The organism is Nocardia sp. CY41 (genome assembly GCF_009829325.1).
In the GTDB taxonomy this organism is placed as follows: domain Bacteria; phylum Actinomycetota; class Actinomycetes; order Mycobacteriales; family Mycobacteriaceae; genus Nocardia.
Map to the genome: position 1 here is coordinate 154667 of NZ_VUOS01000007.1, position 180463 is coordinate 335129.

Annotated in this window: 196 protein-coding genes, 1 other RNA gene and 2 pseudogenes (1 of these 199 only partly in view); 114 read left to right on the forward strand and 85 right to left on the reverse strand. The window is 68.4% G+C overall.

The features are described from left to right. The 23 genes from GVY64_RS09750 to GVY64_RS37730 form a co-directional block, all read left to right on the forward strand. Positions 1-197, forward strand: partial view of a hypothetical protein gene (locus GVY64_RS09750; protein WP_159840179.1) — the 3' portion only. 184 nt of this gene lie to the left of the window's left edge; the window shows 197 of its 381 coding nt (coding positions 185-381); its start codon lies off the left edge, out of view; its stop codon occupies positions 195-197. Continuing rightward, positions 194-553: a hypothetical protein gene (locus GVY64_RS09755; protein ID WP_159840180.1), complete on the forward strand. Its 360-nt coding sequence runs from the start codon at positions 194-196 to the stop codon at positions 551-553. Before GVY64_RS09750 ends, GVY64_RS09755 begins: the two co-directional genes overlap by 4 nt. Before the next feature lie 127 nt (positions 554-680). Continuing rightward, complete coding sequence (locus tag GVY64_RS09760; protein WP_159840181.1) at positions 681-1079, forward strand: hypothetical protein; 399 nt, start codon at positions 681-683, stop codon at positions 1077-1079. Then, positions 1076-1630 (forward strand): hypothetical protein, encoded by a 555-nt coding sequence (locus tag GVY64_RS09765; protein ID WP_159840182.1) that lies wholly within the window; start codon positions 1076-1078, stop codon positions 1628-1630. The genes GVY64_RS09760 and GVY64_RS09765 overlap by 4 nt, the downstream gene beginning before the upstream one ends. Next, the gene (locus GVY64_RS09770; RefSeq protein WP_159840183.1) at positions 1627-1866 is read left to right on the forward strand and encodes a hypothetical protein; all 240 of its coding nucleotides are present in this window, start codon (positions 1627-1629) and stop codon (positions 1864-1866) included. Before GVY64_RS09765 ends, GVY64_RS09770 begins: the two co-directional genes overlap by 4 nt. Before the next feature lie 85 nt (positions 1867-1951). Continuing rightward, positions 1952-2446, forward strand: a complete 495-nt coding sequence (locus GVY64_RS09775) for a DUF7736 domain-containing protein (protein WP_159840184.1) — start codon at positions 1952-1954, stop codon at positions 2444-2446. After that, positions 2443-2694, forward strand: coding sequence for a hypothetical protein (locus GVY64_RS09780; protein ID WP_159840185.1), 252 nt, complete (start codon positions 2443-2445; stop codon positions 2692-2694). Before GVY64_RS09775 ends, GVY64_RS09780 begins: the two co-directional genes overlap by 4 nt. Then, complete coding sequence (locus GVY64_RS09785; protein ID WP_159840186.1) at positions 2691-3161, forward strand: DUF6221 family protein; 471 nt, start codon at positions 2691-2693, stop codon at positions 3159-3161. Before GVY64_RS09780 ends, GVY64_RS09785 begins: the two co-directional genes overlap by 4 nt. Continuing rightward, complete coding sequence (locus GVY64_RS09790) at positions 3158-3439, forward strand: hypothetical protein (RefSeq protein WP_159840187.1); 282 nt, start codon at positions 3158-3160, stop codon at positions 3437-3439. The genes GVY64_RS09785 and GVY64_RS09790 overlap by 4 nt, the downstream gene beginning before the upstream one ends. Continuing rightward, positions 3436-3618, forward strand: coding sequence for a hypothetical protein (locus tag GVY64_RS09795; protein ID WP_159840188.1), 183 nt, complete (start codon positions 3436-3438; stop codon positions 3616-3618). The genes GVY64_RS09790 and GVY64_RS09795 overlap by 4 nt, the downstream gene beginning before the upstream one ends. Positions 3619-3935: 317 nt before the next feature. After that, the gene (locus GVY64_RS09800; protein ID WP_159840189.1) at positions 3936-4640 is read left to right on the forward strand and encodes a hypothetical protein; all 705 of its coding nucleotides are present in this window, start codon (positions 3936-3938) and stop codon (positions 4638-4640) included. Next, positions 4637-4996, forward strand: a complete 360-nt coding sequence (locus GVY64_RS09805) for a hypothetical protein (protein ID WP_159840190.1) — start codon at positions 4637-4639, stop codon at positions 4994-4996. Before GVY64_RS09800 ends, GVY64_RS09805 begins: the two co-directional genes overlap by 4 nt. Positions 4997-5095: 99 nt before the next feature. Next, the gene (locus GVY64_RS09810) at positions 5096-5341 is read left to right on the forward strand and encodes a hypothetical protein (RefSeq protein WP_159840191.1); all 246 of its coding nucleotides are present in this window, start codon (positions 5096-5098) and stop codon (positions 5339-5341) included. A gap of 430 nt (positions 5342-5771) precedes the next feature. Then, a complete protein-coding gene (locus GVY64_RS09815) occupies positions 5772-6161 on the forward strand; it encodes a hypothetical protein (protein WP_159840192.1) in 390 nt (129 codons plus the stop codon). After that, the gene (locus GVY64_RS38695) at positions 6134-6262 is read left to right on the forward strand and encodes a hypothetical protein (protein ID WP_268895612.1); all 129 of its coding nucleotides are present in this window, start codon (positions 6134-6136) and stop codon (positions 6260-6262) included. The genes GVY64_RS09815 and GVY64_RS38695 overlap by 28 nt, the downstream gene beginning before the upstream one ends. A gap of 86 nt (positions 6263-6348) precedes the next feature. Next, positions 6349-6588 (forward strand): hypothetical protein, encoded by a 240-nt coding sequence (locus tag GVY64_RS09820; RefSeq protein WP_159840193.1) that lies wholly within the window; start codon positions 6349-6351, stop codon positions 6586-6588. Further along, positions 6588-6863, forward strand: a complete 276-nt coding sequence (locus GVY64_RS09825; RefSeq protein WP_159840194.1) for a hypothetical protein — start codon at positions 6588-6590, stop codon at positions 6861-6863. The genes GVY64_RS09820 and GVY64_RS09825 overlap by 1 nt, the downstream gene beginning before the upstream one ends. A 60-nt stretch (positions 6864-6923) precedes the next feature. After that, positions 6924-7127 (forward strand): hypothetical protein, encoded by a 204-nt coding sequence (locus GVY64_RS09830; RefSeq protein ID WP_159840195.1) that lies wholly within the window; start codon positions 6924-6926, stop codon positions 7125-7127. Then, positions 7124-7708, forward strand: coding sequence for a hypothetical protein (locus tag GVY64_RS09835; protein WP_159840196.1), 585 nt, complete (start codon positions 7124-7126; stop codon positions 7706-7708). The genes GVY64_RS09830 and GVY64_RS09835 overlap by 4 nt, the downstream gene beginning before the upstream one ends. Further along, positions 7674-7889 carry a hypothetical protein gene (locus tag GVY64_RS09840; protein WP_159840197.1) on the forward strand — a complete coding sequence of 72 codons (216 nt, stop codon included), beginning with the start codon at positions 7674-7676 and terminating at the stop codon, positions 7887-7889. Before GVY64_RS09835 ends, GVY64_RS09840 begins: the two co-directional genes overlap by 35 nt. After that, the gene (locus GVY64_RS09845) at positions 7889-8080 is read left to right on the forward strand and encodes a hypothetical protein (RefSeq protein WP_159840198.1); all 192 of its coding nucleotides are present in this window, start codon (positions 7889-7891) and stop codon (positions 8078-8080) included. The genes GVY64_RS09840 and GVY64_RS09845 overlap by 1 nt, the downstream gene beginning before the upstream one ends. Then, complete coding sequence (locus GVY64_RS09850) at positions 8077-8253, forward strand: hypothetical protein (RefSeq protein ID WP_159840199.1); 177 nt, start codon at positions 8077-8079, stop codon at positions 8251-8253. Before GVY64_RS09845 ends, GVY64_RS09850 begins: the two co-directional genes overlap by 4 nt. A gap of 256 nt (positions 8254-8509) precedes the next feature. Further along, positions 8510-8848 (forward strand): HNH endonuclease, encoded by a 339-nt coding sequence (locus GVY64_RS37730; RefSeq protein ID WP_236566720.1) that lies wholly within the window; start codon positions 8510-8512, stop codon positions 8846-8848. A gap of 557 nt (positions 8849-9405) precedes the next feature. Here GVY64_RS37730 and GVY64_RS09855 read toward each other — a convergent pair. Then, a complete protein-coding gene (locus GVY64_RS09855) occupies positions 9406-9693 on the reverse strand; it encodes a hypothetical protein (protein WP_159840200.1) in 288 nt (95 codons plus the stop codon). 175 nt (positions 9694-9868) lie between these two features. Here GVY64_RS09855 and GVY64_RS09860 point away from each other — a divergent pair, with 175 nt between their 5' ends. The 32 genes from GVY64_RS09860 (at position 9869) to GVY64_RS10015 (ending at position 36228) form a co-directional block, all read left to right on the forward strand. Then, positions 9869-10339, forward strand: coding sequence for a hypothetical protein (locus GVY64_RS09860; RefSeq protein WP_236566721.1), 471 nt, complete (start codon positions 9869-9871; stop codon positions 10337-10339). Next, positions 10326-11396, forward strand: coding sequence for a terminase (locus GVY64_RS09865; RefSeq protein ID WP_159840202.1), 1071 nt, complete (start codon positions 10326-10328; stop codon positions 11394-11396). Before GVY64_RS09860 ends, GVY64_RS09865 begins: the two co-directional genes overlap by 14 nt. After that, positions 11374-11979, forward strand: a complete 606-nt coding sequence (locus GVY64_RS09870; protein WP_159840203.1) for a terminase — start codon at positions 11374-11376, stop codon at positions 11977-11979. The genes GVY64_RS09865 and GVY64_RS09870 overlap by 23 nt, the downstream gene beginning before the upstream one ends. 52 nt (positions 11980-12031) lie before the next feature. Continuing rightward, positions 12032-13420: a phage portal protein gene (locus GVY64_RS09875; RefSeq protein ID WP_236566722.1), complete on the forward strand. Its 1389-nt coding sequence runs from the start codon at positions 12032-12034 to the stop codon at positions 13418-13420. Then, on the forward strand, positions 13386-14366 hold the full coding sequence (locus GVY64_RS09880) for a VG15 protein (RefSeq protein ID WP_159840205.1): 981 nt from the start codon (positions 13386-13388) through the stop codon (positions 14364-14366). The genes GVY64_RS09875 and GVY64_RS09880 overlap by 35 nt, the downstream gene beginning before the upstream one ends. Before the next feature lie 63 nt (positions 14367-14429). After that, positions 14430-14972 carry a hypothetical protein gene (locus tag GVY64_RS09885; RefSeq protein ID WP_159840206.1) on the forward strand — a complete coding sequence of 181 codons (543 nt, stop codon included), beginning with the start codon at positions 14430-14432 and terminating at the stop codon, positions 14970-14972. Between the two features lie 22 nt (positions 14973-14994). Then, positions 14995-15363 (forward strand): head decoration protein, encoded by a 369-nt coding sequence (locus GVY64_RS09890; RefSeq protein WP_159840207.1) that lies wholly within the window; start codon positions 14995-14997, stop codon positions 15361-15363. A gap of 15 nt (positions 15364-15378) precedes the next feature. After that, positions 15379-16404, forward strand: a complete 1026-nt coding sequence (locus GVY64_RS09895) for a major capsid protein (RefSeq protein WP_159840208.1) — start codon at positions 15379-15381, stop codon at positions 16402-16404. Continuing rightward, on the forward strand, positions 16404-16706 hold the full coding sequence (locus GVY64_RS09900) for a hypothetical protein (RefSeq protein WP_159840209.1): 303 nt from the start codon (positions 16404-16406) through the stop codon (positions 16704-16706). The genes GVY64_RS09895 and GVY64_RS09900 overlap by 1 nt, the downstream gene beginning before the upstream one ends. Further along, the gene (locus GVY64_RS09905; protein ID WP_159840210.1) at positions 16687-17073 is read left to right on the forward strand and encodes a hypothetical protein; all 387 of its coding nucleotides are present in this window, start codon (positions 16687-16689) and stop codon (positions 17071-17073) included. Before GVY64_RS09900 ends, GVY64_RS09905 begins: the two co-directional genes overlap by 20 nt. After that, on the forward strand, positions 17070-17465 hold the full coding sequence (locus GVY64_RS09910; protein ID WP_159840211.1) for a hypothetical protein: 396 nt from the start codon (positions 17070-17072) through the stop codon (positions 17463-17465). Before GVY64_RS09905 ends, GVY64_RS09910 begins: the two co-directional genes overlap by 4 nt. Continuing rightward, a complete protein-coding gene (locus tag GVY64_RS09915) occupies positions 17462-17638 on the forward strand; it encodes a hypothetical protein (RefSeq protein WP_159840212.1) in 177 nt (58 codons plus the stop codon). Before GVY64_RS09910 ends, GVY64_RS09915 begins: the two co-directional genes overlap by 4 nt. Beyond that, entirely contained in the window at positions 17628-17975 is a 348-nt protein-coding gene (locus tag GVY64_RS09920) for an HK97 gp10 family phage protein (protein WP_159840213.1), read from the forward strand. The genes GVY64_RS09915 and GVY64_RS09920 overlap by 11 nt, the downstream gene beginning before the upstream one ends. Then, the gene (locus tag GVY64_RS09925) at positions 17972-18421 is read left to right on the forward strand and encodes a hypothetical protein (RefSeq protein WP_159840214.1); all 450 of its coding nucleotides are present in this window, start codon (positions 17972-17974) and stop codon (positions 18419-18421) included. Before GVY64_RS09920 ends, GVY64_RS09925 begins: the two co-directional genes overlap by 4 nt. A 40-nt stretch (positions 18422-18461) precedes the next feature. After that, complete coding sequence (locus GVY64_RS09930) at positions 18462-19277, forward strand: hypothetical protein (protein ID WP_201297959.1); 816 nt, start codon at positions 18462-18464, stop codon at positions 19275-19277. Then, positions 19277-19723: a hypothetical protein gene (locus GVY64_RS09935; RefSeq protein ID WP_159840215.1), complete on the forward strand. Its 447-nt coding sequence runs from the start codon at positions 19277-19279 to the stop codon at positions 19721-19723. The genes GVY64_RS09930 and GVY64_RS09935 overlap by 1 nt, the downstream gene beginning before the upstream one ends. A gap of 23 nt (positions 19724-19746) precedes the next feature. Next, positions 19747-20112 carry a hypothetical protein gene (locus GVY64_RS09940; protein ID WP_159840216.1) on the forward strand — a complete coding sequence of 122 codons (366 nt, stop codon included), beginning with the start codon at positions 19747-19749 and terminating at the stop codon, positions 20110-20112. A 4-nt stretch (positions 20113-20116) separates the two neighbouring features. Then, the gene (locus GVY64_RS09945) at positions 20117-24658 is read left to right on the forward strand and encodes a phage tail tape measure protein (protein ID WP_159840217.1); all 4542 of its coding nucleotides are present in this window, start codon (positions 20117-20119) and stop codon (positions 24656-24658) included. Next, positions 24655-25593 carry a phage tail protein gene (locus tag GVY64_RS09950; protein WP_159840218.1) on the forward strand — a complete coding sequence of 313 codons (939 nt, stop codon included), beginning with the start codon at positions 24655-24657 and terminating at the stop codon, positions 25591-25593. Before GVY64_RS09945 ends, GVY64_RS09950 begins: the two co-directional genes overlap by 4 nt. A gap of 3 nt (positions 25594-25596) precedes the next feature. Next, a complete protein-coding gene (locus tag GVY64_RS09955) occupies positions 25597-27729 on the forward strand; it encodes a Gp37-like protein (protein ID WP_159840219.1) in 2133 nt (710 codons plus the stop codon). A 9-nt stretch (positions 27730-27738) separates the two neighbouring features. After that, a complete protein-coding gene (locus GVY64_RS09960) occupies positions 27739-28323 on the forward strand; it encodes a phage gene 29 protein family protein (RefSeq protein WP_159840220.1) in 585 nt (194 codons plus the stop codon). A 2-nt stretch (positions 28324-28325) separates the two neighbouring features. Beyond that, positions 28326-30035, forward strand: coding sequence for a glycoside hydrolase domain-containing protein (locus GVY64_RS09965; RefSeq protein WP_159840221.1), 1710 nt, complete (start codon positions 28326-28328; stop codon positions 30033-30035). A 14-nt stretch (positions 30036-30049) separates the two neighbouring features. After that, positions 30050-30283 (forward strand): hypothetical protein, encoded by a 234-nt coding sequence (locus tag GVY64_RS09970; protein ID WP_159840222.1) that lies wholly within the window; start codon positions 30050-30052, stop codon positions 30281-30283. A gap of 41 nt (positions 30284-30324) precedes the next feature. Beyond that, complete coding sequence (locus GVY64_RS09975; RefSeq protein WP_159840223.1) at positions 30325-30648, forward strand: hypothetical protein; 324 nt, start codon at positions 30325-30327, stop codon at positions 30646-30648. Then, positions 30648-30812, forward strand: a complete 165-nt coding sequence (locus GVY64_RS09980) for a hypothetical protein (protein ID WP_157227452.1) — start codon at positions 30648-30650, stop codon at positions 30810-30812. The genes GVY64_RS09975 and GVY64_RS09980 overlap by 1 nt, the downstream gene beginning before the upstream one ends. Further along, positions 30812-31219, forward strand: a complete 408-nt coding sequence (locus tag GVY64_RS09985; protein WP_159840224.1) for a hypothetical protein — start codon at positions 30812-30814, stop codon at positions 31217-31219. Before GVY64_RS09980 ends, GVY64_RS09985 begins: the two co-directional genes overlap by 1 nt. Positions 31220-31222: 3 nt before the next feature. Beyond that, positions 31223-31888 carry a hypothetical protein gene (locus GVY64_RS09990; RefSeq protein WP_159840225.1) on the forward strand — a complete coding sequence of 222 codons (666 nt, stop codon included), beginning with the start codon at positions 31223-31225 and terminating at the stop codon, positions 31886-31888. Positions 31889-31902: 14 nt separating this feature from the next. Continuing rightward, positions 31903-32271 (forward strand): hypothetical protein, encoded by a 369-nt coding sequence (locus GVY64_RS09995; RefSeq protein ID WP_159840226.1) that lies wholly within the window; start codon positions 31903-31905, stop codon positions 32269-32271. Then, positions 32249-33475 carry a hypothetical protein gene (locus GVY64_RS10000; RefSeq protein WP_159840227.1) on the forward strand — a complete coding sequence of 409 codons (1227 nt, stop codon included), beginning with the start codon at positions 32249-32251 and terminating at the stop codon, positions 33473-33475. Before GVY64_RS09995 ends, GVY64_RS10000 begins: the two co-directional genes overlap by 23 nt. 14 nt (positions 33476-33489) lie before the next feature. Further along, positions 33490-33906 (forward strand): hypothetical protein, encoded by a 417-nt coding sequence (locus GVY64_RS10005; RefSeq protein ID WP_159840228.1) that lies wholly within the window; start codon positions 33490-33492, stop codon positions 33904-33906. Between the two features lie 9 nt (positions 33907-33915). Then, positions 33916-34362 carry a hypothetical protein gene (locus GVY64_RS10010; RefSeq protein WP_159840229.1) on the forward strand — a complete coding sequence of 149 codons (447 nt, stop codon included), beginning with the start codon at positions 33916-33918 and terminating at the stop codon, positions 34360-34362. Positions 34363-34365: 3 nt separating this feature from the next. Further along, positions 34366-36228, forward strand: a complete 1863-nt coding sequence (locus GVY64_RS10015; RefSeq protein WP_159840230.1) for a hypothetical protein — start codon at positions 34366-34368, stop codon at positions 36226-36228. A gap of 155 nt (positions 36229-36383) precedes the next feature. Here the strand turns inward: GVY64_RS10015 and GVY64_RS38700 are convergent, their stop codons facing one another. Genes GVY64_RS38700 through GVY64_RS38705 form a run of 6 tightly spaced genes read right to left on the reverse strand, consistent with a single transcriptional unit; the run spans position 36384 to position 37421 of the window. Continuing rightward, positions 36384-36512 (reverse strand): hypothetical protein, encoded by a 129-nt coding sequence (locus tag GVY64_RS38700; protein WP_268895613.1) that lies wholly within the window; start codon positions 36510-36512, stop codon positions 36384-36386. Positions 36513-36571: 59 nt separating this feature from the next. Further along, on the reverse strand, positions 36572-36808 hold the full coding sequence (locus tag GVY64_RS10020) for a hypothetical protein (protein ID WP_159840231.1): 237 nt from the start codon (positions 36806-36808) through the stop codon (positions 36572-36574). Continuing rightward, positions 36795-36953 (reverse strand): hypothetical protein, encoded by a 159-nt coding sequence (locus tag GVY64_RS10025; protein ID WP_159840232.1) that lies wholly within the window; start codon positions 36951-36953, stop codon positions 36795-36797. The genes GVY64_RS10020 and GVY64_RS10025 overlap by 14 nt, the downstream gene beginning before the upstream one ends. Next, complete coding sequence (locus GVY64_RS10030; protein ID WP_159840233.1) at positions 36950-37132, reverse strand: hypothetical protein; 183 nt, start codon at positions 37130-37132, stop codon at positions 36950-36952. The genes GVY64_RS10025 and GVY64_RS10030 overlap by 4 nt, the downstream gene beginning before the upstream one ends. Then, positions 37129-37302, reverse strand: coding sequence for a hypothetical protein (locus GVY64_RS10035; RefSeq protein ID WP_159840234.1), 174 nt, complete (start codon positions 37300-37302; stop codon positions 37129-37131). The genes GVY64_RS10030 and GVY64_RS10035 overlap by 4 nt, the downstream gene beginning before the upstream one ends. Then, positions 37299-37421, reverse strand: a complete 123-nt coding sequence (locus tag GVY64_RS38705; protein WP_268895614.1) for a hypothetical protein — start codon at positions 37419-37421, stop codon at positions 37299-37301. The genes GVY64_RS10035 and GVY64_RS38705 overlap by 4 nt, the downstream gene beginning before the upstream one ends. A gap of 212 nt (positions 37422-37633) precedes the next feature. Here GVY64_RS38705 and GVY64_RS10040 point away from each other — a divergent pair, with 212 nt between their 5' ends. Further along, entirely contained in the window at positions 37634-38794 is a 1161-nt protein-coding gene (locus tag GVY64_RS10040; protein ID WP_159840235.1) for a helix-turn-helix domain-containing protein, read from the forward strand. 250 nt (positions 38795-39044) lie between these two features. Here the strand turns inward: GVY64_RS10040 and GVY64_RS10045 are convergent, their stop codons facing one another. From GVY64_RS10045 to GVY64_RS10065, 5 genes are all read right to left on the reverse strand, one after another. Continuing rightward, positions 39045-39320 (reverse strand): hypothetical protein, encoded by a 276-nt coding sequence (locus GVY64_RS10045; RefSeq protein WP_159840236.1) that lies wholly within the window; start codon positions 39318-39320, stop codon positions 39045-39047. Positions 39321-39349: 29 nt separating this feature from the next. Next, complete coding sequence (locus GVY64_RS37220) at positions 39350-39823, reverse strand: hypothetical protein (RefSeq protein WP_201297960.1); 474 nt, start codon at positions 39821-39823, stop codon at positions 39350-39352. Positions 39824-39963: 140 nt separating this feature from the next. Further along, positions 39964-40173, reverse strand: a complete 210-nt coding sequence (locus GVY64_RS10055; protein ID WP_159840237.1) for a hypothetical protein — start codon at positions 40171-40173, stop codon at positions 39964-39966. Continuing rightward, the gene (locus tag GVY64_RS10060) at positions 40170-40319 is read right to left on the reverse strand and encodes a hypothetical protein (protein WP_159840238.1); all 150 of its coding nucleotides are present in this window, start codon (positions 40317-40319) and stop codon (positions 40170-40172) included. Before GVY64_RS10060 ends, GVY64_RS10055 begins: the two co-directional genes overlap by 4 nt. Continuing rightward, positions 40316-40645, reverse strand: coding sequence for a hypothetical protein (locus GVY64_RS10065; protein ID WP_159840239.1), 330 nt, complete (start codon positions 40643-40645; stop codon positions 40316-40318). Before GVY64_RS10065 ends, GVY64_RS10060 begins: the two co-directional genes overlap by 4 nt. 5 nt (positions 40646-40650) lie before the next feature. On the opposite strand from GVY64_RS10065, the gene GVY64_RS10070 reads away from it, so the two are divergent. After that, complete coding sequence (locus GVY64_RS10070; protein WP_159840240.1) at positions 40651-41328, forward strand: MBL fold metallo-hydrolase; 678 nt, start codon at positions 40651-40653, stop codon at positions 41326-41328. A gap of 130 nt (positions 41329-41458) precedes the next feature. Continuing rightward, on the forward strand, positions 41459-42568 hold the full coding sequence (gene ald / locus GVY64_RS10075) for an alanine dehydrogenase (RefSeq protein WP_159840241.1): 1110 nt from the start codon (positions 41459-41461) through the stop codon (positions 42566-42568). Here ald and sigJ read toward each other — a convergent pair whose 3' ends face one another. After that, positions 42569-43528, reverse strand: a complete 960-nt coding sequence (sigJ, locus tag GVY64_RS10080; protein ID WP_159840242.1) for an RNA polymerase sigma factor SigJ — start codon at positions 43526-43528, stop codon at positions 42569-42571. A gap of 133 nt (positions 43529-43661) precedes the next feature. Here sigJ and GVY64_RS10085 point away from each other — a divergent pair, with 133 nt between their 5' ends. Both GVY64_RS10085 and GVY64_RS10090 read left to right on the forward strand, forming a co-directional pair. Further along, positions 43662-44579, forward strand: coding sequence for a cobalamin biosynthesis protein (locus GVY64_RS10085; RefSeq protein ID WP_236566724.1), 918 nt, complete (start codon positions 43662-43664; stop codon positions 44577-44579). Positions 44580-44699: 120 nt separating this feature from the next. Beyond that, positions 44700-45098 carry a VOC family protein gene (locus GVY64_RS10090; protein WP_159840244.1) on the forward strand — a complete coding sequence of 133 codons (399 nt, stop codon included), beginning with the start codon at positions 44700-44702 and terminating at the stop codon, positions 45096-45098. A 25-nt stretch (positions 45099-45123) separates the two neighbouring features. Here the strand turns inward: GVY64_RS10090 and GVY64_RS10095 are convergent, their stop codons facing one another. Both GVY64_RS10095 and GVY64_RS10100 read right to left on the reverse strand, forming a co-directional pair. After that, on the reverse strand, positions 45124-46023 hold the full coding sequence (locus tag GVY64_RS10095; protein ID WP_159840245.1) for an SURF1 family cytochrome oxidase biogenesis protein: 900 nt from the start codon (positions 46021-46023) through the stop codon (positions 45124-45126). Beyond that, positions 46023-46544 (reverse strand): low molecular weight protein-tyrosine-phosphatase, encoded by a 522-nt coding sequence (locus GVY64_RS10100; RefSeq protein ID WP_159840246.1) that lies wholly within the window; start codon positions 46542-46544, stop codon positions 46023-46025. The genes GVY64_RS10095 and GVY64_RS10100 overlap by 1 nt, the downstream gene beginning before the upstream one ends. Positions 46545-46588: 44 nt before the next feature. Between GVY64_RS10100 and cobC the strand changes: the two genes are divergently transcribed. From cobC to GVY64_RS10135, 7 genes are all read left to right on the forward strand, one after another. Next, the gene (cobC, locus tag GVY64_RS10105; protein WP_159840247.1) at positions 46589-47653 is read left to right on the forward strand and encodes an Rv2231c family pyridoxal phosphate-dependent protein CobC; all 1065 of its coding nucleotides are present in this window, start codon (positions 46589-46591) and stop codon (positions 47651-47653) included. Then, positions 47650-48771 carry a Nif3-like dinuclear metal center hexameric protein gene (locus GVY64_RS10110; protein ID WP_159840248.1) on the forward strand — a complete coding sequence of 374 codons (1122 nt, stop codon included), beginning with the start codon at positions 47650-47652 and terminating at the stop codon, positions 48769-48771. Before cobC ends, GVY64_RS10110 begins: the two co-directional genes overlap by 4 nt. A gap of 123 nt (positions 48772-48894) precedes the next feature. Further along, entirely contained in the window at positions 48895-49539 is a 645-nt protein-coding gene (locus GVY64_RS10115; RefSeq protein ID WP_159840249.1) for a hypothetical protein, read from the forward strand. A 73-nt stretch (positions 49540-49612) separates the two neighbouring features. Beyond that, positions 49613-50350: a zinc ribbon domain-containing protein gene (locus GVY64_RS10120; RefSeq protein WP_159840250.1), complete on the forward strand. Its 738-nt coding sequence runs from the start codon at positions 49613-49615 to the stop codon at positions 50348-50350. 31 nt (positions 50351-50381) lie between these two features. Further along, positions 50382-51575, forward strand: coding sequence for a bifunctional RNase H/acid phosphatase (locus tag GVY64_RS10125; protein WP_159840251.1), 1194 nt, complete (start codon positions 50382-50384; stop codon positions 51573-51575). Positions 51576-51887: 312 nt separating this feature from the next. Beyond that, entirely contained in the window at positions 51888-54359 is a 2472-nt protein-coding gene (locus GVY64_RS10130; RefSeq protein WP_159840252.1) for an FAD-dependent monooxygenase, read from the forward strand. 177 nt (positions 54360-54536) lie between these two features. Continuing rightward, on the forward strand, positions 54537-61772 hold the full coding sequence (locus GVY64_RS10135; protein WP_236566725.1) for an amino acid adenylation domain-containing protein: 7236 nt from the start codon (positions 54537-54539) through the stop codon (positions 61770-61772). A 7-nt stretch (positions 61773-61779) separates the two neighbouring features. On the opposite strand, the gene GVY64_RS10140 is transcribed toward GVY64_RS10135, so the two are convergent. Beyond that, positions 61780-62190 (reverse strand): MmyB family transcriptional regulator, encoded by a 411-nt coding sequence (locus GVY64_RS10140; protein WP_159840254.1) that lies wholly within the window; start codon positions 62188-62190, stop codon positions 61780-61782. On the opposite strand from GVY64_RS10140, the gene GVY64_RS10145 reads away from it, so the two are divergent. Genes GVY64_RS10145 through GVY64_RS10155 form a run of 3 tightly spaced genes read left to right on the forward strand, consistent with a single transcriptional unit; the run spans position 62189 to position 64472 of the window. Beyond that, entirely contained in the window at positions 62189-62431 is a 243-nt protein-coding gene (locus GVY64_RS10145) for a hypothetical protein (protein WP_159840255.1), read from the forward strand. The genes GVY64_RS10140 and GVY64_RS10145 overlap by 2 nt on opposite strands. Further along, positions 62428-63525, forward strand: coding sequence for a GNAT family N-acetyltransferase (locus GVY64_RS10150; protein ID WP_159840256.1), 1098 nt, complete (start codon positions 62428-62430; stop codon positions 63523-63525). Before GVY64_RS10145 ends, GVY64_RS10150 begins: the two co-directional genes overlap by 4 nt. Then, positions 63522-64472, forward strand: coding sequence for a hypothetical protein (locus GVY64_RS10155; protein WP_159840257.1), 951 nt, complete (start codon positions 63522-63524; stop codon positions 64470-64472). Before GVY64_RS10150 ends, GVY64_RS10155 begins: the two co-directional genes overlap by 4 nt. Before the next feature lie 8 nt (positions 64473-64480). Here the strand turns inward: GVY64_RS10155 and GVY64_RS10160 are convergent, their stop codons facing one another. The 3 genes from GVY64_RS10160 to GVY64_RS10170 all read right to left on the reverse strand — a co-directional run bounded on the left by GVY64_RS10160 (position 64481) and on the right by GVY64_RS10170 (position 66565). After that, positions 64481-64942, reverse strand: a complete 462-nt coding sequence (locus tag GVY64_RS10160) for a GNAT family N-acetyltransferase (RefSeq protein WP_159840258.1) — start codon at positions 64940-64942, stop codon at positions 64481-64483. A gap of 49 nt (positions 64943-64991) precedes the next feature. Further along, positions 64992-65447 (reverse strand): NUDIX hydrolase, encoded by a 456-nt coding sequence (locus GVY64_RS10165; RefSeq protein ID WP_159840361.1) that lies wholly within the window; start codon positions 65445-65447, stop codon positions 64992-64994. 230 nt (positions 65448-65677) lie between these two features. Then, positions 65678-66565 carry an alpha/beta hydrolase gene (locus GVY64_RS10170; RefSeq protein ID WP_159840259.1) on the reverse strand — a complete coding sequence of 296 codons (888 nt, stop codon included), beginning with the start codon at positions 66563-66565 and terminating at the stop codon, positions 65678-65680. Between the two features lie 36 nt (positions 66566-66601). Here GVY64_RS10170 and rnpB point away from each other — a divergent pair. After that, positions 66602-67017, forward strand: an RNA gene (gene rnpB, locus GVY64_RS10175) — RNase P RNA component class A. Positions 67018-67113: 96 nt separating this feature from the next. On the opposite strand, the gene GVY64_RS10180 is transcribed toward rnpB, so the two are convergent. Further along, entirely contained in the window at positions 67114-67485 is a 372-nt protein-coding gene (locus GVY64_RS10180) for a hypothetical protein (RefSeq protein ID WP_159840260.1), read from the reverse strand. A 435-nt stretch (positions 67486-67920) separates the two neighbouring features. Between GVY64_RS10180 and GVY64_RS10185 the strand changes: the two genes are divergently transcribed. Both GVY64_RS10185 and GVY64_RS10190 read left to right on the forward strand, forming a co-directional pair. Then, entirely contained in the window at positions 67921-68253 is a 333-nt protein-coding gene (locus tag GVY64_RS10185; protein WP_159840261.1) for a hypothetical protein, read from the forward strand. 15 nt (positions 68254-68268) lie between these two features. Further along, positions 68269-69720 carry an RNB domain-containing ribonuclease gene (locus GVY64_RS10190; protein WP_159840262.1) on the forward strand — a complete coding sequence of 484 codons (1452 nt, stop codon included), beginning with the start codon at positions 68269-68271 and terminating at the stop codon, positions 69718-69720. Positions 69721-69750: 30 nt separating this feature from the next. On the opposite strand, the gene GVY64_RS37735 is transcribed toward GVY64_RS10190, so the two are convergent. The 6 genes and pseudogenes from GVY64_RS37735 to panB all read right to left on the reverse strand — a co-directional run bounded on the left by GVY64_RS37735 (position 69751) and on the right by panB (position 73843). Beyond that, on the reverse strand, positions 69751-70650 hold the full coding sequence (locus tag GVY64_RS37735) for a CHAD domain-containing protein (protein ID WP_236566734.1): 900 nt from the start codon (positions 70648-70650) through the stop codon (positions 69751-69753). Positions 70651-70656: 6 nt separating this feature from the next. Beyond that, positions 70657-71604 (reverse strand): annotated as a pseudogene (gene pip / locus GVY64_RS37740) (prolyl aminopeptidase); the annotation flags it as partial. Positions 71605-71617: 13 nt separating this feature from the next. Next, positions 71618-72067 carry a hypothetical protein gene (locus GVY64_RS10200; RefSeq protein ID WP_159840264.1) on the reverse strand — a complete coding sequence of 150 codons (450 nt, stop codon included), beginning with the start codon at positions 72065-72067 and terminating at the stop codon, positions 71618-71620. 244 nt (positions 72068-72311) lie between these two features. Next, the gene (locus GVY64_RS10205) at positions 72312-72713 is read right to left on the reverse strand and encodes a PIN domain nuclease (protein WP_159840265.1); all 402 of its coding nucleotides are present in this window, start codon (positions 72711-72713) and stop codon (positions 72312-72314) included. After that, positions 72710-72928, reverse strand: a complete 219-nt coding sequence (locus GVY64_RS10210) for a DUF2191 domain-containing protein (protein WP_159840266.1) — start codon at positions 72926-72928, stop codon at positions 72710-72712. The genes GVY64_RS10205 and GVY64_RS10210 overlap by 4 nt, the downstream gene beginning before the upstream one ends. A 57-nt stretch (positions 72929-72985) precedes the next feature. After that, positions 72986-73843, reverse strand: a complete 858-nt coding sequence (gene panB, locus GVY64_RS10215; RefSeq protein WP_159840362.1) for a 3-methyl-2-oxobutanoate hydroxymethyltransferase — start codon at positions 73841-73843, stop codon at positions 72986-72988. A 180-nt stretch (positions 73844-74023) separates the two neighbouring features. Here panB and GVY64_RS10220 point away from each other — a divergent pair, with 180 nt between their 5' ends. The 3 genes from GVY64_RS10220 to GVY64_RS10230 all read left to right on the forward strand — a co-directional run bounded on the left by GVY64_RS10220 (position 74024) and on the right by GVY64_RS10230 (position 80142). After that, on the forward strand, positions 74024-75571 hold the full coding sequence (locus tag GVY64_RS10220; protein WP_159840267.1) for an alpha/beta hydrolase: 1548 nt from the start codon (positions 74024-74026) through the stop codon (positions 75569-75571). 164 nt (positions 75572-75735) lie between these two features. Beyond that, complete coding sequence (glnA, locus tag GVY64_RS10225) at positions 75736-77073, forward strand: type I glutamate--ammonia ligase (RefSeq protein WP_159840268.1); 1338 nt, start codon at positions 75736-75738, stop codon at positions 77071-77073. A 57-nt stretch (positions 77074-77130) separates the two neighbouring features. After that, positions 77131-80142 carry a bifunctional [glutamine synthetase] adenylyltransferase/[glutamine synthetase]-adenylyl-L-tyrosine phosphorylase gene (locus GVY64_RS10230; RefSeq protein ID WP_159840269.1) on the forward strand — a complete coding sequence of 1004 codons (3012 nt, stop codon included), beginning with the start codon at positions 77131-77133 and terminating at the stop codon, positions 80140-80142. A 43-nt stretch (positions 80143-80185) separates the two neighbouring features. Here GVY64_RS10230 and GVY64_RS10235 read toward each other — a convergent pair whose 3' ends face one another. Then, entirely contained in the window at positions 80186-80521 is a 336-nt protein-coding gene (locus tag GVY64_RS10235; protein ID WP_159840270.1) for a winged helix-turn-helix transcriptional regulator, read from the reverse strand. A 108-nt stretch (positions 80522-80629) separates the two neighbouring features. On the opposite strand from GVY64_RS10235, the gene GVY64_RS10240 reads away from it, so the two are divergent. Further along, positions 80630-80956, forward strand: coding sequence for a hypothetical protein (locus tag GVY64_RS10240; protein WP_063020336.1), 327 nt, complete (start codon positions 80630-80632; stop codon positions 80954-80956). A gap of 2 nt (positions 80957-80958) precedes the next feature. After that, positions 80959-81606: a cysteine hydrolase gene (locus GVY64_RS10245; RefSeq protein ID WP_159840363.1), complete on the forward strand. Its 648-nt coding sequence runs from the start codon at positions 80959-80961 to the stop codon at positions 81604-81606. 118 nt (positions 81607-81724) lie between these two features. Here GVY64_RS10245 and GVY64_RS10250 read toward each other — a convergent pair whose 3' ends face one another. Continuing rightward, positions 81725-82117 carry a hypothetical protein gene (locus tag GVY64_RS10250; RefSeq protein ID WP_159840271.1) on the reverse strand — a complete coding sequence of 131 codons (393 nt, stop codon included), beginning with the start codon at positions 82115-82117 and terminating at the stop codon, positions 81725-81727. A 111-nt stretch (positions 82118-82228) separates the two neighbouring features. Between GVY64_RS10250 and GVY64_RS10255 the strand changes: the two genes are divergently transcribed. Both GVY64_RS10255 and GVY64_RS10260 read left to right on the forward strand, forming a co-directional pair. Further along, a complete protein-coding gene (locus GVY64_RS10255; RefSeq protein ID WP_201297962.1) occupies positions 82229-83173 on the forward strand; it encodes an endonuclease/exonuclease/phosphatase family protein in 945 nt (314 codons plus the stop codon). A 205-nt stretch (positions 83174-83378) separates the two neighbouring features. Next, positions 83379-84818 (forward strand): metallopeptidase, encoded by a 1440-nt coding sequence (locus GVY64_RS10260; protein WP_159840272.1) that lies wholly within the window; start codon positions 83379-83381, stop codon positions 84816-84818. Positions 84819-84821: 3 nt separating this feature from the next. Here GVY64_RS10260 and GVY64_RS10265 read toward each other — a convergent pair whose 3' ends face one another. The 3 genes from GVY64_RS10265 to GVY64_RS10280 are packed head-to-tail and all read right to left on the reverse strand — an operon-like array spanning position 84822 to position 89203. Further along, complete coding sequence (locus GVY64_RS10265; RefSeq protein WP_159840273.1) at positions 84822-85274, reverse strand: 6,7-dimethyl-8-ribityllumazine synthase; 453 nt, start codon at positions 85272-85274, stop codon at positions 84822-84824. A gap of 9 nt (positions 85275-85283) precedes the next feature. Continuing rightward, the gene (locus GVY64_RS37745; RefSeq protein ID WP_236566727.1) at positions 85284-87539 is read right to left on the reverse strand and encodes a M20/M25/M40 family metallo-hydrolase; all 2256 of its coding nucleotides are present in this window, start codon (positions 87537-87539) and stop codon (positions 85284-85286) included. Next, the gene (locus GVY64_RS10280) at positions 87536-89203 is read right to left on the reverse strand and encodes a CocE/NonD family hydrolase (protein WP_159840274.1); all 1668 of its coding nucleotides are present in this window, start codon (positions 89201-89203) and stop codon (positions 87536-87538) included. The genes GVY64_RS37745 and GVY64_RS10280 overlap by 4 nt, the downstream gene beginning before the upstream one ends. Positions 89204-90002: 799 nt before the next feature. On the opposite strand from GVY64_RS10280, the gene GVY64_RS10285 reads away from it, so the two are divergent. Beyond that, complete coding sequence (locus GVY64_RS10285) at positions 90003-90446, forward strand: TY-Chap domain-containing protein (RefSeq protein WP_159840275.1); 444 nt, start codon at positions 90003-90005, stop codon at positions 90444-90446. Positions 90447-90505: 59 nt separating this feature from the next. Further along, entirely contained in the window at positions 90506-91240 is a 735-nt protein-coding gene (locus tag GVY64_RS10290) for a DUF4191 domain-containing protein (RefSeq protein WP_159840276.1), read from the forward strand. Positions 91241-91291: 51 nt separating this feature from the next. Here GVY64_RS10290 and GVY64_RS10295 read toward each other — a convergent pair whose 3' ends face one another. Together GVY64_RS10295 and GVY64_RS10300 are read right to left on the reverse strand one after the other, a co-directional pair. Beyond that, a complete protein-coding gene (locus GVY64_RS10295) occupies positions 91292-91684 on the reverse strand; it encodes a YrdB family protein (protein WP_236566728.1) in 393 nt (130 codons plus the stop codon). 53 nt (positions 91685-91737) lie between these two features. Further along, positions 91738-92193, reverse strand: coding sequence for an RDD family protein (locus GVY64_RS10300; protein ID WP_159840277.1), 456 nt, complete (start codon positions 92191-92193; stop codon positions 91738-91740). Positions 92194-92445: 252 nt separating this feature from the next. Here GVY64_RS10300 and glnA (GVY64_RS10305) point away from each other — a divergent pair, with 252 nt between their 5' ends. Continuing rightward, complete coding sequence (gene glnA, locus GVY64_RS10305) at positions 92446-93882, forward strand: type I glutamate--ammonia ligase (RefSeq protein ID WP_067800793.1); 1437 nt, start codon at positions 92446-92448, stop codon at positions 93880-93882. A 117-nt stretch (positions 93883-93999) separates the two neighbouring features. Here the strand turns inward: glnA (GVY64_RS10305) and GVY64_RS10310 are convergent, their stop codons facing one another. Next, a complete protein-coding gene (locus tag GVY64_RS10310) occupies positions 94000-94953 on the reverse strand; it encodes a hypothetical protein (RefSeq protein ID WP_159840278.1) in 954 nt (317 codons plus the stop codon). A 382-nt stretch (positions 94954-95335) separates the two neighbouring features. Here GVY64_RS10310 and GVY64_RS10315 point away from each other — a divergent pair, with 382 nt between their 5' ends. From GVY64_RS10315 to GVY64_RS37225, 4 genes are read left to right on the forward strand one after another with little or no spacing between them, the layout of a single operon-like run. Beyond that, positions 95336-96373, forward strand: a complete 1038-nt coding sequence (locus GVY64_RS10315; protein ID WP_159840279.1) for a prenyltransferase/squalene oxidase repeat-containing protein — start codon at positions 95336-95338, stop codon at positions 96371-96373. A 31-nt stretch (positions 96374-96404) separates the two neighbouring features. Next, positions 96405-96773: a hypothetical protein gene (locus GVY64_RS10320; RefSeq protein WP_201297963.1), complete on the forward strand. Its 369-nt coding sequence runs from the start codon at positions 96405-96407 to the stop codon at positions 96771-96773. A gap of 34 nt (positions 96774-96807) precedes the next feature. Continuing rightward, complete coding sequence (locus GVY64_RS10325) at positions 96808-98802, forward strand: type VII secretion target (RefSeq protein WP_236566735.1); 1995 nt, start codon at positions 96808-96810, stop codon at positions 98800-98802. Further along, positions 98802-100847, forward strand: coding sequence for a hypothetical protein (locus GVY64_RS37225; RefSeq protein WP_201297964.1), 2046 nt, complete (start codon positions 98802-98804; stop codon positions 100845-100847). Before GVY64_RS10325 ends, GVY64_RS37225 begins: the two co-directional genes overlap by 1 nt. A 214-nt stretch (positions 100848-101061) precedes the next feature. On the opposite strand, the gene GVY64_RS10335 is transcribed toward GVY64_RS37225, so the two are convergent. From GVY64_RS10335 to GVY64_RS10345, 3 genes are all read right to left on the reverse strand, one after another. Beyond that, positions 101062-103257, reverse strand: coding sequence for an elongation factor G-like protein EF-G2 (locus GVY64_RS10335; RefSeq protein WP_159840281.1), 2196 nt, complete (start codon positions 103255-103257; stop codon positions 101062-101064). A 91-nt stretch (positions 103258-103348) separates the two neighbouring features. Beyond that, positions 103349-104842: a serine hydrolase domain-containing protein gene (locus GVY64_RS10340; RefSeq protein WP_159840282.1), complete on the reverse strand. Its 1494-nt coding sequence runs from the start codon at positions 104840-104842 to the stop codon at positions 103349-103351. Positions 104843-104971: 129 nt separating this feature from the next. Next, positions 104972-106396, reverse strand: coding sequence for a WGR domain-containing protein (locus tag GVY64_RS10345; protein WP_159840283.1), 1425 nt, complete (start codon positions 106394-106396; stop codon positions 104972-104974). A gap of 161 nt (positions 106397-106557) precedes the next feature. Between GVY64_RS10345 and GVY64_RS10350 the strand changes: the two genes are divergently transcribed. Then, positions 106558-106725, forward strand: a complete 168-nt coding sequence (locus tag GVY64_RS10350; protein WP_159840284.1) for a hypothetical protein — start codon at positions 106558-106560, stop codon at positions 106723-106725. A 76-nt stretch (positions 106726-106801) separates the two neighbouring features. On the opposite strand, the gene GVY64_RS10355 is transcribed toward GVY64_RS10350, so the two are convergent. Beyond that, on the reverse strand, positions 106802-107311 hold the full coding sequence (locus GVY64_RS10355; RefSeq protein WP_159840285.1) for a hypothetical protein: 510 nt from the start codon (positions 107309-107311) through the stop codon (positions 106802-106804). A 622-nt stretch (positions 107312-107933) separates the two neighbouring features. On the opposite strand from GVY64_RS10355, the gene GVY64_RS10360 reads away from it, so the two are divergent. The 4 genes from GVY64_RS10360 to GVY64_RS10375 all read left to right on the forward strand — a co-directional run bounded on the left by GVY64_RS10360 (position 107934) and on the right by GVY64_RS10375 (position 110673). After that, positions 107934-108515, forward strand: coding sequence for a YbaB/EbfC family nucleoid-associated protein (locus GVY64_RS10360; RefSeq protein WP_159840286.1), 582 nt, complete (start codon positions 107934-107936; stop codon positions 108513-108515). 2 nt (positions 108516-108517) lie between these two features. After that, positions 108518-108865 (forward strand): hypothetical protein, encoded by a 348-nt coding sequence (locus GVY64_RS10365; protein WP_159840287.1) that lies wholly within the window; start codon positions 108518-108520, stop codon positions 108863-108865. Further along, positions 108862-109758 carry a hypothetical protein gene (locus GVY64_RS10370; protein WP_159840288.1) on the forward strand — a complete coding sequence of 299 codons (897 nt, stop codon included), beginning with the start codon at positions 108862-108864 and terminating at the stop codon, positions 109756-109758. The genes GVY64_RS10365 and GVY64_RS10370 overlap by 4 nt, the downstream gene beginning before the upstream one ends. Before the next feature lie 387 nt (positions 109759-110145). Further along, complete coding sequence (locus GVY64_RS10375; RefSeq protein ID WP_159840289.1) at positions 110146-110673, forward strand: hypothetical protein; 528 nt, start codon at positions 110146-110148, stop codon at positions 110671-110673. 63 nt (positions 110674-110736) lie between these two features. Here the strand turns inward: GVY64_RS10375 and GVY64_RS10380 are convergent, their stop codons facing one another. From GVY64_RS10380 to GVY64_RS10410, 7 genes are all read right to left on the reverse strand, one after another. Continuing rightward, positions 110737-111498 carry an ESX secretion-associated protein EspG gene (locus tag GVY64_RS10380; protein ID WP_159840290.1) on the reverse strand — a complete coding sequence of 254 codons (762 nt, stop codon included), beginning with the start codon at positions 111496-111498 and terminating at the stop codon, positions 110737-110739. A 67-nt stretch (positions 111499-111565) separates the two neighbouring features. Then, the gene (locus GVY64_RS10385; RefSeq protein ID WP_159840291.1) at positions 111566-112852 is read right to left on the reverse strand and encodes a hypothetical protein; all 1287 of its coding nucleotides are present in this window, start codon (positions 112850-112852) and stop codon (positions 111566-111568) included. Between the two features lie 14 nt (positions 112853-112866). Beyond that, positions 112867-113241, reverse strand: a complete 375-nt coding sequence (locus GVY64_RS10390) for a hypothetical protein (protein WP_159840292.1) — start codon at positions 113239-113241, stop codon at positions 112867-112869. 15 nt (positions 113242-113256) lie between these two features. Next, complete coding sequence (locus tag GVY64_RS10395) at positions 113257-113799, reverse strand: DUF3558 domain-containing protein (RefSeq protein WP_159840293.1); 543 nt, start codon at positions 113797-113799, stop codon at positions 113257-113259. 152 nt (positions 113800-113951) lie between these two features. Continuing rightward, positions 113952-114449 (reverse strand): DNA-directed RNA polymerase subunit beta, encoded by a 498-nt coding sequence (locus GVY64_RS10400; RefSeq protein WP_159840294.1) that lies wholly within the window; start codon positions 114447-114449, stop codon positions 113952-113954. Positions 114450-114567: 118 nt separating this feature from the next. Further along, the gene (locus GVY64_RS10405) at positions 114568-114774 is read right to left on the reverse strand and encodes a hypothetical protein (protein ID WP_159840295.1); all 207 of its coding nucleotides are present in this window, start codon (positions 114772-114774) and stop codon (positions 114568-114570) included. Further along, positions 114771-114986 (reverse strand): hypothetical protein, encoded by a 216-nt coding sequence (locus tag GVY64_RS10410; RefSeq protein WP_159840296.1) that lies wholly within the window; start codon positions 114984-114986, stop codon positions 114771-114773. Before GVY64_RS10410 ends, GVY64_RS10405 begins: the two co-directional genes overlap by 4 nt. Before the next feature lie 281 nt (positions 114987-115267). Between GVY64_RS10410 and GVY64_RS10415 the strand changes: the two genes are divergently transcribed. After that, positions 115268-116482 (forward strand): helix-turn-helix domain-containing protein, encoded by a 1215-nt coding sequence (locus GVY64_RS10415; RefSeq protein ID WP_159840297.1) that lies wholly within the window; start codon positions 115268-115270, stop codon positions 116480-116482. A gap of 508 nt (positions 116483-116990) precedes the next feature. Here the strand turns inward: GVY64_RS10415 and GVY64_RS10420 are convergent. The 4 genes from GVY64_RS10420 to lipB form a co-directional block, all read right to left on the reverse strand. Further along, positions 116991-117575: a transglycosylase SLT domain-containing protein gene (locus GVY64_RS10420; RefSeq protein ID WP_159840298.1), complete on the reverse strand. Its 585-nt coding sequence runs from the start codon at positions 117573-117575 to the stop codon at positions 116991-116993. 1022 nt (positions 117576-118597) lie between these two features. After that, the gene (locus GVY64_RS10425; RefSeq protein ID WP_159840299.1) at positions 118598-119539 is read right to left on the reverse strand and encodes an alpha/beta fold hydrolase; all 942 of its coding nucleotides are present in this window, start codon (positions 119537-119539) and stop codon (positions 118598-118600) included. A 445-nt stretch (positions 119540-119984) separates the two neighbouring features. Next, the gene (lipA, locus tag GVY64_RS10430) at positions 119985-121025 is read right to left on the reverse strand and encodes a lipoyl synthase (RefSeq protein WP_236566736.1); all 1041 of its coding nucleotides are present in this window, start codon (positions 121023-121025) and stop codon (positions 119985-119987) included. Positions 121026-121110: 85 nt separating this feature from the next. Then, positions 121111-121857, reverse strand: coding sequence for a lipoyl(octanoyl) transferase LipB (gene lipB / locus GVY64_RS10435; protein WP_159840300.1), 747 nt, complete (start codon positions 121855-121857; stop codon positions 121111-121113). 473 nt (positions 121858-122330) lie between these two features. Here lipB and GVY64_RS10440 point away from each other — a divergent pair, with 473 nt between their 5' ends. Next, on the forward strand, positions 122331-122753 hold the full coding sequence (locus tag GVY64_RS10440) for a hypothetical protein (RefSeq protein ID WP_159840301.1): 423 nt from the start codon (positions 122331-122333) through the stop codon (positions 122751-122753). A gap of 109 nt (positions 122754-122862) precedes the next feature. Here the strand turns inward: GVY64_RS10440 and GVY64_RS10445 are convergent, their stop codons facing one another. The 3 genes from GVY64_RS10445 to sucB are packed head-to-tail and all read right to left on the reverse strand — an operon-like array spanning position 122863 to position 126099. Beyond that, a complete protein-coding gene (locus tag GVY64_RS10445) occupies positions 122863-123399 on the reverse strand; it encodes a GNAT family N-acetyltransferase (RefSeq protein WP_159840302.1) in 537 nt (178 codons plus the stop codon). Further along, on the reverse strand, positions 123396-124304 hold the full coding sequence (locus GVY64_RS10450) for a TIGR01777 family oxidoreductase (RefSeq protein ID WP_159840303.1): 909 nt from the start codon (positions 124302-124304) through the stop codon (positions 123396-123398). The genes GVY64_RS10445 and GVY64_RS10450 overlap by 4 nt, the downstream gene beginning before the upstream one ends. Before the next feature lie 19 nt (positions 124305-124323). Next, positions 124324-126099: a 2-oxoglutarate dehydrogenase, E2 component, dihydrolipoamide succinyltransferase gene (gene sucB, locus GVY64_RS10455; protein WP_159840304.1), complete on the reverse strand. Its 1776-nt coding sequence runs from the start codon at positions 126097-126099 to the stop codon at positions 124324-124326. Positions 126100-126358: 259 nt separating this feature from the next. On the opposite strand from sucB, the gene GVY64_RS37750 reads away from it, so the two are divergent. After that, positions 126359-126721 (forward strand): oxidoreductase, encoded by a 363-nt coding sequence (locus GVY64_RS37750; protein ID WP_159840305.1) that lies wholly within the window; start codon positions 126359-126361, stop codon positions 126719-126721. A gap of 214 nt (positions 126722-126935) precedes the next feature. On the opposite strand, the pseudogene GVY64_RS10465 reads toward GVY64_RS37750, so the two are convergent. Next, positions 126936-128441 (reverse strand): annotated as a pseudogene (locus GVY64_RS10465) (leucyl aminopeptidase); the annotation flags it as partial. A 9-nt stretch (positions 128442-128450) separates the two neighbouring features. Beyond that, entirely contained in the window at positions 128451-129254 is an 804-nt protein-coding gene (locus tag GVY64_RS10470; protein ID WP_159840306.1) for a TetR/AcrR family transcriptional regulator, read from the reverse strand. A 107-nt stretch (positions 129255-129361) separates the two neighbouring features. On the opposite strand from GVY64_RS10470, the gene GVY64_RS10475 reads away from it, so the two are divergent. The 3 genes from GVY64_RS10475 to GVY64_RS10485 all read left to right on the forward strand — a co-directional run bounded on the left by GVY64_RS10475 (position 129362) and on the right by GVY64_RS10485 (position 132303). After that, complete coding sequence (locus GVY64_RS10475) at positions 129362-129967, forward strand: GNAT family N-acetyltransferase (RefSeq protein WP_159840307.1); 606 nt, start codon at positions 129362-129364, stop codon at positions 129965-129967. A 49-nt stretch (positions 129968-130016) separates the two neighbouring features. Further along, positions 130017-131117 carry a glycine cleavage system aminomethyltransferase GcvT gene (gene gcvT, locus GVY64_RS10480; protein WP_159840308.1) on the forward strand — a complete coding sequence of 367 codons (1101 nt, stop codon included), beginning with the start codon at positions 130017-130019 and terminating at the stop codon, positions 131115-131117. Between the two features lie 88 nt (positions 131118-131205). Continuing rightward, positions 131206-132303 carry a branched-chain amino acid aminotransferase gene (locus GVY64_RS10485; protein WP_159840309.1) on the forward strand — a complete coding sequence of 366 codons (1098 nt, stop codon included), beginning with the start codon at positions 131206-131208 and terminating at the stop codon, positions 132301-132303. A gap of 1 nt (position 132304) precedes the next feature. On the opposite strand, the gene GVY64_RS10490 is transcribed toward GVY64_RS10485, so the two are convergent. The 5 genes from GVY64_RS10490 to GVY64_RS10510 all read right to left on the reverse strand — a co-directional run bounded on the left by GVY64_RS10490 (position 132305) and on the right by GVY64_RS10510 (position 137072). Further along, a complete protein-coding gene (locus GVY64_RS10490) occupies positions 132305-133018 on the reverse strand; it encodes an MBL fold metallo-hydrolase (RefSeq protein ID WP_159840310.1) in 714 nt (237 codons plus the stop codon). Positions 133019-133138: 120 nt separating this feature from the next. Further along, positions 133139-133894, reverse strand: a complete 756-nt coding sequence (locus GVY64_RS10495; protein ID WP_159840368.1) for an adenosylcobinamide-GDP ribazoletransferase — start codon at positions 133892-133894, stop codon at positions 133139-133141. Between the two features lie 160 nt (positions 133895-134054). Then, a complete protein-coding gene (gene cobT, locus GVY64_RS10500; protein WP_159840311.1) occupies positions 134055-135134 on the reverse strand; it encodes a nicotinate-nucleotide--dimethylbenzimidazole phosphoribosyltransferase in 1080 nt (359 codons plus the stop codon). A gap of 341 nt (positions 135135-135475) precedes the next feature. Beyond that, complete coding sequence (cobU, locus tag GVY64_RS10505; protein WP_159840312.1) at positions 135476-136030, reverse strand: bifunctional adenosylcobinamide kinase/adenosylcobinamide-phosphate guanylyltransferase; 555 nt, start codon at positions 136028-136030, stop codon at positions 135476-135478. 73 nt (positions 136031-136103) lie between these two features. Further along, entirely contained in the window at positions 136104-137072 is a 969-nt protein-coding gene (locus tag GVY64_RS10510; protein WP_159840313.1) for a helix-turn-helix domain-containing protein, read from the reverse strand. A gap of 85 nt (positions 137073-137157) precedes the next feature. On the opposite strand from GVY64_RS10510, the gene GVY64_RS10515 reads away from it, so the two are divergent. Further along, a complete protein-coding gene (locus GVY64_RS10515; protein WP_159840314.1) occupies positions 137158-137319 on the forward strand; it encodes a hypothetical protein in 162 nt (53 codons plus the stop codon). A gap of 184 nt (positions 137320-137503) precedes the next feature. Here GVY64_RS10515 and GVY64_RS10520 read toward each other — a convergent pair whose 3' ends face one another. Continuing rightward, positions 137504-138175 carry a DUF3043 domain-containing protein gene (locus tag GVY64_RS10520; RefSeq protein ID WP_159840315.1) on the reverse strand — a complete coding sequence of 224 codons (672 nt, stop codon included), beginning with the start codon at positions 138173-138175 and terminating at the stop codon, positions 137504-137506. A 197-nt stretch (positions 138176-138372) separates the two neighbouring features. Between GVY64_RS10520 and GVY64_RS10525 the strand changes: the two genes are divergently transcribed. Together GVY64_RS10525 and GVY64_RS10530 are read left to right on the forward strand one after the other, a co-directional pair. Then, complete coding sequence (locus tag GVY64_RS10525; protein WP_039797033.1) at positions 138373-138723, forward strand: HesB/IscA family protein; 351 nt, start codon at positions 138373-138375, stop codon at positions 138721-138723. A gap of 252 nt (positions 138724-138975) precedes the next feature. Continuing rightward, positions 138976-139944: a carbohydrate kinase family protein gene (locus GVY64_RS10530; protein WP_159840316.1), complete on the forward strand. Its 969-nt coding sequence runs from the start codon at positions 138976-138978 to the stop codon at positions 139942-139944. Positions 139945-140007: 63 nt separating this feature from the next. On the opposite strand, the gene asnB is transcribed toward GVY64_RS10530, so the two are convergent. Further along, positions 140008-141951 carry an asparagine synthase (glutamine-hydrolyzing) gene (asnB, locus tag GVY64_RS10535; protein WP_159840317.1) on the reverse strand — a complete coding sequence of 648 codons (1944 nt, stop codon included), beginning with the start codon at positions 141949-141951 and terminating at the stop codon, positions 140008-140010. Positions 141952-142316: 365 nt separating this feature from the next. Between asnB and ctaC the strand changes: the two genes are divergently transcribed. From ctaC to GVY64_RS10550, 3 genes are all read left to right on the forward strand, one after another. Continuing rightward, positions 142317-143408 carry an aa3-type cytochrome oxidase subunit II gene (gene ctaC, locus GVY64_RS10540; protein WP_159840318.1) on the forward strand — a complete coding sequence of 364 codons (1092 nt, stop codon included), beginning with the start codon at positions 142317-142319 and terminating at the stop codon, positions 143406-143408. Positions 143409-143422: 14 nt separating this feature from the next. After that, on the forward strand, positions 143423-143839 hold the full coding sequence (locus GVY64_RS10545; protein WP_040865876.1) for a cytochrome c oxidase subunit 4: 417 nt from the start codon (positions 143423-143425) through the stop codon (positions 143837-143839). Between the two features lie 105 nt (positions 143840-143944). Continuing rightward, complete coding sequence (locus GVY64_RS10550; protein ID WP_159840319.1) at positions 143945-144604, forward strand: TetR/AcrR family transcriptional regulator; 660 nt, start codon at positions 143945-143947, stop codon at positions 144602-144604. On the opposite strand, the gene GVY64_RS10555 is transcribed toward GVY64_RS10550, so the two are convergent. Both GVY64_RS10555 and GVY64_RS10560 read right to left on the reverse strand, forming a co-directional pair. After that, positions 144601-145698 (reverse strand): CSLREA domain-containing protein, encoded by a 1098-nt coding sequence (locus tag GVY64_RS10555; protein ID WP_159840320.1) that lies wholly within the window; start codon positions 145696-145698, stop codon positions 144601-144603. The genes GVY64_RS10550 and GVY64_RS10555 overlap by 4 nt on opposite strands. 130 nt (positions 145699-145828) lie before the next feature. After that, the gene (locus tag GVY64_RS10560) at positions 145829-147196 is read right to left on the reverse strand and encodes an MFS transporter (protein WP_159840321.1); all 1368 of its coding nucleotides are present in this window, start codon (positions 147194-147196) and stop codon (positions 145829-145831) included. A 75-nt stretch (positions 147197-147271) separates the two neighbouring features. On the opposite strand from GVY64_RS10560, the gene GVY64_RS10565 reads away from it, so the two are divergent. After that, entirely contained in the window at positions 147272-147559 is a 288-nt protein-coding gene (locus GVY64_RS10565) for a MoaD/ThiS family protein (protein WP_236566729.1), read from the forward strand. Further along, positions 147556-148875, forward strand: a complete 1320-nt coding sequence (locus tag GVY64_RS10570) for a hypothetical protein (protein ID WP_236566730.1) — start codon at positions 147556-147558, stop codon at positions 148873-148875. Before GVY64_RS10565 ends, GVY64_RS10570 begins: the two co-directional genes overlap by 4 nt. On the opposite strand, the gene GVY64_RS10575 is transcribed toward GVY64_RS10570, so the two are convergent. The 17 genes from GVY64_RS10575 to GVY64_RS10655 form a co-directional block, all read right to left on the reverse strand. Further along, a complete protein-coding gene (locus tag GVY64_RS10575; protein WP_159840323.1) occupies positions 148866-149642 on the reverse strand; it encodes a hypothetical protein in 777 nt (258 codons plus the stop codon). The genes GVY64_RS10570 and GVY64_RS10575 overlap by 10 nt on opposite strands. A 38-nt stretch (positions 149643-149680) precedes the next feature. Further along, positions 149681-150823 (reverse strand): YcaO-like family protein, encoded by a 1143-nt coding sequence (locus GVY64_RS10580; protein WP_159840324.1) that lies wholly within the window; start codon positions 150821-150823, stop codon positions 149681-149683. Then, positions 150816-151928 carry a TfuA-like protein gene (locus GVY64_RS10585; protein ID WP_159840325.1) on the reverse strand — a complete coding sequence of 371 codons (1113 nt, stop codon included), beginning with the start codon at positions 151926-151928 and terminating at the stop codon, positions 150816-150818. Before GVY64_RS10585 ends, GVY64_RS10580 begins: the two co-directional genes overlap by 8 nt. 193 nt (positions 151929-152121) lie before the next feature. Next, a complete protein-coding gene (locus GVY64_RS10590) occupies positions 152122-152277 on the reverse strand; it encodes a hypothetical protein (protein WP_159840326.1) in 156 nt (51 codons plus the stop codon). 136 nt (positions 152278-152413) lie between these two features. After that, a complete protein-coding gene (locus tag GVY64_RS10595; protein ID WP_159840327.1) occupies positions 152414-153691 on the reverse strand; it encodes an FAD-binding protein in 1278 nt (425 codons plus the stop codon). A gap of 52 nt (positions 153692-153743) precedes the next feature. Then, positions 153744-155309 carry an alkaline phosphatase D family protein gene (locus tag GVY64_RS10600; protein ID WP_159840328.1) on the reverse strand — a complete coding sequence of 522 codons (1566 nt, stop codon included), beginning with the start codon at positions 155307-155309 and terminating at the stop codon, positions 153744-153746. 65 nt (positions 155310-155374) lie between these two features. Further along, complete coding sequence (locus tag GVY64_RS10605; protein ID WP_159840329.1) at positions 155375-156139, reverse strand: sporulation protein; 765 nt, start codon at positions 156137-156139, stop codon at positions 155375-155377. A 507-nt stretch (positions 156140-156646) separates the two neighbouring features. Next, complete coding sequence (locus GVY64_RS10610; RefSeq protein ID WP_159840330.1) at positions 156647-157378, reverse strand: lysophospholipid acyltransferase family protein; 732 nt, start codon at positions 157376-157378, stop codon at positions 156647-156649. 178 nt (positions 157379-157556) lie between these two features. Beyond that, the gene (locus GVY64_RS10615; protein ID WP_442939557.1) at positions 157557-158555 is read right to left on the reverse strand and encodes an ROK family protein; all 999 of its coding nucleotides are present in this window, start codon (positions 158553-158555) and stop codon (positions 157557-157559) included. 8 nt (positions 158556-158563) lie between these two features. After that, positions 158564-158977 (reverse strand): hypothetical protein, encoded by a 414-nt coding sequence (locus GVY64_RS10620; protein ID WP_236566731.1) that lies wholly within the window; start codon positions 158975-158977, stop codon positions 158564-158566. Beyond that, positions 158967-160277 carry an ArsA family ATPase gene (locus GVY64_RS10625; protein ID WP_328820897.1) on the reverse strand — a complete coding sequence of 437 codons (1311 nt, stop codon included), beginning with the start codon at positions 160275-160277 and terminating at the stop codon, positions 158967-158969. Before GVY64_RS10625 ends, GVY64_RS10620 begins: the two co-directional genes overlap by 11 nt. Then, positions 160274-160711: an SRPBCC family protein gene (locus GVY64_RS10630; protein ID WP_159840332.1), complete on the reverse strand. Its 438-nt coding sequence runs from the start codon at positions 160709-160711 to the stop codon at positions 160274-160276. Before GVY64_RS10630 ends, GVY64_RS10625 begins: the two co-directional genes overlap by 4 nt. Before the next feature lie 37 nt (positions 160712-160748). Beyond that, positions 160749-161132 (reverse strand): polyketide cyclase / dehydrase and lipid transport, encoded by a 384-nt coding sequence (locus GVY64_RS10635; RefSeq protein WP_159840333.1) that lies wholly within the window; start codon positions 161130-161132, stop codon positions 160749-160751. A gap of 29 nt (positions 161133-161161) precedes the next feature. Then, positions 161162-162289, reverse strand: coding sequence for a glycosyltransferase family 4 protein (locus GVY64_RS10640; RefSeq protein WP_159840334.1), 1128 nt, complete (start codon positions 162287-162289; stop codon positions 161162-161164). A gap of 691 nt (positions 162290-162980) precedes the next feature. Beyond that, positions 162981-163982, reverse strand: coding sequence for a hypothetical protein (locus GVY64_RS10645; protein ID WP_159840335.1), 1002 nt, complete (start codon positions 163980-163982; stop codon positions 162981-162983). Between the two features lie 147 nt (positions 163983-164129). After that, entirely contained in the window at positions 164130-165155 is a 1026-nt protein-coding gene (locus GVY64_RS10650; RefSeq protein WP_159840371.1) for an NlpC/P60 family protein, read from the reverse strand. A gap of 257 nt (positions 165156-165412) precedes the next feature. Next, complete coding sequence (locus GVY64_RS10655; RefSeq protein ID WP_159840336.1) at positions 165413-165982, reverse strand: C40 family peptidase; 570 nt, start codon at positions 165980-165982, stop codon at positions 165413-165415. Between the two features lie 595 nt (positions 165983-166577). Between GVY64_RS10655 and GVY64_RS10660 the strand changes: the two genes are divergently transcribed. Beyond that, positions 166578-168404: a DEDD exonuclease domain-containing protein gene (locus GVY64_RS10660; protein ID WP_159840337.1), complete on the forward strand. Its 1827-nt coding sequence runs from the start codon at positions 166578-166580 to the stop codon at positions 168402-168404. 5 nt (positions 168405-168409) lie between these two features. Further along, positions 168410-168685 carry an Lrp/AsnC family transcriptional regulator gene (locus GVY64_RS10665; RefSeq protein WP_063020259.1) on the forward strand — a complete coding sequence of 92 codons (276 nt, stop codon included), beginning with the start codon at positions 168410-168412 and terminating at the stop codon, positions 168683-168685. 6 nt (positions 168686-168691) lie between these two features. On the opposite strand, the gene GVY64_RS10670 is transcribed toward GVY64_RS10665, so the two are convergent. From GVY64_RS10670 to GVY64_RS10680, 3 genes are all read right to left on the reverse strand, one after another. Next, positions 168692-168976, reverse strand: a complete 285-nt coding sequence (locus GVY64_RS10670; RefSeq protein ID WP_159840338.1) for a hypothetical protein — start codon at positions 168974-168976, stop codon at positions 168692-168694. Between the two features lie 140 nt (positions 168977-169116). Next, entirely contained in the window at positions 169117-170178 is a 1062-nt protein-coding gene (gene trpD, locus GVY64_RS10675) for an anthranilate phosphoribosyltransferase (RefSeq protein WP_159840339.1), read from the reverse strand. 384 nt (positions 170179-170562) lie between these two features. Beyond that, complete coding sequence (locus GVY64_RS10680; RefSeq protein WP_159840340.1) at positions 170563-170988, reverse strand: hypothetical protein; 426 nt, start codon at positions 170986-170988, stop codon at positions 170563-170565. Between the two features lie 197 nt (positions 170989-171185). Between GVY64_RS10680 and ctaE the strand changes: the two genes are divergently transcribed. From ctaE to qcrB, 4 genes are all read left to right on the forward strand, one after another. After that, positions 171186-171797: an aa3-type cytochrome oxidase subunit III gene (ctaE, locus tag GVY64_RS10685; RefSeq protein ID WP_159840341.1), complete on the forward strand. Its 612-nt coding sequence runs from the start codon at positions 171186-171188 to the stop codon at positions 171795-171797. Between the two features lie 85 nt (positions 171798-171882). Continuing rightward, entirely contained in the window at positions 171883-172746 is an 864-nt protein-coding gene (gene qcrC / locus GVY64_RS10690) for a cytochrome bc1 complex diheme cytochrome c subunit (protein ID WP_159840342.1), read from the forward strand. 26 nt (positions 172747-172772) lie between these two features. Beyond that, positions 172773-173948: a cytochrome bc1 complex Rieske iron-sulfur subunit gene (gene qcrA / locus GVY64_RS10695; RefSeq protein WP_159840372.1), complete on the forward strand. Its 1176-nt coding sequence runs from the start codon at positions 172773-172775 to the stop codon at positions 173946-173948. Beyond that, positions 173945-175564, forward strand: a complete 1620-nt coding sequence (gene qcrB, locus GVY64_RS10700; RefSeq protein ID WP_159840343.1) for a cytochrome bc1 complex cytochrome b subunit — start codon at positions 173945-173947, stop codon at positions 175562-175564. The genes qcrA and qcrB overlap by 4 nt, the downstream gene beginning before the upstream one ends. Positions 175565-175629: 65 nt before the next feature. On the opposite strand, the gene GVY64_RS10705 is transcribed toward qcrB, so the two are convergent. Then, complete coding sequence (locus GVY64_RS10705; RefSeq protein WP_067800586.1) at positions 175630-176130, reverse strand: polyadenylate-specific 3'-exoribonuclease AS; 501 nt, start codon at positions 176128-176130, stop codon at positions 175630-175632. A gap of 187 nt (positions 176131-176317) precedes the next feature. On the opposite strand from GVY64_RS10705, the gene GVY64_RS10710 reads away from it, so the two are divergent. Beyond that, positions 176318-177703, forward strand: a complete 1386-nt coding sequence (locus GVY64_RS10710) for a class II 3-deoxy-7-phosphoheptulonate synthase (protein WP_159840344.1) — start codon at positions 176318-176320, stop codon at positions 177701-177703. 49 nt (positions 177704-177752) lie between these two features. Here GVY64_RS10710 and pknB read toward each other — a convergent pair whose 3' ends face one another. After that, positions 177753-179720, reverse strand: a complete 1968-nt coding sequence (gene pknB, locus GVY64_RS10715; RefSeq protein ID WP_201297965.1) for a Stk1 family PASTA domain-containing Ser/Thr kinase — start codon at positions 179718-179720, stop codon at positions 177753-177755. A gap of 118 nt (positions 179721-179838) precedes the next feature. On the opposite strand from pknB, the gene GVY64_RS10720 reads away from it, so the two are divergent. Then, on the forward strand, positions 179839-180207 hold the full coding sequence (locus GVY64_RS10720) for an Rv2175c family DNA-binding protein (protein WP_159840345.1): 369 nt from the start codon (positions 179839-179841) through the stop codon (positions 180205-180207). The last annotated feature ends 256 nt before the right edge of the window (positions 180208-180463 follow it).

The following is a 180463-nucleotide window of genomic DNA, read 5'->3' on the forward strand; positions in this document are numbered from 1 at the left end:
TGGACGAACTACCGGACGGCACGGTGATCCTGGACGCCAACGAGGAATTCCACCGCCTGAACCCCTACGGCTTGAGCGAATCTCGGACCTGGTTCCCGGCGTGGCTGACCGGTAACGCGTACGCGACCGACTTCGGGCAGGACCCGGAACTGCCAGCCGTCGTCCTGTGGGAGCCCGAGCAGGAGGCCGGCGAATGAGCACCCGAGACCAGCTCGCCCGCGTCATCTCCGATCATCAGCTCACCGGCCGCATCAGCATCGGCTGCAGGGGCTGCCCCGGGTTGGAGTTCATGCACGAGGGTGACCACGCCGAGCATGTGGCGGACATGATCACCGAACAGTTCCTGGTCGTCCCCCAGAGCGACGTGATCGGCCTGGAGTACGGGTATCGACGCGGAGATAGCGCCCCGGTCCTGCCTGCGTGGGACGCCGACGGAGCAGTGCGAAAGGCGGTCGCCGAGGTCCGGAACGGCTACCGCAATGCGGCGGCGCTGGAGCGAACCACGTTGTCGTGGTCGGTTATCCCAATCCCCGAGGGCGGAGAGACCCGATGACCAACGATGAGACCTGTCCGGTCTGTGGACATTCTTGGGATGAGCACGACGGGATGGGCGATTGCCACCACCTGGACGCCCGGACCTTGACCGGTCTGTGTCGTTGCAGCGATCGGCGGGTGCAGCCGTGACTGAACCGAACTTCGAGCTGTCCTTCCTCGAGACCTCCGCACGTGAGGCGGACGCGGAGGGCCGAACCCTGGTCATCGACCCGGGGTATGTGTTCGAGGCGCTGGAGAAGCTCGCCGAAGCACGGAAGGCGATCGACGAGATGCAGACCGCGCACGAATCCCAGCTGACCCGCATGGCCAAGGAGCGGGCGCGACTCCAGCGGAAGGTAGACCGGTTGGAGGCTGCGCAGCGTCCCCCACTCGGGTACGTCGTCGTCTCCCGCAACCCCGACACCGGGCAGATGCAAACCCATGGTCGCGTCCACGAGAAGCGTGAGGACGCCGAGGGGTGGCTGCAATGGGTGGAGCAGTACGCCGTAGCTCGCTGGCGCGGCGAGGTCAGGGAGGTGCGGTGACCCAGTTCGGTTCCGTCGTCGGCTTGGATCTGTCGCTCACCTCCACCGGCATCGCCGTGTACCCCGAAAGCAGGCCCGCCCCCTGGGTCGGCACCATCGGATCGGTCGGCAAGAAGGGCGACCCCTGGGCAGCGCGTTACCGCCGTCTCGGCGACCTGGCCGGGCGCATCATCACCGCCGTGCCCGAGGGCGCGCTCGTCGTGATGGAGGCACCGTCGTACGGGTCGGCCACCGGCTCCCAGCACGATCGTTCTGGGCTGTGGTGGATGGTGTTCGATCTGCTCGCCGGAACCACACGGACGGTGCTCCCGGTTGAGCCGACTGTCCGCGCGAAATACGCCACGGGCAAGGGCAACGCGAGCAAGGACGCCGTGTTGGCCGCCGCGGTGCGCCGCTACCCGAACATCGCGATCGACGGCAACGACACGGCCGACGCGGTGGTGCTGATGGCAATCGGCTGCCGCCTGTTGGGTGAGCCGATCGACGACCCCATGCCCGCGGTGAACCTGGCCGCGCTGGCGAAACTCCCGAGCCTCGAGGAGGCGGCGTGACCGTCTTTGACCGCATCCGTGCCCGCATCAAAGCCGACGAGGAGATCGACGACCAGCTCCCGTGTGATGAGACTCTGGAGGGTGCCCGCGCGGAGATCGTCGGGGAGATCCTGAAGATCGCCGAACACTGGCGGGACAAGGCCGAGGATTGGGGGCCGGAGGAGTCGTTCACGGCGTTGCGGGACATCGTGTGTCAGCAGATCCTGGAGTTGCTGGATGGAGAGCTGTGGACGTGAAATGTGCTCTCACCTGGTAAAATTGAGCGTGGCCGGGGGCTTCCAGACACCCCGGCCACTGACCGAATCGCGAGAGGATTCGACCATGACCAATGCTACCGAGACCCGGAGCTTCCATATCGGGGACATCCTGAGTGTGACCTCAGGGAAGCTCGTCTCGCCCCGCCACGTCGACGGCATCTACGACCTGCTCGGCTGGATGACCGGCGAGAAGCCCATGACCCACCAGCTTCCCCGTCTGTCCCGTGAATGCGCGCCGTCCCTGTGTGAGCAGTTCCCCGACCTCGCCGCCCTGGAGGTGCCGAAAGGGTTGAACTCGGAGGAAAAGGTGCTGTTCTGGCTCGGCGCACAGGAACCGGAATACGGCACCCGCCGAGAGGTCGCGCCACTGCGCCCGGGGGAGCACACCTCCATCGACCCGATCACGGAGATGCGGATGAACCACCCGCACGTGCAGATCCTCCCCGCCGTGTCCCTGGACGGGATGTCGGACATCAGGGAGGCTGCCGCCCGGACGGCCGAGGCGTTGAAGCGAGTGATTGAGTCCGCGCGGGACGACGAGGAAGGATCTCAGGCATGACGTACAAGGCGACATGCCCGGTGTGTGGCCTGCACTCGTCGAATCTCTTCTACACGGGCGTGTGCACGAACCGGTGCGGTGTCCCGCCCGAGCCCAAGACGGTCCGCCTGGAGATCGCCATCGGCGGCGAGCTTGTGGAGGCTGGTATGCCGCCGCTGATCTCCGCGATGAAGGAAATCGCTACCGCTGCCATCGGTGCCGGCATGTCTGCATCCCTCCTGGTTGATGACGAGGAGGTTCGATCGTGACCGCCGACCCCCTGTCCCGTCTCCGGGCTGGACTCGCCGAGGACGAGCGGATAGCGCGAGCGGCGTGCGACTCGGCCCGGGCTGACACCGACGGTGACGCTGGAGAGTGGTTTGTCGACGGGGAAGACGTCGGCAGCGCTGGAGTGACGTGCGGTTTCCCGCAACGCTCCATCTACGACACGGGTACCGGCCTGCATGGGATCGTTTGCTACAACGAGGGCTATCCGCATGTGGAGCAGGCGCGCCACATCGCCCGCCAAGACCCGAAGGCCACACTGGACCGGGTGGAGGCGATACGGAAGGTGATCGCCGACTACGAGCGCAGGCTGCCGTCCTCCGATGATCCCGCATTGGAGGACGCGGAGTACCGCGCATCATGGATGGGGTATCGGGTCGCTGGCGAACTGTTCCTGCGTGCCCTGGCCTCCATCTACCCCGAGCCCACCGACGAGACGGAGAACCCGTGAGCGCACTGGAGAAGATCACACGGGCCGAGCTGTGGCGCGCATGGGACCCGGATGATGAGTGGCGGCAGGTCGGGGAATGGGAGAGCCAGCCGCCGCTGAGCGAACTGCGCGAGGGCCTGGCCGTGACGGTGGACTACCCCACTGGTCGCCGGATCTCGTTCCGGGTCGTCGGCGGCGCGATGGAGCAGGAATGGGAACACCCCGCCCCCCTGGGGTCCAAGTCGATCATCGAGGCCCTGTCGCGCATCGCCGCCGAGGACGGAGGATCAACCCCATGACCCCACCACGCGAAGGCGACACCTTCACCCACAACGGCGAAACCTACGTCTGGGGCCGTCCTGTGGGCCCTGCCGACTTCGGTATGGTCCCGACCCCACCGCCCGGCCTGGCCGAGTCGTGGGGGACCGCAGAGGCGGCGTGGGACGTCTCTCTCGGCGACTCGAGTTCGTCCCCCTGATCCGCTACTCTTCTCCGTGGAGACAACCAGTCCGCATCGCTGCCGCACTGGCAAGGCCACCTCGAAACCGGGGTGGCCTTGGTCATTTCCGGGGGCTCGAGTTTGTCGGCGGCCACGGCTATCGTGGGAGACGCATTGTCCAGATGCATCGCGACCCCAGCTGGCGCACCCCCTAAGCCCACCTTTCCCGAGGTGGCTTAGTTGCGTTCAGGGGCGAGCTACATCACCCCTGACCGGGCGGTTCGGCGACTCGAGTTCGACAGCGAAGATCGATAGAATGGCAACCGGTACGCAACCCCTTGCTGTGGAGGTCTTGCATGTCGGAGCTGGAGCACGAATGCCGCCAAGGCCGGCGATGCAAAGCGCGCGTGCGGGACAGCGAAGGGCAATTCCGCGGCAACGGAGTAGAGCGACCGGACGCGCTCTGTCGGCCGTGCGAAGAATCCGCGTTCGAAGCCATCAGATGTCTGGACGACGACTACGGGGAGTTGGCGGCCGCGCGCGGCGAGCAGAACTCGACGGTGTCTGGCCCGAAGGTATCTGGCAGTTCGGAACTCCCCGTGCCAATCTCCCTCGCTGTGGACACGCTGATGACCGAGATCAGCGAAGAAGCGGCACGCTGGGCCCGGCGCCTTCCAGGCGACGACCCCTACCAGGTTGCTGACTGCCTCACGAAGATCTGCGCGAACCTCGGCACGATCGTCGATATGCCGCCTCGGCAGTTCACGATCTGGTCACCGCATCCGGACGGCGGCGACGGAATGACGACCACCGTCTTCGACGGAGTGGACGGGGTTCTGCGACTATCCAGACTCCACTACCGCGCCCAACAGGTGCTCGGCATCGTCGAGACCACAACATTCCTCCCGGACCCATGCCCGCACTGCGCCCGCAAGGCCCTCGCCGCCTCGAAGGATCAAGAGCGGGTCACCTGCAAGGGTTGCCGGATCGTATGGGACAAGAGCCATTTCGCGTTGCTGAGCAACGTGCTCGACTTCGAACGGAAGGTCGCGAAGGTATGAAGAACGACCTATGGCCTTTCCCTGCCGACACCGCGCTCGAGCGTGCCCGCCGGATCGCGCACTCCTACCGTCACGCCCTAATGTCCGTAGCCCCCGAGCTGTGCCGCCAGTTGGACGACAAGGCCGTCGAACTGGGGCAGGGCTGGGTACGACCGTTCGAAACCGACCTGGTCGACCTGGACGAGGCGCTTACCGCGGAGGCGATCGGCGAGATCCTGTCGGTGTCAGCACGTACCGTACGGCTGTGGGGATACCGCGGCCACATCGAACGACTCGGCGAGGAAGGACGGCCGCTGTACCGGTTCTCGGACGTGCTGGATTACCTCGCACGGACACGCCAGAAGCGCTCCGCGTGACTTGGCGAGGTCTCGTGATACCTTGATGGCACGCGCAGCATGCGCATTTCCCGGATGGATGTTCCGGAACTCCCGAAATTCGATCCGTTTGGAGTTCCCATGCAGAACATCACCATCGGCCGCTACAAGCCCGGCCAGTGCACCGCGACCCGCATCCACCACGACGACGACGGCAACGAAGTCTCCCGCGAGGAATTCGACCCGCATGCAGGTTGGATCGAGGGCATCCGCGACGACGGCACCAGCTGGATCATGTTCATGGACGCCAACGGATCACCGCAGTGCTTCTGGCCGCAGCGCGAGCCGGACGGCGCGGTTGTCGGCGACGCCATCGAACTGACGTAGCCCCCCATTCCCCGCAGCGCGCACGCCCGATCGACCCGCGGGGCGGCAGCACCCAGAACCCACAGCCTGAGAGCTGCCGCGCGCTGCGGCCCCTTCTCTGCGAAGTATTCGGCATTTCCGAACAGTTCGCCGGGTGACCTGCGGATTCCTTTTTCATCGGTAACCGACAAGGAGCCTCCTGTGGACCTGTACGCCGTTATCGACGCGATCCTCGCTCCACTGGCCGAGGACATCCGGCGGGCCTACGAGCACTTCGCCCGGCAGCGCTGATGGCCGACGCCGAACAACCGTGGTTGGGTTCCTGACACGAAAGGTGGGTCCTGATGCTCGATCTGACCGTGTTGTCCGCCCTGGTTCGCCTGTTCTGCCATCCCGCTCCCGCGAAGACGTTGGAGCTTGCGTACACGGCACCGATCGCGGTGTGGCCGCTGTGAGCGACTGGGACGACGAGGACGACCTCAAGCCCGGCTTCTGGGACCGCCTGTCCTCGCTGAGACGCCGGACCAAGCGCCGCGCAGGCCGCGCACTCAGGGCGATACGGCTGTCCCGCTGGGCCGACGCCCTGGACCCGCCCCTGACGCCGTGGTGGTTCCGCCGCCCTCTGGGCTACCCCGAGGCATTCGCGGACCCCGACGAGCCCGCAGAGGACTACACAGGGCTCTACGACCACTTCGAGGACGTCCTGATCTCCCAGATGCGTTTCGTGGACAACATGAAGCGCGACAAGCTCACCCGCGAGGTGTTCACCAACCCTGACCCGGATATGGCGGGCCGGTGCGTGGAGGAGCTTCGTTGGATGAACGCCGAGGGGCGTCGGTGAAGTACTGGCTGGCCCGCTATCTCCGCCGCTGGGCCGACCACCTCGTCCCTCCCGCACCGCCTATCGCGCACATGGAGGCGGTGAAGGTGCCCAACAGCTAAGCCCTCGTGTTCTACGACCGAATGACTGGGGAGATGTTCGGGTGTTGTGGGCATACCGCTCCGAAGCCACGAGAAGAGGCCAACTGATGCCGGAACTGCCCAAGCTCGTCACGCTCGACCTGGCGAAGAAGAAGCTGTTCATCGATGGTGTCGAGTTCCCGTGGCACATCAGCGAAGAGGGCCCGACGCTGCACACCCGCACCGGCCAGCATGATCTCCGCAGGGTCACCCTGACCTTCTACGCGGAGGACGCCGAGGTGATCCCCGCTAACTCCCAGGGGAGTGCGGAGAAACCGCAGGTGGCACTCCTGAAGGAGAGCAACTGATGGACTTCTCTATCGTGCTCAGCCTGAGCGCCCTCGCGGTGGCGACAGCCTCTTTGTGGTACATCCGCCACCTGGTACGCGAGTCTGCGGCTATCGCGAAAGAGGCGTCTGGATACGCCGATCGCGCGGAGGCGGCGGCGGACCGGGCCGCGAAGGCTCGGGACCTCTCGATGACCTACGTCGTCAACAATCACGCCATGAGCCCCGCAGAGGCCGCGGCAGCCGTCCAGCGCGAGGCACGGCGCGGGAGCCTCCGCGGCGGGTTCGGTCGTTGATCCTCGACGCCTGGGACGCCCTCGTCCTGCGCTTCACCCGCTTCCTGATCCGCAAGTTCGGTGTCGACCTCTACCGCTCGTAAGTGGCTGGACTACCGCCACCTGGCCCTGGGTTGGCTGTGGATCGTCCTGGCCGTCCCGTCGGTGTTGTGGTGGAAGGACTCCATCATCTGGGTAATCCTGCTCAGCCTGTACGCCAATGCTGAAAGTAGCTTCGCCGCGCACCAGGCGAAGTCCAACCGCACTCAGGAGACAAAGGGTTGACGATCATCGCGGCTATCGCCATAAACGATGGCGTACTCATGGCTTGTGACACCCGAGCCGACTACAACGGCACCGCCATCTACAAGGCGGAGGGCAAGATCGGCACCCTCACCACCCCACGCGGCGAGAAGGTTCTGATCGCCGCCTCGGGTAACTCGGCGATCTTGCCGACGCTCCTGCGGCACCTGAAGATCGGGGACACTCCCAACCCGGAGAGCGTGGTCGGTGCTGACGAGTGGGCCAATGCCGTCGCTGAAGCCGCCACAGGCGTCCTCGCAGACGCTAACCCACCCCTACTGAACACTGCGGACTCCGACAACGCAGCAGCGTTCGACGGGACGGCGCTCCTGGCGTGGCGGCAGCACCTGTGGATCTTACACACCCACGGCGTGATCCGACCCGCCGATGATGTCGCCGTGATCGGATGCGGTTCCGAGATCGGTCTGGGCAGCCTGCATACCTCTCGACAGCTCGGCCTGGACCCGCGGGCCGGTCTGGAGCTGGCCGTGCGTCTGGCCGCCACCTACAACTCGGGATGCGGTGTGGATGGCCGAGGCCCGCTCGTGCACACCACCCTCTGACCGGACTTCTTCCATCACCGGCTCGATCCGGCGCAACAAAATCTACGGCCGCATGCCCGGCCTGACAGGAGAAATGACCATGGCCGCCCTGCTGCCCCTGCTCTGGACCATCATCAGCTACAACGACTTCATGCTGCCCCGCCTCCTGTGGGGTGTGGTGAGCAGCGGCTCGGCGAGCTGATGCGCCAGATCACCCCCGCCGATCTCGGCCTCACCGAGGAGCCGAAGCCGGTGGACCTCCACACCTACCTCGATGACCGCCTGCGCATCATCAACGAACTCACCGAGCTGGCCGGCAAGTTCCACGACCGCGGCGACTTCCAGTGCAGCGCTGAGATGATGGCCATCCTCGACAGCCGCCTCGATCTGTGAGCGATCCGATGCGAACGCTGGCCGACTGGACCGCCGCCTTCCATGCGAACGTCGTCGAGCCAGCCCCAATGATCGTCCCGACGTGGATGTGGGATGGCCTCGAGCGGCAGGGCGACGCTCTGTTCTTCCGCCTGCGTGACAGCGGGAAGATCGTTCGGAACCAGTCGCGATGATGACAGCGGAGCAGTTTACGGCGTGGAGCATGTGCCCCTCCTGCAAGCTGGTCGACTGTCACAGCCTTCGCCAGCCACGGTCATATGATCCGCATGATCCGTTGCAGGTCGCGTTCGACAAGATCGTGATGATGCAGTGGATTAACGGCTTCGGCCTGGAACACATGTCGCCATCGCAAGAGCAGGCGTACGAGGTGATCCGCACCTGTCGGTGTGGGCACGAGTGGGGCCAAGAGCCGATTCGGGGCGAATAGTCGTGGCAAGAGCCAGGCTTCGGATCTGCTCCGCCCCCGGATGTCCCAACGCTCAACCCGAGAGCCGATGCCCTGAGCATAGGGCAGAGCGTGACCGCCACTACCGCAAGACCACGCCCACCAAGGCCACACGAGACCACGCCGAGCGACAGCGTCGAGCCGAAGTCGTAGCCGACCATCGAGCAGCCCACGGTAATTGGTGCCCAGGCTGGCGTAGACCGGCTCACCCATCCGATGACCTCACCGCGGACCACACGCGCGCTGTAGCAGACGGTGGACGCCCGGACGGCCCATTGCAGGTGCTGTGCCGAGCATGCAACTCGGCCAAGGGTGCGAGCTAGACCGACTCGGCAGCCAATGGGTGCACTTTCAGGTGGCAGTGCAACAGTGCCTTCGCCTCATCTGGAGTGCACACGATGTACGTGAAATCGCCGTGTGTCCACGTGAGAGTTACCGACCATTCGCAGTCGACATGAGGGCACGCCTCTTTTGACAATGTTGGGTTGCATGTACTCAAGGCTACGGCTGTGAGTGATGACGACCAACGCTCACTGTTTGGTCAGGGCTTGACACGCGACGAGCTACCGCACTCACGATGTGGCGAGCATCCAGCAAACATCAGACAGGGATGCTGATCGGTAACTGAGTTTGTGAGTGTTGTTCATCAACGCTCACACTCGGCCCGCCCCCAGGGGGGTGACCCCTCGCCGGGCGGGCCGCGCCACCTTCGGGGAGGGCGCTACCCCCCGCGGAGGGTCCAGATATCCGGACCGGCGGTCCAGATGGGCCGGAGAGTGAGCGTTCGTCATCAACACTCACTAATCTGGACAGCACGTCCAGTAACCGTGCGGTAGCGGAATGGTAACCAGCTACCAGACCGGTTGCGCGGCAAACGATCTCACTCCTCGTCGCGGTTGCCGACCCGCTTACGGGGTGTCATCGCGGCCCACATGATGAACGTGCACACCACGATCACCACGCCGAGTATGGCCAGGTAGAAGCCCCTCGGCGAGGGGTCGCCGTCGCGGCAGCGAACGCCGTCCGGCCGGCCGAAGTACGCGGTGTGTGGTGTGCAGATCTGCTCGACGGTGCTGAAGTCGACGATGGCGACGACGATCCCGACCACCAGGGCCAAGGCTCCGATGATGGTCCCGATCCGGCAGGCCATCAGCTGGCTTCGTGTCATGTGCTCTCCCCATTCGGTTGCGAGTGGTCATTGTCCCGGTCCGGCGCGATGCCGGGGCGGGTTTCCGTCCAAGGCGGCGCGATGCTGCCAGGAGGTGATCGTGATGCGTGGTGGTGCACGGAATCGTTCCGGGCCGCCGGTGGATCCGAAGTCCGGTCGCTCGGATCGTCGTGGGTTGGCGTTCGTTGTGTTACCGGCTGAGGGCTACGCCGGCGAAGTGCCGGAGTTCCCGCTGCTGCCGCGGCGGGTGATGCGCTGGGAGCACGGCGAGAAGGGCGCCCGCTGGCAGGTTCTCGACGAGGAGTCCACCGAGGCCGTGCGTGAGCGCGAAGCCGAGCTGTGGGAGTGGGCGTGGGCTACCCCGCAGGCGGCCGCGTGGGCGAAGGAGCCGTGGCGGTGGCAGGCAGTGGCGCACTGGGTGCGCACGAGCGTGATCTGCGAATCGGATGAAGCGTCTGCGGCCGACCGCGGGTCACTGCACCGGTTCGCCGACCAGATCGGCCTGACTCCGGCGGGTTTGCGGGAGAACGGCTGGTCGATCGCCGCTGATGAGGTGGCGACGGCCCGCGAGGAGAAGAAGGCGAAGGCGCCGAGCTCGACACCGCCGGCGCGGCGGCTGAGGGCGGTGCCTGGTGGCGCCGACTGAGGGTTTCGTTGTCGATTTCCCGACCCTCGGCGACATCGGCGAGGCGTGGGTACGGCAGCATTGCCGGATCCCGGACGGTTTCCGCCGCGGAGGCGAGTTCGTCTGGTCGGATTGGCAGTTCTGGTGCGCGGCGAACTATTACCGGATCCGTCCGGGCGTTCAGTGGGTCGCTGACGATGAGCCGCTGCTGAATCAGGCGTTCACCTACCGCCGCGCGCAGATCGTCGCTCCGCAGAAGACGGGCAAGGGTCCGTGGGCCGCTTCAGTGACCTGCATTCAGGCCGTGGGCCCCGCAGAATTCCTCGGCTGGGCGAAAGAGGGCGACGGGTGGGCGTGCTCGGACTGGGGTTGCGGCTGCGGATGGGAGTACGAGTACTTTCCGGGTGAGCCGATGGCGATGCGCCATCCCTCGCCGGTGATCCAGCTGACCGCGACGAATGAGGACCAGGTAGGCAACGTCTACCGACCCCTCACCGCGATGATCAAGCTCGGTCCGCTGTCGGATGTGATGGCAGTGCGTGAGGGCTTTATCCGCATCCTGGGCTCGGTCGGCGACGAGGACTTAGACCGCATCGACGCGGTGACCTCGAGCGCGACCGGACGCGTCGGCAACCCGGTGTCGTGGGTGCTGCACGACGAGACCGGCCTGTACACGAAGACGAACAAAATGGTGGGGATCGCCGAGACGCAGCGCCGCGGCGCGGCAGGCATGAACGGCCGCACGTTGGAGACCACGAACGCGTGGGATCCGGCGGAGAACTCCACGGCTCAACGGACGTACGAGTCGCAGGCGCCGGACATCTGGAAGTTCTTCCGGATGCCTCCCGCTGGCCTGTCGTGGGGCAACAAGAGGGACCGCCGCAAGATCCTCCGCTACGTCTACGACGGCTCCCCGTGGGTGAACCTGGACTCCATCGAGGCCGAGGCGTTGGAGCTGAACGAGACCGATCCCGCGCAGGCGGAGAGGTTCTTCGGCAACCGACTCGTCTCCAGGGCGGGTACGTGGCTGCCGGATGGGCTGTGGGACAGCTGCTATGCCGAAGCTCTGGCTTCCTAACCCGCCGAGCGGCACAGCGATCTGTGTCGGCTTCGACGGTAGTGAAAACAATGATTTCACGGCGCTGCGCTGCGAAACCCGTGACGGATTCCAGTTCACGCCCCGCTATGGACCGGACCGTCGCCCGACGATCTGGAATCCGGCCGAGTGGAACGGCCGTATTCCCCGCGCAGAGGTGCACACCGCGGTCGATGAGGTGTTCAACACCTGGGACGTCGCCCGGTTGTACGCGGACCCGCAGGATTGGCGCTCGGAGATCGGCGATTGGGCACTGAAGTACGGCGAGGAGCACGTTTTCGAGTGGGCGACCAACCGGATCAGCCAGATGTACTCGGCGATCCGACGGTTCGAGACCGATCTGAAGACCAAACGCATCTCCCACGACGGGTGCCCGATCACCGAGACGCACATGGCGAACTGCCGCAAGGTGCCGAAGCCGGGCGACAAGTACGTGCTCGGCAAACCTACTGACCATCAGAAGATCGACGGTTCGATCGCGTCGATCCTTGTCCACGAAGCCGCCGAGGACGCCCGGGAAGCCGGGTGGGAAGAAGTCGACGGCCGAATGTTCTGCTTCAGCTGAGGAGGTGAGCGTGGTCGTACTGCGCACGAAGCTCACCGACGACGAGCAGAACATGGTCAACAAGCTGAGCGGCCAGTTGGGCAACCTGTCCCGGCAGGACAAGCTCCACAACGCCTACTACGAAGGCGCTCAACGTTTGAAGCACATCGGTCTCGCTGTCCCGGAGGAGTTTCGGATCTTCGAGCTGGTCGCGAACTGGCCGCGCATGTATGTGGACGAGGTCGCGCGCCGGCAGAAGGTGAAGGGCATCTACCGGCCGGGTCAGGGTAAGGCGGATCCGGACCTGCAGGAGGCGTTCACCGCGAACAACCTCGACGCTGAGATCCCCATCCTGGCCAAGGAAAACATGATCTTCGGCCGGATGTTCGCCACAGTGGGCACGAACGAAGACGACAAAGACCATCCGCTGATCACCATGGAATCGCCACGGCAGATGGCTTGCCTGGTGAACCAGCGCCGCCGCCGCATGGACGCGGCGATGCGGAAATTCCAGGAGCAGGACGGTACGCAGGTAGCGACCCTGTTCCTCCCGGACAAGACGATCCAGCTGGTGCAGTCGAGCGACGGCTGGGACATCGACATCGTCGGCGACGACACAGGCGTCGACCCGCACAACCTGGGCAAAGTGCCGGTGGTGCTGTTCCTGAACCGCAGACGGCTGGGGAAGTGGCACGGAACCACGGAGATGGCCGACGTCATCCCCCTGACCGACGCCTGCGCGCGCGCATTGACGGATCTGCAGTACGGCGTCGAGACGGTGGCTATTCAGAAGCGGTTCGCGATAGGCGTTTCCAGGGGAGATTTCGTCGACAAGGACGGCAACCCGCTGCCGGCGTGGCAGTCCTACTTCAATGCCCTGTGGGCGACGCAGAAGTCCCCGAAGGACGTCTCGATCGGTCAACTTCCGGCCGCGGACCTGTCGAATTTCCACAACACGGTGAAGCTGTACGCCGAACTCGCCAGCTCGGTGACCGGATTGCCGTTCCGCTACTTCGGCGCCAACACTGCCAACCCGGCGGCCGAAGGTGCGATCCGTGCGGATGAGTCCCGGATCATCTCCAACGCCGAGGAGAAGAACGCGCATTTGGGCGTTGGGTTGGGCTGGACGCTGGCGCTGTACGAGCGGCTCCGCACCGGTGAATGGCCGGAGGCGGGTGAGCCGTTTGCGGTGGATTGGCGCAACCCGGCCACGCCGACGAAGGCGGAAGAAGCTGACGCGATCCAGAAGCTGAACGGCGGCACGCCGGTGTTGTCGCGTGAGGGCTCCTGGGACGAAATGGGCTGGAACGAGGCCCGGAAGATCCGGGAGCGCGCCTACTTCGACGACGAGGCCCGCGATCCCGCGCTGGAGCAGTTCCAACGCGACCTCAACCAGCAGGGCAACCAGAATCCCGTGACGGTCCCGGATGCCGACGCAGACCCCGCCGCAAGCGGCGATTGATTTCGACGCCGAGCAGCGTCGGATCATCGTTCAGACGATCGAAGAGGTAGCCAGGCAGTGGGGCACCCTGCCGCCGGGTGACTTCGATGCCTGGTTCGGGCGCAACGCCGACCGACTTGTGCGGGCGGTGACCGCCGCGCAGCGCGCTGCGGTCTCCGGAGCCGACCAGTATGTGTCCGACGTCCTGGAGGAGCAAGGGACACCAGCGCGGAGGCTCGCGACTCCGAATCCGGAGCGACTGGTGGGTGTCGCCTCCGACGGCCGGACGATCGACGGCCTACTACAGCAGGCGATCGTGGGCGCGCACCAGCGCGTCGCCGCGGGCGAGCCGCCGTACAGGGCATGGCAGGCCGCCGGGCTGGACGCGCGGCTGTACATCCAGACCCAGGTCGCTGATGCCGGTAGGGCGGCGACAGGAGTCGGGATCACGTCCCGGCTGGGTGTCGGGTACACGCGGATGCTGGTCCCGCCCTCCTGTTCGCGCTGCGTTGTCCTGGCCGGGCGGTATTACCACTGGTCGGCGGGGTTCCGTAGACATCCGGGCTGCAACTGCAAGCACATTCCCTGCCGCGAAGACCATTCCGGGGACGTTCGGACCGAACCGCGGGCGTACTTCAACAGCCTCACCCCGATCGAGCAGGCGCGCACCTTCGGCGCGGCCGGCGCGCGGGCGATCCGCGACGGCGCCGACATCAGCCAGGTCGTGAACGCCCGTAGGGGTCTGGAGATCGTCGGCGGGCGCGCGGTTCGGCAAGAGGTATACGGCCGGAGTCTTCTCACTACCCGCGAGGGCGTCACCCGCCGCGGTGTCGCAGGCCGAACGATCCGAGCTCGAGGCCGAAACGCTCGCACCACGCCCCGCTTGATGCCCGAAGCGATCTACGAGATCGCCGAAAGCCGCGAAGCAGCGATCGAGCTGCTGCGCCAAAACGGCTACGTCCTGTAGCCCCACAAACTTCCGTCCGGCGCGAGGCCGGCCGGTATTTCCCCCGCGATGGAGGACCCAGTAATGACGGCACCTGCTACCGGAGCGCCCGCGCCCGCGGAATCCGGCACGACAGAGCCCACCGCGCCGCAGGCGCCTACACCGGCAGCAGAGCCCGCGACGGGCCCGGCCGACGGTGAACTCGGCGACGCCGGAAAGGCCGCGCTCCAGCGAGAGCGCGACGCCCGCAAGGCCGCCGAGAAAGCACAGAAGGCCCTCGAAGCTCGCGTCAAAGAGTTCGAGGACGCGCAGAAGACCGAGGCGCAGAAGACCGCCGAGCGCATTCAGAAACTCGAGCAGGACGCCGCGAAGGCGCTCCGCTACGAGGCTGCCGAGAAGGCCGAGTTGCCGCTGTCTCTGGCTGCTCGCCTGAAGGGCGACACGCTCGACGATCTGATCGCCGACGCCGCAGAGCTGAAGCAACTTCTCGGCGCTACCGCGCCCGCTGCTCCGGCTGCGCCCACAACGCCCAAGCCGGATCCCCGGCAGGGCGGTGGCCAGGCGGATGTCGGCGGAACGATGGCCGCCGGTGCGGCGGCGTACGAGGCGCGCAAGAACCGCAAATGACCCCCAGTAAAGGAGGGGAGTAATGGACCTGAATCTCAAGACCGAAACGTTCGGCCAGGACGATCAGTCGTGGCTGGCGTCGGCCGAGGGTACCGATCGTGCCCGCACGATCACCCTCGACCTGTCCACCTTCGTCGCCGGTGACTACTCCGACGGCTACCTGAAGTCCGGATGGACCCTGCGTCTGCTCGGCACCGGCAAGTACGGCAAGCGCAGCAACGGCGACACCGAAGGCATCGCCGGCCATCTGCTGACCGCGGTGCGTGTCCCTGCGGGCGCGACCAAGGTCGCCGGTGCCCTGTTGTGGCACGGCGCCGTCTACGCCGCGAAGGTTCCCAACCCGCCCAACGCTGCAGGCCAGGCAACGGCCGTGGCCGTCAGCTACTTCTGAGAGGAGGCGTAACCAATGGCACTCGTCATCAACTCTGATTACGTCACCCCCGCCGAGCTGACAGGCTACGTGCGTACGGCACTGGCGGATCAGCCGATCAACGACCTGTCGCTGATCGACAACTTGCTGCCGGACACGATGGTCGACGACGTCGAGTTCCGGGCGAACATCACCCAGCAGGGCCTGCGGCGCGCCGGTCGGTTCCGCAGCTGGGACACTGAGGCCCCCATCACCGGCCGTAAGGGCGTGACCCGGATCTCCGGTGAGTTGCCCCCGCTGTCGGAGAAGCGGCGCCTCGGTGAATACGACCGGCTGCGGTTGCGCAAGGCCGACACCCAGATCCGCGACCTCATCTTCAACGATGGCGTGGAACTGGCGCAGGCGCTGCGGACCCGCATTATCATGGCCAAGGCCGACGCCCTGGTGAACGGCAAGGTCACCCTCGCCGAGAACGGCCTGGACCTCGTCGCGGACTTCCAGCGGCTGGCCGGCCACACCGTGACCGCGTCGACCCTGTGGAACGTCACCGGCGCTGGCGCGGCGGACCCGATCTCCGACCAGGAGTCGTGGTTCTCCACCTTCCGGGTGACGAACTCCGGCAACCCGGTTCGGGCGATCACCTCCCAGCGGGTGATGTCGACGCTGATGCGTAACGACAAGATCCGCGCCTACGCGCTGCCCCCGGGATCGACGCAGGGCATCGTCACCCGCGAGCAGGTCAACGCGCTGTTCACCAGCTTCGGTCACCCCGCGTTCGAGATCTTCGACGCGCAGGTGGAGGACGCCAACGGCAACGCCACACGCCTGATCCCGGACGACCGGATCCTGTACGTCGGTTCGTCGAAGATCGGTGAGACCCTGTGGGGCACCACCGCGGAGGCGATCGAGCCGGAGTACGGTATCGACGCCAACCAGGCACCGGGCATCGTGGTCGGCTCCTACATCGACAACGACCCGGTGGCGCGCTGGACCAAGGCGAGCGGTATCGGCCTGCCGATGTTGCTGAACGCCAACGCCACGTTCATCGCGAAGGTCCTGTGATGAAGAAGCTCAACACGTTCGTGCACGTCCACAACGACGACGGCACCTCGCACGTGTTCGGCCCGAACGACACGGTCCCGGGTTGGGCGGTCAAGAAGATCACCAACCCGGGCGTATGGGCCGACGAGCCCGACGCGGAGCCTGAGCTCGAGGGCGAACCGTCGGAGTCGTGGACGGTCGCGCAGCTGCAGGCGTTCGCGAAGTCCAACGACATCGACCTCGGCGACGCGACGAAGAAGGCCGACATCCTCGCCGCGATCCAACTTGCCACCGAACAGGGCAATGGCGACACCCCTGCTTGAGCCGGCCGACGTCCAGGCGATCTCCGGCGAGACGTACGAGGGAGCCGAAGTCACTCAGGTGAATCGGTTGATCACGCTCGTCTCAGCGAAGCTGCGCAACCGTGTCTCCGGGCTCGATGAGCGGATCGCCGCCGGCACCCTCGATCCTGATCTGGTCAAGGGTGTCGGTGCGGTGATCGTCATTCGCTCCTTGGACACGCTGCGCCGCGGGCTCGGCGTGAAACGCGTCGAATACCCGGAGTGGTCCACCGAATACGCGTCCGCGAGCGATTCCGGGCGCCTGGTGTACATCACCGACGAGGACATCGCGGACCTGATCGACACCGCTGACACCGGTGACGCGTTCACCATCCGGGTTGGGCCGTGAGACTGCCCGAGCGTTGGACTCTGCTGCGTCCGGGGCCGGTCACCCAGGACCCGGTGACCGGTAACCGGATCCCCGGCACCCCAACCGAGATTCCGTGGTTCGGGCTGCTTCAGCAGCGGATCATCACCGACCCGACGGTGGACGAGTTCGAAGACGGGCATGTGGGTCAGCGATTGACCCTACTGCTCGAGCCCGGCCTGCCGGGCGGGACTACGCGCCGGGACGTGTGGCGGTTCGACGGTCCCGCCTCGGTGTCGGATCTGGTGGCCGTCAACGACACCGTCACCGTGCAGGGCACACCGCGGACCCGCCGGCCCGCGATCGGGTCTCGCCGCCCTGCCTACATCGCCGCCATCGTGCGGCACTCCAGCGACATGAGGGAGCCATCATGATCAAGTCCTGGACCGACTCGCACGGCGTGAAGAACTACGCCGACGAGCACTCCAAGGCATACCGCGACCGCGACGAGGCGAAGCCCGCCGAGCGCAGCGAGCCCGAGGAGGCGAAGCCCGAAGAGGCCAAGCCGAAGGCCCGCACCGTCACGTTGAAGACGGATGCCCAGTAGCAACTTCGTCGGAGGCGGCCGGGCCCGGCTGGAGATCTTCGAGGCGCAGACCTACCGGGAAGCCCGACGCGGGTCGACACCGGACCGCATCACCATGGCGCACCAGGCTGCCGCGAAGGCACGCCAGATCGCGCCGGTGGTGTCCGGCGCCTACCGCGACGGCGTGGATGTCGAGGTGGACGGCGACAAGGTGTTCCTCGTCGACAACGACCCGGACGCCTTCTACAAGGAGTTCGGCACCGTCGACACGCCCGCGCACGCCATCCTCACCGATGCCGCGCGGACGCTGGCCCGCTACAACGACCGCGGCGCGTTCCGCCGCAACACCGGGCTATGACGACCGCCCCGCTGCCGTTCATGCCCGGCGCGATCCGCGTGTTCCTGATCGCGCAACCGTCGTTCACCGAACTTCTTCCCGCTGAATCGTTGACGACACGCGATGTGCCGGATTCGATTGGCGGGCCGTTCGCGACGATCCGGGCACCCGGGAATGTGGGCGTGGACCCGCTGCTGCGGTCGCCGATGATCCAACTCGACGCGTGGGTGCCGAAGATCGAGATCCTCGGCGGCCTCACCGACCCCGAAGAACTCGCCTGGGATATCGCCGCGATGGCGGGCCAGTTGCTCGGCAGAGCCAGAGCGCAGGAGTTCCGAGGATCCACCTGGAAAGCGCGCTGGACCGATGGCCCGATCACCAGCGTGGACAAGACCCGCGGCGCAGACCAACCGCTGTTCCGCGCAACGGTGCGCTTCGAGGTCCACGTGCGCGCCCCCCGTACCTGAACTCTCGCTCTCTTGAGCACATCCCAGTAATGGAGGAAACGTGAGCACTCACGCCGATCCTGACAAGGCCTACGTGTGGCTGGACGGTGACGCCTACCGCGCACCGGCCGGCACCGGCATCCCCACCGACCCGTTCGCCACCGCCCCGGTCACCGGTTCGGTGAACTGGGATGCGTTCGGCGGTATCGAGGCCGGTTTCGAGCTGACCCCGACTCGGGACGTCACCCCGAAGCGGGTGTGGAACCGGCGCCTCGCCCCGTACAAGGTGATCAAGTCGCCGTCGGAGGAGCGAGTCAAGCTGCGGGCGGTGGACTTCTCGGTCGCGACCGCGCTGACCACCCTGCAGGGCGGCTCGATCTCCGAACTCTCCCCGGGGGTGTTCCGGTGGAACGCCGGCGACGATGAGGACTTCGCTGTTCTGCTGGCCTTGCGTGACGAGGCCGCGAACCAGGTGTTCTGGTCGCCGCGGGTCACCCTGACCACCCCGCCGCCGCGGACCTTCGGCCAGGAAGAGCTGGACGGGTTCGAGTTCGAGCTGCTCGCGTTGGAGCCGTTCGTTCCGCTGACCTCGTTCAACCCGCTGCAGGTCGCCTACACCGTGACCGTCCCGGCGGGCACCACGGCCGGTACGTTCCCGCTGACGTTCAACGGCCAGACCGCGAGCGGCATCGCCTACAACGCGGCCACCAGCGCCGTGCAGTCGGCACTGGCCGCGCTGTCCACCATCGGCAGCGGCAACGTCACCGTGACCGGCACGCCGGGCAACTACAACATCACCATCACGGTGCCCGGAACCCTGTCGTCCACGGGCGCGTCGCTCACCCCCGCCGGTGAAGTGACGGTGAGCGCCGCCTGATGGCAGCTACCGCACCGAGGAAGGCAGCCGCGCGGCGTACCGCGCCCGCGGCTGCCCGCCGCCCGAAGCTGGCGGCCGTACCCGCACCAGAGCCGGTGGACATCCTCGCCGAGTTCGGCACCCAGGAGAAACCGCCGGTGCCGATCAAGGTCGGCAAGGTCGAATGCGATGTGCTGCGCGGGTTCTCCGGCGATCAGGCGGTGGAGTTCCACCGCCTGGTCGGGGAGACGAAGTTCGAGGACCTGCTGAACCTCATCACCACCAACGGCTCGGCGCTGTGGCAGGTGATCGGTGAGATGACGCCGGACTTCGCGTCGCGGGTGCTCAACAAGCTCATCAACCTGAGCGAGCTGTACGAGGGAAACCTGCTCGCGCCCTCGCCGGGCTTCGGGATGAATCCCGCTGGGGCGCAACCTTCGCAAGAGTCCACCGCCACCACGGAGTAAACCTCCGGGTTGCGCTCGCGACCATGCCATACACGGACGTCGCGGCTCTGATCGAGGACGCCGAAGCCCGCGACCAGCAAGCGGCGAGGGACTCCGAAAACCTCGCCATGCTGGTCGACCGCGTGGACTTCGAAGTCGGATTCGAGTACGTCTCCGGCGTCACCGACCCCGACGACCCCGAGATCGCGCGGGAGCGGGCGCTGCGCAAGAAGCACGGCATCAAACCGCCCTCGATGCCGATCTACGCGCCGGTGGCGCAACGCGCCCCGGAGATCACCGCGGAACTCGTCGAACGGTACCGGGCCGCGCAGAAGCCCTACCAGATCCCGGAACCCAAGCAATCGAAGCTCGACCTGCTGAACAGGTCACGCGCAGAAGCGGGGAGGTGAGCCCATGGCCGGTGGCCGCATCGACATCCTCGTAGCACCCGATCTGCGGCGTTTCGTCCCCGAGATGCGCGCAGGACTGCAACCCGCGGTCGGTGTGGCGGGGGCGATCGGCGCGAGCCTCGGGCTGGCCATCGGTGGGGCGGCTGCCGCGTTCGGCAAGGTGATCGAGGTCGGCAACGAGTTCACCACCTCGATGAACACCATGAAGGCGGTCGCGGGTGCGACTGCCGACGAGATGGCGAGGGTCTCCGAGCGCGCCAAGCAGCTCGGTAACGACGTCACCCTGCCCGGCACGTCCGCCAACGATGCCGCCGCGGCCATGGCAGAGCTTGCCAAGGGCGGGTTCAACGTCCAGCAGTCCATGGACGCCGCGAAGGGCTCGCTGCAGCTGGCGGCGGCCGCGCAGATCAAGGCCGCTGAGGCGGCGACGATCCAGAGCCAGGCGCTGCAGGCGTTCGGCCTCGGTGCGTCGGAGGCCACTCGTGTCGCCGACGTGCTCGCCAACACCGCCAACGCTTCCAGCGCGGAAATCAAGGACGTCGCCTACGGCCTGCAAGCCGGTGCCGCGGTCGCCCACCAATTCGGGCTCACGGTCGAGGACACCGCCACAGCGCTCGGCCTTTTCGCCAACAGCGGCATCCAAGGCTCCGACGCCGGTACCCTGCTCAAGTCCGCACTGTTGGCCCTCACCGACACCGGCAAGCCCGCCCAGGAATCGATCAAGCAACTCGGCCTGACGATCTACGACAACAAGGGCCAGTTCACCGGGCTGCGGAACCTGTTCGTGCAGCTGGACGCCGCCGCCGAGAAGATGACGCCCGAGATGTATCAGGCCGCGACAGCGACCCTGTTCGGCTCGGATGCGATGCGTCTGGCGGCCATCGCCGCGGAAAAGGGTGCCAGCGGCTTCGACCAGATGCACAACGCCATGAGCAAGCAGGGCTCCGCCGCCGAAGTCGCCGCAGCGAAGATGCAGGGCCTGCCCGGCGCGATGCAGATGGCGCAGAACGCCGCCGAAAACCTGGCCCTCGAGGTGTACGACCTCGTCAAAGGCCCCATGGAGCAGTTCGCCAAGGGCGCGGCCGAAAACATCGCCGCGGCAACCCCGAAGGTTGTGGCCGGACTGCACGGGGCCGCTGACGCTGCGGTCGACGCCGGGCGCGCTATCGCACCGGTCGTGAAGTGGTTCGCTGACCTCCCCGGCCCGGTGCAGGCGGCCACTGCGGCGGTGATCCTGTTCCGCACCACTGCTCTCGGCGCCGCCCTCACCACTGCCGCAACGACCACCACGGCAGCGCTTGGCAGCTTCGTCACCCAGGCCCGCGCGGTGGCGACCGCGACCGGCGGTGTCACGACCGTGGCCGGGATGGGTTCTGTGGCCATGGGCCGCTTCGGTTCCGCGGTGCAGCAGCTCGGCACGACGGTGCCCGTGGTGACGCGGATGCAGGGTGCGTTCATGAACACCGCAGCCAGTGCTTCGGTGTTCGCGCGCACCCAGGGCACGATCGCCGCCGCGGCGACTGGTGTGCGCTCGGCCGCGGGCAGTGTGGTCAGCCTGCTCGGCGGCCCGTGGGTGGTCGCTGTCGTCGCCGCCGGCGCTGCGCTGTTCCAGCTGTGGAACGAGATGAAGAAGGGCGAGGACCACGCCAAGGCGATGCAGGCCGCCCTCCGTGAGATCGGGGCTACCCGTAGCGAACTCGCCGAACTGTTCGCCCTGAACGGGGGCGCGTTCGACGCCCAGGCTATCTCGAACGTGACCGCGCAGGTCGGGATCATGAAGAAGTCGCTGGACGACGCGGCGAACTTCAAGCCCGGATTCCTGGAGCGGAACTTCACCCCGCCGTGGATGGACTCCGCCCGCAACAAGCAGTGGTACGCCGAGCAGTGGGAGGGCGCGAAGAAGGTCATCGATGACCTGAAGCTGTCCGACCAGCAACTCGCCGAAACCCTCGCCGACACCAGCAAGTTCAACGATCTGGCGGCGAAGCTGCGGACGATGGGCACCCACGGCCGGTTCGCCCTCTCCGAGCTGCAGGCGATGCGCGACGAGATCGTCAAGACCCAGGAGGTCGCGCGCAACACCACGCCCGGGTTCGCGACCCTCACCCAGGCGGTGAAGGTCCTGTCGGATGCGTCGTCCTCGGCGGCCGACCGGATCGACGCGATGAAGACCGCGCTGGACGTACTGTCGGGCAAGCCGATCGCCGCACAGGAGGCGCTGAGCAAGTACAACCAGGCTGTCCGCGACACCGCGCAAGCCACCTCCGAGGCGTGGGACGCCTCTCAGGGCTTCGGCGCCGCGCTGATCGGGCAGAACGGGCAGGTCAACACCGCCACCTCCAACGGTCAACGGCTCATGGACGCCCTGATGCGGATCCGGGATGTCACGATCACCGCCGCGGAAGCTGGCGTCGACATGGGCCCGATCCTGGCGAAGAACGACCAGCAGTTCGCCGACCTCGCCCGCTCCGCCGGGTTGACCGCCGACCAGGTGCAGCAGATGGCCGCCCAGCTCGGCTACCTGCCCAAGGACATCACGATCCTGGCGAACTTGAAGAACGCCGACTCGGTGGAGCAGAAGCTCATCGTCATCCAGGGTCTGCTGCGCACCAACGCACAAGGCGCTGACATCCCGGTCGAACTGCTGGGCGAGGAGGCCAAAGCAAGGCTGATCGAGATCGGCGCAAAGGTCGAGCAGGTCAACGGCAAACCGGGTGTCGTGCACATCTCCGCCCCGGACGCGCCCGCGGTGATCGCCGAGCTGGACAAGCTGATCGCGAAGAACCTTCCGCCGAAGACGCAGAAGGTGAAGCTGGAGTACGACACCTCTGGCTATTCCCTGCCACAGAATGTGCGCGAGCGGCTGCACGAGAACATCGACGACATCCCCATCGCGCCTCGCGCTGAAGGTGGGCTCTCTGGGCCGCTGCCGTCTCAGGCGACGATCCAGGCCCCGCAGTCACGGCTGTACCAGTGGGCCGAGCCAGAAACCGGTGGTGAGGCGTTCATCCCGTTAGCGCCGTCGAAGCGGTCCCGGTCGGTGAATATCCTCGGGCAGGTCGCCGGCATGTTCGGCATGGCTGTCACCCCAATGGCCGACGGCGGCGTCGCGCTCAACCGCGCCATGAACTTCCTGCGCGGCCAGTCCGGCAAGGCGTACCAGTACGGCGGCGTCGGCAATCCCTCGTGGGACTGCTCCGGGTTCATCTCCGCCGCCTACGCCTTGCTGAAGGGTTTGGACCCGTTCACCCGCTGGTTCACCACCGAGAGCAACTTCCCCGCCCTCGGGTTCCGCTCCGGCCTGGACCCGTCCGGCCGCGGCCTGTCGGTGGGTATCTACCGCGGCGGCGGCGGCCAATACTCGCACATGGCTGGCCTGCTGGCCGGTACGCCGTTGGAGTCGGGGGCCAACGGCGTGCGAGTCGGATCCGGGGCGCAGTCGGCCACGAGCGGCAATCTGCCGCTGAAGTACTACCTGCCCGTCTCCTCGTTCAACCCGCCCGGCACGAGCGCCGGAAGCGGTGTCAGCTCGCGGTCGCGGTCCACGGAGAAGAAACCCACCTGGGACGCCGGTGACGACCTGGAGCTGGAGTCCGCGCGGATCAGCCTGAACAAGGCCAAGACTCAGCGCGACGAGGAGCTGAAGGACCCGAAGAAGTCCGCCGACGACAAGCGGCAAGCCCAGATCGACGTGCAACGCGCGGAGTTCCGGGTGCAGGAGCTGGAACGCAAGAAGGAGCAGGCCAACACCACCAGCGGACCCGTGCCGGAGGCGCCGCCACTGGAAGGTGAGCTGTCCGACGACCAGATCCGCCTCGAAGAGCTGCAGATGGCGATCCGCCGCGCCCAAGAGGACCGGGACCTCGTCTACGACGACCCGGAAGCCACCGACGACGACCGTCGCGCAGCGGACCTCGACCTACGGAAGGCGATGAACGCGCTCGTCGCCGAGCAGAAGAAGCAGCGCGAAGAAACCAAGGGCGCGAGCGGATCCGGCAGCGACTACAGCAGCCCTGTCGAACTGCTGGGCGATGCCGCAAAGGCGTTCGTTACCGGACAGCTGTCCGACGTCTTGAACGTCGTCGGCCTTGGTGGGGACATCAAGGGCGTCACCGGTGCCGCCATCGGCATCGCGGCTGACCAGTTCCAGAAGGCGCAGAAGGAGAAGGACAAGAAGAAGCCTTCCCCGGCCAACCCCAGCCAGGACGAACTGGCCAAGCAAGGCCCCGTCGTCCCCGGCACCGCGAACTGGCTCGAGGAGATGATGAAAACCCTACGTATCCCCGCGGTGATCCGCGACCAAGGCGGACCGCTGCCGCACGGTATGGCCGCCATCAACACCTCCGGCGAAACGGAATGGGTGCTCAACGGGGCTCAGTTGCGCGCCGCGGCCACCGCTCGCCCAGCCCAGACACAGACGATCGACAACCGGATGGTGATCGAGAACCTGCACACGGGGATGTCTGAAGGGGAGTTCAACCGGGCGCTGCGGATGCAGCGGATCGAGCAGCAGGACCGGGCTCGGGCGTGGGTGCCGCGCATATGATCGAACCACCCGAGGACGTACTCGTCGAACTCGAAGAACCCAACGGCCGCCGGTGGACCCTCGCCGGTCCGGGTCAATGGGATCAAAACGTGTGCCTCGCCGACGAGGAAGAAGGCACCGACTTCGACGGCATGTACGACGCGCCGTTCACCGCCATCTACAACTCCACAGCCTTCCAGGTCGGCTCCACCTTCGGCGGACTCCGCGAGGACCACTACGACTTCATCTTGGCCGTGCATATCTTCGGCACGAAGGATCGGCCGTGGCGCCATGTGGATTCGGAGTTCCGCAAAGGCCTCTCGGCTAAGCGGGACTCGAAACTGTGGGTAATCACCCAGGATTCGGCGCGGCATCTTCCCGTGCGATTGGGCGGGAAGGTGAAGATCAAGGCGGTCAACGACCCGATCTCCGAGCAGTACGGGAAGGTGCTGCTGCCGCTCATCGGTGCCTACCCGCGGTGGATCGGCACCCCCGAGATCTCGGAGTTCGTCACCACCACCGACACCACCAGTGGCGGTGACGAACTCGGCTACGTGTGGGTGTCCAACCCGCTGCCGGAGGACTACGAGATCTACCCGCAGTGGCGGATCCAAGCTTCCGCAGAAGGCATGGTGGTCACCCTCCCGGACTACTCGTGGGGCAACGACGAATACGAGCGCGCCGAAGAGGACGCCCTCCGACGCATCGAGCTGGCGCCGCTGATGCTGGGTGAGCACCTGTACATCGACACCGACAAAATGGCGTTCAACGGCCAGTTCAACACCGCGCTGAAGACCGAGTACCCGCAGCGCATGAACGGCGTCAGGTTCAACTACCCCATCCCAGGCAACACGCCCCGCACTCAAGTTCCCGTCACGGTTTCCGGCGCCCCGGCGGGGACCGGAATCCAGGTGATCTGCCCGCGGCCGTGGCCGCGCCCGTGGGGTCTGGAGTAAGCGATGACCTCTGTCGAAACGATCGACTTCGACGCCGTATTCGGCGAGATCGTCGAGAACCTGCGCAAGGACCAGGAACGCCGGATCAAGCGGCCGCTGGTGCGGCTGTGGGACGGCAACTGGAATTTCATCGGCGAGGTCCACAACGAGATCTCCGCGAAGTTCACGCTGCCAGAGAACGAAACCGGCGTCGGCACGATCGAACTCCCGTCCCGCTACTACCTGTCGCGGTGGCTGACCGACCACGACGGCCGCTCCACCGCCAACGTCCACATCACCGTCGACAAGGACGGCGCACGTTGGGGCGGGATGCTCGACGACCTGTCGCAGCGCAAGGACGAAGACGGACAACGGATCGTCAAGGCCACGTTCAAGTCGGATTACGAGCACCTCAAGCACATTCTGGCGTACTCGAATCCGTTCCTGCCGCCGGAGATCCAGTTCCCGCGGTTGTGGATCCTGTTCGGGCCCGCGAAGTGGGCGCTGAAGCTCACGCTGTTCCTGAACATCCTGCGGCTCGAGGCGAACCTGTGGACGCTGCCGGACGACCCGATGGACCCGTCGCAGTGGCTCAACCTCGACCAGTCCACCTGGTCGCAGGTCGTCGCACCTGACCCGATCGGCGGCGACTCCAGTCAGTTCGCCATCGTCCACTCCCGGTTCAAGTACATGCACGACGTCAGCAAGCGCATCGTCGCCGACGCGCAGCTGACGTGGGAGCCGCGGCGCTACCTCGAAGGCGACCCCGATCCATGGCCGGGCGCTAACCTGCGTCCCGGAACGCTGGTGTGGGACCTGGTCGACAACTCGGGCGCTTTCCAGGAAACCAACCTCGGCGGTGACCTGTTCAGCGGCCTGGTACGTGGGTTCACCGGCATCGGGGCCGACGGCATGACGCAGGGCGTCAACGTCATCGACGACCCCACCTTCCCGCCGGAGTACTCCGAACCCGGGTACAGGGGCACCAACCCCCGGGCTCCGGGCATCATCCTGCGCGACGGCGACCGCACCGGGATCAAGTCCAACGAGTTCCACTGGAAGCCCGCGACAGACACCGAGTTCGTCACCGGCGGACACTCGATGCCGGGCGTGAACGAGCTGATCTCAGCCTGCGTCGCAGGTGAGACCATCATTCATGGTCCCGACGGGGACGAGCGGATCGACGTACTGGCTGCTCGTGGCGGGCCCTTCAGGGTCTGGGCTCTGACCCCGGACGGGCGGCGCGTCGCTGCCACGGCATCGAGGGCCTTCCTGAAGGGGCAAGCAGAGCTATTCGAGTACGTGCTCGACGACGGCCGATCCATCAAGACGACCAACCTGCACCGGTTCCTCTCGCGCGAGGGATGGAAGCGGGCTGTCGAGGTGGAGGTCGGTACGGCGATTGCCACAGTGGACCTCACCGGGCCGCCGGATGGCGAGTTCGACCAGCGGTCCCGAGAGATCGACGACGACGAGTACCAAAACCTCCCGGAAACCAGGTCTCTGATCTTCCGCGAGGTGGTGGAGATCCGCCCGCTCGGCACCGCCGACTACTACGACATGACCGTTCCGGGTCTGAAAAACTATGCGGCACAGGGTGTTTGGAACCACAACACGGTGAACATGCTGGGCGATCTGATCGCCGCAGCTTTGTTCGTCCCGCCCATTGGCGGCATGGTTGACGCCCTGCTGAAACCCCTGTACACCGACGTCTTCCTGGCGTTCATGAAGTGGCAGGACATACCTCGAGCCCAAAGGTTGGGGTGGTCGCACTACCTCGAAACCTGGTGTGAGGGCAGCGACCGCGCCTACACGCTGTCCGCTCTCATCGCACTCCGCACGGGCATGTGGCGGACGAGGGAGCAAACCACCCACTCGGTCACTGTCGCCGACGGCGTGGAAAACCTGCGGATCGGGCAGCGCGGCAAGGGCAACGCGTGGCTCGGCACCCGCATCGGCACCACCGTCCAGGACTGGGGCCCGCCCGGGAAGGTGTACGTCGACCGCATCACCGAACTCGTCCTGTGGTGGGACCGCAAAACCACCCCGCACTGGGACATCACCGTCGGCCACCGCGAACCTGAAGACCCGGTGATGAAGGCGCTCGAGATGTTGCAAGAGGTCATGTCAATCGCCCGCGATCTGGGCGTCGCGTAGGGAGCGTGTGTGGGGAAGATCTGGCGGATCGAGGACATCGACCCGAACAACCCGGAGGAGCGGTTCCTCCCGGCCCTGCAGTTCATCCCGGTGGGGTTCGGTAGTGATTCCGGCGGCCGCAACCGGATCGTGTTCCCGGAGGCGCTGGCGCGGGCGATCTCCAAGCATATGACCGAAGCCGGTTGCCCGCCGATGGATCCCGCCCTGGCGACGAAGAAGGTGATGCGCCCGTACCGCGGTGAGCAGCACCAGCTCAACGCCATGGGCACGTGGGTGCCGGTGGACGAAGAGGAACCGGAGCCGGTGGTGATCCAGGACCCCGCCACGATGACGGTGCGGGAGCGGGAGGCGCAGATCGAACGCCTCCGGTATATGGGCTACCGCATCAACGAGCCCGAGGAACCGCAGCGCACCGCGCGGGTGGTCGACGCCGTCGACGAGCCCCCGCAGTTCGACCCGACTACGCACACGGTCACCGAGGTCAACGCCTACCTGCGTGACTCGAAAACGAGCGACCTCGAGCGCCGCCGCGTGCTCTACGCCGAGCGCAAGAACAAGGCGCGACCCGGAATCCTGAAACGCCACCAGGGGTGAGCATGAAACTGCTGGACTTCTCCGCCGCGCTCATCGACCCCCAGGCGATCAAGGATGCCGGATACAGCGGGGTGGTCCTGTACATGTCGGACCGGCGTCCGGGCGCGGAATGGATGCTCGCCAAGCCCGCCACCCGCGAGTACTGCGATCGGCTGCGCGCCGCGGGACTTGAGATCGTCAGCAACTACCAGTTCGGGAAGGGCGAGACCTCGGACTGGTACGGCGGCTACGACGGCGGCGTCCACCACGCGGAGATCGCGCTGCGCTACCACCGTGCGGCCGGCGGACCCGACCAGCGCCCGATCTACGCCCCTGTAGACGCGAATCCCACGTTGGAGCAATGGAACCAGTTCATCGCGCCGTTCCTGCGGGGCTGGGCGTCGGTGGTCGGGCTGGAGTGGACCGGCATGTACGGCAACTTCCGGTGCATCAACTGGGCGCTTGAAGACGGTGTCGCGACGTGGTTCTGGCAGCACAACTGGTCCGGCGGGTTCGCCAACGACGACCACCCGGCCGCGCACCTGCATCAGATCGAGATCGACAAACGCAAGGTCGGCGGCGTGGGAGTGGACGTCAACGTGGCTTTGAAGCCGGACTACGGCCAGTGGTCGGTGGCGCCGGCCCCTCTACTCGAACGGGAGACCATCACGGTGACCAAGCCGGACTATCAGGAACTCGACCGCATGGGCGACTCGGCGTCGTCCCGCCACGGTGCGCGCATCGAGAACTTTCTGCTCCACACCCAGGAAGGCAATGGCACTGCGGAGAGCCTGGCCAACTACCTGAACAACCCCCGCAACGGCGTGAGCTACCACTACACCGTCCGCGACGGGGTAGTGGTCGACGTGGTGGACACCGACCTGGCCAGTTGGTCGGTGCTGGACGCGAACTCGTCCACCATCAACCTCTGCTTCGCCGGCAGTCGTGCGGGATGGTCACGTGACGAATGGATGGCCATCCGTGATGACCTCCGGATCGCTGCGTGGCTGGCAGTGCAGGATGCTCAGAAGTACGGATACGACCCGCTCGTCATCGCGCCACCGTACGAGCGCCGCTCCGGAATCTCCGACCACCGATACGTGACCGACTGCCTCGGCATCGGCACACACACCGACGTCGGCCCCAACTTCCCGTGGGACATCTTCGAGGCCGACGTGTGCGAGTTCGCCACCGGCGCGCCCGCGGGCCCGCCGCCCAACGCGATCAACGACGTCGAGGCCGCGACCCCGTGGCTTGGCGCACGGCGCACAGTCGGTGAGAACGCCACCCCCGACGGCATCGGCAGGTACGCAGAGTTCGACAACGGCCACATCTACTGGCATCCCGCGACCGGCGCCCACGCGATCCCGGCGAGCTTGTTCGGCAAGTACTCCGAACTCGGCTGGGAGCAGGGGCCGCTCGGCTATCCGACCACTGAGTGCACCGTGCTGCCCCAGGGTGAGGTGCAGGGATTCCAGGGCGGCGCGCTGTATGGGAAGGACGGTGACAACCGGCCGCCCGTCTGGGTGCACGGCGCGATCCGCGACCGCTGGCACCGCAGTGGCTCGGAAACCGGCCCGTTCGGCTGGCCGCTTGCCGATGAAGAGGAACTGCCCGGCGGGGAGGTCCGGCAGCGCTTCGAACACGGCCAGATCATCTGGCCCGGCCGCCGCGACACCGTCGCCTTGCTTGACACCGAAGGTCCGGACACCCCTGTCCCGGACCGCGACTGATGAAGGGATAGACCATGAGCAAGCTGATTTCCACCCTGCGTACCGAGCCCATCCGCGCTCTCCTGTGGCCCGTTCTGGTCGGCATCGCTGGCTACCTCGTCGTGCGCGGCGTTGTGGATCAGTTCTCGGCGGACATGATCCTCGTCATCGTCGCGGCCGTCCTCGGGATTCCCGCCGCGGAGGTGGCGCGCGCGAAGGTCACACCGGACGAGAAGCTTCGCGCGGGGATGCCCCGTGAGCGCGGGTAGTGCTCCTGCAGCTATGGGCGGCCGAAGCAGACGGTGAGTCGGTGCCCATCGGCACCGACTCACTGCTGCAGTACGGGGCCATCGGCGCGATCGCCGCGATCTGCATCTACGCCGTCTACAAGCTGTTCAACTCCCTCGTCTCCTCTCATGCGGCGGAGATCGACCGGATCACGGCGTCGCATCATGACGCCATCGCCCGCGCCGACGCCGCCTACGACAAAGAGGTCGCCCGCGGTGATCGGCTCGAGATCGAGTTGCGAGAACTCAACAAACTCATCAACGACAAGCTCGCCGGGGAGCTTGTGCGAGCAACTGACGCCATTCGGGAGGCGTTCGAAACCATGCACGAGCGACGGCGGCTGTGATGCCGGACAAATACATGCGTGATAACGACAGCATCGAGAACACGCTGCGGCAGACCCACGAAACCGTGGGTCGGCTGCGGACTCTGCTCGATGACCTGGCGCACCAAATCAACGATCTGGAGTCGGAGATCAAGCAGCCTCGCGAGAAAGGGCCGCAGCCGTGATGGATCAGACGAAGCTTGTGGAGGCGGTCGACGCGCTGACCTCGGAGGTGGGCACTCTCTCGCAGCGAGCCGACACTACCCAGAAGGTTCTCGAGCGCATCGAGAAGGTCGCTGCGGACAACAGGCGCAACCGGGTGGGGATGGCAGTTCTGCTGGTCCTGATCGGTCTGATCGTCTACCTGTTCTTCCGACTCGAGGCGACCACCCGTGAGGTGCGGGAAGTCCAGGAGCGGACGTCCTCCGAGATTCTGTGCCCTCTCTATGAGGTGTTCGCGACATCCATCAAGGTGAACCCGCCGAATCCGAATCTGACACCGGATCAGGCGAAGGCGCGGCAACACGCTGCGGACACGATCCTGGCGGGACTCGACACGCTCGGATGCGGTGATTCTCCGGTCGGGAAGTAGTCCGTGACTACTCCCAATATCCCGGAGATCCCCGACAACGCGTTCGTTTTCGGCTCGGACTACGGGTCGAACCTCAACGAGGCATCTATCCAGGCCCTCGCCACCGGTGGGGCGAAGGTGTCATTCACTGGGGTGCAGGGCGCGGTCAACTCCCAGGTGCGGACGCCGCTGGACAACACCCGTCTCATCGCCGAAAACGCGAAGGGATCAGCGGACATCGCGGTGTCGACGTCGCAGGCGGCGGCCAACGCCGCCGCGGCCGCCGGCGAGAAAGCCGACATCGCCTACGACAACGCCCATTACTGGTCCGTGGAGTGCGTCGTGGCTTCGGCCGAGGTGCGGCTCGGCGTTAACGAGCTACTCCTCGGCCCAGTTTTGAACGTGCCGGACGGTCTAGAAGCACTGCTGACTGACGTCCACTTCGCGCTTATCACTCAACCGGGCGGCTGCACGATCGAGGTCAAGCGGTGGAATGCCGCGGGGGTTTCGGCGGACGTGATCCACACCCAGGTCCTCGGGGCGAACGTCACCCGCTACAACGCCAACGCGCTCGCCATCGAGGCATTCGACAAAGAGCGCTTCTTCTACAACGTCACGAACGTCGTCGGCACCACTGCTCCAGTTGTGCTCCAGATCAACGTTTCCGGCGTGTACATCCCTGAGCCCTGATCCGAGAGGAAGCCGTGAAGGTTTTCCACTGCGTCGCAGCATCCACGAATTACGAGTCGCACTGGCAGATCCCCGACTACCGCTGGGCATTGTGGTGCGCGGCCTTCCAAGTGAAATCGCTCGACGGGTACTTCGACCTGACCCCGGCCGAGTCCGCTATCCAGGTGCTGACGTGGGCGATCGACCGGTTCGACACCGACACCGAGACGTTGCGGAAGCTGCACTCGCCCGAAGATCGGCTCGACCTGCGAGCGAATAAGCGCCACTTGCAGGGCATCAGAAAATTCCTGATCGCCAATGGCGGCACGATCTCCGGCGCCATCGACGAGAGCGAGCTGACGCCACCAGAAGGAGACACGGTTGTCGTTCTTGATTCGCCGTAACCTGCCCTGGGCGTGGGCTGGGTGGATCGACGACTTCAACAGGGCGCCGGAGAATCCGATCAAACAGCCGTGGGGGCACTTCGGTGACGGCAGCAAGGCCGACCTCAACGGCTCGGCGGAAATGCACATGCCGGCCAACTACTCGTCGGTCGTCGGCGGTGGTGAGTCCTACGAGTTCCAGCCCTTCACCCCGAATTTCGGGATGGAGTGGGAGATGTGGTGGCCGGTCGAGGGACTGGTCGCGCAGTACTTCAACCTCTGCATCATGGAGAACTGGGCCAAGGTGGGCCCGTCGTTCGCCAACTCGGTGCTGATCCGCTTCCGTCACGCCCCCGTCGTCTCCTCCGATGACGTGCACATCATCGAGTTCGACGGCCTCATGTCCTCCGGCAACGACCTGGCCGGGAACACCTCACCCGTCCCGTACTACGGCAACTACGTCACATGCACAGTTCTGATCGACAACGACCAACTCTGCCGGGTGTACATCAACGGCGTCGCCCGCTGCCAGGCGCAGCTCACCCCCACCCACCGCCCGCACCCGGGTAAGCGGGGGTTGAACTTCTTCAACAATGCCCTGTGCGACGCCTGGATCCGGTGGGTGAAGATCTACGACCGGCCCACCGACTTCCCCCTGAGCACGTCGTGGAACAGCGTGCTCTACGACGACTTCAACCGCGCCGACGGTCCGCCCGGCAACGGGTGGACGCAGTTCGGGACGAACGCGGGCATCGTCAGCAACTCGTGGTCGGCCACCGGAACGTCCAACAGCAGCGCGGGACTGATCCGCGACACCGGCATCACCAACGGCAAGCAGCGCGTCGAAGCCATCGCCGGCGGGAACAACAACCCCAACTCCAGCGCCGACAGCGGCCTGATTCTGCGCTGCAACTCCGCAGGCACCGAGGGGCTGGCCGCGAACATCCTCTCCGGCCACGTCTACCTCGCCCGGTTCACCGGATCACTGTCCAGTCCGACGTTCGCCAACTACGCCCACACCCCGGCCACTGTCGCCGCGGGCGACAAGATCGCATTCTCCACGGCTGGCGATTACGCGTGGATCGAAGTCAACGGGGTCGTTATCTGCCAGGCCCAGTTGTTCGGTGCTGTGCCGTCCGGCAACTCGTGGGCGGGGCTTCGAGTGGAGCGCAGCGGGTCGAACTCTCATTCGTGGAATGACGCCCGGATCTACTCCGGCGTATAGCAGGAGGCCACTACGTGACCGTCATTACTGAAACCCTCACCGACCTCGCGGGCACGCCGCACACCGACGAGGTGTTCTTCTCCAGCTACATCCTGCGGGAGAACGACGACGGCGACGCGATGATCACCACGTCCGTCCGCTCCTACACGCCCGTGAACGGGGTGATCACCACCGAGGACCTCGACCCCGGGCCAGCGCGGGTGCGGATCGGGATGGACACCTACAACATCACGATCCCCGAATCCGCCACACCCGTTCGGTTGTGGCCGTTGATCGAGACCGGGCTGCCCGCGCCGCCCACCCTCGTCGGCGCTTACGTCGTGAACGGCGGCGGCATCGCGCGCGTGCAGAAGCTCACCGAAAGCGAGTACGCGGCACTCACTCTCCCCGATCCGGAAACCGAGTATTCGGTTGTCCCCGACCCTGAATAGGAATCCTTCATGGCCACGTTCACCGGCAAGTTCTACGGGCTGTTCTTCAAGTCGCTCTTGAACAAGGAGATCGACTTCGACACCGACAACATCAAGATCATGCTGTGCACGAACTCGTACACGTTCGATCAGGACACCCACCAGTACAAGAGCAGCATCACCAACGAAGTGTCGGGCACCGGCTACACCGCGGGTGGGCAGACTCTCACCTCGGTGACGGTCACCTACGACGCGCCGACCAACACGATCAAGCTCGACGCCGCAGACCCATCCTGGACCGGATCCACCCTTACCGGTGTGCGGAAAGCCGTCATCTACGACTCGACCCCGGGCACGGACGCGACTCGCCCGCTGATCGCCTACCTCGAGTCAGATGCGGACCTGTCCACCACCTCGGGCACGCTGTCCATTACGTTCGACGCGGCCGGAATCGCTACCGTGACGGTCGCCGCGTAAGCCATGCCGAAGTTCACGCGCGGCCAAGAGCCGGTCGCGATCCGCATCGGCACCGAGCCCGTACTGCGCAAGTACATCGGCGACCGGCTGATCTGGGACGGCACCCGCTCCGTCGTCGCGCAGGCCCAGCGCGCCACCGCGACAGCGAGCGCCCGTCCCGGGACCGTGTCGACAACGGTGACAGTGCCCGCGATCGTCGCCACCGCTGCGGCCGGCGCGTTTCCCGCCGCAGTTACGGCGACCTCCAGTGGGCAGGCGACAGCGGCCACGGCCACCGCACTGGTCCCCGCCCACGCTGTCCATGCGGACGCGCACGCGGCGGCCGTGGTTGCCACTGCGGGCGCTTCGGTGCTTGCTGCGGTGGGGGAGCAAAACTTCGACGCGCAGGCCAACGCCACCGCGGCGACAGCGGCGTTGAACTCGTCCCCGACTGCGGCCACGGCTTCGGCGGACGCCGCAGCGGGCGCCGTGGCGGCGACGGCTTCCACGCTGGTGTACGACGCGATCGGGCAGGGTTCCAGCTTCAACACCGCCACCCCGGCTACGGCCACAGCTGCTGCGGTGAACGCCGAGATCTCCACGAGCGTCGCCGTTCCCGCCCTGACCGCGACGGCTGCAGCTGCAGGACGTACCGCCACGCCGTCGGCTACCGCCACCGCCGCGGCGACCACTGCCACAGCGACGGCGACAGCGGTCAACGCGACCGGCACAGTGGTGAACCTCGCCAACTACACCGACGACTTCAACCGGGCCAACAACACCAGTCTCGGGTCATCGTGGACCGAGACCGGCGGTGACCTCGGCATCATCTCCAACCAGCTCGCAGTCCAAGGCACCACCGCGAACAGGCGCGCAGCGATCTACAACAGCCAGACCGTCACCCCATATCAGTCGGTGGAGTTCACGATCGGCTCGGCGCCGAACGGTACGGCGGTCGCCGGTGCGGTGCTGCGCTGCAACTCGGCCATGACCGAGATGGTCATTCTGGGCACGTACAACGGTGGTTGGAATCTCGGCCGGATCACCGGTATCAACGGAACCTACACCGCCATCGGTTCCGGCACGGTCACCATCGCCACCAACGATGTGATCCGGTGCCAGGTCGATGAGAACAATGTGTACTCCGTCTACATCAACGGTGTGAAAAATGGGTCGTCGTATCGAGATACGACGTGGGGCGACTCCAGCCACCGGTATCTCGGGTTGTTCGTGCAGCGCGTCAGCACGACCAACAGTCACTCGATCGACAACTTCGTCGGCAAGGACGTATCGCCCTACGTCCAGTTCGCCTCCGACGACTTCAACCGGGCGAGCCTTGGCAGCAACTGGACCACCAGGTTTGGGCCGCTGTACCTGGCGTCCAACGAGCTGTCAGCCGTCGGGCTGGCGTCCGAGCCGATCAGCTTCGGATTCTGGAACGCGGCAACGTCGCCGTCGGCCGACATGGCAGCCCAGGCTCGGATCCGCTGGAACGGTAGGAATCCTCAGCACAGCTCGATGTCGGTGTGCGTGCGCGCCGACCCGGCGAGCAACCACGCTGGCGTGCACTACTGGCGGGTCGCGGACAAACACGGCATCTGCATGTACTCGTGGGACGGGACGACGTTCACCTCTGCTACTGGCCTGGCTGACATCATCACCACCACGAAGGCCGCGGAGGGCGCCGTGATGCGCATCGAGGCAAGAGGGACGGTGTACACGGCGTTCTTGGACAACGTGCCGCAACTTCAGGGAACGTTCACGACGGCGCAGGTTCCGCTGACCAACCGGTATGCGGGCGTGCACGGCGAGGACGACTCTGGGGTAAGTGGCGGTGGTGAGCCGCCCGCGAACTTGGACGACTGGGCGGCCTACTCTCTGCCCTGATCCACCTCAGCGACACAAAGCCGCCCCGCGGTTTCGCACCTGCGGGGCGCTTTTGTCGTGTCCGGACACCAAACCGCCCCGACCTACGCATCAAGGTCGGGGCGGCCTCCGCCGTGCCTGCGGTGTTTACACGGCGAAGATTCTGTGGGTGACGCTCAGTCCACGGCCTTGATCAGCCGGGGGTCTTCGGTGATGATCCGCTTCCGGGGGGCATCCTTCCCGCGAGGGTCGACATTCCAGTTGTCGTTGGCGGGGCCGTCCGGACCAGGGATCTTCTCCTGCACGCGCTCTCCTTCGATTCGTGTATCTCCTGAAATCCCCGACGATCGCCGGGGAAGACTGATCAGCGCGCGTACTCGCGGTACACGGGCTTGCGGGCCAACGCCCTTCCGGCGCCGGTGAGGCAGTAGCCGCGGCCGGTGCCCTGAGCGAGGCCGGAACGCTGGAGTTCGGCGGCGTCCTGGGCAGCGACCCGCTCGGACAGGTCCGTAATTCTGGACAGCTCACGGACGGGCAGGCGGCGGTCGGACTCGGCGAACAGCGCGCCCAGCAACTTGGCTTGGTTCTCACTCAGCGGCATCGGCGAACCCATCGAGCAGTTCGTGGGCGTGGTCGATCGCCCGGTCCTCGAGGAGGTCCGCGTATTCCTCAGCGGTGTACGAGTACCCGTCGTCACCGACGATGTAAACGGTCCCGTCGATGGAGGATTCGAGGTAGCCGATCACCGGTCGGCCCACTCGCGGATGGCTACGGCGAAGCGCAGCAACTGCTGTGGCGACTGACCGGCGTTGGCCTTCGCCACGAGGGTCAGGTACTGCTCGACGGTGTACGGCAGCCCGTCCGGGCCGACGACCATGGTGCGGCCCTCCAGACGTTCTTGCCAGGCGGAGACAGCGTCGTTCATCCGAGCACCACCGACAGGCGCTTGAGCGCGGCCATGAAGAACTCGCATCCGCCGTGCCCGCCATGGAGGTCCATGCCGAAGCGGGCGTGCTCGATGGACTCGATCATGGCGTTGGTGCAGGGTTGGGCCCGCCACCGGTCGAGGGTGTCGGGTGCCGCTACGGGGCTCACCGGGCAGCCTCGTAGCGATGGGGGCCGGGCTCGGGCCGAACCAACGCGGCGTAATAGACCGCGGCGGCCAGTAGCGCGATTGCTACACCGACGACGAGAACGGGTAAATACTCGGGCATCTGGTACCCCCTGGCGCGTTGTGTGTTCTGTTGGAATGGGCACACGGTGCCGGAGAGCTCGTAACCTCCCGAGGGGCGAGAGGCTACGAAACGAATCGCCTGGTTCGGGGGTCCAAGCTCGGATCCGGCACCGTGTGCTAACTTCACGTTAAGTGCAGGCCAACAGATGAATGCTCCCTAATTGCTCCCTCTTTCGGTGCTACGGTGGGGGTATGCAGAAGAACGAGGCCGTCGGCGAACGCATCGCGCGTATCCGCAAGACCCGCGGCCTGACCCAGCACCAGCTCGCCTCCCTCGCCCACGTCGGGCGCGGATACCTCTCCCGTGTCGAAGCCGGGATCGACTCACCCACCTCCATGTGGGTCGGCGGCATCGCGTCCGCCCTGGGCGTCGATGCGTCGATCCTGATGGGCGCCGAAAGCGAAGCCGCGAGCCTCGACCGCATCGTGCCCACCGTGCGCCAGGTCGTTGCCTCGACCGACCCGCTGGCAGATGTCGATCCGCTACCGCTCGACATCCTTCGGCTCCGGGTCGATGAGGTCGCGCGCTGGCGGCATGAGGGCGCGTACTCGAAGATCGTCGAGGGCCTTCCCGATCTCGTGGACCACCTGCTCGTCGCCGGGCAGCGCGATGGAGCGGCGGCCTACGAACTGCTCGTCACCGCCTACCGGGCAGGGAACACGCTGGCGCACAAGACGGGCCACTACGACCTGTCAACTCTGGCCACCGACCGCATGGTGTGGGCGGCCGGGAACGCCGAGGATGAACTGCTTCTGGCCACGGCCCAGTACGTGAAGACCGCCGCTCTCGCCCGTGTCGGTGCGATGGAACGCGCGGTGCGGTTGACCGATCGGACGATCGCGACCGTCGAGCCGTACGCCGACGACGAGATGGGCGCGGCGGTGCTGTGCGCTCTCCACATGCGCCGAGCGGGCCTGGCATCGACCGCTGGGGACGCTGAGACCACCGACACTCATTTCGCCGAGGCCTACGGCTTCGCGGAGAAGATCGGGGACCGGCAGGCGCACGGCACGGTGGTGGGCCCCACGAACGTCAAGCTGTTCGAGCTGTCGGCGGCGGTCGATCTTCGCCAGGTGGGCAAGGCGAAGGAACTCGCGGAGCAGACCCAGATCCCGACCGACTACCCGCGCGAACGCAAGGCGCACTTCTACCTCGACGTGGCGCGAGCGCACCTGAGCGCTGGCGAGCCGGACGCGGCCGTCGATGCCCTCGTCGACGCGAAGGAGTCGGCGCCGGAGTACTTCCGCAAGTCCCGTTCGGTGGAGACGGTGATCAAGACGACCGCGGCGCACGAGCGGCGAGCGTCGAGCAAGCTGCGGGCGCTCGCGCACTACGCGGGGATTCAGGACTGATGCTGCCAACCGAACCAGGGGTGTACCACGATGCCCGCGGCGATGAGTGGGTCTTGCACGAGGATGGGCGGTGGCAGTGGACTGGCCGGCGGATGGGGGATGGGTCGCTGTGGCCGGTGAACGACCATCCGGGAGCCTCGACGGAGGCGCTGGCCTCCGCTACGCCGAGCGAGGCGATCCTCCCGCTGACGCGGGCATCGCTCCCGGACTGACGCAAGCAAAAGCCGCCCCGAATCCGGGGCGGCTTTCGTCATGTCTGGGGGTGTTGGCCGTCGTCGCGCCAGCAATGCTCGTCCAACGGCGGCGTGTAGACCACTCCGTCGCAGGCGTGGCAGCGGTGGGTGCGGTGCCCGTTGCGTCCCTCTACCCGGCAGGGCAGCCAGACGGGGGTGAAGGTGCCGTGAGCGAGGACGTGACCGTTGGGGCAGCGGACCGGCCGCGTCTCCGCAGCGCGTCCGTCGGAGAGCCGCACGAGTTGCCCAGGCTCGCCGCGGCGTCCGTCAGGTCCTACGTAGTGCTGCCGCATCCACTGATCGTGGCACACCCGACCGACAGCTACTTCCTGCCGAGGATCCAGACGAGGAGCCAGATCGGTGCCCACATGCCGCACGTCACCAAGGTCATGAGTGCGTGAAAGCCATGGTTGGGTCCGACGCGATACCCGCCCACCCGCGCGGAGGCGTTGACGACGACATTCTGCATCACCTGCGGCGGCGCGGGCGCGTAAGTGGGCTGTGGCTGCATGATCGGATACGGGGCGGTCGGCGGCTGATGGATCGGGGCGTGCTGCTGGACGGGGACGGGTGGGGGCGTGAACGGCACCTCGGGCAGGGGGACGTCTCCGCCGGAGTTGATGAGGTCCCGCAGCGTCCCGTCGACGAGCTTCATCAGCCCGGTGTGGGCCTCTTCCGGTGAGTAAGCCTCCCAGCTGAGGTTCGGGAACTCGGCGCATCGGGCGACGAATTTGTCACCGTCCCGCAGCACTCGGTAGGTGTAGCGGTCAGCAGTTGGGTACTGCGGTCCGGTCATGAATGTCCCCTCGGGGTCGGGCAGGTTCCCCCTGCGATTGGAATGCCCTGCGCACAGGCTGTCGGGCTGCTCATCGTGAACAACCGGGTCGTGTTACGCGGGTCACAGCGTGTCTGGTGTGGACACGCTGTGAGCGGCGCTCAGGAGTTGAGTCCGGCCAAGAATTTGCGCACCGCGTCGGTGAAGTCGTCGCACTCGGCGCAGGCCGCGATGTTCCCCAAGGGGATCACACCCGTCTCGGCGAGCCCGGTGATGGGCAGGGTGCACAGGCAGATGTGGAGGCAGCGCGGGCAGAGCGCGATGCCGGTCGGATCGCCGACGGATACCTCCACCCGCATGGCGTTGCTCATGCCTTCGATCCTCCCATCTGCATCCCGCCGCCGTGGCGTTCGAGCCATTCGACGAGCGGCTCCATCCCGTACCGCAGCAGCTCGAGCTCGCGGGTGAAGGTCTCGCGGCACTGCTCGGGTACGTCGAACGCGAGGGTGATCGTCACCGGATCACGCCGAGCATGTCCGGGCACGACACGTCCACCATGGTGCCGAGGGTGTAGCCCAACTGGTGCGGGTAGTGGTCGACGGCCAGGTGCTCGAGCGCGGCCCGTTTCCCGGCGGGGGTGGGGTCGGCGCGCAGGATCCCGCACACCTCGTTGGCGGTCTGGATGATCTCCGGCTGGAACTGGCGGTTGACGCCGCCGAGCAGGAGGCGGACCTCCATCTGCTGACCGTCGGTCCAGCCGGGCCACGGGGCGGCGTTGGCCGGCGAAGGGGTGAGCGCGAGCGCCGCGGCGGACAGGGCAGTGATATCGATGCGGATTCGCATGAGGATTGCTCCGTGGAGGTGGAAGTCATGTACCCGGCTATCGTCAGATATCTCTGCACAAGCTCACCGGACCCGCGGTGTCGGCCGACGAGGTCGGTCCGGTGGACGTGGTGCTGCTCTCGCACGACGAACACGCCGACAACTTGGACGACTCCGGCCGGAAGCTGCTGACCACCGTGCCGACCGTGCTCTCCACGCCAGGCGCCGCCACTCGCATCGACGGTGTGCGCGGACTGGAGAACTGGGAGACCGTGACGGTGCACGGAGTGCAGGTGACCGGTGTGCCCGCCCTGCACGGACCGGAGGGATGCGAGCCGTTCAGCGGGATCGTCACCGGGTTCGTGCTGCGCGCCGACGGGCAGCCGACGGTGTACGTCTCGGGTGACAACGCCTCGGTGGACGTGGTGCGGAACATCGCCGAACGGATCGGTCGCATCGACATCGCCGTGCTCAACGTCGGCGGCGCGAACATCGGACGTTTCGGCGACACCGACGTCACCCTGAACGCGCGCACCGCGTTGCAGGCGGCCGAGGTCCTCGGCGACGCGGTGATCGTGCCGGTCCATTCCGATGGCTGGGCGCACTTCAGCGAGACGCTCGATTACCTCGGGCACGTCTTCCGTTTCGGCGGCCGCGCCGAGCAGTTGCGGGTACCGCCGTTGGGTCGCCCGGCCACCGTGTGAGGCGGGCCGTCCGCGCTCAGCTGGGCAACGTGCCGAGAAACTCGCCCGCGGCGCGGGGCGCGGGTGGTCGCGGTGCGCGCTCGGCGCGTCGGTCGTGGCGCGGGCCCCGCCCCGGGGCGACGATGACGGTATGAGGATCGGAGTACCACAGGAGGTCAAGGAGCAGGAGTTCCGGGTGGCCCTGACGCCGGCGGGCGCCGGGGAACTGGCCGGGCAGGGACACGACGTGCTGGTGCAGGCGGGCGCGGGCGTCGGATCGGGATTCCCCGACGCCGACTACGCCGCGGCGGGGGCCCGCCTGGTCCCGGACGCCGACCAGGTGTGGCGGGAAGCCGAGCTGGTGTTGAAGGTGAAGGAACCGATCGCACCGGAGTACCCGCGGATGCGCCGCGGGCAGGTGTTGTTCACCTTCCTGCACTTGGCGGCGTCGCGCGACTGCACCGATGCGGTGCTGCGCTCGGGTATCACCGCCATCGCCTACGAGATGGTCCGCGCTGCCGACGGGTCGCTGCCGCTGCTGGCCCCGATGAGCGAGATCGCGGGCAAGCTCGGCGCCCAGGTCGGCGCGTACCACCTGATGGCCCCACTCGGCGGCGCGGGACTGCTGCCCGGCGGGGTTCCGGGCGTGCGGCCGGCGGAAGTCGTGGTGCTCGGCGGCGGCGTCGCGGGGTCGAACGCGGCCGCGGTCGCCGTGGGCATGGGCGCGCGGGTCAGCGTGCTGGACACCAACCTGCACCGGTTGCGCGAGCTCGACGCCCGCTTCGACGGGCGGATCGCCACCGTCGCGTCGAACGCCGCCGAGATCCGGCGCGCGGTGCTGTCGGCCGATCTGGTCATCGGCGCGGTGCTGGTCCCCGGCGCGCGTGCGCCGGAACTGGTCCCCGACGACCTGGTCGCCGGTATGCGCCCCGGTGCGGTGCTGGTGGACATCTCCATCGACCAAGGCGGCTGCTTCGCCTCCGCGCGCCCGACGACGCACGCGAATCCCACCTACCGGGTGGCGGATTCGCTGTTCTACTGCGTGGCCAACATGCCGGGCGCGGTGCCGCACACCTCGACGATCGCGCTCACCAACGCGACCCTGCCCTACGTGCGGGCGATCGCCGACCTCGGCTGGCAGGAGGCCTGCGCCACGCATCCCGATCTGGCGCACGGGCTGACCGCGGACGCCGGGCGGCTGCTGTCGGCGGAAGTGGCGGCCGCGCACGGGTATTCGCGGCCGCTCGGCGTCGCGGGCTGACTACTCCTGCTCGGTGCGGCCCTCGCCCATGAACCAGTCGGGCATCCCGTCCGTGGGCAGGTCGCGCAGCTTGTCCGGGTTGCGGACCACGTCGATCGCGACGATGCGTCCGTCGTCGACGGTGAAGGAGAACACGCCGGTGTGGGTGCCGTCGAAGACCACCAGCCCGGGCTGACCGTTGACCAGCACCGCGCGACCCCAGCCGCCCACCGCGGACGGCGAGTGGTACCAGCCGAGCAGCAGCTTGGCCACTAGTTCGGCGCCGCGCACGGGCTGCCGGATCGCGGGCACCTTGCCGCCGCCGTCAGCGGTGAGGCTGACGTTCGCGTCCAGAACACCCAGCAGGGCGCTGAGGTCGCCGGAACGCCAGGCCACCGAGAATGCGGACACCACTTTCTTCTGCTCGTCCGGGGAGGCCGGGAAGCGCGGCGTGCCCTGCTCGACGTGCTTGCGTGCCCGCGAGGCGAGCTGACGGACGGCGGCCGGGGTGCGGCCGACCACTTCGGCGACCTCGGGGCCGCTCATGCCGAAGACGTCCTGGAGCACGAACGCGGTGCGCTCGGCCGGGGACAGCGACTCGAGCACCACCAGCAGCGCGGTGGTGACCCGTTCGTCCTGCGTGATCCGGTCGGCCGGGTCGTCCCAGCTGGTCACCTCCGGCTCCGGCAGCCATTCGCCGACGTACTGCTCGCGGCGGACGCGGGCGGAACCGAGGTGGTCGAGGGCCAGCCGGCCGGTGACCGTGGACAGCCAGGCGCGCAGGTTGTCGATCTCGCTCGCGGCGCCCGCCTCGTACTGGCGTTGCAATCGCAACCACGCCTCCTGCACGACGTCGTCGGCGTCGCTGAGACTGCCCAGCGTGCTGTAGGCGAGCCTGCGCAGATACGGGCGGTGCTCCTCGAACCGCCGCGCCAGCTCGGCCTGGTCGAGGGACTCGGGGGAAGGCTGTTCGGAAGTCACTGCTGGTTCGCCGTTCGTCGTTCGGGCCCCGCCGGGCGAGTTTATGGATGCGTCACCGGGAAGACGACGCGGGGGCACAGAGTGTGACACGGGCCGTGCGCGCCGTTCGACGCACGCCCGATACTGTCGCCGAGTGCAGAAGGGGACCTCCACCGCGCTCGGTTTGCTGCTCGGATTCGCGCTCGATCGAGCGTTCGGGGATCCGCGCCGGTGGCATCCGGTGGCCGGATTCGGCTCTGCGGTAGCGGCACTGGAGTCGGTGACCTACGCCGACCGGCGCGCGGCGGGGTTGCTGCACGAGACGCTGGCCGTCGGCGCGGTGGTCGGTCTCGGAGCGGCGGTGCGGCGCGGCGGGGTGGCCGCGACCGCCGCGGCCACCTGGACCGTGTTGGGGGGACGCAGTCTGGCCCGGACCGGTCGCGCGATGGCCGACCGGTTGGCCGGTGGCGATCTCGACGGCGCTCGCGCGCTCCTGCCTTCCCTGTGCGGCCGCGATCCGCAGGCGCTGGACGCGGACGGGCTCGCTCGCGCGGCATTGGAGTCCATCGCCGAGAACACCTCCGACGCGGCCGTCGCGCCGGTGGTGTGGGGAGCCGTGGCGGGCATCCCGGGGCTGCTCGGGTATCGCGCGGTCAACACGCTGGACGCGATGATCGGCTACCGCAACGAGCGCTACCGGCGTTTCGGCTGGGCGGCCGCCCGTGTCGACGACGCGGCCAATCTGATCCCGGCGCGGGTCACCGGGTTGCTCACCGCCGCCCTCGCCCCCTTGATCGGCGGCGGGCCCGCTGCCGCGCTGACCGCGTGGCGGCGGGACGCGGCCGGGCATCCCAGCCCCAACGCGGGGGTGGTGGAAGCGTCGATGGCCGGTGCCCTCGGCGTCCGGCTGGGTGGCCGTACCGAGTACCCGCACGGTGTGGAGATGCGCCCGGTCCTCGGCGACGGCCCGGCTCCCACGCTGCACGATCTGCGCCGCGCGGTCCGCCTTTCCGAAGCCGTGCAGATCACCGCCACCCTGCTGGCCGCCGCCGTCGCCGTGACCCGGCGCTGAGCCGTTCGACGGAGTCGCCGCTGTCGAGACGGTGTGCGTATCGCGCGTACGGCGGCCCGGGACCGGCGCGGGTGCCGTCGGCCTCGCGAGTCCGCGTGCTGATCCGGATAGGCTTCCGCGATGCGGATCGGGCTGATGACCATCGTCGTGGCGGAGTACGACTCCGCGATCGACTTCTTCGTCGATTCGCTGGGATTCGAGCTGGTCGAGGACTCGGCGGCGCGCACGAACGACGGTCGCGCGAAGCGGTGGGTGGTGGTGCGCCCGCCCGGCGCCGAAACCGGCATCCTGCTCGCGCGGGCCGACGGTGCGGCGCAAGCCGCGGTGATCGGGCAGCAGGTGGCGGGTCGGGTCGGTTTCTTCCTGCAGGTCGAGGACTTCCAGTCGGCGTATGACCGGATGGTCGCGCGCGGGGTGGAGTTCGTGCGGGCGCCGCGCGACGAGCCGTACGGGCGGGTGGCGGTCTTCCTCGACATCGCCGGGAACCGGTGGGATCTGCTGGGCCCGGATCGGTCCTAGCTCGACGAGTGCCGAATTGCGGCGATCACCCGCGGCCGCGGCCGTAGCGGTCGGCCAGGCGGGCTTCCGTGGTCGGTGCGGCGGGCGCGGCCGGAGTGGTCGAGGGAATCGGCTCGGATCGGGGCCGCTCGGTCGGAGAGGGCGCGGGTACCGGCTCGGCGGCGGAGCCTTTCTCCTTCCGCCGTTCGCGGATCTCCGCGTAGACGAAGTAGCCGAGGCCCAGCGGAGCCATGATGCCGAAGGCCAGCCATTGCAGGCCGTAGGACAGGTAGGGGCCCGCGTCCAGCTGGGGGAGCGGAGTCGGGGTGAACGCGCCCGGTTGGTTCTCGCTCAGCTGCAGGTAGCCGCCGCGTTCGCCGCCGGTGGGAACGGCGGTGAGGGGCAGTTGCAGAACCGTCGATTCCTGGGCGGTATCGATGGAGTACACCTGGCGATAGCCGTCCTGAACGCTCGGATCCTTGCCGGGTGTGACGCCCTCGGACATCCGGACCCTGGCCTCGATGCGCTGCGGTCCCGCGGGCGGCTCGGGGACCTGCGGCGGGCGGGTGCCGTCGACCGCCGATACCAGTCCGCGGTCGATGAGGAGAACGCGGCCGTCGTCCAACCGGAACGTCGCGAGCACCGCGTACCCCGGAGCGCCGTCGAGGTGGCGCAGCCGCACCAGCACCGTGGAGTCCGGCAGGTAGCTGCCGGAGGCGGTGACCCGCCGCCACTCGGTGTGCTCGCCGCCTCCGGGGAGCACGGTGGTGACGTCGACGGGCTCGGCTTTCACCGAGTCGGCGATCAACTGGTTGCGGTGCGAAGTGGCCGTGTTCTTGCCCAGCTGCCACGGCGCGAGCACGGTGAAGCACAGGTAGGCGAACGCGGCGACCAGCACCGCCAGGATCAGCCAGCTGGGGCGCAGCAGGAAGGCGAGCCTGCGCATCAGGATCGCTCGTCGGAGACGAGGCGCGGATCGGGCGGTTCGGCGGCGGCCAGCTCGGCGCGCACCCAGTCGAGCAGGCCGGGGACGGCGGCCTCGATCTGCGCGCGCACGAGTTCGAAGTCCGCCGTGTCGCCGTAGTAGGGGTCGGCCACGTCCTGGTCGTCGGCGTCGGGGTCGAAAGCGCGCAGCAACCGCAGTCGCTCGGCCGGGATCCCGAGCCGGGCCAGGTCGCGCTGGTGCGAGCGGTCCAAGGCGATCACCAGATCCGCGTCGCTGTGCTCGGCCCCGAACACCGCGGCGACGTGGCCGGTCGGGTATCCGTACTTGCGCAGGGTCGCGCAGGTCCGCGGGTCGGCGTCGTCGCCGACGTGCCACGACCCGGTGCCCGCGCTGCTCACCCGCACCCGGTTGGCGAGCCCGGCCCGGTAGAGGTGCGACGCGAAGATCTTTTCCGCCATCGGAGAGCGGCAGATGTTGCCGGTACAGACGAACGAGACGTGCAGCTGGCCCACGCCTGCCATTCTGGCCGGTCCCGCTCCCGCAGCGCCACGTAGGGTGTGATCTCGTGGCCGAGGACACCGTCGATCGCGCGAAACTGCGTCACCACGGCGACGTGGACGCGCGCCCGGGCATGCTCGATTTCGCGGTGAACGTCCAAGGGACGGCGCCCCCGGAGTGGCTGCGCCTGCGCCTGGCCGGACGGCTGTCCGATCTGGGCCGCTATCCGAGCGCCGAGGACGCCGAGGCCGCGCGCCGGGCGGTCGCGGCCCGCCACGGCCGTGTTCCCGGCGAGGTGTTGCTGCTGGCAGGGGCGGCGGAGGGTTTCGCGCTGCTGCCCCGTCTCGCGCCGCGGTCGGCCGCGGTGCTGCACCCGTCGTTCACCGAGCCGGAACTGGTGTTGCTGGAGGCAGGCGTTCCCGTCACCCGGGTCGTTCTGGAATCGCCGTACCGGCTCGATCCCGCCGCGGTGCCCCCCGAAGCCGACCTGGTGGTGCTCGGCAACCCGACCAACCCGACCTCGGTGCTGCACCCGGCCGATACGATCCGCGCGCTGCGCAGGCCGGGGCGCGTCATCGTGGTCGACGAAGCCTTCGCCGACGCGGTCGCGGGCGAGCCGGAATCGCTCGCCGCCGACCCCGCGCCCGACCTGCTCGTGTTGCGCAGCCTCACCAAGACCTGGGCGCTGGCGGGCCTGCGCTGCGGCTATTTCCTGGGAGCGCCCGATGTTCTCGCGCGCCTCGGCCGAGGGCGGCCGCACTGGGCGCTGGGCACCCTGCAACTGGAGGCGATCGCCGCCACCGCGAGTCCGGCGGCCGTGGCCGAGTCCGAGCGCTGCGCGCGGACGCTCGCCGTGCACCGCGCCGCGATGATAGAGCGCCTGACCGGCCTCGGCGTCGCCGTCCACACTCCGGCCGCGGGGCCGTTCCTGCTCCTGCGCGTGCCGGATGGCGAACTGCTGCGCAAACACTTGGCGGTGGAAGGGATCGCGGTCCGGCGCGCCGACACCTTCCCCGGCCTCGGCCCGGACCATCTGCGCGTCGCGGTCCGCGGTGCGGAGGAGGTCGATCGGCTGGTCGCGGCGTTCCGGTCGGCAGATTTCGGGATCGAAGCAAAGGAAGGTGGACGATGACCGCGCTCGCGGATCTCATCAGGGTGCTCGACGGGGCCTACCCGCCCGCGCTGGCCGAGCCGTGGGACTCGGTCGGCCTGGTCTGCGGTGACCCGGCCGAGGAGCTGACCCGGGTGCTGTTCGCCGTCGACGCGACCGCCGCGGTCGTCGAGGAGGCGATCGACTGGCGCGCGCAGGCCCTGGTGGTGCACCACCCGCTGCTGCTGCGCGGTGTCGACACCGTCGCGGCGAGCACGCCGAAAGGCGCGCTGGTGCATCGGCTGATCCGTTCCGGTTGCGCGCTGTTCACCGCGCACACCAACGCCGACTCCGCCGCCCCAGGTGTCTCCGACGCACTCGCCGCCGCACTCGGACTGACGGTGACCGGCCCGCTGGACGCGAAACCCGAGTCGGCGGTGGACAGCTGGGTGATACAGGTGCCGCGCACGCACACCGACGCGGTGCTCGCCGCGCTCTTCGCCGCGGGCGCGGGCCGGCAAGTGAACCATTGCGACTGCGCGGTGCGAGTACCGGCCACAGCGCAGTTCCGCCCGATGACCGAAGGCTCGCCCGGGCAGGAGACCTTGGGCGAACTCCAGTACGCCGAGGAGGAGCGGGTGGAGGTCGCCGCCCCCTCGTCGGCACGCTCCGCCGTGCTCGCCGCGCTGCGTGCCGCGCATCCCGGCGAGGACCCGGTCTATCACATCGGTGAACGCGCTCAGCTGCCGTCGTCGCTTGGCCTCGGCAGGGTCGGCACCCTGCCGGAACCGGAATCGTTGCGCGCCTTCACCGATCGCGTGGCACGCGCTCTTCCGTCCACCGCATGGGGTGTGCGCGCCGCCGGTGACCCGGACCGCGCCGTCTACACCGTCGCCGTCTGCGGCGGCGCGGGCGACTCCTACCTCAGCCGCGCCACCGCGTTGGGCGTCGACGCCTACGTCACGTCCGATCTGCGCCACCATCCGGTCGACGAGCACCTGCGCAAGGGCGGTCCCGCGTTGGTCGACGCCGCGCACTGGGCCACCGAATTCCCTTGGTGCGCGCAGGCCGAAGCGGTTGTGCGCACCGCCCTGCCCGGCCTGGAAACCAGGGTGTCCACGTTGCGCACCGACCCGTGGACCGTGCGCGCCACCGGCTGAGCGCCCGAAACCGTTGGCACGCCGAGGGACTGGTCACGGCGTGTCGGGGCGTGTCCGCGCCGGGCCGGGACAGGTTGGGCGGTTCGGGTGAATCGAGTAGTTCGTGCGGGGTACAACTACCGCATGAACTTCCCGGTTGATTTCGGGCTCGTGCAGATCGGGCTGATCCTGCTGCTGGTCGTCGGTGTGGCGCTGATCGTCTCCGGTCTGATCGCCTGGCGCCGGGCGGGGATGCGGCCGCTGCTCGCGCGCGGGTCGGGCGGGCTCGCGCTGCTGCTGGTCGCGGCGGTGCTGCTGTGGGTCGCGACCTTGTTGCAGACGTACCTCGGACTGACCGGCGAGATCAAGGCGGCGCACGTGGTGGCCAAGCCGGTGGCGGGGCAGGAACACCAGATGGACGTCGACCTCGTCCTGTACGGCGACGACGACCACCCCGAGCAGCGCCGGACCTATCGGGTGGAAGGCGACATGTGGGTGCTGCAAGCCGGCATCGTGGAATTGGAGCCGTGGGTCAACGCCCTCGGCTTCCATTCCGGCTACCGGATCAGCCGCCTGTACGGCCAGCGCCTCGACGGGGTCGCGACCCAGCAGAATCAGATCTTCCTCAACGACGGCGACCGCGACTTCTTCGCCGACATGCGCGAGGGCCGCTGGTGGACCCAGCCGTTCGTGCGCTCCGCGTACGGGAACGCGGTGATCGCGGTGCCCGGCGAGTACGACGTCTACATCTCCCGCGACGCCATCAAGACTCGCACCGTCGGCGGCTGACGCCGGTTCGCCGATCCGGCGGGGTACGGTGGAACCTTCGGTCCCGTCCACCCCGCCCAGGAGTTTGTCCGCGTTGAATGTCGAACCCCCGATCCAGGCCGAGCTGCTGCGGCTCGCCGCCGTCGACGCCGAGCTGACCCGGATCGCGCACCGCCGCACCGTGCTGCCCGAGCAGCAGGAGGTCGCACGGCTGGAAGCCGAGCGCAACGCGCACTCCGACGCCGCGGTGGCCGTGCAGATCGTGCTGGACGACCTCGACCGCGACATCCGCAAGCTGGAGGGCGAGGTCGAGGCGGTGCGCAAGCGCGAGGAGCGCGACCAGGCCATGCTCACCGCGGGAACAGTGAACGCCAAACAGCTTTCGGAGCTCCAGCACGAGCTGGGCAGTCTGGAGCGGCGCCGCTCCGTGCTGGAGGACGAGCTGCTCGAGGTGATGGAGCGGCGGGAGGCCTCCGCGGCCGACTACGAGCACGCGGGCGCGCGGTTGAGCAAGACCGAGGACGAACTCGCCGCCGCCCGGCGGCAGCGCGACGAGGCGCTCGCGGATCTGGACGTGGCGCAGACGCGCTGCGAGACCGATCGCGTCGGCGTGGTGGCGAAGGTCCCCGGCGAACTGCTCGCCATCTACGACCGGCAGCGGCAGCAGCACGGTGCGGGCGCCGCGCTGTTGCAGGCTCGCCGCTGTGGCGCGTGCCGCATCGAACTCGATCGCGGCGAGATCGCGCGCATCGCCAAGACGGCCCCGGACGTGGTCGTGCGCTGCCCGGAGTGCGGCGCGATCCTGGTCCGGACCAAGGAATCGGGGCTGTGAGTTCGCCGCGACCGGTTGCCGGGCACCCGCGATGACAGTGCGCGAGGTGATCGTCGAAGCCGACGGTGGCTCGCGCGGCAATCCCGGCCCGGCCGGTTACGGAGCCGTGGTCTACGACGCCGACCACGCCCGGGTGCTCGCCGAGCGCCGGGAGTTCCTCGGCGTGGCCACCAACAACGTCGCCGAGTATCGCGGTTTGATCGCGGGGTTGGCGGCGGCGGCCGAACTGGGCGCCGAGTCGGTCGTGGTGCGGATGGATTCCAAGCTGGTCGTCGAGCAGATGTCCGGGCGCTGGAAGATCAAGCACGCGGCGTTGATTCCGCTCGCCGACCAGGCCCGCAGGCTCGCCGCCGGATTCACCCGGGTCAGCTACGGCTGGATTCCGCGCGCGGAGAACTCGCACGCCGACCGGCTGGCGAACGAGGCCATGGACGAGGGAAGCGGCGTCGCCGAGAACCGTGCGGCGGTCGCGGACGCGCGCACTGCCGAGGCCGCCGATCCGGCCCTCGCGGTCACCGAGCGCGAGCTGCCGAGCTGGATCGATGAAGTCAGGGACGTGCACGCCGAGCAGGCCGCCCCGGCGCAGCACGGCCCGGGCTGGACGCGGGCCACCGGTCGTCCCACCCGATTGCTGCTGCTTCGCCACGGCCAGACCGAATTGTCGGTGCAGCGGCGCTATTCAGGTCGCGGCAATCCGCCGCTCACCCCGCTCGGGCGGGAACAGGCCGCCCGCGCCGCGAAAATGCTCGCCGCCAAAGGCGGTATCGCCGCGGTGGTCAGCTCGCCGCTCGGCCGGGCCCGGGAGACCGCCGAGGCGGCTGCCGCCGCGCTCGAGGTACCGGTGGAGATTCACGACGGGTTGATCGAGACCGACTTCGGCGCGTGGGAGGGCCTGACCTTCGCCGAGGCCGCGCAACGCGATCCCGGCCTGCACGCCCGCTGGATCGGTGATCCCACGGTCGCCGCGCCCGGCGGGGAGAGCTTCGAGCAGGTCCGCGCGCGGGTGGCTTCGGCTCTGCGCGAACTCGTCGAGCGGTATTCCGGCGCCAATGTGGTGGTGGTCAGTCATGTGACCCCGATCAAGACGTTGCTGCGGCTGGCCCTCGATACCGGCCCCTCGCTGTTGTACCGGTTGCATCTGGATCTGGCGTCGCTATCGATAGCGGAGTTCTATCCCGACGGCGGGTCTTCGGTGCGGTTGGTGAACGATACGTCCTACCTCTGAGGCCGCCGCCGCACCGGAATCGAGGGCGAATGCGGTGCGCGGAGGGCGAATTATGCCCCATTGCAACACATTTGCGTTTCACAATCGCGGGATGCGGTGAATCTCACTTCAACTCTGCCTTGCGCGCCGAGTAGCGGTAGGCTTCCCGTCGGTCAGGCACAGGCGTCCCAGGGCCTGCTTGGTCGGGGTCGACGCAGTGGCCTCGGTCGATGCTGCTCGTGGGATGGTTTCGCGCGGGCAGTGTGGCCCGTGGGCCGCGTCGCGGCAGAAAACACCTGTGCCGTCGAGTGGTTCGATGAGAGTGCAGGTTCGATGAGCAGTCCGATCAAGGTTGTCGTTCTCGGGGCGGGGATCGGAGGACTCACCACCGCGGCCGCCTTGCGGCATGCGGGTTTCGGCGTCGAACTATATGAAGCCGGTCCGGAACTGCGGGCGCAGGGCTTCGGACTTTCCGTGCAGGCCAATGGCATCAACGCGCTGCGCACCCTCGGCCTCGGGCTCGACGAGCAACTGCTCGAGCGCGGCGGCCGGGTCGAAACCTTCCGCTTCTGCAACCCCGACGGCAGCCCGATCCGGGTGCTCCCGGTGCATCGGCTCGACGCCCAGCTCGGCGCGCCCGCCGTGGCGCTGCACCGCACGGACCTGCACGACGTGCTGCTCAGCGCGATCGGCGACACGCCGACTTTCACCGGCGCACAAGCCACCCGCTTCACCGACGACGGCGAACACGTGCGCGTCGAGTTCGCCGACGGCCGGGTCGCCGAGGGTGACCTGCTCGTCGGCGCCGACGGCATCCACTCGGTGGTGCGCGCCCAATTGCACGGCCGCGCCGAGCCGCGCCCCGGCAATTTCGTGTGCTGGCTGGCCTGCATCCCGTTCGAGCACCGCAACGTCGCCCGCGGCCTGTCGGCCCATTTCTGGGGCACCGGAATGCGTTTCGGCATCCACGACATCGGCCACGGCCGGGTCTACTGGTGGGGCACCAAGACGTTGCCCGCCGACGAGGCCTCGAACTGGCAGGGCGGCAAGGAAGACCTGCTGCGCCTGTACGCCGGATGGGCGCCGGAGGTGCGAGCCTGCATCGAGCAGACCGACGAATCGGCGATCCTGGCCGTGCCCGCGCAGGATCGCCCGCCGCTGGCACAGTGGGGCCGCGGCCGGGTGACGCTGCTCGGCGACGCGGCGCACCCGATGCTGCCCAGCCTCGGCCAGGGCGCGAACGCCGCCATCGAGGACGCCGTCGTGCTGGCCGGTGCGCTGCGCAACGCCCTGGATCCCGTTGCGGGGCTGCGCCGTTACGAGAAGCTGCGCGCCGACCGCACCGCCATGTTCGTCAACGGGTCGGCCTCGCTGGCCAAGATCGAGCAGACCACCGATCCGCGCCTGGTGCGGGTGCGCGACAACTATTTCCGGCACGCGCCCACCGAATTCTTCCTGCGGGAACTCGGCAAGCCGATGTCCTTCCCGGCGCCGGACGGGCCGACCGCGCGCCTGCCGCGTCCGCTCTCGCCGGTCGAGCGCTGGCACTGGATCGCCGATCAGCTCGCGCCGCTGCACATCCTGTCGCGCGTGCGGATCCGCGGGCGCGTCGAGGCGGAGCAGATCCGCGCGGGCCTGGACGAGGTGCAGCGCCGACATCCGCTCCTGCGGGTCGCCGTCGCCGCCGAACCGGACGGCACCGCACCGCGTTTCGTGCCGGTGCAGGCGCCGATCCCGCTGCGGGTGATCGAGTCCGAGGACAGCACCGACTGGCTGGCCGAGGCCGACGAGGTGGAGCTGCGCGAACCGTTCGACTGGCGCACCGGCCCGCTGGCCAGGGCGGTGCTGATCAAGGAGACCGACGGCACCAATGAGCTGATCGTCACGCTGCACTACGCCGTCGCCGACGGTGAGAGCGCGTTGTCGGTGGCCGAGCAGGTGCTCCAGGTGGCCGCCGGGGAAGGGGGCGATTTCGCGCCCGCGCCGGTGCGGCCCGGTCCGGAGGAACTGTTCCCGCCGCGCTTCCGAGGTGCGGGCGGTGCGCTGCGCACCGCGGGATCGTTCCTGCGCGACCAGAAGTCGCAGCTGCGCAAGCCCCGCAGGCTGGAGCCGACCACGCTCGCGCCGCCCGCGCAGCGGCGCAGCCGGGTGGTGCACCGCAGCCTCGACGGCGACCAGCTCGAGGCGCTCACCGCGGGATGCGACCGCCACGGCGTCGGTCTGCAGGCCGCGCTTTCGGCCGCGCTGCTGATCGCGGCGGCCAGGGAGGCCGGCACCGAGAAGGCGACCTGGTACACCGTCGGCAGCTCGGTCAACTTCCGCGACCATCTCGACGGCGCCGCCGGTGACACCGAGGTCGGCACCTATCAGGGCATGATCGCCACCCCGGCGAAGTACGCGCCGTGGGCCTCGCTGTGGGAGATCGCCGCGGAGATCGAGCGCGAATACGGCGCGCGGATGCAGCGACGTGATCACTTGTCCGCGCTGAACCTGTTGAAGGTGGCCGCGCCGAAGTCGGTGGCCGCCAGCGCGTCCACGGTGAAGCTGATGGACACCCGCGGCCCGGGTCATCTCTGCATGACCTACCTGGGCAGCTACCCCTTCCCGGACAAGATCGGCGCCTGGCAGCTGGAAGGCGCGCAGTTCGTCTCCGGCATGTCCGTCAGCGGCTTCATCATGGCCACCGCCAACGCGACGCACAACGAGTTGTCGCTCAACATCGGCTACGTCGAGCCCGCGGTCTCGCGCGAACGAGCCGATCGGCTCGCCGACGAAAGCGTGCTCGCGCTGCTGTCGGCCTGCTGACCAGCCCGCATACACCGCGATACAACAGCAGAGTCGCGGCATCGGCAGAGCCGATGCCGTGATTCGCGATATCGATAACTGGATAAGTGTGGTAGCAGCTTTGCGTGTCAGCGATCAGGGTGGGGTTGGGTAGATCCGCGCACGGCCGGTGCCGCGACTGTCGCGATAGGAGTGACTGTGACATTCGAACCGAGTGCTACTTCCGAGAGACCCCCCGAAGCCTGGCCGGTCAGCGCGTACCAGCGCGATGTGCTGTCGGTCGCCTACCGGTATGCCCCGGCGCCGGTCACCCGAAACGCCTACTGCGCGTTCCTGGACGAGCCTTTCGACATGGCCCGGTTGCGGGCGGTGGTGCGCCGGGCACTGCTCGCCGATGACGCGCTGCGCCTGCGTTTCGAGTTCTCCGAAGGCCGTTTCTGGCAGTGGGTTTCCGACGAACTACCCGAGGTCGAGCTGGTCGATCTCAGCTGGGCGTCGGATCCCGCCGCGGCCCGCCGTGACTGGGTGAACCGGGCCAACGTGACGCCGTCCCCGCCGCGGCAGCCGTTCCGGATCGCCGCGCTGGTCGACGGGCCCGACCATTTCCATCTCTACGTGGCGATGCACCACGCCATGATCGACGGCTGGGGCGTGAACGCGCTGTGGAGCGCCCTGGTGGACAACTACAGCCGCACGGATCTGTCGCTCGAGGAACTCGCCGAGCCGGATCCGGTGACCGAGCAGACCGACCGCGGCGCCGCGACCTACCGCAAGATCGCCGCCGAGCACGAGGAGTACCTGTCCTCCGCACAGTGGGTGGCCGATCGCGACGCGCTGGTGCGCCGCTTCGAAGGCGTGGTCCCCGCCCTGTTCTCCGGCCGTGCGAGCACGCCCGACGTCGATCGGGGACGGCAGCGCGTGGTCGTGGAGCCCGCGTTCCTCGACCGCATCCGAGCCACCGGCTTCTCCGTCTTCGCGTTCACCGTTTCGGCGCTGGCCGCCTACCTGACCACCATCCACCGCTCCGAGGAGGTGGTGATCGGGGTCCCGATGCTCAACCGGCACAGCCCGGAGACCTTCCGCACCTCCGGGCACCGCACGAACGTGGTGCCCCTGCGCATCCGCGTCGACCCGGCCCGACCGCTGTCGGCGGTCGCCACCGAGGTGGCCGGGCAGATCCGGGAACTCAAGCGCTACGAGCGTTTTCCCTACGGTGATCTGGCTCGCGCGCTCAGCAGCGACCCGACGGCGCCGCCGCTGTTCGATGTGGCGTACTCCTACATCAAGATGCCGCCGTCGGATCACCTCGACAAGATCCTCGGCACCCTGGACATCGTCAATCCGGGCACGGTGCTCGAGGCGCTGAACATTCTCGGCGTCGAGCACGCGCGGGACGGCTCGCTGAACCTTCAGCTCTACTACGACCGGGACGTGTTCGACGAGAACTTCCCCTTGGAGTCGGTCGTGCGCGGCATCGGCGCCCTGCTGGTGGCGGCGCTGGACCGGCCCGAGGAGCCGATCTCGGCGCTGCCGCTGATGCCCGCGCGCGAGCGGGCGGCCATCGCCGCGTTCGAATCCGGTCCGCGCGAGGAATTCCCGTACACCACTCTCGACCGGCTGGTCGCCGAGGTGGCCGCCCGGCATCCGGAACGCATCGCGATCGAACCGGTCGCCGGGTCGGGGGAAAACCCGCTGCGGTACGCCGAATTGTCCGCGCTGGCCGACGGATTCGCCGCCCGGCTGCGCGCGCTCGGCGCGACCGGCAACGAATGCGTGCCGGTGGTGCTCACCCGCTCGACCGAGATGCTCGTCGCGATCTTCGGTGTATTGCGGGCCGGTTGCGCGTACGTGCCGCTCGACCCGGACTTCCCGGCCGCGCGCATCGAGACCGTGCTCGCCGATTGCGGGGCGCGATTCGTCGTGGCAGGGGAGCGGCATCGGGCGGTCTTCTACGAGCTGGGCGTCACCAGGATCGCGCCGGCCGACATCGTCCCGGGGCGCGGCATCGAGAATGTCTCGCACCCAGCCGATCTCAGCTACATCATCTACACCTCGGGTTCCACGGGCGTGCCCAAGGGCGTGATGATCGAGCATCGGTCGGTGGTGAACCGCCTGACCTGGATGCAGCGGCGCTACCCTCTGCACGAGGCGGACGTCATCCTGCAGAAGACGCCCGTCACGTTCGACGTGTCGGTGTGGGAACTGTTCTGGTGGGCGATCACGGGCGCCCGGGTCGCGCTGCTGGAACCGGGCGGGGAGCGCGATCCGCGCCGCATCGCCGAGGCGATTGCCGCGCACGGGGTGACGGTGCTGCACTTCGTGCCCTCCATGCTGGCGGCGTTCGTCGACGAGCTGGCGGCCGATCCGGCGGCGGTCGCGCGGATCGGCAGCGTGCGCCGGGTGATCTGCAGCGGCGAGGCGCTACCGCCGGCGCTGGTGCGCCGGTTCCACGCGGTCTTCGCCGCGGCCGGGGCGACAGCGCCGCAACTGGTGAACCTCTACGGCCCGACCGAGGCCACCGTCGACGTCTCCTACTTCGACTGCCCCGCCGACGAACCGCTCGACGTGGTGCCGATCGGCCGCCCCATCGACAACATCGACCTGCTCGTGCTCGACCACATCGGACGCCGGGTGCCGGTCGGCGTGCCGGGGGAGCTGAACATCGCGGGCGTCGGCGTGGCCCGTGGCTATCGCGGCAGGCCGGAGCTGACCGCGGCGGCGTTCGTCGACGATCGCGGGGTGCCGGGACGCCGCCGGTACCGCACCGGCGACCTGGCACGGTGGCTGCCGGACGGCAACCTCGAGTACCTGGGCCGCTTCGACGACCAGGTGAAGATCCGCGGCAACCGGATCACCCTCGGCGAGGTGCAGAACGCCATGCTCGGCTGCGCCGGGGTGCGCGCGGCGGCCGTGGTGGACGAGGTCTCGGAGGCACACGGCGTGCAACTGGTCGGCTACTTCGTCGGAGAGGACGTCTCCGGCGAGCGGATCGCCGAGCAGCTCGCGGCCCGGCTGCCCCGCTACATGGTGCCCTCCCGATTGATCCGGGTCGACCGCATTCCGCTGACCCGCAACGGGAAGCTGGACCGGCGCGCGCTCGCCGAACATCTCGTGCTCGGCCACGGCGCCGAGCCGGTCGTCGGCCGCGAGCCGCGCACCGCTGTCGAAGCCGGGCTCGCGCAGGTCTGGCAAACCGTGTTGGGCGTCGAGTCGATCGGCGTGCACGACAACTTCTTCACCCACGGCGGCGATTCCATCCTCGCGTTGGCCGTGCGTACCGCGGCCGAGCGCGCCGGGCTCTACTTCGACGTCGACGCCTTCTACCAGGCGCCGACCATCGCCGAGCTGGCCCGTGTCGTGCGCGACGACCGGCGCGAGGACCGCGAGCTCGTCGCGGCGCCCCTGCAGACGGTGCCGCTGATCGACCGGGCCGCGCTGCACCAAGCCGAGGACGCCTTCCCGGCGACGGCTCTGCAACTGGGCATGCTGTATCACAGCATCGAGCGCACCGACTCGGTCACCTATAAGGACGCGTTCCGCTATCGGCTCGAAATTCCCTGGGACGCGGCGCAGTTCCGGCAGGCCGTGGACCGGCTGGTACGGCGGCAGCCTGCGCTGCGCTCGTCGTTCGAGCTGAGCAGGCATTCGGTCCCGCTGCAGATCGTGCACGTCGCGCCGCCCTACGAGGTCGAAATCATCGACCTGGGGGAGCTGGACGAGGCGGACGGCGAGGACCTGATCGAGATCTATCTGCAGGAGCGCACCCACGCCCAGTACGACATCTCGGCGGCCCCGCTGTTCGCCATCCGGGCATTCGTCCGTCCCGGCCCGCAGGAACCGGTCGGCACGGTGGACCTGGTGCTGAGCTTCCACCACGCCATCCTGGACGGCTGGAGCGTCGCCACGTCGGTGCTGGAACTGCTGCTGGACTACCTCAACCACCTCGGCATGACCCGGACCCAGGTGGAGGCCACCCCGCATCCGGCCACCGTGCTGGCCGAGTACGCGCAGGCCGAGCAGGTCGCGGCGCACGACCCCGCGGCCCGCGCGTACTGGCGGACCGCGCTGGCCGGGGCCGAACCCACCGCGCTCACCGCGCTCGGGGTGCACCAGCCGGTGGTCGCGGGCGTGCCGCAGGCCCGGGCGCTGGTGCCGCGCGCGCTGGCCGAACGGGTGTCGGCGTTCGCCACGCGCCACCAGGTTCCGGAGAAATCGGTCTATCTGGCCGCGCACTGCCTGGCGCTGCGGGCGCTCACCGGCCGTACGGACGTCACCACCGGCGTGGTGAGCCACGGCCGCCCCGACCGGGCCGGCGCCGAACGCGTGGCGGGATTGTTCCTCAACACGCTGCCGATCCGGTTGGACAGCACCGCCACCACCTGGCGCGCCGCGGTGGAGCAACTCGCCCGGCGCGAGCGCGAGGCCTACCCGTTCCGCCGCTACCCGCTGCGGTCGATCCTCGCCGACGGCGGGCCGGTCTTCGAGACGGCGTTCAACTTCGTCAACTATCACGTCTTCCAGCCCATGCTGGTGCTGGACGGGGTGCGCCTGCTGGACTTCGACGCACGGGAGGAGACCAACTTCCAGTTGCTGGTGACCGCGGCCACCGACCCGCGCGACGGCCGGATGTGGTTGCGGGTCGACGGCGATCACACGCTGACCGCCGAGCAGTGCGAGACCGTGGCGCTGACCCAGCTGCGCATGCTGGCCGGTCTCGTCGCCGATCCCGACGGGCCGATCGATCGCGGCGTCGGTCCCGCTACCGCGCGCGACGTGGGCACGCTGGTGGCGGAGGCGGCCGCGCTCAACCCCGCCCGCGTCGCCCTGGCCGGTGACGACGAATCGGTCACCTACGACGAGATGATCGAGCGGTCCGATCGCCTGGCCCGGCGCCTGGTAGGCCTCGGGGTGTCGCCGGGCGACCGGGTCGGCATCCTGATGGGGCGCCGACCGCAGCTGGTGCTGCTCGTACTCGCCCTGACCCGGATCGGCGCCGCGTGCGTCCCGCTGGACGTCAGCTACCCGCGGGCCAGGCTGAATCTGATGATCGACCGCGCCCGCCCGCACCGGGTGATCGCCGACAGCGCTTATCGCGACATCGTCGACGACGCCGCCTTGGTGCTGGACAGCGCCGTGCTCTTCGACGACTCCGTGCCCGCCGCCGAGGTCGTGCTGCCGGACCACGTCTCGCCCGACGCGGTGGCGTACGTGTTGTTCACCTCGGGGTCAACCGGGGAACCCAAGGGCGTCGCGATGCCGCACCGCGGCTTGACCTCCCTGGTGGACTGGCAGAATCGCGCGGTCACCGGCACCGGCCTGCTGAGCACACTGCAATTGGCGCCGTTGAGTTTCGACGTTTCGTTCCAGGAGATCTTCACCACCCTCGCGGCCGGTGCAACGCTGCGGGTGAGCTCGGCCGATCTGCGCTCGAACGTCGAGCAGTTGTTGCACACGGTGGTGGAGGAGGGCATCGAACGGCTGTTCCTGCCGTATGTGGCCTTGCAGGCGTTCGCCGAGGCCGCCGTGGGGCGGCGGATGTTCCCGACCGAGCTCAAGGTGCTGATCTCCTCCGGCGAACAGCTGCGCATCACCGATGAGATCCGCGCGCTGTGCAAAGTGGTGCCGGGCCTGGTGCTGGAGAACCAATACGGCCCCACCGAATCCCACGTCGCGACCAAGTTCACGCTCACGGGTCCGGCCGACGAGTTCCCCGCGCTGCCGCCCATCGGCCGCGCCGTCGACGGTGACACCGTCGAACTGCTCGACAGCGCCCTGCGGCCGGTGCCGGACGGCGTGATCGGCGAGATCTACCTCGGCGGCCGCAGCATCGCCCGCGGCTACGAGGGCAGGCCCGCGCTCACCGCACAGCGGTTCGTCGCCACGCACGCGGGCGGCATCCGCTACCGCACCGGAGACCTCGGTGTCCGGTTGTTCTCCGGCGACATCGTCTGCCTCGGCCGCAGCGACAGCCAGGTCAAGATCCGCGGGTTCCGGGTGGAGCCGGCCGAAGTGGAACTGTGCATCCTCGGCCTGGTCGAGAAGTTCCCCGGCATCACCGAGGCCGCCGTCGTGGCCCGCGGTTTCGGCGGCATCGACGGCTCGCTGATCGCGTTCCTGGTCGGCGCGGCCGAGCAGACCGATCTGGCCGCGCTGCGGCACGATCTGCGTTCGATGCTGCCCGCGCACATGGTGCCGACCCGGTTCGTCTGGCTCGACGAACTGCCCCGCACGCCCAGCGGCAAGCGTGACGACGCGACGCTGCGCGGCTACGGGGAGGACGCGACGGATTCGGTGTCGGCGCGACGCGAGCCCGCCGACGAGTACGAGCGGTCGGCGGTCGAATTGCTGGCCGAGTACGCGGGACTGCGCGCGATCGGCGTCGACGACGACTTCTTCGCCGCGGGCGGCACGTCGATCGGCGCGATGCGCGTGGTGATGGCGTTGTCGCGCCGCTGGGGTGTCGAGGTGCCGCTGGACGCGTTCATCGGCGCGCCCACCGCCGCCGGGCTCGCCACGCTGGTGCGGGCGGGCGACGTCCGGCGCACGTTCGACCCGTTGGTGCCGATCAGCGTGGGCGGCGCCAAGCCGCCGCTGTTCCTGGTGCACCCGATCGGCGGGAACGTGTTGTGCTACCTGGCTCTCGCGCGGTATCTGGATCCGGATCGCCCGGTGTACGGGCTGCAGGCGGCGGGCGCAGATCCCGGTAGCACGCCGGAGAAGACCGTCGCGGCGATGGCCGAGTCGTACTTGCAGGCGGTGCGGCGGGTACATCCGACCGGCCCGTATCACTTGGCGGGCTGGTCGTTCGGCGGCTACGTCGCCCTGGAGATGGCTCGGCAGCTGCCCGAACGGGAGGTGTCCAGCGTGACGCTGCTGGACACGATGGCGCTGCGCGCCCGCACGCGGACCCCGATCCCGCAGGAGAAACTCATCCGGTGGTTCTTCCTCGAGCTGCTGTGGTACGCGCGCGGGAGTCGGTCCGCCCTGGTCGATTTCGAGCCCGACGTGCACAATTCCGAGGAGTTGGTCGCGGCGATGCTGGCGGAGTCGGTGCGGTCGGGCATTCTGCCCGCCGACAGCTCGCCGCAGGCGATCCGGCGGCTCTACGAGGTGTTCTACGCCAACTACTCGGCGATGCTGGACTACGAGCTCGCGCCGTACGACCGAGATATCACGTTGTTGCGCGCGACCGACGGGTTGCCGCCGGGCGTCGACCTGGCGCACAAGACTGTCGGCAGTATGTTCGACAGCGCGGACAACGGCTGGAAGCGGTACGCCGCCCGCCGGTTCACGGTGATCGACGTGCCGGGCGATCACCTGAACATGATGAGCGAGCCGAATATCGGCGAGCTGGGACTGCGCCTGGACGAGGTGCTCTCGGCCGCCGACCCCGACCTGGATCGCGAGTGGGACGAATCCATGCTGGACGCCTGAGCGTCGCTCACGCTTTCGCCACGGCCGCCGCCTCGCGCAGTGCGGCCGCGGTGAAGTCGTCCAAGGGGTAGAACAATTCGATGGCCGGCTCCGACAGCATCACGTCGGCGGGCGCGCCGAAGGTGGCCATCGTGCTGAACATCGACAATTCACCGACCGGCGTCCGGATCCGGATCGGTACCTCGAACGGGCTCGGCGGTGCGCCTGCTTCCGTTTCCGCCCCGCCCGCTCCGGCCGGCTGGGGGTAGGCCGACACCTCCTCGTACAGTGCGGCCAGTTCCGCGTCCCCGCTCGCGCCGACCTGCCTGCCCAACCGCTCCAGGAACAGTCCGCGCACCTGAGCGAGGTTGGCCAACCGGGCCGAGAGCCCGTCCGGGTGCAGCACCAGCAGCTGGAGCATCGCGTTCGGCGTCGTCATGCTCGGTGGGGCGCTCGCGCTGCTGACGATCGCCCGGCGCCCCGAGGTGCCCGCGCGTCACGCGCAGGTGGTCGTAGCGGTCAACGTGCTGTCGGCCGTCGGAATGATAGGACTGGCGGGATCGGGCGTGCTCGCGCTGACCGGCCCAGGCGTGGTGTTCCTGCTCGTCGGCGCGGTGGCGGTCGCCGCCTTCGCCGGTCTGGAATTCGCCGGTCTGCGCGCCCTGAGTGCACGGCGGTGACCGCGCACGGCGACGCCCGGTCCCGCTCGGCCGACGAGGCAGTTTTGGCGCGGTTGCTGGACGCGCAAGTCGCGGCCTGGGCGGCAGGCGACGGTGCGGCGTGCGCCGCGACCTTCACCGCCGACGCCGATTTCGTCTCGGTGATCGGCGAATTCATCCACGGAGCCCCGGACCTCGCGGAGGTGATGCAGGAAGGATTCGACGGCTTCATGAACGGAACCCGCCTCTCCGAGCCGGAGATCACCACGATCCGCTTCCCGGCACTGGACGTGGCGATCATGGTGACCAGTGGGGTCTGGGTACTACGTCACGGCTGCGGCGAGTGCGCGCGGAGGACAGATCCGTGCAGACCGGAGTCGCCGTGCGGCAGGACGGACGATGGTTGTTCACCTCGTTGCAGAACACGAGGATCGTTTCCGCCGCGTCATGAGCGAGCCGCGCCACCAGGAGGCGAGGGCGTCGCCGGAAAACCTTTGCGCACGACCTCGCCTACCGGTAGAGAAATCCGAATGGAACCTCCACCCGAGATCAGGCTGCTCGTGCCGGACGACTGGGCGGTGTTCCGGCGCATCCGGCTGGCGGCGTTGGCCGATACGCCGCAGTTCTTCGGCACCACCCTGGCCGAGGCGCAGGCCCGCACCGAGAGCGGCTGGCGGCGCGCGCTGTCGGATCGGGCGCAGTTCGTCGCCGAGTCGGGCGGTGCCGAGATGGGTACGGTCGCGGGCATGCCCGACCCGGAACGCGGTGGGGTACACCTGATCTCGATGTGGGTAGCGCCGCGGGCGCGGGGTACCGGTGTGTCGGACCTGCTGGTCCGCGCGGTGCTCGACTGGGCGGTCGCGGGTGGGCACGACGTCGTCCGCTTGGAGTTCGCCGAGCACAATTTCTTCGCCGAGCGCCTGTACCTGCGTCACGGCTTCGTGCGAACCGGGGGCGGTGGACCGATCGCCCCGGGTGATCCGCGCCGGGAATTCGAGATGGAGTGGCGGCCTCCGAGGTCCGGTTTGCCCGCCCATCCGCAGGGTATCCGGGCGGCGACGGCATCCGAGACGTCCGTCCCGCACCGCGACGCCGAGCACAGGAGACAGCCATGAACGATCGCAAATCCGCGGACAAGGCGACCTACGACGCGCCGGGTACCGCCGATGTGCCGTCCGGGATCGGGCGGCCTTCCCAGGATGCGGCGGACGCGGTGAGCGATGCGACCAGCACGAGCGGGAACCCGGAGCCCACGGCGGACACGCCCGGCGAGGACCGCGGTGACGTCACGGGGACACCCGGTGCGGCACAGGTGCCGGAGGACGCGGCCGTGCAGGCCAGCGGCGCCTACGGTGTGGCGCCGGAGCCCGAGACGGTGACTTCCGGGCAGGATTCGGGAGACACGGTGGCGGAGTCTCGCGGTGGCGGTGCGGGAGACGAATCAGAAGCGGTGACTTCCGCGCAGGCCCCCGAGACTGCGGCTGCGGCGGCCGGTGCCGCTGCGGGGAAGCCGGAAAGCGTGAGTTCGCGTCCGGACGACGCGGCGGAGTCCGCCGCGGCCGGAGGCAAGACCGAGACGGTGACTTCGGCGCAGATCTCGGAAGACGCGGCGGCTGAGTTCGGCGGTGCCGCCGGTACGGGCGGCAAGGCGGGAACGGAGACTTCCGCGCAGGCCCCGGAGAGCGCGGCGGCGAAAGCGGCTTCCACCGGCGCGGGCGGCAAGCCGGAGACGGTGACCTCGGCCGAAGGCCAAGCGGGTGCGGGCGGCCTCGCCGACGCGGCAGGAACCACGGAGCCGGGATCCACCGCACGGTTCTCGGCCGCGGACGCCGACCGGCGGGAGACACCGATATCGGAGTCGGTTCGACGCGCTGCCGAGCGCGCCGAACAAGTCGAGGCGGACGCCGCCGCGGCAGCCGAACGCGGCGCCGCGGGCATCCCCGGACCGGTGATTCGTCCGGGCCGCACACTGCTGGAGACGCTGCGCGACAAGCCGATCCTCGCCGCCATTCCCGCCTCCACCCTCGCGTTCATCCTCTGGCGCGCGTTCCGCCGGCGCTGACTCGGCCCTCACACGCGACGTCGATAGACCTGCCGAGACCCGCCCTCCGGCCCGGGAGCCGCGTCTTCCGCGGGATGGAAGCCCATGCTCTGGTAGAACGCGCGCGCACCGCTGGCGACTGCGCCGGGATGATCAGGGCCGAAGGTGACCACTTCGAGCGTGCCCGGGGCGGGGACGTACCGTCGGATCGCGTCCGCGATCAAGGTCCGCCCGATGCCGTGCCCGCGCGCTTGTTCCGCGACGACCAGCCAGCGCACCCGGTAGACCGGCGGCCTCGGCCCGAACAGGAGGCCGCCGAGCACCTCCGCGCCCGCGGACCGGGCGACCAGCGCGGTACCCCGCTCCACGTGCCGCAGCACGGCGGCACGGAATTCGGCGTCGTCGGCGGTCGCGCCGAACCAGTGCTCGACCTGACCCGCCAGTTCGGATAAACCGGCGAGGTCGTCCTCCCGCGCAAGCCTGACAATCATCCGCGTCATCGTGACAGCATCGGCCGGCTCCGTCGACTCGGGGGCGGCCTCAGCCGGTGCGCCGCCCGAGCGCGCCGTCGAGTTCGGTGAGGAATCGTTCGAGGTGAGGGTCGGTGTCGGGGAGAGCGAAATCCGCGACGTCGCACCAACGCGCTCCGTCGAATTCGCGCGGATCGAGGGCGTGGCCGTGGGCGCGGTCGCCGCGGATGACGTACCAGAGGCTGACGTCCTCGTGAGCGTCGGAGCCGACCGTGGTGGTGACGGTGAGGAACAGCGGATCGGGTCCGATGACGTCGAACCGCGCCTGGATGCCGATTTCCTCGGCCGCTTCGCGCCGCGCGGTCTCGAGCGGATGCTCGCCGGGATCGACGTGCCCGCCGGTCGGCAACCACAGCCCGGAGCGGCGGTGCTGCCCGAGCAGCACCGCCCGCGCGCGCGGATCGACCAGTACGACATAGGAGACCAGATGCCGCGGCGGCGTGGCAGGTTTGAGCCGCCGGAAAATGTCGTCGGTCGACGCAAGTCAGGCGAGCGTCGTGTCGAGGTGCTGCTGCTCGAGCCCGTCGAGCGGCGCGATCCGGCGCACGACGTCGACGACCACGGCGGAATGCATGGCACGCACTGTAACGCCGGGCACCGACAGCTTCGGTTCCGCTCGACGCGTGTTCTTTCGCAATTCACTCGGCGCGGCACCGAGATGCGGCCCGGCGCCATAAGACCCGGGCCGCTGACCACCTATGGCCGCAACACCGACACCAGGAATTCGGTCTGGTCGTAAACCGCTTTCTCGAAGACCTCGTCGAAATGGATGTCGAAATGCCCGGCGGGATAACGCTTCACCACCGCGTGCTTGGTGCGCTCGGCGGCGCGCAGCGCCGATTTCACCGGTGCCACGGAGTCGTCGTCGCACAGCGCGTACAGCACCGGCATCTTCAGGGCTTTCGCGCGTCGCCCCGGTGCGTCGAAGAGCGCGGAGAACGCCACTCGCGCGGCGACTTTCGGCTCGTAGGTCTCGCTCTCGTCGGTCAGCCTGCGGAAGCCGTCCGGCACGTCGGGCGCGCTCATCAGCGCCGCGGCGCGTTTGCGTCCGGCGAGCCGGATCCCGGTGGGCTTGCGCCGGATCGGCGCGAGCAGCAGATCGGCGGCGGCGATGGTGGCGACCTTGATGGAGCTGATCGGCCCCTTGGCCAGTGCCGAGGACAGACCGCTGGTGAACGGCACCTGCGCGACCACGGCCGCGAGGTAGGCGTCGTCCGGCGCGACGGACAGCACGTGACCGCCCCCGAAAGACGTGCCCCACAACGCGATCCGGGTCGCGTCGATGCCGCGCAGTGTGCGCGCGTACGCGATGGCGGCATGCCAGTCCGCGCGCTGGCGCGCGATGCTCAGCAGTTGGCGCGGTGTGCCCTGACTGGCACCGAAATGCCGATAGTCGAAGACCAGGACCGCTATTCCCGCGGCGGCGAATCGCCGTGCGTACCGATCCAGTCCCATTTCCCGATTGGCCCCCAGGCCGTGTCCCATCACCACTAGCGGGCGGGGTTTGGGTGCGCCGTCCGGGCGATATAGCCACGCCGCGCACTGTTCGCTTCCGGAGGGGAAGCCGACCTCGACACGTTCCATGGCCACCAACCGTACCGAGTATCCTGGGACGGCGGACGAGTTGGTCGGGCGGCCGCGGCGTCGGGAACGGGCACGGCAGTGCCGCCGCCCGGCGCCGAGGAAAGTCCGGACTCCACAGAGCAGGGCGGTTGTTAACGGCAACCCGGGGTGACCCGCGGGAAAGTGCCACAGAAAACAAACCGCCCACGGCCTCGCGGCCGTGCGGTAAGGGTGAAACGGTGCGGTAAGAGCGCACCAGCGCCCCGGGTGACCGGGGCGGCTGGGTAAACCCCGCCCGGAGCAAGGTCGAAGGTCGCACCGTTCGCGGTGCGGCTGCGCAGGCGCTCGAGGGCTGCTCGCCCGAGCCTGCGGGTGGACCGCTCGAGGCACCCGGCGACGGTGTGCCCAGATGGATGGCCGCCCCCCGGCCCCAGGGCCGGGGACAGGATCCGGCTTACAGACCGACTCGTCCGCCCGCCGGGGTTGCTTCGCACCCCTGCCCGAAGCCCCGGAGTTCCGTGCCGCGGTCGATTGATCGGGTATGCGAAGCACGCCTGAAGGATCGGGGGTCAGCACATGAGTTTGGCCATTTGGTAGATCGCCTTGGCTTCCTCGGCGCTGGGCTGGGTGGCGCCGCCCGCGCGCTTGGTGATGTTCGCGACGACGTCGTCCTCGGACTTACCCGCTTTGATGTCCCCGCAGGTCTCGGTCAGGATGCTCGCGATCTTCGCGTCGTCCTTGCCTTCGGCCAGCTTGGGGAACGCGCCGCGGAAACTGACGAGGAACGCGCCCGCCTTCACGCTGTCGATCTGGGCGGCGGCCTGCGCCGCCGTCGTGGTGGCGGACGAGGTGGCGTCGCTGGTCTTGTCCTCGCCGCATCCGGTGAGGAGCAGGGCGAAGAGGGTGGCACTGGCCGCGATAGCGGCGGTAGTTCTTGTCACGAGGCGGCATGCTATCGGGCTGGAACCGCCGCCGCCTCCCGTCAGGTGAACGGGAGGCGACGAGTAGTGGGAAAAAGAATCGCGCGGTCAGACCGGGTCGATCACGAAAACCTGAGCCCAGTACGCGGCCTGCTCGGGGCCCAGCAGAGGCAACAGGTAGTCGTACAAAATCGATGACATAGGCGTGAAGCTCCCAAATTGTCGACGTGTGGGACATTTCCGAAGGTGCGGGCGAACCGGACGCCCGTCACGGCGGGCCACGTTAGCAGCGCGACCTCGCTCATGTCGCGCGGCCGGAATTTCCGTTGTCCGATTCGTTCGGAACTGGCCCTGATCGTGATCGACGTCATAAAGTAGTCGCCGTTGGCAAGGCCCGATGCGGGGCAGCAGCGGGCCCTTCGTTCTTCGATCGCGGGAAAGCAGGTCTCAATACATATGCGAGTAGTTCGCTCCATGGTCGCCGGCGCATTGGTCGCGGGCGCCGCTTCGGTTTTTGCGGTGCTGGGTGCTGGTTCGGCGAGCGCGGTCGCGGTGACCCCGCTGCCGGGTGGGGTTCAGGTCGACCTGAGTCCCGCGGACACGGTATGGGTGCACCAGAATCACGTCGGCCTGGCTCTGGCCGGGCTGCCGCACCCGTCCGCCGCCTCCTTCGGCGAGGCGCTGGACGCCGCGGCTCAGGTGTCGTCCTCGGTGCCGGGTGGCCGGGTCACCTTCACCGTCTACGGGCCGTTCGACCAGTTGAACGGCACTATGCTGGCGCTGCAGTAGGACCGGCGCGCAAGCGTGGAACTCCACCAGCGGATCGTCTCGGCACCGGTGAATTTCGGTGCCATACGATCGGAGTTCGGCCTGGCCTCGGCGTATCCCGCCGAGGCCGGCGCGGAGGCCCGCGACGCGGTGGACGCGTTCGCGGGCGACCGGGTCGATCGCACGGACATCCCGTTCGTGACGATCGACCCGCCCGGGGCCATGGATCTGGATCAGGCCCTGCATATCGAACGCACTCCCAGCGGCTTCACCGTGCATTACGCCATCGCCGATGTGGGTGCCGTGATCTACCCCGACGGCGCGCTCGCCAAAGAGTCCGGCGCGCGAGGGCAAACCTTCTACCTTCCCGACGGCACCGTTCCGCTGCACCCGCCGGTGCTGTCGGAGGGTTCCGCGAGTCTGCTTCCCGACCGGTCGCGTCCGGCCGCGCTGTGGACCATCGAGCTCGACGACCAGGCCGAACCGGTGCGGTTCTCGGTGGTCCGCGCCTTGGTGCGCTCCCGCGCCCGGCTCGACTACCTCCGCGTGCAGGCCGACGCGGAGTCCGGAAGCCTGCATCCCTCGATCGCGGCCCTGCCGGAATTCGGCACGCGGCGCATCGAGGCGGGAGTGGCGCGCGGCGCGATCGGGCTGCGGTTGCCCGCGCAAACCATCATCGAGGACGAGCACGCCGACGGGCACTGGCGGCTGGTGGTGGAACCGCGCACCGCCGCCGACGACTGGAACGAGCAGGTCTCGCTGCTGACCGGCATGTGCGCGGCGCGGATCATGCTGGACGGGGACGCGCCCGCCCGGGAGCGAGTCGCGCTGCTGCGCACCATGCCGCCCCCCTCCGAACCCGCGCTCGAGTCGATGCGCCGTACCGCGCAGGCGCTGGGCGTGGCCTGGCCCGACGGCGAACCGGTCGGGCAGATGCTGGCCCGGCTGGACACCGGCACGCCCGCGGCGCTGGTGCTGATGTCCGAGGCGACCACCCTGCTGCGCGGAGCGTCTTACACCGTGGTCGACGGCGCGGCCGGGGAGCCGCCCGGGCCCGACACCCTGCGGCACAGTGCGATCGGGGCCCCGTACGCGCACGTCACCGCTCCTTTGCGGCGGTTGTCCGACCGGTTCGCGACCGAGATCTGCCTGGCCCGGTGCGCGGGAGCCGAGGTGCCGCGCTGGGTGCGGGACGGGCTGACGGGCGCGGCCGACGCCATGCGGCGCAGCGACAGCGTCGCGGGCAAGATCGAGCGCGCCTGCATCGATCTGACCGAGTCGAGCGTGCTGGCGCGGCGGATCGGTGCGGAGTTCGACGCCGTCGTGGTGCGCGAGGCCAACGGCAACCGACCGGCCGTGGTCTTCGTCGCCGACCCACCGGTGCTCGGGCCGTGCGGGGGAAATCCACCGGAAGGCGAATCGGTGCGGGTGCGGCTGCTGTCGGCCGACCCGGCGGAGCGGAAAGTGTTCTTCACCTATCCTGCGTGAACGGCCGCGGTGCGACGGCGAGCGGCCGGATCACCCCGTGATGACCGCTCCGAACACCGCGGCGGCAGTGGCCGGGTAACGGCTCAGCTCGCGCCCGGCCGCGGCGTCCTCCGCCGCCGCGAGGAGCTCGTAGAGACCGGCGTCCTCGCCGGCCGCGACGGCCTCGGTCGCCCGGTGCAGGATCGCGTCGTGCGATTCCACCGCGTCGCGGTGATCACCGAGCACGGTTTGCAGCTTCTTGGCGCGGCCGCCGCGCTCGGCGGCCTCCTCGCCGAGCACCTGCTCCGCCGCCTCGCACGCGTACCGCAGGCGCTTGGCGCTCTTGCGGATGTCGTGCAGCAGCTCCACCCGTTCGCGTGGGTCGACGGTGGGCTCGGCGCGGACCAAGGTCTCCACCCGGTCGAGGTCGCGGCGCAACACTTCCCCGAAGACGTCCGTCGCGGACGCCGCGGCGCGGGAGTGGCGCAAGGGCGGATCGGTGCGCCATCCGGACAGTTCTTCCCGCAACGCGCGGTAACGCGCGTCGTCCAGCGCGGTCAGCACCTCGTCGTGCGCCGCGCGATAACGATCCCGCTCGGCCCGCACCAGACGCGCGGTGACGGCGTCGACCGCGGCCGGGTCGGCGTGCTCGGCGTGCTCGGCCAGCAGCGCGGCGAACCGGTCGGCGCGCACCTCGGCGTCCCGCGCCGCGCCGAGCAATCCGGCCAGCCACTTGAGTTCCGCGCCCATCGCGCCGGCCGATTGCTTGACCAGCAGTTTGCCGTAGGACCGCAGCACACTGCGCAGCCTGCGGGTGGCCACCCGCATCTGATGGACCGAATCCGGCGCGTCGGCCCGGACCTCGGGCTCGGCGGCCAAGAGCCGATCGATGTCCTCCCGCAGCGCGTCCACCAGTGCGTCCCCGGCCGTGACCACCGTGCCCACCCCCACTTTCGCGAATCGGTCGGTCGCTTCGACGAGATGGTGCGTGATGCCGGGCTCGCTCGCCGCGTGCCCGGCGTCGTCGACGATGTGCAGGACCGAGCCCGGCCAGGCCCGGTGCAGCTCCCACGCGCTCACGGCCGGGCAGACGATGTCATGGCGGCCCTGCACGATCACGGCGGGGATGTGCGAGATCACGCCGATGTCACGCAACAGCTGCCCCTCGTCGAGGAAACCGCCGTGGCGGAAGTAGTGGTTCTCGATTCTGGCGAAGGCAAGCGCGAATCGCGGCTCGGAGGTCTCGCTCACCCGATCCGGTTGCGGCCGTAGCGAACTCGTCGCGCCCTCCCAGCTCGACCAGGCTATCGCGGCGGTGCGCGCGATGTCCTCGTCGGGCGAGTGCAGCAGCCGGTGGTAGACCTCGACCAGATCCTGGTCGCGTTCGTCCTCGGGCACCGGCGCGAGGAACTTCTCCCACTCGTCCGGATAGACGTAGCCCGCTGCGCCGTTGTAGTACCAGTCGATTTCCTTGCGTCGCAACAGGAAGATGCCGCGCAGCACCAATTCCGTCACGCGCTCGGGGTGCCGTTGCGCGTAGGCCAGCGCCAGCGTGGAACCCCACGAGCCGCCGAACACCTGCCAGCGGGCGATGCCGAGATGTTCGCGCAGCGCCTCGATGTCGGCGATCAGATGACCGGTGGTGTTGTGCTCCAGACTCGCGTCGTCGGCCAGGTGCGGGGTGGACCGGCCGCAACCACGCTGGTCGAACAGCACGATGCGATAGGCGGCCGGATCGAAGAACTGTCGATGGAACGGCGCGGTGCCGCCGCCCGGCCCGCCGTGCAGGAACACCACCGGCTTGCCGTCCGGATTGCCGCTGACTTCCCAGTAGACCGACTGGCCGTCGCCGACCGCCAGCATGCCGGAGGCGTAGGGCTCGATCGGGGGATAGAGAGTGCGCATCCGGCCGCCCGGCTCAGAACGCCAGACCCGAGGCCAGATCCGGGATGCCCAGCGCCTCCACGGCCTGCTGGCGCACGTCGGGGCAGGCCTTGACCGTGGCACGGTCGACGATCGGCTTGTCGGCCAGCACCGCGGCGTTGATGCCGCCGTTGCGCAGTGCCCACTCGTGGACCAACGCGTTCAGGCCGATCTTGCCCAGGGTGCCGCCCTGGATTCGCCAGTTGGACAGCTCCGGCCGGATCATGTCGCACAGCTGGGTCGCGGCCGCGTCGGAGATCTCCGGGCTCGCCGGTGTGGTGCGGCCCGCGGTGGTGCCCGGCGTGGCGGTGGCCGACGCCGTGGTCGAACTCGAGCTGCCGGTGGGGGCCGGTCCCGAGTCGCTGCCGCAAGCGGTCAACGCCGCGGCGGCGAGAGCGCCCGCCACCAGCAGGGTGCTGCGTGAAATCCAACGGCTGTACGGCATGGGTACCTCTGGTCGTGTCGGTATTGTCGGCATCGAGTCTGCCATTGTTTTCGCCGACCGGCCCGAACCGGCCGTTTTCGGTGGGAATAGATCAGCGCAACCGTGCGCGCAGCTCGGACCGCCCGGTGTGCACAAGTCACCGACGGGACGAGGAGTGTCGGTTTAGGCTGGGTTCGCAACCGGCGCAGCGAATCCGGCAGGTGGAGCGCTGACTGCGCGCCCGAAGTCCTTCGCGCCGTCGGAGCTAGCGATCGACGCGGATCATCGGAAGCTCTGGTCGTACCTTTGCGATGGATTCGAAGTCGGCGTCCGCGTGCAGGAGCGTCAGGCGGTGCTCGAGCGCGGTGAGAGCGATGACGATGTCCATCGGCGACGGCCCGCGATGGTGGCCGATTCGGATCAGGTCACGCTGCACCGCCAGCACGTGACGCCAAGGATCATCGAGCGCGGGGTACCAGCCGAACGTACGGCCCAGCACTGCGAAGAACGGTTCGAAGTCCTTGCCCGACCGAACGGAGACCATGAGTTCGGCTTCGACGGGCGGGCAGACGGCGACGAGTCCTTGTGCCACTTGGCGCGGCCACGGGTCGTGCACCTGGCCACGAAGCAGTCGCCACACGGCCGAGGTGTCGGCGAGGTAGGTCAACGCCGGGACCGCTCCTCGCCTGCCAGCACGTCGAAGTCCAGGATTTCCTCGGCATTGGCCTGCAGCCAGGCCAAGCCGCGGGCGCGATCGTCCGCGGTCAGGCCCGCTGCGATGGCCAATGCCCGGTTGATCGTGTCACGCTTGGTCCGCGTGCCCAGCTGCTGCTGCGCGAACGCCAGTGCGCCGTCATCGAGGTCGACTATGGTCCGCGACATGGCTACACCTCCCTTGATATACGGATATCAGAGAGTATATCAAGGGAGGCCGTGATGTCAGAAGCTGTGCTCCGGCCCCGGGAAGGTGCCCCGGCGCACTTCGTCGGCGTAGGCCGCTGCGGCAGAGCGCAATTCGTCGCCCACGTTGCCGAAGCGCTTGACGAACTTGGCGGTCTTGCCGCTGGTGTAACCGGCCATGTCCTGCCAGACCAGCACCTGCGCGTCGGTGTCGGAGCCTGCGCCGATGCCGACCGTCGGAATGGTCAGCTTGCGAGTGACCTGCCCCGCCAGCTCCGCCGGGACCATCTCCATGACCACGGAGAACGCGCCCGCCTCCTGGACCGCGATGGCGTCGGCGATCAGCTGTTCGGCGCCGTCGCCGCGGCCCTGCACCCGGAATCCGCCGAGGGTGTTCACACTCTGCGGGGTGAAGCCGATGTGCGCCATGACCGGGATGCCCGCCGCGGTGACGAGCGCGATCTGCTCGGCGACCCGCTCGCCGCCCTCCAGCTTCACCGCATGCGCCCCGCCCTCCTTCATGAACCTGGTCGCGGTGGCCAGCGCCTGCTGCGGGGAGGACTCGTAGGTGCCGAACGGCAGGTCGGCCACCACCAGCGCGTGCGGCGCGCCGCGCACCACGCCGCGTACCAGCGGGATGAGCTCGTCCACGGTGATCGGCACGGTGGTGTCGTAGCCGTACACGACGTTGGCCGCGGAGTCGCCGACCAGCAGCACCGGGATGCCTGCTTCTTCGAACAGCCGCGCCGAGGAGTAGTCGTAGGCGGTGAGCATCGCCCAGCGTTCGCCATCGGCTTTCATCTGCTGCAAGTGGTGCACCCGGGTCTTGCGCACGACCTTCTTGGGCTCCGCGGGCGCCGCACCGTAGGCAGGGGTTTCCGAATCGGATACGGACATCATCGTCCCTTTCGTCTGTGTCGCCTCGGGGCCCGTCCGGGTCCCCGGGATTGTCTGACGAGAATCAGTGTGCCACCCGCCACCGACCCGGATTAAGGCCGATGACCGGTGCAATTGGTCACAGCGCAGAAGTTTGCCCGGGGGCGGTGCCCGCGGGTGCCCGGTGGCAATATCGGAGGCATGTCGACGGTGCGGAACGGGCGCGGTGCGCTCTCGGTGGCGGTGCTGGCGTCGGTCGCTGTCCTGATGTCGGGGTGCGCCGTCACCCGCACCGAATCGGGGCAGCCGACAACGACGACGCCGCCCACCGGGTTGGAGAAGTTCTACGGCCAGACCGTGCAGTGGGGCGACTGCACCGGATTCGGCGGACCGGACGACCGGCTCCCGCCGAGCGCCGAGTGCGCCCGGATCACCGTGCCGGTGGACTACGCGGCGCCCGAGGGCGCGACCGCGCAGATCGCGATCTCGCGCACCCGGGCGACCGGACGGCGGATCGGTTCGCTGGTGATGAATCCGGGCGGGCCGGGGGAGTCCGGTCTCGGCCTGTCGTCGCTCGGCAACAAGACCGAGCTGGCCGAGCGCTTCGACCGGATCGGCTTCGACCCGCGCGGCATCGGCTCCTCCCTGCCCACGATCGTCTGCCAGACACCCCAGGAACAGGACGCCGAGCGAGCCGAGCCGGAGGAGGACTACACCCCGGCGGGCATCGCCGACGCGGAGGCCGACAACCGCCGGTACGCGGACCGCTGCGCCGAGCGCACCGGCAAGGAATTCCTCGCCCATGTCGGCACCCGGGAGGTCGTGCAGGACCTGGACGTCATGCGTGCGGCGCTCGGTGACGAGAAGCTGACCTACGTCGGGTACTCCTACGGCACCAAGATCGGTTCGGCGTACGCGGAGAAGTTCCCCGACCGCGTGCGCGCCCTGGTGCTGGACGGCGCCATCGACTCCTCACAGGATCCGGTGCAGGAGTCGCTGCGCCAGGCGGCGGGCTTCCAGAAGGTGTTCGACGCCTACGCCGCAGACTGCGTGCAGCAGCCGGGATGCCCGCTGGGTTCGGACCCGGCGCAGGCGGTGGCGCGGTTCCGGGCGCTGGTGAACCCGCTGTGGGACAAGCCCGCGCAGACCACCGATCCGCGCGGGCTGACCTACGGTGACGCGCTCACCGGCGTACGCCAGGCGCTCTACACCGACGAGTTGTGGAAGGTGCTCACGCTCGGGCTGTCGGAGTTGCGGGACGGGCGTGGCGATACGTTGCTCGCGCTGGCCGACCTGTACGACGGCCGCCGCGACGACGGCACCTACACCAACACCACCGACGCGTTCAACGCGATCCGCTGCGTGGACGATCCGCGCATCACCGATCGCGCGGTCACCGGACGCCAGGACGCGGAGTACCGCAAAGCGGCCCCGTTCCTCGACGACGGCCGCGGCACCGGCGCTGCGCCGCTGGAGCTGTGCACCGCCTGGCCGGTGCCGAACACGAGCGAACCGCATCGCATCGCCGTGGCGGGCCTGCCGAAGACGGTGGTGGTCTCGACGACCGAGGACCCGGCGACGCCGTACCAGGCCGGAGTCGACCTGGCCGCGCAGTTGGGCGCCGCGCTGATCACCTACCAGGGCAACCGGCACACGGTGGCGCTGGCGGGTGGCGTGCCCTGTGTGGACGACGCGGTCATCGCCTATCTGGTCGATCTGACCGAGCCTGCTCCCGGCCTCACCTGCTGAGCCGCCGGGCACGGTTGCCGACCGGTGGCGCCGCGCGGCCGTTTCCGGAAAAACCTCACAAAGGGGACGATCCGGCTGTGCGGAGTCTTCCGAAAAAATCCAGGTCAGCAATCTTAAGCGTGTATGTAACACGGATTTAACGCCGGATGCTTACGCTCGCGGGCATGGATCGCCAGAAGGAATTCGTGCTGCGGACGCTCGAAGAGCGGGACATCCGCTTCGTACGTCTCTGGTTCACCGACGTCTTGGGCTACCTGAAGTCCGTCGCCATCGCCCCCGCCGAGCTGGAAGGCGCGTTCGAAGAGGGTATCGGATTCGACGGATCGGCCATCGAGGGCTTCGCCCGGGTCTCCGAGGCCGACATGGTCGCCCGGCCGGACCCGTCGACCTTCCAGGTGTTGCCGTGGGCCACCAGCAAGGGCCACCAGCACTCCGCGCGCATGTTCTGCGACATCACCATGCCGGACGGCTCGCCGTCCTGGGCCGACCCGCGCCACGTGCTGCGCCGCCAGCTGAACAAGGCCGGCGATGTCGGGTTCAGCTGCTACGTGCATCCCGAGATCGAGTTCTTCCTGCTGGAGAACGGAACGCGGGACGGCGCCCCGATCCCCGCCGACAGCGGCGGCTTCTTCGATCAGGCGGTGCACGATTCGGCGCCGAACTTCCGCCGTCACGCCATCGACGCGCTGGAGTCCATGGGCATCTCCGTGGAGTTCAGCCACCACGAGGGCGCACCGGGCCAGCAGGAGATCGACCTGCGCTACGCCGACGCGCTGTCCATGGCCGACAACGTGATGACCTTCCGCTACCTGATCAAGGAAGTGGCCATCGACGAGGGCGTGCGCGCGACCTTCATGCCCAAGCCGTTCGCCCAGTATCCGGGCTCGGCGATGCACACGCACATGAGCCTGTTCGAGGGCGAGACCAACGCCTTCCACGACCCGGACGACCCGATGAACCTGTCGGAGACGGCGCGCGCGTTCATCGCGGGCATCCTCGAGCACGCGCCGGAGATCAGCGCGGTCACCAACCAGTGGGTGAACTCCTACAAGCGCCTCATCCACGGCGGCGAGGCGCCCACGGCCGCCTCGTGGGGCCGGTCCAACCGCTCCGCGCTGGTGCGCGTGCCGATGTACACGCCGAACAAGTCGTCCTCGCGTCGCGTCGAGATCCGCAGCCCCGATTCCGCGTGCAACCCCTACCTGGCCTTCGCCGTGCTGCTCGCGGCCGGTCTGCGGGGCATCGAGAAGGGCTACACGCTGCCGCCGGAGGCCGAGGACGACGTGTGGTCGCTCACCGTCGCGGAGCGTCGAGCGATGGGCTTCCGTGAGCTGCCCGGCACCCTGGACGAGGCGCTGCAGGCGATGGAGCGCTCCGAACTGGTCGCCGAGACCCTCGGCGAGCATGTGTTCGACTTCTTCCTGCGCAACAAGCGCCGGGAGTGGGCGGATTACCGCAGCCAGGTCACGCCGTTCGAGCTGAAGGAATACCTGGGGTTGTAATACGAGCGATGCCCCGGGGCGGCGTGCCCCCGGTCGCGGCCGGGTAATTTGAGAACCATGGTCCGGCCCCCGTCTGCGCGCTCCGTCGTCCCTGGTGTCGGTCGGCTCGGATTGCTCGAGCCGTCGGCTGCCGCGTCGCTGCGCGATCTGGGGTGGGACAACGTCGAGAGCATCCCCGTGCTGTGGTCGCTGTCCCGCGCGCCGGACGCCGACCTCGCGTTGAGCACGCTCATGCGCCTGCGCGAGAGCATCGGCGACGGATGGGACGCCGTCGATTCGGCGATCCGCACCGATACGGCGTTGCGGGGCAGGCTGTTCGCGCTGCTCGGCTCGTCCAGCGCGTTCGGCGACCATCTCGTCGCGGCGCCGTCGGCGTGGGAGGGGTTGCGGCGCAAGGAGCTACCGGTCCGCGACGAGCTGATCGCCGATCTGCTGGCCGTCGTCGAGGCCGAACCCGAGCGAGGGCCCAACGCGGCCCCGTTGCTGTTCCGCGCCGGGGTCTCGGGGCCCGAAGTGGTGGCGTCGCTGCGCAAGCGGTACCGCGATCATCTGATGCTGCTGGCCGCGCTGGATCTGGCGGCGACGGTGGAGAACGAGCCCGTGCTGCCCTATCAGGTGGTCGGCAGGCAGCTCACCGACCTTGCCGACGCCGCCCTGACCGCGGCGCTGGCGGTCGCGGTGGCCCGGGTCTGCAAGGACGAGCCGGTGCCGGTGCGGCTGGGCGTGATCGCGATGGGCAAATGCGGTGCGCGCGAGCTGAACTACGTCAGCGACGTCGACGTGGTGTTCGTCGCCGAGCCCGCCGACGCCACCGCCACACGCTTGGCCGCGGAGCTGATGAGCGTGGCGAGCCAGGCGTTCTTCGAGGTCGACGCGGCGCTGCGACCGGAGGGCAAAGCCGGTGCGCTGGTGCGGACGCTGGATTCGCACATCGCCTACTACAAGCGGTGGGCGCGCACCTGGGAGTTCCAGGCGCTGTTGAAGAACCGCCCGGCCACCGGCGATCTCGCGCTCGGCGAGCAGTACCGCGCCGCGCTGATGCCCATGGTGTGGTCGGCCTCGGAGCGTCCGGATTTCGTCGCCGAGGTGCAGGCGATGCGCCGCCGCGTGGAGGATCTGGTACCCGCCGACCTGCGGGAACGCGAACTGAAATTGGGGCGCGGCAGCCTCAGGGACGTCGAATTCGCCGTGCAGCTACTGCAACTGGTACACGGGCGGGTGGACGAGACGCTGCACGTGCAGGGCACCGTCGAGGCGCTGACCGCGCTGGCCGCGGGCGGGTACGTCGGCCGCGACGACGCGGCCAATCTCACGGCGTCGTACGAATTCCTGCGGCTGTTGGAACACCGCCTGCAGCTGCAGCGGCTGCGTCGCACCCACACCTTGCCCGCCGCCGACGACGAGGAGGGCATGCGCTGGCTGGCCCGTGCCGCGCACATGCGGCCGGACGGCAGGCAGGACGCGGTGGGTGTGCTGACCAGCGAGATCCGCCGCAACGCGGTGCGCGTGCGGCGCTTGCACGCCAAATTGTTCTACCGGCCGCTGCTGGAATCGGTGGTGCGCATGGAACCCGATGCGCTGCGCCTGAGCCCCGAAGCCGCCATCCGGCAGCTCGCCGCGCTCGGCTACGCGGCGCCGGAGCACGCCCTCGGCCACCTGAAGGCCCTGACCGGCGGGGTGTCGCGCAAAGGCCGCATCCAAGCCCTGCTGCTACCGACGCTGCTCGAATGGCTCGGCGAGACACCGAATCCCGATGCGGGCCTGCTGGCCTACCGCCGGGTGTCGGAAGGGCTCGCCGACCAGATCTGGTTTCTGCGCGAGCTGCGCGACGAGGGGGCGATCGCGCAGCGGCTCATGATCGTGCTCGGCTCTTCGGAGTACCTGCCCGATCTGCTGATCAACGCGCCCGAGACGATCCGGATGTACGCCGACGGTCCCGGCGGCCCGCTGCTGCTCGGTCCGCAGCCCGACGAGGTGGCTCGCGGCATCCTCACCGCCGCCGCTCGCTACGACGACCCGAAACGAGCGGTGGCCGCGGCGCGTTCGCTGCGCAGGCACGAGCTCGCGCGGGTGGCGTCGGCCGATCTGCTCGGCATGCTCGATGTGCCCCAGGTGTGCCGGGCGCTGTCGTCGGTATGGGTCGCGGTGCTGGAGGCGTCGTTGCGCGCGGTGATCCGGGCGGGCGAAGCGGAGCGGGGGGCGCCCGCGCCCGCCGACATCGCCGTGATCGGCATGGGGCGGCTCGGCGGCATGGAACTGGGCTACGGCTCCGACGCGGACGTGCTGTTCGTCTGCGACCCGCGCCAGGGCGAGGACGAGACCAAGGCCGTGAAGTGGGCGATCGGGGTGGCCGACCGGGTGCAGCAGCTGCTCGGCGCGCCCAGCACCGATCCGCCGCTGCACGTGGACGCCGGGCTGCGGCCGGAAGGGCGCAACGGCGCGCTGGTGCGCACGCTGGCCGCGTACGCCGCGTACTACGAGCAATGGGCGCAACCCTGGGAGGTGCAGGCGCTGCTGCGCGCCCACCAGGTGGCCGGTGACGAGGAACTCGGGGTGCGTTTCCTGCACGTCATCGACAAGGTGCGCTACCCGGAGGGCGGGGTGTCGGCCGAGGCGGTGCGCGAGATCCGGCGGATCAAGGCCAGGGTGGACGCCGAGCGGCTGCCCCGCGGCGCCGATCCGGCCACACACACCAAGCTGGGACGCGGGGGACTGGCCGACATCGAGTGGACGGTCCAGCTGGTGCAGCTGCGGCACGCCCACGAGGTGCCCGGCCTGCACAACACCTCCACGCTGGAGGCGCTGAATGTGATCGAGCGCACCGGACTGCTGGACGCGCAGGATGTGGCGCTGCTGCGGGACGCGTGGCTGACGGCCACCAACGCCCGCAACGCCTTGGTGCTGGTGCGCGGCAAGCCCACCGACCAGCTGCCCGCCCCCGGCCGCCTCCTGTCCGCGGTCGCCCGCGTCGCGGGATGGCCCAACGACGACGGCAGCGAATTCCTCGACCACTACATGCGCGTCACGCGGCGCGCCAAAGCTGTCGTCGAACGGGTCTTCGGCGCCTGAGCCGCGCTCCGCGCCGGTTCTCGCGCGGCTCCGGCTGCCGGATTCACGACTCGAGCGTGAGCCCGGCGCGGGTCGCCCGTTGCTCGCCCCAGTCGTAGAGGGCGGTGAGGACGGGAACCAGGGTGCTGCCTTCGTCGGTGAGGGTGTATTCGACCTGCGGCGGCACCGTGTCGTAGACAGTGCGCCGGACCAGGCCGTCGGCTTCCAGTTCGCGCAATTGCTGCACCAGCATCTTCTCGCTGGTCGCCGGCATCCGCCTGCGCAGCTCGCCGTAGCGGTGCACTCCCTCCTTCAAGTGGGCCAGGATCACCGGCTTCCACTTGCCGCCGATCAGGTCGACGGTCACCTCCACGGCGCAGTTGTAGCGCTTGCCGGGCACCTGTCCTCCGAGTACTCACCGAAAAGTGCGTTCTTGTAACACTGTAATCGTCGCGCTTCCATGGATGCCGTTCACCGGAAACCACACGCGCACTTGGAGCGAAATTCTATGAAGGTCATCGTTTTCGACCGATTCAAGCCCGGCGTCACCCTGGAGACGATCAACCCGTATCTGCCCGAGGAAGTCGCCAATGTGTGGCGACTGTGGAAGGCGGGCATCGTCCGGGAGAACTACGCTCGCGCGGACGAGCCCGGGGTGGTCATCGTGTTCGAGGTCGACAGCGTCGAGGAGGCCCGCAAGTACGTCGCGGACTTCCCGCTCACCAAGGCCGGGTACCTGGACTGGACGTTCGTCCCGGTGCAGGCTCCCTTGCCGCTGGAGGCGTTGATGGACCCGGCCGTGGACGTCGCCGAACCCTACGACCGGACCGCGTGAGCATGCGGCACGCATTCGGCTTGCGCATCCCGCAGACCGTGCCGGACGCCTGCGATCCCGCGCGGATGGCGCTGCTCATCTACGACATGCAGGTCGGCATCGTGCGGCAGATCCCCGGCGGTGAGGAGATCGTGCGCGCGTGCGTGCGGCTGCGTGACGCCGCGCGGGCGGGCGGCTTCCGGGTCTTCTACACGCGACACATGTCATTGCCGGTCGCGGCGTCGGGCGTCGCCCAGTTGCGCACCGCCATGTCCTGGCAGCGGGTGGACGACCCGGCGGCCGTGCGCTCGAGCTTCCCGCAGGGTTCGCCGCAATTCCACCTGGTGCCCGAGCTGACGCCCGGTCCGGACGAGGTGGTGTTCGACAAGATCACCATGTCGGCCTTCGCGGCGACCCCGCTGGATTTCGCTCTGCGCGACTGCGGCATCGACACCTACGCCGTGGCGGGCATCGCGATGGAGGTGGGCATCGAGCCGACCGTCCGGCACAGCCTGGATCTGGGCTATCTGCCGATCATCGTCACCGACGCCTGTGGAGCCGGTCATCATGCGGCTGCCGAAAGATCGCACGCCACCTTGGAGTTCGCCGGGGGATCGCTGACGACGGACACGGCGGGACTGAGCGAGTTGATGAGACGGGGCTCGTCGTGAGGCGTTGAACGCGGCACGATCAGTCCGGTGTTCGCCGGTTCGGACCGCACCGCCTAGGAGTTCGGATGCGTTGCGCTGGTATGCCGCCGCCGAATGGCCCACCACCGGGTTGGTCGTGCTAAGGAGGGCCGAGATCCGCGTGGGGCAGCGGCCTCCCGCCGAGGCCGAGCACGCCGAACGCGCGCTCGCCTGCCGAACTCCGAGCGCCGGGTGTGCGACTCGGAATCGCCCCGCCGGTCAAGGCTTGGAAGCGATCGACGAACCGGCTGATGGCCGGCCGGTCTTCGTCACCGAGCCCGTGCGCGGTCGTCACGGTGACCAGGTCGCCGGACTCGATCCGCAGGACATCCCAGCACCACGGCAGGACGGGCGCGTGCACGCTGCGCCCGTTACTGCTGATCGTGATGGACGAACGGGACACCCCCGGAGTCACGGCCAGGTCTTCGGCGATCGCGGCTGTGAGCGGTCCCTTCGCGCGGAATTCCTCGACGTACATTCTCGACCCCGTCACGTCGTCGGCAGTAGTGAGCCAGTGTAGACGTGCGGCGCATCTCGCCCGAGCGCACAGAATCCACACCTGCGCTACACCGGCTCTTCGAAGACGGTGCCTAGGCTCGACCGCATGCGTAAATGGATGGACCGGGCGTTGCTCGGTGTGGGGTGGTGCGCAGTAACCGCGGGCGCCCTCGGGATCGTGCTGCATTTCGGGGCATGGCAGCGGCGCGGGCTGGTACTGCTCGCGTCGGGGGCGTCGTACTTCATGGTCGGGGCGTTCGTCGGCCTGGTGTTGTTGCTGATCGCGCGTGGGTGGCGCAGTGCGGCCGTGGCCGGTGTGCTTGCCGCGGCGGTGTTCTGGACGCTGGTGCCCGCGTTCGTGCCGGAGAGCCGGGCGGCGAGCGGTCCGGAGATGACCGTCATGCAGTCGAATATCTTGTTCGGCGGGGCCGATCCGGCCGCGGTGGTGCGCGCGGTGCGGCACAACCGGGTCGACGTGCTGACGGTCGACGAGCTGACCGGCGCCGCGCTCGAACGCCTGGCGGGTGCGGGCCTGCTCGCCGAATTGCCGCATCACTACGCCGAACCCACCCGTGACGGCGGTGGCGGCACCGGCATCTTCAGCAGGCACCCGCTGCGGGACAGCAGGAAATACGACGGCTTCGTGCTGAACAATGTCTCCGCGACGCTGGATCACCCGGAACGAGGGCCGATCACCGTCTTCGCCTTCCATCCGGTCCCGCCGCCGTTCGACTTCCCCGCATGGCAGGCGGAGATGCGCAGGATTCGCGAAATCCTCGACGCGCATCCCGGTCCCGCCATCGTCGGTGCCGACTTCAACGCGACCCGCGATCACGCGGCCTATCGCGATCTCCTGCGCGGCCGCTTCGCCTCGGCCGCCGATCAGACCGGGGCGGGCCTGCTGCCCACGTTTCCCGAGGACCGCCGCTGGGGCCCGGTGATCGGCATCGACCACATCCTCTTGGCCGACGCCACCGCCGAACAGCTGCACACCCTTTCCGTCCCCGGTTCCGACCACCGAGCGCTGATCTGCCGCATCCGCCTGCGGTGACCCGGGTCCGCCCGCCGACCGCGGTGTCGCATTCCCCTGAAGTGCCCCGGGTCGGCGTGCGGCTCGTCGAGCAGCGTCCACCTCCGCGAAGAGGTTGCGCCTTGCGGTTCCTGAGCGCGAACGCGGTGATGCGCGAAACGCGTTCGTGGCGATTACGATGTGAGCGCTCGGCGGGCCCGAGACGCGGTACCGGGGAGGCGGGTCGATGCGGAAGAACAAGCGATTCGGTGTGGTGGCGGTGCTGGCGGTGGTGACCGCGGTGCTCGCCGGTTGCGCCACAGGTGCGAACGACCCTGCGGCGCAGCAGGTCTCGCCCCCGGCAGACACCTGGGAGCTGGCCGGATCGATGACGGCCACCGGCCCGAACGGCCCGCGCAAGGGCGTGCCGGACGCACCGCTCACGGCGGAGAACGGGGACGGCGGCGCCATCGACAAGCTGGCGCTCAATGCCATCGCCGACGTGCAGGACTTCTGGGCCGCCGAGTATCCCGCGCACTTCCCCGGCACGTTCAGACCGGTGGCGAGGTATATCTCGTGGGACGCCAAGGCGCCCAGAACGCAGTCGGTCAAGTTCTGCAAGTCCGACACCTACCAGGTGGTCAACGCCGCCTACTGCGGCGGAGACCACACCATCGGCTGGGACCGGGGTGTCTTGTTGCCGAAACTGGTGCAGAAGTACGGCGAGATGGCCGTGGTGATGGTGCTCGCCCACGAGTACGGGCACGCCATCCAGGGGCGGGCCGAGCTAGCCGGTCTGCTCACCCCGCCGCTCGTGCAGGAACAGCAGGCCGATTGCCTCGCCGGTGTCTTCCTGCGTCATGTGGCGGAGGGAGATTCGGCGCATTTCACGCTCAACACCACCGAAGGGCTCAACGCGGTGCTCGGCGCGACGGTGGCCGTGCGCGACCGCGACCCGAACGACCCGGAGAACGTGCACGGGTCGGCGTTCGAGCGGGTGACCGCGGTGCAGCTCGGCTACACCGACGGCGCCGACGGGTGCAAGAAGATCACCAGGAAGGAGATCGCCCAGCGTCGCGGCAATCTCCCCACCACCTTCGAGCCGGGCGAGGAGCAGGCGCAGCTGCCGGTGGATGCCGCCGCGTTGACCAGCCTGAGCAAGGCGCTGGCGCAGATCTTCCCGGTCACGCGGCCGCCGCTGTTCGATTACGCCGGCGTCGGCCGCACCTGCTCGGGCGTCACCCTCACCCGGCCGGTGTCCTACTGCCCGGGCGCGAACCGGATCGGCACCGACGTCCCCGCGCTGGCCCGCCGCGGCGGACCGATGGCGGGTGAGGACCCGCTGTCGGCGGTCGTGGACGGTGACTACAACGCGTTCGTCGTTTTCGTGTCGCGGTATGCGCTTGCGGTGCAACAGGATCGGAAGCTGCCCTTGACCGGCGCGGAAACGGCCGGGTTGCGCACCGCCTGCCTCAGCGGCGTGGCGACCACCAGACTCAGCGAGCCGGGCAGCGACCCGCACCTGTCCGCGGGCGATCTGGACGAAGCGGTCTCCGGCCTGCTCGCCGACGGCTCGGCGGCCGCCGACGTGAACGGCAAGGTCGTGCCGAGCGGCTACCAGCGGCTGGAGGCGTTCCGCACCGGCGTGCTGGACGGCGAAAGCGCCTGCCTGGCCAAGTTCCGGTAGGCGCTACACCGGCAGCGACCGCAGCGAGCTGAGCGTGCCGGCCAGCGCGCGGGCCGCCTCGGCGCCCTTGGTGCGGAAGTGCTCGGTGAAGTGCGTGACGTGCTCGCTGTGCTCGTGGAAGTGGTGCGGGGTGAGCACGACCGAGAACACCGGCACGTCCGTGTCCAGCTGGACCCGCATCAGTCCGTCGATCACCGCCGAAGCCACGAAGTCGTGCCGGTAGATACCACCGTCCACCACCAGCGCCGACGCGACGATCGCCGCGTACCGGCCGGAGTGCGCCAAGCGCTTGGCGTGCAGCGGGATCTCGAAGGCGCCCGGCACCTCGTAGACGTCGATGCCGGCGGGATCGAAACCGAGGTCGGCGTATTCGGTGCGGAAGCCCTCGTACGCCTTCTCGACGATCGAGCTGTGCCAGCTGGCGCGGATGAACGCGATGGATCCGGTGGTACTCATGGATGAATACTACTTTTCGGTAAGGTGCGCTTCCAGCCAGCCGACGACATCGTCGAGCACCTTCTGCTGCTCCGGCTCGTTGAACACCTCGTGGTAGAGGCCCTCGTAGCGGATCACCGTGAGATCCTCCGACCCCGCGCCGCGCTCGATGAGATCTGAGCTCGACGGCGCGGCGATCGCGTCGGCGGTGCCGTGCAGCACCAGCACCGGCACGGTGAGCCGTGCCAGCCGCTGCTTGACGGTATCCGTCGCGCTCAGCATCTCCGCGCCGGTGCGGGCGGGCAGCTTGCCCCGGTAGACCAGCGGATCGTTGTCGTAGGCGGTGACCACCGCCGGATCGCGGCTGATCTGCGACGAATCCAGCTTCAGCACACCCAGATTCGGGGTGAACCGGCTCAACACCGGTGCGAGCTTGCGCTGCACCGGATTGCCCGCCGGGATGTCTAGCGGCGGGGCGGACAGCACGATGCCCGCCACGTCGATCGGCGCGCGGGTGGCCAGATACAAGGTGATCAGGCTGCCCATCGAGTGCGCGACGAGGAAACGGGGCACGCCGGGCTGCTCCCGGCTCGCGATGTCGAGCATCGCGGCGACGTTGTCGGCGGCGGCGGCCATGGAGCCGATGTTGGCCTTGCCGCCCGCGGACTTCCCGTGCCCGATGTGGTCGAGCGCGTAGACCGCGAAACCGGCCGCGACCAGCCGCTGCCCGACGTGCGCGTAGCGGCCGGAGTGCTCGGCCACGCCGTGCACCAGGACGATCACGCCCCGCGCGGCGCCCTCCGGCAGCCACGCCCGCCAGGCGACTCCGCTGCCGATTCCGTCGAACTCACCGGATTCGGTGCGGATCGCGGGCAGCTCGGTGGGCGTGGCGTCGCCCGCCGTCGGCTCGGTCGTCATGCCTGGCGCTCCTGACGTCGATGGCGCGCCGAGCGTCGCGAAATGCTCGATCAGTCGCCGATTGAACTCGATGAGTCGAGCGTAGTTGACCCGAGACAGTCGTTCGTCGGTTCCGTGGATCGAGGCCAGGTCGCGTTCGTCCAGCACGATCGGCGCGAAATTGCACCGGGTGCCCGCCAGGTCGTCGTAGTGCCTGGAGTCGGTCGCGCCGGGCACGATGCCGGTGGTCACCGCGATGCCGGGGACGACGGCGCGGGCGAGGCCCGCGATCAGGTCGAAGGCGGGACCGGGCCCGGTGATCCGCGACGGCTCCGACGACATGCCGATCAGCTCGAAGTGGATCCCGTTGTCCCGCACGACTTTGCGGCAGTGCGCCAGCACCGAGGCGACCGTGTCACCAGGCAGGATGCGGAAGTTCACCATGGCCTCGGCACGCTGGGGCAGCACGTTCGCGCGCACGCCGCCGCGGATCACCGTCGGCGCCGTGGTGGTGCGCACCATGGCCTCGGTCTGCGGCTGGGCAGCCATCACCCGGGCGACCACCGGTGCCGCGACACGCGCCAGACCGAGCAGACGCCGCCGCGGGGCAGGCATGACCTCGCGCACCCGGTCCAGCATGTCCGCGATCACCGGGGTCAGGCGCAGCGGCATCGGATGGTCCTGGATGCGGGCCACCGCCCGCGCGATCCGGCCCACCGCCGTCTGCTTGCCCGGCATGGACGAATGCCCGCCGACCTCGGTGACCGACAAGCGGACCGTGGCGTAGCCCTTCTCGCCGAGCATGATCGTCGCCACCGGCTGCCGCACGCCGTCGACGACGCCCGCGGTGATCACCCCGCCCTCGTCCAGCAGCAGATCCGCCCGCACGCCCGCCTGCCGCAGATGACCGGCCATGCGCTCGGCCCCGTCACCGCCGAAGACCTCCTCGTCGTGCCCGAAGGCCAGGTAGACGGTGTGCCGGGGCCGCAATCCCGCGGCGAGCGCGGACTCCGTGGCCTCCAGGATGGCCAGCACGCGGCTCTTGTCATCGATCGCGCCCCGGCCCCAGATGAATTCGTCGTCGACCACGCCCGCGAACGGCGGATGGGTCCAGCGCTGGGCGTCGTCCACCGGCACCACGTCCTGGTGGGCGAGCAGGATCGCGGCCACCCGGTCCGGCTCGACGCCGGGCCAGCGGTAGAGCCTGCTGTGCGCGAACCGCTGCAGCTCGAGCTCGGCGTGCACGCGCGGGAAGGATGCCCGCAGATGCGCGTCGAGGCGCTCGAACGCCGCGCTGTCGGCGTCGCGCGGGTCGTCGGTGGACACCGTCGCGCACCGGAGCGCGGCGGCGAGGCGTTCGGCGGTCGGGTCGTCGACCGGCTCCGTCATCGGTCACCGGTGCGGTCGGGCAGATTCATGGGCACCGTTGCATTGTTCAACATGCTCGGGTCGAGGGCGATCGTCTTCTCGTTTCGCCACTTCACGATGCCCTCGCTGAGCCCACCGGCCAGCTCGGGACGACGCGTTCCGGTCAGCAGCGGCAGGTCGACGCGCGCGGAGGACACCGTCACCGGAGCGAAGGCGGGGGAGTGCGACCACACGTCGTCGACCACGTCGGTTACCCGCACGCCGATCCGGTGGCCGGCCGCGATCGGCCAGTCCTGCGCGAGCAGCCGGACCTCGGCGGTGTCGCTCACCGGGGCGATCCCGCGGGTGATGACCGTCGCGCGCAGGTCAGGGGCGATGTCGTAGAGCTCGACCGCGACCGTCGCGTTCGCCGGGCCGCTCAGCCGAAGGGTGGCTGTGGGGATGCCGGACAGGTGCTGGTCCGCGGTCAGCGGCGCGGAGACCGACCACAGTTCCCGGTCGGGTCCGGGGACCAGCCCGCGGTCGGTGTAGCTGCCGGTCCGCAGCTCGACCGGGACCCGCCGCGCGTCGGCGGGCGGCCAGGCGGTCTCCGCGCGCCAGCGGCCGTCGAACTGGCCGACGGTGATCCGCGGCCCGGGCACCTCGACGGCGCGGCCCGCGACGTGCTTGTCGAAGAACGCCAGCAACTCGGTGTCGAAGTGCGGTGTGCCGCATTTGTCGTGGCAGGTGCGGTGTCCCCACTGGCCGAACCAGGCCCGGTGCTCGCCGGGGCCGAGTTCGTTCCACAGATCGAACACGCGGTAGGCGCGGGTGTTGTAGTCGACGAAACCCTGGCCGAGGAACACCGGGATAGTGTTGCCGCGCAGTCGCGCGACGAGGTCGCGGTCGCGCCAGAACGCGGTGCCGGGGTTGTGGTCGCCGATCTCGGCCAGGTATCCCTGATAGCACTGCCACGGCATCTGCGTCGCGTTCGCCTGGTATTCGCCGGAGTCTTCCGGACGCGGCGGGGTGGAGGCGATGAGCAAGTGCTCCAGCCCCGCGAAATCGGCGGGGCGCACGCCGCTCTCGGTGATCGGCTTGCCCGAGAACTTCCACGAGACGCCCTGCATGTACAGGTAGGCGTAGGGATCGACGACCGGCTCGAACGCGCCCACCGCGGCGAGACCCTTCGGCGCGGCGGCCAGGCCCATCAGCCCGGTCCAGGCTTCGTACGAGGTGCCGAACAACCCGACCTTGCCGGTGGACCACGGCCTGCTCGCCGCCCATTCCACGGCCGCGGCGACGTCCGCGCGTTCGCCGGGCCCGCCGAAGTCCGGGCAGCCGTTGGAGCCGCCGAATCCGCGCAGGTCGACGACGACGTAGGTGTAGCCCGCGTTCAGGAAGAGTTCGGCGGTGAGGTTGTCGGTGGACGGTCCCCCGGTCAGGCGCGGTTCGCTCAAGTACGCCAGGTGCGCGCGATACGGGCTGACGGTGAGGACCACAGGTGTGCGGGCGTCGTCCGGGACACCGGCCGGCCGCAGGATGTCCGCGTGCAGGCGGGTGCCGTCCGCGCTGTCGATGAACGCTTGCTTCCACTGGTAGGGCACCGGCAGCGGTTCGGCGGCGGCGGTCACCGGGGTGAACGCGGCCAGCAGCAACAGCAGGCCGCACAGGGCACGGGACAGGACGGCGCGGTCGGTCACCATAGGACTATCGAGTGTGCCCGCACGGCCGTCCAGCCCCCGGAATCGGGGTAGTCGTCCAGTAGCCGGGCAGACGCCATACGGTGTTCATCCGGGCGGGTCAGCGCACACGTCGGGGAAGCTGACACCGCCCGGGGACAGCGAGGTGAGCAGCGCGGTGCGCTCCGCTGGGAATCCGTTCCCGGCGCGGTCGCGATCGACTCGGGAGTGCTCGATACGGTTGCGGCTGTGTCGCCGAGCCGATCGCCGGGCATCAGCCCGAACCGGCAGATCGGAACGACCGGCCGTTCACCCGCCGCAGACGCCACGCGGCACGTGCTCGTAGCAGCCGGGCCCGATCCGGGTGAATCGCGCACTCCCGCGGTGACGTCGGTCGGACAGATGGTCGGTCGGACAGATCATTGTGTGAGACCACGCCGCGAAAACACGGCAGCAATTGCCTTTTCGTTTCCGAGCCCGCGTTTTCCGCAGGCGAAGGAATGGTGTCCGCGGGAACCGATCGGGATCCCGACAGTGCATTCCGTGCCGGGTTCTACGGCGGCTTCGCCGGACTGTCGTGGGTAAGACTGTGCGCGTGGGTCGTGGACGCTGTCCGGCGATCGTGAACGGACGCTGCGGTATCCGCCTCGACGCCAGGTCCACGATGAAGATGCCGCAGGTAAGCATGGTTTCGGGAGGGACGAAGCCGGATACGGCGTCCGGACACGCACCGGAGCGAACCACTCGGCGACGCAACGATTTCCGTCTGGTGTTCCCGGCGGCGCGGCGTATGATCAGGCCAGTGCGAATACCCGGGGGAAGAATGAGCGAGCCGGAAACCGCGGACTGGGAACGGTTCGTGCAAGCACTGGCGCACTGTCTTGCGGAGCTGCCCTCCCGGGCGACCCTGATCATCGCCGCCCCGGGAAATCGCTATGTCCAATTTGTCCAATACGACATCAAATTGTCCGCCGAACTGGCCGGGAATCATTACCTGACCGATCCCATCCCGGAGACCGCCGCGCAGGCGTTGCGCGCACTGGGCTGGCACGAGCCCGCCGTGCGGCGCGACGCCGACAACTGGACCAGGACCCTCTTCTGGCCGATCGCGCCGAACAGCTTGCTCGAGTTCGCTCGCTCGGTGGCCGTCGGCTTGCGGGACGCTCTCGGGGTCGCGGCCCCGGTCGAGTTGCGGGCGATGGGCTGGACCGAGGCGTCCGGCGACCTGGATCTCACCGTGCTCGGTCCGATCGCGCGCCGTGGGTAGCCCGGTAGGGCCGCTGTCCGGCGGCAAGCCGCGACTACCTGGGCACTATTCTGAGAGACATGGCAGCAGGTAAGCCCACCAAGGAAGCGAAGGCCGCGGCGAAAGCGGCCCGCAAGCAGCAGTCGAGAGAACGCCGCAAACAGCTGTGGCAGGCGTTCCAGATGCAGCGCAAGGAAGACAAGCTGCTGCTGCCGCTGATGATCGGCGCTATGGTCGGCATCACCGCCGTCTTCGTCGTGATCGGCCTGATCTTCGGGCTGACCTGGTTCCTCGTCCCGCTCGGCGTGGTGCTCGGCGCGCTGGCTGCGTTCATCATCTTCGGCAGGCGGGTGCAGAAGAGCGTCTACCGCAAGGCCGAGGGCCAGGCGGGCGCCGCGGCCTGGGTGCTGGACAACCTCCAGGGCAAGTGGCGGGTGAGCAACGGCGTCGCCGCCACCACGCAGCTGGACGCGGTGCACCGGGTGATCGGCCTGCCCGGCGTGGTGCTGGTCGCCGAAGGCGCCCCGCAACGGGTCAAGTCGCTGCTCGCCCAGGAGAAGAAGCGCACGGCCCGGCTGATCGGCGACACTCCGATCTACGACGTCGTCATCGGCAACGACGAAGGCCAGATTCCGCTCAAGGACCTGCAGCGCTACCTCACCAAGCTGCCGCGCAACATCGACACCAAACGCATGGACCTCATCGAAGGCCGGCTTTCCGCGCTCAGCGCGCGCAGCGGGCCCGCCCTGCCGAAGGGGCCGATGCCCGCGGGCGCCAAGATGCGCGGAGTGCAGCGGACCATCCGCCGCCGCTGACCGGAAAGAGCCCGTTCCAGGCAAACCGGGCCTTTCGACCGCTTCGGCGGACTACGGTCGACGCCGCGTCGCCGAATCACGGGTGACCAGCCAGACGACTCGGTCGTAGGCCAGCGCGTGATAGACGATCACCAGCACGGCGAGCGTCAATCCCCAGTGCGGCAGCCCCGCCAACTGCAGCGCGAGCGCCCCGCCGCCGAGCACCGACAGTTCGATCACCAGGCGCGTGGAGCCGGACACGGCGACTCTCGCCCGCCCGTCACGGCTGGGGTCGCCGGGCACCGCGAAGGTTCCCCAGACGACTGCCGCACCTACCGGCAGCGCCACCACCAGGAGAAAACTCCACGGCTCTTCGAACGCCCGCCAGCCGAAGACGCCGAACGAGGCCACAGCGACGAGCTCGAGCAGGAAACGGGCGACGAGCATCACCGGATTCAACGACACCGGCGCAGCCTAACGGGGGTGACGCGGTGCCGGCGGGCCTGATGCCGGGCGGCTCAGCGTGAATGCACCAGCGCGGTACCGGTCGCGCGGTCGTGCATTCCGCGGCCGTCGGCGTCGGTGAACAGCGCGGGCACCACGAACAGCAGCAGCACCTGTCTGGCCAGCGCGCGGACGAAGCCGACCGGCGCCGCGGCGTCGATGCGGACCGTCCGCAGCCGCAGGAAGTACTGACCCGGGGTGAAGCCGAACAGTGTGACCGCGCCCACGCCGATGACGAACCAGATCAGCAGTGTCAGGCTCGACGCCGACCCGCTGCGGGTGATCAGCGCCGCGATGCCCAGCGCGATCAGCCAGTCGACGAACAGGGCGGCGATGCGGCGGCCCATGCCGGCCAGCGAGCCCGCTCCGGTCTTCGGCAGGCCGAGTTGTGCACCGGGGAACTCGGAGGTTGCCGGGCCGCCGGAGTCGGCCGGGGGTCCGGAGAGCCAAGAGCCGGTGATGCGTGCCATGCACCCAGGATAGGCGCGGCCGAACCGGCGGCCGGGACCGCATAAGCGCCAGTTCAGCGTCGGCGAGCGCCGCGGCGGGGGCAGGACTACCATGCATTTCGAGTCCGGGTGGTCAGCACCACGCTGCCTGACGCACGTGTAACACCGGCGAAACACAGCCTTGACTGCAGGGAAACACGGCATCCATAGCGTCTGGTCGCGACGAACCCATGCAAGCGACACTGGCTGGGAACCGATCCGTAAGGAGAACAAGTGACGTTCAGCACGGCCGACGAGGTCATCAAATACATCGCTGATGAGGACATCGAGTACGTCGACATCCGGTTCAGCGACCTGCCCGGTGTGCAGCAGCACTTCTCGATCCCGGGAAAGGCCTTCACCACCGACCTCGCCGAAGAAGGGCTAGCGTTCGACGGCTCCTCCGTCCGTGGGTTCCAGTCCATCGACGAGTCGGACATGCTGCTGCTGCCCGACTTCTCCACCGCGCGCGTCGACCCGTTCCGCGCCGCCAAGACGCTGAACCTCAACTTCTTCGTGCACGACCCGTTCACCCGGGAGGCCTACAGCCGCGACCCGCGTAACGTCGCGCGCAAGGCGGAGGAGTACCTGCGCTCCACCGGCATCGCCGACACCGCGTACTTCGGCCCCGAGGCGGAGTTCTACATCTTCGACTCGATCCGCTACGACTCGGCCATGAACGGCGCGTTCTACGAGATCGAGTCGGTCTCCGGCTCGTGGAACACCGGCGCGGAGTTCAACCCGGACGGCACCCGTAACCGCGGCTACAAGGTCCGCAACAAGGGCGGCTACTTCCCCGTCGCGCCCTACGACCACTACGTCGACCTGCGCGACAAGATCTCGACCAACCTGCAGAACTCCGGCTTCGAGCTGGAGCGCGGCCACCACGAGGTCGGCACCGCCGGTCAGGCCGAGATCAACTACAAGTTCAACACCCTGCTCGCCGCGGCCGACGACCTGCAGCTGTTCAAGTACATCGTCAAGAACACCGCGTGGCAGGAAGGCAAGACCGTCACCTTCATGCCGAAGCCGCTGTTCGGCGACAACGGCTCGGGCATGCACGTGCACCAGTCGCTGTGGAAGGACGGCAAGCCGCTGTTCCACGACGAGGCCGGCTACGGCGGCCTGTCCGACCTGGCGCGGCACTACATCGGCGGCATCCTGCACCACGCGCCGTCGCTGCTGGCGTTCACCAACCCGACGGTGAACTCCTACCACCGCCTGGTCCCCGGCTACGAGGCCCCGATCAACCTGGTGTACTCGCAGCGCAACCGCTCCGCGGCGGTCCGCATCCCGGTCACCGGCAACAACCCGAAGGCCAAGCGCCTCGAGTTCCGCGCGCCGGACTCCTCGGGCAACCCGTACCTGGCCTTCGCCGCCATGATGATGGCAGGCCTGGACGGCATCAAGAAGAAGATCGAGCCGCTGGCTCCGGTCGACAAGGACCTCTACGAGCTCCCGCCGGAGGAGGCCAAGAACATCCCGCAGGCCCCCACCAGCCTGGCGTCGGTCATCGATCGCCTCGAGCAGGACCACGACTACCTCACCGAAGGCAACGTCTTCACCGAGGACCTGATCGAGACCTGGATCACCCTCAAGCGCGAAGGCGAGATCGCCCCGGTGAACCTGCGGCCGCACCCGTACGAGTTCGAGCTGTACTTCGACGTGTAAGTCGTTCGCTCCGGCCTGTGCGGGAGCGCCTACTCGGGCGCTCCCTCGACGGTAGGCGACGAGTCCATCTGGTCCGTGATCCTCCGGGGATCGCGAAGCAGGTGGACTCGTCTGCGTTCAGGCCTCGGTGGCCTGCGCGGCGCTCCAAGTCGGTGTGCCGTAAACGTTGAGTTTGTCGATGCCGTGGTCGGTGGAGAAGCCCAGTCCGACCGCAGAGTAGCGCCAGGCAGCACCACGCGATTGCGCGGCCTCGGCTAGCGCGTCGACGGCGTATGTGCTGCCGTGGTGGCGGGATGCGAGCTCGCTGACGAGATCGCCGAGGTCGGTATGTTTCCGCGAGCCCAATGAGAGCCCGAAACCGGTGCCGCTCGCACTTCTCGAACAGCAGACGAACCAGTCGTGCCGGTGGAGGTCGGCTGCGTCGATGCCGCATCGGACGAACTCGGACAGCAGCTCCCAGGCCGGATGCCCGAAATAGCGGGACAGTTTCATCGGCACAGCTACGTCGTCGTATCGGGCCTTCAAGTAGATCTTGTGGTTCACGCCGCCGCGTGCATCCACCTCGAGCGCGGCGGCGACAGGGCTGATGAGCTTCTCGTGATCGGGCACGGTGACCAAGCCTGCGAAGCCGGGCCAGGCATTGCACAGTCTGTCCAGTGCCCCCGGCACGATTTTGAGACCGCCGTAAACCTTGAGGCGCGCCGCATGGCGTGGCGCCGCCGCATGATGGACAATTCCCGTCCACGTCGCGGAACGATGCTGTGCGGGTACCTTCGACGGATCCGGATACAGCGTCGTGACAAACGACCGCAGCATCTCGACCACGCTCTCATCACCGTTCGGGAGCCATGCGACGAGATCCCGTAGTGAGGCCAGCTGAGCGGCGACACGAGAGGCGAACCGTGTCTCCTGCGTCGCGGTCTCGGTGATGTAGCGAATGGCAGGCGTGAATTTCCCTCGGCCCCCGCTGACACTGGCTTCGAATGGAGCGCCGGAAATAGTCAACATGCTGGCCCGGTGACCATCCGGCCCCAGCGCATCGAGCCGGCCTCCACAGGCTCGTTCCATCATGGCCCGGATCGTCGCTGGGTCACTGCCCGGCGACAATCGATCGGCCACATCGACCAGGAATTCCCCGACAGGTCCAGTCATCGAAACCGTCGGGATCGGCCGGCATGGAGGAGGCCTGCGGACGGCGGAGCGGCACTTCTACCCATATCGGCAGACTCTCTCACTGAGGGGTGCAGCCCCTCACCTTGTTCTTCCCATCTCTGGGAATTGAGGCTCTCTGGGCCCTGCTCTGCTGAGGAGCAGCATGTCTTTCGATTGGCGGAGGCGCTACGTCGCCTGTGTGGCGGGAGCCCGCCACCGGTGTCCGAATAGCCGCCGGGGGCGCACTCGGGTGTGTCGCGGTCTGTAGCCGGTCGCGGTCTCCGAGGGAAAGCAGGATGTCGTGGATAGTGATGTCACCGAAATGGTCGCCGCGGCGTGTGAGTTCTTGGTGAGCCACCAAGATGCCGACGGTCATTGGCGCGACTACGAATTGCCGCCCGGCAGATCCGAATCCTGGATCACCGGATGTGTGGGTGTCGCGCTGAACGTTGCCGAGGATATCCTCGCGCCCGATCCTCGCCGTACCATGGCTCTCGACCGCGCCGTTGCGGCGTTGCGTGACTCGCAACGGCCCGGCGGGTGGGGATACAACCGAACGGTGTCGTGTGACGCCGACACGACGTCATGGGTGGTGCGACTGGTCGCCACACGCGATCCTGAATCTTCTATGGCGGCGGCGCTTTTCGGAAGCTACCTCACACCGTCCGGTGGAGTGCGTACCTTCCCGTCGCCGGTATTCGGTTCATGGGCAGCGGAACACGACGAAGTTGCTCCCATGGCAGGGCTCGCCCTCCTGGCGCTCGGCGACGAGCGCACGGTTGAGCTCATCCGCGCGCATATCGTGAGCCGCCACCGGGACCACGGCAGATGGTATTCGTTCTGGTGGCACTCGGACGCTTACGTGGCAGCACACAACTTGACGTTTCTGGCGCGGTCCGGCGGCATACCCGCGGTAATCGTCGAAGCGGAGCGGGAGCGCCTGAGTGAAGGTGTCGGCCCGGCGGACGGAAGCTTTGCTGCTGGTGTGGAGTCATCCTTCGACACCGCTCAGCGTCTGATCACCGCCGTGCGTGTAGGGGCATCCGGCTACGTCTCCCTGCTTTGTCGGGCGCTGCTGGCGGTGCAGTTACCGGACGGCGGCTGGCCCGCCTCGATGGGCCTGCTCGTTCCGGGTCAACGGACGCCGACCAGCGAGATATTCGCCGATGATCGCAGGCTACTCAGCACGGCAATGGCGGTGCAGGCCCTGACGGATGCTGTGTGCGAAACGAGGCTGGGACCCACCACGACAGATAAGACTACGACCGCTGCGCGGACGGCCGAGCCAGTAGGATCGTCGGTCAGTCGCAGTCCAGGCGGGCGTCCTGCCGACGGATGAGTGAGGATCCATGCGAGAGATTCACCCCAACGTGCGTGCCGCACTCGGCCTGGGGCGGGAGTTGCGGCACCGCATCGCCGCGATGCGTGAACGGTCCGACGGGATCGTCGCGCGCCGACCGTCCCCGAGCGGCTTGGTCATCCCCGAAGTCGACGCGACCGGACGGCTGCTCGACCTCTATCTGGCACCCGGAACCTGCGCTCGCTTCGAGAGTCGTGAGCTGGCCGTCGAAATCATGGCTGCCATCACCGAGAGCACGGAAGACGCGCGGCGGCAATATCACATCACGATGAACAACACCGACAATGTGCCGCGGCCGCTTTCGGAGGCCATGCGGGACTGGCGGCCCGAAAACGCTTCGGACCAGCAGGTTCCCAGCTTTGGGAAGGCGGAACAATGAACCTGAGATAGCTGGCGGGAGGGATCGACCGAGCATGCCGAATTACCTGGATGTCGAGCCGGATCAGCTGCGCGCGATCGCGAAGCAGCACGATCTGGCCGCCGCGAACATCCGGAAGTGGGGTGAAATCCCGCACGAGTGGCTCGCCGACTTCGAGCCCACCTACGGCATGATCGCCGATCCAGTGCGAGCGGCTCTGGTGGACTACTACAACAGGCGCCATGACACCGCCGAACGCCTCGCTGCCAACCATGAACGGTCGCGAGACGAATTGATCGCCGCCGCGCGAGCGCTCGAGATCGCCGATCAGTCCGGCGGACACCACATCGGCGGCGCGGGTAATCGTTTCGCCGACGGAGCGCCTCATGGCGGCCCGGCACCCGGCGCGCCCGCGAATCACGCGGCCCCGACAGGAGGCAGCGGGTACCCGCCTCCCACGAACGGCACCCAGCCGCTGCCCGGGCCTTCCACCTTCTCACCCGATGCGGCGGATCCGCCGGTCGTGTCGGGCGGTGACGTTGGACGCGCCGACCAGTCGCTTTCGCCATCCGCCGCCTCGGTGCCACAGGCATACGACACCACACCCACCGGGATCGGTGCGCCGGGCTGGGCGACATCGCATTCGCTCGGCGGATCGGAGCCGGGCACCGACGACTGGACCGTAGCGTCCCCCGGTGTCGACGGCCCGAGCGACCTGACAGGCATGACCGGTGACCGGGAGAGTGTCGCCGGTGCGGTCAGCGGGTCGAGTGCGCCACCGGTCGTTGATCCGCTACCGGCGGCCGCTGCCGTCCATGCAGCCGGCATGGCCATGGGGATGCCCACGCCCTTGGCAATGGGTCCCTTGGCGTCGGTGGCCCACGCGTCCGAAGACAGGCGGGGCCTCCCGTCGTTGGTGGTGGGCGTACAGGTCGACGAAGATCTGGCACTCGCCCGTACCTTGCTCGCCGGTACCCTCGCCGCGGTAAACGAATCGGCGCGTGGCCTGGAATGGGCCGTCGCGGTGATGCGGACTCCGGTCGGACCGCTCATTCTGCTGACCTCCACTGAGGGGCGTGGTTGGCTGCCTTCCGGTTTGTTCCTGCCGTCGGAGGTCACTCTGCCGTGGAAGTGGGACACCGCGCTCGACAACGCGGCCCGGCGAGCCACCGCGGCGCTGGAGAGCACCGCGGACCCTGCCCGGATGCTGGCGCAGTTCGGTTCGGTAGGCCGGCTCAGGAGCGCTCGAATCACGGCGATGGTCTCGTCTGCGGCCATCTCTGATGACCTGCTCGCAACGCTCGGTCATGATGTCGCTGTCGAGGGCGGGGTCTTGCCGGCCGAGACCGCCGTCGACTTCACTTCCCCTGGTGTCGGACTTGTCGATCGCTTGACACTGGCTGGTTCGGACGAATTGCTGCTACAGGCGGAGGCGGTGCCCCCCAACGAGATACGGGCAAAGTGTCTCGAACTGGCCCGAGTGGCGGATGCTCGGGTTCGCGCCGCCGCCCCTGACAAAGGTCATGACATTTCTGCCTACCGCGCCGCGCGACAACGAATCTTCGAAGCGATGTACGCCGGTCGCTCTGTTCCGGCGGGCTGGTGGGACGAGATACTCGCCGCCGACAGCAGGACGGCGGCGGCTTTGCGCTCACGTCAGATGGGTGTGGCCCACGCTCCGGTCGGGGGCGTCCACTCGGATGTATCGAGCGCGGAAGCACTGCGTGAATTGGTTTTCGAGCGTCGTGCCAACGAATTGCTGTTGCTGGTTGCCGCGGGCGAACCTGGTCGGCAGACCCTGCGCGACGCACTCTACGCGTACGGCCAAATCACTGAGCACCCCCAGCTGCCCGCGGCGGCGCGCGTGACGGCGGAGACGACCGGTATAGCTGTCGCGCGCTCCCACGCTGGAGTCACGCGTGATCTCGGGACGGGTTTGCCCGGTGTAAGCGTCGATCCTTCAGCCCCCGACGGGGCGCCCCCGCCTATTGCGGAATTGTTGAACGGTTCGGCGGGGTCCAAGGGCTCCAGTGAGCAGAGGAGCGCCTGATGAGCAAGGTCGACGATGCCGTCAACAAGGTCAACAAACACTATGAGTCGAGCACCTGGGACGGCGTCGGCTTCCAGGACGGCCAAGCCGAAGACTCGTTGAAGGCACTGGACGAACTGAATTCGACCGAGTTCAAAGAAGCCTTCGACAGGCTGCAGCCCGAGGTGCGAGAAATGCTCGCCAGGGACACACCCGGCAATGTCGCCGAAAAATATCCGAAGATCGTCGATGCGCTGAAGACCGGGCACCCGCAGGATGTCGTCAACGCGAAAAAGACCAAGGAAGACGAGGCTGCCACACCGAAGTTCGCGGACGGTTATGGCTGGGAGTTGCCCGATGAGAAAGAGCATTTGTATCGGGTCGACCTGTATCAGCCGAAGGGGGCCAGCGCCTCACTGATCAGCCTGATCGAGGACACCGAGTTCACGATGCAGTGGGGATTCGACACGTTGGGTGCTCGTGATCCGAAAGCTGCTCCCGACTTCACCAACGTGCTCGACGGCCAGCAGGTCACGAGTGCGGACGGGTGGTCGCAGGTCAGAAGCCAGCATGACACGCTGAAAGAGCAGTTGAGCAAGCGGCAGACCGAGTACAGCGACGCGCACAAGACCGTCAAGGTGGACACGAATGACTCTGCGGTGCTGAACTCGGACACTTTCAAGAAGCTCAAGGGAATAACCGAAGAGCTCAATGAAAAGCTCCAATTCGCGTTCCCGGGCGCCAAAGTGGTCGACGGCAAGATGACGTACAGCATCAAAGATGCCGACAATTCCATGACGACAATCGACGCTTATGAGAAAAACAAAGATTCGGGAAATTATTATCTGACGGCGCAAGCGGAGCAGACGTACTACGTGCGGCATATCGACGCTGCCGCCGAAAAGTGGGATAAAGAGTACGAGAACGCGACGAAGGAGTTTCAGAAAAAATCCGAAAACATCGATCAGCAAAACAACGACAACAACAACAATAATAATAATAATAACGCAAACAACAACGCAAACAACAATAATAACAACGCAAACAGTCCCACCGGTAACAACAACACCTACGTGCCGCCGACGACAACGGATACCTCTGGCCAGCAGACCAGCACTACGAACGACGACTGGGGTTCCACGTTCGAGGATCTGCCCAATCTGTCCCCCGAGACGTCGGATTCCACGACCGGGACAGATACCCAGACGATCTCGGATGACGGAAGTACCGGTACGTCGACCTCCGGTACCTACCCCATCCCCAGCGGTTCGTCGCCGCAGACCGGTGGCATCGGAACCACTTCGGGCCAGCCCACCGGTACTACCGCCGCCAGTACCGGCAGCGACAACGGTATGGCGAACGCAATGCAGCAAGCAATGATGATGAGTGCCCTGGGCGGAATGATGAATCAGGGCAACCGCCAGCCCGACGACCGAGCCTACGAGCAGCGTGAGCGGGATCGGCAGGAGGAGCGGGACCGGCGACGCGAACGCGAGCGGGATCGCAACGCCCAACCGGCCACCGCGAATCAAGCAGCGCAGCAGTCGGCTCCTCCTGGTGTGACGGCTCCGACGTACGCCGGCGCTCCGCCTGCGGTGACGACACCGGGCGCAATGGTGGATTACAAGATCGGCAATTCGACCGTGCAGGTATCCCAGCCCGTGGCGGAAGCGTTGCAGCGGCAGACGCAGAACACAGCGACCGATGCGGCAGCCGCGTACGCCGGTACAGCGGGCGAGTCCACGGCGGAACACCCCTGGGCGACAGTCAACGATGTCGCCCAGCTGAAGACGGGCGATGTCGTGCAGTGGGAGAAGCACAGCGCGCTGATCGTCAAGAACGAAACCGGTCTCAACATCTTGGACAACGGTCAACTCATCCCGCTGGACCCGAACAACCCGCCGCTGACGCAAAAGTACGGCAGTTTCACCGGCTACGCGCACCCCACGGGTCTGGATGTCGGCTCCGGTACCGCCGACCCCGGCGCTACGGCACCACCCCCGCCTACGGTCAGCACGGCACAACCTGCCGGTCCGCCACCCGTCGGCCCGCCACCGCAGGTCTGAGCAGCCGGTAGCGGGAACCTCGTGGCGACGAATTCCTTCCTTGCTACCGGCGCTACGTGGCCTCGCCATACCTGTGCGTCTGGCCGACTCACAGGTCACTGCGTTCAGGAGCGTGCGTCGGTTCTGGCCGGCGCGTCGAACTTGCGGGCCGGTACCCGCGACCGGAACAGGTGCCGACCGGGCCGGTAGGTGCGAATACGTCGAGAGTTGCCGACTACGTGCGCGCCTTCTCCACGCGCAGCGACGCGGCGATCTGGTTCGGCATCGGCTCGTGGCGCGCGTAGCTGCGGGTGAAATCGGCGGTGCCGTGCGAGATCGAACGCAGGTCGATGGCGTAGCGGCTGAGTTCGAGTTCGGGGACTTCGGCGTGGATCCGGGTGCGGCCCGCGCCGTGCGGCTCGGTGCCGAGGACGCGACCGCGGCGGCTGGACAGATCGCTCAGGACCGGCCCGACATAGTCGTCGGAGACCAGCACCCAGACTTCGGCGAGCGGCTCGAGCACCCTGATCCCCGCCGCCGCGGCGGCCTCGCGCAAGGCGAGCGCGCCCGCGGTCTGGAACGCGGCGTCGGAGGAGTCGACGGAGTGGGCTTTGCCGTCGAACAGAGTGACGCGCACGTCCACCAGGGGATATCCGGCAGTCAACCCGCGCGACGCCTGCGCTCGGACGCCCTTCTCCACCGAGGGGATGAACTGGCGTGGAACGACGCCGCCGACCACTTTGTCCACGAATTCGATCCCCGCCCCCTCCGGCAGCGGTTCGACCTCGATCTCGCACACCGCGTACTGCCCGTGCCCGCCCGACTGTTTGACGTGCCTGCCGCGCCCGTTCGCCTTGCCCGCGAACGTCTCCCGCAACGCCACCTCGTGGTCGGTCACGTCCACCTGCACGCCGAACCGGGTCCGCAGCCGTTCCAGGGCGACGTCGCGATGCGCTTCACCAAGGCACCAGAGCACCAGCTGATGGGTCTGCGGGTTGTGCTCGAGGCGCAGCGCGGGATCCTCGGCGGCCAAGCGGGCGAGGCTTTGGGAAAGTTTGTCCTCGTCGGTTTTGCTGTGCGCGCGGATCGCCACCGGCAGAAGGGGATCGGGCATCGGCCACGGTTCGATCCGCAAGGGGCTGCCGGTGGACGACAGTGTGTCACCGGTTTCGGCGTGGCCGAGCTTGGTGACGTAAGCGATGTCGCCCGCGATCGCCTGCCGCAGCGGACGTTGCTGCTTGCCGAAAGGAGCCGATATCGCGCCGACGCGCTCGTCCAGCTCGTGGCTCTCGTGGCCGCGATCCTCGAGGCCGTGCCCGCTGATGTGCACCGTGTCGTCGGCGTGCAAGGTGCCGGAGAAGACGCGGACCATGCAGACCCGTCCGACGTACGGGTCGGACGCGGTACGGATGACCTCCGCGGCCAATTCGCCGTCCGGATCGCAGCGCAACGGATGCGGTCCGGCGCCGTTGCTGGCGGTGATGGGGTGCTCCGCGGGCGTCGGGAAACCACCGGTGATCAGGTCGAGCAACTCCACGGTGCCCAGGCCCTGCTTGGCGCCTTCGGGCGCGGGCGCGGCGAACAGCACCGGGTGGAAGCTGCCCCGCGCGACCGCGCGCTCCAGGTCGGCGACGAGCGTCGCCAGGCTGATCTCCGCGCCCTCGAGGTAGCGCTCCATGAGGCTCTCGTCTTCGCTCTCGGCGATGATGCCCTCGATGAGGCGGTTGCGTGCTTCCTCCAGCTCCGGCACCTGATCGGGTGACGGGTCGCCTCGGACCTCCTCGCCGGAGGAGTAGTCGCCCACGCAGTGCGGCAGCAGCTCCACCATGCCGGTGACCGGCCGGTGACCGTCCGGATTCTTCGGGCCGTACACGGGCAGATGCAGCGGCAGGATGTTCTCCGAGGATCCGCCGCCCAGCACGGTCCGGCAGGTCTCGGTCATCACGTCGAACTCGTCGCGGGCCGTGTCCAGGTGGGTGATCACGATCGCGCGCGGCATCCCGACCGCGGCGCACTCCTCCCACAGCGCCCTGGTCGCCCCGGCGATCCCGTCCGCGCCCTCGGCCGCCGAGATGACGAACAGCGCCGCGTCGGCCGCCCGCAGCCCCGCCCGCAACTCGCCGACGAAGTCGGCGTATCCCGGCGTGTCGACCAGGTTGACCTTCATTCCGCCCCACGCCACCGGCACCACCGACAGCTGCACCGACCGGTGCTGGCGGTGCTCGATCTCGTCGTAATCCGACAGCGACGTGCCGTCCTCGACGCGCCCCGCTCGGTTGACCGCCCGCGCGGTGAGCGCCATGGCGTCGACGAGCGTGGTCTTGCCCGACCCGCTGTGCCCGACCAGGACCACGTTGCGGATCTGCTCCGGCCGCTCCGCTGTCATCACGCCGCCGTCGCCCGCGGCAGCTCCGTTGGTCTTGTCCACCATGTGTCTCGCTCCTTTGCCGACACCTGCCGTACCTCAACCTTCCCACCGGGCGGGGCGTTCCGCCGACGAATCGGCAGATCAGCGTGGGCGGTCACGGGCAGGCGGGAGAGGACTCGCCGGTCGCGCGGATCGTCTCGCAGGCCCAGCCGGTGGCGAGGCGCCAGGAGCCGTCACGCGCGACGAACGGGACGATGGTCGGCACGCGGCGCTCCGGGCCGCCGAGCACGGTGGTCGCGAGCATCTGACCGGGGCCGACCTCGGTCGCATCGACGACCGTCGTGGTGACCGGCGCGTAGACCCGGGATATCCGCGTGATCAACTCCGGATCCTTGTCGTCGTCGGCGATCCGCAGCGGCTTCTCCGCCACCGGGACCGACGGGTCGAGCGTGCGCCGCAGGCGGCCGTCGAGATCGGCGACCGCGGGGATCGACGGGCTCGGCTGGGCTCTCACCGCCGCCCCGGGCGCCGTGCCCGGGTACAGCTGGCGGACGACGCCGAACCAGATGATCGAGGCGGTCACGCCGAGCAGGGGCGGCGAACTGAATTCGTTGACCGCGACCGCGACGCCGACGTCCCGCTCGGGTAGATAACCGAGGTGAGTGGTGTAGCCCGGAACCGCCCCGTTGTGGCCGATCCAGCGGCCGTACTCCATCATGCCCAGCCCGTAGCGCAGGTCTCCGGCGAACTGGGTCCTGGCACGGAAGGTCTCCGGTTTCAGCAGATCGCCGCGACCGAGCATGCGGGCGTAGTCGGCGAGGTCGGAGACCGTGGACACCATCGTGCCCGCCGCGCCGAACAGCGCCGGGGTGGTGCGCGCGGTGACGTCGGTCGGGGCCTCGTCGAAGTGCGCGTACCCGCGGCTCTCCGGTGCGGGCATGGTGGTGTCGGTGGGATACGTCGTGGCGCGCAGCCCGTGTGCGGCGACGACATCGCCGATCACTCGGTGCACCGGTTTTCCGTAGACCTGCTCGAGCACGAGACCCAGGAGGTAGTACTCGGAGTTGGAGTACTCCACGCGATCGCGGGGCGGCATCGCCCTTTCCGGGTGCGCGAGGATGGTGCGCAGTCGGTCGCCCTCATGCCATTCGGATGCCGGAGTCTTCGCAGTCATCTGGTCGGCGAAGGCGGGTTCCTCCCGGACATCCCAGACACCGCCTTGCATGCCGAGCAGATCACGCAGGGTGATGATGTCGCCGTTGGGCACTCCCGGCACGTACCGCGCCAGCACGTCGTCCAACGAGAGCTTGCCTTCATCGGCCGCGCGCAGCACCGCGGTGGCGGTGAACGTCTTGGTGATGCTCCCGATCCGAACATGATCCGCCACGTCCATCGGACGATCGGTCGCGAGATCGGCTGTGCCGTAGGCGGTGACGAAAGTGCCGCGTTCGGGGTCGTGCACCGCGACCAGTACGCCAGGGGCAAGCCGCGCGCGCATCTGCGGCCGCACGATGCGGTCGATCTGCTCGGCTGCCTCGGCTGGAAACTTCCGGTCCGCGTGCTCGTGCGACGTACACCCGGCCGACAGCCCCATGGCCGTCGTCAGTGCCACGGCGATCGCAGCCCACGTTCTGAATCGTCCACCCATCGAGCCATCCCCCCATTTCGATACTTCTGCCAGTGTGCCAGGGTCGTGAGCGGCCGGGGTCCTGCTGAGACGCCCCTCGCGCATCTCCCGAGACGCGCGAGGAACGTTTCGTTCTGGAACGTTCGGGACTCAGGACAGCCGGCGGATGTCCCCGCGCACGCGATAGAAACCGCCGCGCGCCGACTCCGCGATGCCGTCGACCACGTACCGTGCCCCTGCCCGGCGAATGTCCTTGGGGAACTGGACATTCCATCCTTGGTGATATCCGGGTGAGACGACTCGCACGCGCAGGGAACTCCCCTGGTTCACGCATTCCACGATGACGCCGGCACCCGCGTCGGAGGTGATCTCGACGGTGCTGCTGGGCACCACCGCGGAGATCTCGGGAGCCTTCACCGACACCGTTTCCGGCAGCACGCCCTGCTCCGCATCACGGATGGCCGCTTCGCCGACGTCGAGACAGGCCAGCGTGCCCGTGGTGGTGACCAGGTACAGCTTCTCGTCGTGGTACTGCATGGAATAGGCGGATCCGCAGCCCGTGGCCAGTTTCCACACGCGGTTCCCGTCGGCGTCGAAGCAGTACACCGAGGAGTAATTGTCGCCCGCGAAGACGTAGCGCCCGTCGGGCGAGGTGGCGCAGGAGAAGACCGCGGCGTCGCACTGGTAGGTGCGCTCGGCGCGACCGCTCTTGGCCACCATGCGGACCTGGTTGCGGGCGGTGCCCGCGTAGACGGCGCCGGACTCCTGCCAGCCGAACAGGACGTCGCCGCCGGTGCCCGCATGCCACACAGCGTTTCCGCTGTCCAGGTCGTATTTCGTGACGCCGGCGGAATGCCCGTGGTAGACACCGTCGGTGTCGATGCGCACCATCCAGCCCGAGTCGCCGGTGCTGCGCCGGGTCCACAGCGACTCCTCCTCGTAGTCGATCACGGTGATGCCGCCCTGGCGATCGGAGACGCCGAGGATGCCGTCGTGGATGTCGAGCCAGTAGATGTCGACATCGGCCGCGATGTCGTAGGCCGCCCGCGGCACCTTGCCGGACAGGTCGTAGACGCGCCCGTCGTCACAACCGGCGTAGATCCAGAAATCGTCGGCCACAATGCATTTGACCGAGTCCGGCAAGCGGTACCGGCCGGTGACCACGCCGTCCGGGGTGAGGGTGAACACGTCGCCGCTCTCGTTGCCCACCCAGCAGCGGCGCTCGTCGACGAAGATGCCGAAAGCGGCGGCGCCGGAGTCGAAACTCCACAGCACGGGCGCGGCCTTCGCGGTGGAGCGGCCGCTGCTGATCGCCCGCCGGGTGACCGGGCGCCTGTCCCGCGCTCCCATCACGGCGGGCGCATAGCCCTTCCGCACCTTCTCGCCGACCTTCTTCGCCGCGGCCGCCCGCGCCTTCTCTTCGGAGGCGAACGAACTCACCTTCGTCTGCCCTTGCTCCCCGATGCGACCGAAACGGACACTCACCTGCGTGCCCGCCACGATCACCTCGTAGAACTTGTGCGCGGTACCACTGTCCTCGGACAGTTCGAGATAGGTGGTTCCCCCGATTGTCATAGCGCCTCGCCTGGTTTCGTCAGATCAGAACGAGACGAAAGTTAGCAACAGCCACCGACATTCAGCGGCAATCGGCCGCGGTCGCCTCCTCGCGGGCAGGTGTATCGCGAGGGTAGTGTGGATGGCGGTCCTCGCCGCGGAGCCCGGGACCGCGACGGTGCGTGGCGGCGCGACTTGCATACCTACTCGATCACGAACGGGTCGAGTCGGCCGTCGTCGATGCGGTTCGCTACCGCAAGCAGCTCGGGCAGGGCGGCGCCGACGCGGCGGCGGATGCTGCGTCGGTGGCCGGCATGGCCGGGAAGCTGCGGCTGGCGCAGAGCGTCTGAGGTCAGCCGGAGCCGGTCGAGGACGCGGTGATGGAAGCGGCGCTACGCGGGCGATCTTGATGCGTGGACGACCGGATCATCTCGTGGGACCGCCGATCGAGATGCCGGTGATGAATTCGGCGACGATCGTCTGATCCGGATACTGCCGCCCGTAGACGGCGACGATCGCGCCCACGCGTATGTCGGAGGCGCGTTTGGCGACCAGGACGTTCACCTTCGTGCCGGCGTCGGCACGGACCTTGACACTGCTGCTGGTGAACGCGTTGCGCACCACCAGCGTCGTACCGTCGTTGGCGGTGACCTTTCCGAAGGTCATCCCGATGCCCGTCCGGACCGGCGGCGCGGCGGCGACGGGGGGCGTCGTGCGCACGGTGGACGAGGGCGCCGTGGATGTCGGAGCACTGGTGCGGACCGCTGTGGTGGACGTTGCCGCTGCCGTCTGCGTCGGGTGATCGACGAGCAGACACCCGGACACCACCAGGAGCAGCACACCGACGCAGAGTCCGACGAACGCGGCCGCGCCCGAATGGTAGAGCCGATGCGGCTCGTCGTCCCGGTCCCGTGGCGGCAGCGGCGGCATTCCCATGGCCGTTGTGTACGAGAGTGTCTCGATCTTCGGTGCGAGCGAGCCCGGATGCACTCGAGGGGTAGTGGGTTCCGGCGCTTCGTCTTCGGCATTCGTCGGTGACCTGCGCCCGCTGCCGGAGGCGGTGATCGATCTGATCGTCGCCCTGGAAATGCTTGTGGCCGACACGGATTGGGAATCGGTGCTGAGCCGTGCCAGTCGCCCTACTCTCGCCGGGTTGCGACCGTGCGTACTCCAGCGAGGCATAGGGCAAGGTTAGGACTACGTATATCAACATTTGTTTTCACTGGCGGGAGGACCTGCCTGACCAGGGCTGATTTGTGATCATCGGGCGCAGTAACCCGGATCGGCGCGACGAACTCGACCGTGCCCGGGTCGCAGCAGAGCGCGAGTAACGTTGTGCCGCAGCGATATTGTCGTGGTCGGTCGCAGCAGCACGTGGTCCTGCCCGCGGCCGCACGACTCGTGGGCTCGGCCTCGGTTCGGTAGGCCACCGGTTGGGCGGTGCGGATCCGATGGAACCGATCGGCCGCCTGCTGCGTCAGTGTCGATGTAAGACACGTGAAGGTGTGTCGGTGTTTGTTGGTCGAACCAGGCAGTCGTGAAGTAGTAGGAGGTGTTGATGGCCGCATTCGATGTGCACCATGCTGCGGAAGATTTGGCGCGGATGGCAGCGGATTTCGAGCGTCGGGCCGAACGGTTTCAGGAGTTGGAAAGCCGCATGCAGACGCTGACCGTCACCGAGTCCGGTAAGGATGATCGGGTTCGTGTCACCGTCGACAGCAGCGGTGCACCCACGGCGATCGATCTGTCGCCGAGTTCGCGCGGGATGGACCCGGCGGTGTTGTCCGCTGAGATCATGGCGTGTCTGCGTCGGGCGCAATCGGCGTTGCGGATACAGGTCGGCGAACTCGTGCGGAACACCGTCGGCGACGACGAGGCGGGCGCCGCGATCACCGCCCAGTACGCCGAGCGTTTCCCCGATCCCGAGCCACGGACGAGCGCGCCATTCGAAGACCGTGCCGCGTCCTCGTCCGGCCACAGCCCGTCCATGACCTCGTCGACTTTCCCCGCCCACCTGGGCCCCGCGTCCTCGGAGCCGACCGCTTCGCCGCGCAGCCGCAAACCCGACCGTGACCAGATCGTCGTCCCGGATGAACCGGATCCGGAGACCGAGTACTACAACCGCTCCTGGCTGGTGTGACCGTGACCAATCCCGACGCCGTCTCCGTCGATCCTGATGAAGTGCGCAATCATGCCGCGAAGCTGCAGAAACTCATGGAAAGTTTGACGCTGTCGCTCGAAGCCGCCGACTACCTGGGCTCTGCCGACGACGGGTTCGGCGAGATTCCCCGGCCGCTCGTGCACATGGTGCTGGACGACAAGCATCGCAACACCATCGACGTGATACGCAAGCTCGCGGAGGACGTCGCAGCGCTGCCGGACAAACTCGACCTCGTCGCAGCGGCCTTCGAAGACAAGGACAGCGCCTTCGGCAGGTCGGTGACCGAACTGCGTGAAACCATCGCCGACGCACCGAGAGGCCCGAAATGAGCACAAGAGTTGGTGACTGGCTCAACGAGCACACCCCTGGCTTCGACGACCGGAAGAAGCCCGAGAACAATCCACTGATCGCGGAGGGGACCGACTACCGGGAGGAGTACTTCCAGGAGACCGTCTTCTGGATGCACGACATCGGTCTGAAGCATGACCAAGACACCGGGCTGCCAGGGGTTCTGTCCGGCACCATCGCCGGAGACGCTTGGGAGGCCTACGCCAATTTCAGAAACGCCAAGACCTTCGAGTCGATCATGGGTGCCATCGCGGCAGGCGCGTCCATAGCGGATGCGCCTGTCGATCCGTTCGGATTCGTGGGTGATCAGATCGCCGGATGGATGCTCACGCACGTCGAGCCGTACCGGAAGGTGCTGGACGGGCTCGCTGGAAACGACAAGATGGTGGCGGCGTACTCCGAGTCTTGGGGTCGTATCGCCCGGGAGCTGACCGGCATGAGCGATACGTGGCAGAAGGATCTGGAGGCTGATATCGCCACGTGGACAGGAAGCGCGGGGGACGCCTACCGGAACCGGGCCACGGATCTCATCGACCAGATCGCGGGGGCGGGCGGGGTCGCGGCCACGCTCGGCGAAATCATGGACACCCTGTCGAAGATCGTCAAAGCCTTCCGGAAGATGGTGCAGGACATCCTGACCAGTCTGGCGGGAGCACTGATCGGGTACAGCCTCGAACTCGCGGCGTCGCTGGGCGCGGCGGGCCCGCATGTCGCCGCGGTGGCGATCGCCAGAATCGGGCGCGACGGATTGAAGATCTCCAAGTTGCTTCTCGACATGGCGAACGCCTTCAAGGACGTCCAGACGCTCACCCAGGCTGTCGCCGCTGTCATCTATGCCCTCCTGGGTAAGGAAAACCAGCCTGCTCCGGCCTGACAATCGCGCTAGTACAACGAGGGGAAAGTACGCACTGTGAACTACCAGCAGGGACCGTATATCGATGGTCCCGGGAGCCGACCGTCCGCGCCTTCGCCGCAGAGCGGCCAGGCGGGTCCGGGTATCGCCCAGGAGGGGCAGAGGAGTCTTGGCGACCCGTTGCCACCCGGACGAGCCGTTTCGGGCGCTGCTGCACAGCCGGGTCAGGCCGGCTGGGCCAGTCCACCGCAACCTGCACAGATGAGCACCGGTTCCCCGCAACCGAACGCCGGGGGGTTCAACGGGTCGGCGCAAACGCATTGGGGCGGTAGTCCGATGCCGTCCAACCAGCTGTACCCGAATCCATATATGCCGGAGCCCGTTTTGTACCGCGGGACGACATATTTCGTGCCGCCGCCGATGCATACTGTCGACCGGCCGAGATTGCGGTTCTTTCAGAACGTCGAGCGCCACCCGGTGGAAGCCTTCCGGCCCGAGCCAGGCGAGACAGGCATCGTGGTCGACACGTCCTACTTCCGGTGGTGGATCGCGGGCCCGGTATATGCGACGACCGGACCGCGCATTTATGTGAACGGCACCGAAGTACCCACTGCCTCCTGGGGTCCTACCTACATCCCCGTGGCCCCTGGGCTCCACCGAGTCGAAGTTCTGACGCGGGGTGTCAACCTTCTCGTCAGGTTCTTCGTCCGCGCGTGGGACTCCGATATGGGACCGGCGGAGACCGTCGTGCCGGTAGAACCCGGATGCCGCACGACGGTGTACTACCGCTCTCCGGCGTTCTACCTTCTGCCCGGGGCAATGGGTCCGAAGCCGCCGAGGTGGCCGGGGCTCAACTGGATCCGTACCAGCTGGATCGCCTTCGGCGCACTGTTCGCCCTGATGTTTACGGCGGTGGTTCTGAACATCCTCGACTGAGCTGTGGAAGCGCCGCGCCGCTCCGGCCGCAACTGGTGCTGGGGCGGCCCGGGGTCCGATGCGTCAGGTGTAACTCGGATCGTTTTCCTCGCGAAAGGCTGTGATCGTCGCATGGACGACTCGGTCGAGTTGGGTTCGTAATTCGGTGGTGTCGGCGGGGACGGCCTTGATGGTGGCTCCGCTGCGGACGAGATAGCGGCCGTCGGGATAGTCCATCACGTGGAAGCCGCGGGAGGGCGCTGGCCGGTTGTCCCATGCGGGGCCCGCGTACACCGCGACGTGGGCGATGGTGGTGCGGGGGCGTTCGAAGAACTGCTCGGCTCGGGCGCGGGGCGGGGGTGGCGCACCCACGCGGTACGGCTCGTCGTCCTCGGCGTCGAGTTCGTGCCGAGAGATCTCGATGCCGGTGCCGCTGCCGCGTGGGGCGTCGGGCAGCAGATCGATGACCCGACGGCTCACGTCCTCCGCGCTGAGCAGCGACATCCGCACCGCCCCACCGCGATCCGGCGACGAGGTGGGTTCTTGTACCAGCAGCACGGCATGCCGATAGTGCACGGCCGCGTGCACGCGCAGTTTGTCTCTTCCGTTGAAGCCCGCCATCTCGATGCGTGCCTCGGGTTCGGCCAAAACGCGCAGTGCGCTGTAGAGGGACTCGTCCAGGCGACGGTGCAGTCCGGCGGCTTCGGACTTCCACTCCGACTCGTAATCGGCGACGGTCTCCGCGGTAGATCGGAACTGCAAGGGGTATGGCAGCACGTCGCGCTCGACGGCTCGCCACAGCACCGTGAAGCCGAGTGCGGAGAACGACCAATCCCGTCGGCTCACGAAGCCGGCTCCGTCGTCATGCACCACGGCCGTATTCTGCGTGGCACGGTGTCGGCACCCGGATCGCTCATTCGCCGATCACCGGCGGCACCGACTTCACCCTGTTCTCCGCACCGAGACCGGTGAGTTCCTCGCCGTTGCGCTGGTTCACCAAGTAGTCCTTCGTCTGGTGTTCCTTGTCGTCGTCGCCCTTACCGCGGGCGCCCGGCGCCATCATGCCCGGCATGCCGCTCGTTCCCGGTCGGCCTGCGCCGGGACGCGCGGACGCGGCGGCGGGAACGCCGCCCGGGACGCCGGGGACACCGTTGACGCTGCGGCCCGGCGCAGGAGTCCCCAGGCCGGGCATCCCCGGGCCGGGAGCGGTCGGGCTCGGCGTGCTCGGAGAGCCGGGACTCGGTGTTCCGGGGCGGGGCAGTGCGGGATCGGTGCCAGGATTTGTGCTCGCCGGTTGGGTCGACGGGCTCGTGCCAGCAGGCGCGGTCGTGGTCTGCTCCGGCGTGCTTTCTTGCTCGGCAACAGGATCCGTACTCGACTGGACAGTGTTCTCCGGCGTGTTCTCGGTACCAGGTCGTTGTGTTGGGTCCACCGTGGCGGCTCTATCGCCGGAGTCGGTAGCGGACGACGACGGCTGCCAACCGCCGTTCGACACGGACGGCTGATCGCCGGAATCGTGCACCGGGTTGTACGGCTTGGGCACCAGCGGAACGCCGGTGTCGGCTTCCCGGACGGCAGGATAGAAGACGTTCTTGACGACGTTCACGCTCGCATCGTGCGCGGCATCGTCGCGATGCTGGTTCAACTTCCAGGTCGGACCCGGCACCCAGCTCGCGACATCGCTGGTCCAGGTATGAGCCGGCGCTTCCTGGACGGCGGGCCGGGTGACCTCGATGCCCGAGCGGATGATCTTCACCTTCTCGGCGACGATCTGCACCGAACTGATCAGCCCGCTGGACTTGTCGACGTAGTCCTTGATCCCGTTCGCCGCGGCCGTCGCCGCCACCCCTTCCCATCTGCCTTCCATGGCTTTGCCGATCTCCGGCGCGAAACCCCGCAAACCCTGCTCCAGCCGATTGCGAATGGACTCCCATCGTTGATGCAGCGCGACGACATCGGTGATCGACATCGCCTGCACACGCTGATAGAGATCGTCGATCCCGTCCGGATTCTTGTACGCGGTCTCCGGAACTTTCGGCGACTGGCTCTGCAGATCGGTACCCGCTCGCATGATTTCGGCGATGCGGTTGCGTGCGATGGCCGCGTCGGGGCTCTCGTCGCGCGAACCGCTGTCCGGCGGACCCGATTTCGACTGCTCCAGCAGGGCGGCGCTGATCGCTACCAAGAACGGCAGACCCATGATTCATCCCCCGGTCAGTTCAGCAGATTGCTCGTGTCTTGCGCATTGGAGTCGTCCTGCGCGCCGATGCGGTCCACGGAAATCTGGATGGTATCACGTATGAGGGTGAGTACCTCGATGTGCTCTCTGAGAGCGGAGTCCACATCGCCATCGCCGCCGATTGCCTTCGCACCCAGCATGTTTGCCAGCTCATCGGCGCAGTCGAAGTTGCCGAGACCCGTGACCGTCTCGACGTCTTTGAGGTTCGTGCGGAGAGAGTTGTACAGCTGGATCTGGCGGTCGCACGCATCCCAGCACTCTTTCGCGACCGAGCGGTCCAAGAAGAGACGGCCCGCTTTCGCTTCGTCTGCGAGGTATCGCCAGCGCGATACCTCCTCGTCCATTGCCATAGATGATCTCCTTGGTCAACGCGGAAAGATCGGGACCAGAGTCTCAGCGGCTGTCAGCGCCCTGGCGCAAGGGGCGATCGGGTTCTTCGATGATGCATGGTTGTAAATCGTAATGCTCAGTGCGCCATGGCTTGCAGGAAAGACCAGATCGCAGTCTTCGTCGAACTTGTCTTTCGCCCGACGGTACTGAACGCCGCTTCGGTCGCCGACTGAGATATCAGTGAATTGGATGTTCCCCTCCTTCTTTTTGAAGTCATCCACTGAATGAATTGTCGACCAGACGCCGAGTGCGAAGTCCGGACTGCTCCAGTTGCAGTGCTTCCATCCGGGCTCTTCGACGCCGCTGACCCCGGACTCTTTCGTCGACGGACTTACGCCGATTTTTTGAAGTATCTGGTCCGGTACCTGCGTGCACGGATCCCACAGGGCGGCTGTGGCAGCCGACGTGTCGATCGCCGTGCTGGGCGTGGCAGTTCCGTTCGTGCCCGATTCGCACCCCGAGGCGACCAGCACCACTCCAGCGAGCGCCGCAACCGTCGCCGTCGTCCGTCGTCCCACCGAAAGCCTCCCGATCCGGGCCGTTGAAGTCGTCCCTGAAGTCTATGACGCACTCACGGGGCTGCCGGTTCCATCGGAATCGGGTGCGTTCGGATCGGGAGTCTCGGGGCCTTGCGCCATCCGAGGGGCGGAAGCGCAGGTCCGTGATGTTGCTACGAGTGGTCTCGTGGCCGGTCCGGTCCCTGGAAACCGTAGGGATGGTGCGGAGTTCGATCCGCGCAGATGATGACCAACTGCACGACGGTGCTGATGTGTGGGCGGAACGCGTCGCGCGGTGCGACGACCCACCATCGGTAGCCGGTCCGTTCGTCAGTGGGCGAGGGGAGCAGTATCTCGCCGCCGTCGGGGACGATCGTCGCGGACGCGCGCAGCAGTGCGATGAAGATGTCGGTGTCGTCGGCGAGCTGGTGGGTGTCGTCGGAGCGGACGAGAATCGTCCAGCGTCCGGAGCCGTGTGCGATGACGGGACCGAGCAAGTATTGCCTGGCGAGGTCGGCGTGGACCATCCTGCCGAGCTGTCCGGGTACCGTGACCGCGCCTACCTCCCCTGCGCGCAGAGTGATTCGTCGAGTCTCCTCGTGCACGTAGCACGGCAGCCCGTGGACGTGCCGGTAGCGCAGGCAGCGGGCGAGGGTGGGATCTGTATTCACGGCCGCTCTGTCAGCAGGAAGCTGGGGTAGGTCGGCCTCGTTCGAGGCGGTTGGATCGCATCGTTGCAGTCTCCGTTGCAGTTTCGAGGGTGGAGGTAGTTGTGTCCGGGCGGAGCGATCAGTCCCACAGTTGCGCGCAGGGGAGGTGCGGGAGATCGTCGTCCAAGTCGTCGTCGACGGTCACCGTGATGTCGGGGAACCGTTGCGCCAGTGCGCCTGCGACGCTTTCGGCCTGTTCGGCGCTCGCCTGGTAGTCCAGGCGCAGTGGGCCGGTTTCGATTCGGATGTGGCGGCGGTCCGGAGCCCCGGGGGCCGCTGCGTTCACTGCGGCCTGCTCGGGTCCGGCACCATCCGTCCGCTGTCGACCAGCACTTGCCGTGCTGCCGCTTTGCGTGCGCAGTGTTTCGCGCGGCAGGCCACATGGATCTGCATCACGTCATGGGCCTGGCGGATATCGAAGGGCTGCATCGGCGCTTGGTGGGCGGCCGCGTCACACAGCGCGATGAATTGGTACATGGCGAGGGAGTGCGTGGACACGGGAAACCTCTCTGTTTCGCGGATCGATCGGTGCCCGGTACCGGGGGCTCTCGCCACCGGCCCGCCACTCTGGCGGGCCGGTGCGCCGCAGGCATGCGGCGTCGCCCCGGCACCGGGCACCCGCGACCGAACGTAGGTTGTGCGAAAGCCGAGGTGGGAGCACGGATCGCGGTTTCCGTTCCGGCTATCCGAAGAGCCGTATATCCTGCCGGTGCAGTCGCTTTCGGGGTAAAAGCTGTGGGGAAATTCGACCAACGATCGGGGGACGCCGGGCCATGCACATGACCACGGGGGAGGTGATCCGACGGATCAGGAAATCCGTCGGCATGACGCAGACGGAACTGGGCGCGCTCATCAACTTCTCCCAGCCCGCCGTCTCCGGCCTGGAGCGCGGCGGCCCGGCCTCGCACGACGTTCGGGTCTTGCGGCTCGTAGCCCGTGCACTGGGCGTTCCGCTTGCCATACTGGTAGTGGAGTCGGACCGGGAGGCAGATGTGGACCGTCGCAACTTCTTCAAAGCAGGGGCATCGGTAAGCGCGGGGGCTGCCATGATGTCGGTATCCGCCTCCGCGAACGCCGCGTCGGCGTCCGCCGGGAAAGTCGGCGCGAGCGACGTGGAAGCCATCATCGACAGCGTGAACCAGATCCACGAACTCGATCTGGTGGTCGGCGGCGACCGGTTGTGCCGGGTGGCGGCCAACCAAGTCCGCTATGTCGAGCAGCTTCTGGACCAAGGCAGTTACACCGAGCAGGTCGGGCGGGCGCTCACCAGCGCTGCCGCCGAGATGATGACCGCCGCCGGGTGGGTGCACTACGACGCCGGGCGTCTGGACGATGCGCGGCGGTACTACGCGGACGCGGCGAACGCCGCGAATGCGGCGGGTGATGGGATCGCTGCGGCGCATGCGCTGGGGAATGCCAGCTGTCTGATGATCAGCCTTCCCGGAGACATGCGAAAGAACCCGTTGGCGGTGCAATATGTGCAGGCTGCGTCACAGGCATCGCTCCGTGATGGCGGTCCGAAGCTTCGAGCGCTAATGGCAATCCGGGAAGCTGAAGCCCACGGTGCGCGTGGAGACAAGACCGCGATGAACGCCGCGATAAGCCGGGCATTCCGTGCATACGAATCCACTCGGGGGCATGATCCGGACTGGGTGTTCTTACCTGAGTCGGAACTCGATCTCGTCATCGGGAAAGCGCAGATGTGGGCGGGTGAGTATGAGAGTGCGACTACTCATATGCAAGCCGCTATCGATGGCTCGTCGGCTTGGCCGAGAGAGCGGGCAGCGGGTCAGCTCAACCTCGCACGCAACTTCATCAACGCGGGTGACGTCGCGCGAGCATGCTCACTGCTCACCGACAACTACGACACCATCGCCGGCCTCGCGTCCACCCGCCTGCACCAGCGAATCGACGCGATCGCCAACCTGGTTCGCACGCATGCCGCGGTTCCGGAGGTGCGGGAATTCCTCGGCAGGCGCGCCGCGCAGGTCTAGCCGCAGGGAACAGAGGAGACTCCCTGATCCGGCTCGGCGGGCACGCGCGGTTCCTGCGGTACCGAGCGCGTGGTTCGTTTCGCCGTCGACGATCTGCGGCGACAGCAGGAAACTCTTCTCCGCGCCGGCAAGCCGTTCGCCGAAGGCGGCGGAGGGATGCCATCGCTGTTCGTTCGACGGCTCGCGGGATCGCGGCCGAAACTCGGCGCACGCCCGTTCGATCGGAGGCCCTTGCTCACAAGCCACCTCATGGCGGTTCAGGCACGCCGGCTCTCTAGTAGACGACCGTTTTGCCCTGCCTTCGCTTCGGCGGTGTTCGCGGGGAGCGCGGCTGTGTCATCGCCTCTACGCATCCCGGAGTCGGTGTCCTGGACCGCGATCACCGGCGCGCTGCTGGACGAAGGCGGTGTCGCACGGCAGCGACCGATCGGGTGGACCGAAGTCGCACCGAAAACGGCAGCGCCTCCGCGTCGTGCAGACGAGGAGGCGCTTGCTCGGATCCAAGGGCTCAGTAGGCCCCGTTGACGTTGTCCATCGAGCCGTACCGGTGCGCCGCGTAGTTGCAGGCGGCGGTGATGTTGGCGACCGGGTCCCAGATGTCGAAGGCGGTGCCGTCGACGTGGTAGGCGTTGAAGGTCGGGTCGATCACTTGCAGCAGGCCCTTGGAGGGGGTGCCTTTGGCGGCGTTGGAGTCCGACAGGTTGATGGCGCGGGGATTGCCGCCGGATTCCCGCATGATGTTGCGGTGGATGCCCTCGTAGCTCCCCGGAATCCCGTGCAGGCGCATGACGTCGAGGGACTGGCGAATCCAGCCGTCGAGATTGTCCTCGTAGACCGGGGGCGGCGCGGGCAGGAAGCCCTGCGGCGCCGGCGCGGGCAGTCCCGGCACCGCGGGCAGCTCCGGTAGCGCGGGCAGTCCCGGCAGGGCCGGGAGATCGAACGGCGCGGCGACCGGCGTCACCGGGGCCGCAGTGCTGTCGTCGGCCACCGCCACACCGGCGGAGAAGCCGACGGCGATCACGCCGACGGTCGCGGCGATGGCAGCGCCCTTGACGAGTGACGGGCGGCGGAAAGAAAGGCGTGCGTCAGGCATCGAGAAATCAGTTCCTTGTTCGTGCGGCGATCCGGCCGGAAAAACCAGCGCGGGATCCACGGCGAGACCTGGTCAGGTGTTCGCCGTCTCGGCTCGTGTGCGGTTTTCGGATTTCGTTGTGAAAGCCAGGGTTCGAATCCTGGCGGCGCGACGCGGTGCACAAGTCGGGGCGGTGCCCTACGGTGCCGCTGCCGTACCCGGAGAGAAACAAGCCGTTGGAGCTGTGGAGCTGGTTTCTCGGGTCTCTTCCGGACCTGATCTCAGCTTGATCACGACGGGTGAATATTTGGTGAATGAAAAATTAATGTTCGGAATTGTCGATCTTGGGTTGCCCTGGCCCGGTATGGAAACGGCGCGCCGACCTGGACTTTTGCATGTAAACGTGATTTGCGTCACAAGTAGTGAATTGGCAGTAACGAGACCAATATGTCTCGATCCGATCACTGAGACCGCTGAATCAGGGTGGATGACAACCGTCCGACGCAAGTTATGGGTGAATCGAACGCGCCGAGTGACGGCGATCGAAATCCTTCCGAGCGCATCCGAGCGTGTCGCCGTAAATGGCGGTTCGGTGCTTCGAACGCTTCTCTCGAAAGCGGAAGCGACCGTATGACAAGGGGATCACTCCCATGTTCGAACGAGATCCTCTAGCCCCCAGTGCATTGCCGGTGGCAAGGGTTCTGCGACCCCGGATCTGGAGACGGCCACGAGGCGGGTGTCATGGCCTGCGCCGGGCACTGCGAGCATCGAAGGGGCAAGGCCGTCGTAGTCGTGGCGGTGCCTGCAATCCGCCGACCAGCTCCGCGCCTTGGAATGCGGATTGCGCGACCGTGGCGGTGAACTCTTCCCGCTCGGCGACTGGATTGCGGCCGCGCGTTGCCTGGAAGACCAGGTAGTGATGGTTCGACCGGTCGCGGAATTCCTGCACGAGTCGTGGCTTCCCGACTCGTCGGCGACCGGTCACGATGACGGCACGGGTACGGGTGGTGCCCGTGCCGTGGACCCCCGTGCTCGATGCCGATTCAGCCGAGGAACTCCTCGATCAGCGGAATGGTGTCGGCGGGGCAGTCTTCGTGCACGGTGTGACCGCAACCGGGCAGCACCTCGGCGGTGGCGTTCGGGATGCGCGCGGCCAGGCGTTCGGCCTGGGTGGGCGGCAGCCATTCGTCGGCGCCGCCCCAGAGCACCAGGGTCGGAGCGCTTACGCGGGCCAATTCGGCGTCGGTGCGGCGGTAATCGAGATTCCGCCACAGCGCGAGGAAGCCATCGCGGTTGTCCGGACGTGCGAACGGCGGCCACAATTCACCGATCATCTCGTCGGTGACGAGGTGCTTGTGGTGGAACGTGCCGCGGATGCTGTCGGTGAAGAAGTCGCGGGTGGTGAGTTTCGTGGCGAGTTCACCGAGCAGCGGGGTCTGGAACAGCGGTGTCACGGGCGCCTTTTCGGCGTCGAGCCCCGGCGCGTCGAGCAGGATCAGCCGGTCGACCCGCTCGGGGTGCTGTTCGGCGAAGTACAAGCTCCACGCGCCGCCCCACGAATGGCCTACCAGCGCCGCGCGATCCAGGCCGACGGCGTCGAAGAACGCGCCGACGGCCTCGGCCATGGCGGGCAGATCGAACGCGAAGCCGGGGCGGCGCAGTTCGGTATATCCCTGACTGGGTAGATCGACCGCGTACACGGTGTGCTGTCGCGCCAGCGCGGGAATCACCTCGCGCCATGAGTACTGCCACAGACCGCCACCCGCGATGAGCACGACCGGCGATCCCTGGCCGGTCACCGTGTAATGAAACCGGGCCAGGTCGGTCTCCGCATAGCGGGAATGGATGCGGTCGAGATAGGACGGCCGGTCGGGGGAGGCCGGCGGGTTCCAGGCGTAGGCCACCGGCAGTACGGCTGCGAACAGCGCGGCGACGACGGCGGCGAGTCCGAGGGCGAGTCGACGGGTCCGGATACCGAGTCTCATGGTGCGCTCCATGGTTGGCTGAGTTGGTTTCGACTCCTGGACGAGCCGGAGACCAGCGACGTGACGCGGTGTGGTCACCCTCACACGTCGAACCCGGCATGCGGTCGAGGAGATCGGCGAAGCGCGAAGTGTTCCGGCAGATGGCATCGAGCCGAACTCGGATGGCGCATGTGCACCGAAGAGACCGGAGTGCGTGATCCGGCGCGGTTGTCAGCCGGGCTGCCCCACTGATCCCTCGATCGTCACGTCGCAGGGCAGCCGCACGGCGTCCACGAGCGTCCTGATCTATCGGTGCTCACCGATTCAAGTGTGCGCTTGCATGTGGTGACGAGTTCGACGATGTGTGCGGCGGCAGGACGTGCTTCGCCCAGGCCGCGCCGATATGCGACAGCCCCCGCGCACACGAAGAGTGGGCGCGAGGGCCGAAGCTGCTAGGTGAAATAGGTCAGCTGCCGAACCTGGCCAGAACGGCGCCGGCTTCCTGGGAGGCGGTGCCTTCCTCGGCGAGATGCGCCATTTCCGGTGCGATCTCGCGCCCGTGGTGGGCCATCGCCTGGGCGTACAGCCGTCCGGCCCGATAGGAGGAGCGGACCAGCGGGCCTGCCATCACGCCGGCGAAGCCGATTTCCTCGGCCGTCTTGGAATGCTCGACGAACTCCTCCGGCTTCACCCAGCGGTCGACCGGGTGGTGGCGGGGGGACGGGCGCAGGTATTGGGTGATGGTGAGGATGTCGCAGCCTGCCTCGTGCAGGTCGCGCATGGCCTGGGTGACTTCCTCGGGGGTTTCGCCCATGCCGAGGATGAGGTTCGACTTGGTGACCAGCCCGGCTTCGCGGGCGGCGGTCAGAACCGCGAGGGAACGCTCGTAGCGGAAGGCCGGGCGGATGCGCTTGAAGATGCGGGGGACCGTTTCGAGATTGTGCGCCAGCACTTCCGGACGCGCGGAGAAGACCTCGGCGAGTTGGTCGGGGTTCGCGTTGAAGTCGGGGATCAGCAGTTCCACGCCCGTGTGCGGGTTCGAACGCTTGATGGCGCGGACTGTTTCGGCGTAGAGCCACGCGCCGCCGTCTTCGAGATCGTCGCGAGCGACGCCGGTGATGGTGGAGTAGCGCAGGCCCATGGCCTGGACGCTCTCGGCGACGCGGCGGGGCTCGTCGCGGTCCAAGGCGGCGGGCTTGCCGGTGTCGATCTGGCAGAAGTCGCAGCGGCGGGTGCATTGCTCGCCGCCGATCAGGAAGGTGGCCTCGCGATCTTCCCAGCATTCGAAGATGTTGGGGCAGCCCGCTTCCTCGCAGACCGTGTGCAGGCCCTCACGCTTCACCAAGCCTTTGAGCTCGGAGTATTCGGGGCCCATGGTGGCGCGGGTGCGGATCCACTTGGGCTTGCGCTCGATGGGGGTTTCCGCGTTGCGGGCTTCGATGCGCAAGAGTTTGCGACCGTTCGCCGCCCGCGCGTCGGGCCCGGCGGAGATGCCCTGCGTGGCCACGGAGGGCCCCGGGAGTGCCGCAACAGGTTCCGCTGCGGAGGCGTTGTGTGGTGTCGGGGTGTCGACTGAGGTCACTTGATCGACCTTACGCCGTCGTGATCGGACGCTGGGGGGTGGTGTCGCCAGGAGTGACACGAGGAATATGGCGCTCGGTTACCGGCAGGTCGCCGTCGAGCGCGCGGATGATGGCGTCGGCCACCAGCGGCTTCATCTCGGCGACGGTCACTTCGCGGCCGAGTTCGCGGGTCAGCGTGGTGACGCCCGCGTCGCGGATGCCGCAAGGAACGATGGCTTGGAACCCATCCAGGGCGGCGTTGCAGTTGAACGAGACGCCGTGCAGGGCCACGCCGCGCTGCACGCGCACGCCGACGGCGGCGATCTTGCGTTCGGCGTACAGCTCGGTGGCGGGCAGCCAGACGCCGGAGCGGCCCTCGACACGGCCGCAGGCGAGGCCGAGATCGGTGCACACTGTGATCAACGCCTCCTCGAGGCGGCGCACGTAGCCGACGACGTCGACCGGCTCGGCGAGCCGCACGATGGGATAGCCGACCAGTTGGCCGGGGCCATGCCAGGTGATCTTGCCGCCGCGGTCGACCCGCACCACCGGGCTGCCGTCGATCGGCAGGTCGTCGGCCTCGGTGCGGCGGCCGGCGGTGTACACCGAGGGATGCTCGAGCAGCAGCAGATGATCCGATCCGTTGCCCTCGGCGCGCTGGTCGGCGATGCTGCGCTGCAGCTCCCAGGCGGCGTGATAGTCGATGAGTCCGAGATCCTCGACCACGATCGGGGTCGAATCGAATCGGGCGGACACGGTGGTGCGCGGGTTGGTCACGGCGACGACGGTACGCCCACGAGGTGAGCCGATTCCAGCACCTCGATGGAGAATCCGCACCGTCGATCGCGGTTGCCAGGGAAACAGCTGGAAGGTTGCCGCGACAGCGGCGCCGATCCGGGGACCCTGAGCTCGACGCGGCCCCGGCGCCACGCGGCCCGTCGCATCGCCTCTCACGCATTCTGAGTCGCCGCGCTACTTCTGGGTCGGCTCCGCTGATGTGAACGAGGGTCACGGTTCTGTGGCTTGGACGGGTTGCCGCATCGAAGTGCCTGGTGCGAAGAACACTCTTTTCGCCACGCGCTCCGCGAGCCGCGCCGCAGCGAATCGAGAGGCGCCGTCGTCCTGTGTCCGCATCGGTTCGGCGGGTCCCGCCAGCCCTGAGAAGCTCGGTCGAGCGAGCGATATGTTCGGTATTTCTGAGTGGGGCCGCTCGTGCGGCTTCCGCGGGTACCGACGGCGGGTGGGAGTGAATGTCGTTTCTGAGTAAGAGGTGGCAAGTTTTCCTGGCAGGTAGCGTCGCATTGATCGTCGTCAGCCTGCTGTGCGTGATTGTTTCCGACCGATTGGAGACAAACTACGGGCCTGACTTCTGCCGCCTACCGTTGTCGCCGTGGTTCTTCGTGGTGAACTGGTCTTTGATCGTCCTGGCTGCGGCCTCGGTGGTGTGCACGATCGCCGCGGCGATCGGGAGCAGGTCACCGATCATCGCACTGCTGATGCTGCTGGGACTACTGCTGCCCGGACTCTTCTTCCTCTACATCGGTGTGGCCGTCGACGGCGACTCGAGGGCTCCTGGCCATAAGGCTCCTCACCAACATCACTGCCTGAGTGTGACCCCCTTTTCGGCGACTGAGCTTTTCGATGACCAGAGCCGGAACGAACCGGCACGGTAGACCCTATGGCAGCGCTCGAGGACCGCTCGTCACTGTTCGGATTCGTTCGAACGCCCTCGTGACGGCACTGCGCCGTTCATGGATGTCGGCATCGAAGACCGGCGCCAGGTCAGTCGACCTCGACCGGCAAGGTCAGCTGCATGAGGGTCAAGTCCATCCAGCGGCCGAATTTGTGGCCTACCTCGGGAAGTACGCCGACGGTGCGGAAGCCGAACCGTTCGTGCAGCAGGATCGAACCGGTGTTGCCGGATTCGATGGCCGCGATCATGGCGTGCACCGCGCCGCCCCGGCGCGCACGGTCGATCAGCTCGGTGAGCAGGGCGGTGGCGATGCCGCGCCGCTGGAAGCGTTCGTCGACGTACACCGAGTTCTCGACCGTGTAGCGGTAGCCGGATTTGGTGCGCCAAGGCCCGTAGCTCGCGTAACCCGCAAGGGCGCCGTCGATCTCGGCGACCAGCACGGGCAGCCCCGCACCGGTGCGGGCCTGGAACCAGCCGAGGCGCTCCTCCAGGCCGACCCGCTCGGTATCCCAGATCGCGGTGGAGGCGGCGATATTCGCGTTGTGGATCTCCAGGATCGCCGGAAGGTCATCGGTGGTCGCGTCGCGGATGACGGTGGCGGGCCTGGTGTCGAGTCGATCGGTCATCGAGGGTCTCCGGGTCGTCCCACCGCGGCCGCCAGCGCGGCGCCGATGGTGGGATGGTGGAACTGGTAGCCCGCTTCCTCGAGGGCGGTGGGAATGGCCCTGGGCCCGCGCAGAATCGCCTCCTGCGCCATCTCGCCGACCAGCGCGTGCAGCGCGAACGCCGGGACCACCAGCGGAGTGGGACGACGCAGCGCCCGGCCGAGCGCGCGGCTGAACTCGGCGTTGGTGACCGGTGCGGGGCCGACCACGTTGATCGGGCCGGACACCGTGTCGTGGGTGAGCGCGAAGACGATCGCGCCGATCTCGTCGTCCAGCGAGATCCACGGCGTGTACTGGCGGCCGCTGCCCAGCCGCCCGCCCAGGCCGAGCGCGTACAGCGGGTGCAGCATGCCGAGCATGCCTCCGGTGCGCGACAGCACCACCGCGCTGCGCAACAGCACCGTACGCACACCGGCCGCCGCGGCGGGCTCGGCCGCCTTCTCCCAGTCCCGGCACAGCGTGGCCAGGAATCCCGAACCGGCGGGAGATGTCTCGTCCACCACCCGATCGCCGGTGTCGCCGCCGTAGTAGTGCACGCCGCTGGCGTTGAGCAGCACAGGCACCCCCGCGGCGGCCACCGCACCGGCCAGCACGTCGGTCGGGGTGATCCGGCTGTCGCGCAGCTCCTGTTTGAAGCTGCCGGTCCAGCGCCGCCGGCCGACGCCCGCCCCACACAGGTTGACCACGGCGTCGGCGTCGCGCAGCGCCCGCTCGTCCAGGTGGGCGCGGGCCGGATTCCAGGCGAATTCGTCCGGGCCCGCCGCTTTTCTGCGCACCAGCCGGGCGACCTCGTGCCCGTCGCGGCGCAGAGCCGCGACGAGCGCCGTCCCGATCAATCCGGACGAGCCGGCGATCACGACCTTCATACGTGCCGCGGGACCTTCCTCACAGGCCGAGATCGGCCTCGAACGCCGCTTCCTCGAGCCGGTGCCGGATCGTGGTCAGGAAGCGACCGGCGTCGGCGCCGTCGATCAGGCGGTGGTCGTAGGTGAGCGGCAGGTAGCACATCGAACGGACACCGATGGACTCGTTGCCGGTCTCGTCGGTCACCACGACGGGACGCTTCACGATCGCGCCCGTGCCCAGCATGGCCGCCTGCGGCGGAACCAGGATCGGGGTGTCGAACAGCGCGCCCTGGCTGCCGATATTGGTGATGGTGAACGTGCCGCCGGCCAGCTCGTCGGGCTTGAGCCCGCCGGTGCGAGCGCGGTTGGCGATGTCGGCGATGGCGCGGGCCAGACCGGCCAGCGACAGGTCGCTGGCGTTGTGGATCACCGGGGACAGCAGGCCCTGCTCGGTGTCGACGGCGATGCCGAGGTGCACCGAGGCGTGGTAGGTGATCTCCTTGCTGGACTCGTCGTAGCTGGCGTTGACGTTCGGGTGCACGCCGAGCGCCTCGACCACGGCCTTGGCGAAGAAGGGCAGGAACGTCAGGTTGACGCCCTCGCGGTCCTTGAACGCCGCCTTGGCCTGGTTGCGCAGCGCGGCGATCTTGGTGACGTCGGCCTCGTGCACCTGGGTCAGCTGCGCCGTGGTCTGCAGCGACTCGCGGGTCTTGGTCGCGGTGATCTGGCGGATGCGGTTGGCCTTCTGCACGGTGCCGCGCAGGTGGGCCAGCTCCGGGCTTGCCGCGGCGGGAGCGGAGGGCGCCTTCGCCGCCGGGGCGGACGCGGCCGGAGCGGCGGCCGGAGCGGGGGCCTTCTTGGCCTCGGCGGCGGCGAGCACGTCCTGCTTGCGAATGCGGCCTCCGACACCGGAACCGGTGATCGTGGCGAGGTCGACGTTGTTCTCCTCGGCCAGTTTGCGCACCAGCGGGGTGACGTAGGGGGTTGCGCCGTTGGAGGATTCGGCAGCAGCCGCTGCGGCGGGCGCGGGCTTGGGAGCCGGTGCGGGCGCGGGCGCCGCGGCCGGAGCAGGCGCGGCGGCGGCCGGAGCCGGTTCGGGCTTCGGAGCCGGTTCGGGCTTCGGTGCGGGCGCGGGTTCGGGAGCCGGGGCAGGCGCGGGAGCCGGGGCGGCGGCCGCCGGGGAACCGCTGCCGATCACGCCGAGCTGTCCACCCACCGCGACGACGTCGTCTTCCTGGGCGGTGATCTCCAACAGGGTGCCCGCGACGGGGGAGGGGATCTCGGTGTCGACCTTGTCGGTGGAGACCTCGAGCAGCGGCTCGTCGACGGCGATCTCGTCGCCGACCGACTTCAGCCACCGGGTGACGGTGCCCTCGGTGACCGACTCGCCGAGTTCCGGCATCTTGACCGGGGTGCCGTCACCGGAGGACGCGGGCGCGGCCTGGGCGGCGGGCGCGGATTCCTCGGCGGGAGCGGCCTGGGGTTCGGCGGCGGGCGCCTCCTCGGAGGCGACCGGGGTCTCCTGCGCGGGCGCCGCGGCTTCCGGAGCGGGCGCGGGAGCGGACGACTGCGCCTCACCGGCCTCGCTGATCACGCCGAGCTCGCCGCCGACCTCGACCACGTCGTCCTCGTTCGCGACGATCTTCGACAGCACACCCGCCGCGGGGGACGGGATTTCGGTGTCGACCTTGTCGGTGGAGACTTCGAGCAGCGGCTCGTCGACCTCGACCGTGTCTCCTTCCTGCTTCAGCCACCTGGTCACCGTTCCCTCGGTGACGCTCTCACCAAGAGCGGGCATCTGGACGGAGAAGGCCATGTCCGTTGACTCCTCTGACTGCTCGACGGGTTCTACAACAGTTGATCTCGCTGCGGACGCCCGCCGCGGGTCGCGACGGTAGTCCGGAAGCCACCGATCATTGTGCGTGGCACCGGAGATCCGTGTGGTTCTTGTACCGCGGTCCATCCTTGCACTCGCGCGCAAGCTACGTAGCACAGGGCGGCCAACTGCAGGGAGCTGGCAGTATGGGAGAACCGGCGGTGAACATTCTCCGGTGCAGGAAAGGAGGTGCGCGTCGTTGGGTTTGCTGGATCGTTTCCGTAACGGCGCCGCCCGGGGCGGGGGCGCTCTACGTGGGGGTTCGGTGTCCGGGCAGGACGCTCGCTACTTGGCCGACTGGGTGCGCACGCACGTGGGCGTCGAGGGCTACATCGAACCGAAGACCACGGTGACCGATGTCACAGTGGTGCTTGTTGCCGCAGATGGTGAATGGACGCGGCGGATCGTCGGCGAGCGTGGTGCGCAACGGCTTGCCAAGGATTTGCACATCCCCGTCTACGACGTGCACAAGACCGGATATCCCCAGCGGATGCGCGACTACGACGCCCGCAGAAGGGTGCAGCGGCAGCGCGAGATGGAGCGGGATCTGTACGACCTCTGAGCCGTCGGATTGTCCGTTCCGCCCGATTCCGGGTGCCTGTGTGGGGTGCCACGACGACGCGTGAAGCGTCTCCCCGAGTCGCGAGGCGCAAACCGCCTCCGAATATCGGTGGGCCGATGCACGGCGGAGCGTGGAACGCGGTCCGTTCTTCGGACCGGGGTGGACGACGCGCGTCGGCCGGGAACGCCCCGGCCGACGCGCGGACCACGCACACCGCGGCGAGGTCCTGCAAAACCGCGCTCAGCGTCCGGAACGGGACGCCGGTGCCGCCCTTGCCGATATAGCCGAACGGGCCGCCGGTGTTGTAGGCGGGACCGGCCACGTCGAGGTGGGCCCACTGCACGTTCTCCGGCACGAATTCCTTGAGGAACAGTCCGGCCGAGAGCATGCCGCCCCAGCGGTGCGGCGCGACATTGGCCAGGTCGGCGATCTTGGAGTTCAGGTCGCCGCGCAGTTCGGCGGGAAGCGGCATCGCCCAGCCGTTCTCTCCCACCTCACGGGAGATGCGGGCCACCCGGTCGCGGAACTCGTCGGTCCCCATCACGCCGGGCGTGCGGGTGCCGAGCGCGACCATCTGCGCGCCGGTCAGGGTCGCCACGTCGATCAGGTACTCCGGATCGTCCTCGCTCGCGCGCACGATGGCGTCGGCCAGGATCAACCGGCCCTCGGCGTCGGTGTTGAGCACCTCGACGGTGATTCCGCCGTACTGGGTGAGCACGTCGCCCGGGCGCTGCGCGGTGGCCGAGGGCATGTTCTCCGCCATCGGCACCGTGGCGGTGACGGTGATCGGCAGGCTCAGCCGCGCGGCCAGCAGCGTGGTGGCGATCACGGCGGCGGCGCCCGCCATGTCGGAGGTCATGTTCTCCATGTTCTGCGCGGGCTTGATGGAGATGCCGCCGGTGTCGAAGGTGATGCCCTTGCCGACCAGCGCCACCTTCTTCGGACCGCCGGCGTAGTTGATCCGGATCAGGCGCGGCGGGCGCGAGGAGCCCTTGCCCACCCCGAGCACGCCGCCGTAACCGCCCGCTTCCAGCGCCTTCTCGTCGAGCACCTCGACGGTGAGACCCGCGGCCTCCGCGAGTTCCTGCGCGCGCGAGGCGAACTCGGCCGGGTACAGGTGGCTGGGCGGGGTGTTCACGAAATCCCGTGCGGTGGCGACGGCCTCGGCGGTGAGCTGCGCGCGGAACAATGCCTCCTCGCCGAATCCGGGCTCGGGCACGAGCAACTCGACACGGGCCACGGGGCGCTCGTCCGGCTTGGGCGCGGACTTGTCCGAGCGGAACGGTGTGAAGGAGTAGGCGCCCAGGTAGAAGCCTTCCGCGGCGGCGCCGATGTCCAGCCCGGACAGCGTGGTCACGACCAATTCGGTGCCGGAAAGCGAGCGGGCGGCCACGCCGGCCGAGCGACGGATCTGCTCGGCGTCGAGTTTGTCGGCGGAGCCGAGACCGACGGCCAGGACGCTGGTCACCCGGTCCAGCCCGGCCGGGGCCGGAATCCGGGTGAGCTCCTCGGCCTTGCCCTTGGCCCCCACCGCGCCGAGCTGATCGAGCAGTTCCGCGCGCACATCGGCGGTGAGCACGTCGCCGAACAGGTCCTCGGGCACGATGGCGGGGCCGTCCTCCGAGGAGGTCAACCCGATGACGAGCACATCGGTGTCCGCGCCGATGGTCTCGGTGCGTGCCAGTTCCGGTCCGAGCGAGCGATCTGCAACAGCGGTCATTGGCACAGGCTATTCGGTCGGTTCCGGATAGCGCACCGCGACGCCGTCGAGCAGCAGTTCCACCGCGCCGTGCAGTAGGTCGTCGAAGTCCATCTCGAAGGAGTCCGAGTCGGCGAGGAGGCGGTGCAGGACGGGGCGGACCGTGGGGTCGAGCAGTTCGGCGAACTCGTGGCGCAGCGCGGTCGCCTCGGCGGCGTCGCGGGGCTCGCCGAGGCGGTCGGCGCGCTCGGAAGTCCACAACAGCGCGAGGCCCTGGACCAGACCGGAGAGCGCGAGGTAGATCGCGAAACCCGTGCGCCGGGTCAGGCCGGGACGATCGAGCGCGGCGAAGTTCCGTTCCAGGACGTCCAGCAGGGCCGGGCCGAGCGGGGGACGGGTGCGTGCCAGCAGCGGCAGCATCCACGGATGCCTGCGGTAGAGGCGCCACTCCTCGTGCGCTTCGTGCCGCAGCCGTCGGCGCCAGCCGGCGCATCCGGCCGCGGGCGGCGGGATCTCGTCGAGCACCAGCTCGGCCATGCTCGCCAGCAGCGTTTCCTGGTCGGGGAAGTGGCGGTAGAGGGTGGCGGTCGCGACCCCGAGCGCACTGGCCAGGCGGCGCATGGTGAGTCCGTCGATTCCGTCGCGGTCGGCCAGTTGCACCGCCGCCCGCGCGATGCCGACCGCGGTGAGACGCGTCGGGCGGCTCGGGCGGCGCACCGGGATCGACGCGCGGCGCGCGCGGTAGGCACGCGCCTGGCAGGAGCGCGAGCAGTACTTGCGCCGTCGGCCCGTGGCGGGCTGAGCGAGTTCTCTGCGGCAGACCGCGCACGTCATCGGCCGTTCCATTTCGACACACGAACAGGTGTGACGAAATAGTAGCAACCTGCCTTTGACCTGCCTAGATTCGATGACCGATACGGTGTTCACAGGAAGGGACGCGGATGGAGTTCACTGTGCGCCGGGCGGGTCGGCGCGACCGGGACGCGCTGATCGACGCGTTCGGCATCGCCAGCGCGGACGAGGTGGTGACGGAGTGGGTGCTGGACGGGCAGTCCGATCCGGCTTTCCGTACCGCGTTCGTGCCCGGGTTGGTGGATCGAGCGCTGCGCGACGACGAGATCTGGGTAGCCGGGCCGGGCGAGGAGATCTGGTCGATGTCGATCTGGCAGCACGTCACCTCGGTCGAGCGATTCGCCGACGAAGCCGCCGAGGCGCGGACGATGCTCGAGCAGGCTCCCGGTCTGCGCGTGGCGCAGCGGCTGGCGTATCTCACCGACCTGCTCGCCCGCGAACACCCCCGCGAGTTTCCGCACCGCTACCTGCAGGTGATCGTCACGCTGCCGGAGCACCGCGGCGAGGGGGCGGGTGCGGTGATCCTCGCCGACCGCTTGAAAGCGGCGTCCGAAGCGGACGTCCCGGCGTTTCTCGAAGCCAGCACCGAACGATCCGCCCGGCTCTACAGCCGCTGCGGATTCGCGCCGACCGCGGCGACCCACACGCTGCCGGAGAACGGCCCGACACTCATCCCGATGTGGTTCCGGCCGTAGCGTGCGCGGGGCGGGCTTGCGCCGCCGCGGTCCCGGATAAGCTCGGCTGGTGACCGAGACGAGCCTCCTGCAAGGACCCATCCACGCCGTGCACGTCGAGCTGGGCGCCACCTTCGCGCCGTTCGGCGGCTGGGAGATGCCGGTGTCCTACGCGGGCACGGTGACCGAGCACCAGGCGGTCCGCACGACGGTCGGGCTGTTCGATGTCAGCCATCTGGGCAAGGCGACGGTGCGCGGCCGAGGCGCCGCGGCGTTCGTGAATTCGGCGCTCACCAACGATCTGGGCCGCATCCGCCCGGGCAAGGCGCAGTACACGCTGTGCTGCGCCCCGGACGGCGGCGTGATCGACGACCTGATCGCCTATTACGTCGGCGAGGACGAGATCTTCCTGGTGCCGAACGCCGCCAACACCGCGGCGGTCGTCGCCGAGCTGCACGAGGCCGCGCCCGACGGCGTCACGGTGACCGACGAGCACCGCGACTACGCCGTGTTCGCCGTGCAGGGGCCGCGCTCCGCCGAGGTGCTCGACGCGCTCGGCCTGCCCACCGAGCTCGAGTACATGGCCTATGCCGACGCGGACTGGGACGGCCGCCCCGTCCGGGTCTGCCGCACCGGTTACACCGGCGAGCACGGCTACGAGCTGCTGCCCCGCTGGGCCGACGCCGAACCGCTGTTCCGCGCCTTGGTCGAGCAGGTGCGCGCCGCCGAGGGCCAGGTGGCCGGGCTGGGCGCCCGCGACACCCTGCGGACCGAGATGGGCTATCCCCTGCACGGGCACGAGCTCTCGCCCGCCATCTCCCCGGTGCAAGCGCGCTGCGGTTGGGCGGTGGGCTGGCAGAAACCGGAGTTCTGGGGCAAGGCCGCTCTGGAGCAGGAGAAGTCGGACGGTCCGCGCCGAATCCTGCTGGGGCTCAAGGCGCTGGACCGAGGTGTGCTCCGGCAGGGGCAAACCGTGCTACACGAGGGCGAGCCGGTCGGCGAAACCACGTCCGGCACCTTCTCGCCCACGCTGAAACTCGGCATCGCGCTGGCGCTGCTGGACACCGCGGCCGGCATCGAACCCGGCGCCGAGGTCGAGGTCGATGTGCGCGGCCGCCGTCTGCGCTGCGAAACCGTCCGTCCGCCGTTCGTCCGGACCAACACCAAGTGAGGGACGCGCGCACGAGCCGCCGAGGGTGACGCGGTGCGGTGCGGACCGTGGCGAAATGGCCGGAAGCGGGCCGGATAGGATCGTCGGCATGACCGCTGCCGCACAGTTCACCCGTGTTCCGCATCCCGCGCCGCTTCCGGCGCAGCGGCGACAAGAGGTACTGGCGGAGCCGGGGTTCGGGCGCCACTTCACCGATCACATGGTCTCGATCGATTACGTCGGCGGCACGTGGACCAACGCGCGGGTGGAGCCGTACGGGCCGCTCGCGCTGGACCCCGCGACCATGGTGTTCCACTACGGCCAGGCCATCTTCGAGGGACTGAAGGCCTACCGGCAGAGCGACGGCAGCGTCTCCTGCTTCCGCATCGACGCCAACGCGGCGCGTTTCCGCCGGTCGGCTCGCCGGATGGCGATGGCCGAACTGCCCGACGAGCTGTTCGTCGAGTCGGTGCGGCAACTGCTGGAGGTGGACCGGGACTGGGTGCCCGCGGCGGGCGGCGAGGAATCGCTGTACCTGCGGCCGTTCATGTTCGCCACCGAGGCCGGGCTGGGCGTGAAGCCCGCCGCGGCGTACAAGTACCTGCTGCTCGGCTCCCCGGCGGGAGCCTACTTCCCGCGGGGCGTGAAGCCGGTGCGGGTCTGGCTGTCCACCGAATACGTGCGCGCCGCGCCGGGCGGCACCGGCGAGGCGAAGGTCGCGGGCAACTACGCGGCGTCACTGCTCGCGCAGGCCGAGGCATCGGCCAAGGGGTGCGACCAAGTGGTGTGGCTGGACGCGTGTGAGCGCCGCTACGTCGAGGAAATGGGCACCAACAACCTGTTCTTCGTCTTCGGTTCCGGCTCCGAGGCGCGGCTGGTCACCCCGGAGCTGTCCGGCTCGTTGCTGCCGGGCATCACCAGGGACTCGCTGCTCACCCTCGCCGCCGACTCCGGCTTCCCGGTCGAGGAGCGCAAGATCTCGGTGGAGGAATGGCGCAAGGGCGCCGAATCCGGGGAGATCACCGAGGTTTTCGCGTGCGGCACCGCCGCGGTGATCACGCCGGTCGGCTGGGTGCGTTCCGAGGCGGGCGAATTCACCATCGGCGGCGGCGAGCCCGGCGCGGTCACCATGGCTCTGCGCGACACCCTCACCGGCATCCAGCGCGGCACCTTCGCGGACAAGCACGGGTGGATGCGTCCGATGTGACTCAGCCCGGCATCAGCATGTGCCACTGTTCCAGCGTCTGCGGACGCATGACGTAATTCTTGTCCCGGACAGTGGACAGCGCGGCGTTGGGTTCCTGCGAATACCAGTGACCCGGGTACACGACCGGGTCACCGGGAAGTCCGGCCAGGTAGCGCAGGCTGCGGAACATTTCGTCCGAATCGCCGCCGGGGAAGTCGGTGCGGCCGCAGCCGTCGACGAACAACGTGTCGCCTGCGATCAGGCGGTTGTCGAACAGAAAGCATTGGCTGCCCGGGGTGTGGCCGGGCGTGTGTAGTAACTCGATGTCGAAGGCTCCGACGGTGACCTTGTCGCCGTGCTCGCGTCCGGTCAGCTCGCTCTCCGCGATGCCGGTCACGTTGGCCACCCAGGGCAGCTCTGTGGCGTTGACATGCACTGGGACGCTTGTCTTTTCGAGCAGTTCGCGCACTCCGCGCAGGGTGAAGCCGAGCATCGTGCCGCCCACGTGATCGGGGTGGTGATGGGTGGCGAGCACGCCGCGCAGACGCAAGCCGTCGCCCTCGGCGATGTCGACCAGATCGCCCGCGGCGTAGGCCGGATCGATCACCACGCACTCGCCCGTTTCCCGATCGCCGATGAGATAGGCGAAGTTGCGCATCTGCGTCGCGATCGGATCGCCCACGGCGTAGTCGCGTCCCGACAACAACTGGCGAAAATACAGGCGCTCAGAAGACATACCGCCCACCTTATTGCCCGACCCAGACGACCCGCGCGTCACGGCCGGAAAAATTCCAGTGACTCAGACTCTCGCTCCCGGTTCGCCCGGGCAAACACCCGAGTCGGCGGCCGCGGCCGGTCAGCCGGGCTGGACGGTAAGGGACAGCACAGCCGCCGTGAGCGCCACCGTGGTCTCGACGGCGGCGCCGAGGACGTCACCGGAGAGCCCTCCGAAGCGGCGGGCGCAGTGTCGGACCAGGATCGCCGAGGCGGCCAGACCGAGCGCCACGGCGAGAGGCCCGAGCCACGGCCGTCCCGGGACGGCGAACAGCGCGACAGCGACCGCGGCCCCCGGCCAGCACACCGTCGCGACGGCCGACTGCGTGCCCGCGACCAGCACGCCGAACCCGGTCCCCGGCGCGGCGGGGACACCGCGGCAGGCGAGGATCACCGCGACGCGGCCGGTCGCCACGGCAAGGGCCACGGCGAGCCATCTGCCGGAGTCGGCCAGCGCCGCGAACGCAAACGCCTGCACCCCGATAGCGAACGCGAGGCCCGCGACACCGAAGGGCCCGGCCCCGCCGCTCTTCATGATCTGCCTGGCCCGCTCCGGCGGTCCGTAGCTGCCGAGTCCGTCCAAAGTGTCGGCAAGGCCGTCGAGATGCATACCCCGGGTGATCAGCGCCAGCGCGCCGACCACCAGCAGCCCGGCCAGCGCGGCGCTCGCCCCGGCCCGGGTGAGAGCCAAGAGCAGGCCCGCGGCCCCCGCGCCGAGCAGCGCGCCGACCAGCGGTGCCAGCAGGATCGCGCGCCCTGCCGCCGCGCGGTCCACGGCATCCGGGCCGCGCACCGGCAGCACCGTCAGCCAGGAGATCGCCAACCGGACGCCGTTCACACCGAACCTCGCGTGCTGGGCGGCGTCGCGCGCGTTGTGTCGCAGACCCGGTCCGGTCCGGCTGTCGGCCCGCACGTCGCGGACCCGGGAGCCGCGGGGAGCGGTTGTCGCCCGCTCGGCGTCGGCGGGTGAAGGACGGCGTCGCGGGGCCCGGAAGACTTCACTTGCGCAGGTCGGGCGCGGTATTCGCCGGTTCGTCGTCGGCGGTGCTGACGCCCGCTTCACCGAAGGTGGACATCTCCGCGAGCGCGGCCACCGCCGAGCGGAGAACGGGCAGAGCGGTCAGGGCTCCGGAGCCTTCGCCGAGGCGCATGGTCAGGTCGAGCACGGGGTCGAGGCGCAGGTGTCGCAGCGCGAGGTCGTGCGCCGGTTCGGTCGAGCGGTGACCGGCCAGCCACCAGGCGCTCGCGCCCGCGGCGAAGTCTTCGGCGACCATGGCCGCGGCCGTGACGACGACCCCGTCGAGCACGACGGGCGTGCGCCGGGTGGCGGCCTGGGCGAGGAACGCGGCCATCGCGGCGAAGTCGGCGCCCGCGGCCACCCGGAGCAGTTCGACCGGGTCCTTCACCACCGGGCGGGCGCGGCGCATCGCGTCGCGGATCGCGGCGACCTTGCGAATCCATCCCGCGTCGTCGACGCCGGTGCCGCGGCCAACGGCGGCGACCGGTTCGGTCTTGGTGAGGCTCGCGACGAGCACGGTGGCCGGCGTCGTGTTGCCGATGCCCATGTCGCCCGCGATCAGCAGATCGGCGCCGGCGTCGATCTCCTCGTCGGCGATGGCGCGGCCCGCCTCGATCGCCGCCCGGACCTCCTCGGCGGTGAGCGCGTCCTCGCGGTCGATCGCCCCGCTGGAACGGCGCACCTTGTGCTTGGCCACCTGCGGGTCGGTGTCCGCGTCCACGGAGATGTCCGCGACCCGCACCGTCGCGCCCGCCACCGCCGCGAGCGCGTTCACCGCGGCGCCGCCGGCCAGGAAGTTCGCGACCATCTGCGCGGTGACTTCGCTCGGATACGCCGATACCCCGTGCCGGGCGACGCCGTGATCCCCGGCGAAGATCACGACCCGCGCACGCTCGAACTGCTTCGGCGGGCAGGTGCCCTGACAGGCCGCCACCCAGTTGCCGAGGAGCTCCAAACGGCCGAGCGCGCCGGCGGGCTTGGTCAGCTGCGCTTGGCGCTGTTCGGCCGCCGCACGAGATTGTGCGTCCGGAGGCGCTACCGGTCCGAATCCGTGCGTCACTATCGAGCCTTTCGGTCAGGGCGGTTGCGCCCACTACGCCGCCCAATCTTGCCATTGCCCCGTCGCACCGTGGGGCCGTGACCTGACCTCGCCGCCCCGGTTCGCCGCGCCCGCGGCATCGCCGAGCCGTCCGGCTGTCGACGGAAGCCGCATCGCCCGAGGCAAGATCGGCGTGTGCCACGCGGCACACGGGACAGGAGCCGGGGTGACCGGCTGAGGCGACACCGCGGTCGACGTCCAGAATCGGCGTCGCTCACACGAATACGATTGCAGCAAGGAAATTGCGAGGCGGTCGACCGGCTCGGTCGCGAGTCTCGCTGCGCGGAAGACGTGCTCGGACGTTATTTGAGGCGGACCGGGAGACCGGCGATGACGAAGAATGCCTCGTCGCAGACTTGGGCCAGCCGCTGGTTGAGGGTGCCGATCTCGTCGCGGAACAAGCGGCCGGAGCGCGTGGCCGGGATGACGCCCATGCCCACTTCCGGGGTGACGATCACCAGATCGCCGGTGTAGGCGGCGACGGCGGCGACCAGCGCGTCGGTGTCGGGGGAGATCGTGCCGCGCGGGGCGCCCCACGCGTCGCGCGCATCGATGCGGGCGGTCAACCAGGTGCCGATGTCATCGATCAGCGTGAAGACGGGCGGCGTCGGTGCGGTGAGGATCTCCGCCGGATCGGCGTTTTCCACGGTCGACCACCCCGCGGGTCGTCGGCCGCGGTGCCCGGCGATGCGTTCGGCGAAGTCTTGGTCGCCGGGATCGGGTACCGCGGTGGCGAGGTAGCGCACCGGGCCGCCCGCCCGGACCGCGAGGTCCTCCGCGAACGTCGACTTCCCGGACCGCGCGCCACCGAGGACGAGGGTGCTACGCGGCGCTGCGGACGAAGGGGGTTCGGACACGGGTGCACGCTATCAACCAGCGGCGGGTCACCACGCGGCTCCCGAGGCGTGCCGGGTCGCGGCGCGCGAGCGGTCAGACCGCTGCTTCGGGACTGCGGCCGAAGCGGCGACGATATTCGGTGGGGGCGATGCCGACGAGGCGCTGGAAATGGTGACGCAGGAGGGCGCCGGAACCGAAACCGCAGCGCGCGGCGATGCGTTCCAGCCCGAAGTCGGTCTCCTCGAGCAGTTGCTTTGCCAGCAGCACGCGCTGGTTGGTGAGCCATTTCACCGGGGTGGTCCCGGTCTCGGCGGCGAAGCGGCGCGCGAAGGTGCGGGTGGACATGTTGGCCCGCGTGGCCAGGTCTTCGACCGTGTGCGGCAGGTCGAGGTGCTCGTTCATCCACTCCAGGGTGGGAATGAGACTGTCGGAGGTGCAGGCGGCGACAGGGCGTTCGATGAACTGGCGCTGCCCGCCGTCACGCTGTGGCGGCACCACCATGCGCCGCGCGATCGCGTTGGCCACGCCGCTGCCGAGTTCGCGCCGCACCAGGTGCAGGCAGGCGTCGATGCCCGCGGCGGTGCCCGCGCTGGTGATCAGATCGCCCTCGTCGACGAACAGGACGTCCGGATCGACGGTCGCCGCCGGATACGCGGCGGCGAGTTGCTCCACATGACGCCAGTGCGTGGTGCATTTGCGGCCGTCGAGCAGACCCGCCGCCCCGGCCAGGAAGGCTCCGGAACAGACCGTGAGCACGGTCGCTCCGGCTGCCGCCGCGTCGCGGACGGCAGCGACGACTCGCGGGTCGAATCCGTGGTCCGCCGCGGCGGCGGGAATGGCGACCAGATCGGCCGTCGTGAGCTCCGCGAGGCCGTATTCCGGTGTGATCGTGATGCCGGGGCTCGTCGAGCGCAGTGGGACGCCCGGCTCGGCCCCGCACACCCGGAAATCGAAGCCGGGCAGCCCGTCGGCCGTGCGATCGAGTCCGAAAACCTCGCACACGACCCCGAATTCGAACATGGCCATGCGTTCGGACAGCACCACGGCGACCTTCGACAGCATGCCGCCAGTCTAGTGGCCGAATTTTTACGAACTATGTCAGCACCGCCACTTTCGGCGGGAAATGGATGAACGAAAAATTACTGCCATGTCTACTTTCCTCATCGCCCTTGCAGTCCTCGTGGCATTCGCCACAGTCATCGCGCGCGGCACGGCCCGCGCGGGCTCCTCGAACGTGATCGACCGCGACGCGGAGCGACTGCACTCGGAATTGACGGCCATGCTCGGCCGCAACACCCACCACCGCTGACGGACGGCAAACCGGTCCGCGCTCATGGCAGCCCTGCCCGGGCAGAGTCTGCCGGCCGAGCGCGCAGAGCGCTCACCGCGTCCGAACACCTCGCCCGTGTCGACTGTGCTTCGCATCCAGCCAGGTGCGGCAAACGCGAGCCACAAAGGGCCGTGAACACGCCGCGCCGAAGGCGCGGCAAAGATCACACAGCGTCGCCTGGGCCGACGCGCGGTTTGGGGGCGCGCATCTTGCGGATCTGGGAGGCGCGGACGAAGGCGTACCAGCCGAGCCGGTAACCCAGGTCGGTGGTCTCCGGGAAACGCTCCCTGACCCGGTTGTTCACGACGCGGCCGAGCAGGAAGCCCTCGACGGCCATGAACAGCATCATCACCAGCATGGCGAGGGTCACGATGGTCTGTAGCGCGGGCGCGACGAACATCGACAGGATCAGCACCAGCGCCATCGGCATGAAGAGGCCGACCAGGTTGCGCCGGGCGTCGACGATGTCGCGCACGAACGCCCGGACCGGACCTTGGTCACGCTGCGGCAGGTATTTGTCCTCGCCCGCGAGCATGCGCTCGCGGCGATCGGCGGCGGCCTCGCGTCGTCGAGCGGCCGCGGCCTTGCGCTCCTCTCTGCTGCCCCGCGCGGCCTTGCGCCGGGCGCGGGCCTCCTTCGCGGTGAGCGGAGCGGGTGCTACCGGGCCACGGCGCTTGCCTTGGGCGTCACGGCGTTTCGGGGTGGGACGGCCCTTGCCCGCGGTGGCCGTGGCCGCCGCGCGGGTGGTGCCCGCGGCCGAGTCACCGTTCGTGACCACCGTCGATTCGGCGGTCGCGTCGGTGGTGCTGGACTCGCCGCGACGGAACAACTTCACACCGACCAGGCTATTCGATGGGTAGCGCGGCGAGAAATGCGGTCCGATTCGCCGGGAGTGTGCGGGGTCACGGAGGTTGCGTGCCCCTACGGATCGGCTGGTGGCAAGATGGAGGAATAGCAGCCTGCCGAGTGGTGTTGACCGACACGACCCGTGCGCTGTTCACGGGTTGACCACAGGTTCCTCGAGGAGAGTTCATGACTGTGCAGAACGAGACCGCCACCCACGGTGTGACTCTGACCGACGCCGCCGCCGCGAAGGCGAAGGCACTGCTGGACCAGGAAGGTCGCGACGACCTGGCGCTGCGGATCGCGGTGCAGCCGGGTGGTTGTGCGGGCCTGCGCTACCAGCTGTTCTTCGACGACCGCTCGCTCGACGGCGACCTGACCGTCGACTTCGGTGGCGTCACGCTGGCCGTCGACCGGATGAGCGCGCCGTACGTGCAGGGCGCCTCGATCGACTTCGTCGACACCATCGAGAAGCAGGGCTTCACCATCGACAACCCGAACGCCACCGGCTCCTGCGCCTGCGGCGACTCCTTCAACTGAGGTAATGGCCTTCCGGCGCGGCCGCGGAGGTCGGCCGTGTTCGAACGGAACAGCTGATCTCGTGAGGACATGGGTAACTCGTCGGGAACGCCCAGGACCCGAGCGGCACTGACGTAAGACCTGAACGCAAATCCGGTGTCGCTCAACTAGTACGGCCTGAAGACCCGGAGAGGCGGCATCAGCTACGGTGAGATCGGGACTCGCGTCCCGGTCTGCACCGCCTGCCGCCTACCGTTGAAGGGGCTCAGCCACGTGTCCATCGCCGTTTCCGCGTCCATTGCGACCGATCACCTCATGCGTTTCCCCGGACGGTTCGCCGACGTACTGCTGGCCGATCAGCTCGACCATGTGTCGCTGAGCTTTCTCGTCGACGATCTGCAGATCCGTCGCGGCGGCGTCGGCGGCAACATCGCCTACGCCATGGGCCTGCTCAATCGCACGCCCCTGCTCGTCGGCGCCGTCGGCGCGGACTTCGGCGAGTACCGCGCCTGGTTGGAGAAGCACGGGGTCGACTGCTCCACCGTGCTGGTGTCCGATCGCGCGCACACCGCGCGTTTCGTCTGCACCACCGACGACGACATGGCCCAGATCGCGTCGTTCTACCCGGGCGCGATGAGCGAGGCCCGCGACATCTCCATCGCCGAGCTGGCCGAGAGCCGGGAGCTCGACCTCGTGCTGGTCGGCGCGAACGACCCGGAGGCGATGCTGCGGCACACCGCCGAATGCCGTGAGCTCGGCATTCCGTTCGCCGCCGACCCCTCCCAGCAGCTGGCCCGTTTGGACGGCGATCAGTCGGTGCAGCTCATCGATGGCGCCGCGTACCTGTTCACGAACAAGTACGAGTGGGCGCTGCTGTTGCAGAAGACCGGTCTGAGCGAGGAAGAGGTGGCCCAGAAGGTCGGCGTCCGCGTCACCACGCTGGGCGCGGAGGGTGTGCGGATCGTGGATCGCGACGGCACCGAGGTGACCGTCGGCGTCGTACCCGAGGTGGAGAAGGTCGAGCCGACCGGCGTCGGGGACGCCTTCCGCGCCGGCTTCCTCACCGCGCACACCGCCGGGCTGAGCCTGGAGCGTTCCGCGCAGCTGGGATCGCTGATCGCCGTGCTCGTGCTGGAGACCATGGGCACGCAGGAGTGGACGCTGAACAAGGAGTCCGCGCTGGAGCGCCTCACCCAGGCCTACGGCCCCGAGGCCGCCGCGGACATCAAGACGCTGCTCTGATCGATCGTGATCGACCGAAGGCGCGTACCCGGCCGGGTACGCGCCTTCGGTCCGTTCCGGCCCCTACAGCGAAACCGGATACGCGGGCTCTTGGATGTCCGGCTTGATCCGGTCCTCGACGAAGATGCCGTGCCAGACCATGAACACCAGCAAGGTCCACAGCCTGCGGCTGTGATCGGCGGTCCCGGCGCGGTGCGCGACCAGCATCTCGCTGATCGCGGCCTTGTTCAGCAGGTGATCGGTCTGCGATTCGGCGATCTGCTGCTGCGCCCAGTCGTAGAGCTCGGTGCCGCGCAGCCAGTGCCGCAGCGGGACCGGGAAGCCGAGCTTGGCGCGGTGCAGCACGTGCGGCGGCACGATGCCCTCCAGTGCCTGACGCAGCGCGTACTTCGTGGTCTCCTTGGTGATCTTCTGGTCGAACGGCAGACCCTCGGCCGCCTTCAGCACCTCGGCGTCCAGGAACGGCACGCGCAGCTCCAGCGAGTTGGCCATGGTCATCTTGTCGGCCTTGACCAGGATGTCGCCGCGCAGCCAGGTGAACAGGTCCAGGTGCTGCATCCGGGCCACCGGGTCCCAGCCGCGCGACTGCGCGTACAGCGGCGCGGTGACGTCCTGGTGGGTCCATTCCGGCCGGAACTCGCGCAGCACGGCGCGCAGCTGGGCGTCGTTGAAGCTGCGCGCGTTGCCGTAGTAGCGCTCTTCCAGGGTGAGCGAGCCGCGGTGCAGCAGGCTCTTGCCCCTGGTGCCGTCCGGAATCCGGTCCGACAGCTTGCCCGCCAGCCTGCGCAAGCCGCGGGGCAGCTTCTCGAAGGGCTTCAGCGACAGCGGCTCGCGGTAGATGGTGTACCCGCCGAACAGCTCGTCGGCGCCTTCACCAGAGAGCACGACCTTGACGTGCTTGCGGGCCTCTTTGGCGACGAAGTACAGCGGGACCAGCGCCGGGTCGGCCACCGGGTCGTCGAGGTACCAGACGATCTCGGGGATCGCCTGCGCGAACTCGGCGGGAGAGACGACCTTCACCACGTGGCGCGCACCGATCGCCTCGGCGCTCTCGGCGGCGACGTCCACCTCCGAGTAGCCCTCGCGCTCGAACCCGGTGGTGAACGTGATCAGTTTCGGGTTGTGCCGCATGGCCAGCGCCGCGACCGCGGTGGAGTCGATGCCGCCGGACAGGAACGAGCCGACCGTCACGTCCGCGCGCATGTGCTTGGCGACGGAGTCCTCGAGCGCCGCGGCGATCTCCCGGTAGCGCGCGTTCGCCGATCCGGGGGTGAACGGGCGCACCGGGAACTTCGGAGTGAAGTACCGGGTGACGGCCGGAGCCGCGCCGGGCCGCACGGTGGCGTAGCTGCCCGATTCCAGCCTGCGCACGTCCTTGTGCAGAGTCTCCGGTTCCGGCACGTACTGCAGCACCGTGTAGTGCTCCAGCGCCCGCGGATCGAGCGCGTCGCTCAGCTCCAGCACGGGCAGCAGTTCCAGCAGGCTCTTCTTCTCGCTGCCGAACGCGGTGCCGCCGGGCCCGGTGGCCAGGAACAGCGGCTTGATGCCGAACGGGTCGCGGGCCAGGAACAGCTCCTGGGTCTCGGTGTCCCAGATCGCGAAGGCGAACATGCCGCGCAGCCGCCGCACCGCCTCCGGACCCCAGTAGTGGAACGCCGCGACGATGGCCTCGCTGTCGCCTTCGGTCTGGAAGATCGTGCCGTCCGGGAACTCGGCGGCATGTGCCTCGGCGAGCTCCGCGCGCAGTTCCAGGTAGTTGTAGATCTCGCCGTTGAAGGTGAGCGCGTAGCGTTCGGGCTGCCCCGGCGGGCCCCAGCGCAGCGGCTGGTGCGAGTGCTCGATGTCGATGATCGACAGGCGGTTGAAGCCGAAGATCACATGGTCGTCGTGCCAGGTACCGCGCTCGTCCGGGCCGCGGTGACGCACACAGTGCAAGGCCTCGTAGACCTGCTCCACCGTGCCAGGTGCCGCCTCGTCAGATGCCAGGAATCCGAGCAGTCCACACACGGCGTCGGCAACCTCATTTCTCGCAGTCGGGATACGCGCCCACCGGGTGGGGCGCCAGGGGACGAAATCTAGTGTCCGAGTATGCCGCACCACCGGCGTCCGCGCGTCGTGCGCATCACGACCCGGGCGGAATCGCTGGTGACGGTGATCGCGGCGGGCTCGGCGAGGTGTCGAAGCCGACCCGACGACGAACGGGGGGTGCGTTTGGTCTACGCTGCGTAGTACTCAGGTCTCTCTCAGGCGACCCGCGCGGAACGCGCTGGCCCGGAGGGTGCCCTGAAACGAGCTTAGAACGTATCGTCGGGGCCGATCGCAGCCCCGAACGATGCACTGTCGGAATGTGTGGCGACCAGGAAGGCGTGAGCGTGGCGCACAAGGCGAGCGAAGAGATCGGGGCACGACCCGCCCGGGGTCGGCAGGGCCGCATCCTTCGGCGGGCCGGGCTGGCGGTGTCCTTGGGGATCACCGCGCTGCTCGTCTCGGGCTGCTCGATCGACAATGTTTGGCTGCGGTTCGGCTGGCCGTCGGGCATCACGCCGCAGGCCACTCGGATGCGGGAGCTGTGGACTTGGTCGGTCGTCGCCGCGCTGGCGATGGGCGTGCTGGTCTGGGGCCTGACCTTCTGGACCGTCGCGTTCCACCGCAAGAAGGCCGACTCCCCGGAGTTCCCGCGCCAGACCGGTTACAACGTGCCGCTGGAGCTGACCTACACGGCGATCCCGTTCGTCATCATCGCCGTGCTGTTCTACTTCACCGTGGTAGTGCAGAACTACGTGCACGAGAAGGTGGACAACCCCGACGTCACCGTCGACGTGACCGCCTTCCAGTGGAACTGGAAGTTCGGCTACCGCAACGTCGATTTCAAGGACGGTTACAAGTTCGACGGCATCGACGCCTCGCGTGAGGCGCTGAGCCAGGAGCAGCTCGAGGCGTACGAGGAGCGGACCAAGGACGGTCACCCGCAGCCGGGCCCCGTGCACGGCAAGCCGGAGAACGACATCCTGTCCTACCTGCACTACGACAAGGTCGAGACGATCGGCTCGAGCAACGAGATCCCGGTCCTGGTGCTGCCGACCGGCAAGGTCATCGAGTTCCAGCTCGCCGCCGCCGACGTGATCCACGCATTCTGGGTGCCGGAGTTCCTGTTCAAGCGCGACGTGATGCCGAACCCGAAGGAAAACCACTCCGACAACGTCTTCCAGATCACCAAGATCGAGAAGGAAGGCGCGTTCGTCGGTCGCTGCGCCGAGATGTGCGGCACCTTCCACTCGATGATGAACTTCGAGGTCCGCGCGGTCACGCCGGAGAAGTTCACCAAGTACCTGGACGCGCGCCAGGCGGGCAAGACCAACGCCGAGGCGCTGGAGTCCATCGGTGAGTCCCCCGTGGCCACGTCCACCACGCCGTTCAACACCAGGCGCGACGTCAAGAGCGCGGCCTCGGCCGAGAGCAAGTGAGGATTTGATCTGACATGAAGATCGAAGCGCGGATTTTCGAACTGCTCACGGTGTTCTTCATCATCGTGGCGGTGGTCTACGGCTTCTTCACCGGCCAGTCGCGCACCGGCGTCGAATGGGCGGGCACCACGGCCACGGTGCTGACCGCGGGCCTGTCGCTGATCATCGGCACCTACTTCCGATTCGTCGCCCGTCGTCTCGACCTGCGCCCGGAGGACTACGAGGACGCCGAGATCGTGGACGGCGCCGGTGACCTGGGCTTCTTCTCGCCCGGCAGCTTCTGGCCGATCACCCTGGCCGCCGCCGGTTCGGTGACCGCCCTGGGCCTGGCGTTCTTCCAGTTCTGGTTGATCGGCATCGGCGTCGTCTGCGTCCTCGCCGCGGCCGCCGGTCTGGTGTTCGAGTACTACCTCGGCCCGGAAAAGCACTGAGCCGAAGACTTGCCGAAACGGCCCCACCGGAGATCCGGTGGGGCCGTTTCTCGTGTGTGGTGGTCGACCCGGGGGACCGGGGCCGCACCTGATATGAAGGTGCGGGTGGGACGGAAGAAGTTGCTGGAGCCGACTCTGCAGGCTTTGCCGCACGGGCCGCACGGTCTCGCTCGCGACCTCGTGACGGGGTCGCAGCGTGAGCGGCTGCTGTTCGGCGTGACGGTCGTCGTCGCCGACCGCGGCTATCTCGACGCGACGGTCGCGGACATCGCCGCGTCGGCCAAGGTTTCGCGTCGTACGTTCTACCAGCACTTCCCGGACAAGGAAGCATGCTTTCTCGCGGCGGCCGACACCGGTCGCGATCTGATGATCGACCATCTCCGGCAAGTCATGCGGCAGATCCGGTCGGAATCGGTGGAGCCACAGGAAGCGCTGCGCCGCGGCATTCGCGAGTACCTCACCCTGTTGCGTGACGAGCCGTCGTTCGCCCGTGCGTTCTATCTGGAGACCGCGGTCGCCGGGTCGCGCGCGCTCGAGTCGTTCGAACGATGCCAGCGCTGGTTCGCCGGGTTCCTGCGCTCGTGGCGTGCGGAGGCGGGCCCCGCCGATCCCCCGGTCCCCGACTACGCGTACCTGGCGGTGACCGACGCGACCAACGAGGCCGTCCGCCGCACCCTCCGTGCCGGAGGCGACCTGCTCGACCTCGAGGACGCCGTCGTGCACATCCATCTCGCGTTGCTCGGGCCGACGGCGTCCGCCGACTAGGACACGACCCTGTCGCCGGCCCCGGTGAGGTTGCAGGAAGCATCGTCGCTGGTGTTGCCGCCTTCCGACACGATCGTCGCGAAGACCTCGACGCAGTTGACCACCGCGGCGCCGGATCTGTTGCCCAGCACGGTGGAGTTGCGCAGGACGACTCGGCCCACCGGGATATCGACGAGATCGGTCACCTGGCGTGGCAGGGTGTCGAGGTAGGCAGGCGCCACGTTGATGCCGCTGCCGCCGTCCGAGGCGGTGTTCCCGGTGAGTGTGACGCGGTCGAAGGTCACCACGCCCCGGCCCCGGACATCGACGCCGCCGCCGCGTCCGGCGAAGCCCCCTGGGCGGTACCAGACTCCGGGATCGACCACGCGGTTGTCGGAGATCGTGGAGTCGGTGAAGGTACAGGTGTTGTCGCATCGCACACCGCCCGCCTCGCCGGAGGAGTTGCCGGTGATCACCGTATTCCGCGTGTGCAGGTCCGAGCCCGGCACGTTGAAGATGCCGCCGCCGTACCCGGCGCTGTTGTCCCGGACCACGACGTCGTCGAGTACGAGATCCGACGAATTCGCTATGCCGCCTCCGCCGGTGTCGTAGAAGGGGATCTCGTGCTGGGCGGTGCGTCCGCCGGTCACCGTCAATCCGGTCAACGTCGTGGGTGCGGCGATACTGAGCACCCGGTCGATTCCATTCGCGTCCAGCACTGTTCGCTCGCGGCCCGCGCCGCGCAACGTCGTCGGCGCGGTGAGGTTCAGGTCTCCTGTGGTGGCGTCCGGGTTGCGGCCCTGCACCTTCCGCTGGTCGGGGCCGATCGTCAGGACGTATCGCCCGGCGGGAACCACGATCGTGCTCCCGGGATGAGCGTTGGCGGTCTGCACGGCGGCGCGCAGTGTGCAGGCGCCCGAAGGCGTGCGGCATCGCCCGTTTCCGGGATCGGCCGCCGCCTCGTCCACTGTGCTGTCCACCGTGATCACACTCGGCGGATCTCCCTCCGGTGTGGTGTCGGCATAGGCCGCTCCGGGAAAACCGGCCGCGGTTCCAGCGACCAGGGCTGTGACAGCGATTGCGCCGACCGCCGCGGCGGATGTGCTCGTCCTCATGAAGTCTGATCCGATCACGAACATGGAGTGGGGTACGCCCGCGTGCAAGTAGGGAACGCGAGTGTTTACCACTATGTCGGACACGGCCCTGCGCCGCTGGCGTTTCCGTAATCCGTTCGGTAGAGGCAGGTCAGGAGCGTGCGGGCGGAAGCGGGACGGCCGCGGGTCGCAGTGCCTGCGCACCATCGGGCGCGCCGGTGGAGGCTGCGGTGGTTGCCGCTTCCTCCGAGAGCGCGGTCTCTGTCTCGTCATCGACTTCGAGTTCCGCGGGGAGCACGCGCATTCCGATCACGGGTGAGCACGCGAAGACGATCAGAGTCGACGCCGGGAAGGCCGCGGCGATCAACAGCGTCGTCGCGGCCGAGAGGTGGCTCGCCGCTAGGCCGCCGGCGAGCGCGCCGATCGGAACGATGCCCAGGGTCGCGAACCGCCGGGAAGCGCTGACACGGCCGAGCAGCCGATGCGGTGTCAGGCGAGCGTGCATCCCGGAAGTATTCACACTGATGACGACCAGGAGGAACGACAGCAGGAACACCGCGGCGGCGTAGGAGATCCAAGCCGGGACCGGAAGATGTGGCGCGAGCGCCGGCGCGGCCAGCGCGGCGGCCATGGCGAAATAGCCGGTCACCTGCGTGCGGATCTCGCCCAGTGCCCGTCCGATGTGCTGGCCGACCAGCGATCCGACGAAGCCTCCTGTCGAACCGAGCGCGAGGGCGTAACCGTACTGGCCGGCGGAGAGTCCGCATTCACGCAACACGTAGACCGCGATCACCGCGTTGTACATACCCGCGCCGAAGTTCAGCAGCACTCCGGCTGTGACCGTCGCGCGCAGGATGCGGTGTCCCGCGACGTACCGGAGACCTTCGCGCACAGCCGTGCCGAATCCGGCCGGTTCGCTCGTGCCGGTCTTGTCCGAGCGGCCTTCGGTGATCCGCCAGACGAACAGCGTGGAGACGAGGCTGACGGCCCCCGCGACCAGGAACGCCACCGCCGCGGAGGTGGCGGCGATCAACTTCCCGGCGGCAGCCGGAATCGTCGCGCTCGTGACGGTGTCCACGGATTGCAGGCGAGCCGACGCATCCGAAACCCGTTTGCGCCCCACCAGGCTCGGCAGGATCGCGGTGTGTGCCACGTCGAAGAAGACGTTGGCCGTGCTGACCGCCGCTCCCACCAGCATCAGCTGCCAGATCGCGAGCACACCGAGGAAGTAGGCGAGTGGGATCCACATGACAGCGGCCAACCGGACCAGATCCGAGACGAGCAGGACGCGCTTGCGGCTCCACCGGTCGACCCATACGCCGACAGGCAGCGCCACCACCAGATACGCGGCGCGGGACAGGGCGGCGATCACGCCGACTTGGAACGGGCTCGCGTGCAGGACAACGACCGATGTGACGCTCAGCGCCACCACCGTCGTGTTGGAAGAGATGTCCCCGAACGCATTCGCCACCCACAACGCCCGGAAATCCGGCTCCGCGAGTACCCCCCGCAAGCGCATCCGATGTATGCTCCACACGGGCGGGAAACTTACCGAAGTACCGTCCCTATATCCAGCGGGGAGGGGAGTAACGGGGTGGACAGGGAAATCGGTGCGACTGTCGTGTTGCCGACGATGCTACGGCCACATGCGGCAGGTAATTCGAAAGTGTTGTGCAGCGGCTCGACTGTCGGGGAAGTTCTGGACTCGCTGATTCGTCAACATCCCGCTTTGAAGACGCGTATCACGACGGGGGAAAACGACATCCGGCGTTTCGTCAACGTGTACGTGGAAGATGAAGACGCGCGCGCGCTCGGTGGTGTGGCCGCTCCGATTCGGCCCGGAGCGACGGTAACCATCTTGTGCGCGGTAGCCGGTGGTTGACATTCGGCCGGCCGATAATGCGCGAATATTTTGCGATCCTGTTGCTGATCGGAATTATCGGGCACATCGCCTATTACGTCGTTCGTGACGGACCGGGCCATCTACGTTCGACATTCGCACCGGCGTTGGGGGTGCGGATACCTTCCCCCCTGAACAGCGTCTGCCACGTCGTTGCTCCTGTAGTGCTCTTCGGGGCGGTGTGGGTGGGAACAGTTCCGGCCTCTATCGCGGCCGTGCTGGTGTTCACTGCGTGGCTGATGTGTCAGCCGCACCGGCTTTCGAACCACTTGGCGTTGTCCTGGATGGCATTGACCTCGCTGATCTTCGCCGCGTCCGAGCCCGCCACGGCGATGCGGTGGCTGCTGGCGATCCTGTATCTCTCGGCAGCGGCGATCAAAGTCAACCGAGAGTTCTTGTCGGCCGAGGTGAGTGCGGCCAAATTCATGCTGCGCAGGTATGCCGCCCGGATGGGCTTCGCGGCCCCCGAGCCGGTCGTGCGGATTGCTCCGTGGATAGCCGTGCTGAGCGAGACCGGGATCGGTGTTCTCGTTCTCACGCCGGGTGGGCTCTGGCCGGCCTTCGCGCTGGCGGCTGTCGTGCATCTGGCCTTCGGCATGCTGGGGAACTTTCACTTCTCGTTGTTGGTGCTGGCCCCGTGGGCGCTGGCGCTTTCGGCGGATGGTCGCCTGGACGAGGCGGTGATCGCCGCAACGGTCGTGTCCGTGATCGCCGGTGGGCTCTGTGGCTGGTTCCTCACCTCGGCCGAGGTGTTCTCACACCGCCGCGCCGGGCGAGGGGTGAACGCGACGCTAGGTGCCGCCTACGGCGCGGTCTGCGTGGGAATAGCCGGAACGGCACATCCCTCCGCCCCGGTAGTGCACGCGGCCGCACTGGCACCGATCGTGCTAGGAGGACTCAATTTCGGGCTTCTCCTCATCGGTGTCAAGTCCGAATGGGCGTTCTCGATGTTCTCGAACACGCGTCCCTTCTGGACCGGGCGGATAGCGGGAGTTCCGGTTCCCTGGCGCGAAACTTACTTTCACGTGATCGTGCCGTCCGACGTGATCGCCTCGATCGAAACTCCGGCCCATCTTCGCAGCAAGATCTCGGACCGAACTTCGGTCTTCAGCGCTGCGATGGCGGCAGAGTTACAGAGGCTGGCTCCTGGGCGCATTGTCGTGCGGCGTGCGCGGCTCGACAGGGATCGAATGCTGTTCGTTCCGGATGACCCCGGTGCTGCCGATCTTCCGAAACGGGGGATTTTTCGACACCCCCCGATCCTGTCGCGCGATCTGCGTCTTCCTTACTATGGTTGACAGTCACGCCATCGGCGCTCCGCCAGCTCATAATTAGACCAGTAGTCCATCTCTCCGATTCGTTCGTGGCCCATCTCGTTATGGATCATTCGCACGGTGATGTTGGGGCTTGTGTCGGCATGCGCGAGCAGTGGCCTCACATGTTCCAGAAGGTGATACGTATCTTTGTTGTTCACCATGACATGTATTCGGGAGAGGCTGGGCACGGGATGCTGTTCCAGTAATCGGTCCAATCGCTCCGGTGGTGCTGTATGCGCCAGTCGAGAGTACGGCGCGAATTCCGGCCAGTAATAGAACGTCGTGGGGTCGTTCTGTGGCGCGACGGCGATGGTGAGGGAGGGGCCGGTCCAGCGCAAGGCGTTGCGAATTGCCGCGTAGGCGCCGGCGGAGGAGCCGTGCCACACCACACCTCGCAGGTCGTCGTCCCGGATCAGCGAATCGGCCAAGTCTGTGACAACGGGCCAGAATTTGTCGTCGCCGAGCAGATGCCAGCCGATCGAGCAGTCGGTCGAGTACAGCAGAATCGGGTCGCAGAGGAAAACGCACACCGCACCGAGCCTGCGTGAGCTGCCTTGGCGGTAGAAGACCGGAGGGGTGTACTTCTCCCGCTTGGCCTGACCGTGGACAAAAATATGCAAGTAGGGGTCGCGGATCGCGGCGGGCCTGCGGATCAGGAAGCGCAGCTCGTACCCTTCCGGTGTCCGTGCCGCTAGCTCGTGCAGACGCGAGCTACCGGTGACGTGCTGTTCGGTCGATTCGCGCACCACCCGGACATCGATCCCGGGCCGGGTGGGCAGGACGCAGCTCATCGCGGGACATGTCCCCGGGCGCTGTAGACCAGGCCCGGCGCGAAGGCTCGCACCACCGAGAAGACATCGGGATGTGTGGACAGATCGATCCAGATCGGTTCACGACCGGTATGTGCGGAGATGCGCTCCGCTACGGCGGCACGCTCGTCCGCGAAAGAATCCTCGTGCAGACCTTCCTCGCCCACGGCCTCGGCCCAGGGTATTCCGCTCGCGTCGAGCGCGGGTACCGGAGGACGCGCGTCGAGTGCGGGAGCGCCGTCGGAGGGTATGTCGTCTCTGGTGCCGACGATCTCGGTCAGTCGGGACTGCACTGCTTCCGTCACCGCACGCGACAGTGCTACCGCGGGATCGGAGTGCGCGCCGGAGCCGGCGCAGGTGAGCGCGAAATCCTCCGACCATATGAAGGCCACGGCGGTGGGTACCCGGAAAGGATTGGGCACCATCGCTGTTTCGAACTGGACACCGGCGCGGCGCAATTTCTCGAACAGCTCTTGGCAGTGGTCGCTGTCGACCGTGGACACGTCGATCACTCGGCGGAAGTCGGCCGTCACCGATGACAGCGACGATACGGTGTCTCGTTCGATCAACTCGTACAGCGCATGCAGCAAGGCCTCGTCCCGGGTGTTTCCGGACGCCAGGCCGGTACTGCTGGTGCGGAAGACTCCCGGACGCCAGTCGTAACCGTTGCCGAACGTCAGATCGACGAGCCCACGCGGAACCATGCTCGGCGTGGCGCTGACCAGCGTTGTCGCGTGGTACCACTGGAGATCGAGTTGCCGGACGACGTGCGCGTCCACGCGGAGCTGCAGGTCGGCGATCTCGTAGGTCAATGCCAGCTCATCGGCACGAGCCGAGAACGCCTCTGCGGCAGGGCGTTCGGCGTGGTCCAGTTCGATGCATTCCATCACTGCCGAGAGACGCGCGAGCAGCGGAGTCGAACCCTTGCCCTGCGAGACGACGAGGGTCTCCGACCGCGGCCTGGTCGCCATGACGACCGGTATTCCGATGCAATCGAAGTGTGTCACGTCGGCCACTCGAGTGATGCCGAACTCCGGCAGCAACGGGGCGATCGACTCCCATGTCTGCTCGGGCTCCCGCGCCCGGTAGGTGCCGTGGAGGTCCACGCGGGTATCAGGCACGGAGACCTGCCTCGTTGCGTTCGGCGGCGACATCCCGCAGATAGCCGACGATGAACAGAGCGAGCGCCTCCACCGCGTCGTGCTCGGAACGAAGGCCGCGGCGTGCGTATTCGGTTGTCAGACCCTCCACCGGAACGTTCCACAGCGCGCTCAGCACCGATCGCCCGACCGACCGATGCAGCGCTCGCGGGTCGACCGCGGCATGCTGCGCCGTGAACGAGGAATGGGCCGCGCGGTACGCGGCCACCGTCGCCCGATCGTGTTCTGTCTCATCGGCCAGAAGCACCGCGCGATGCGCCGGGTTCGCCACATCGAACCTGGGGGAGAAGACGACAGCCGGGTCGAGCGCGCTCGCGCCGAGCCGTTGGAGGCGATCTCCGAGCGCGACGCCTACTGTCCCGTCCGCCGGTTCGAGCGAACTGTAGGTCAGGAATTCCCGCCACACCCGGGGGAAATCCGGATGGAAGATCTGCTGATATCGCACCCGATCCAGATAGCGGATGCCCGGGCCGGCCGGATCCTCGATGAAGAAGTTGCGCCAGTCACGGTAGAACGATGTGATCCAGTCGCGCGGCACGGGCCGGACGGCCGCAGGCGCGCCTTCGCAGGCGAGTAGGGCCGCCACCGCATCCCGCTTCTTGACGTCGCCGAACTCTGGGTCGTCATCGAGGCGACGGCCGAGCCAGCGGGCGAGTTCGTCGAATCCGGCGGCTGTCAGCACCCGCACCATGTGACCCACAGTGCGTTCGGCGTAGTAGATATCGCGAATCGCGGCCAAGGCGGGTTCCGCGTCCTCGGGTGGCATGATGCGCTCGGCCACCGCTGATGCGAGCATGGCCCGGGCATTGACCAGCGGAACCGTCTGCGCTCGCTGGTCGCCGTCGGGCGCGTGCACGACCGCTACCTCGGCATCGTCCCAGATCGTCCCGTCGCGATAGGCTGCGAAAACCTCGCCGTATCCGATCATCCCCACCGGCTCCAGATCTGCCGCCCGCAAAGCCCCTATGCTCGCGGTGCCGGCTACGACGACTCCGCCGTCCAGTGCGCCGATGATTTCCTTGTGCCGGATGGTCGCAGAGTGATGAAAAAGCCCGTCGACGATCAAAACGATATCCCCGGAACGAATCGACGAATCGAATAAATCGCCGTGCGCGATCGGGCCTTTGATTCGGGCGCGCGGTGCTATTTCGAGAACTTCCGCGGGACTGATCGTCGGTCCTGTGAATACATGCAGCGTCCGCATGTGCATCGGAACCCGTCAACGGGGGCAGGATTCCGCCCCCGTTGACGCTGTTTCCCTAGTCCGCAGTGTCCGCGTCGGACACCGCAACCGGCCGACGGAGCTCGAGAGCGAACAGCTTCTCGAACTGATCCGAAGTCAATTCCGTCGCCAGGCTGACGATATCGCCGTTCTCCGAGCCGCGAACAGGCGAAATATCGGTTGGTGCGGTCATTGCATTCCCTCCCTGAGAACGGAGCGAACTCCCCGCCCCGTATAGGAGAAGTTACTGTGGAGCGATGTAGCGGTCAACCCCCGTTTTCGGAGAGAACATCGAAACGCACTGTCATATGCGCGTTTTCAGGCATCTCCTACTCCGCCTCGTAGCGCAGCGCGTTCTCCGAGCGGCAGATCTCTTCGATGCCGGAGACGATGTCGCGCAGCAGTTCCGAGGGCAGTGCGGCCGGGCGCAGGCGGCAGGTGAAGGTGATCAGGCCGTGGTCCTCGGGCGGCAGGCCGCGCGCGGCGGATTCCGCGCGCAGGTAGCGCGAGCGCACGCCGTAGGTCATCGCGGAGATGACGGTGAAGCAGCCCGTGCGTTCCCGGTGCCCCGAGAACAGATCGTGCAGGCGGTAAAACACCGACGAATAGCTCGACAGCGGCGCGAAAACGCCCACCCGGTAGGCGGGACCACGCTCCGACGAACTGAGCGCTGTATCGGCCAGATACTCGGCATCGCGCAGGGTCTGTACCTTCGGCGCGAACAGCACCGCGCCCGCCGCCGCGTTGCGCACCGGCATGCCCGCTTTGCCGGGCGCGGCGGAGGCGATGGCGCCCAGCGATTTCCGCGCCCGCGACCCGACCTCGCGGCGGGCGCGCAGCCCTCGGGTGGGCGCGGTGGGGTAGAGGCTCGACCACTGACCGAAGCGCACGGTACCCAGTTGCACATGGCCCGTGCCGACCGGACGCGCCACCTTCAGCGGCGCCGTGTCGACCCAGCGGCCCACCTGCAGTTCGGCGTTGCCGGGCCGCGCGATCTCCGCGTGGGCGTGCTCCACGAACGAGTCGAAGTCGAGGAACCGGTCGGCGTGGGTGGTCAGCCAGGTGTGGTCCTTGTCGACCTCGATCGCATCCAAGGTGAGCGCGGTGATGATGCCCGCCCGGCCGCCCGCGCCCAGAATGCGCTGGAACCGCTCGGTGTGGTGGGTGCGCCCGCAGGTGCCGATGCGCCCGTCGGTGTCCACGTACTCCAGATCGACGATCTGGTCGATGAACAGGCCGTGCTTGTGCGAGGCCGCGCTGACGCCGCCGACCGAGGCGAAGCCGCCCGCGGTGATGTCGCGGTGGTCCCCGACGACGGGCAGGCCGAGGCCGTGTGCGCCGAGCCTGCGGTCGACGTCGGAGAGCTTGGCGCCCGCTTGCACCCGGACGGTGCGCCTGCCCAGGTTGATGTCCAGCACCTGATTCATCCGGCGCAGCGATACCACGGTCGGCTGCGCGGGCAAAGTGAGCCCCTCGTCGAGCAGCTCGCCGCCGCGCACCATCAGCCGTTCCGTTCGCGCTCGGGAATCCCGCACCGTGCGAACGACATCGGCGGTATCGCGGGGGAGGTATTCCTCGGCGTTGGAGACAGTGTGCGGCGTGCTCATGGCAGAAAAGCTAACCACAGCGCGGCCCGCGCCGCTCCCCCGAAGTCGGGTGTCATCGCGACGCGGGCGCAAGGCTCTTGCTGAACAGGACGGATCCGGCGGCATCGCACAGATCGACGGTCAGTTCCCTGGATTTTCCGTCGATGCGCACCTCGCCGAAATGCTGGAAGGCGTCCAAGGGCGAGCTGTTCTGCACCGGCGGCGCGTGCACGTAGACCGCCTCCGGGCCGAACGTGCCGTCGAGCCGGTTCGGGCCGAACGCCCCCGCGTTCAGCGGACCCGAGACGAACTCCCAGAACTCGTCGAAATCGGTGAAGGCCGCGCGCTCCGGCGAATAGCGGTGCGCCGCCGTGTAGTGCACGTCGGCGGTGAGCCAGACGACGTCGGTCACCTTGTTCGCCCGGATCGACGACAGCACCTGGGCGATCTCGTGTTCCCGACCCGACGGCGCGCCCGGATCGCCGTTGGCGGGGCCCTCGTAGGCGGTGGTGTTCTTCTGCTCGCCGTCCGGGACGATCAGGCCCAGCGGCAGGTCGTTGGCGATGATCTTCCACGTGGCGGTGGATGCGCGCAGGCTGTCGATGAGCCACTTCGTCTGTGCCGGACCGAGAATATGACCGTCGGATCCGTTGTTGGCGTTGTTGGTGTCCTTGTTCGCGCGCATGTCGAGCACGAAGACGTCGAGCAGCGGTCCGCAGGCGATCTTGCGATACAGTCTGCCGTCCACCGCTTCCCTCGGCTCGAGCGGCATCCATTCGTGGAAGGCCTGCCAGGAGCGGGTGGCGAGGGTGTCCATGCGGCGTTCGGTGTAGCCCTTGGCTTCGGCGACCAGCCCGCCCGGGTACCAGTTGTTCACCGTCTCGTGGTCGTCCCACTGCACCACTTGGGCGACCGAGCTGTTGAAGCGGCGGTAGTTCTCGTCGGTCAGGTTGTAGGCGTAGTTGCCGCGGAACTGATCCAGGGTCTGTGCGACGGCGCTCTTCGCCTCGCTCACGACATTGCGCCAGATCCGGCCGTCGGGCAGGGTGACCGACTGCTGCAACGGTCCGTCGGCGTAGATCGAGTCGCCGGAGTGCAGGAACAGGTGGGGGTCGCGGGCGGCCATCGTAGCGAAGATCTTCATGCCGCCCAGTTCGGGGTTGATGCCGTAGCCCTGACCCGCGACGTCGCCGGACCACTGGAGCCGGATGTCCGCCGCGGCGGTGGGGGCGGTGCGGAAGACACCGGTGACCGGTTCGGAGGTGGCGCCGTCCTCGTCGCGCAGCGTCACCCGGTAGTGCACCTGCCGGCCCGCGGGCAGGCCGTTGACCCGCACGCGGCCGGTGCCGTCGGAATCCGGGGTGAGCAGCGGACCGGTGCAACGCCTGGCATCGGTGAACGATTCCGTGGCAGCTGTTTCCACGATCAAGGTGGCGGGGCGATCGGAGCGGGCCCAGATCAACGCACCGTCGGGGCGTGGATCACCTACCGCCACACCGTGAGTGAGCACCGGCCGCGGCCGGACCAGCGCCGGGCCGTTGCCCGGCGAGCACGCCGCCAGCGCCGGGGCCGCCACCAGTCCGAGCGCGGAAGCGCGCAAGACGGTGCGCCGGGATGGTCCTGAGGCCGAGCCGCTCATGAGGCAACCCTGCCGCAACTACCTCAACGCCACGTGAACAGGCCGGGTCCGGGCGGCCAACAAGCTCAGTGCGCCAAGCGCTCCAGCCGGTGGTGCAGTTCGCCCGCCCAGTCCACGCCGTCCAGATGCTGGTAGTCCACCCAGAGCGCGTCGAAGACATCGCGGCCTTCGGAGATCCAACCGCCGCGCTTGTCCGCCTCCAAGACCACGCTCATGCCGGTCTCGGTGGGGACGAACGTCACCTCGAGCTGGTTCAGGCGCGGGTAGCGCGGCGCACCGGCGAATTCGATCTCCTGGTAGAACGGCAGCGTCTGCGGGGTGTTGTGCACCCGGCCGGATTCCACGTCCGCGCTGCGCAGCTGAAAACCCAAGCGCTCGACGGCTTCCAGCAAGACGTGCTGGGCCGGCAGTGCGCCGACGCCGATCGGGTCGGTGTCGGCGGCGTCCACCGCGCCGTGGATCTCCACGATCGTGCGCAGCGAGACCACCGTGCCGGGCAGGTGCCTGCCGTTGTAGAACGTGATCGGCGTTTCCATCGGCGCGCGGGCCGCGAAGCGGAATTCCGGCACCGCACCCGCGGGCAGGTGCAACGGCCCGTGCACCCCGGTACGGCCGAACGGGATGTCCCGCACGCCTTCGTGATCCTCGTACTCCTGCTCGGCCCTGGTGACGAACTCGACGGCCACATGGGCGATGTCCTGAGCCACCGCCCCGCCCCGCAACCGGATCACGCCCTCCACCGTGCCCCCCGGCTGCACGCCCGGCGTGAACAACTCGGTCTCCACTTCGGCCCCACCGACCCCGGCCGCCGCCAGCAACTTCTTGAACATGCTCGTACTTTCGCCGCGTCGCCTTACCGAAGACTTGTCGTTACCTTGTCGCTCCGGACGACTCGGCCGAGTCTATGGCACCGGCGGACGCGGCAGCGCCGGCGCGGTTCGTCATGACGTCGATCGAGTCGCGGCGACGAAGGCGGCGCAAGCAGCGGAATTCTCATCGGCCAAGGATTTCGGCGCTACTGTCGGCATCGACGGCGTACGGACGGACCTGTCGGGCGGCCGCGAAGACCGTGGCGGACGTGACGCCACCGGCGAGCGCCACGGGCCGATCGAACTCGGCCATCACGCGGACTGCGGCGGCGCCGACGGACCGGTCGTGCGGCGTTCGGATCACGGCGCCGCCGCTCGAGTGCGTCCCACCGACATGCGTGACGCCCGAGCGGAATCCGATCGCGTCGGCGCCTGCGCGCAGGTCGGCCTCGGATCGGGATGCCTCAGATCTTCGTCCGAACGGTCAACGAATTGCGCGCGGCCCTCGCGTGCGGACGTGAGGGTGGCTCAGCCCGCGGCGGTATCCGGGATGCGGACGGACACGCTATCGGGGCGGCTGCCGCTGGGGACGCCCTTCTTCAGGCTGTGGGCGTAGACATCGACGTATTCCTGGCCGGTGAGCCGCATGAGCTCGTACATGACCTCGTCGGTGACGGCGCGCTCGACGAAGCGGTTGCCGCCCATGCCCTCGTAGCGGGAGAAGTCGATGGGCTCGCCGAACTTGACGGTCACCTTCCTGCGGCGCCAGCGGAACGGTCCGGGCGGGCTGACCTCGTCGGTGCCGATGACGGCGACCGGGATGACGGGGACGCCGGTTTCCAGCGCCAAGCGGGCCAGGCCGGTCTTGCCCTTGTACAGGCGGCCGTCGGGGGAGCGGGTGCCCTCCGGGTAGAGGCCGACCAAGCGGCCCTGATCGAGCAGCTTGCGGGCGGCGTTGAGCGCGTCCTCGGCGGCGTCTGCGCCGCTGCGATCGATCGGGTACTGACCCGTGGCGCTGAAGAAGAACTTCTGGAACCGGCCCTTGATGCCCGGAGTGGTGAAGTACTCGGCCTTGGCGAGGTAGTTGATCCGCCGCGGGCTCAGCAACGGAGCGAACAGCCAGTCGGCGAAGGAGAGGTGGTTACCCGCCATGATGGCCAGCCCGTCCGCCGGAATGTTCTCCACACCCTCGACCGTAGGCCGATTGTAGAGATGGATGAACGGTCCCAGCAGCACGAACTTCAGCAGCCAGTAGAACATGACGTCCTTCCCCCGGGACCGGGATAGTTGCGGGCACCTGCTTCAAGTGCCGACTTTACCGCTGGTGCAAGATCACATCCAACCGCAGCGGCGAATCTCACCACACTTCGGCCCCGACGCCGACCGATGGCGGCGCTCGGCGTGTCGCGGCAGGCCACGAGGGTCGTGGCCGGTGCCGTCACCGGCTGGTCCGTGCCACGCGCGCGGACTTGCGCGCGTCGGAGGACAGTGCGGCCCTGGCCAGATCGGCGGCGCCGATCATGCCCGCGGCCTCGCCGAGCTGGGTGGTCCGGATGCGGGCCAGCGGCCGGTGTCCGGCACCCGTGATCGCGCGCGCGTACTCCTCGCGCGCCTCGTCCAGGAACAGCGGCGCCGAACTGCTGACCCCGCCCGCGATGACCACCAGGTCCGGATCGAAGATGTCGCTGACGAACGCCAGTCCGAGCCCGAGCCAGCGCGCGAAGTCGGCCATCACCCGCGACGCGAGCGGGTCGCCGTCCTGCGCCGCGCCCGCGACCCGCCGTCCGGTCAGCGAGCCCGGATCGCGCGCCACGTCCCTGGCCAGCACGGAGTGCACCGTGTCGCTGGCCAGCATCTCGATCGCGGTCTCGGCCAGCGCGGTTCCGCTGCAGTAGCGCTCCCAGCACCCGTGTTTGCCGCACGGGCAGGGCCGCCCCTGCGGAACGACTTGCAGATGACCCAGTTCCGGAGCGACACCGTGCGTGCCCCGGTAGAGCCGGCCGTCGATGAGCAGGGCGGCGCCGATGCCGGTGCCGATCGCGACCAGCACCACGTTGTGCCCGCCCGCGGCGGCGCCGAACCGGTATTCGGCCCACATCGCCGCGTTGGCGTCGTGCTCCAGGATCACCGGCAGTTCCAGCCGCTCGGTGAGCCGCTGCGCGACCGGCGCGTCCTGCCACGGCAGGTGCGGGGCGAACCGGACGGTGGAGCGATCGCCGTTGATGAACCCGGCCACCGCGAGGCCGACCGCGCCGATGGCATGCCGACCGGACAGGTCGCGCACGGCCCGGTCCAGCGCGTCCTCCAAGGCCCGGGCCGAATGCGGCGTCGGCGCCTGGACCGTGTCGAGCACCTCGCCGCTGTCATCGATCACGGAGGCCCGAATGTTGGTGCCGCCGACGTCTATTCCGACGGTCAGCGGTCGTGTGCCGGCCATCTGATGCGTCATACCTTGATCGTCACGGGAATGTCGACGTAACGCGGGCCGTCGCCGTCCTCGGGTGGATCGTGACGATGCGGCGCACCGGTTTCCGGGTCGGCGTCGGTGGGCATGACGGGGTCGACCGGCACTCCAGCCAGCGCCTCGCGCAGCACGGTGACGATCGCGGTGCCGTGGTCGGCGATCGCGGCCAGCACGTCGTGGTGCTCCCCGCGCACCAGCGCCGCGGCCGCGCACACCGGGCACCAGCTGCAGCTCGCCCACTCGGCCTGCCCGTCGGCGGCGCGCCGCAGCACCGGTTCCACCCGTTCCAGCACCGCCTCGGCGAGCAGTTTCAACTCCTCGGCGAACTCGCCGAGACCGTCCGGCGCGGTGTGGCCGGTTCCGTCGCCGTGCGACGCGTGCGGATCATCGGTCATGGTCATGACTTTCGGACGTGTGCGCCCAGATCCGCGGATCGGGCCGGAACCGGACCACCAGGTACTCGTCCGCGAGTTCGGCGCCGTCGACCGTGCACCGCCGCAATACCGGCGCCAGGCGCACCCGGCGCCGGACCCCGTCCGCTCCCACGATCAAATCGTCCTCCACTCGGCCAAGGCGCAACGTGGCGGCGTCGACCACCGGCAAATGCATGCGCAGCGCGTACACCGACTGCAATCCGGTGCCGGATTCCCGGAGAACCAGCGGTTCGCCGGAACTCGCGTCGACCTCCGTCTGATTGTCGCTCAGCATAAGCGCAGCGTCGCCGGTGTCGCCCGCCGACTCCATCGCGCACGACAGCGCGGCCAGCGAGTTCAGCCCGATCGGCTCGGGACCGGCATGCTGCGCGATCACCACCGGGGTACCCCGCATCCTGCTCCGCAACTCGCCGATGACATCCGATTGCTCGCCGCGCCGGTTCGAATACCACTGCACCGCCGGATGTTCGGCTCCGCCGGGCGCGGAGGGCGCCGGAAGGTCGGGCAGCACCTTGTTCACCACCACGGCATCCAGCCGCAGGCCGAGCAGCGTCGCGGCCGAACGCACCCGCTCCGATTCGGCCACCGCCACCCGCTCGGCCACGGTGATCAGCCGTGCGCCGGTACGCCGGTGGTCGGCGAGCAGCTCGCGAACCTCCGTGACCGCCTTGACGATCCGTTCGACCGTCGCCGCCAGCACGGCGCGGTGCAGGTCGGTGCCGGTGGCACTCATCGCGCGCTCGTGCGGCGGCCAGATCCGTTCCACGTAACCGAGCAAGGTGCCGGGCGCGGTGACCAGGCGCAGCATGTCCGCCGAGGGCGGGCAGTCGACGACGATGAGATCCCAGTCGTCGTCGGCGGCGAACTGGGTGATCTCCACCAGCATCAGCAGTTCCTGCACGCCGGGCAGACCGGTCAGCTCGGCCGGATCCAGCGCCGCGAGATCGACGCCGTGCCGGTGCCCGCGGCCGGTCGAGAGCAACCGAGCCACGTCGCGGAAACGGTCCTCGAGCAGCGCGAGCGAATCGATCTCGATCACGTCCAAGCCCGGCAGCACGGTGGCGACACCGGTGACGGTGCCCGGGTCGTGCGGGAAACGGAAGCCGAGCGCGTCACCCAGCGAGTGCGCCTGATCGAGTGAGGCGATCAGCACGCGACGGCCCGACCTGGCCTGCGCCACGGCCGTGGCGCAGGCGAGCGTGGTCTTGCCCACCCCGCCCTTGCCGATGAACAGTTCGACCCGGGTCTTGTGCGCGGTCAGCCTTCGACCCGTTTCTTCAGTTCCTTCAGCGCGGTGTCGGTGATCACTTTCTCGGCCTTGCGCTTGAACATGCCGATCATGGGGATGTTCAGATCCACGGTCAGCGTGTAGACCACCTCGGTGCCCCCGTCGGGCCGATCGAAAAGCTCGTAGGTGCCGTTCTGCGCCTTCTGCAACTCGCCGCTGATCAGCCGCCAGCTGACCGCCTTGCGGTCGGCGCGCCAGTCGTAGGACAACACATAGGTGTCCTTGACGACCCCCGCGTCCAGCACGAACCGCGCGGTCTCGGCCAAACCGTCCGGCCCCACCTCCAGCACCTCCACCGACTTCGCCGCCGACACCCACTCCGGGTAGGACTCCAGATCGGCGATGACGGACATCACCTGCTGCGACGGGGCCGCGATGACGATCGATCTCTGGGTCCTGTCGGCCATGCGGACAGCGATTCCTTTCAGCGTCGGTGCTGGTAGATCAAGACTGGGGCGCGGGAGCGACACCGGCCGCGCGACCCGCCTCCAGCCGGGCCTTCAGCTCGAACGACATGTTCTTGCCCGCGACCCGGCGTGCGCGGTTGGCGGCGGCCAGCTTGCCCACCGGCAGCGCGGGCTGCGGCTCGGCGTGCAGGAAATAGTGCAGGATCACTCCGTCGAGCGAGGGCTCCAGCCACACTTCCATGGTTCCGGTCAGCGCCCCGGCCACCGACCAGCGGATTCCCTTCTCACCCCGGTCCTCCCGGACCTCCAGGTCCAGGTCCGGCCACCACCGGCGCCACTGGTTCGGCCCGGACAGCAAGTCGGCCACGGCGGCCCCCGGTGCGGCGACGAAGGTCTGATCTGCGACCTGGATACTGCTCACTCCGCTGAGCGTAGTAGATGCGACGCGGATCACCGCAGCAGCTGTCGCAGGCGCGCGCCCAGGCTGTCCCAGCGCCACTGCTGCTCCACGAACGCGCGCCCCGCCGCGCCCATCCGCGCGGCCGCCTCCCGATCCGACAGGATCTCCACCAGCGCGTCGGCGATCTGCTGCACGGAACGGCCGTCCACGACCCGCCCGGTCTTGCCCTCGATCACGGTCTCCGGGGCACCACCGGAATTGCCCGCCACCACCGGAACGCCGGACGCGGACGCCTCCAGGTAGACGATGCCCAGACCCTCCACGTCCAGGCCCGCGCCCCTGGTCCGGCAAGGCATTGCGAACACGTCCGCCAGCGTGTGATGCGCGGCCAGCTCACCGGACGGGACGCGGCCGGTGAACACCACGTCGTCGGTGACGCCCATGGCGACCGCGAGAGCGCGCAACTTCTCCTCGAAGGGGCCACCACCCGCGATCACCAGGACCGCGCCCGGCACCCGCTCCCGGATATCCCGCATCGCCACGATCAGCGCATCCTGTCCTTTCCGCGGCACCAGTCGCGACAGGCACAAAAGGGTCGGGCGATCGCCCAGACCGTACCGCGCGCGCAGCTCGGCCCGCGCCGCCGGATCCGGACGGAACACCTCGGTGTCCACGCCCGGCGGCAGATACTCCAGCGCCGCATCCGCTCCGAACGCGGACGCGAAACGGCGGCGGGTGTAGCGGCTGACGTAGGTGACCACGTCGGCGTGCTCGCCGATGACCCGCAGCGCCTGCCTTGCGCCGGGCAACATCGACCAGCCCACCTCGTGGCCGTGGGTGCTGGCCAGAATGCGCTCGGCGCCCGCGCGGCGCAGTGCGGGCGACATCAGCGCCAGCGGCGCCGCCGCCCCGAACCACACCGTGTCGCACTTCTCGCTCCGCAGCAGCCGCGCGGCGCGGCGCAGCACCAGCGGCGTCGGCAGCATCAGCGTCGTCGGATGGCGAATCACCTGGAACTTCTGCTCGGCGTCGAACTTCAGATGGCTGTCGCCACGCCAGCGCGGAGCGTAGACCACCAGGTCATCCGGCGGCAGCTCACCGGCCAAAGCCTGCAGATAGGACTGGATACCGCCCGGCCGCGGCGGGAAATCATTGGTAACCAGCAAAGTTCGGGCCATGCGCAACAAAATACTGTGTTTGTTTTGCCGCGCCTTCGGCGCGGCGTGTTCGCGGCCCCCCTGTGGCTCGCGTTCGCGCGACCGCCGCTTGCTCCTTCGTCGCATACGCGGCGGCCACGCGAACGCGAGCCGGGCCGCGAACGGCGGATGCTCGGTCTCGCTTCGCTCGAAACTGGGGGTTGCGGTGGGCTGGGTGCGTGGGGAGGTCTGTTCGGAACAGGGCGCGCGGCGGGGGCGGGCGGTGCTCGTGATGGCCGTCGGCTCGGTGGCTGCGTGACCGCGAGCCGGGTCGCGAACGGCGGGTGCTCGGTCTCGCTTCGCTCGAAATCGGGGGTGTAGGACGCGTTGGATCTGGTCTCTCACCGGAGCGCCTACTGCGGCTTCGCTGATGGCACGTCCTGGGGCGGGTGGGAGCTGGGTTCGGGACGCGGTGCATGGTGTGGGTGGGCGATATCGGTGGTGATCGTCAGCGCAGCGGTCGTACGGATGCGAACTGGGGCAGCCGGGCGAAGACGCCGATGCTTTCGCCGCCGTTGGTGAGGTGACCGTGGTGGCGGACAGGATGCCGGGGCGTTGCCGCGATGAGACTGCAGTGATCGTCGTGGTTGTCGCGATTGCGCCACGTGTCTCGGCCGGCAGCTCGGGCCGAGGCGCAGCGGCGACGATAACGCGATGTCAGGCTGGGTGGGGGTCAGGCGGTTCGGGTGCGGAGCCACTCGCGCCAGTCGTCGGCGAAATCGGCGCGGGTGGTGCCGAGGACTTCGCGCAGGATGCGGTCTTCGGTGGCCGGATCCTGCTTGCCCGCCGCGATGCGACGGTAGAGCTGGACCAGGCGGGGCTGGTCGTATTTCTCGGCGACGAAGGCGCAGATGGACCAGGCCTTCTCGTAGGTGAAGGCGGCGTCGGGGCCGGAGAACTCGGCATCGGTGGGCAGGTCGTCGGGGATCCGCCCGGCGTGGGCATGCGCGGTGAGCGTAGGAGCGATGTCGGCGAAGCGCTGGCCCTCGCGATGGTGAGCGGTGTAGTCGGCGAAGCCCTCCAGCATCCACAGCGGGGCGCCGTCGACGGTCTCGGCGCGCGCGGCGATGTGGGTGAGTTCGTGCCGCAGCAGACCGGCCATGCCCTCGGGATCGAGGCGGCGCCCGGTGTCGGGACCGAAGACGACACGCTGACCGGTGGGCTTGCTGCCCGGCGACCACGGATCGGCGATGGAGGCGGCAGCGACCTCGGCAGGCAGGAGGCTCGGCGAGCGCAACAGAGCCGCGAACTCGGAGGGCGACGAGGCGACGACGACGAGCGCGGACTGCGCCCAGCCGGGACCCCACACGTCGGTCACCGCGGCGGTGGCGTCGGCGAGCTCGCGCTCCAGCACGTCGATTTCGATCCGCTGGTCGGGATGACCGACGACCAGGGACTGCCGTCCGTCTCCGGTGGGCACCTGGCGGGCGACGATCGATCCGAACGGTTCGATGATGCGGCGCACCTCGGCCAGCCTCGGATCGGCGGCCGCCGCCTGACCCACCGCCTCGGCCACACCCGGTTCCGCGGCTCGCAGTTTCGGCAGCACCGTGTTCGGCACCATGAGCAGCGCGACGCACACGCCGGTGAGCGCCACCACCATCGCGACGGTGAGGCAGAACTCCAATCGCCGCCGCGCCGACCACCACGCACGCAGTCTTCTCGAACCGCTCACCGGCGGACCTCGGACGGGGCTGCGGCGCCGAGGGGCCGTGCGGTGACGGACGCGCCGCCTCGCCCGCGCGCGTCGTTCACGATCGGCCGTCGCCGGTCGGTGCTGTCGTGGGTCGTGCGGTGCCGCTGGTTGGCTCGCTCACGGCCTCTAGTATCGCCGAGCCGAATGGAACGGTGTCGAACTCATGGGGGCGACCGCGACGGGGACGCCGAAGGTGGAGGCGTGCAGCATGAGCCCGTTGCCCGCGTAGATGCCGACGTGCGAGATGTCGGAGTAGAAGAACACGACGTCGCCGGGCTGCAGATCGTCCTTGGCCACGGGGGTGCCGTAGGTGGCCTGCTGCGAACTCGTCCGGGGCACGTTCTTGCCGACCTGTTTGAACGCCCACTGGACCAGGCCGGAGCAGTCGAACTGGTTCGGACCGGTGGCGCCCCAGACGTAGGGGTCGCCGACTCGGGTGAGCCCGGCCGCCAGCGCGCTGGTGCCGCTGCCGGGAACGAGGCCCTGCAAGAGGGTGTCGCGGTCGAATCCGGGCGGGAACGGTGATCCGGCGAGGGCCGACTTGTCCTTGGCCGACAGCGCGCTCCAAGCCTGCACCACCTCGGCGATGGCGCCGCCGAGATCGCTGCGCTTGTGTTCCAGATCGATGCGCACCGCGTCGGCTTTCTGCGCGGCGGCGCGGGCGGCGTCGGCGGCGGTGCGGGCCGCCGATTCGGCCGCGGTGGCGGCGGCGGTGGCCTTGTCGTAGTGGTCGAGCTGTTCGGAGGTCTGCGCGGACACCACGTCCAGCGTGGACATCTGGTCCAGCAGTTGCTGCGGCGAATCGCTGACCAGCACGGCGAACAAGCGGTTGGTGCGGGCGCCCTGGTAGGCGGCGATCGCGGTGCGGTCGATGACCGGCTGGTAGCGGCGCACCTCGTCCCGGGCGCGGTCGACCATGTCGGTGCTGGCGGCCAGCCGGGCGTCGGCATCACGCTGGACGGCGAGCTTGGCCTCCAGTTCGGCCTCCGCTCCCAGGGCCTGCTGGTTGAGTTGCTCGGACTGATGAGACAGATCGATCATGCGCTGCACGGCCTCGGTGGCGTTCGTGGGAAGCGCTACGGGATCCGCTCCGGCCGGACCGCCGCTGTAGAGGCCCGCGGCCAGGATTCCGGCTGCCAGCGTCCCGCCCATCAGGCGTTTGGTGTGCTGTCTGCGGTGATGTGCGGCCACAGCCGGAGGTGCCCCGTTCTCTCGTGAAGCGTTCTCTCGCGAAACCGACGCGGAGGTCTTCGTCGAACCCGGGGTTTGCGGCGGGCGAACCGCGGGTAATCAATCGAAGGTCTCGGTTAGGTTACGGAACGGCCCGGGTCGATGTCCAGCAGAGCACGAAACGATCACGGAGCCGTCCTGCGGTCGGGCCGCGGCCCCGCGGCCCGACCAGCTGCTTCTCAGAAGCGGCGAGCGCCCGCGACCGGCATCGAGGAGATGGGCGCCACCTTCACGGGCTGGCCGGAAGTGGACGCGTGCACGACGTTGCCGTCACCGGCGTAGAGGCCGGAGTGGCCGCCGCCGTAGAAGGAGACGAGGTCGCCCGGCCGCAGATCGTCCAGGGACACCGGGCTGCCCGCGGCGAGCTGCGCGCCGCTGGTGCGGGGCAGCTCGAGGCCCGCTTGGCGGTAGGACCACTGGACCAGGCCGGAGCAGTCGAAGGCGTTGGGGCCCGCGGCGCCGTAGACGTACGGCGAGCCGACCTTGCTCAGCGCGGCGTCCAGGGCGATGTCGCCGGAGCTCTTGGGGGCGACGAAGGGGAGGGGAGCCGGACCGGGCAGTTCGAGGCCCGGCACGCCCGGCGGCACCGGGACTTCGTTCGGAACCTCGAAGGTTCCCACGCCGGGAATGGTCACCGGCTGGGCCGACGCGGGGGCTGCGGGCAGCAGGAACGCGCCGATGGTGGCAGCGCCGACGGCCCCGGCGGCAACAGCGCGCTGTGCGTGACGCTTGACGGCGTTGGTCGTCATGATGCGGTACTCCCAATCTGCCTCACGACGCCGCACCCGGTGGTGCCGCGGACTGCGTCGGGGCCGCACCGATCGGCGCGGCGGACTCCGTGAGGTCTCGAAAAGGTTACGAACACATCACGGTGATTTGTAAAGCGTCGACAAAGCGAAAAGCGGTCGCTCAACAATTTCACCGGCGAATCGGTGTGAGATATGTCCCATCGAATCACGAACAGATAACGGCAGCGTATTCCCAAGACCGCACAGGGTTTGGCAGCCCAGGGAACTGGCCAGTACCGGCTGAGGGCCTGGGATCGGCTCTCGGATCATCTTCCCAGGTAGATCGACAAAATGGGCCGTAGTGATCAATATGGTCGCCTGTTCGTACGCCGTAGAGTCAAGGCCTGTCGAGTAGCTCGGCGCGAGGCTGTCGCATTTCGTCCGACTCGCGGCAATGTTTGATACAGTTTTCGACTCTTTGTGATCTGAGTCTCTTTATCGCATTTCTAGATCATTTCCCGGGTATCGCCACGGAATCCCCACGGTGTCATTCGGACATTTCGTGTGGTGTTCGCGCGCTCGGTTCCTGTCGGACCGTGGCCATACGCTGCACGCCGTGTCCGACCCCGCGCCGCGCCCGCCCGCCCACCAGCTGGCTTTCGACGAGCTCGACACCCCTTTGTACGACACGACATTCGTGGTCGTGGACCTGGAAACCACCGGGACCAGCCCCGGTGCCGACGCCATCACCGAGATCGGCGCGGTGAAGGTGCGCGGCGGGGAGGTGCTCGGCGAGTTCGCGACGCTGGTCAACCCCGGACGGACGATCCCGCCCGCGGTCGTGCACGTCACCGGCATCACCACCGCGATGGTGTACGCCGCGCCCCGCATCGAGGCGGTGCTGCCCGGCTTCCTGGAATTCGCGGCCGGCGCGGTGCTGGTCGCCCACAACGCCCGGTTCGACATGGCGTTCCTGCGCGCAGCCGCGGCCCAGTGCGACACCCCGTGGCCTCCGGCGCAGGTTTTGTGCACCGTGAAGCTGGCGCGGCGGGTGCTCGGGCGCGACGAGGCGCCCTCCGTCCGGCTGAGTTCGCTGGCCCGGTTGCTCGGCGCCGCCACGCAGCCGACGCACCGCGCACTGGAGGACGCGCGCGCCACCGTCGACGTGCTGCACGCACTGATCGGCCGAGTGGGCAATCAGGGCGTCCACAGTCTGACCGAGCTACTCGACTATCTCCCCGACGTCACGCCCCGGCAGCGTTCGAAACGCGTCCTCGCGGCCGACCTCCCCGCCGCTCCGGGGGTGTATCTGTTCCGCGGTCCTTCCGATGAAGCCTTATATATAGGGACGGCCGTGAACCTGCGCCGCCGCGTCCGTAACTACTTCACCGGTTCGGAGACCCGTGGCCGGATGAAAGAGATGGTGTCACTGGCGACACGGGTCGACCATGTGGTGTGCGCGCACACGCTCGAGGCCGGGGTCCGCGAACTGCGGCTGCTGGTGGCGCACACCCCGCCCTACAATCGCCGGTCGAAATTCCCGAAGCGGGCCTGGTGGCTCACCCTGACCGACGAGCCTTTCCCGCGGTTCTCGGTGGTGCGCGAGGCCGGTAGGGACGCGCTGGGGCCGTTCCACTCCCGCAACGATGCCACCGATCTGGGTGTGATCATCGCCGAGTTCACCGGCCTGCGAACCTGTACGACGCGATTGTCCCGGCGGGCGGCGCACGAGTGCCCGCCCGCGCTCGTCGGCGCGTGTCCGGCGGGCGCCGGTGGCGGGCCGTCGACCATGACGGAGTACGCCCCCGTGCCGGCGCTCGTGCGCGCGTTGTTCGCCGGGCACAGCGACGCGCCGATCCGATCCATGCTCGATCGCATCGAAACGTATTGCCGGGCCGAACATTTCGAGGCCGCCGCGCGGCTGCGCGACCGGACGGCGCGGGTGGTGCGCGCGCTCCATCGAACGCAGCGCCTGGCCGCCGTGGCTCGTATCGCCGAACTGATCGCCGCGCACCCGGACGGCGACGGCGGGTGGGAGTTCGCCGTCGTCCGGTACGGCCGCCTGGCCGGTTCGGGCACCGCACCGCGCGGCACGCCGCCGATGCCCATCGTGGACCAGATCGTCGCCTCCGCCGAAACCGTGGTTCCGACAGGTATTTTCACGCACGCCGAGGGTTCGCTTCCGGAGCGAGAGCCGGCGATCCGGGAATCCGGGGAGAGCGCTGCGGTCGAGGACGCCCCGCTACTGCGGGGCGCCGCACCCGAGGAGGTGGCATTGATCGCCCGCTGGCTGGCGCGGCCCGGGGTGCGAATCGTGCGCACCACGGACGGGTATCACGAGCCGGCACTGGGCGCGGCGCGCTGGCTGGGCTGGGCGGAACTGGCCGACGCGGCGGTCCGCGCGCAACCGACCGAGCAGGGCTATCTCGACCGCTTAGGCTGAGCGACATGATTACCGCGATCGTCTTGATTCACGCCGACAACGGCCGCATCCCCGAGACCGCGCAGGCGGTCGCGGACACCGAGGGCGTCGCCGAGGTCTACTCCTGCGCCGGTGACGTGGACTTGATCGCGATCGTGCGGGTGCGCGACCACGAGCAGATCGCCGAGGTGGTGACCGGCCGGATCGACAAGACACCGGGCGTCGAGCGCACCACGACGCACATCGCGTTCAAGTCGTACTCGCGCGCCGAAGTGGAGGCCGGTTTCTCGCTGGGCGAGTAGTCCCGCTCAGTCCTCGACCCGGACACTGCGCACCGCGAAATAGGCGGCGTCGTCGGGCGCCAGTGCCACGACGTCGCCCGAGCATCCCGGCGCGTCGTGCAGGTGGACGACGACGTCGGTGCGGTTGCGGATCTCCACGTCGGACCCGTCGCCGACCTCGAGGCAGCCGGCCGGGTTCTCGTAGACGACGCCGTCGGCGAACAAGACGCCGTCGGCCGCGTTCGCCGCCGGGGCGGCGATGATGCCCACGACGGCGGGGACGGCGAGTAGCGCCGGGACAGTGGGTCGCATTGGCTGTGCTCCTCGTCGGTCGAACCGGTCGGCGCGGTGCCCGGCGAACTCGGCATGCGCCGGATTGCTCGCCCGACGTTACCGGCCCGGCTCCACCAGGGCCCTCGTACAGCTCAGCGTGTCGGCCGCGGCGGCAGGCGTCAGCTGTCGCCGAGGGTCTGCGTCAGCTTCGCCCAGCGCTCCAGCAGCGCGGTCGCAGCACCCGTGTCGATCGCCGCGGCGGCGCGCTCGATGCCCGCGGCGAGCGCGGCGTGCAGATCGGCGTCCGGATCGCCCGCGCCGCGCGACCAGTCGTAGGCCACGATCGCGGCGGCCGAATTCAGCAGCACCGCGTCGCGGACCGCGCCACCGTTACCGGCGAACACGTCGCGGGCCACGCCCGCGTTCACCTCGGCGTCGCCGCCGCGCAGCGCGTCCAATTCGACCCGGGGAATCCCGATGCGGGTGGGGTCGATGGTGGCCCGGCGGGTCCGTCCGCCCGAGACGATCCAGGCTTCGGTGGTGTCGGAGGTGGTGATCTCATCGAGGCCGTCGTTGCCGCGCACCACCAGCGCGCTCGCGCCGCGTTCGGCGAACACGCCCGCGATCACCGGCAGCAGATCGGCGAACGCGCAGCCGACCAGCCCGGCGCGCGGCTGCGCGGGGTTGGTCAGCGGCCCCAGCACGTTGAAGACGGTCGGGATGCCGATCTGGCTGCGTGCCGCACCCGCGTACCGCAGGGCGGGATGGAACACGGCGGCGAAGCAGAAACCGATGCCTGCCTCCCGTACACAACGCGCCACACTCTCGGGGCCGAGTGCGAGTTTGACGCCCAGCGCTTCCAGCACATCGGCGCCGCCGCTCTTGGACGACGCGGCCCGGTTGCCGTGCTTGACCACGGGAACCCCGGCCGCGGCCACCACGATCGAGGACATGGTGGAGATGTTCACCGACCCGGAGCGGTCACCGCCGGTGCCGACGATGTCGACCGCGTCACCGTCGATCCGCACCAGCCGGGCGTGCTCGAGCATGCCCGTGGCCAGTCCGGTCAGCTCGGCGGGCGTGGGGCCCTTGATCTTCATGGCGACGCCGAACGCGGCGATCTGGGCGGGGGTGGCGTTGTCGGACATGATCTCGTTCATCGCCCACGCCGTGTCGTCCGCGGCCAGGTCGCCACCGTCGGCGAGGGTTCCGAGCACCTGGGGCCAGCTGCGCACGCTCATTCCACACTTCTCCCGTCGACACCGGTTCCCGCACCAGTTTGATTGCCTGCAGCCTAGCTGTGTTGGTCTTTCCAGCGCCTGCGGCGCTGGGTGTTCGCGGCCCTCTTGTGGCTCGCGTCCGAGCGACCGCCGCTTGCTCCTTCGTCGCCTACGCGGCGGCCGCTCGGACGCGAGCCGGGCCGCGAACGCGCATGCTCGGTCTCGCTTCGCTCGAAACTCGTGGCCGGGGTGAGCTGAGCGCGTCGGCAGTCGAGTCCCGGGCCCAGGGCGCGCATTCGGCGAGCTGCGGTCGTCTTCGCTGTGGACGAAGAGGCCGGTCTCGCTTCGCTCGGAATCCGCGAGGTCGGACCGTGACGTCGGCCGGAAGCCGGCTCGGTGTCGCTGTCAGGGGCGCTGCCCCGGTTGCAGGGCGTCCCAGCCGTCGGCGATGCCGTCGTGACGCTGGGCCAGGCCCGCCATGCGGGAGCGCTCCTGGGAGCAGTGCAGGGCGTCGAGCAGCTGGACGCGCTGGAGGACGATCGTTTCGAGCGCGTCGGTACCCGGGCCGCCGACCTGCGGCGCGGGGGAGTAGCCGTCCTGCGCGGCGATCGCGCAGACGGTCTGCACGTGCTGAGGCGGGATACGCAGGTGATGGCGCAGCACCGCGGGCGCGTCGGGTGTCAGCGCGGTCGCGCGCGCCAACGCGGCCGAACACGCCTCGGCGTCGTCGAAGCCGGACGCGACCACGACAAGATCGGCTCGGTCCGGGTCCAGGCCGATATCCCGGTTCCGCCGCCACAGCCGCCGCCACAGTGGAACCCGAACCTTCATCTCAGCTTCTCCTTACCCTCGGCTGCCATGCTGGCCGGGCGTTCGTCCGCATGCGACCCGTTCCAGCGTCGCGCACACCACTCGCCCGAGGCCGCCCGCTGGTCCAGAGCCTGTCGTTTCCTGGGGTTTCCGACACGGAGGAACCAGTTTCGTACCCGGGTACGGCCGTCGTACTACGACGAGTCATACTTACCCCCGTGACGACCGCAGTAGGGACCCCAGGATCGGCCATTACCCAGCGTGTGCATTCGCTGAACCGGCCCAACATGGTCAGCGTCGGTACCATCATCTGGCTGTCGAGCGAGCTGATGTTCTTCGCCGGCCTGTTCGCGATGTACTTCGTCGCCCGCGCCCAGGCGCACGGTAACTGGCCGCCGGAGCCGACCGAACTGAACCTGAAGCTCGCCGTGCCGGTCACGGCCGTGCTGGTCGCGTCGTCGTTCACCTGTCAGATGGGCGTGTTCGCCGCGGAGAAGGGCGATGTGTTCGGCCTGCGCCGCTGGTATGTCGTCACGCTGCTGATGGGCGCGTTCTTCGTCGGCGGCCAGGGCTACGAGTACATGAACCTGGTGCACGAGGGCACGTCGATCGCCAGCAGCTCCTACGGTTCGGTGTTCTACATCACCACCGGTTTCCACGGTCTGCACGTCATCGGCGGTCTGATCGCGTTCGTGTTCCTGCTGGTGCGCACCAAGGTCAGCAAGTTCACCCCGGCGCAGGCCACCGCGGCGATCGTCGTCTCCTACTACTGGCACTTCGTCGACATCGTGTGGATCGGGCTGTTCGCCACGATCTACTTCGTCCGCTGATCGTGGACGCCGCGCTGCCGAGCGCGCGCGGTGCGACCCAGGATCTTTCGCAGAAGTCGGTTCCGTCTACTCCAAAGGGACACAGATGAGTTCATCTCCCCCGTCAGCGCCAGAGCCCGCCAGCCCCGGGAACGGCCAGGCCAGCAAGACGCGCAGGCAGCGGCGCGTTCGCCGTCGCATCGCGGGCGGGCTTGCGCTGCTGGTGGGCCTCGTCGGAGCAGGCTTCCTGGCATCGGCCCTCACGCCGGACCCGCAGCGCGCCACCGCGAACGAGGACCAGTCCGCGCTCATCCGCGAGGGTCAGCAGCTCTACGAGACGTCCTGCATCACCTGCCACGGCGCGAACCTGCAGGGTGTCGCCGACCGCGGTCCCAGCCTGATCGGCGTCGGCGAGGCCGCGGTCTACTTCCAGGTCTCCTCCGGCCGCATGCCGATGGCCCGCAACGAGGCCCAGGCCGAGCGCAAGCCGCCGAAGTTCGACGCCCATCAGATCGACGCGCTCGGCGCGTACGTGGCGGCCAACGGCGGCGGCCCGACCGTGATCCGCGACGCCGACGGCGAGATCGCCCAGGAGTCGCTGCGTGGTGGCGACATCGCCCGCGGTTCGGAGCTGTTCCGGATGAACTGCGCGTCCTGCCACAACTTCACCGGACGCGGCGGCGCGCTGTCCTCCGGTAAGTTCGCGCCGCCGCTGGAACCGGCCAGCGAGCAGCAGATCTACGACGCGATGCTCACCGGCCCGCAGAACATGCCGAAGTTCTCCGACCGCCAGCTGAGCCCGGAGGAAAAGCGCGACATCATCGCCTACGTCAAGAACGCGACCGAGGAGCATGCCCCGGGCGGCTGGGATCTCGGCGGGTTCGGCCCCGCGACCGAGGCCCTGGCCATCTGGGTGGTCGGCATCACGCTCGTGGTCGGCGCGGCGATGTGGATCGGATCCCGGTCATGAGCAATAGCGAGAAGGAGCGAGACGACATGGGTCGGCCGGATGAAGGCCACGACGCGCATCTGTCGAAGGAGCAGTCGGTGAACGCCAACCCGGCCGAGCCGACCGAGGCGGACCTCGACAAGATGTCGCGCGACGAGCTGGTCAAACTCGGTACCGAGCGCGACGGCGTCGACGTCGCCTACCGCCGCGAGCGCTTCCCGATCCCGGGCACCCGGGCGGAGAAGCGCGCCGAGCGCGCGGTGACCTTCTGGTTCGCCGTGTCCGGCATCGCGGCCGCGGCGCTGGTCGGCGTGTTCCTGTTCTGGCCGTGGGAGTTCAAGGGCAAGGACGAGGAGGGCCACGGGCTCTACTCCCTGTTCACCCCGCTGGTCGGCCTCACCTTCGGCATCTCGGTGCTGGTCATCGGCGTCGCGGTGGTGCTGATCCGCAAGCTGTTCATCCCCGCCGAGCTGTCCATCCAGGAGCGGCACGACGGTCCGTCGCCGGAGGTCGAGCGACGCACCCTGGTCGCCGAACTGCAGGACGCGCTGGATACCTCCACGCTGGGACGTCGCAAGATGATCACCCGCACCGCGGGCGCGGGCGTCGGCGTGCTCGGCGTCGGCGCGCTGCTGGTGTTCGTCGGCGGCTTGATCAAGAATCCGTGGGCCAAGGGCGACAAGTCGCCGCTGTGGGTCTCCGGCTGGACTCCGGACTTCCCTGGCGAGACCATCTACATCCGTCGCGACACCGGTCGCCCGGAGGACGTGGTGCTGGTGCGCCCGGAGGACCTGGACGCGGGCGCCATGGAGACGGTGTTCCCGTGGAAGGAGAAGTGGCGCGGTGACGAGCACGCGACCCTGCAGTCGCTGCGCGGCATCCGCAACGCGGTCATGCTGATCCGCCTGCGCACCGAAGACGCGCAGAAGGCGATCAAGCGCAAGGGCCAGGAGAGCTTCAACTACGGCGACTACTTCGCCTACTCGAAGATCTGCACCCACCTCGGCTGCCCGACCTCGCTGTTCGAGCAGCAGACCAACCGGATCCTGTGCCCCTGCCACCAGTCGCAGTTCTCCGCGACGGAGTGGGGCAAGCCGATCTTCGGTCCCGCCGCTCGCGCGCTGCCGCAGCTGCCGATCACCGTCAACGCTGAGGGCTTCCTGGTCGCCAACGGCGACTTCATCGAGCCGCTCGGCCCGGCCTACTGGGAGCGCCGTTCATGAGTCCTTCAGTCGCAGCCCAAGCCAGCGAGGCGGACGAGCGCTACCGCGCCGCCGCCTTCATGAAGCGGTCGATCAACAAGGTCTTCCCGACACACTGGTCGTTCCTGCTCGGCGAGATCGCCCTCTACAGCTTCATCATCCTGCTGCTGTCGGGCGTCTACCTGACCCTGTTCTTCGATCCGTCGATGAGCGAGGTCGTCTACAACGGCGCCTACCAGCCGCTGCGCGGCGTGACCATGTCGCGGGCGTACGAGACGGCGCTCAACATCACCTTCGAGGTGCGCGGCGGCCTGTTCGTCCGCCAGGTCCACCACTGGGCGGCCCTGCTGTTCGCGGCGTCGATCATCATCCACTTGTTCCGCATCTTCTTCACCGGCGCGTTCCGCAAGCCGCGTGAGGCGAACTGGGTGATCGGATCGCTGCTGCTGATCCTGGCGATGTTCGAAGGGTTCTTCGGGTACTCGCTGCCCGACGACCTGCTCTCCGGCACCGGCCTGCGGGCCGCGTTCGGCGGTATCACGATGAGCATCCCGATCATCGGCACCTGGATGCACTGGCTGATCTTCGGCGGTGACTTCCCCGGCGACATCATCATCCCGCGGCTCTACATCGCGCACGTGCTGTTGTTCCCCGGCATCATCCTGGCGCTGATCGCAGCGCACGTGGCGCTGGTGTGGTACCAGAAGCACACCCAGTTCCCCGGCCCCGGCCGCACCGAGAACAACGTGGTGGGCGCGCGGATCGTGCCGGTGTTCGCCGCCGATCAGGGCGCGTTCTTCGCCTTCACCCTCGGCATCGTGGGCATCATGGGCGGCGTGTTCCAGATCAACCCGATCTGGAACCTGGGACCGTACAACCCGTCGCAGGTGTCGGCGGGTTCGCAGCCGGACTTCTACATGATGTGGACCGACGGCATGGCCCGGTTGATGCCGCCGTGGGAGCTCTACCTCGGCAACTACACGGTCCCGGCGGTGTTCTGGGTCGCGCTGATCATGGGTCTGGTGTTCACCGTGCTGATCGCCTACCCGTGGATCGAGAAGCGGCTGACCGGCGACACCAGCGCGCACCACAACCTGTTGCAGCGTCCGCGCGACGTCCCGGTCCGGACCGCGATCGGCGCGATGGCCATCGCGTTCTACCTGGTCCTGACGCTGTCGTGTGTCAACGACATCATCGCGCTGAAGTTCGACATCTCGCTGAACGCGACCACGTGGATCGGCCGCATCGGCCTGCTGATCGCGCCGCCGGTCGCGTACTACCTCACCTACCGGTTCTGCCTCGGGCTGCAGCGCAGCGACCGCGCGGTGCTCGAGCACGGCATCGAGACCGGCGTGATCAAGCGTCTGCCGCACGGCGAGTACATCGAGGTGCACCAGCCGCTCGGCCCGGTCGACGACCACGGCCACCCGATCCCGCTGGAGTACCAGGGTGCACCGGTCCCGAAGCGGATGAACCAGCTCGGTTCGGCCGGCAGCCCCGGCACCGGCAGCTTCCTGCGGCCCGACCCGCAGGAGGAGAGCGACCGGCACTTCGAGATCGATCACGCGGAAGAGCACAAGCAGCTGAAGGTGCTGCAGCGCGTGCAAGAGGCGGCGAACGGCAAGAACGGCCACTGACGCCCGTCACGCGAACGGCCCCGAGTCGATCCGACTCGGGGCCGTCGTGCGTCATGCCGCGGGTGTCACAGGCGGGGAGCGGCCCGTCGTGCGGCCTCGATGGCTTCGAACTTGGCGAGATTGTGCCGGGCGTCGGCCAGCGCGTCGTGCGCGTCCGGCGGGATCGGAGGGAGTTCCGGGCGGCCGTGCGCCTCCCAGTGCTGGCGCAGCTCGTTGGTGTAGCGCGGCAGCGCGTTGGGCAGGTCGACCATGGAACCCCACAGCTGACACAGGGCGACGTGGTCGTAGGCGGAGACCCAAGCCCACAGTTCCGGTTGCACCGTCGGCCGCGGCACCAGGAACGCGTACAGCTCGTCCCGGATCCGATCGCGGCTGCGCCACAGCGGCGAGGAAGGCGAAGGTAGCTGGGGCAGCACGAATTTGCGCACCCAGGGCCCGGCGCGTCGGGCATCGAATTCGGTGGACACCGCGTAGTACTCCCGGCCGTCCTCGCAGACGACGCCGATGGAGACCAGATCGATGGTCACACCGTCCTCGATGAATTCGCAGTCATAAAAATATCGCAGCGAGATCGGTCTCTCCTCGACTTCCGGTGCCGTCGCGGCAGGTGAAGGGTTCCCCGGCAACCCTATGGTGACGTGCGCCGAGCGTCGCGCAAGGGTCCATACGGTGGAGATTTTCGCCACCTTGGTGCCGGACTCGACCCCTACCACCGGCTATCCCCACGGGGCGTGCGGTCCGTATTCTGAAGTCGTGAACTGGACCGTCGACGTACCCATCGATCGCCTGCCGGAACTGCCGCCGCTGCCCGCCGAGCTGCGCAGGCGGCTGGACGACGCGCTCGCGCGACCTGCGCTGCAGCAGCCGTCCTGGGATCCGGAGCAGGCGGCCAAAATGCGCACGGTGTTGGAGAGCGTGCCGCCGATCTGCGTGCCCGCCGAAGTGGAGGAGCTGCGCTCCCAGCTGGCCGAGGTCGCCCGCGGCGAGGCGTTCCTCATGCAGGGCGGCGACTGCGCGGAGACCTTCGCCGACAACACCGAGCCGCACATTCGCGGCAACATCCGCACGCTGCTGCAAATGGCGGTCGTGCTCACCTATGGTGCGAGCCTGCCGGTGGTGAAGGTCGCGCGGATCGCGGGCCAGTACGCCAAGCCGCGCTCCTCGGACACCGATTCGCTCGGCCTCAAGTCCTACCGCGGCGACATGGTGAACTCGCTGGCCGCCGACGCGGCGCTGCGCGAGCACGACCCGTCGCGCCTGGTCCGCGCCTACGCCAACGCGAGCGCCGCGATGAACCTGGTCCGTGCGCTCACCGGCGCCAGCATGGCCGACCTGCACAAAGTGCACGACTGGAACCGCGACTTCGTGGCCAAGTCGCCGGCCGGTGCACGCTACGAGGCGCTGGCCGAGGAGATCGACCGCGGCCTGGCTTTCATGACCGCGTGCCGGGTCAACGATCCGAGCCTGAAAGCGGCTCGTATCTACGCCAGCCACGAGGCGCTCGTTCTGGACTACGAGCGCGCCATGCTGCGGCTGAGCGAGAACGCGATCGGCGAGCCGGTGCTCTACGACCTGTCGGCGCACTTCCTCTGGATCGGTGAGCGCACCCGCCAGCTGGACGGCGCGCACATCGCGTTCGCGGAGTTGGTCGCCAACCCGATCGGCCTGAAGATCGGCCCGTCCACCACGCCCGAACAGGCCGTGGAATACGTGGAGCGGCTCGATCCGAACAACGAGCCGGGACGGCTGACCATCGTGTCCCGCATGGGGCACAGCAAGGTCCGCGACGTGCTGCCGCCCATCATCGAGAAGGTGCAGGCCACCGGTCACCAGGTGATCTGGCAGTGCGACCCGATGCACGGCAACACCCACGAGGCGTCCACCGGATTCAAGACCCGCCACTTCGACCGGATCGTCGACGAGGTGCAGGGCTTCTTCGAGGTGCACCACGCGCTCGGCACGCACCCCGGCGGCATGCACATCGAGCTCACCGGTGAGGACGTCACCGAATGCCTCGGCGGCGCACAGGACATCTCCGACCTGGACCTGTCCGGCCGCTACGAGACGGCCTGCGATCCCCGGCTGAACACCCAGCAGTCGCTGGAACTGGCGTTCCTCGTCGCTGAGATGCTGCGCTGAGTCCCCGCATCCGGGCCGCGTAGTCGTCGCCGATCCGCGGGCCGGTCCGCTAGGGGAGGGCCACGATGGTGACGGTGTCGCCCGCCTCGAGGTTGACACCGATGGCCGGGGTCTGCGAGACCACCAGCGAGCTGTCCGCCCGGGCCAGCTGCTTCACCTCGACCTGTAGACCGAGGCTCTCCAGTTTGGCGCGGGCGTTGGCCACGGTCCACCCGCGCACGTCCGGCATCTTCAACGCGTTGGAGATCAGCAGGACGACGCCGTCGCCGGATTGGATGGTGGCGCCCGCGCCCGGCTGCGTGCCGATGGCCTTGTCCGCCTCGATCGCGCGGTCGAACTGCGGTTTGGTCTCGCGTATCGCGATGCCGGCGTCGCTGAGGATCTTGGTGGCCTCGTCGGTCGACTTACCGCGGACGTCGGGAACCTTCACCGGCTGGGATCCCTTGCTGCGGTAGACCTTCACCTGCGCGCCGAGCGGCAGCACGGTGCCGGGCCTCGGCTCCACCCTGGCGACCGTTCCCTTCGGCGCGGTGCTGCCCTCTTCACCGGCGTCCACCGGTTGCAGGCCGTTGTCCCGGATGAACTGGTTGACCTTCGACACCTGGTCACCGGGCTTGACGTCCGGCACCTTGGGCTTGCCATTGGAGACCAGGACGGCGACCGTGGACCCTTTGGTGATCTTGGATCCGGCGGACGGGTCGCTGCCGACCACGCCGCCGACCGGGATGGTGTCCGACGCCTTCTGCCGGATCTCGGTCTCGAACCCGGCGTTCTGCAACGTGGCGACCGCTTTGTCGGTGTCCAGACCGGCGATCGGCGGCACCGGCGAGTAACGGCCGACACCCAGCCACCAGCCCCCGATGCCCACCAGCAACGTGAGAACCGCGACGATGGCCACCCACAGCCACACGGTGCGCCGGGACCGGGTGAGTTCGTCGGCGTAGGGCGAGTACGGCGGTGCGGGGTGAGCCTGCCGCACCGGTTGCGGCGGGTCGTAAGCCTCCGGGCCGTGATCGATGCGGGGCCGCTGCGCGGTGACCACCCTGGTGTGCTGCACCGGCTGCGGTGCGCGCGGCTCATGGGCCGACGCCCCGGCGAAGCCCGGCCGGTCGTCCGGAGCCGGCGCAACGGCGCGGTAGCTCGCACTGAGATGCTCGGCGGACTCCTGCGGCGCAGGCACCCGATACGGGGGCAGGTGCAGCGCGGCGCCGATCTGCCGCAGCGCGGCGGCCATCTCGTTCGCGTCCGCGAACCGGTGCGCGGGTTCACGCGCGGTGGCCTTGGCGACCAGTTCGTCGAATTCCGGCGGCACCCCGGAGATGAAGCCGCTCGGGCTGGGCACGTCGTTCTCGATGCGTTGATACGCCACCGAGATCGATGTGTCGCCGGTGAACGGTACCCGGCCGGTGAGCAGTTCGAAGATCAGCAGGCCGAAGGAGTAGACGTCGCTGCGGGAGTCGGCGGAGCCGCTGGTGACCTGCTCCGGAGAGAGGTAGGCGGCGGTGCCGAGAATGACGCTCGCCGACGTGGTGTTCGCCGCCGCCACCGCGCGCACCAAGCCGAAGTCGGCGATCTTGACCTCGCCCGCGTCCGAGATCAGCACGTTCTCCGGTTTGATGTCGCGGTGTACCAGGCCCGCGGAGTGGGCGACGCCGATCGCCGCGAGGACCGGCTCGGCGACGGCGCGTACCGCGTGCGGGGGCATCGGGCCGCGTTCACGCAGCAGCTCACGCAGGGTGCCGCCCTCGACCAGTTCCATGATCAGGAAGGGGTGATCGCCGTCGACGCCCTGGTCGTACACCGCGACCAGCGAAGGATGCTTGAGTTTGGCGACCGCGCGCGCCTCGAACTCGAACCGCGAGAGGAACTGCGGGTCGCCGGCGAACTTCGGATCCATCACCTTGATGGCGACCGGCCGGTCCAGGCGGGTGTCGACCCCGCGGAAGACCATCGACATTCCGCCGCGGGCGATCGGCGCATCGATCCGATAGCGCCCTTCCAGCATCTGGCCGATCAAGAGAAGTCCTCCGGCTTTCACATAGTCAGCCGCTCCGTGCGGCCCCCACGATGGTATCGACTCCCACCATCCCGGGTGTCTCACGACGTGCGGCGCCCGACCGTCTACCGTTGTCCGGGTGAGTGCATTTCCCTGCAGTGACGACGTCCTTCCGCAGTCGGTGGCCCTGGTGCCGCTGCCGGAGGTGGCCGAGCGGCTCGGGCTGGTGGTGACCCGGGTGCACCAGATGCTGCGCGATCACCAGTTGATCGCGGTCCGCCGAGGCGGCGTGGCGGGCGTCCCCGAGCGCTTCTTCGACGACACGGGCGCGGTCGTGAAGCCGCTGCCGGGCCTGATCACGGTGATGCGCGACGCCAAGTACACCGACGCGGAGATCCTGGAGTGGATCTTCACCGAAGACGAGACCCTGCCCGGCAAGCCGATCGACGCCCTGCACGGGCCGCTCGCCCGGGAAGTCCTGCGCCGGGCAGCCGCGGAGCCCTTTTGATTTCAGCGCCTGCGGCGCTGGGTGTTCGCGGCCCCTTTGTGGCTCGCGTTTGCGCGACCGCCGCTTGCTCCTTCGTCGCGTACGCGGCGGCCGCGCAAACGCGAGCCGGGCCGCGAACGGCGGATGTTCGGTCTCGCTTCGCTCGGAAGACGTGGTTGCGGTGAGCTGGGCGCGTTGGAGATGAACCTTGCGGCCCGTAGCGCGCCGTTTCGGAGGCTCCTTTGCGGTGGCCGCCGCTTGCTCCTTCGTCGCGTAC

Bases quoted from the DNA above. Each gene is read 5' to 3' on its own strand.
- GVY64_RS09755 (WP_159840180.1), top strand. From the start codon at position 194: ATGAGCACCCGAGACCAGCTCGCCCGCGTCATCTCCGATCATCAGCTC.
- GVY64_RS09775 (WP_159840184.1), top strand. From the start codon at position 1,952: ATGACCAATGCTACCGAGACCCGGAGCTTCCATATCGGGGACATCCTG.
- GVY64_RS09780 (WP_159840185.1), top strand. From the start codon at position 2,443: ATGACGTACAAGGCGACATGCCCGGTGTGTGGCCTGCACTCGTCGAAT.
- GVY64_RS09795 (WP_159840188.1), top strand. From the start codon at position 3,436: ATGACCCCACCACGCGAAGGCGACACCTTCACCCACAACGGCGAAACC.
- GVY64_RS09800 (WP_159840189.1), top strand. From the start codon at position 3,936: ATGTCGGAGCTGGAGCACGAATGCCGCCAAGGCCGGCGATGCAAAGCG.
- GVY64_RS09805 (WP_159840190.1), top strand. From the start codon at position 4,637: ATGAAGAACGACCTATGGCCTTTCCCTGCCGACACCGCGCTCGAGCGT.
- GVY64_RS09810 (WP_159840191.1), top strand. From the start codon at position 5,096: ATGCAGAACATCACCATCGGCCGCTACAAGCCCGGCCAGTGCACCGCG.
- GVY64_RS09820 (WP_159840193.1), top strand. From the start codon at position 6,349: ATGCCGGAACTGCCCAAGCTCGTCACGCTCGACCTGGCGAAGAAGAAG.
- GVY64_RS09825 (WP_159840194.1), top strand. From the start codon at position 6,588: ATGGACTTCTCTATCGTGCTCAGCCTGAGCGCCCTCGCGGTGGCGACA.
- GVY64_RS09840 (WP_159840197.1), top strand. From the start codon at position 7,674: ATGGCCGAGGCCCGCTCGTGCACACCACCCTCTGACCGGACTTCTTCC.
- GVY64_RS09845 (WP_159840198.1), top strand. From the start codon at position 7,889: ATGCGCCAGATCACCCCCGCCGATCTCGGCCTCACCGAGGAGCCGAAG.
- GVY64_RS09855 (WP_159840200.1), bottom strand. From the start codon at position 9,693: ATGACACGAAGCCAGCTGATGGCCTGCCGGATCGGGACCATCATCGGA.
- GVY64_RS09870 (WP_159840203.1), top strand. From the start codon at position 11,374: ATGCCGAAGCTCTGGCTTCCTAACCCGCCGAGCGGCACAGCGATCTGT.
- GVY64_RS09875 (WP_236566722.1), top strand. From the start codon at position 12,032: ATGGTCAACAAGCTGAGCGGCCAGTTGGGCAACCTGTCCCGGCAGGAC.
- GVY64_RS09880 (WP_159840205.1), top strand. From the start codon at position 13,386: ATGCCGACGCAGACCCCGCCGCAAGCGGCGATTGATTTCGACGCCGAG.
- GVY64_RS09885 (WP_159840206.1), top strand. From the start codon at position 14,430: ATGACGGCACCTGCTACCGGAGCGCCCGCGCCCGCGGAATCCGGCACG.
- GVY64_RS09890 (WP_159840207.1), top strand. From the start codon at position 14,995: ATGGACCTGAATCTCAAGACCGAAACGTTCGGCCAGGACGATCAGTCG.
- GVY64_RS09895 (WP_159840208.1), top strand. From the start codon at position 15,379: ATGGCACTCGTCATCAACTCTGATTACGTCACCCCCGCCGAGCTGACA.
- GVY64_RS09900 (WP_159840209.1), top strand. From the start codon at position 16,404: ATGAAGAAGCTCAACACGTTCGTGCACGTCCACAACGACGACGGCACC.
- GVY64_RS09905 (WP_159840210.1), top strand. From the start codon at position 16,687: ATGGCGACACCCCTGCTTGAGCCGGCCGACGTCCAGGCGATCTCCGGC.
- GVY64_RS09915 (WP_159840212.1), top strand. From the start codon at position 17,462: ATGATCAAGTCCTGGACCGACTCGCACGGCGTGAAGAACTACGCCGAC.
- GVY64_RS09920 (WP_159840213.1), top strand. From the start codon at position 17,628: ATGCCCAGTAGCAACTTCGTCGGAGGCGGCCGGGCCCGGCTGGAGATC.
- GVY64_RS09925 (WP_159840214.1), top strand. From the start codon at position 17,972: ATGACGACCGCCCCGCTGCCGTTCATGCCCGGCGCGATCCGCGTGTTC.
- GVY64_RS09935 (WP_159840215.1), top strand. From the start codon at position 19,277: ATGGCAGCTACCGCACCGAGGAAGGCAGCCGCGCGGCGTACCGCGCCC.
- GVY64_RS09940 (WP_159840216.1), top strand. From the start codon at position 19,747: ATGCCATACACGGACGTCGCGGCTCTGATCGAGGACGCCGAAGCCCGC.
- GVY64_RS09945 (WP_159840217.1), top strand. From the start codon at position 20,117: ATGGCCGGTGGCCGCATCGACATCCTCGTAGCACCCGATCTGCGGCGT.
- GVY64_RS09950 (WP_159840218.1), top strand. From the start codon at position 24,655: ATGATCGAACCACCCGAGGACGTACTCGTCGAACTCGAAGAACCCAAC.
- GVY64_RS09955 (WP_159840219.1), top strand. From the start codon at position 25,597: ATGACCTCTGTCGAAACGATCGACTTCGACGCCGTATTCGGCGAGATC.
- GVY64_RS09965 (WP_159840221.1), top strand. From the start codon at position 28,326: ATGAAACTGCTGGACTTCTCCGCCGCGCTCATCGACCCCCAGGCGATC.
- GVY64_RS09970 (WP_159840222.1), top strand. From the start codon at position 30,050: ATGAGCAAGCTGATTTCCACCCTGCGTACCGAGCCCATCCGCGCTCTC.
- GVY64_RS09980 (WP_157227452.1), top strand. From the start codon at position 30,648: ATGCCGGACAAATACATGCGTGATAACGACAGCATCGAGAACACGCTG.
- GVY64_RS09985 (WP_159840224.1), top strand. From the start codon at position 30,812: ATGGATCAGACGAAGCTTGTGGAGGCGGTCGACGCGCTGACCTCGGAG.
- GVY64_RS10010 (WP_159840229.1), top strand. From the start codon at position 33,916: ATGGCCACGTTCACCGGCAAGTTCTACGGGCTGTTCTTCAAGTCGCTC.
- GVY64_RS10015 (WP_159840230.1), top strand. From the start codon at position 34,366: ATGCCGAAGTTCACGCGCGGCCAAGAGCCGGTCGCGATCCGCATCGGC.
- GVY64_RS10020 (WP_159840231.1), bottom strand. From the start codon at position 36,808: ATGCCGCTGAGTGAGAACCAAGCCAAGTTGCTGGGCGCGCTGTTCGCC.
- GVY64_RS10030 (WP_159840233.1), bottom strand. From the start codon at position 37,132: ATGAACGACGCTGTCTCCGCCTGGCAAGAACGTCTGGAGGGCCGCACC.
- GVY64_RS38705 (WP_268895614.1), bottom strand. From the start codon at position 37,421: ATGCCCGAGTATTTACCCGTTCTCGTCGTCGGTGTAGCAATCGCGCTA.
- GVY64_RS10040 (WP_159840235.1), top strand. From the start codon at position 37,634: ATGCAGAAGAACGAGGCCGTCGGCGAACGCATCGCGCGTATCCGCAAG.
- GVY64_RS10045 (WP_159840236.1), bottom strand. From the start codon at position 39,320: ATGCGGCAGCACTACGTAGGACCTGACGGACGCCGCGGCGAGCCTGGG.
- GVY64_RS37220 (WP_201297960.1), bottom strand. From the start codon at position 39,823: ATGACCGGACCGCAGTACCCAACTGCTGACCGCTACACCTACCGAGTG.
- GVY64_RS10055 (WP_159840237.1), bottom strand. From the start codon at position 40,173: ATGAGCAACGCCATGCGGGTGGAGGTATCCGTCGGCGATCCGACCGGC.
- GVY64_RS10065 (WP_159840239.1), bottom strand. From the start codon at position 40,645: ATGCGAATCCGCATCGATATCACTGCCCTGTCCGCCGCGGCGCTCGCG.
- ald (WP_159840241.1), top strand. From the start codon at position 41,459: ATGAGGATCGGAGTACCACAGGAGGTCAAGGAGCAGGAGTTCCGGGTG.
- GVY64_RS10090 (WP_159840244.1), top strand. From the start codon at position 44,700: ATGCGGATCGGGCTGATGACCATCGTCGTGGCGGAGTACGACTCCGCG.
- GVY64_RS10095 (WP_159840245.1), bottom strand. From the start codon at position 46,023: ATGCGCAGGCTCGCCTTCCTGCTGCGCCCCAGCTGGCTGATCCTGGCG.
- GVY64_RS10100 (WP_159840246.1), bottom strand. From the start codon at position 46,544: ATGGCAGGCGTGGGCCAGCTGCACGTCTCGTTCGTCTGTACCGGCAAC.
- GVY64_RS10110 (WP_159840248.1), top strand. From the start codon at position 47,650: ATGACCGCGCTCGCGGATCTCATCAGGGTGCTCGACGGGGCCTACCCG.
- GVY64_RS10115 (WP_159840249.1), top strand. From the start codon at position 48,895: ATGAACTTCCCGGTTGATTTCGGGCTCGTGCAGATCGGGCTGATCCTG.
- GVY64_RS10125 (WP_159840251.1), top strand. From the start codon at position 50,382: ATGACAGTGCGCGAGGTGATCGTCGAAGCCGACGGTGGCTCGCGCGGC.
- GVY64_RS10130 (WP_159840252.1), top strand. From the start codon at position 51,888: ATGAGCAGTCCGATCAAGGTTGTCGTTCTCGGGGCGGGGATCGGAGGA.
- GVY64_RS10145 (WP_159840255.1), top strand. From the start codon at position 62,189: ATGCTCGGTGGGGCGCTCGCGCTGCTGACGATCGCCCGGCGCCCCGAG.
- GVY64_RS10140 (WP_159840254.1), bottom strand. From the start codon at position 62,190: ATGACGACGCCGAACGCGATGCTCCAGCTGCTGGTGCTGCACCCGGAC.
- GVY64_RS10155 (WP_159840257.1), top strand. From the start codon at position 63,522: ATGAACGATCGCAAATCCGCGGACAAGGCGACCTACGACGCGCCGGGT.
- GVY64_RS10160 (WP_159840258.1), bottom strand. From the start codon at position 64,942: ATGATTGTCAGGCTTGCGCGGGAGGACGACCTCGCCGGTTTATCCGAA.
- GVY64_RS10170 (WP_159840259.1), bottom strand. From the start codon at position 66,565: ATGGAACGTGTCGAGGTCGGCTTCCCCTCCGGAAGCGAACAGTGCGCG.
- GVY64_RS10185 (WP_159840261.1), top strand. From the start codon at position 67,921: ATGCGAGTAGTTCGCTCCATGGTCGCCGGCGCATTGGTCGCGGGCGCC.
- GVY64_RS10200 (WP_159840264.1), bottom strand. From the start codon at position 72,067: ATGCCGTACAGCCGTTGGATTTCACGCAGCACCCTGCTGGTGGCGGGC.
- GVY64_RS10210 (WP_159840266.1), bottom strand. From the start codon at position 72,928: ATGTCGCGGACCATAGTCGACCTCGATGACGGCGCACTGGCGTTCGCG.
- panB (WP_159840362.1), bottom strand. From the start codon at position 73,843: ATGTCCGTATCCGATTCGGAAACCCCTGCCTACGGTGCGGCGCCCGCG.
- GVY64_RS10220 (WP_159840267.1), top strand. From the start codon at position 74,024: ATGTCGACGGTGCGGAACGGGCGCGGTGCGCTCTCGGTGGCGGTGCTG.
- glnA (WP_159840268.1), top strand. From the start codon at position 75,736: ATGGATCGCCAGAAGGAATTCGTGCTGCGGACGCTCGAAGAGCGGGAC.
- GVY64_RS10230 (WP_159840269.1), top strand. From the start codon at position 77,131: ATGGTCCGGCCCCCGTCTGCGCGCTCCGTCGTCCCTGGTGTCGGTCGG.
- GVY64_RS10240 (WP_063020336.1), top strand. From the start codon at position 80,630: ATGAAGGTCATCGTTTTCGACCGATTCAAGCCCGGCGTCACCCTGGAG.
- GVY64_RS10245 (WP_159840363.1), top strand. From the start codon at position 80,959: ATGCGGCACGCATTCGGCTTGCGCATCCCGCAGACCGTGCCGGACGCC.
- GVY64_RS10255 (WP_201297962.1), top strand. From the start codon at position 82,229: ATGCGTAAATGGATGGACCGGGCGTTGCTCGGTGTGGGGTGGTGCGCA.
- GVY64_RS10260 (WP_159840272.1), top strand. From the start codon at position 83,379: ATGCGGAAGAACAAGCGATTCGGTGTGGTGGCGGTGCTGGCGGTGGTG.
- GVY64_RS10265 (WP_159840273.1), bottom strand. From the start codon at position 85,274: ATGAGTACCACCGGATCCATCGCGTTCATCCGCGCCAGCTGGCACAGC.
- GVY64_RS37745 (WP_236566727.1), bottom strand. From the start codon at position 87,539: ATGACGGAGCCGGTCGACGACCCGACCGCCGAACGCCTCGCCGCCGCG.
- GVY64_RS10280 (WP_159840274.1), bottom strand. From the start codon at position 89,203: ATGGTGACCGACCGCGCCGTCCTGTCCCGTGCCCTGTGCGGCCTGCTG.
- GVY64_RS10285 (WP_159840275.1), top strand. From the start codon at position 90,003: ATGAGCGAGCCGGAAACCGCGGACTGGGAACGGTTCGTGCAAGCACTG.
- GVY64_RS10290 (WP_159840276.1), top strand. From the start codon at position 90,506: ATGGCAGCAGGTAAGCCCACCAAGGAAGCGAAGGCCGCGGCGAAAGCG.
- GVY64_RS10300 (WP_159840277.1), bottom strand. From the start codon at position 92,193: ATGGCACGCATCACCGGCTCTTGGCTCTCCGGACCCCCGGCCGACTCC.
- GVY64_RS10310 (WP_159840278.1), bottom strand. From the start codon at position 94,953: ATGATGGAACGAGCCTGTGGAGGCCGGCTCGATGCGCTGGGGCCGGAT.
- GVY64_RS10325 (WP_236566735.1), top strand. From the start codon at position 96,808: ATGCCGAATTACCTGGATGTCGAGCCGGATCAGCTGCGCGCGATCGCG.
- GVY64_RS37225 (WP_201297964.1), top strand. From the start codon at position 98,802: ATGAGCAAGGTCGACGATGCCGTCAACAAGGTCAACAAACACTATGAG.
- GVY64_RS10335 (WP_159840281.1), bottom strand. From the start codon at position 103,257: ATGGTGGACAAGACCAACGGAGCTGCCGCGGGCGACGGCGGCGTGATG.
- GVY64_RS10340 (WP_159840282.1), bottom strand. From the start codon at position 104,842: ATGGGTGGACGATTCAGAACGTGGGCTGCGATCGCCGTGGCACTGACG.
- GVY64_RS10345 (WP_159840283.1), bottom strand. From the start codon at position 106,396: ATGACAATCGGGGGAACCACCTATCTCGAACTGTCCGAGGACAGTGGT.
- GVY64_RS10355 (WP_159840285.1), bottom strand. From the start codon at position 107,311: ATGGGAATGCCGCCGCTGCCGCCACGGGACCGGGACGACGAGCCGCAT.
- GVY64_RS10360 (WP_159840286.1), top strand. From the start codon at position 107,934: ATGGCCGCATTCGATGTGCACCATGCTGCGGAAGATTTGGCGCGGATG.
- GVY64_RS10370 (WP_159840288.1), top strand. From the start codon at position 108,862: ATGAGCACAAGAGTTGGTGACTGGCTCAACGAGCACACCCCTGGCTTC.
- GVY64_RS10385 (WP_159840291.1), bottom strand. From the start codon at position 112,852: ATGGGTCTGCCGTTCTTGGTAGCGATCAGCGCCGCCCTGCTGGAGCAG.
- GVY64_RS10390 (WP_159840292.1), bottom strand. From the start codon at position 113,241: ATGGCAATGGACGAGGAGGTATCGCGCTGGCGATACCTCGCAGACGAA.
- GVY64_RS10415 (WP_159840297.1), top strand. From the start codon at position 115,268: ATGACCACGGGGGAGGTGATCCGACGGATCAGGAAATCCGTCGGCATG.
- GVY64_RS10420 (WP_159840298.1), bottom strand. From the start codon at position 117,575: ATGCCTGACGCACGCCTTTCTTTCCGCCGCCCGTCACTCGTCAAGGGC.
- GVY64_RS10425 (WP_159840299.1), bottom strand. From the start codon at position 119,539: ATGAGACTCGGTATCCGGACCCGTCGACTCGCCCTCGGACTCGCCGCC.
- GVY64_RS10440 (WP_159840301.1), top strand. From the start codon at position 122,331: ATGTCGTTTCTGAGTAAGAGGTGGCAAGTTTTCCTGGCAGGTAGCGTC.
- GVY64_RS10445 (WP_159840302.1), bottom strand. From the start codon at position 123,399: ATGACCGATCGACTCGACACCAGGCCCGCCACCGTCATCCGCGACGCG.
- GVY64_RS10450 (WP_159840303.1), bottom strand. From the start codon at position 124,304: ATGAAGGTCGTGATCGCCGGCTCGTCCGGATTGATCGGGACGGCGCTC.
- sucB (WP_159840304.1), bottom strand. From the start codon at position 126,099: ATGGCCTTCTCCGTCCAGATGCCCGCTCTTGGTGAGAGCGTCACCGAG.
- GVY64_RS10470 (WP_159840306.1), bottom strand. From the start codon at position 129,254: ATGACGTGCGCGGTCTGCCGCAGAGAACTCGCTCAGCCCGCCACGGGC.
- GVY64_RS10475 (WP_159840307.1), top strand. From the start codon at position 129,362: ATGGAGTTCACTGTGCGCCGGGCGGGTCGGCGCGACCGGGACGCGCTG.
- GVY64_RS10485 (WP_159840309.1), top strand. From the start codon at position 131,206: ATGACCGCTGCCGCACAGTTCACCCGTGTTCCGCATCCCGCGCCGCTT.
- GVY64_RS10490 (WP_159840310.1), bottom strand. From the start codon at position 133,018: ATGTCTTCTGAGCGCCTGTATTTTCGCCAGTTGTTGTCGGGACGCGAC.
- GVY64_RS10510 (WP_159840313.1), bottom strand. From the start codon at position 137,072: ATGCTGTCGAAGGTCGCCGTGGTGCTGTCCGAACGCATGGCCATGTTC.
- GVY64_RS10515 (WP_159840314.1), top strand. From the start codon at position 137,158: ATGTCTACTTTCCTCATCGCCCTTGCAGTCCTCGTGGCATTCGCCACA.
- GVY64_RS10525 (WP_039797033.1), top strand. From the start codon at position 138,373: ATGACTGTGCAGAACGAGACCGCCACCCACGGTGTGACTCTGACCGAC.
- GVY64_RS10545 (WP_040865876.1), top strand. From the start codon at position 143,423: ATGAAGATCGAAGCGCGGATTTTCGAACTGCTCACGGTGTTCTTCATC.
- GVY64_RS10555 (WP_159840320.1), bottom strand. From the start codon at position 145,698: ATGAGGACGAGCACATCCGCCGCGGCGGTCGGCGCAATCGCTGTCACA.
- GVY64_RS10560 (WP_159840321.1), bottom strand. From the start codon at position 147,196: ATGCGCTTGCGGGGGGTACTCGCGGAGCCGGATTTCCGGGCGTTGTGG.
- GVY64_RS10590 (WP_159840326.1), bottom strand. From the start codon at position 152,277: ATGACCGCACCAACCGATATTTCGCCTGTTCGCGGCTCGGAGAACGGC.
- GVY64_RS10595 (WP_159840327.1), bottom strand. From the start codon at position 153,691: ATGAGCACGCCGCACACTGTCTCCAACGCCGAGGAATACCTCCCCCGC.
- GVY64_RS10600 (WP_159840328.1), bottom strand. From the start codon at position 155,309: ATGAGCGGCTCGGCCTCAGGACCATCCCGGCGCACCGTCTTGCGCGCT.
- GVY64_RS10605 (WP_159840329.1), bottom strand. From the start codon at position 156,139: ATGTTCAAGAAGTTGCTGGCGGCGGCCGGGGTCGGTGGGGCCGAAGTG.
- GVY64_RS10610 (WP_159840330.1), bottom strand. From the start codon at position 157,378: ATGTTCTACTGGCTGCTGAAGTTCGTGCTGCTGGGACCGTTCATCCAT.
- GVY64_RS10615 (WP_442939557.1), bottom strand. From the start codon at position 158,555: ATGGCCGGCACACGACCGCTGACCGTCGGAATAGACGTCGGCGGCACC.
- GVY64_RS10620 (WP_236566731.1), bottom strand. From the start codon at position 158,977: ATGACCGATGATCCGCACGCGTCGCACGGCGACGGAACCGGCCACACC.
- GVY64_RS10630 (WP_159840332.1), bottom strand. From the start codon at position 160,711: ATGGCCGACAGGACCCAGAGATCGATCGTCATCGCGGCCCCGTCGCAG.
- GVY64_RS10640 (WP_159840334.1), bottom strand. From the start codon at position 162,289: ATGGCCCGAACTTTGCTGGTTACCAATGATTTCCCGCCGCGGCCGGGC.
- GVY64_RS10650 (WP_159840371.1), bottom strand. From the start codon at position 165,155: ATGGGCGGGACGCTGGCAGCCGGAATCCTGGCCGCGGGCCTCTACAGC.
- GVY64_RS10655 (WP_159840336.1), bottom strand. From the start codon at position 165,982: ATGACGACCAACGCCGTCAAGCGTCACGCACAGCGCGCTGTTGCCGCC.
- GVY64_RS10665 (WP_063020259.1), top strand. From the start codon at position 168,410: ATGATTACCGCGATCGTCTTGATTCACGCCGACAACGGCCGCATCCCC.
- GVY64_RS10670 (WP_159840338.1), bottom strand. From the start codon at position 168,976: ATGCGACCCACTGTCCCGGCGCTACTCGCCGTCCCCGCCGTCGTGGGC.
- trpD (WP_159840339.1), bottom strand. From the start codon at position 170,178: ATGAGCGTGCGCAGCTGGCCCCAGGTGCTCGGAACCCTCGCCGACGGT.
- GVY64_RS10680 (WP_159840340.1), bottom strand. From the start codon at position 170,988: ATGAAGGTTCGGGTTCCACTGTGGCGGCGGCTGTGGCGGCGGAACCGG.
- qcrC (WP_159840342.1), top strand. From the start codon at position 171,883: ATGAGTTCATCTCCCCCGTCAGCGCCAGAGCCCGCCAGCCCCGGGAAC.
- qcrA (WP_159840372.1), top strand. From the start codon at position 172,773: ATGGGTCGGCCGGATGAAGGCCACGACGCGCATCTGTCGAAGGAGCAG.
- qcrB (WP_159840343.1), top strand. From the start codon at position 173,945: ATGAGTCCTTCAGTCGCAGCCCAAGCCAGCGAGGCGGACGAGCGCTAC.